This window comes from Sphingomonas sp. P4_D12 (assembly GCF_056401895.1).
Map to the genome: position 1 here is coordinate 1 of NZ_JBFUIL010000004.1, position 230686 is coordinate 230686.

186 protein-coding genes and 1 tRNA gene (1 of these 187 cut by a window edge) are annotated in these 230686 nt (G+C 65.0%); 92 read left to right on the top strand and 95 right to left on the bottom strand.

From position 1 onward, the window contains the following. A partial coding sequence (locus tag AC1DSD_RS08400; protein WP_478029549.1) for a hypothetical protein occupies positions 1–4538 on the top strand: 4538 nt, incomplete at its 5' end. 144 nt (positions 4539–4682) lie between these two features. Here the strand turns inward: AC1DSD_RS08400 and AC1DSD_RS08405 are convergent. Then, entirely contained in the window at positions 4683–5909 is a 1227-nt protein-coding gene (locus AC1DSD_RS08405; RefSeq protein WP_478029551.1) for an MFS transporter, read from the bottom strand. Positions 5910–6016: 107 nt separating this feature from the next. Between AC1DSD_RS08405 and AC1DSD_RS08410 the strand changes: the two genes are divergently transcribed. Both AC1DSD_RS08410 and pgmB read left to right on the top strand, forming a co-directional pair. Further along, a complete protein-coding gene (locus AC1DSD_RS08410) occupies positions 6017–8176 on the top strand; it encodes a glycoside hydrolase family 65 protein (protein ID WP_478029553.1) in 2160 nt (719 codons plus the stop codon). 2 nt (positions 8177–8178) lie between these two features. Further along, on the top strand, positions 8179–8847 hold the full coding sequence (gene pgmB, locus AC1DSD_RS08415; protein ID WP_478029555.1) for a beta-phosphoglucomutase: 669 nt from the start codon (positions 8179–8181) through the stop codon (positions 8845–8847). Here pgmB and AC1DSD_RS08420 read toward each other — a convergent pair. Further along, a complete protein-coding gene (locus tag AC1DSD_RS08420) occupies positions 8838–9818 on the bottom strand; it encodes a LacI family DNA-binding transcriptional regulator (protein ID WP_478029556.1) in 981 nt (326 codons plus the stop codon). The genes pgmB and AC1DSD_RS08420 overlap by 10 nt on opposite strands. A gap of 403 nt (positions 9819–10221) precedes the next feature. On the opposite strand from AC1DSD_RS08420, the gene AC1DSD_RS08425 reads away from it, so the two are divergent. From AC1DSD_RS08425 to AC1DSD_RS08435, 3 genes are all read left to right on the top strand, one after another. Next, complete coding sequence (locus tag AC1DSD_RS08425; RefSeq protein WP_478029557.1) at positions 10222–12543, top strand: TonB-dependent receptor domain-containing protein; 2322 nt, start codon at positions 10222–10224, stop codon at positions 12541–12543. Between the two features lie 280 nt (positions 12544–12823). Beyond that, positions 12824–14116, top strand: a complete 1293-nt coding sequence (locus AC1DSD_RS08430; RefSeq protein WP_478029558.1) for a glycoside hydrolase family 130 protein — start codon at positions 12824–12826, stop codon at positions 14114–14116. Between the two features lie 163 nt (positions 14117–14279). Beyond that, positions 14280–15467 (top strand): S53 family peptidase, encoded by a 1188-nt coding sequence (locus AC1DSD_RS08435; protein WP_478029559.1) that lies wholly within the window; start codon positions 14280–14282, stop codon positions 15465–15467. 263 nt (positions 15468–15730) lie between these two features. Here the strand turns inward: AC1DSD_RS08435 and AC1DSD_RS08440 are convergent, their stop codons facing one another. From AC1DSD_RS08440 to AC1DSD_RS08475, 8 genes are all read right to left on the bottom strand, one after another. After that, on the bottom strand, positions 15731–15913 hold the full coding sequence (locus AC1DSD_RS08440) for a hypothetical protein (protein WP_478029560.1): 183 nt from the start codon (positions 15911–15913) through the stop codon (positions 15731–15733). 97 nt (positions 15914–16010) lie between these two features. Beyond that, positions 16011–16166: a DUF3309 family protein gene (locus tag AC1DSD_RS08445; RefSeq protein WP_478029561.1), complete on the bottom strand. Its 156-nt coding sequence runs from the start codon at positions 16164–16166 to the stop codon at positions 16011–16013. A gap of 140 nt (positions 16167–16306) precedes the next feature. Continuing rightward, positions 16307–17512, bottom strand: coding sequence for a CaiB/BaiF CoA transferase family protein (locus AC1DSD_RS08450; RefSeq protein ID WP_478029562.1), 1206 nt, complete (start codon positions 17510–17512; stop codon positions 16307–16309). Positions 17513–17514: 2 nt separating this feature from the next. Beyond that, positions 17515–19041, bottom strand: coding sequence for a carboxylesterase/lipase family protein (locus AC1DSD_RS08455; RefSeq protein ID WP_478029890.1), 1527 nt, complete (start codon positions 19039–19041; stop codon positions 17515–17517). Positions 19042–19076: 35 nt separating this feature from the next. Continuing rightward, positions 19077–20897, bottom strand: coding sequence for a glycoside hydrolase family 127 protein (locus AC1DSD_RS08460; protein WP_478029563.1), 1821 nt, complete (start codon positions 20895–20897; stop codon positions 19077–19079). Between the two features lie 7 nt (positions 20898–20904). Beyond that, a complete protein-coding gene (locus AC1DSD_RS08465) occupies positions 20905–23049 on the bottom strand; it encodes a formylglycine-generating enzyme family protein (RefSeq protein WP_478029564.1) in 2145 nt (714 codons plus the stop codon). Positions 23050–23059: 10 nt separating this feature from the next. Next, the gene (locus tag AC1DSD_RS08470) at positions 23060–24013 is read right to left on the bottom strand and encodes a ribokinase (RefSeq protein ID WP_478029566.1); all 954 of its coding nucleotides are present in this window, start codon (positions 24011–24013) and stop codon (positions 23060–23062) included. Between the two features lie 13 nt (positions 24014–24026). Beyond that, positions 24027–26267, bottom strand: coding sequence for a TonB-dependent receptor (locus AC1DSD_RS08475; RefSeq protein WP_478029568.1), 2241 nt, complete (start codon positions 26265–26267; stop codon positions 24027–24029). A 242-nt stretch (positions 26268–26509) separates the two neighbouring features. Here AC1DSD_RS08475 and AC1DSD_RS08480 point away from each other — a divergent pair, with 242 nt between their 5' ends. Genes AC1DSD_RS08480 through AC1DSD_RS08490 form a run of 3 tightly spaced genes read left to right on the top strand, consistent with a single transcriptional unit; the run spans position 26510 to position 30644 of the window. Then, entirely contained in the window at positions 26510–27343 is an 834-nt protein-coding gene (locus AC1DSD_RS08480; RefSeq protein ID WP_478029569.1) for an HpcH/HpaI aldolase/citrate lyase family protein, read from the top strand. Then, complete coding sequence (locus tag AC1DSD_RS08485) at positions 27343–29745, top strand: sodium:solute symporter family transporter (RefSeq protein WP_478029570.1); 2403 nt, start codon at positions 27343–27345, stop codon at positions 29743–29745. Before AC1DSD_RS08480 ends, AC1DSD_RS08485 begins: the two co-directional genes overlap by 1 nt. Positions 29746–29777: 32 nt before the next feature. Further along, complete coding sequence (locus AC1DSD_RS08490) at positions 29778–30644, top strand: LysR family transcriptional regulator (protein ID WP_478029571.1); 867 nt, start codon at positions 29778–29780, stop codon at positions 30642–30644. On the opposite strand, the gene AC1DSD_RS08495 is transcribed toward AC1DSD_RS08490, so the two are convergent. Both AC1DSD_RS08495 and AC1DSD_RS08500 read right to left on the bottom strand, forming a co-directional pair. Next, positions 30604–31623, bottom strand: a complete 1020-nt coding sequence (locus AC1DSD_RS08495; RefSeq protein ID WP_478029572.1) for a LacI family DNA-binding transcriptional regulator — start codon at positions 31621–31623, stop codon at positions 30604–30606. The two genes, AC1DSD_RS08490 and AC1DSD_RS08495, sit on opposite strands and share 41 nt — an antisense overlap. Before the next feature lie 126 nt (positions 31624–31749). Further along, entirely contained in the window at positions 31750–34236 is a 2487-nt protein-coding gene (locus AC1DSD_RS08500) for a glycoside hydrolase family 3 protein (protein WP_478029574.1), read from the bottom strand. 267 nt (positions 34237–34503) lie between these two features. On the opposite strand from AC1DSD_RS08500, the gene AC1DSD_RS08505 reads away from it, so the two are divergent. From AC1DSD_RS08505 to AC1DSD_RS08525, 5 genes are all read left to right on the top strand, one after another. Further along, complete coding sequence (locus tag AC1DSD_RS08505) at positions 34504–36759, top strand: beta-glucosidase (RefSeq protein ID WP_478029575.1); 2256 nt, start codon at positions 34504–34506, stop codon at positions 36757–36759. 144 nt (positions 36760–36903) lie between these two features. Beyond that, positions 36904–40092, top strand: a complete 3189-nt coding sequence (locus AC1DSD_RS08510) for a TonB-dependent receptor (protein WP_478029576.1) — start codon at positions 36904–36906, stop codon at positions 40090–40092. Positions 40093–40163: 71 nt separating this feature from the next. Further along, positions 40164–40877: a SapC family protein gene (locus AC1DSD_RS08515; RefSeq protein WP_478029578.1), complete on the top strand. Its 714-nt coding sequence runs from the start codon at positions 40164–40166 to the stop codon at positions 40875–40877. Beyond that, positions 40870–41919: a cupin-like domain-containing protein gene (locus AC1DSD_RS08520; protein ID WP_478029580.1), complete on the top strand. Its 1050-nt coding sequence runs from the start codon at positions 40870–40872 to the stop codon at positions 41917–41919. The genes AC1DSD_RS08515 and AC1DSD_RS08520 overlap by 8 nt, the downstream gene beginning before the upstream one ends. After that, a complete protein-coding gene (locus AC1DSD_RS08525) occupies positions 41916–43424 on the top strand; it encodes a tryptophan halogenase family protein (RefSeq protein ID WP_478029582.1) in 1509 nt (502 codons plus the stop codon). The genes AC1DSD_RS08520 and AC1DSD_RS08525 overlap by 4 nt, the downstream gene beginning before the upstream one ends. A gap of 35 nt (positions 43425–43459) precedes the next feature. On the opposite strand, the gene AC1DSD_RS08530 is transcribed toward AC1DSD_RS08525, so the two are convergent. Further along, positions 43460–45454 carry a cellulase family glycosylhydrolase gene (locus tag AC1DSD_RS08530; RefSeq protein ID WP_478029583.1) on the bottom strand — a complete coding sequence of 665 codons (1995 nt, stop codon included), beginning with the start codon at positions 45452–45454 and terminating at the stop codon, positions 43460–43462. Positions 45455–45643: 189 nt separating this feature from the next. On the opposite strand from AC1DSD_RS08530, the gene AC1DSD_RS08535 reads away from it, so the two are divergent. Together AC1DSD_RS08535 and AC1DSD_RS08540 are read left to right on the top strand one after the other, a co-directional pair. Continuing rightward, positions 45644–46432: a GntR family transcriptional regulator gene (locus AC1DSD_RS08535; protein WP_478029584.1), complete on the top strand. Its 789-nt coding sequence runs from the start codon at positions 45644–45646 to the stop codon at positions 46430–46432. 94 nt (positions 46433–46526) lie between these two features. Further along, positions 46527–46976: a hypothetical protein gene (locus tag AC1DSD_RS08540; protein ID WP_478029586.1), complete on the top strand. Its 450-nt coding sequence runs from the start codon at positions 46527–46529 to the stop codon at positions 46974–46976. Between the two features lie 26 nt (positions 46977–47002). Here the strand turns inward: AC1DSD_RS08540 and AC1DSD_RS08545 are convergent, their stop codons facing one another. The 4 genes from AC1DSD_RS08545 to AC1DSD_RS08560 all read right to left on the bottom strand — a co-directional run bounded on the left by AC1DSD_RS08545 (position 47003) and on the right by AC1DSD_RS08560 (position 50685). After that, the gene (locus AC1DSD_RS08545; protein ID WP_478029587.1) at positions 47003–47860 is read right to left on the bottom strand and encodes a phytanoyl-CoA dioxygenase family protein; all 858 of its coding nucleotides are present in this window, start codon (positions 47858–47860) and stop codon (positions 47003–47005) included. Beyond that, on the bottom strand, positions 47857–48672 hold the full coding sequence (locus tag AC1DSD_RS08550) for a phytanoyl-CoA dioxygenase family protein (RefSeq protein WP_478029589.1): 816 nt from the start codon (positions 48670–48672) through the stop codon (positions 47857–47859). Before AC1DSD_RS08550 ends, AC1DSD_RS08545 begins: the two co-directional genes overlap by 4 nt. Positions 48673–48685: 13 nt before the next feature. Then, complete coding sequence (locus AC1DSD_RS08555; RefSeq protein ID WP_478029590.1) at positions 48686–49486, bottom strand: phytanoyl-CoA dioxygenase family protein; 801 nt, start codon at positions 49484–49486, stop codon at positions 48686–48688. Between the two features lie 239 nt (positions 49487–49725). Next, complete coding sequence (locus AC1DSD_RS08560; RefSeq protein ID WP_478029591.1) at positions 49726–50685, bottom strand: hypothetical protein; 960 nt, start codon at positions 50683–50685, stop codon at positions 49726–49728. 170 nt (positions 50686–50855) lie between these two features. Between AC1DSD_RS08560 and AC1DSD_RS08565 the strand changes: the two genes are divergently transcribed. After that, on the top strand, positions 50856–51674 hold the full coding sequence (locus tag AC1DSD_RS08565) for a phytanoyl-CoA dioxygenase family protein (protein ID WP_478029593.1): 819 nt from the start codon (positions 50856–50858) through the stop codon (positions 51672–51674). Positions 51675–51776: 102 nt separating this feature from the next. On the opposite strand, the gene AC1DSD_RS08570 is transcribed toward AC1DSD_RS08565, so the two are convergent. From AC1DSD_RS08570 to AC1DSD_RS08605, 8 genes are all read right to left on the bottom strand, one after another. Next, positions 51777–53150, bottom strand: coding sequence for an MFS transporter (locus AC1DSD_RS08570; protein WP_478029595.1), 1374 nt, complete (start codon positions 53148–53150; stop codon positions 51777–51779). Between the two features lie 68 nt (positions 53151–53218). Continuing rightward, complete coding sequence (locus AC1DSD_RS08575) at positions 53219–54046, bottom strand: GntR family transcriptional regulator (RefSeq protein ID WP_478029596.1); 828 nt, start codon at positions 54044–54046, stop codon at positions 53219–53221. An 82-nt stretch (positions 54047–54128) separates the two neighbouring features. Beyond that, the gene (locus tag AC1DSD_RS08580) at positions 54129–55067 is read right to left on the bottom strand and encodes a hypothetical protein (protein ID WP_478029597.1); all 939 of its coding nucleotides are present in this window, start codon (positions 55065–55067) and stop codon (positions 54129–54131) included. Further along, positions 55054–57351, bottom strand: a complete 2298-nt coding sequence (locus AC1DSD_RS08585) for a TonB-dependent receptor (protein WP_478029598.1) — start codon at positions 57349–57351, stop codon at positions 55054–55056. Before AC1DSD_RS08585 ends, AC1DSD_RS08580 begins: the two co-directional genes overlap by 14 nt. Before the next feature lie 789 nt (positions 57352–58140). After that, entirely contained in the window at positions 58141–59199 is a 1059-nt protein-coding gene (locus tag AC1DSD_RS08590; protein ID WP_478029600.1) for a phosphotransferase, read from the bottom strand. Then, the gene (locus AC1DSD_RS08595) at positions 59196–60347 is read right to left on the bottom strand and encodes an acyl-CoA dehydrogenase family protein (RefSeq protein WP_478029601.1); all 1152 of its coding nucleotides are present in this window, start codon (positions 60345–60347) and stop codon (positions 59196–59198) included. The genes AC1DSD_RS08590 and AC1DSD_RS08595 overlap by 4 nt, the downstream gene beginning before the upstream one ends. Beyond that, positions 60344–61105, bottom strand: a complete 762-nt coding sequence (locus AC1DSD_RS08600; RefSeq protein ID WP_478029602.1) for an SDR family NAD(P)-dependent oxidoreductase — start codon at positions 61103–61105, stop codon at positions 60344–60346. Before AC1DSD_RS08600 ends, AC1DSD_RS08595 begins: the two co-directional genes overlap by 4 nt. A gap of 17 nt (positions 61106–61122) precedes the next feature. Beyond that, positions 61123–61875 carry an SDR family NAD(P)-dependent oxidoreductase gene (locus tag AC1DSD_RS08605; RefSeq protein ID WP_478029604.1) on the bottom strand — a complete coding sequence of 251 codons (753 nt, stop codon included), beginning with the start codon at positions 61873–61875 and terminating at the stop codon, positions 61123–61125. Positions 61876–61994: 119 nt separating this feature from the next. Here AC1DSD_RS08605 and AC1DSD_RS08610 point away from each other — a divergent pair, with 119 nt between their 5' ends. The 9 genes from AC1DSD_RS08610 to AC1DSD_RS08650 all read left to right on the top strand — a co-directional run bounded on the left by AC1DSD_RS08610 (position 61995) and on the right by AC1DSD_RS08650 (position 70208). After that, positions 61995–62693 carry a carboxymuconolactone decarboxylase family protein gene (locus tag AC1DSD_RS08610; RefSeq protein ID WP_478029605.1) on the top strand — a complete coding sequence of 233 codons (699 nt, stop codon included), beginning with the start codon at positions 61995–61997 and terminating at the stop codon, positions 62691–62693. A gap of 71 nt (positions 62694–62764) precedes the next feature. After that, the gene (locus tag AC1DSD_RS08615) at positions 62765–63373 is read left to right on the top strand and encodes a TetR/AcrR family transcriptional regulator (protein ID WP_478029606.1); all 609 of its coding nucleotides are present in this window, start codon (positions 62765–62767) and stop codon (positions 63371–63373) included. Positions 63374–63379: 6 nt separating this feature from the next. Continuing rightward, positions 63380–64153, top strand: coding sequence for a helix-turn-helix transcriptional regulator (locus AC1DSD_RS08620; protein WP_478029607.1), 774 nt, complete (start codon positions 63380–63382; stop codon positions 64151–64153). Between the two features lie 77 nt (positions 64154–64230). Next, positions 64231–64656 (top strand): Zn-ribbon domain-containing OB-fold protein, encoded by a 426-nt coding sequence (locus tag AC1DSD_RS08625; RefSeq protein WP_478029609.1) that lies wholly within the window; start codon positions 64231–64233, stop codon positions 64654–64656. Then, on the top strand, positions 64653–65801 hold the full coding sequence (locus AC1DSD_RS08630) for a thiolase family protein (protein WP_478029610.1): 1149 nt from the start codon (positions 64653–64655) through the stop codon (positions 65799–65801). The genes AC1DSD_RS08625 and AC1DSD_RS08630 overlap by 4 nt, the downstream gene beginning before the upstream one ends. Beyond that, entirely contained in the window at positions 65801–66982 is a 1182-nt protein-coding gene (locus AC1DSD_RS08635) for an acyl-CoA dehydrogenase family protein (protein ID WP_478029611.1), read from the top strand. The genes AC1DSD_RS08630 and AC1DSD_RS08635 overlap by 1 nt, the downstream gene beginning before the upstream one ends. Before the next feature lie 22 nt (positions 66983–67004). Further along, a complete protein-coding gene (locus tag AC1DSD_RS08640; RefSeq protein WP_478029613.1) occupies positions 67005–68180 on the top strand; it encodes an acetyl-CoA C-acetyltransferase in 1176 nt (391 codons plus the stop codon). 1 nt (position 68181) lies between these two features. Next, positions 68182–69195: an acyl-CoA dehydrogenase family protein gene (locus AC1DSD_RS08645; RefSeq protein WP_478029614.1), complete on the top strand. Its 1014-nt coding sequence runs from the start codon at positions 68182–68184 to the stop codon at positions 69193–69195. Further along, a complete protein-coding gene (locus AC1DSD_RS08650; protein ID WP_478029615.1) occupies positions 69192–70208 on the top strand; it encodes an NADP-dependent oxidoreductase in 1017 nt (338 codons plus the stop codon). Before AC1DSD_RS08645 ends, AC1DSD_RS08650 begins: the two co-directional genes overlap by 4 nt. 3 nt (positions 70209–70211) lie before the next feature. Here the strand turns inward: AC1DSD_RS08650 and AC1DSD_RS08655 are convergent, their stop codons facing one another. The 8 genes from AC1DSD_RS08655 to AC1DSD_RS08690 all read right to left on the bottom strand — a co-directional run bounded on the left by AC1DSD_RS08655 (position 70212) and on the right by AC1DSD_RS08690 (position 81316). Then, positions 70212–72167 (bottom strand): oxidoreductase, encoded by a 1956-nt coding sequence (locus AC1DSD_RS08655; protein WP_478029617.1) that lies wholly within the window; start codon positions 72165–72167, stop codon positions 70212–70214. Beyond that, positions 72164–72919, bottom strand: coding sequence for an SDR family NAD(P)-dependent oxidoreductase (locus AC1DSD_RS08660; RefSeq protein WP_478029619.1), 756 nt, complete (start codon positions 72917–72919; stop codon positions 72164–72166). The genes AC1DSD_RS08655 and AC1DSD_RS08660 overlap by 4 nt, the downstream gene beginning before the upstream one ends. After that, complete coding sequence (locus AC1DSD_RS08665) at positions 72916–73824, bottom strand: SDR family NAD(P)-dependent oxidoreductase (RefSeq protein ID WP_478029620.1); 909 nt, start codon at positions 73822–73824, stop codon at positions 72916–72918. The genes AC1DSD_RS08660 and AC1DSD_RS08665 overlap by 4 nt, the downstream gene beginning before the upstream one ends. Before the next feature lie 7 nt (positions 73825–73831). Then, entirely contained in the window at positions 73832–75130 is a 1299-nt protein-coding gene (locus tag AC1DSD_RS08670) for a spinster family MFS transporter (RefSeq protein WP_478029621.1), read from the bottom strand. Further along, positions 75127–76464, bottom strand: a complete 1338-nt coding sequence (locus AC1DSD_RS08675) for an FAD-dependent oxidoreductase (RefSeq protein ID WP_478029623.1) — start codon at positions 76462–76464, stop codon at positions 75127–75129. The genes AC1DSD_RS08670 and AC1DSD_RS08675 overlap by 4 nt, the downstream gene beginning before the upstream one ends. A 16-nt stretch (positions 76465–76480) precedes the next feature. After that, positions 76481–78940 (bottom strand): TonB-dependent receptor, encoded by a 2460-nt coding sequence (locus tag AC1DSD_RS08680; RefSeq protein ID WP_478029624.1) that lies wholly within the window; start codon positions 78938–78940, stop codon positions 76481–76483. Positions 78941–79001: 61 nt separating this feature from the next. Further along, entirely contained in the window at positions 79002–80078 is a 1077-nt protein-coding gene (locus AC1DSD_RS08685; protein ID WP_478029626.1) for a phosphotransferase family protein, read from the bottom strand. Further along, on the bottom strand, positions 80075–81316 hold the full coding sequence (locus AC1DSD_RS08690; protein WP_478029627.1) for an acyl-CoA dehydrogenase family protein: 1242 nt from the start codon (positions 81314–81316) through the stop codon (positions 80075–80077). Before AC1DSD_RS08690 ends, AC1DSD_RS08685 begins: the two co-directional genes overlap by 4 nt. Positions 81317–81470: 154 nt before the next feature. Here AC1DSD_RS08690 and AC1DSD_RS08695 point away from each other — a divergent pair, with 154 nt between their 5' ends. From AC1DSD_RS08695 to AC1DSD_RS08720, 6 genes are read left to right on the top strand one after another with little or no spacing between them, the layout of a single operon-like run. Beyond that, entirely contained in the window at positions 81471–82169 is a 699-nt protein-coding gene (locus AC1DSD_RS08695; RefSeq protein ID WP_478029628.1) for a carboxymuconolactone decarboxylase family protein, read from the top strand. Between the two features lie 43 nt (positions 82170–82212). After that, positions 82213–83010 (top strand): enoyl-CoA hydratase/isomerase family protein, encoded by a 798-nt coding sequence (locus tag AC1DSD_RS08700; protein WP_478029629.1) that lies wholly within the window; start codon positions 82213–82215, stop codon positions 83008–83010. 4 nt (positions 83011–83014) lie between these two features. Then, positions 83015–83353 (top strand): EthD family reductase, encoded by a 339-nt coding sequence (locus AC1DSD_RS08705; RefSeq protein ID WP_478029630.1) that lies wholly within the window; start codon positions 83015–83017, stop codon positions 83351–83353. Then, on the top strand, positions 83346–84140 hold the full coding sequence (locus AC1DSD_RS08710) for an SDR family NAD(P)-dependent oxidoreductase (RefSeq protein ID WP_478029632.1): 795 nt from the start codon (positions 83346–83348) through the stop codon (positions 84138–84140). The genes AC1DSD_RS08705 and AC1DSD_RS08710 overlap by 8 nt, the downstream gene beginning before the upstream one ends. Beyond that, entirely contained in the window at positions 84118–85629 is a 1512-nt protein-coding gene (locus AC1DSD_RS08715) for a class I adenylate-forming enzyme family protein (protein WP_478029633.1), read from the top strand. The genes AC1DSD_RS08710 and AC1DSD_RS08715 overlap by 23 nt, the downstream gene beginning before the upstream one ends. 21 nt (positions 85630–85650) lie before the next feature. Beyond that, positions 85651–86424 carry an SDR family NAD(P)-dependent oxidoreductase gene (locus AC1DSD_RS08720; protein ID WP_478029635.1) on the top strand — a complete coding sequence of 258 codons (774 nt, stop codon included), beginning with the start codon at positions 85651–85653 and terminating at the stop codon, positions 86422–86424. A 776-nt stretch (positions 86425–87200) separates the two neighbouring features. Here AC1DSD_RS08720 and AC1DSD_RS08725 read toward each other — a convergent pair. From AC1DSD_RS08725 to AC1DSD_RS08740, 4 genes are all read right to left on the bottom strand, one after another. Further along, positions 87201–87276: transfer RNA gene (locus AC1DSD_RS08725), tRNA-Thr, on the bottom strand. A 140-nt stretch (positions 87277–87416) separates the two neighbouring features. Next, complete coding sequence (locus AC1DSD_RS08730; protein WP_478029636.1) at positions 87417–88442, bottom strand: glycosyltransferase family 4 protein; 1026 nt, start codon at positions 88440–88442, stop codon at positions 87417–87419. Continuing rightward, complete coding sequence (locus tag AC1DSD_RS08735; protein WP_478029638.1) at positions 88439–90037, bottom strand: alpha-amylase family glycosyl hydrolase; 1599 nt, start codon at positions 90035–90037, stop codon at positions 88439–88441. Before AC1DSD_RS08735 ends, AC1DSD_RS08730 begins: the two co-directional genes overlap by 4 nt. Before the next feature lie 170 nt (positions 90038–90207). Next, the gene (locus AC1DSD_RS08740) at positions 90208–91101 is read right to left on the bottom strand and encodes a LysR family transcriptional regulator (RefSeq protein WP_478029639.1); all 894 of its coding nucleotides are present in this window, start codon (positions 91099–91101) and stop codon (positions 90208–90210) included. 99 nt (positions 91102–91200) lie between these two features. On the opposite strand from AC1DSD_RS08740, the gene AC1DSD_RS08745 reads away from it, so the two are divergent. The 4 genes from AC1DSD_RS08745 to AC1DSD_RS08760 all read left to right on the top strand — a co-directional run bounded on the left by AC1DSD_RS08745 (position 91201) and on the right by AC1DSD_RS08760 (position 95984). Continuing rightward, positions 91201–92235, top strand: a complete 1035-nt coding sequence (locus AC1DSD_RS08745) for an aldo/keto reductase (protein ID WP_478029891.1) — start codon at positions 91201–91203, stop codon at positions 92233–92235. Between the two features lie 12 nt (positions 92236–92247). Continuing rightward, complete coding sequence (locus AC1DSD_RS08750; RefSeq protein WP_478029641.1) at positions 92248–93423, top strand: MFS transporter; 1176 nt, start codon at positions 92248–92250, stop codon at positions 93421–93423. Between the two features lie 226 nt (positions 93424–93649). After that, a complete protein-coding gene (locus tag AC1DSD_RS08755) occupies positions 93650–95377 on the top strand; it encodes a sensor histidine kinase (RefSeq protein WP_478029642.1) in 1728 nt (575 codons plus the stop codon). After that, positions 95355–95984: a response regulator gene (locus AC1DSD_RS08760; protein WP_478029644.1), complete on the top strand. Its 630-nt coding sequence runs from the start codon at positions 95355–95357 to the stop codon at positions 95982–95984. The genes AC1DSD_RS08755 and AC1DSD_RS08760 overlap by 23 nt, the downstream gene beginning before the upstream one ends. On the opposite strand, the gene AC1DSD_RS08765 is transcribed toward AC1DSD_RS08760, so the two are convergent. The 15 genes from AC1DSD_RS08765 to AC1DSD_RS08835 all read right to left on the bottom strand — a co-directional run bounded on the left by AC1DSD_RS08765 (position 95964) and on the right by AC1DSD_RS08835 (position 108798). Further along, positions 95964–96512: an A24 family peptidase gene (locus tag AC1DSD_RS08765; protein WP_478029645.1), complete on the bottom strand. Its 549-nt coding sequence runs from the start codon at positions 96510–96512 to the stop codon at positions 95964–95966. The two genes, AC1DSD_RS08760 and AC1DSD_RS08765, sit on opposite strands and share 21 nt — an antisense overlap. Further along, positions 96509–97321 (bottom strand): tetratricopeptide repeat protein, encoded by an 813-nt coding sequence (locus tag AC1DSD_RS08770; protein ID WP_478029646.1) that lies wholly within the window; start codon positions 97319–97321, stop codon positions 96509–96511. Before AC1DSD_RS08770 ends, AC1DSD_RS08765 begins: the two co-directional genes overlap by 4 nt. Continuing rightward, positions 97318–98328 carry a LytR C-terminal domain-containing protein gene (locus AC1DSD_RS08775; protein WP_478029648.1) on the bottom strand — a complete coding sequence of 337 codons (1011 nt, stop codon included), beginning with the start codon at positions 98326–98328 and terminating at the stop codon, positions 97318–97320. The genes AC1DSD_RS08770 and AC1DSD_RS08775 overlap by 4 nt, the downstream gene beginning before the upstream one ends. 4 nt (positions 98329–98332) lie before the next feature. Then, entirely contained in the window at positions 98333–99301 is a 969-nt protein-coding gene (locus AC1DSD_RS08780) for a type II secretion system F family protein (protein ID WP_478029649.1), read from the bottom strand. 4 nt (positions 99302–99305) lie between these two features. Continuing rightward, complete coding sequence (locus AC1DSD_RS08785; protein WP_478029650.1) at positions 99306–100307, bottom strand: type II secretion system F family protein; 1002 nt, start codon at positions 100305–100307, stop codon at positions 99306–99308. After that, on the bottom strand, positions 100307–101674 hold the full coding sequence (locus AC1DSD_RS08790) for a CpaF family protein (protein WP_478029651.1): 1368 nt from the start codon (positions 101672–101674) through the stop codon (positions 100307–100309). The genes AC1DSD_RS08785 and AC1DSD_RS08790 overlap by 1 nt, the downstream gene beginning before the upstream one ends. Beyond that, positions 101674–102861, bottom strand: a complete 1188-nt coding sequence (locus AC1DSD_RS08795; RefSeq protein ID WP_478029652.1) for a CpaE/TadZ family protein — start codon at positions 102859–102861, stop codon at positions 101674–101676. The genes AC1DSD_RS08790 and AC1DSD_RS08795 overlap by 1 nt, the downstream gene beginning before the upstream one ends. Positions 102862–102892: 31 nt before the next feature. Beyond that, positions 102893–103507: a TadE/TadG family type IV pilus assembly protein gene (locus AC1DSD_RS08800; RefSeq protein ID WP_478029653.1), complete on the bottom strand. Its 615-nt coding sequence runs from the start codon at positions 103505–103507 to the stop codon at positions 102893–102895. Further along, positions 103504–104022, bottom strand: a complete 519-nt coding sequence (locus AC1DSD_RS08805; RefSeq protein ID WP_478029654.1) for a TadE/TadG family type IV pilus assembly protein — start codon at positions 104020–104022, stop codon at positions 103504–103506. Before AC1DSD_RS08805 ends, AC1DSD_RS08800 begins: the two co-directional genes overlap by 4 nt. After that, positions 104019–105560 (bottom strand): pilus assembly protein TadG-related protein, encoded by a 1542-nt coding sequence (locus tag AC1DSD_RS08810; protein ID WP_478029655.1) that lies wholly within the window; start codon positions 105558–105560, stop codon positions 104019–104021. The genes AC1DSD_RS08805 and AC1DSD_RS08810 overlap by 4 nt, the downstream gene beginning before the upstream one ends. A 1-nt stretch (position 105561) precedes the next feature. After that, on the bottom strand, positions 105562–105876 hold the full coding sequence (locus AC1DSD_RS08815) for a hypothetical protein (RefSeq protein ID WP_478029656.1): 315 nt from the start codon (positions 105874–105876) through the stop codon (positions 105562–105564). Between the two features lie 5 nt (positions 105877–105881). Next, positions 105882–107402: a type II and III secretion system protein family protein gene (locus AC1DSD_RS08820; protein ID WP_478029657.1), complete on the bottom strand. Its 1521-nt coding sequence runs from the start codon at positions 107400–107402 to the stop codon at positions 105882–105884. Next, the gene (gene cpaB, locus AC1DSD_RS08825) at positions 107374–108276 is read right to left on the bottom strand and encodes a Flp pilus assembly protein CpaB (protein ID WP_478029658.1); all 903 of its coding nucleotides are present in this window, start codon (positions 108274–108276) and stop codon (positions 107374–107376) included. The genes AC1DSD_RS08820 and cpaB overlap by 29 nt, the downstream gene beginning before the upstream one ends. 78 nt (positions 108277–108354) lie before the next feature. Further along, entirely contained in the window at positions 108355–108537 is a 183-nt protein-coding gene (locus tag AC1DSD_RS08830; RefSeq protein ID WP_478029659.1) for a Flp family type IVb pilin, read from the bottom strand. Between the two features lie 75 nt (positions 108538–108612). Continuing rightward, positions 108613–108798, bottom strand: a complete 186-nt coding sequence (locus AC1DSD_RS08835) for a Flp family type IVb pilin (protein WP_478029660.1) — start codon at positions 108796–108798, stop codon at positions 108613–108615. Between the two features lie 513 nt (positions 108799–109311). On the opposite strand from AC1DSD_RS08835, the gene AC1DSD_RS08840 reads away from it, so the two are divergent. After that, entirely contained in the window at positions 109312–110841 is a 1530-nt protein-coding gene (locus AC1DSD_RS08840; protein ID WP_478029661.1) for a hypothetical protein, read from the top strand. Here the strand turns inward: AC1DSD_RS08840 and AC1DSD_RS08845 are convergent. Further along, a complete protein-coding gene (locus AC1DSD_RS08845; protein WP_478029662.1) occupies positions 110835–112349 on the bottom strand; it encodes a hypothetical protein in 1515 nt (504 codons plus the stop codon). The two genes, AC1DSD_RS08840 and AC1DSD_RS08845, sit on opposite strands and share 7 nt — an antisense overlap. 98 nt (positions 112350–112447) lie before the next feature. Further along, positions 112448–113239 carry a DUF2569 domain-containing protein gene (locus AC1DSD_RS08850; RefSeq protein WP_478029663.1) on the bottom strand — a complete coding sequence of 264 codons (792 nt, stop codon included), beginning with the start codon at positions 113237–113239 and terminating at the stop codon, positions 112448–112450. A gap of 1204 nt (positions 113240–114443) precedes the next feature. Between AC1DSD_RS08850 and AC1DSD_RS08855 the strand changes: the two genes are divergently transcribed. The 10 genes from AC1DSD_RS08855 (at position 114444) to AC1DSD_RS08900 (ending at position 123058) form a co-directional block, all read left to right on the top strand. After that, positions 114444–115040, top strand: coding sequence for a hypothetical protein (locus AC1DSD_RS08855; RefSeq protein WP_478029664.1), 597 nt, complete (start codon positions 114444–114446; stop codon positions 115038–115040). Between the two features lie 128 nt (positions 115041–115168). Beyond that, on the top strand, positions 115169–115753 hold the full coding sequence (locus tag AC1DSD_RS08860; protein WP_478029665.1) for a hypothetical protein: 585 nt from the start codon (positions 115169–115171) through the stop codon (positions 115751–115753). 26 nt (positions 115754–115779) lie between these two features. After that, positions 115780–116328 (top strand): hypothetical protein, encoded by a 549-nt coding sequence (locus AC1DSD_RS08865; protein ID WP_478029666.1) that lies wholly within the window; start codon positions 115780–115782, stop codon positions 116326–116328. Between the two features lie 23 nt (positions 116329–116351). After that, positions 116352–116927 carry a hypothetical protein gene (locus tag AC1DSD_RS08870; protein ID WP_478029667.1) on the top strand — a complete coding sequence of 192 codons (576 nt, stop codon included), beginning with the start codon at positions 116352–116354 and terminating at the stop codon, positions 116925–116927. A gap of 2 nt (positions 116928–116929) precedes the next feature. Further along, the gene (locus AC1DSD_RS08875; protein ID WP_478029668.1) at positions 116930–117511 is read left to right on the top strand and encodes a hypothetical protein; all 582 of its coding nucleotides are present in this window, start codon (positions 116930–116932) and stop codon (positions 117509–117511) included. A 1-nt stretch (position 117512) separates the two neighbouring features. Continuing rightward, entirely contained in the window at positions 117513–118115 is a 603-nt protein-coding gene (locus AC1DSD_RS08880) for a hypothetical protein (RefSeq protein WP_478029669.1), read from the top strand. Continuing rightward, entirely contained in the window at positions 118115–118693 is a 579-nt protein-coding gene (locus AC1DSD_RS08885) for a hypothetical protein (RefSeq protein ID WP_478029670.1), read from the top strand. The genes AC1DSD_RS08880 and AC1DSD_RS08885 overlap by 1 nt, the downstream gene beginning before the upstream one ends. 45 nt (positions 118694–118738) lie before the next feature. Beyond that, complete coding sequence (locus AC1DSD_RS08890; RefSeq protein ID WP_478029671.1) at positions 118739–119470, top strand: fimbria/pilus periplasmic chaperone; 732 nt, start codon at positions 118739–118741, stop codon at positions 119468–119470. After that, entirely contained in the window at positions 119445–121997 is a 2553-nt protein-coding gene (locus AC1DSD_RS08895) for a fimbria/pilus outer membrane usher protein (RefSeq protein WP_478029672.1), read from the top strand. The genes AC1DSD_RS08890 and AC1DSD_RS08895 overlap by 26 nt, the downstream gene beginning before the upstream one ends. Positions 121998–121999: 2 nt before the next feature. Next, positions 122000–123058: a hypothetical protein gene (locus tag AC1DSD_RS08900; protein ID WP_478029673.1), complete on the top strand. Its 1059-nt coding sequence runs from the start codon at positions 122000–122002 to the stop codon at positions 123056–123058. Here the strand turns inward: AC1DSD_RS08900 and AC1DSD_RS08905 are convergent. Then, positions 123053–123478, bottom strand: coding sequence for a hypothetical protein (locus tag AC1DSD_RS08905; RefSeq protein WP_478029674.1), 426 nt, complete (start codon positions 123476–123478; stop codon positions 123053–123055). The two genes, AC1DSD_RS08900 and AC1DSD_RS08905, sit on opposite strands and share 6 nt — an antisense overlap. A 370-nt stretch (positions 123479–123848) precedes the next feature. Between AC1DSD_RS08905 and AC1DSD_RS08910 the strand changes: the two genes are divergently transcribed. From AC1DSD_RS08910 to AC1DSD_RS08935, 6 genes are all read left to right on the top strand, one after another. After that, entirely contained in the window at positions 123849–123995 is a 147-nt protein-coding gene (locus AC1DSD_RS08910; RefSeq protein ID WP_478029675.1) for a hypothetical protein, read from the top strand. Further along, a complete protein-coding gene (locus AC1DSD_RS08915) occupies positions 123995–124843 on the top strand; it encodes an SMP-30/gluconolactonase/LRE family protein (RefSeq protein WP_478029676.1) in 849 nt (282 codons plus the stop codon). Before AC1DSD_RS08910 ends, AC1DSD_RS08915 begins: the two co-directional genes overlap by 1 nt. Before the next feature lie 11 nt (positions 124844–124854). After that, entirely contained in the window at positions 124855–126006 is a 1152-nt protein-coding gene (locus AC1DSD_RS08920) for an aldose epimerase family protein (protein WP_478029677.1), read from the top strand. An 84-nt stretch (positions 126007–126090) separates the two neighbouring features. Further along, entirely contained in the window at positions 126091–127710 is a 1620-nt protein-coding gene (locus tag AC1DSD_RS08925) for a sodium/sugar symporter (RefSeq protein ID WP_478029678.1), read from the top strand. A 4-nt stretch (positions 127711–127714) separates the two neighbouring features. Further along, positions 127715–128584 carry a 2-dehydro-3-deoxygalactonokinase gene (locus AC1DSD_RS08930; protein ID WP_478029679.1) on the top strand — a complete coding sequence of 290 codons (870 nt, stop codon included), beginning with the start codon at positions 127715–127717 and terminating at the stop codon, positions 128582–128584. After that, positions 128581–129216, top strand: a complete 636-nt coding sequence (locus tag AC1DSD_RS08935) for a 2-dehydro-3-deoxy-6-phosphogalactonate aldolase (protein ID WP_478029680.1) — start codon at positions 128581–128583, stop codon at positions 129214–129216. Before AC1DSD_RS08930 ends, AC1DSD_RS08935 begins: the two co-directional genes overlap by 4 nt. Positions 129217–129249: 33 nt before the next feature. Here AC1DSD_RS08935 and AC1DSD_RS08940 read toward each other — a convergent pair whose 3' ends face one another. From AC1DSD_RS08940 to AC1DSD_RS08955, 4 genes are all read right to left on the bottom strand, one after another. Continuing rightward, entirely contained in the window at positions 129250–131136 is a 1887-nt protein-coding gene (locus tag AC1DSD_RS08940; RefSeq protein ID WP_478029681.1) for a glycoside hydrolase family 2 protein, read from the bottom strand. A 29-nt stretch (positions 131137–131165) separates the two neighbouring features. Continuing rightward, positions 131166–132353, bottom strand: coding sequence for a mannonate dehydratase (gene uxuA, locus AC1DSD_RS08945; RefSeq protein WP_478029682.1), 1188 nt, complete (start codon positions 132351–132353; stop codon positions 131166–131168). A 64-nt stretch (positions 132354–132417) separates the two neighbouring features. Beyond that, positions 132418–133722 carry an alpha/beta hydrolase family protein gene (locus tag AC1DSD_RS08950; protein WP_478029683.1) on the bottom strand — a complete coding sequence of 435 codons (1305 nt, stop codon included), beginning with the start codon at positions 133720–133722 and terminating at the stop codon, positions 132418–132420. Between the two features lie 55 nt (positions 133723–133777). Further along, on the bottom strand, positions 133778–136090 hold the full coding sequence (locus AC1DSD_RS08955; RefSeq protein ID WP_478029684.1) for a TonB-dependent receptor: 2313 nt from the start codon (positions 136088–136090) through the stop codon (positions 133778–133780). 170 nt (positions 136091–136260) lie between these two features. Here AC1DSD_RS08955 and AC1DSD_RS08960 point away from each other — a divergent pair, with 170 nt between their 5' ends. Further along, positions 136261–137064 (top strand): FadR/GntR family transcriptional regulator, encoded by an 804-nt coding sequence (locus tag AC1DSD_RS08960; protein ID WP_478029685.1) that lies wholly within the window; start codon positions 136261–136263, stop codon positions 137062–137064. 13 nt (positions 137065–137077) lie between these two features. On the opposite strand, the gene AC1DSD_RS08965 is transcribed toward AC1DSD_RS08960, so the two are convergent. Both AC1DSD_RS08965 and AC1DSD_RS08970 read right to left on the bottom strand, forming a co-directional pair. Next, entirely contained in the window at positions 137078–139471 is a 2394-nt protein-coding gene (locus tag AC1DSD_RS08965) for a glycoside hydrolase family 31 protein (protein WP_478029686.1), read from the bottom strand. Next, a complete protein-coding gene (locus tag AC1DSD_RS08970) occupies positions 139468–140730 on the bottom strand; it encodes an MFS transporter (protein WP_478029687.1) in 1263 nt (420 codons plus the stop codon). The genes AC1DSD_RS08965 and AC1DSD_RS08970 overlap by 4 nt, the downstream gene beginning before the upstream one ends. A 247-nt stretch (positions 140731–140977) precedes the next feature. Here AC1DSD_RS08970 and AC1DSD_RS08975 point away from each other — a divergent pair, with 247 nt between their 5' ends. The 10 genes from AC1DSD_RS08975 (at position 140978) to AC1DSD_RS09020 (ending at position 159885) form a co-directional block, all read left to right on the top strand. Continuing rightward, complete coding sequence (locus AC1DSD_RS08975; protein WP_478029688.1) at positions 140978–142318, top strand: sugar porter family MFS transporter; 1341 nt, start codon at positions 140978–140980, stop codon at positions 142316–142318. Positions 142319–142469: 151 nt separating this feature from the next. Further along, the gene (locus tag AC1DSD_RS08980) at positions 142470–143699 is read left to right on the top strand and encodes an ROK family transcriptional regulator (RefSeq protein ID WP_478029689.1); all 1230 of its coding nucleotides are present in this window, start codon (positions 142470–142472) and stop codon (positions 143697–143699) included. A gap of 200 nt (positions 143700–143899) precedes the next feature. After that, a complete protein-coding gene (locus AC1DSD_RS08985; protein WP_478029690.1) occupies positions 143900–146275 on the top strand; it encodes a GH92 family glycosyl hydrolase in 2376 nt (791 codons plus the stop codon). 133 nt (positions 146276–146408) lie between these two features. Next, on the top strand, positions 146409–148358 hold the full coding sequence (locus tag AC1DSD_RS08990; RefSeq protein WP_478029691.1) for a glycoside hydrolase family 2 protein: 1950 nt from the start codon (positions 146409–146411) through the stop codon (positions 148356–148358). A gap of 221 nt (positions 148359–148579) precedes the next feature. Further along, positions 148580–151609 carry a TonB-dependent receptor gene (locus tag AC1DSD_RS08995; protein WP_478029692.1) on the top strand — a complete coding sequence of 1010 codons (3030 nt, stop codon included), beginning with the start codon at positions 148580–148582 and terminating at the stop codon, positions 151607–151609. A 63-nt stretch (positions 151610–151672) separates the two neighbouring features. Further along, a complete protein-coding gene (locus tag AC1DSD_RS09000) occupies positions 151673–152749 on the top strand; it encodes a glycoside hydrolase family 43 protein (RefSeq protein WP_478029693.1) in 1077 nt (358 codons plus the stop codon). Positions 152750–152802: 53 nt separating this feature from the next. Continuing rightward, the gene (locus AC1DSD_RS09005; protein WP_478029892.1) at positions 152803–155091 is read left to right on the top strand and encodes a GH92 family glycosyl hydrolase; all 2289 of its coding nucleotides are present in this window, start codon (positions 152803–152805) and stop codon (positions 155089–155091) included. A gap of 38 nt (positions 155092–155129) precedes the next feature. Further along, the gene (locus tag AC1DSD_RS09010; protein WP_478029694.1) at positions 155130–156539 is read left to right on the top strand and encodes a glycoside hydrolase family 125 protein; all 1410 of its coding nucleotides are present in this window, start codon (positions 155130–155132) and stop codon (positions 156537–156539) included. Between the two features lie 20 nt (positions 156540–156559). After that, the gene (locus tag AC1DSD_RS09015; RefSeq protein WP_478029695.1) at positions 156560–158878 is read left to right on the top strand and encodes a GH92 family glycosyl hydrolase; all 2319 of its coding nucleotides are present in this window, start codon (positions 156560–156562) and stop codon (positions 158876–158878) included. Between the two features lie 107 nt (positions 158879–158985). After that, positions 158986–159885, top strand: a complete 900-nt coding sequence (locus AC1DSD_RS09020) for an ROK family protein (RefSeq protein WP_478029696.1) — start codon at positions 158986–158988, stop codon at positions 159883–159885. Between the two features lie 3 nt (positions 159886–159888). Here AC1DSD_RS09020 and AC1DSD_RS09025 read toward each other — a convergent pair whose 3' ends face one another. The 3 genes from AC1DSD_RS09025 to AC1DSD_RS09035 all read right to left on the bottom strand — a co-directional run bounded on the left by AC1DSD_RS09025 (position 159889) and on the right by AC1DSD_RS09035 (position 161686). Next, positions 159889–160935 carry an LLM class flavin-dependent oxidoreductase gene (locus AC1DSD_RS09025; protein WP_478029697.1) on the bottom strand — a complete coding sequence of 349 codons (1047 nt, stop codon included), beginning with the start codon at positions 160933–160935 and terminating at the stop codon, positions 159889–159891. Positions 160936–161083: 148 nt separating this feature from the next. Then, positions 161084–161374 carry a hypothetical protein gene (locus AC1DSD_RS09030; protein WP_478029698.1) on the bottom strand — a complete coding sequence of 97 codons (291 nt, stop codon included), beginning with the start codon at positions 161372–161374 and terminating at the stop codon, positions 161084–161086. Positions 161375–161404: 30 nt separating this feature from the next. After that, the gene (locus tag AC1DSD_RS09035) at positions 161405–161686 is read right to left on the bottom strand and encodes a hypothetical protein (protein WP_478029699.1); all 282 of its coding nucleotides are present in this window, start codon (positions 161684–161686) and stop codon (positions 161405–161407) included. A gap of 288 nt (positions 161687–161974) precedes the next feature. On the opposite strand from AC1DSD_RS09035, the gene AC1DSD_RS09040 reads away from it, so the two are divergent. Beyond that, on the top strand, positions 161975–162289 hold the full coding sequence (locus AC1DSD_RS09040) for a hypothetical protein (protein ID WP_478029700.1): 315 nt from the start codon (positions 161975–161977) through the stop codon (positions 162287–162289). A gap of 240 nt (positions 162290–162529) precedes the next feature. Here the strand turns inward: AC1DSD_RS09040 and AC1DSD_RS09045 are convergent, their stop codons facing one another. From AC1DSD_RS09045 to AC1DSD_RS09100, 12 genes are all read right to left on the bottom strand, one after another. Next, positions 162530–163315, bottom strand: coding sequence for a 3-keto-disaccharide hydrolase (locus AC1DSD_RS09045; RefSeq protein WP_478029701.1), 786 nt, complete (start codon positions 163313–163315; stop codon positions 162530–162532). A 55-nt stretch (positions 163316–163370) separates the two neighbouring features. Next, positions 163371–165056 carry a GMC oxidoreductase gene (locus AC1DSD_RS09050; RefSeq protein ID WP_478029702.1) on the bottom strand — a complete coding sequence of 562 codons (1686 nt, stop codon included), beginning with the start codon at positions 165054–165056 and terminating at the stop codon, positions 163371–163373. Positions 165057–165080: 24 nt separating this feature from the next. Further along, positions 165081–165872 (bottom strand): sugar phosphate isomerase/epimerase family protein, encoded by a 792-nt coding sequence (locus tag AC1DSD_RS09055; protein WP_478029703.1) that lies wholly within the window; start codon positions 165870–165872, stop codon positions 165081–165083. Between the two features lie 41 nt (positions 165873–165913). After that, positions 165914–166483 carry a gluconate 2-dehydrogenase subunit 3 family protein gene (locus tag AC1DSD_RS09060; protein WP_478029704.1) on the bottom strand — a complete coding sequence of 190 codons (570 nt, stop codon included), beginning with the start codon at positions 166481–166483 and terminating at the stop codon, positions 165914–165916. 40 nt (positions 166484–166523) lie between these two features. Continuing rightward, the gene (locus tag AC1DSD_RS09065) at positions 166524–167447 is read right to left on the bottom strand and encodes a hydroxypyruvate isomerase family protein (protein WP_478029705.1); all 924 of its coding nucleotides are present in this window, start codon (positions 167445–167447) and stop codon (positions 166524–166526) included. Between the two features lie 19 nt (positions 167448–167466). Continuing rightward, entirely contained in the window at positions 167467–167853 is a 387-nt protein-coding gene (locus AC1DSD_RS09070) for a c-type cytochrome (protein WP_478029706.1), read from the bottom strand. Then, positions 167853–168950 (bottom strand): sugar phosphate isomerase/epimerase family protein, encoded by a 1098-nt coding sequence (locus AC1DSD_RS09075; RefSeq protein ID WP_478029707.1) that lies wholly within the window; start codon positions 168948–168950, stop codon positions 167853–167855. Before AC1DSD_RS09075 ends, AC1DSD_RS09070 begins: the two co-directional genes overlap by 1 nt. After that, positions 168947–170083: a Gfo/Idh/MocA family protein gene (locus tag AC1DSD_RS09080; RefSeq protein ID WP_478029708.1), complete on the bottom strand. Its 1137-nt coding sequence runs from the start codon at positions 170081–170083 to the stop codon at positions 168947–168949. Before AC1DSD_RS09080 ends, AC1DSD_RS09075 begins: the two co-directional genes overlap by 4 nt. 20 nt (positions 170084–170103) lie before the next feature. Further along, entirely contained in the window at positions 170104–171360 is a 1257-nt protein-coding gene (locus tag AC1DSD_RS09085; protein ID WP_478029709.1) for an MFS transporter, read from the bottom strand. 190 nt (positions 171361–171550) lie between these two features. Beyond that, positions 171551–172573: a LacI family DNA-binding transcriptional regulator gene (locus tag AC1DSD_RS09090; protein ID WP_478029710.1), complete on the bottom strand. Its 1023-nt coding sequence runs from the start codon at positions 172571–172573 to the stop codon at positions 171551–171553. A gap of 186 nt (positions 172574–172759) precedes the next feature. Then, a complete protein-coding gene (locus AC1DSD_RS09095; RefSeq protein ID WP_478029711.1) occupies positions 172760–173065 on the bottom strand; it encodes a type II toxin-antitoxin system RelE/ParE family toxin in 306 nt (101 codons plus the stop codon). Positions 173066–173085: 20 nt separating this feature from the next. Then, positions 173086–173346: a type II toxin-antitoxin system ParD family antitoxin gene (locus tag AC1DSD_RS09100; RefSeq protein WP_478029712.1), complete on the bottom strand. Its 261-nt coding sequence runs from the start codon at positions 173344–173346 to the stop codon at positions 173086–173088. Between the two features lie 202 nt (positions 173347–173548). On the opposite strand from AC1DSD_RS09100, the gene AC1DSD_RS09105 reads away from it, so the two are divergent. Together AC1DSD_RS09105 and AC1DSD_RS09110 are read left to right on the top strand one after the other, a co-directional pair. After that, complete coding sequence (locus tag AC1DSD_RS09105) at positions 173549–174907, top strand: UDP-glucose dehydrogenase family protein (protein ID WP_478029713.1); 1359 nt, start codon at positions 173549–173551, stop codon at positions 174905–174907. A gap of 11 nt (positions 174908–174918) precedes the next feature. Beyond that, positions 174919–176061 carry a glycosyltransferase family 4 protein gene (locus tag AC1DSD_RS09110; RefSeq protein WP_478029714.1) on the top strand — a complete coding sequence of 381 codons (1143 nt, stop codon included), beginning with the start codon at positions 174919–174921 and terminating at the stop codon, positions 176059–176061. Here AC1DSD_RS09110 and AC1DSD_RS09115 read toward each other — a convergent pair. Then, positions 176019–176312, bottom strand: coding sequence for a hypothetical protein (locus AC1DSD_RS09115; RefSeq protein WP_478029715.1), 294 nt, complete (start codon positions 176310–176312; stop codon positions 176019–176021). The two genes, AC1DSD_RS09110 and AC1DSD_RS09115, sit on opposite strands and share 43 nt — an antisense overlap. 183 nt (positions 176313–176495) lie before the next feature. On the opposite strand from AC1DSD_RS09115, the gene AC1DSD_RS09120 reads away from it, so the two are divergent. The 4 genes from AC1DSD_RS09120 to AC1DSD_RS09135 all read left to right on the top strand — a co-directional run bounded on the left by AC1DSD_RS09120 (position 176496) and on the right by AC1DSD_RS09135 (position 181246). Beyond that, a complete protein-coding gene (locus AC1DSD_RS09120; protein WP_478029716.1) occupies positions 176496–178697 on the top strand; it encodes a calcium-binding protein in 2202 nt (733 codons plus the stop codon). A 112-nt stretch (positions 178698–178809) separates the two neighbouring features. Then, a complete protein-coding gene (locus tag AC1DSD_RS09125) occupies positions 178810–180000 on the top strand; it encodes a glycosyltransferase (RefSeq protein WP_478029717.1) in 1191 nt (396 codons plus the stop codon). Further along, on the top strand, positions 179997–180545 hold the full coding sequence (locus AC1DSD_RS09130) for a polysaccharide biosynthesis/export family protein (RefSeq protein WP_478029718.1): 549 nt from the start codon (positions 179997–179999) through the stop codon (positions 180543–180545). The genes AC1DSD_RS09125 and AC1DSD_RS09130 overlap by 4 nt, the downstream gene beginning before the upstream one ends. Beyond that, a complete protein-coding gene (locus AC1DSD_RS09135) occupies positions 180545–181246 on the top strand; it encodes a serine O-acetyltransferase (RefSeq protein WP_478029719.1) in 702 nt (233 codons plus the stop codon). Before AC1DSD_RS09130 ends, AC1DSD_RS09135 begins: the two co-directional genes overlap by 1 nt. Here AC1DSD_RS09135 and AC1DSD_RS09140 read toward each other — a convergent pair. The 4 genes from AC1DSD_RS09140 to AC1DSD_RS09155 are packed head-to-tail and all read right to left on the bottom strand — an operon-like array spanning position 181235 to position 185281. Further along, complete coding sequence (locus AC1DSD_RS09140) at positions 181235–182536, bottom strand: outer membrane beta-barrel protein (protein WP_478029720.1); 1302 nt, start codon at positions 182534–182536, stop codon at positions 181235–181237. The genes AC1DSD_RS09135 and AC1DSD_RS09140 overlap by 12 nt on opposite strands. Further along, positions 182533–183456 carry an endonuclease/exonuclease/phosphatase family protein gene (locus AC1DSD_RS09145; RefSeq protein ID WP_478029721.1) on the bottom strand — a complete coding sequence of 308 codons (924 nt, stop codon included), beginning with the start codon at positions 183454–183456 and terminating at the stop codon, positions 182533–182535. Before AC1DSD_RS09145 ends, AC1DSD_RS09140 begins: the two co-directional genes overlap by 4 nt. After that, complete coding sequence (locus tag AC1DSD_RS09150) at positions 183453–184406, bottom strand: glycosyltransferase family 2 protein (RefSeq protein ID WP_478029722.1); 954 nt, start codon at positions 184404–184406, stop codon at positions 183453–183455. The genes AC1DSD_RS09145 and AC1DSD_RS09150 overlap by 4 nt, the downstream gene beginning before the upstream one ends. Beyond that, on the bottom strand, positions 184406–185281 hold the full coding sequence (locus AC1DSD_RS09155) for a glycosyltransferase family 2 protein (protein WP_478029723.1): 876 nt from the start codon (positions 185279–185281) through the stop codon (positions 184406–184408). Before AC1DSD_RS09155 ends, AC1DSD_RS09150 begins: the two co-directional genes overlap by 1 nt. Before the next feature lie 281 nt (positions 185282–185562). Here AC1DSD_RS09155 and AC1DSD_RS09160 point away from each other — a divergent pair, with 281 nt between their 5' ends. Genes AC1DSD_RS09160 through AC1DSD_RS09175 form a run of 4 tightly spaced genes read left to right on the top strand, consistent with a single transcriptional unit; the run spans position 185563 to position 189454 of the window. Then, positions 185563–186279 carry a glycosyltransferase family 25 protein gene (locus AC1DSD_RS09160; protein ID WP_478029724.1) on the top strand — a complete coding sequence of 239 codons (717 nt, stop codon included), beginning with the start codon at positions 185563–185565 and terminating at the stop codon, positions 186277–186279. Then, positions 186269–187750 carry an oligosaccharide flippase family protein gene (locus AC1DSD_RS09165; RefSeq protein ID WP_478029725.1) on the top strand — a complete coding sequence of 494 codons (1482 nt, stop codon included), beginning with the start codon at positions 186269–186271 and terminating at the stop codon, positions 187748–187750. The genes AC1DSD_RS09160 and AC1DSD_RS09165 overlap by 11 nt, the downstream gene beginning before the upstream one ends. Beyond that, complete coding sequence (locus tag AC1DSD_RS09170) at positions 187747–188760, top strand: polysaccharide pyruvyl transferase family protein (RefSeq protein ID WP_478029726.1); 1014 nt, start codon at positions 187747–187749, stop codon at positions 188758–188760. The genes AC1DSD_RS09165 and AC1DSD_RS09170 overlap by 4 nt, the downstream gene beginning before the upstream one ends. After that, positions 188747–189454 (top strand): TylF/MycF/NovP-related O-methyltransferase, encoded by a 708-nt coding sequence (locus AC1DSD_RS09175; protein WP_478029727.1) that lies wholly within the window; start codon positions 188747–188749, stop codon positions 189452–189454. Before AC1DSD_RS09170 ends, AC1DSD_RS09175 begins: the two co-directional genes overlap by 14 nt. On the opposite strand, the gene AC1DSD_RS09180 is transcribed toward AC1DSD_RS09175, so the two are convergent. The 4 genes from AC1DSD_RS09180 to AC1DSD_RS09195 all read right to left on the bottom strand — a co-directional run bounded on the left by AC1DSD_RS09180 (position 189411) and on the right by AC1DSD_RS09195 (position 194937). Next, complete coding sequence (locus tag AC1DSD_RS09180; protein WP_478029728.1) at positions 189411–190769, bottom strand: hypothetical protein; 1359 nt, start codon at positions 190767–190769, stop codon at positions 189411–189413. The genes AC1DSD_RS09175 and AC1DSD_RS09180 overlap by 44 nt on opposite strands. A gap of 12 nt (positions 190770–190781) precedes the next feature. Next, positions 190782–192980 carry a GumC family protein gene (locus AC1DSD_RS09185; RefSeq protein ID WP_478029729.1) on the bottom strand — a complete coding sequence of 733 codons (2199 nt, stop codon included), beginning with the start codon at positions 192978–192980 and terminating at the stop codon, positions 190782–190784. A 5-nt stretch (positions 192981–192985) separates the two neighbouring features. Further along, entirely contained in the window at positions 192986–193843 is an 858-nt protein-coding gene (galU, locus tag AC1DSD_RS09190; protein WP_478029730.1) for a UTP--glucose-1-phosphate uridylyltransferase GalU, read from the bottom strand. A gap of 167 nt (positions 193844–194010) precedes the next feature. Next, positions 194011–194937 carry a hypothetical protein gene (locus AC1DSD_RS09195; RefSeq protein ID WP_478029731.1) on the bottom strand — a complete coding sequence of 309 codons (927 nt, stop codon included), beginning with the start codon at positions 194935–194937 and terminating at the stop codon, positions 194011–194013. A 95-nt stretch (positions 194938–195032) separates the two neighbouring features. Here AC1DSD_RS09195 and AC1DSD_RS09200 point away from each other — a divergent pair, with 95 nt between their 5' ends. The 3 genes from AC1DSD_RS09200 to AC1DSD_RS09210 all read left to right on the top strand — a co-directional run bounded on the left by AC1DSD_RS09200 (position 195033) and on the right by AC1DSD_RS09210 (position 197077). Then, entirely contained in the window at positions 195033–195251 is a 219-nt protein-coding gene (locus AC1DSD_RS09200; RefSeq protein WP_478029732.1) for a hypothetical protein, read from the top strand. An 89-nt stretch (positions 195252–195340) separates the two neighbouring features. Next, on the top strand, positions 195341–195517 hold the full coding sequence (locus AC1DSD_RS09205) for a hypothetical protein (protein WP_478029733.1): 177 nt from the start codon (positions 195341–195343) through the stop codon (positions 195515–195517). Between the two features lie 189 nt (positions 195518–195706). Continuing rightward, positions 195707–197077, top strand: a complete 1371-nt coding sequence (locus AC1DSD_RS09210) for a sugar transferase (RefSeq protein WP_478029734.1) — start codon at positions 195707–195709, stop codon at positions 197075–197077. Between the two features lie 39 nt (positions 197078–197116). Here the strand turns inward: AC1DSD_RS09210 and AC1DSD_RS09215 are convergent, their stop codons facing one another. Then, on the bottom strand, positions 197117–198310 hold the full coding sequence (locus tag AC1DSD_RS09215; protein WP_478029735.1) for a mandelate racemase/muconate lactonizing enzyme family protein: 1194 nt from the start codon (positions 198308–198310) through the stop codon (positions 197117–197119). A 131-nt stretch (positions 198311–198441) separates the two neighbouring features. On the opposite strand from AC1DSD_RS09215, the gene AC1DSD_RS09220 reads away from it, so the two are divergent. Next, complete coding sequence (locus AC1DSD_RS09220) at positions 198442–199269, top strand: IclR family transcriptional regulator (protein WP_478029736.1); 828 nt, start codon at positions 198442–198444, stop codon at positions 199267–199269. 202 nt (positions 199270–199471) lie between these two features. On the opposite strand, the gene AC1DSD_RS09225 is transcribed toward AC1DSD_RS09220, so the two are convergent. From AC1DSD_RS09225 to AC1DSD_RS09245, 5 genes are all read right to left on the bottom strand, one after another. Beyond that, positions 199472–200377, bottom strand: a complete 906-nt coding sequence (locus AC1DSD_RS09225) for a dihydrodipicolinate synthase family protein (protein ID WP_478029737.1) — start codon at positions 200375–200377, stop codon at positions 199472–199474. Between the two features lie 78 nt (positions 200378–200455). Next, positions 200456–203185 (bottom strand): TonB-dependent receptor, encoded by a 2730-nt coding sequence (locus AC1DSD_RS09230; RefSeq protein WP_478029738.1) that lies wholly within the window; start codon positions 203183–203185, stop codon positions 200456–200458. Between the two features lie 146 nt (positions 203186–203331). Then, positions 203332–204069 (bottom strand): SDR family NAD(P)-dependent oxidoreductase, encoded by a 738-nt coding sequence (locus tag AC1DSD_RS09235; protein ID WP_478029739.1) that lies wholly within the window; start codon positions 204067–204069, stop codon positions 203332–203334. Continuing rightward, positions 204066–204980: a 2-dehydro-3-deoxygalactonokinase gene (locus tag AC1DSD_RS09240; RefSeq protein WP_478029740.1), complete on the bottom strand. Its 915-nt coding sequence runs from the start codon at positions 204978–204980 to the stop codon at positions 204066–204068. Before AC1DSD_RS09240 ends, AC1DSD_RS09235 begins: the two co-directional genes overlap by 4 nt. Further along, complete coding sequence (locus AC1DSD_RS09245; protein WP_478029741.1) at positions 204977–206230, bottom strand: MFS transporter; 1254 nt, start codon at positions 206228–206230, stop codon at positions 204977–204979. The genes AC1DSD_RS09240 and AC1DSD_RS09245 overlap by 4 nt, the downstream gene beginning before the upstream one ends. A 137-nt stretch (positions 206231–206367) precedes the next feature. Between AC1DSD_RS09245 and AC1DSD_RS09250 the strand changes: the two genes are divergently transcribed. Then, positions 206368–207189 (top strand): SMP-30/gluconolactonase/LRE family protein, encoded by an 822-nt coding sequence (locus tag AC1DSD_RS09250; RefSeq protein WP_478029742.1) that lies wholly within the window; start codon positions 206368–206370, stop codon positions 207187–207189. 242 nt (positions 207190–207431) lie between these two features. Here AC1DSD_RS09250 and AC1DSD_RS09255 read toward each other — a convergent pair whose 3' ends face one another. Further along, positions 207432–207839: a glycine zipper 2TM domain-containing protein gene (locus AC1DSD_RS09255; protein WP_478029743.1), complete on the bottom strand. Its 408-nt coding sequence runs from the start codon at positions 207837–207839 to the stop codon at positions 207432–207434. Between the two features lie 179 nt (positions 207840–208018). On the opposite strand from AC1DSD_RS09255, the gene AC1DSD_RS09260 reads away from it, so the two are divergent. Beyond that, a complete protein-coding gene (locus tag AC1DSD_RS09260) occupies positions 208019–208999 on the top strand; it encodes an esterase-like activity of phytase family protein (RefSeq protein ID WP_478029744.1) in 981 nt (326 codons plus the stop codon). A 187-nt stretch (positions 209000–209186) separates the two neighbouring features. Here the strand turns inward: AC1DSD_RS09260 and rpmB are convergent, their stop codons facing one another. Next, complete coding sequence (gene rpmB, locus AC1DSD_RS09265) at positions 209187–209483, bottom strand: 50S ribosomal protein L28 (protein ID WP_066812698.1); 297 nt, start codon at positions 209481–209483, stop codon at positions 209187–209189. Positions 209484–209649: 166 nt separating this feature from the next. Here rpmB and AC1DSD_RS09270 point away from each other — a divergent pair, with 166 nt between their 5' ends. The 4 genes from AC1DSD_RS09270 (at position 209650) to AC1DSD_RS09285 (ending at position 212441) form a co-directional block, all read left to right on the top strand. Then, on the top strand, positions 209650–209937 hold the full coding sequence (locus tag AC1DSD_RS09270; RefSeq protein ID WP_478029745.1) for a hypothetical protein: 288 nt from the start codon (positions 209650–209652) through the stop codon (positions 209935–209937). A gap of 23 nt (positions 209938–209960) precedes the next feature. Further along, on the top strand, positions 209961–210401 hold the full coding sequence (locus tag AC1DSD_RS09275; protein ID WP_478029893.1) for a nucleoside deaminase: 441 nt from the start codon (positions 209961–209963) through the stop codon (positions 210399–210401). A gap of 226 nt (positions 210402–210627) precedes the next feature. Then, positions 210628–211950, top strand: a complete 1323-nt coding sequence (locus tag AC1DSD_RS09280; protein ID WP_478029746.1) for a hemolysin family protein — start codon at positions 210628–210630, stop codon at positions 211948–211950. After that, entirely contained in the window at positions 211947–212441 is a 495-nt protein-coding gene (locus AC1DSD_RS09285) for an STM3941 family protein (protein WP_478029747.1), read from the top strand. The genes AC1DSD_RS09280 and AC1DSD_RS09285 overlap by 4 nt, the downstream gene beginning before the upstream one ends. Positions 212442–212573: 132 nt before the next feature. On the opposite strand, the gene AC1DSD_RS09290 is transcribed toward AC1DSD_RS09285, so the two are convergent. Then, positions 212574–213401 (bottom strand): helix-hairpin-helix domain-containing protein, encoded by an 828-nt coding sequence (locus AC1DSD_RS09290; protein ID WP_478029748.1) that lies wholly within the window; start codon positions 213399–213401, stop codon positions 212574–212576. 71 nt (positions 213402–213472) lie between these two features. Next, on the bottom strand, positions 213473–214735 hold the full coding sequence (purD, locus tag AC1DSD_RS09295; RefSeq protein ID WP_478029749.1) for a phosphoribosylamine--glycine ligase: 1263 nt from the start codon (positions 214733–214735) through the stop codon (positions 213473–213475). Here purD and xseA point away from each other — a divergent pair. From xseA to AC1DSD_RS09330, 7 genes are all read left to right on the top strand, one after another. Continuing rightward, positions 214734–216107 carry an exodeoxyribonuclease VII large subunit gene (gene xseA, locus AC1DSD_RS09300; RefSeq protein WP_478029750.1) on the top strand — a complete coding sequence of 458 codons (1374 nt, stop codon included), beginning with the start codon at positions 214734–214736 and terminating at the stop codon, positions 216105–216107. The genes purD and xseA overlap by 2 nt on opposite strands. Positions 216108–216156: 49 nt before the next feature. Next, a complete protein-coding gene (locus tag AC1DSD_RS09305; RefSeq protein WP_066807417.1) occupies positions 216157–216357 on the top strand; it encodes a DUF2093 domain-containing protein in 201 nt (66 codons plus the stop codon). A gap of 41 nt (positions 216358–216398) precedes the next feature. After that, positions 216399–217274 (top strand): peptidoglycan DD-metalloendopeptidase family protein, encoded by an 876-nt coding sequence (locus AC1DSD_RS09310; protein WP_478029894.1) that lies wholly within the window; start codon positions 216399–216401, stop codon positions 217272–217274. A gap of 240 nt (positions 217275–217514) precedes the next feature. After that, positions 217515–220514 carry a TonB-dependent receptor domain-containing protein gene (locus tag AC1DSD_RS09315; RefSeq protein WP_478029751.1) on the top strand — a complete coding sequence of 1000 codons (3000 nt, stop codon included), beginning with the start codon at positions 217515–217517 and terminating at the stop codon, positions 220512–220514. Positions 220515–221092: 578 nt separating this feature from the next. Next, positions 221093–224113, top strand: coding sequence for a TonB-dependent receptor domain-containing protein (locus AC1DSD_RS09320; RefSeq protein ID WP_478029752.1), 3021 nt, complete (start codon positions 221093–221095; stop codon positions 224111–224113). Between the two features lie 279 nt (positions 224114–224392). After that, the gene (locus AC1DSD_RS09325; RefSeq protein ID WP_478029753.1) at positions 224393–227506 is read left to right on the top strand and encodes a TonB-dependent receptor domain-containing protein; all 3114 of its coding nucleotides are present in this window, start codon (positions 224393–224395) and stop codon (positions 227504–227506) included. A gap of 273 nt (positions 227507–227779) precedes the next feature. Then, positions 227780–230686 carry the 5' portion of a TonB-dependent receptor plug domain-containing protein gene (locus AC1DSD_RS09330; protein WP_478029754.1) on the top strand. Its footprint extends 57 nt past the window's final position, so the window shows 2907 of its 2964 coding nt (coding positions 1–2907); the start codon lies at positions 227780–227782; its stop codon lies off the right edge, out of view.

Sequence of the window (230686 nt, forward strand, 5' to 3'; positions counted from 1 at the left end):
ACGTCACGGTCACCGCGGGCGATGTCACCTCGACCGGCAACACCGCGATCGTCGCGCAGCAGGCTGATGCGACCGGCGCGGGCAGTGTCGATGTGACCGCAGGCAACGTCTCGGGCACGACCGGCATCTTCGCCAACAACATCGGCACCGGCACGCTCAGCGTGACGGCCAACGGCACGGTGACGGGCACGTTTGCCGAGGGCATCAAGGCGACCGGCAACGATGCGGTGACGGTGACCGTCGCCGACGCGGTGACGGGCGCGACCAACGGCCTGACTCTGATCGGCGGCACCGGCGGCGCGGGCAATATCAGCGTGACGGGCGCCGGTGGCTTCTTCGGCGGCACCGGCGACGGCGCCAATATCCTCAACAACGGTTCGGGCACGGTCACCTTCAATATCTCGGGTGCGAGCGGCTCGACCGCGGGTAACGGCATCATCGTTCGCGATACCGCGGTCGGTGGCGACATCAGCGTCACCACCGGCGCGGTGACGGCACTGGCGGTCGGCAAGAACGCGATCGACGTGCAGAGCGTGTCGAACACCGCCAACGTCACTGAGGTGGCCAATGGCGATATCCAGGCGGGCAATGCCGGCATGGTGGCCGCGATCTTCCCGGCGGCGGCGACCGGCAATATCGACGTGACCGCGAATGGCGCGATTACCGCGCGGTTCGGCATCGACGCCGAGAATTTCGGCACCGGCAATACCACGGTCACGACCGTCGGCCCGGTCAACGTTACCACCGGCAAYGGCATCTACGCMCAGACCTCCGGCGGCAACGTCACGGTCACCGCGGGCGATGTCACCTCGACSGGCAACACCGCGATCGTCGCGCAGCAGGCTGATGCGACCGGCGCGGGCAGTGTCGATGTGACCGCAGGCAACGTCTCGGGCACGACCGGCATCTTCGCCAACAATTTGGGCACCGGTACGCTCAGCGTCACCACCAACGGCACGGTGACCGGCACGTTTGCCGAGGGCATCCGTGCAACCGGCAACGACGCGGTGACGGTGACCGTCGCCGATACGGTTACCGGTGCGACCAACGGCCTGACCCTGATCGGCGGCACTGGCGGCGCGGGCAACATTCTCGTCACCGGTGCCGGCGGCTTCTTCGGCGGTACCGGAGACGGTGCCAACATCCTCAACAACGGATCGGGTACAACCACGGTCGATATCTCCGGCGCGAGCGGCTCGACGGCGGGTAACGGGATCATCGTTCGCGACACGGCCGCGGGCGGCGACATCAGCGTCACGACCGGCGCGGTGACCGCACTGGCGGTCGGCAAGAATGGCATCGACGTTCAGAGCGTGTCGACCGCGGGCAACCTCACGATCGTGGCGAACGGCGACGTCCAGGCGGGCAATGCCGGCATCGTCGGCGCGATCTTCCCGGCAGCGGCGACCGGCAATATCGACGTGACCGCGAATGGCGCGATTACCGCGCGGTTCGGCATCGACGCCGAGAATTTCGGCACCGGCAATACGACGGTGACGACGGTCGGCCCGGTCAACGTGACGACGGGTAACGGCATCTACGCGCTGGCCACGGGCGGCAACGTCACGGTCAATGCGGGCGACGTCACCTCGACCGGCAATACCGCGATCATCGCGCAGCAGGTCCTGGCGGGTGGCGCGGGCAATGTCGATGTGACCGGCGGCAACGTCTCGGGCACGACCGGCATCGTCGCGACCAACTTCGGCACTGGTACGGTCGGCGTCACGACCAACGGTACGGTGACCGGCACGGCGGCGGATGGTATTACGGCGACTGGCAACGACGCGGTGACGGTGGCTGTCGCCGATACGGTGACCGGGGCGACCAACGGCCTGACCCTGGTGGGTGGAACCGGGGGCGCGGGTAATATCAGCGTCACCGGGACCGGCGGCTTCTTCGGGCTGAACGGTAACGGCGCGTCGATCCAGAACAACGGATCTGGAACGGTCACGGTCGATATTTCGGGCGCGAGCGGTGCCACCGGCGGATCGGGTATCCTGGTGCGCGACACCAATGCCGGCGGCGACATCAGCGTCACCACCGCTGCGGTCACGTCAACCGATCAGAACGGCATCGACGCGTTCGGGAGCTCGTTCACCGGCAACGTCACGGTCGTGGCCAATGGCGACATCTATGGCGGCAATGCCGGCATCGTCGCGGGGCTGATCGGCACGTCGACCGGCAATGTCGACGTCACCGCCAACGGCGCGGTCGGCGGGAAGTTCGGCGTCGATGCCGAGAATTACGGCACCGGCAACGTCACGGTCACCACGATCGGCCCGGTCACCGCGACCACCGGCTATGGCATTGTCGGGCTGACCGACGGCGGCAACGTGGTAGTGAATGCGGGCAACGTGTCCTCGACCGGCGCCGCGGCGATCCTCGCCGAACAGATCAGTGCCGGCGCTGCGGGCACTGTCAGCGTGACCGCCGGCAATGTCTCCGGCACCACCGGTATCATTGCCCAGACCAACGGCACCGGCGGTATTTCGGTCAACGCGCTGGGCAACGTCACCGCGACCAACGGCAACGGGATCCAGGCTGTCAACTTCAATCCCGCGGCGAACGCCGGAACGATCGATGTATCGCAGGCGGCGGGCACCAAGATCACCGCGACCAACGGCAGCGGCATCTATACCGATAGCGGCCTGTCGACTGGCATGACGACGATCACGGTCGCGGGCGAGATCACCGCGGGCACGCCCGGCTATGCCGGCGTCTACGGCACGTCGACCAAGGGCGGCATCACCGTCAACGTCACCGGCACGGGCAAGATCGACCCCGATTACGGCATCGATCTCAGCACGGTCGACGGCCCGCTGGTGGTCAATAATGCCGGCCTCGTCACGGGTACGATCGACGGGGTCAGGCTGGTGGCGACCGGCACCGGAAGCGCCAACATCTCCAACACTGGCACGATCACCGGCGGCACCAATGCGGTGTTGATCAGCGTCAACAACACGCCGTCGACCCTGTTCAACAGCGGGACGATCAACGGCGCGATCAAGATGCTGGGGTCGACCGTCGCGACGTCGAACTGGATCAACAGCCCGACCGGCATCGCCAATCTGACCGGCGCGTCGAGCATCTCGGGCAATCTGGTCAATGGCGGCAACGTCAATCTGGGCGCCGGCAGCTCGCTGACGATCCTCGGCAATACCAACAATGCCAGCCGCGTCACTTTTGCCGGCGCGGGCACCTTCACGACCGCGGGTTCGATGGCCAATACCGGGATCATCAACGCTCGTAACAACCTCACCAGCAACGTTGTCACTGTCGGCGGCAATTATTCGGGCGGGGGCCAGTTCTGGGCCGACTACAGCACCAATACCGCCACGGCCGATCGCCTGAACATCGGCGGCTCGGCCACGGGCAACACCAATGTCACGATGAACCTGGTCGGTACGCGGTCGTTCGTCCCCGGCGGCTTCCTGCCGGTGGTGACGGTCGCCGGGGCAGCACCCGCTAGTGCCTTTACCTCCAGCACCGTGTTTCCGACCACTGGCTTCATCCTCGACAGCTTCGGGCAGAACCCATCGAACGCCCATCAGTTCGGCCTGATCCAGGCGGTCAATCCGACTGCCGCCGGGCTTGGCAAGCTCAGCTACATGGCGGAATCGGCGTCGGGCCTGCTCGACGATCCGATCAGCCCGTTCGTGACCAACCGGACCGATGTCGGCGGCACGCGGTTCAGCCTGTGGATGCGCGGCAGCGGTGGGCATAGCAAACAGACGATCAGTTCCTCGCTGACGGGCGGTGGTCTGAGCTACACCTCGACCACGCAGTTCCGCACCAGCCAGCATGCCGCACAGATCGGCGCCGACGTCTCGTTCGGCGGTATCGGCGGCGGCTGGAAGGTCAATGCCGGCGTGATGGGCGGCTGGTACGGCGCCTCGGCTCCGCTCGCGGGTGGCGAACGGATCAAGGTCGAGACGCCGTTCGTCGGCGGCTATTTGGTGGTCGGCAACGGCGCCTTCGAGCTCGAGGGCAATATCCGTAAGGAATGGCGCCATTATACGGTCGCCATGCCGTCGCTGTTCGGCACGGTCGGCACGCAGCGGATGCGCGGCGACGCGACGGCGGGCTCAGCCCGGATATCGTACCGGGTCGGCGGCAAGACCGGCTTCGCCGCGACGCCGTTCGCTTCGTTCAATTATGCCGACACCAAGATTGATCCGCTCGCCATCGACGCCTTCAGCGTGTGGACGCCGGGCAGCGATACCACCAAGATCGGCCAGGCCGGCTTGCGCCTGTCCTATCGCGGCGGATCGGAAGCGACGGCGACGTTCGAGCCCTTCATCAGCGCGGCGCGGATGGAAAATTGGTCGCGCAACGACAGTTCGAGCTTTGGGTTCGGAGCGCCGGTCACGACCTTCTCGCTCCAGACCAACACCTGGAAAAGCGCGATGCGCTACTCGGCGGGGCTGCTTGTCAATGCCCATGACAGTCGGGTCTCGGGCTTCGTGGTCGGCAATATCGACGACGACTCGCGGCTGCGCAGCTTCACGATCAACGCCGGACTGCGCTTCAACTTCTAACCGGTGGGGCATCGGCCGCGTCGTGTCTTCGGACACGGCGCGGCCGTATCCGTTTCTATTGGATATTGGATACAGTCATATAAATGACGTTCCGCCGGCGGTGAAATCCACGAGAGCGGCCGATCGTGACGAAACGTTGACTGCCTATCGTACCGTTTTCCGCCGGACCATCGTCGAGGCCACCGCCAGCGCGGCGATCGGGATGAGCAGGACGTAGAAGGCGATCGTTCCCTGGAACATCGCGAAGATATGACCCACGACGAACGAACCGGTCGTCCCACCGAGCGCCGAGAACACCACGATCAACCCGACCATCGCCGGCTGCTCCCGGGGCGCCATCGACGACAGGATCGCCGAATTGAGCGCCGGATAGATCGGCGCCATCATCAGCCCGATCGCCGGGAACAGGAAGGCAGCGATCGGCGCGCCCGCCCAGCTCGTCACCTGACCATGGTGCGCGGCGGCGAGCGGCAGCACGGCGACGATCAGCACCGCCATGCCGACGAGACACCCCAGGACGAGCGGAAACCAGCCGGTGCGCCGCACGATCACGCCAGCGCCCAGTCGGCCCGCGGCCAGGCACACCGCGAAGATCGATGCGGCCTGCACGCTCATCGGCGCGGACAACCCGAGCAATTCGCGGTTGAACGTCGGCAGCCACGATCCGATCCCCTGTTCGACCAGGACGTAGCAGAAGATCGCGGCGATGAAGCTGAGGCTCAGCGGCCGCCAGGCGAGCGCGACCATCTCGGCGAATTTCTGTCCCGGGCCCTGCGGTACGGCTGCGGGTTCGTCGACCGCGCTTTCGTCATAGGGCGTGACCGCGAGCAGGACCAAGGCGACGAGGCTGACCGCGGCCAGCACATAGTAGACGTTCAGCCATTGCCGGCTGCCCGGATCGGCGGGATCGATGAAGGCGGCAAAGATCCAATAGCCGCTGAGCACGCCGAGCATGAACACGCCCTCGATCACGTTGAGCAACGACGCATGCCGCGCGCTGTCGTCGGTCAACAGGCCGACGAAACTGTAGACCGATACCTTGGTCACCCCGAACGCGACGCCGACGGCGAGGAACAGCAGGCGTGTAGTCCAGAAACCCGGGAATAAAGGCATCGCCAGGCAGGCGACCGCCACCAATGCGAGCGCGACGATCATCGCGCGCCGCAGCCCGAAGCGCGGCAGCTGCGCCGCCAGTAGGAAGCTGGTCGCCGCGATCGACAGATCCTTGAACCCCTCGAGCGAGCTCGCCGCGACCTTGGTCACGTGGAACGATTCGATCGACTGCAGGATAACGGTGCCGACGCTGTTGAGCAGCACCGCGAACACGGCATAGGTCAATGCCAGTGCGACGATCATCCGGGTCCTGTTCATGCGCCTCCCCTGCCGGGATGCCCGGCTTATTGTCTTGACCATCTCCTATTATGAAATGCATATCATTGGCAATCGGGCGTTTGATCGCCGCATCAGAGAGGAATTGCGTGGGGCGGTCATTACCCGAAGCGTCTTTTGCTGACGTGCGATTTGCGCGCGACGCCTGGCGCCTTGCGGCGGACGGGGATTCCGCCCGGTCGGACCATGTTCCTGCGCTGTTTTCGATCGGCAACGGTTTCATCGGCATTCGCGGCCCGGGCGAGGCGGCGGAAGCGCCCAAAGTCTATCTGAACGGCGTCTATGAACGCGTGCCGATCGCCTATCATGAGGCGGCGCATGGCTATGCCCGCGAAAGCGATCTCCGCCTGGCGGTCGCCGATGCCACCCGGCCGGCGATCCTGGTCGGTGACGTGCCCATCGAAGCGCCACCCAGCGTCGAACTCGATCTCGCCCGGGGCGTGCGCACCGAGACTTTCGCTGGACCGGCCGGGATCGTGTTCGAGCAATTCGTCTCGATGACGGAGACCGCGTTGGTGCTGACGCGAGTCAGCTTCGCAGACGGCGCCGATGTGAACGTGTCGCCGACGATGACACCGCCGCCGGGACGCGGCGATCGGGCCGCCGATGTCGTCAACCATGGCGTTTACGATCCGCGCGTCGCCCCGGTCATGGCCACCAGCCCCTGGGTCGACCCGCAGGTTCATGACGAGCCCGGGGCCGCCATGCGCAGCGATCGGTTGCGCACGAGCGGCTTCGTGGTGGCGTGCGCGATGCGCGAAATCGGGCGTCGGACCGTCGGCGGCCAAGTGCAGATCGACTTCGCCTCGGGCTACCACGCCGGCACTGACGGGCAGGGTGTTGATGCGCTCATCGGGATACTGCGCGCCGCGGCCGAGCGAGGATATGACGCTTTGCTGGCCGATCAGGTCGCCTGGTTCGCGGATTTCTGGGCGGCGAGCAATATCGCCATGCCGGGCCAGCCCCATGCCGAACTCGCCATCCGCTTCGCTTTGGCCGAATTGGCGATGGCGGTCGGGCGCGACGGCAAGACCTCGATCGGCGCCAAGGGGCAGACCGGAGAGGGCTATGAAGGCCATGTCTTCTGGGACGCCGATCTCTACGTCATGCCGGTGTTCGCCTTCACCCATCCGGCGATTGCCCGGGCGATGCTGGCGTGGCGGATTTCCAAGCTTGCCGCCGCGCGCGACAATGCGCGGGCGATGGGGCACGAAGCGGGGGCGCTCTATCCGTGGCGGACGATCGGCGGGCACGAATGTTCGTCCTATTTTCCTGCCGGATCCGCCCAATATCACATCAATGCCGATATCGCTTATGCGCTGGAGACTTATCTGGCGGCGAGCGGCGACCGCTCGCTGCTCGCCGCCGGCGGCGCGGCGATGCTGGTCGAGACGGCGCGCATCTGGCTGGCGATCGGCTATCACGACGCGGCGCGCGGCGGCGCTTTCGTCATCAATCGCGTGACCGGGCCCGACGAATATTCGGCGATCGTCAACAACAACCTCTACACCAACATGATGGCCGCGAGGCATTTGCGGTTCGCCGCGCGCGAAGGCCTGGCGGCGTCGCTGATCGACGACGCGGAAGCCGCCCGCATGGTTCGCGCCGCTGATGCGATGCTGCTGGCATATGACGACGAGCGGCAGGTCTATGCCCAGGACGATGCCTATTTCCAGCTCGACCCGTGGCCGTTCGAGGCGACGCCGCCGGCCGCCTATCCGCTGCTGCTGCACGTCCATCCGCTCGCCATCTATCGTCGTTGCGTCTCGAAACAGGCGGATGCGGTGCTCGCTTTGGCGCTGATGCCCGACGCGTTCGATCCGGCGATGCGGCGGCGGATGCTCGATACGTACGAAGCCACGACCGTCCACGATTCGACCCTGTCGGCGAGTGCATTCGCGACCGCGGCGGCGCATGCCGTAGATGGCGCACGGGCCGCGCATTACTGGCGGGTCGCCGCGCTGACCGACCTCAACGATCTGTTCGGCAATACCGATCACGGCCTGCATATGGCGGCACTGGCGGGGAGCTGGACGACCCTGGCGATGGGTTTTGCCGGCATGCGCGTCGACGGTGACACATTGTGCTTCGATCCCGTCGAGATACCGGGGCTGCCCGACTATCGCTTCACCGTTACCTTCCGCGGTGCGCCAGTCGATGTCGCGGTGTCGGGCCGAACCGCCAGCGTGTCGGTGCGCGGCGATCGCACGGTCGCGATCCGCGTCGCCGGTGACGAGCTGGCTGCCTGACCATGGCGTTCCGCGCGGCGATCTTCGACCTCGACGGCGTGCTGGTCGACAGCGCCCGGCTGCATTTCGTCGCCTGGAAACGGATCGCCGATGAACTCGGCATCGCGTTCGACGAGCATGACAATGAGGCGCTCAAGGGCGTCGACCGCATGGGGTCGCTCGAGCATATCCTGGCGCTGGGCAATGTGTCGCTCAACCTCGCGGCGCGCGAGGAGCTCGCGGCGCGCAAGAACGGCTATTATCTCGACGCGCTGGCGACGATGAGCGATGCCGACATCTTGCCGGGCGCCACCGCTTTACTGGCGGCGGCCCGCGCCGCCGGACTGTCGTTGGGGGTCGCCTCGGCCAGTCGAAACGCGACGATGGTGCTGGAGCGGGCTGGGCTGTTGGGCTCGATCGATTTCGTCGCGGACGCCGCCAAGGTCGCGCGGTCCAAGCCTGCGCCGGATATCTTCCTGGCCTGCGCGGCAGGGTTGGGCATTGTGCCCGCCGCGTGCGTCGGGTTCGAAGATGCCGTGGCCGGGGTGACCGCGATCAAGGCGGCGGACATGGTCGCGATCGGGATCGGCGACGCTGCCATCCTGGCCGAAGCCGACTTGGTGTTCGCCTCCACCGCGGCGGTCGATCTCGACCAGGTGCTGCGGCTGACGCCGGCTGCTTCTCAGGTCTGACGAACGATCAGCCGGGTCGGGAGCACGCTTGATTTGGGCTTCCCGCCGTCGAGAATCTGCATCAGCTTTTCGACCAGGATCGCGCCGGCCAGATGGGTTTCCTGTTCGATCGTGGTGAGCGCCGGAGTGAAATCGGCGGCGGGCGGGATGTTGTTGTACCCGCACAGTGAATAATCGGCCGGTGCCTCCAGCCCCAGCTCGCGGAACGCGGCGACGATCGCGATCGCGGCCGTATCCGAGAAAGCGAAGACCGCATCGGGCGGCGGATTGCCGCGCAGCCATGCCAAGGTCTGCTGGTAAGCGGGCGCATAGGCCATGTGCTCGACCTCGAGATGCTCGACCGTCACTTCGGGATGCTTGGCGGCGACCGCGCGCAGGCCGTCGAACCGCATCCGGATCTCGGCATGCGCGACATTGCCGACGAACAGCCAGCGTTTCGCGCCGCGCTTGACGAACAGGTCGCCGGCCAATTGCCCGCCCAAACGATTGTCGCTGCCGACCGAGCAATAGGGTTCGGCAGGATCCACGCCGCCCCAGACCACGAACGGCGCGCCGGCGCGCGCGAGATCGCGCAGCATCGGGCCGCGCACGCCTTGGCCGAGGAAGATGAACCCGTCGGCGACGCGCGAGCTGATCAGGTCGAGATGGCTCTGCACGTCGGTGAGGTTGGAGGGCGAAAGCAACAAATCCTGGTTGCGCACCGATAAGGCTTCGGACACGCCGGCGAGCAATTCGAAGATGAACGGATCGGCGATCCGCCCGGCGCGATGCGAGCCGAAATCGAGCACGACGGCGACCGTATCGTTGCGCGCCTGACGCAGTTTCTGCGCGTTGCGGTTGATCGCATAGCCATTTTCGCGCGCGACGCGCAGCACGCGTTCGCGCGTCGCTTCATTGACCAGCGGGCTGTTGTTGAGAACGCGCGACACGGTCGGCTTCGACACATTGGCGAGCCGGGCGATATCCCCCATGTTCAGATCCATCGCACGTCGACGCAAAGCTCGGCTCCTCAATCAGCGGGCCGCCGGACAACCATTGAAACTGGTTTCCGACGATCCTCGACGATGCACCGCCCCCGCTCAGCGCGTCCAAAATAGGCTGGTCGCGATCCTCGATGCAACAAGCGCTTTACGCGATGACGGGATAAAGCGCGCCGCACGTATTTTGTGCCCTGATAGCGGTCTGAAATTTCGTTGCAGGCGCTGTGACATCTCTGCCACATCCGCCACCTATCTCCTTAGGCGATATCATTGATATATAAGGAACTATTATAATAATACGCTTATGTAACGGTGTATTGAAATGCAATTCATTCGTGTGTAGACCCCGTCCTCAGGCACTTCCCGAGCAGGAAGGCAGCGGCAGGAGAGGATCATGATGGTTTCGCGCAATCGCAATTTCGTTGCTGTGTCGGGGTTCGCGCTGGCGATTGCCTTGGCCCATCCGGCCGCGGCGCAGGAGACGCCCGCAGCGTCGCCGGCCGCCGATCCCGCGCAGGCTGCGGACACCGCGCCGCCCGCCGATCAGCCCGACATCATCGTCACCGGCCGCGCCGCGGGTAACGGCATCAACAAGCTCGAAGCCGGCTATTCGGTGACGACGCTGTCGGCGGACGATATCAAGCTCCAGGCGCCGAAGAGCTCGGGCGACGTGCTCAAGTCGATCCCCGGCGTGTGGGTCGAGAGTTCTGGCGGCGTCGGCACCTCCAACATCTTCGTCCGCGGCATCCCGAGCACCGGCGACGCGCCGTTCGTCACGATGCAGTTCAACGGCGTGCCGGTCTATGGATCGAGCAGCCTGTCGTTCATGGATCAGACCGGCATTGTCCGCCTCGACGAAACCGTCGCGGGGATCGAAGGCGTCAATGGTGGCCCGGCGTCGCTCTATTCGGACGGCCAGCCCGGCCTCACCACCAACCTCCGCCTGCGCGAAGGTCATGATCAGACGCAGGGCAGCATCGGCGCCTCGATCACCGACTACAGCGCCTGGCGAGTCGACGGCTGGCTCAGCGGCAAGCTCGCCGACGATCTCTATTATATGGTCGGCGGGTACGTGTCGCGCGGTGACACGGTGCGCAGTGCCGGCTTCAACACCGAGCGCGGCCAGCAGATCACCGCGAACATCACCAAGAAGTTCTCGCGCGGCAAGTTCAACATCTTCGCCCGCTACACCGACGATCACGGCGAATGGTTCCTGCCGTTCGCGGCGAACGTGCCCGGCATCGATCGCGGCACGTACAACCAGCTCAACCAATATACGCGTTACGCGACGATCATCTCGCCGGGCTCGGCGGGCAGCGGGGCGACCGAGCGCGTCGACCTGGCCGATGGCCGCGGCTGGAAGGGCGTCGTCACCGGCGCCAGCCTCGATTACGATTTCGGCGGCGGGATCAGTTTCACCGACCGTTTCGGCTTCACCAGCGGCACGCTGCGGACGACGGGCCTGGTGCCGCAGGGCGCCGGCGCGATCACCGTGGCCAATGCGCTCGCGACGGCTGGCAATCCCGGCCAAACGCTCGTCCACACGATCAACACCGGCCAGACGCTCGCGCCGACCGACTATGTGCAGCAATTCGGTTCGTGGTGGGTCGACAAGAAACTCCAGAACGTCTCGAACGAGGCGGTGGTCAATTTCAAGACCGGCCCGAACACGCTAAACCTCGGCTATTATTTCTCGCACTTCACCTCGGACGACGCCTGGAGCCTGGGCGGCAATCGCTGGATGCAAGTGGGCGGCTCGGGCGACCTGGTCGACCTCAACAACGGCGCATTGTCGGCCTTCGCCATTTCGGATCGCGGGCGCGCCACGGTGAACGCGATCTATGTGTCGGATTCATTCAACATCACCGACGCATTGCGCCTCGATGCCGGCATCCGCCATCAATGGACCGATATCGACTTCCATATCACGGGCAACGGCCTGCCCGATTCGGCGAAGATCAGCCGCGAGGCGACGCCGTGGACGGTCGGGCTCAACTATCGCGCGACCCGCAATTTCGACGTCTATGCTCGCGTCTCGCAGGGCTATCACTCGCCATCGTTCGACGATGTCCGCTCGCAACTCGGCAATACCGGACCGCGGCTCGACCTGAACTGGAAAGTGCGGTCGTACGAAGGCGGCGTGAAATATCGTGGCGGCGGGTTCGAAGCGGCGGTGACCGGCTTCTACGACAAGGTCGTCGGCGCGGTGTATAACGATGTCGGCGTGCCGCCGCAGATCGCCGGATCGAAGACCAAGGGTATCGAATTCGACGCGTCGTATCACAGCGCCAGCGGCTTCGGGTTCATCGGCAATGCCGTGCTCGAAGATGCCAAGACCGACACGCCCAACATCCCGGACTTCGACGGCAAGAAAGCGCAGCGTATCCCGTCCTATCAGGTGCGCTTCACGCCGACTTATACCGCGCGCTTCTCGGACAAGTCCGACATCACGTTCTACGGCACGTATGAAGCGATCGGGAAACGTTATAGCGATCTCGCCAATACCCAGTTGCTGCCGGCTTACGCCACGCTGAGCGCCGGGCTGCGCGCGAAGGTGAACGGCTACACGCTGCAGATTTCGGGCGACAACCTGACCAACTCGCACGGCCTGACCGAAGGCAATCCACGCTTCCTTGCCGGCCCGGGCGCTGCGCTTCCCGACGTGCGTCCGATCTTCGGTCGCTCGTACAGGGTGTCGGTCAGCTACGCTTTCTGAGCTGAACGGGTAATAGCGGAAGGGGCGGATCGGAGGACGCCATGTCGTCGCCCCGGCGTAGGCCGGGGCCGCGATGTTTTGATGCGGCCAACGGCCCCGGCCTCCGCCGGGGCGACGGTTTCTTTTTGCGGTCGGGCATCGCGAGGCCTCGTTCGTCGGACCGTGTCGATGGCGAGGGAGCCTGTCGCGCCATGCCGCGTTTCAGGGACGCCGATCGTTTCGATTCGGCCTATCACCCATCCCGGCGACCGCCCGTCGTCCCCGCACGGAGACCGACCGCATGAGCGACGATCTGTTCACTTTCTCCGGCCTCCATTTGCACCCCGACCCGTCGCGCACGGTGATCAAACCGTTCAGCGTCGATTATCCCGAACCGTTCCGCGATGCCGCGCATCCCCGCATGCGCACGGTGATCGAGCGCGTGCTGTCGCTCGATACGGCCAGCTGCCGCAAGGATTGCGAAACGGTGGTCGCGTCGCTGTCCGAGCGGCATCGCAATGTCGAGACCATATTGACGCGCCGGTTCGAGGCTGTGCGCGACAGCTTGCCGGAAGACGTCACGGCGAACCCGGAGCAGCAGCTGCTGATCGGTGCCTATCTCAGCGCCGAATATTCGTTCGAGGCGGCTGCCTTGTTCAACCCCAGTATCGTGTTGCGGATGAACCAGGACGACGCGCCGGCCGACGGCCTGAACTTCATCCTCTCGCTGCGCGGCATCGGCGAAGGCCATGTTTCCTCGGTCACCTTCCGCACCGGCAATTGGAGCGCGAGCACCGGTTTCCATGTCGACGATCCGAGCCCCTGGGTCACCTCGCCGCGGATCGAAGGGCCGGACGAGAGCGGCACGTCGGGCACGACGCGGATCATCTGCGAGGGGAGCCAGGAGCCGTCGGAAAGCGTCCTGTTTCCGATCACCGCCAGCCAGCGCCAGGGGATCGAGGATCTGCGCATGGTGCGGTTCACTGAAGAGGACGGTACGCCGAGCTTCCTCGGCACCTATACCGCGTTCGATGGCCGCGATGCGCGGTGCGAACTGTTCCGCGGCACCGGCGTCAACACGTTCGAGATGACGGTGCTCAAGGGATCCGTGCCGCAAAGCAAGGGCATGGCGCTGTTCCCGCGCCGTGTCGATGGCCGCTTCAACATGATCGGCCGCCAGGACAATGAGAATCTGTGGCTGATCGTATCGGACGACATCACCACCTGGAATGGCGGCACCAAGCTCATCGGGCCGCGCTATCCGTGGGAATTCATCCAGATGGGCAATTGCGGCTCGCCGATCGAGATCGACGAGGGCTGGCTGGTCATCACGCACGGCGTCGGCATGATGCGCAATTATTGCATGGGCGCCTGCCTGCTCGACAAGGCCGACCCGACCCGATTGCTTGCGCGCACGCCCGAACCGATCCTGCGGCCCAGCCCCGAGGAACGCAGCGGTTATGTCCCCAATGTCGTCTATGGCTGCGGCGCGATCGCCCATGATCGCACGTTGCTGCTACCGTTCGGAATCGCCGACAATTTCGCGAGCTTCGCCAGTTGCGGTGTAGACGATTTGCTCGCACGGATGAACTGAGGGACACCGGCTTTCCGGCGGCAGCGAATTGAGCCAGTCCGGATTGCGCGCACGATATTCGCCCGTGTCGTCCCTCGGACTATATCCATCGATATATTTACGGCGGCGGCACCGGCGTGAGAGGCTCGCATGTTTCGACCTGATGTCGACAAAGGGGACAGACATGGCACGTCTTGCTGCTTCGATCGCGGCCTTCGCCCTCCTGACGGGGATTCCGATGAGTCTCCAGGCGCAATCCGCCCAGGGGCTGTTGAAGTCCGGTAACGTCTATCACGCCGCGGTTTGCCCGGGGGCCGCGGGTCCGGGAACGGCACGTTGCCACGCGCGCATCGTCACCGACGACAAGGGCAAGCCGATCGAACGCGATGCGGCGCCCAATGTCGTTCCGTCGGGCTTCGGTCCGGCCGACTTGCGGGCCGCCTATAACGTCTCCGCGCAGGGCAGCAGCACGACGACGGTCGCGATCGTCGATGCTTATGGTTATGCCAATGCGGAGAGCGATCTGGCGACCTATCGCGCAACCTATGGGCTTCCCGCCTGCACCACCGCGAACGGCTGCTTCACCAAGTACAACCAGTCCGGCGTGAAGGGCAATTATCCGCGCCAGAATAACGGCTGGGCACAGGAAACCGCGCTCGATCTCGATATGGTCAGCGCGATGTGCCCGGGATGCAAGATCATCCTGGTCCAGGCAAATTCGGCGAGCTTCAGCAATCTGGCGGCGGCGGAGAACACCGCGGCGTCGCTTGGGGCGCACGTTATCAGCAACAGTTATGGCGGTGGCGAAAGCGGATCGCAGGCCTATGAATCGGCATACGACCATGCCGGCGTGGCGGTCACCGTCAGTTCCGGCGATAGCGGGTATGGCGTACAGTTCCCGGCATCCTCGCCGCACGTCATCGCGGTCGGTGGCACGACGCTGAAGCGCAACACCAGCGCGCGCGGCTGGGGTGAGACGGTGTGGGCCGGTGCGGGCAGCGGGTGCAGCACCATCTATGCCAAGCCCAACTGGCAGCTCGACGGTGGCTGCTCCATGCGCATGGAAGCCGATGTCGCGGCGGTGGCAGATCCGGCCACTGGCGTCGCCGTCTACGGACCGGGCAATGGTGGTAAGCCGACTTGGCTGGTCTTTGGCGGTACCAGCGTGGCGGCACCGTTGATCGGCGGCGTCTATGGCGCCAATGGTGGCGGGGTGACCTATGGTAGCAATCCTTATGCCAATACGGGCGCGCTGTACGATGTGACGTCGGGCAGCAACGGCAGCTGCGGGGGCACCTATTTCTGCACCGCTCGCGCCGGCTATGACGGGCCGACCGGCCTGGGCACGCCCAACGGCATCACCGCGTTCTAACGCTAGGGCCCAATGAAGTACTCGATTACCCTGCGTTCCTGCGAAAATCGGGAACACGGGGTAATCTGGTGCTTCGCTACCCTGGGCTCCTGCTTCCGCAGGAGCTCATCCCAAAGCGGTATGGCCGCATCATCTCAGCGCGGCATCATTGCGCTGGATGAAGCGTTTTCCTCAATGACGTCAGCAATGAAGGTCGGTCCGGTCTGAAGTGAGTCCCGATTGACGGGACCGGCGGCATTGGAAAAGCCGGTCCCCAGAATAGGTTACGGTTTCGCCGGCGTGTCGATCTTGATGTCGGCATCGACCTTTTTCGTGTTGCTGAGCATGTTCTGGCCAAACATCAGGAACAAGACCACGGCGATTACCGCGAGAACTACGGCGAGAAGGGCAATCGCTCCTCCACTACCGCCTCTCTCGATCACGGTCGTTTTATCATCGTCTGCCATTACGCCTCTCCTTTACTGCCACACGATAACCGGCGGGGCCGTTGCCCGGTTCCAACACTATGGATCTATTTTCCGGACATTGGCCGATCGGCGATGCTCAGAGTCTGCCAAGCAACAGGAGGATGATCAGGATGACGACGACAAGTCCTAATCCGCCCGAAGGCGCATATCCCCAATTGCGGCTATGACCCCAGGTCGGGAGGGTGCCGACCAAGGCGAGTACCAGGATGATTATAATGATCGTTCCAAGCATCATTCCGCTCCTGTTCTGATTGGCTAGTACAACCAGCGGACGCGATTGCGGTTCCGACCGTGACGCTGGCGCGAAGCGACCTCAGCTCTCGCCACCGCGCTTCTCGCTTATCTATGAAGCGGGCGTTGCCCAGTCGGCGATCAGGCCAGGCCAGGCGGGGACTCGTCGCCTGACGGCACCGCCGGTACATCATCATCGTGCTGCCCGAGCATCGGTGCCGCGAACGGTTCGGGACCCGGCGTGCGCGCGAATTTGATGGCGCGCACGACGCCGCGATAGCGGCCGAGCACGGGGTGCGCGATGCTCGTCACCATCCCCTCGGCGCGCACCTGCGGATGGTCGAACATTTCCTCGATATGGTGCACGGCGGAACAGGGCACCGCTTCGCCGAACACTTCCTCCCATTCGAGCGCGGTGCGCCTGGCGAGCGCGGCGTGCAGCAGCGGGACGAGCTCGGCGGCATGTTCGGCGCGCTTGCGGACGCTGTCATAGCGCGGATCGCGCGCCAGCGCCTCGAGCCCGGTCCGCTCGCACAAGGCGTTCCAGAAATGCGGCGTGTTGGCCGACAGATAGAGATAGCCGTCGCCGGTCGGATGGAGACCGGTGATCCCGCCCGATCGCATGTCGCGCGAGATGTCGTGCGCCTCGCCCTCGGCCTGGATCATGCGGGCCGACTGCATCGTCAGCGCGCTGCGGAGAAGTGAGACGCCGACATATTGCCCTTTGCCGCTGCGCTCGCGCTCGAACAGCGCCGAGGAGACGCCGGCCGCGACCAGGGCAGCGGCATAATAATCGACCGGCGAGCCATAAGTCAGTTCGGGCACCGGCGGCTTGCCCTGCAGCACGCACATCCCGGTCATCGCCTGGAGCACCTGATCGTACCCGGCCTTGCCGCGCAGCGGTCCTTCCTCGCCATAACCAGTGACCGCGCAATAGATCAGCCGCGGATTGATCTCCTCGAGCTGGGCATGCCCGATCCCGAGCCGCTCGGTCACGCCGGGGCGGAAATTGTGGACCAGCACGTCCGCCTGCGCGACCAGCGCCAGCAGCCGCGCGCGGTCGGCTTCGTCCTTGAGGTCGAGCATGATGCCGCGCTTGCTGCGGTTGACGCCGAGAAAAGCGCGGTTCTCGCCCTCGAGCGTGGAGGGGTAGTTGCGCAGATTATCGCCCGCCGGGGGTTCGATCTTGATCACGTCGGCGCCCTGATCGGCGAGCAGCGAGCAGCCATAGGGCCCGGCGATATAGGCGCTGAGGTCGAGTACGCCGATACCCGAGAGCGGCCCGCGGGGGCCGGTGCGCGCGGGATTGTCGAACGCGGACGGGGAAGAAGAGGAGGCGTTCGTCAAGGTCAGGTTCCCGGCTGGGTATAAGGGGCGGGGGCGAACAATTCGCGCTGCCAGCGGCGCGGGTCGTTCTCGACACGGCTGGCGACATCGAAGATCATCGTCGCCCGGCGGTTTTCGTCATAAGCGGGCCAGGCGGGCGATCCGGGCAGATCGGGGCGGCCGGTGCGGGCGAAGGCGACGAAACGCCGCTGCATCAAGCGCGACAATTTGTGTGTTTCCGGGCCATTGCCGGTCCAGGCAAAAGGCGCATCGAACGTGCCGAAGACGAGTCCGATATCCACGCCGTGGAACGCGCCGCGATCCGGGTTGGTCGGGGACTGGAAATCGACCTGGTAGACGAAGGCCGGGCGGCCGGCGCGGGCGCGTGCCTCGGCCTCGATGATCTGCGGCCGCCAGCTGCGGCCGTCGGTCGTCGCGGCGTAGAAGATATCCGCCGGAGAGGCAGCCGGCATGTGCGTGCGATAGGCGCCAACCACCGCTTCAGGCAGCAAGTCGACCGGCAGCTCGGCGGCGATGCGGTCGGGCAGGGCATCCCAGCTCAGCCCGCGCATTTCGGGTGAGGCGGGATCGGAGAAATCGCGGGTCTCGTCGCGCGTGCCGCCGAGCATCACATCGACGCCGAGGCCAGCGGCGTGCGCATCGGGCCAGAAGGGATGGCGCGTCAGCGATCGGCCATCGAGGACCGGGCCGAAATAGATCGCGCTGCGCTCGACCGGATCGTCGGCATCGAGCGCCTCGATCAGCGTCTCGACCGGCTGATCGAGCAGGCGCCGGGATTCCGTTTCCTTGATGCCCAAGCGGGCCAGATAGGCGCGGGCGCGACGCGTTGCGTGGACCGGACCCGACACCGTCACTTGTTGCCCGCTCATCGTGATCGCGCGGCGGAACAGGCCGCGTGCGACCGGCATCGCCATCAGGGTCGCGATCTTGGCGCCGCCGCCCGACTGGCCGATCAGGGTCACACGCGTCGGGTCGCCCCCGAACGCGGCGATATTATCGCGCACCCAGTGCAGCGCGAGCACGAGGTCGAGTTGACCGGCATTGCCGCTGTCGGGAAATGCCGCATCGAGCCGCGCGAGATAGAGATAGCCGAGCGCGTTGAGCCGGTGGTTGACCGTCACCACGACGACATCGCCCGCCGCGGCGAGTCCGCCGCCATCGGTGATCGGGTCGTTGGCGCTGCCATAGGCATAGCCGCCGCCATGGATCCACACGAATACCGGCAGCCGCACGCGAGCGTCTGGCGCGGGCGTCCACAGGTTGAGGAACAGGCAATCCTCGGCTTGCGGCCGGCGCTTGCCGCGCTGCGGACAAGCCGGGCCGGATTTGGTCGCGGGGATTGTCTCGCGCACCAGCGGTGCCGCGACGGGCGCCGCGAAGCGCCGAGCCTGGCCGTACCGGATGCCTCGGAACGAGGCGACGCCATCCTGCCGTCGACCCAGGAAACGTCCAGCGCGGCAGGTCACCAACGGATCGCCGGCCGACCGCGCCGCGCCGGTCGCGAGCAACGCCGCGCCGCCGGCGATCATCGCGCGCCGGCTCTGTGCAGGAAAGGCGTCTCCGGTCACGCGCCGGCCTCCGCATCGTCGGCCAGGCCGAGCCAGGTCAGTCGCCACGCGCCGTCGTGCCGTCCACCCGCGCGGTACCAGGGCTCGAACACGATCGGGGCGCGGCCTTCGGGCTCGAGGCGGACGGTATCGCCATCCGCGACCGCGACCGGCGCGCCAACGAACCGCACCGTCTCGCTGCGCTTGAAACCGTCGATCAATCCGGTCGCATAAGCGAGCGGCCCGCGCGTGATCGCGACGAAATCGTAGCGCATCACTTCCTGCGCCACCGGCTCGCCGCCCGGCGCCAGCGATTCCTGAACGTTACGCTGGACCGCGCGATGCAGCTTGGGCGGCATAAGCAGGTCGAGCATGATCATGTCGCCGGGTGCCCAATACCGCTCAATCCGCGCATAGCTGCCGGGCGTCGCGGCGATGCTGTCGTCGCCAACGCGCAACGTGGCGTGCTCGGCCCAATCGGGGATACGGACGTGGATCGCGAAATACGCCAGCGATGCCGGCGTCACCTCGATCCTGATCGGTCCCTCGAACGGGTAAGGCGTTTCCTGGCGAAGCCGGATCTTACCTACGTTCGGCAACGCGATGTCGGCGACGGACGCACCGAGCAGATTGACCGCCAGCCCCCCGTCGGCGGTCACGCCATAGGCGATCGCCGCCAGCTCCTCGAGCGCCATCGCGCCACTCGACTTGCAGCAGCGCCAATAGGTAGTGTGGGTGCGCCGACCGTTGGGGAAGGAATAATAGCACCAATCCTCGCCGTCGGGCGCCTGGGCGCCGAGCAGGTCGTTATAGGCGCTGCGCTCGATCTCCTGCGCGAAGGCGGCATCGCCCAGGATCACCAGCAACTCGCGATTGAGCTGGATCCAGGCCATGGTCGAGCAGGTCTCGACATAGGCTTCCGGGCTGAACACGCCGGCGGGGTTGAACACCTCGCGCGACCGGTGCGCGACGCCGCCCCAGGGTCCGCCGCCCAAGGTCAGGTGATGCGCGCGCACCGCGTGCCAGATATTACGGACGGCAGTGAGGTAGCGCTCCTCACCGGTCGCGCGATGGAGCTTGGCGAGACCGACCAGGTTCCACAGCAATTGATAGGCCTTGCCGGTGGCGATCTCCGACGGGTCGGCGCCGGCCAGCGCCATGCTCAGCAGGCGGTTGCGCGGCTCGCGCTCGGCCTGGTCGAGCACGAGGCGCGCCAGGTCGAGATAGCGTTGCTCGCCGGTCGCCAGATAGAGGTCGACCGCGGGATCGAGCAGCACCGTGGCCGACAGGCCGAAATGGTTGCCGAGATCGGTGATCGCGATCCCGTCCTCGCTCAGCGTCCGCCAGCACAGGTCGCCGATACGGCGGGCAGCGACGAGATAGCGATCCTCGCCCGCCGCTTTCCACAACTCGACCAGGCCCAGGATCAGATAGGAATGCGTCCAGATATCCCAGGTGCGTAGCGCCGGCGCGCCATCCCAGGTAACCGGCTTGGGCGGCTGCGGCACCATGAAGCGGCGCGCCGGCGCGTAATTGCCGAGATAGCCATCGGCATCCTGTTGCTCGATCAGATAATCGGCGACGCGCACCACGCGCGCCAGCAGCGCGTCGTCGCCGGCGCGCACCGCCGCGCGCGTCGCCGCGACCAGCCATTTGCCGGCATGCTCGCCATACCAATCGCCTTCCTCGTCGCGCGCCACGATGTCGGGGGCGAACAAGGCGATCGCCGGACTGTGTTCGTCGGTGATGAAGTGCGAGAGCCTGCCGGTGCGATTGGCCTCGACCGCGTCGCCCAGCAGCCCGCCCAGCGTCACCGCGCCGAGCGGGGCGAGGCGCATTGCCGGTTCAGCGATCGGCGGCACAACGGAATCCGATCCCGGCCGAGCGATCCTTGGTCGGCGCCATCAGCAGGAACTTGCCGTGCTCGTCGAGCCGATAGGCCTGGGGGAAATACCAATGCGAGGTCTGCGGCTGATAGGCGCTGCCGCCGCGCAGGACACCGGCGCGGACACGATCGTCGCGATATTCGTCGGTCCACTGCCAGACATTGCCGACTAGATCCATCACCCCGAACGGGCTCGCGCCGGCGGGATGTGCGTCGACATCGGCCGGCACCGGCATCGCGCGGTCGAGCGAGGGCGCGGGTACCGCCGCCTCGTCCCATTCATTGCCCCAGGGATAGGAACGGCCGTCGCTCCCTTGCGCGGCATATTGCCATTCCCATTCGCGCGGCAGGCGCTTGCCCGCCCAGTCGGCATAGGCACGCGCATCCTCGATCGCGACCCAGGTGACCGGCTTGTTCTCCCATCCGGTGGGCGGCGCGCCGTCCTGCCAATGGCGCAAGAAATTGCGGTCGTCGGCAGGCGCATAGCCGCTGGCGTCGAGGAAGGTCTTGAACTGGGCGTTGGTCACCGGGAAGCGGTCGATCCAGAAGGCATGGATCGCCATGCGGCGGCGATGATGGCGGCGCGGGCTGTCTTCCCAGGGATATTGCACGTCGACGCCGTCGGCGGCGTAACCCTCGATCTCGATCCCGTGCACCGCGAAGTCGAATTCGCCGGCGGGGATCGGCACCATGCCGTCGGGAGCGTCGGCGTGACGAGCGGTCGGCGCGATCGGCACGAGCTCCTGCTTGGCCGAACTCCAGCTCGCCGAAATCGAGGCGAGCGGGGTGGCGGCGCGGTCGCGCATCTCGACCAGGAAGGCGTCGAGGCCCGCGACGGTCTCGCCCTCGGCAACCGAGAGGATCGCGCCGAAGCCGCGTCCGGCGATGTCGAGCGTCAGGATCGCGCGCTCGCCATCGATCCGCGGATCAAGCGCGACACCGTTCCAGACATCGAAATAGCGCGTGCCCGCCTTGTGCGGCACCGCAAGCTGCTCGCCATCAATGGCATATTCGGCGCGGTTGATCAGCGTCCACAAGGTCTGCCCGTCGCCGGGAAAGCGGCTGGCGAAGATTCCGGCCTGCAATGTCCGCTCATAGGGCCGCCAATCGGGGCTGACGATCAGCGGCGCGAAGAAGCGCTGGACCATCGCCACGCGGCGCAAGGTCTCGGCGTCGCGCGGCGTGAAGCGGTTGACGAAGCCGAACACATTCTCCCAGGCGACGTAACCGACGCCGTTGAAAAAGGCGTGCTGCAGGTCGTTGGTCCGCGTGCGGCTCCAGCGGTTCTCGATATTGATGATGTGCCTGGGCTCGAGCCATTTGAGCTTGAGCACCGTCGGGATGCTCTCGTCGGGGACGCGCTTGGTCCAGCTCTGCAGGTTCCAGCTGAGGATATGGTCGCCCGCCTGCGCCGTCGTCTCGGGCTGCAGCACCACCGCGCCGCCGGCTGATTCGCACGCTTTGTGGAAGGCGAGCGGCACGCCGCTATAGGTGTCGCCGTTGATGCCGTCGGCGCCGGTCGCGGCGACGATCGCCGCCATCCGATCCCAGTCGGACGCGTCGCCCGGGCGCGTACCATTGTCCCACGGCATGGTCGGCAGGAACACCTTGACCCCGCGGCGGTGGAAGTCGGCGACTGCTTGCTTCAGTCCATCGATCCCGCCGGGGTGCGCGTCGACCAGGTCGAACTGGCTGCGGTCGTCGATCCCGATATTGGGATAGATATACCAGATGAGCACGCTGTCGATCGTGCCGAGCCGCGCCTCGAGATCGTCGAGATAGCGGTCGACCGTATAGCGGCCAGTGTCTGCATCGTAGAAATAACGATCCTCGACCATCAGCAGATGATGGACGAAGTTGGCCTGCGACCATTGCAGTTCGGGGCGGCGGTAAAGTTCGTCGTCGAAGCCGATCCGGATCAGATGCTCGCGGCGCCATTCGATCAGCCCCTGCACCCATTCGTCCGCGGCACCATCGGCGTCGATTTTCCAGCGGCCCATTTCCTGGAACGGCCAGCCGGGCACCTTGCCTGGCGTCGGCAGATAGGGGCCGGTGAGCGCGTGCGAGAATTTGACGTCGCTGGTCGTGCGGATCGGGTTGGTCATGGGACTTTCTTCAATTCGCTGCCGGGACCAGGCCACAATAAGCGGCGAGGTCGTCCTGACCATGCTGACGCGCAGTGGCGATGAACGCATCCAGTTCGGCGTGCGACGGGATGCTCGATTGCGCGCCCGCTTTGGTGGTGGCGAGCGCGCCGGCCGCCGCGGCGCGGGCCAAAGCGGCCGGCACGTCGAGACCGTCCGCAAGGCCCGCGGCGAGCACGCCGCAAAAGGTGTCGCCGGCAGCGGTGGTATCGACCGGCGTGACGGCGAAGGCTGGCTGGAGCGCGTAATGCTCGCCGATGCGTGCGCAGGCGCCGCGGCCGCCCAGCGTCACCACCGTGGTGGCGACCCCGGTGCGCGCTAGCCGCTCGGCGATCGATCCTTCGGCACCGACCAGCGCGCCAAGCTCGTCCTCGTTTACGACCAGCAAGTCGACTGCCGCGAGCAGGGCGGAGGGCAAGGCGCGTGCCGGCGCCGCGTTGAGGAGTACCTTGATCCCGCGATCGCGCGCGGCGCGAGCGAAAGCCGCAACCGTGTCGAGCGGCGTTTCGAGCTGCATCACCAGCCACGCGACACCGTCGAGATCGGGCAGATCGTCCGGGCCGAGATCCATATTGGCGCCGGGCGCGACGGTGATCGCATTCTCGCCCTCGTCGGACACGGTGATCAGGGCCGCCCCGGTCGATCGCGACGAGCGCCGGACGTCGAGCTCGACGCCAGCGCTGGTCAACGAACTCGCGATCAACCGCGCGAGATCGTCATCGCCGAGCGCCGCCACCATCCTCGTGCCGACGCCGCCGGCGCGGGCAGCGGCGACCGCCTGATTGGCGCCCTTGCCGCCGGGGAAGATCGCGAGGTCGCCGCCGAGCATTGTCTCGCCGGCCGCGGGAATGCGGGCGGCTCGGACGACGAAATCGGCATTGGCGGAGCCGGCGATCAGCACCGACGGTTTGGAGCGATCGCCCACGGCCCTTCTCGCCTCAGAAATTGCGGCTGAACGTCAACGACACCGTCCGTCCGCGGCCCGCGAAATAATTCTGATAGATATCGATCTGCGACGAGCTCAGGAAATAGAATTTGTTGAACAGATTCTCGACGCCGAGCGAGAAGGTGCCGACCTGATCGACGCGATAATTGGCCGTGGCGTCGAACAAAGTATAGCCCTTGGTATGCTCGTTGATCGTGTTGAGATCGCGGCTGAAGAGGTGACTGGCGCCGAACGAGACCGATCCTTGTGGGTTGAATTGCCACGAAATCTGGCCGTTGAGCTTGTCGGGGGCGATGTTGATGATGCCCAATTGGACGTCAAGCGGCGAGGTGATGCCATTGGCCTTGGTGGTCTTGCCGATGACGTGGCTGAACAAGGCATTCAACCGCAGGGTCGAGGTCGGCCGGAACTCGGCGGTGACGTCGATGCCGTAGATCTTGATCGGCTTGCGGTTGAGGACATAATCCTTGGTCACCGGATCGACCGACAGGCTGGAGCCAAGGGCCGACTTGGACTGGTAATAGGACAGGCCGAAACTGCCCTGCTTGCCGCGCCAGTTGAAGCCCACTTCCTTGTTCTTGAAGATCACCGCCTCGAGGTCGAGCAACCCTTCGACCGACTTGCCCGGGACGTTCACGTTGCGCAGCGGAATGCCGAAATTGGGCAAGGTGAAGCCCTCGCCATAAGTGGCATAGACCGAGAAGCCGCTGCCCAGCCGGCCGATCGCGCCGGCGTTGAACAGATCGTTCTTGTACTTGAGCGTGCCGCCCTTCACGAACACGCTGTTGCGATAGGCGGTGGTGGTATAGTCGTCGACCTTCACCCGGCCGTCCTCATGGCGCATACCGCCGCTCAGCGTGATCGGGCCGATCTCATATTCGAGCTGAACATAGGGGCCGAAGCTGGTGTAGTTCATCGGCGGCACCCAGACGCGGTTGGTCACCGCGAGATATTGCTGGGTCTGGTCGTGGACCAGGTCGACGCCGAACCGCAGTTCGAGCCCCTTCAGCAGGAAATCGGGGTGCGTGTACGAGGTGCGCAGGCCGTATTTCTTCGAGAGAATCTCGGACTGATCGTAAAGCTTGCCAGTCGGATCGATCTTCGGATCCTGCTTGTCGATCGCGTTGTCGCCGGGGAAACGCATCTCCTGCTTGGCATAATAAGCGGTCGCGACCAGGCTGCCGCCGACCAGATCCTTGTTGGTGTAATTGACCGCATATTGCTGGAAGCGGTTGAAGTCGGGCTTGAACAGCAATTGGCCGGTGAGCGGATCGACCGGCGGACCCGGCTCGGCCGTGTCGGGAATGCCCGTGGTCTGGTCCTTGCCCGCCGGGGGGCGGACGCCGGCGACATAATGATAATCGCCATTGGCGGTGAGCTTGAAATAGCTCGCCTCGGCCTCGAGCCGCTGCGAATCGTTGGCGCCGAAATCCTTGCCGACCTTGAGGAAGAAATCGATCTGCTTCGAATCGGCCAGCGAGCTCGACGCGCTGAGGCCAATACGGCGGCCTTTGGCGTCATAGGTGATGCCGCGGCTGAGATAGGAAGCGGCGGCGAAGATATCGATGGCGTCGGATTTGTGCGCGATCGTCGCGCCGACCTTCCACACCGAGCTGTCGTCGTCGAACTGGGTGCCGAAGCGGCCGGAGACGCCGAAATGCGTGCCGGGTTCGGTCGCGCGCTTGGAGATATAGTTGATGATGCCGCCGGCGGCGCCGATCCCTTCGGCCGCCGAGGCGCCGCCGATCACTTCGATCCGCTCGATCGTCGCCATGTCGGTGAAGGTCGCGTTGCGGCTGCCGTCGCGCAGCGGCGTCGACTGCGGAATGCCGTCGAACATGTAGAGCGCGGTGCGGCCGCGCATCGTCTCGCCCAGCGTGTTCATCGTCTGGTTCGATTCGGAATAGCCGGGCACCGAGCGGGCCAGGATGGCGGTGGCGTCCTCGGTGATCGTCAGCGACCGTTTCACTTCGGCCGAGGTGATGACGGTGACCGCACCGGCGATCTTGTCGACCGCCTTGGGCGAGCGGCTGCCGGTGACGACGATCTCGCCGCGGTCCTCCGCGCTGTCCTGCTGGTTGCTGGAGCTGGTCTGGCCGTCGAGGGGCGCAGCCGCACTCGCGGTCTGCGGTTCGGTCGCGGCGGCGGGATCGGGACCGGCCTGGGCAAAGGCCGGCAAAGCGACGCTCGACAGCAGAGCGGCGGCAAGCGTCAGACGCGCATGATTGTTCATTGGAAATCCTCCCCGGCGTATTTTTTCAGCAGCCTAAAGCGAGGCCGAGGCACGCAAAAGCGGCAGACTGCTGCGTTCACACCCAAGATTTTCTGTGGTTCTCCGACCCAAGCCTGGCTACGGTTCGGCTCGGTGAGACGACAGTTTTCCTGTGCTGTGAACGCAGCAACTATGCGCTTTTCCCGCGCTACAGACCGATCGACCGCATCGCGCAAGGTGCGGCGACATGGGAGGGAGCTGCGATGCGCAGCAAGTTGTTCGTGCCGTGCTCGCGACCCGAATTCTTCGCCAAGGCCTTGGCGAGCGATGCCGACGCGCTGTCGTTCGATCTCGAAGATGCCGTGCCCGATGGCGACAAGGCGGCGGCACGCTCGCGGCTGGCCGAATGGTTGCGGTCGGACGCTGTCCTCTCATCGGCCAAGCGGATGATCGTCCGGATCAACGCGCTCGAAAGCCCGTTTTTCGCGGACGACCTGGCCGCGCTGGCCGGCCTCCGCGTCGACTGCGTCAACCTCCCCAAGGCGGGCTCGCCGGCCGCGGTGCGGATGGTCGCCGTGCAAATGGAATCGGCCGGCATCGCCGCCGGTTTGCTGGTCAATATCGAGACCCCGCGCGGGATTTCCCAAGCCGCCGGAATCGCCGGCGCGCATCCGCGGGTGATCGGGCTGCAGGTCGGGCTCAACGATCTTTTCGCGTCGCTCGGCGTGGACCGGCACGACCTTCGCCACGTCCATGCCGCGTTGTGGTCGATCCGGCTCGCGGCAGGTGAGCACGGGCGGCTCGCCTTTGACGGGGCGTGGCCCGATCTTGCCGATGACGAGGGGTTCCGCGCCGAGGCCGAGCTCGCGCGCAGCCTCGGCTATCCCGGCAAAAGCTGTATCCATCCGCGCCAGGTGGCGATCGCCAATGAGGTGTTCGACCAAGGCGGCGACGTGGCGCGCGCTCGGCGCCTGTTGGCGGCGGCGGCGGAGGCCCGCGCGCGCGGCCATGGCGCATTCCTGTTCGACGGCGCGATGGCCGATGCCCCCGCGGTCGCCGCGGCACGCGAAACGCTTCGCCGTGCGGGCGACGCCTGATGCGCGCGCTGCTCAAGCTGTTGCTGGCCGCCTGCCTGCTGATCGGAGTCGCAGGACCGGCTTTTGCCGAGCCGCCGATGTCGACGGTCGCGACACGGTTGCCGACGCTGCCGAGTTCTGGACCGGTCCTGCTCGCGGCGATCGATGGTCGTCCGGTAGCGATCGATATGGGCGGCAAGCGCGCATTCGTGCTGGGGCCGCGAGGTTGGTCGGCGGTATATGCGGGGCACATAGACTTTGGGCGTCTGCTGACAGTCATAAGCGACGGCCGCCGTACGTTGCTCATCGGACGCGGCGATGACGGAGGGGCTCAGCTGGTCGCCGGGCTCCATTTTTCGGGCGGTGACCTCAGGCTGCGCATCCTGCCGCCATTGCCGATGTCGCTCACGTCCGCCACTGCCGCTTTCGAACCCGACGCCGTATTGGTGGCCGGAACGGATGCCCGCGGCGCGGCGCATCTTCTTCGCCTCGACTGGACCACGGCGGACGCCTGGAAGCCTCTCGACGCCTGGCCGGGCGGCGGCGTGCCCGCCGCGCTCGCGGCACAGAATGGCGGCATCTTCGTCACCCTCGCGAGCGGCCAGCAATGGCGCTGGATACGGCTCAAGGGCTGGAGCGCGGGCGCGCCGGCGCCCGGCGCGATCGTTCCCGGCTCGGCGCGCGCGATCGGTCAGGCCTATCTGCTCTATCTGATCGGCGGCGCGAACGGCGCGGGCCTCTACAGCTACAGCGCGATCACCGACGCCTGGTCACCTCTGGGGTCGGTGCTGTCGCACCCGCCAGTCGCTGCCGTCAGCCAGGGCGACGGCATTCTGTCGGCTTGGCGCGACGGCAAGGGCCTCGCTTTCTCGGCGCTGACGCTCAAGTCTGCGCGCCAGTCGATCGCGCCGATCGATATGGCGATCATCGGCGTCTATCTGTTCGGCATGCTCGGCATCGGGCTGACCTTCTACCGGCGCGCCAAGCAGGGTTCATCGAGCGAGTTCTTCCTCGGCTCACGCACCATTCCGTTCTGGGCCGCCGGGATCAGCATGTTCGCCGGTTCGATCAGCTCGATCAGCTATCTCGCGGTCCCGGCCAAGGCGTTCGAGACCGACTGGGAATATATCATGTCGAAGATGACGACGGTGTTCGGACTGATGTTCGTCGCCGTCTTCGTCGTGCCGATCTTCCGCCGCCTGAACCTGGTGTCGGTGTTCAACTATCTCGAACAGCGCTTTCACCCCGCGATCCGCATGCTGTCGAGCGCGCTGTGGATCATGATGCAGATCGGCGGCCGGATGGGGATCGTGCTGTTTCTGCCGGCGATGGCGATCGGCACGATCACCGACACCAACATCGTCGCGTGCATCGTCGTCGTCGGTCTGTTCACCATCGTCTATACCGCGCTCGGCGGGATGCGCGCAGTGGTGTGGACCGATGTGTTCCAGGTGCTGGTGCTGACCTGCGGCGCGCTGTTCGCGATCGGCTTCATCGTCTGGCAGATCGGCTTCGGGACGATCGTCGACACCGCGGCGGCGTTCGACAAGACCAGGATGCTGAACTTTAGCTTCGACGTCACCCAGCCGACGGTCTGGGCGTTCACCATCCTTGTCCTGTTCGACGTCGTGCTGACCTTCCCCAAGGATCAGGTGCTGATGCAGCGCGTGCTGGCGACCCCATCGGAAAAGGCCGCGGGACGCTCGGTCTGGCTGTTCGCGGCGGTGCTGCTGCCCAGTGCATTCATGTTCTACATGATCGGCACGGTGCTGTTCGCTTATTACCGGGTGCATCCGGGGCAGCTCAATCCGCTGCTGCCGATCGACACGGTGTTCCCCTCGTTCATCGGCACCGAGCTGCCGCATGGTGTGGTCGGGCTGATCATCGCCGGCCTGATCGCGGCGGCGATGGGGACGCTGTCGGGCATCATCAACAGCGTCGCGACCTTGCTGTCGGTCGATTTCTACGATCGGCTGATCCCCGGGCGCAGCCAGCGCCAGATCGTCCGCTTCGCCGAGATCACCAGCGTCGGCGTCGGCCTGGTCGGGATCGCCATCGCGATCATCCTCTCACGGCTCGACATCCACTCGCTGCTCGATCTGACCATCGAATTGTTCGGCCTGTTCGGCGGTAGCTGTGCGGGCGCCTATACGCTCGGCCTGTTCACCCGGCGCGCCAATTGGCAAGGCGTCGCGATCGGCATCGTGCTGGCGTCGATCATCACCCTCGTCGTGTGGATTTTCGGCCTCGTCCACCCCTATCTCTATCTCGCGCTGGCAATCGCCTCGTCGATCGCGATCGGCTATGTCGCCAGCTTCTTGTTCCCGCCGCCCAGCCATTCGCTCGAGGGCCTGACGATCTTCACGCCGCGTCGCGGCAAGGCGCCATCGGAGGAGTCCCCACTATCGACACCGGCTTCCTGAGGACGTTCGTCACGGTCGTCGATCAGGGATCGATGGCCGCCGCGGCGCGCGTGCTCAACATCAGCGCGTCGGCGGTCGCCCAGCAACTCCACGCGCTCGAACGAGAGATGGGCGCGCCCTTGCTGCTCCGCGTCGGCCGAACGATGCGGATGACCGAACAGGGCGCGCGCGTCCTGGCGCCCGCGCGCAAGCTGCTGCGCGACGCAACCGATCTGCGTGGCATCGCGCAGGAAGGCGAAGTGACCGGCGAATTGTGGCTCGGCGCCTGCACTACGCCGCTGACCGGCCTGCTGCCCGACATCCTGGCGGCGGTGAGCAAGACCTTTCCCCAGGTCAACATCCACATCCAGTCGGGCAATTCGGCACAGCTCTTCGTCGATGTCGAAGCGGGCAAGCTCGACGCGGCTCTGGTACTCGAGGCGCCCTATCCGCTGCCCAAGACCTGCGACTGGCTGTTGTTGCGCGAGGAGCCGTTGATCGTGCTGGCGCCGCGCGCGCTGGCCGACCGCGATCCGCTCGACCTGCTGCGCGAGGAACCGCTGATCCGCTACGACCGCAATCAATGGGGCGGTCGATCGGCGGAGGTCTATCTGAACGAACTCGGCATCGTCCCGCGCGAGCGGTTCGAGCTCAATGCCTTGAATGCGATCGCGATGATGGTCGATCGCGGACTGGGCGTGTCGATCGTTCCCGATTGGACCCCACCCTGGCCCGAGGGGATCGACATCGTTCGCCTGCAGCTACCGGAGCGGCGGATTGGGCGGCGTATCGGTATCGTGTGGTCGCGCTCCAGCGTGCGGATGCGGCTGGTGACGGTATTGCTGCAGGAAAGCGCGCGCCTGTCAGCCGCGCAGAAACCTAATGCCGCGGAATCGCCGCGAGGCTCCCGCGTTCGATGAACTCATAGGGCAGTTCGACACAGACGCTCCCGTCGCGGGTCTGCTGTCCCGGCCCGATCAGCAGGTCGATCGCCGCCGCCGCCATTTCCGGATTAGGCTGGCGCACGGTGCTGAGCTGTGGCCAGGCCATACGCGACACCGGCGCATCGTCGAACCCGACGATCGACAAGGCAGTGGGGACCGCGATCTGATGGCGCATGGCGACGACCAAAGCGGCCAGCGCCATCTCGTCATTGCTGGCGAAGATCGCGGTCGGCCGTTCGCCCTCGCCCAGGATCGCCTCCGCCGCGATCAGTCCGCTGCGAAAGGTGAAGTCGCCCTGCAGCACGCGTTTCGGCGGGATCGATATGCCGGCGGCGGCAATGGCGTCGCAAAACCCTTCCCACCGTCGCACGGTCGCGCTGTGGGTGGGATTGCCCTTGATGAAGCCGATGTCGCGATGGCCGAGCGCGATCAACTTCTCGGTCACCTCGCGCGCCGCGGCGCGGTCGTCCATCCGGACTTGCGGCGTGCGGTCGAGTGCGTCGCCGGGCGCGATCCGGACGATCGGCACTTCGTTCGCCTCGAGCATGTCGATCAGGTCCGGCCAGTCACAGATCGGCGGGGTGAGCACCGCGCCGGCCAGCTTTACTGTCCGCAAGGTAGCATCGAGCCGCGCCATCCAATCGGGCTGGACGCGGTCGACCTGTTCGATCAGCAAGTGATGACTGAGCGCACGGCAGCGGATGAGCGCGCCGCGCTGCAGGTCGGCGGCATAGACCGAGGCGGGATCGTCGAAGAACATCCCGATCAGGAAAGACTTGGCGCTCGACAGGCCGCGCGCGAACGCATTGGGCCGATAATCGAGTTCCGCCACCACTCGCATGACCTGTTCGCGCACTTCGGGGCGGACATGGACTTCATCGTTGATGACGCGCGACACCGTCTTGGGCGACACGCCCGCGCGTTCCGCGACGTCCTTGATGGTGACCGTCTTCATGCCATGCAAATATCCGCCAACTGATCCGTTGGTGAGGCGGTGCGATAATACCAATTGGCGTGGAAGCAAGGTGGTGACGTCATGAGGGCGATTCCGCCCGTCTCACGTTACCCGCAATGGTGACGCTCAGCGGCAATCGACCACCCCTTCCGGCGGTGAGGCGAAGCGGATGGCGGAGATGGTCAGGTCGAGCCGGCCTGCCGTGGTCAGCGTGAGCGGCTGAGTAACGCGGTCGAGCGGTGTGCCGACAAGGCAGCGCAGCGGCACGGCCATCTGGCCCCATTGCTTGCCGGTCGCCAGCGCCGTCAGCCGCGTGGTCACGTCCCTGCCGCCCAGCAGGACCGGGGCGGTCGGTGCCTCGTCGACCTTGAGGTCGATGACCAATGCGACGTCGCCATTGGCCTCGCGCGTCAAATCGACCGGCTCACCGACCAAAGCCGCCGTCGCGCTCGCTTTGCCGGTCCAGGCGATCCTGATCGAATCTTCCTGCGCGCCACGATCGGCCGATCGCGCCGATATCAGCGCCGGATCCGGATCGGCCGTGAGCGCGCTGCCGGCACCGAACAGGAAGTGTCGGCCATTGGTCGGCTTGCCGCGCGCGAACAGGATGTTGCGGTCGCCCTTCAGCGTGCCGCGACCTTCCGGCAGCGGGGCGAGATCGCCTTTGTCGCGCGTGCTGAGGCCGAAGCCATAAGCGAAGAGCGGATCGTATCCGGGATCGCCGACATTGAGCGGCGCCTGATCGGGGCGCTTGGGCCAGCTATAGGGCAGCTTTCCCCGGAAATCGGCCTTGCCGAACAGCAGGTCGGCGACGCCTTCTCCTTCCGATCCCGGCAGCCAAGCGGCGACGAACGCGTCGGATGCGTTGAGATACGGGTTCACCCAGAGCGGGCGCCCCGACAGGAACACCGCGACCACCGGCACGCCCGCCGCCTTCAACCGCTTCATCGTCGCCAGATTGTCGATCGTGGCGGGGTCGTCGAACGCCACGTCGCTGCGGTCGCCCTGGAATTCGGCATAGGGATTTTCGCCGAAAACGACGATCGCGGCATCCGGCTTGGTCGCGAACTGCCCGTCGACCGACAGGCTGACCTTGCCGCCGGCGGCCTTGACCTCATTCTCGATGCCGCGCCAGATCGAGGTGGCCTTGGGGAAATCGCTGGGGAGGGTGCCCGTCCCCTGCCATGACAATGTCCAGCCGCCGGCCTGCTTCGCGACATTATCAGCACCGTCTCCGGCGACGAGAATAGTGGCGCCGGCCTTCAGCGGCAGCAGCGAGCCCGCATTCTTCAGCAGCACCAAAGATTCGCGCACGGCCTGACGCGCGACCGCGCGGTGATCGGGCGAGCCGAGCTGGTCATATTGGCCGGCATAAGGGCGTTCGGACGGCCGTTTCGCCTCGAAGATGCCGGCGCGGAACTTGACCCGCAGGATGCGGCGAACGGCGTCGTCCAGCCGGCTCATCGGGATCGTTCCCGCTTTCACCTCGCGCAGGGTCGATTCCCAGATGCCTTTCCAGCTGTCCGGCGCCATGTAGAGGTCGAGCCCGGCCAGCATCGCCTGCGGGCAGTCGGACGCGGTGCATCCTTCGACCTGGGCATGGGCGTTCCAATCGCTGACCAGGAAACCGTCGAAATTCCAGCGATCCTTGACGACGCCGGTCAACAGGCTGTGGTTGCCGGTCATCTTGCGGCCGTTCCAGCTCGAAAAGCTGATCATGATCGACTGCACGCCGGCCTTGATCGCGGCCTCATAGGGCGGCGCGAACAGGTCGCGGAGCTGCGCTTCCGACACCTGAGCGTCGCCCTGGTCCTTGCCGTCTTTGGTACCGCCGTCGCCGAGGAAATGTTTGGCGGTGGCGATGACGTGCGGGCCCTTCAGCCAGTCCGTGGAGCCGATCTTGCCCTGCAGCCCTTTGACCAGCGGGCCGGCATAGCTGGCGGCGATCTCGGGGACTTCGCCGAACCCTTCATAGCTGCGGCCCCAGCGGTCGTCGCGGACCACGGCGATGGTCGGCGCAAAGGTCCAATCGATGCCGGTCACGCGCATCTCGATCGCGGTCACTTCACCGATCCGCCGCATCAGCGCAGGATCGCGCATCGCGCCGAGCCCGACATTGTGCGGGAACAGCGTCGCGCCGACGATGTTCGAATGACCGTGCACCGCGTCGATCCCCCAGATCGCCGGGATGCGTGGCAATTTGGGATCGTCGCCGGTCGACGCGTCCCAAAAGGCATCGGCGAGCGCGAGCCAGTCCTTGGCGGGCGCATTGTATTTGCCGCCCGGGTCCGAGTTGCCGCCGTTGAACACCGATCCGAGATGATATTTGCGGACATCGTCGGGTTTGATCGAGGCGATGTCGCCCTGCACGATCTGGCCGACCTTCTGCTCGAGCGACATGCGCGCGATCAACTGGGTGATCTTGTCTTCGATGACCGGATCTTCGCGCACCGGCGATTTGATCGCGGGCCAGGTCGCCGGGTTCGCGACGCTGGAGGCGGCAGCGGAGGGGGCGTCGGCGCGCACGGAGGATGCCGTCTGTCCCGACGCCGGCGCCCCAACTGCCAAAGCGGCCATGGCAAAGCCGGCCAACGGCGCTCCCCTACGAATCATCTCCACCCCTTATCGTTCTGCAGGCGTCGCTCGCCGAAACTCGTTGACATCGATGTCGGTCTTGGCGATCTACGTCAAGCATTTCGGAAAAACCGAAAGAGGGGAGAGGGATGATGATCGCCGCGCGAGCCCTGCCGTCCGACGCTTTTGCCTCCCCTATTTTTCCGATTCTCGAATCCTCCCCCGCCGTGCCTCGCGCCGGCGGGCTAGCGGCCGCCGCAAGCKGCGGCGGCCGCTTTTTTTGCCACATGGATTGAGGAATCCGCGATGAAGTCTCGTCTGTTTGGCGCCTTGATCTGCATCGGTTGCGTCAGTCTGCCGGCCGCGCTCGCTGCGCGCGATGCCGGGCAGAAGCCCAGCGCGGGTGCAACGAATCGCATCGGAGAACCCTGGCGCAACAAGAGCTTGTCGGCCGCGGCGCGCGCCGCGGCGTTGGTCAAGGCGATGACGCTTCAGGAGAAGCTGACCTATATCCACGGACTGTTCCCCAACAAGATCGATCCCCGCCCCGCCGACATGGTTCCCTCGGCCGGCTATGTGCCCGGCGTGCCGCGGCTCGGCATCCCGACCTTGCGAGAGAGCGATGCCAGCCTGGGCGTCGCCAACCAGATGAACCTGCGCACCGACGACGTCGCGACGGCACTGCCCTCGGGCCTCGCCACCGCGGCCACCTTCGATCCCAAGCTGGCTTATGCCGGCGGCGCGATGGCCGGGGCGGAAGCGCGCGCCAAGACCTTCAACGTCCTGCTCGCCGGCGGGGTCAATTTGACGCGCGACGGCTGGAACGGGCGCAATTTCGAGTATCTTGGGGAAGACCCGCTGCTCGCCGGCACGCTCGTCGCCGCTGCGATACGCGGCGTCGAATCGAACCATATCGTCTCGACCGTCAAGCATTTCGCGCTCAACGCGCAGGAGACCGGGCGCACCATCCTCAACGCGCGGATCGACGAAGCGGCGTTGCGCGAGAGCGACCTGCTCGCGTTCGAGATCGCGGTGAAGGACGGCCGGCCCGGCTCGGTGATGTGCGCCTATAACAAGGTCAATGGCGACTGGGCGTGCGAGAACCGCTTCTTGCTGACCAAGGTATTGCGCGACGACTGGAAATATCCCGGCTGGGTGATGTCCGACTGGGGCGGAGTCCATTCGACGGTCAAGGCGGCGATGGCGGGTCTCGACCAGGAATCGGGCCAGGAACTCGACAAGGAAATCTATTTCGGCGCGCCGTTCGCCGCCGCGGTCGCGAACGGCACGATCCCAGTGGCGCGGCTGGACGAGATGGTGCGTCGCATCCTGACCGGGGTGATCGCCAGTGGCCTTTATGACGATCCATCGCCGGCGGCGGTGCAACCTATTGATTATGCGGCACATGCGGATGTGGCGCAGCGCGTGGCCGAAGCATCGATGGTCCTGCTCAAGAACCGGGGCAATGTCCTGCCGCTGGCCAAGCGCGCGCAGAAGATCGTGCTGATCGGCGGCCATGCCGATGTCGGCGTGCTGTCGGGCGGCGGGTCGAGCCAGGTGCGTTCGGTCGGCGGCGTGCCGATCGAGATTCCGCTGACATCGGGCGCGGCGATGTCGTTCGTGCGCGTGACCTATCACAATTCCTCGCCGCTCAAGGCGATCCAGGCGCTCGCGCCGGGCGCGCGGATTTCCTATGTCGACGGCAAGGATCCGGCGGCCGCGGCAGCGGCGGCGCGCGACGCCGACATCGCGATCGTCTTCGCCACGCAATGGTCGACCGAGGCCGAGGATAATCGCGACATCGCGCTGCCCGACAATCAGGATGCGCTGATCGACGCGGTCGCCGCGGCCCAGGCGAAGACGGTCGTCGTGCTCGAGACCGGCGGCCCGGTGCTGATGCCGTGGATCGATCGCGTGCCGGCAGTGGTCGAGGCCTGGTATCCCGGCCAGCGCGGCGGCGAAGCGATCGCGCGCATCCTGTTCGGCGATGTCGACGCGACCGGGCGCTTGCCGATGACCTTTCCGCGCACGTCTGCGCAGCTGCCGCGCTCCGGGCCTATCGGCTTGGAAAGCCTGAAGAACGACGCCGCGAGCAACGCCGGTTCGGGGACCGCCGAGCCGGTCGCATCGTTCGATGTCGATTATAAGGAAGGCGCCAATGTCGGTTACCGCTGGTATGCGGCGCAGAACAGCCAGCCGCTATTCGCGTTCGGCTATGGCCTCAATTATGCCAGGGTGAGTTATGCCAAGGCCCGCTTCACCGGCGGAGCCAAGCCCGGCGTGACGGTTGCGATCACCAATCAAAGCGACCGCGCGACCGTCGCCGTGCCCCAGCTCTACGTGACTTTGCCCGATGGTAGTCCGTTGAGACTCGCCGGATGGAGCCGGGAAGCGCTGGCGCCGCACGAGACGCGAACCGTGACGATATCGGCCGATCCGCGCGCGCTGACGCGCTGGCAAGCCGGCCGGTGGCGGCAGGCCGCGGGCAGCTACAAACTGACCTTGGCAACCGACGCCGCGCACCCGCTGCAATCGGCCAGTGTTGCCCTGGCGCAACGCTAAACCGAACGATCCGAAATGGGCTTTGTCCGATATTGACATCGATGTCGGACGCGATACGAAGACAGTCGAGGCGAGACCACATCGCTTAACATCAAAATCGTGTCGGCATGGGAAGATGCCGACCAGGTAGGGAGGATCCGGGGCATGAGGACATTGAGAATTTCTGCGTCTGCGCTGGCACTTGCGGTCGGGCTAGCAGCGCCGGGCGTGGCTGCGGCTCAGGCTCAACCGCAAACGGCTGCGCCCGACGCGGCGCCGCCGGCACCGGCCGACGATCAGGCCGCATCGAGCGGTGACATCGTCGTCACCGGCGTCCGCGCCTCGCTCGAACGCTCGATCGCGATCAAGCGCAATTCCAACGGTATCGTCGACGCCATCTCGGCCGAGGATATCGGCAAATTCCCCAACACCAACCTGGCCGAATCGCTCCAGCGCATCACCGGCGTGTCGATCGACCGCGTCAACGGCGAAGGCTCGACCGTCACCGTCCGTGGGTTCGGCGCACAGTACAACCTCGTCACCTTGAACGGGCGCCAGCTCGCCACGTCGAATATCGTCTCGGTGGGCGGCGATCAGAACGGCGATGGCGCGGGCGGCTTCGGCCGGTCGTTCGATTTCGCGAACCTCGCCGCGGAAGGGGTCAAGACGCTCGAAGTCTACAAGACCGGCCGCGCCGCGATTCCGTCGGGCGGCATCGGTGCCGCGATCAACGTCGTTACCCGACGCCCGCTCGATGCGCGGGAAAGTGGGTTCACCGGCACGATCGGCGCGAAGGCCAGTTACGATACCAGTGCCGACGACTGCATCAGCTGCGGCAGCCATGTGACGCCGGAAGTTTCCGGCCTGCTCAGCTGGAGCGACAAGGATCAGAAGGTCGGCGTCTCGCTGTTCGGCAGCTACCAGAAGCGCAACTTCAGCGTCCCCACAGTCGCGAGCAACGACTGGAATATTCGCACTCTGTCGGATTTCCTCAATCCGGCCAATGGTTTCGTTAACGCCGCGACCAAGCTCAACAACGTGCCGGGCAATGCCAATGTCCTGGTTTCGGTGCCTGATGACAGCCGCTACCATTTCTCCGAGGACAGCCGTGAGCGGCTGAACGGTCAGGCGATGCTGCAATTCCGGCCGACCGACGGGCTGACCATCACTGCTGACGGTATGTATGCGCAGCTCCGGGCGTCCGAGCGCCGTTCGACCCAGTCCAACTGGTTCAACCGGCCATTCGACGAGGTGACGTTCGACGACGCGTCCAACGGCATCGCCACGACCTCCTACCTTCACGAAACCATCAACGGCGTGAAGGATGAGGCGTTCGAGCAGGCCTATCGCGCACAGAAGAACCGTTTGTGGGATGTCGGTCTGAATATCGATTGGCAGGCGACCGATCGGTTGAAGTTCGTGCTCGACGGGCATCTCGGCAAGGCCGAAAGCCTGCCGGACAACCCCAATGGCCAGACCTCGACCACGGTCGCGTTCAATATGCCGGTGGTGACCTCGCACTCGCTCACCACCACTCCGGGCGGCTTCCCGCAGCAGACGTTGACCTTCAACGACTGCACGCCGAGCGTCACCCCCAACGGCACGCCGTTCATCAAGGGCAATTGCAATAACAAGCTCGATGCAGGCGATCTGTCCGGCGCGATTCAGCGCCAATTCGCCTCGACCCAATCGCAGCGCATCAAGGAACTGCGCCTCGACGGCACCTGGGATCTGGGCGGTGGCAGCAAGTTCGACTTCGGCGGCGGCTATCGCACCACCAACACGCTGCAGACGCAGTATAATACGCGTCAGGTTCTCGGCGACTGGGGCAACTCACTGCCGCCCGAGATCAATGCCGTGGCGCCCGGGCAGGTCTTCCAGTTCTGCACCGCCTGCCAATTCACCCACAACAATCCGAACGCCGACGCCAATACGCTGGTGGCGTGGCGCACCGAGGACGCGACCAAGCTCTATAATACGCTGTATCAGCATTATATCGGCATCACGAACGATGGCGTGAACCACCAGAACAATATCGACACCAACAGCTTCAACCGTGTCAAGGAGAGCATCTGGTCGGTTTATGGCCAGATCACCTGGAACGGCACGATCGGCAACATGCAGGCGCAGCTCGTCGCCGGTGCCCGGTTCGAGAGCACTAAGGTCACGGCCCAGTCGCTGCAACCCGTTCCGCTCGCAATCGTCTGGCAGGCGGACAACGACTTCAACATCCTCAACTCGACCGATCGTCAGGCGCTGACGTCGAAGGGCTCCTACAACAATCTGCTGCCGTCGATGGATTTCTCGATCGGCTTTACCGACAAGCTGAAGGGGCGCTTCTCTTACTCGAAGACGATCGCGCGCGCTCCCTATGGCAGCTTGTTCGCCTCGACCACTGTCGGCGCGCCGCCGCGTCCGACCGCGATCGGCGGCACTGCGACCGGTTTTGCCAACAATACCGATCTCAATCCGCTCGACTCGGATAATTTCGACGTCTCGCTTGAATGGTATCCGAACAAGGACAGCTATTTCTCGGTCGGCTTCTTCGACAAGCGCGTCCACAACTTCATCGGCAACACGTTGGTCAATCGCAACCTGTTCGGCTTGCGGGATCCCACATCGGCTGCTGCGGGCACGCGCTCGGGCATAGCCAAGGACCAGCTGACTGCGTTACAGGCCGGCATCACCGACGTGAACCTGTTTACCTATACCGCTTTGCTGCAGCAGAATAACGGCAACGTGGCGGCGGCGAATGCAGCGTTCCAGGCGAACTATCACAATGGTGCACTCGATCAGGGCTTCGTCGACTCGACGCTGGCCGCGGTCGACATTATCGCCAACTCCAGTGACCCGTTGTTCAACTTCTCGGTCAACACGCCGATCAACAACAAGGACGCGGAGATTTACGGCGTCGAGATCGCTGGCCAGTATTTCTTCGGCCGGACCGGTTTCGGCCTTGCCGCCAGCTACACGCTGGTGCGCGGCGATGTCGGAATCGACGTGGCGGCCAATCCCAATGTCGACCAGTTCGCGCTGGTCGGTCTGTCGGACACCGCCAACGTTACCTTGATCTATGAGAAATACGGGATCTCGGCACGTCTGGCCTATAACTGGCGCGCCAAGTTCCTGAGCCAGCTCAACCGCGACTCTTATCACAACCCGGTGTACACCGCGCCTTATGGCCAGCTCGACCTCAACCTCAGCTATGACATCACCAAGAACATCGCGGTAAGCTTCGAAGGCATCAACCTTACCGAGGAAGGTGTCCGGACCTATGGTCGCGATCCGAGCAACACCTGGTATCTGGCCGAAGGGTCGGCCCGCTATCTGGTCGGTGCGCGCTTCAAGTTCTGAACAGCCATCACATGCTGGAAATGGGGAAGGCCGCTGCACAAGCGGCCTTCTTCGTCTAAGGATCGGCAGCGATGGCGAATCCCGTCCTACTCAACAATGTCGACCATGCCGATCTGCGGGTCGTGGTGGATCGCGGCGCCGCTTATGGCGATGCCGTCAATCAGACGATGGTGTTCGCCACCGAGTTCGAGGAATTGCAGCGCGAGTATGCGATCCTGTTCCGGCGTGACCCTGCCGGCGCCTATCGCGCGACTGTCCTGCTTGGGTTCGATGCCGAGGAGAATCTCTATCTCGACGGCACGCATTGGGACGCGCGCTATATCCCCGCGCTGATGAGCCGCGGTCCGTTCTCGATCGGGGTCCCGCCGGAAGGCGTTGCCGGCGAACCGATGATCCATATCGACCCGTCGCATCCTCGCGTGCGCCATGGCGGCGAGGGCGCTGCGATCTTCCTCGACCATGGCGGCAACGCGCCATTGCTCGACCAGGTCGCGGCCGCGCTGCAGCGGGTCTATGTCGGATCGCAGGCTGCGCCCGCCATGTTCTCCGCGTTCGAGAAGCATGGCCTGATCCAACCTGTCGAGCTGCGGATAGAGACCGAGGACGGACGCCGTTTCACCGTGCCCGACGGCTATGCGATCGCGCAGGATCGGCTCGCCGCGCTCGACGGCGCGGCGCTCGCGGCATTGCATCGCGACGATTTCCTGCGGCCGGCGATCTGGGCGGCATCCTCGCTCGGCAACATCTCCGCGCTGGTCGCGCGCAAGCGGCGCCGCGATGGCTGATGCCGCCCCCGTCCGGATCGCCGTCACTCGGCGAACCCGCGAGTTGGACGGAAATATCGCCGCCCCCGATCTCGCTGCCATCGTCGCCGAAGGCGTGCCGACGATCCTGAAGGGCGTCGCGCGTGACTGGCCGTTGGTCCAGGCTGGGCTGCAATCGCCGGAACGCGCCGTCGACTATCTGCTGCGGTTCCACAGCGGACAGCCGGTGGTCGGCTATACCGCTGATCCGGCAACCGGCGGCCGCTTTCACTATAACGAAGACGCGACCGCGATGAACTTCCGCGGCGAACGCGTCGCGTTCGACGCCTTCCTCGCCCGCATCTTCGAACAGCGCGGCAACCCAGACGCACCGGCTTTCTACATCGGCTCGACCGACCTCGACACCTTCTTCCCGGGCTTTCGTGCGGAGAACGAATTGGCGCCCGCGGGCGACTTGTTCGCCAAGCATCCGCCGCTCGCCAGCATCTGGCTCGGCAATCGCACGATCGCGGCGGCGCATTTCGACATGTCGAACAATGCGGCGTGCTGCGCGGTCGGGCATCGCCGCTTCACCTTGTTCCCGCCCGACCAGGTCGCCAACCTCTATCCCGGTCCGCTGGCGCCGACGCCGGGCGGGCAAGTCGTGACGATGGTCGATTTCGCCGCACCCGATCTCGACCGCTTCCCCGATTTTCCCAAGGCGGCGGCGGCCGGCGAGATCGCCGAACTCGAGCCCGGCGACGTCCTCGTTTACCCGGCCTTGTGGTGGCACCAGGTCGAGGCGCTCGACGACTTCAACGTGCTGGTCAATTATTGGTGGAACGCGGCACCCGATTTCCTCGACACGCCGATGACGACCTTGCTCCACGCCATGCTCTCGCTCCGCGATCGCCCGGCGCACGAGAAAGCCGCGTGGCGCGCGATGTTCGACTATTACATCTTCGGCCCGCCCGAGCGCCCGGCGGCCCATTTGCCCACCGCGGCCCGCGGGCCGCTGGCGTCCCTCGATCCCATGGCGGCGCGGCAGTTGCGCGCCCTGATCCAAAGGCAGCTCAATCGATGACCGAAGCAACTCCCGACAGGATCCGTCGCGTCGTCGTGGCGGGGGGCGGTACTGCCGGCTGGATCGCCGCTACCACGCTCGCCAAACATCTCAGCCCGATGATCGAGGTGGTGCTGGTCGAATCCGACGAGATCGGCACCGTCGGCGTTGGCGAGTCGACCATTCCCACCATCCGCAGCTTCCATTCGTTCATCGGCATCGACGAGGATGCATTCGTCCGCGCAACCAATGCCAGCTTCAAGCTCGGCATTGGCTTCGAGAATTGGGACCGGCCGGGCGATCGTTATTTCCACTCGTTCGGATCGGTCGGGCGATCGGTGTTCGTCGCCGATTTCCAGCATTTCTGGCTCGAGGCGCGGCAGCGCGGCTTCGGGCGCCCTTATGGCGATTATTCGCTGGAGCTGCGCGCCGCGGCGGAAAACCGCTTCTCCGCCGATCCCGAGCTTGGCCTCGCTTATGCCTATCATCTCGACGCGACCGCTTATGCCCGGTTCCTGCGGGGCATTGCCGAGGCCGACGGGGTAAAACGCGTCGAGGGCCGTATCGCGGAAGTGTCGCAGGATGCAGAAAGCGGCGACATCCGGTCGCTGGTGCTGGCATCGGGCGAGCGGGTCGACGGCGATTTCTTCATCGATTGCACCGGCTTTCGCGCGCTCCTGATCGAGCAGACGCTCAAGGCCGGTTTCGACGATTGGAGCCCCTGGCTCGCGACCGACAGCGCGTTTGCGGTCCAGACCGAGAGTGCCGGCGAACCCGTCCCCTATACCCGCGCCATCGCGCATGACGCCGGGTGGCGCTGGCGTATTCCGCTCCAGCATCGGGTCGGCAACGGCATCGTGTTTTGCAGCGCGGACATGGACAATGACACGGCGCGCGAGACGCTGTTGGCCGGGATCGACGGCGAACCCTTGTTCGAGCCGCGCCTGCTGCGGTTCACCGCGGGGATGCGCCGCCGGGCATGGCATCGCAACTGCCTGGCGCTCGGCCTCGCCGGCGGGTTCATCGAGCCGTTGGAGTCGACCAGCATCCATCTGGTGATGATCGCCATCACGCGCTTCATCCAGTCATTCCCGTTCACGCGCGACTATCAGGCGCTGGCCGAGCGCTTCAATACGCGGTCAGAAGCCGAATGGACGCATGTCCGCGACTTCGTGATCCTGCATTACGCGCTGAACCATCGCGACGAGCCGTTCTGGCAACGCATGACGCGGATAGAGCTGCCCGATACGCTGGCCGCCCGCCTCGACCTGTTCCGCGAACAGGCGATGGCGCATCAGGACCAGGACGAGATTTTCCGCGTCGATTCCTGGTGCCAGGTTATGATGGGGCAGGGCCTGACGCCCGATGGCTGGCACTTGCTGCCGAGCCAGCTGCCCGATGCCAATCTTCGCCAGGCGCTGGACGGGCTCGACGCGGGGATCAAGGCCCGGCTGCCGCAGCTGCCGAGCCTGGCTCAGTTCCTGACGCGCTACGCCGCGCCGGTCCCGGCGGCAGCGCTGCGCTGACATCGACATTCGTTCGCCGATGGCGATCCGGCGCGTCATTGCCGCTTTATGGTGATCGTGATTCGTCCGGCTTTTTCGACCCGAACCGACGCAAGTTGCTCCGCGAAGACAAGGTGGCCCCCGGCGACATCGAATGTGCAGCCGTTGGGATATTGGGTTCGCGGCACGTAGATTTCAGTGGGCGCCGCGATCGCCGGATCAGCGTCGAAGGTCAGCGCGAACTCGCCACTCGCCCGGTCGAAATGCATGTTTTGGATTCGTCCCTGGACGTGCCTGGCGAATGGCCGGCAAAATCCCCTGACCCCACGCCCGCCAGAACTGGAATCGCCCGCCACCAGCTGGTCCTGGGAAAAAATCGACAGATCCTCCTGATTCCAATTGTCCCCGATTCTCAGGTCGTTGCGGTTCGATGCGGTGTAATTCCATTGCGTTGAATTGAGTTGCAGCGCGTCGAGCGCGTCGTACATCAGCCCAAGCAACAGATCGTGCTTGGCCCAGATCGCCGGATCGCGCTCGCCGCGATCCCAGGCGGCGTAGGCCTCGCCTTCGTCGAGATCATAGGGAATGCCGAATTCGCCGATCAGCGACGGCGCGCCGTTGGGGCCGAATGTCTTGGCGCCGCCCGCCGCCTTATAGCCGATCTGCGCGACATAACGCTGCAGCACCTGATCCTCGCTGGTAGCGAGTTCGCCAGTAAGGAAGTCATACGAATTGTTGGGATCGAACGTCTTCAGATAGAGCGTCGAAGCGTCGTACCAGTGGCTGGCATTGACCGAGCGCTCGGGCATGCGCTCGGGGAAGGGGCGCCCCGATGCCGCGCCGAACGCGTCGAGCTCGGCGAACACCGACCAGTCGGGATTGTGCCGCCGCGTCGTCTCCGCGACAGCGTGGAACAGCGGGCCGAAGCCGTCCTCCGATATCGTGATGCGGCGGCCGTCGCGGCTGCGGAAGAATTCCTCGTCGAGCGCGACCGCCTTACCGCCCTCGACACGCCAGGCGCCCGCGGCGGCGAACGGACAGGTCACGCCGTCGCGCCAGATCGATACGCCGTCAGGATTGATGACGCGGCTGCCCGCCGGCTCGGCATGGCCGGTATCGAGGTTGCGCCGCAGCACTGGCACTTCGACCGATAGCCCGCTCGCCGCGGCCAGACCGTCAAGCGCCGACGTCGCGACACCGGGGCGGGGGCGCGTTCGGTTTTCCTCGCTCGGGGCCAAGTGGCGATAGCTGAGGCCGTCACCGACCCAGCCGGTGCCAGGCTCGTTGAGCGTATCGAAACCAAGCACGTGCGGCATGCCGGCGACACGCTCGGCGATCGCTTCCATCGCGCCGAGATAATGGCGCTGCAGGTAATGCTGGATGTTCTCGCCGTCGACGCGATGCTCGGGCGTGAACAAGGCACCGCACCAGAACAGGCTCCAAATGATCGCATTGCCCGACAGGCGGTAGTTCGATCCCCAGCTCATCTGCGGATAGTGCGGCTGGCGGCGGACGTCGCTGCCATAATCGTAGACCTGTTGCATGACGTGCGCCGCGCCCGCCGCGTGGAACTTGGTGAAATCGAGGCCCACCGCCTCGAACGTCCAGCCGGGCGCGCCGTCGCCGCCGGTCATGCGCGACCAGACGTCCTGATGGAAATCGACGAACAGATAGAGGCCGTGCTTGCCCGCGCGCGCGCAGACTTCGGTGAAATAATCGAGATAATCCTGATCGTGCTGGCCCGGCCCGGCATGCTCGACCGCTTCCCAGGTGGTGAGCAGGCGCAGGCAGTTGAAACCCCAATGCGCCAGCCGCGCCAGATGCTCGTCGGCCTCGGCGATCGGAAACGGGCGCCCGACGAACGACACGGTGCGATGGTCGGCAAAATCGCTCGGATATTGGGTGCCGCCATTGGGGGAGGGCACTTTGCAATCGCCGCCCAGATTGACCCCGCGCAGGATGACATGGCGCCCATGGCTGTCGACGAACCGATCCCCGTCGATCGAGAGGGTGGGAAGAAGGGCAGGTCGCGTCGCGATGTCGATAGTCATGGTTTCTAAGCCTAGCCGTGACGAAATGGTCGGTTATAATTTGATCGAAAATAGAATAAAAAGTCAATTATGATCAAAAAATACGAAAAGGAGATGCGGGTGGTTTTCCGGTACACCTTTCAATTCGCCCAGCCCGCTGCTCTATGAGGCCGGCATCTCGCCCGATCAGAAAGACCTGATGTGACAGCATTGGTTTCCGTCGCAACCTTTACCGATCCCCGCCTGACCGTCGGGATCGACGCCGACAAGAACCCGACCCAGGCGATCGCGCACTGGTTGCGCCGCGACATCGTACGCGGCGTGTTCGCGCCGCTCGAACGCCTCAAGGTCGAACAGCTCACCCAATATTACGGTGTAGGGCACAGCCCGGTGCGCGAAGCGATCCTGCTGGTCTCGGCGCGCGGGCTGATCGAGCACGAGCACAACAAGGGCTATCGCGTCGCCGGCGTGTCGCTGGCCGATTATAACGACCTGATCGATATCTATCGGCGGACTTATCAGCTCGCGCTGGAAATGGCGGTCGAGCGTGGCGGCGAGGAGTGGGAAGAGCGCGTCGTGCTCGCGCTGCACCGCTCGCTCAAGGTCAGCAAGGTGATGACCGACGCCGATCCCGAGGCGCGCGAATTGTGGCAGCAGGCATATAAGAGCCTGCACGAGGAAATATTGTCCGGCTGCGGATCGCGAATCCTGAGGGGGGTGGTCGGCAATCTCGGCGACCGCGCCGAGCGCTACGTCAATCTTCACGCCGATCTCGCCACCGACCGCGCGCGCGACAGCCATGCCGAGCACCGCGTGATCGTCGAGGCGATCGTCAGCGGCGACGCCGACCGGCTGCATTCGCTGCTCGACCGCTTCTTCGAAGGCGGCGAGCCGATGCGCGCGACGATCCGCCGCAACCTCGCCGAACTCGGCCAGCCCAAGCGCCGGCATGGCGGCCTTCAGAGTGGGCGCGGACGGCGACCCGCAACGGCCGCCTGACGCATGCGCCGGCTCAGCGTCAGCGTGGTGGCAGCCCCGCGGACGCGGTAAATCCCGCCTTTTGGTGTTGGGGCGGTTGGGATAGCACGGTGCCATGCCAAGCTCTGACGGAATTTACTGGACGACGGACGAGAAGCTTTTTCGGACGTTGTCCGGGAGCGATGAGGTCACCGGATGGTTCGGCTTCGTACCCTCTTTTCATGATTGGGAGATCGAAAGGTTAGACGTCACGGCCGGCGAGGCGACGATCGTCTTTAAAGCTTGTCGGATGACGAGCGAGATAGACGCGAAAGGATTTTTCGTCTGCGACCGCCATGCGCGTGTATTCGTTCACTTCGATGGAATCACCGGCATCTCGCTGGTTGGAGATGCCGGCGCAATCGTTCAGGATCTCGGCGTCAGGCGGGTCGTGGCGAAGCAAGGCGGATGGGCCACGTCAGCGGGTCCACAAATCGGGGACCTCGAATTGACCTGGGAGAGCAGCATTGGGCTCGAGGGGTCGTTCTATGCTCGCGAGATCCGCTTTTCGGTGCAGCCGGCATAAGCGCGAGCAGCCGGTTTTGGGCCGACCTACGCCACTTCCGGGATGATCCCGAGCGCAGCCGAACGCCGGAACCTCTCGTCGCCAGTGTCGGGCCACGGTCCCGGCTCTGGGAACGTCCCACCCGGCAGCGGCCAGGCGATCGGCGTCGCCGGCCCATCGATCATCGCACCGACCGCGATCCCGGTACGATCGACTGACGGGTGGGCGCGTTCGCCGCCGCGCGTGCAGCCGTCGGCGAAATAGATCGCGGTATAAGCGCGGCGCGTGATCCCCGATTGGTTGGGCAGCGCCATGTGCATCGTGCGGCCGTGATGGAACAGCACGTCGCCCGGCCGGGCGGGGACGAACACTGCCTGGTCCTCGACCTGCGGGCCGTTGCTGTCGTCGCCGGCGAAGATATCGACGAATTGCCGCGCGTCGCGGTGCGATCCGGGAACATAGCCCATGCACCCCGTCTCGCGGTCGACCTCGACCAAGGGAATCCAGGCGGTGATCGTCGCGTCCTCGGCGATCGGCCAATAGGGATGGTCCTGATGCGCCTGGGTCGATTTGCCGCCGGCCTCCTTGAACAGCGCCTGGTCGTGCCACAGCCGCACCGCGCTGGCGCTGATCAGCTCGGCGGCCATCCGGCAGACATTCTCGTGGAAGGTGAGGGGGCGGATACCGGGCGAATCCTCCCACATATATTGGCATTGCACGAACGACTGCTCGTAGCGCGATTTCTCCGCCAGGCTGCGCGTGTCGCGTGCCTTGCGCCGCGCGACCGCGGCATCGACTTCGGCGGCGAGCGGAGCGAGCTCGGCCGGATCGATCAGCCCGCGCACCGCGACGAAGCCATCGCTGCGATACGCCTCGATCAGCGCCGCGCTGTCGTCGCGCATCATTGTCCGGCGCCCTCGATGATGAACTGGCGTTCGGCATCGTCCTGGCGGATCGTCTCGCCGTCGACCATCGTATGCGCGCCGTCGGGGGCATATTGCAGGATGTACGCCTTGCGCACTGTGCCGTCGCGCAGGTTCGGCCCCGTGCGATGCGGAGAAAGCGACGAGAACAGGATGATGTCGCCCTTCTCCGCCGGCACCGCGACCGCGTCTTCGGCCTCCTCGAGGCACTTGAGCCCGATCGGCGTGCGCCAATGGTCGAGCGTGCCGCCCTTGTGCAGGCCGGGCACGATCCAGGGACAGCCATTCTCCTCGTCGACATCGAGCAACGGAATCCAGAAGGTCAGATATTGCTGCGGCTCGATGAAGGTGTAGCCATTGTCCTGATGCCAGGGGAATTCCTGCTTCACCCCGGTCTTCTTGTAGACCGACTGGTCCCAATAGAGCCGCACCGTTCCGCCCATCAGATCGTGGCACAGGTCGCGGATCACGGGATGCGCGGCGAACCGGCGCAGTTCGTCCGAATGCTTGACGATATGCGTGGTGAAGGTGATCGCGTCGGTGTTGGTCAGGCTGAGATTGCCGCCCTGTTCCTTGACGTACTTCTCATAGGCCTGCTCGATCGGGTCGATCGCGGCCTCGACCGCATCCAGTTCCGCGTCGCTGAACGCGTTGCGGATGACGATGAAGCCGTCGCGATCGAATGCCTTCACTTCGTCGCGCGTCAGCCGGCGCAGCGGCCGCGCCCCGGGCACGTCCTGCCAGCGGAAATCGTGGTTGAGCGGATGCGGGCGGGGGTAGGTCTGGGTCGACATCGAGATCCGTTCTTCAGGCTGGGATATTGGAGGTGGCGCGCCGCGCGGGGAGCCAGCGGTTGACGTGCGCGAGCGTCGCCGCCGCGACCGCATCGATCGGCTCGGTGCCGGCTTCGGCGTAGTGATAAACCATCGCCGAGCGGCGATAGTCGGCGACATTGTCGGTCGAGCAATGCATCAGATAGGAGTGGAAGAAGAGCACGTCGCCGGGCTCCATCGTCACCGGGATTTCCTCGGCGGTGTCCTCCGACACGATCTCCTGATAGCCCTGCAGGCTTTCCGGCCGGCGGTCGGCGACATGCTCGAACACCTGCTGCCTTTTGTGCGACCCGGGCAGCACCCACAGGCAGCCATTCTCCAAGGTCGCGCGGCTCAGCGCGACCCAGACGGTCACCTGCGGCTGTTTGTCGTAGCGGAAATAATAAGCGTCCTGATGCCAGGGCTGGCCGACCACGCCGGGGTTCTTGAAGATGAATTGGCTCTGGAAACAGTCGATATCGTCGGTGAGGATGTCGCGTAGCGGATCGGTGAGCACCGGATCGACGGCGAGGTCGTGCGCGGCGCCGACGATGTGGCAATTGAACACCTTGGCGATGAAATCCTCGGGGTTGCGCGCCACCGGGCTCGGCGCCTTTTCAGGATAGATCAGCAAATCGTCGGCGGTCGAATAGACGCGCTCGCCGCCATGCCCTGCCGGCGGGTCGGCACGGATCGCGTCAACCGCCTCGCGCTCGATCCGCTCGGTGACGGCCGCCGAGAGCAGGCCACGTTCGATGAAGAAGCCACGCTCCTCCCAGCTGTCGCGATCCGGCATATCCATCTCCCCATGATTCGATCTAATACAGCATATTTACGCAATTTACATCAAAAATAGATCGAATCTGCAAGAGGCGAAAGGGCGGAGCGATGCCGTGCGTGGGAGACACCGACCACCACACCAACGAAGCCACCCCGGCGAAGGAGCGCCGGGGTGGGATGCAAGCTAGATGGGTTACAACTGGGTGATCGAGTGCCGGGCTAGGATCGCCGCGAGACGTCACCCCATGCCCAGGGTCAGGGCACGTTGCTCAAGATGCTCTGCCAGTTGGTCGTCTCGGTATAGATCTCGCCGGTCGAGGCCTTGAACGCCTGCTGTCCGTCGGCTGCTCCCTGGAGCTGCCACATCAGCCAGGCGGTCGGATAGCCGAGATAGGCATCGACGCCGTTGTTGCACGACCCGAGCCCCGACGGGCAGGTCGGATTGCCCTGGACGTCATTATGGTTGGTGCCCTTGATGATCGCCTTGGCCTTGGTCAGCGCCGAGGGCGTCGCGTTGTAATAGGCCGTGTTCGAATTGAGTTGGCTGCCGAACAATTGCGTGTCGGGCGAGATCAGGGTGTCAGCTGATCCGCTGACATAGAGGATCGACCCTGCGGTCGCGCCGGTCAGCGTCGCCGTCTGCAGGCAATTGGACGACGAACTGCACCACATCTGTGCGGGAAGGTGGAACGCGACCGCGGTGCGGATCATGGCACCCGAATGGATCATCGCGTTGATCACCCCGGTGGCGCCTTGCGAATGGCCGACGGCGCCGATCTTGGTCACGTCGAGCTTGCCGAAGAAGACGCTGCTCGCGTCGGTGTTGCGCGCCTTGATGTAATTGGCGCTGTCGATCAGCGTCTGGCCGATGCCGGTGGTGCCGTCCTGCGTCGCGATAACGACGAAGCCCCACGACGCCAGGTGACGGAGATAATAAGCGTAAGTGCTGGCGGCGATCGGCGTCGTGCCGGTGCCGTTCCCCCAAACCACGATCGGATGCAGGAAACCGTTGGCGCCGAGATTGGCGGGGAAATAGATATCGCAGAGGTCGCCCTTGGAATCGCAGGCCGTGGCGGTGACCGTCGTCGTCACGGTCCACGGGCCGTTGGCGTAATATTTCTGCTCGATGGGCTTCGTCGGAAGGTTGGGCCCTGCGTAGGCGCTCATGGGCATTACCGCGACCAACGCCGCAGCCAACCAGGCTAACCGCTTCATAATCCTCTCCCTTCGCCGAATTTGGCATCGGGCCGTTCCGTCCGGGACGGTTTCGATGCCCTTTAATAATTATCGACTCTCTTTATAGAAAGTAGAATTAAATGCAGAAAATTATCGAATCAAGCTGAATTTAAATTATTGGGCCGAGGCCCCTTCAACAGGAGACGATGATGACTACCCTCCCGACCACTGCACCGCGGATCGATCCGCGCAGCGCTGGCTTCGACTGGCAGGACGTGCCCGCCGACCGGCCGTTGCGGCGCTTGACCCGCGATGAAGTGGAGGCGTTCGACCGCGACGGCTTCGTCATCGTGCGCGGCGCGTTCGCCCGCGCCGAACTGGCCGAGGTCGAGGCCGCGATCGATCCGATCGAACAGGCCTATGAAACCTATGTCAGCGAGCAGCAGGGCGGCAATTTCCGCCTGACCTCATCGGGCACGATCACGTTCACCGCGCATCTGGTCACCCAGTCCGCGATCTTGCGCGATTTCGCCGCGCATCCCGTGATCCGCGACCTCTGCCACGACCTCGCCGATGCGCCGATGCGGCTCTATTGGGACCAGTCGGTGTACAAGAAGACCGGCAAGAAGCAGGAATTCCCCTGGCATCAGGACAATGGCTATACCTTCATCGAGCCGCAGCAATATCTGACCTTCTGGATCCCGCTGGTCGATGTCGATGAGGAGAATGGCTGTCCGTGGATCGCGCGCGGCCTCCATCGGCTCGGCACGCTCGACCATTGGTTGACCCCGATCGGACTGAAGTGCCTGGAGGAGGTCGACGACGCGGTCGCCGCGCCTGCCGCGGCCGGCGACATCATCCTGTTCTCGTCACTGGCGCCGCATCGGACCGGACCCAACCTCAAGGACGGGACGGTGCGCAAGGCGTACATCCTGCAATATGCCCCCGACGGCGCGCGGACGTTCGGCACCGATGGCTCGGTGGTGTTTCAGAACGACCCCGCTCGCCAATTTCTGATCGATGGTTAGGCGCTAAAATGATGGAGGGGGAGGACGGCGATTGCTCGCCGTCGTGCTCCTCCCCCTCCGACAGTCCCTGCGGAGACTGTCACTCTCCCTGGGGAGAACCGATCAGGCCTCGCCGGCGACCACGCGGCGCTGCGCCTCGAGCTCTTCGACGATCTCGTCGTGCCGCTTGCCGCGCAGCGGGTAGAAGAACATCGCGATGCCCGCGATGACCAGCCCGAGCGCGGGTAATGCGGTCATCAGCACTTTCATTCGCGCCAGCGTCTCGGCCGATTGCGAGACATTGGCTTGATAGCCGATTACGCCGAGCAACCAGCCAAACAGCCCCGCACCAAGGCCTAATGCGACTTTCAGGAAGAACTGCCCCAGCCCGAACACGAAGCTTTCGGTCCGCCGGCCCGATCGCCATTCGCCATATTCGACCGTATCCGGCAGGATCGACCAAAAGCCCAGCGCCAGCCCCAGGCCGGTCACCTGCATCCACAGGAAGAATCCGATCGCCAGCGCCGTCGTCCGCACGTCGGTGATGGCGAACCAGGTCAAGCCGGCCAGGCCCCAGACCACCGCGGCCAGGCAGGCGTTGCGCTTGCCGATCCAGCGGGTGACGACCATCCAGATCGGCACGACGATCAGCCCCGATGCGGCGCAGAGGCTCAGCGCGGTGCGCGCCTGGGCCTCGTCGTGGAGGTAATATTTGAAATAATAGAGGATCGATTTGCCCAAAGCGGTCGAACACATCACCCCGGCGCACATCGCGGCGAGCATTGTCCAGAGCGCGCGATTGCCCTTCAGCGCCTGCCAATATTCGCCCAGGCTGTGCGGCACGACTTCGTGGACGTCGCCTTCCGGCTCGCGAGTGGCGGCGAACACGATCGGGAAGATCATTGTCGCCATCGCCGCGAACAGGACAGCCGCGATCAGATAACCGTGCGGTGAGTCGACCGTTCCGCCGAAATGAGCTGCGAGCGGCTGGGTCGTGATTGCGATGGTCAGCCCTGCCAGGGTCGCGAAGATGATCCGCGCGCCGGCGATCGATCCGCGCTCGCCCGAATTGGGCGTGATGCGCGCGCTCATCGCGGTATAGGGGATGGATACAACCGTATAGGCGATGCGGAACAGGATGTGCGTGGCGAGCATCCAGGCGGCAAGTGCCGACCCCGCCAGATCCGGCTTGAAATAGAGCAGGACGAACGCGATTCCGACGAACGGGCCGCCGAACAGCAGATAGGGGCGGTAGCGTCCCCAGCGCGTCCGCGTACGATCGGCAATCGCGCCCATCAGCGGGTCGATCGTCGCATCGAAGATCGAGGCGATCATGTAGATCAGTCCCGCCGTCCCCGCGCTCAGCCCGACGGCGTCGGTGTAGAAGAACAGCAGATAGAGCGAGATGCTCTGCCAATAGAGATTGAACGCGAAATCGCCGACCGTGAAGCCGATCACGCGCGAGATGCCTAATTTCGTACGCGCCAGTCCGGCCATCCCATCCTCCCGATTTTTTGGGGAGGAATAAATGGAGAATTGATAATTAGCTAGAGAATTTATCTATTTTAACGCGGATTTTTGCGCGGCCGTCCACGCTTGCGCGGCGCACCCTCCATCTCCGGCGCGGGGTCGGCGTGAGCGGACTTTTCGTAGCTGGAAAGCGTACGGCTGATCGTCTGGTGGAACTGTACGCCCATCTCGAACATGTCGGCGACCAGCTCGTGCAGCCGCTCGGCATCGCGGTGCACCACCGCGTCGACGATTTCGCGATGCTTGCTGTGATGGTCGAGCACGCGGTCGATCTCGAGATCGGCGAACAAATTGACATAGCGTTCGAGCCGCCCGCCGAGATCGGCCCAGATCCGCATCAGGATCGGCGAACCGCAGCCCGACAGCAAGGTCCAGTGCAGCGCCGAATAAGCGCGCTGCCACATTTCGCGATGCTCGGGATCGTCGAAATTCTTCTCGACCTTGAGCGAGCGGTGGAGCTGGAGCACCACCGCTTCCTCCCAAGCCTCGTTGCCATGCTTGAGCGCGCTGTCGAGCATGAGCTGATAGATCTTGCGATAGGCGCGAATCAGATCGTCGTAATCGGCCAGTGAGACCGGTGCGACGCGATGCCCCTTCTGGTGCTCATGTACGACCAACCCGCTGGTCGACAACAATAAAATCGCCTCGCGCACGGGGCTGTGGCCGACATCGTAGAAAGCGACGAGTTGTTCGACCTTGAGCCGTTCGAGCGGCGCAAAGACACCGCGGACAATGTCGCGGCCGAGCCAATATTGCACCGCCAGCGTCGGATTTCGCTTGGGGTCGACGGGGGCGATGACCGACGGAGCGGTGAAGTTCTTTACGGACGGAATGTCGGTCGGCACGCCGCGACTATTAGACATGCCTCGCGCCCGCGCAACCAGCACGCCTTCCAGCCGTGGGCGATCGTTACGGGGGTGTTTCGGTGTCCCTTCGCCGTGACGGCTATTCGCGGCCATCGTCGCTCGCGAGCATCGGCAGGGCTGGGGGTGCCGATGCCGCGATGCCCTGGACGGCAGCGTCGAAACAGGCGCGCGCCTGCTCGGTGAGGAAGGCGGCCTCGACCCAGCGGTCGCTTTCCTCGCGCGGACTGCCATCGGAGCCGGTGACCATCTTGGGATAAAAAGTGCGCGCGGGGAGCAATTCGCAAAGCGCGGGCAAATAGTCCCCGGAGCAGGCGGTGAGGAGGAAGCCGCCGATGCTCTCCGTCCACATCCGCCGGAAGATGGCGAGATGCTGCGCTTCGGCCGGGTCGCTCGCGGAGAGTTGGCCGAAAGCGCCGGACGATACGCGCAAGTGGAGGAAGCGGACGCGCTCGAACACCGGGCGCATGGCGATGAGCTTGGCCTCGATATCGCCATACGGCAGTTCGTGGCCGGTATACCAATGTGCGAAATCGCCGTTGAAGGTCAGTTCGGGAAAGCGCTCGATCAGTCCGAGCGTCCGTCGGATATCCTGCGTCATCGTCGCGCGATGCGTTTCGAGGTGGAGCACGTGGCGCTCCTGCTCGGCGATCCGCAATATGCCCTCGGCGAGCCGCCACAGGTCGTCGTCTTCCTCGAGACCGGTGCCGAGCTGCACCGTGGTGCAGGCGCAGCCCTGGTCGCGCCAGTGTCGCGTCATTGCGCGGAGCTGGTCGAGGTCATGGATCACGCGCGCGATGCCGAATGGGATCAGCCCGGCGCCGCGCGCGACCGCCGGCTCGAGCGTCTGGATACCTTCATAGCCGGCGCCCGGTAGCGCGGCGTAGATTTCCGCCGTGCTGCCTTTGGGTCCGGCGGACCAGTCAGGCAGTTCGGCGATCGTGACGAAGCTCAATCCCGCGATCAGGCGGGGAGGGGGTAAGCCCTCCCCACCCGCATCGCGCGGTTCAGAAACCGACATCGAGCGACAACCCCACCGAGCGCTGCGATTCATACGGCCGGAACTGGCTCAGGCTGCGCGCGCTGCCGAACGGAGTCGAGAACATCGTCACGGCGAAATGCTCGTCGAGCAGGTTCTTGCCGTAAACCGATAGCTTCCACAGCTTGCCGCTGGCCAGCGCGATCGCGCCGTTGACCAGCACATAGCCGTCCTGTCGCGTGCGCGGATTGTTGGGGAAGGCGATCAGCTGCGACGAGCGATAGCTGGCCGACAGATCGAATTGCAGCTTGAGCCTGGACGACAAATCGACGCCGTACGAACCGCCCGCATTCAATTGCCATTTGGGCGAATAGGGCAGCGGCGCGTCGGTCAGATTCTGCTGCACGCCGGGCGATCCCGCCGGCGATCCCGGCGCGGGGACGCATCCTTCCGCCACGGTCTGCCCGCCGAAGCACGGCGCGTTGGGGAAATCGCCCCAGCGCGCATCGACATAGGAACCGCTCAGCACCAGATTGAGGTCGGTCGCCGCGATCGGCCGCCAGCCGAGATCGAACTCGACGCCCTTGGTCTTCGCCTCGCTGCTGACGATCGGATAGGTCGCGGTGACCGGGTCGCGGCCCGCTGTCTGGTAATTGTCGACATGCGTGTAGAAAGCGGTGACGTTGAACGTCACGCGCGCGTCGGGCCAATAGGTGCGCAGGCCGATTTCGTAATTGGTTGGCCGCTCGGGTTTCACGTAGCGCAAGGTCTTGACGCCGATATTGGTGTCGAACCCGCCGCCCTTGAATCCGCGCGTCACGGTGGCGAACACGTTGGCGTCCTTGGCGATGTCGTATTGAGCACCGGCGCGCCACACCAACGCGTAGGATTGTTCGGCTTTACGATCGGAATCGGTCAGATGATAAGTCGGATCGAGACGATCCTTGGCCGCTTCCACCCGGTCCTTGAGGTAGCGCAGTCCGCCGATCAGTTTGAACGATTTCGATATGTTGAAATTGGCTTGGCCGAACAGCGCCATGTTGCGCGAATCCGAGGTGATATGGGCGCGGCGGTTGAAGAACGGGAACGGCACCGTTGCGAAAATCTGGGTCGACCGCGAATTGATGTCGGCGTCGAAATAATAGGCGCCGAGCACGTAATCGATCAGTTTGCCGGTCGGCGAGGCCAACCGGATTTCCTGACTGAACTGCGCCTGGTTGAAATGGGCATAATTGACATCAAGGAGGTTGATCGGTGCCGAATCCGAATCGAGCCCGTCGGTCGTCTCCCAGGTCCGCCACGCGGTGATCGAGGTCAGCGTGAAGCCGCCCAGGCGATAATCGGCTTGCAGTGACACGCCCTTGCTCCTCGCGTTGGAGAAGACGTCGCCATTGATATCCTGGTCGAGATTGTCCCTGCCCGGCTTGATGCCTTTTGCAATTTGAAACAGTTCGGGCGCGCCCGGGGGCGTCCCCACCGAATAGAGCGTCCACACGCAGCAATCGGAGTCGCGCTTGTAATAATCGGCGATGCCGGTCAGCGTCAGGTTGGCCGTCGGCTCCCATTCCAGCTTGGCGCGCCCACCCCAATCGTCGCGGTCGTTCAATTTGCGGCCATCGAACACATTGGTGACATAGCCGTCGCGTTTGTTGCGGCGTCCCGAGATCGAGAAGCGGAGCGTGTCGGTGATCGGCCCCGACAGATAGGCGCTGAAGCGGCGGTCATTGTCGGGCCAACCCCAGCTGACGCTGGCGTTGCCGGTGAATTCCCTGGATGGCCGCTTGGTCACGACGTTGACCACGCCGGCCGATGCATTCTTGCCGAACAATGTGCCTTGCGGCCCGCGCAATACCTCGATCCGCTCGATATCGGGGAGGTCGCCGAGCGACGCTCCAGCCTGGCCCATGACCACTCCGTCCAGGACATAGGCGACGCTGCCCTCGATCGCCTCGGACGAAAAGGTGCTGGTGCCGATGCCGCGGATGAAGAAGCCGAAATTGCGCGGTCCCGCGGAATTGGTCAGCGTGACGCTCGGGACCATATATTGCAGGTCGCTGGTCTCGTTGAACTTGAGCGAGGTGAGCTTGTCGCCGCCAATCACCGCGACCGACAGCGGCACGTCCTGCAGATTCTCGGCGCGGCGCTGCGCGGTGATGACGATGTCGCCGCGTGTGTCGATCGATTGTGTCTGCGAATTCGCGGCAGGCGTGCCCGGCGCTTGCGTATCGGGCGCCGGCTTGTCCTGCGCCTGCGCCGCGGTCGTCCAGCTTAGCGCCAACATGCTGACAGCGACGCTTCCAACCGCCCGGAATCGAAAACTGAGCATTCACCTCTCCTGATAAATTACTATATTTATCACTAATAATTTATCGGATTTATGATGTTGTCAATCATTCGATATTTTAAGCACGATGGGGCGGCCCTCGCACCCCAGCGCCGTTCGCGGAAATGCGGTTTCGCCTAACGCGAGGCTTTTGAGTGAGGCGACAGGCGTCGGCTAACGGACGGATTGTGCCGTCAGTCCTAGGCGAACCGGTCTCTGAACGATGGATTCGCGATTATTCCACGGGGCCGGTCGAGCTCATCGGCACGTTCTTCCTCAATCGGAGGTCGTCGGAGCCGCCGTCAGCCAATAGCCGGTAGATCTGATAGACCACGACCGGGACAGAGGCTCATGTCGACCGCGACCCGGCAGCGGCACCGCGTTCGCTTCGTTCCAGCCGGACGGCAACCTCGCGCTGCGCCGCTCAGGTGGTGTGCGAGTTTGGTCTGGCGGAACCAGTACCTTCCTGTGCGCGAACCTCCAGATTCAGAATGAGGCAATCCCCGAAATGCCCTCCATTTTACCCGCCGCATTGTGGTGGGAAGAGGAGGGACTGAGTAAATTCGATGGGACGGTTAATCCAAAAATCCTGACGGACTTATAAAAGGTTACGGGTGTTCTGGGGAGCCCGGGAGAGGGTGCAAGTGGCGGTGCTGTCAGTCTAAGGCGAACTCGTCTCTGGGCGATACAGGGCAGTTTTTGACGGCAAGAGCTTTACTCGCGAGCAACTGCCGTTCAGACGGCCCTTGTCCCGTTGCTTGATCGGAACGGCCGGCAGGTGCCCGGCACGATTTAGCACGAGCGCTCGGCTTGCTGCCAAGCGAGAGACGCGAGCACGGGCAGGTCGGCCGCGAGCCGTCCCGCTTCCGCGGAAGCGGCCGTTCCACGGAGCATCCGCGCCTTGATGCCGTGGCAGATCGCGGCGAAGCGGAAGAAGTTGAACGCGACGTAGAAGTCCAGGTGAGGAATCCCCGCGCGTCCGGTCCGGCGGCAATAGGCCGCGACATAATCCTCCTCGCTCGGGATGCCGAGCTTGGCCAGATCGCTATCCGCCAGCCCGGGAATGGTGAGCGCAGGCATCCGGTACATCATCAGGTGATAGGCGAAGTCGGCGAGCGGATGGCCGAGCGTCGACAGCTCCCAGTCGAGCACCGCGCGGACGGCGAAGGCGTCGGGCGCGAAGATCAGATTGTCGATGCGAAAATCGCCATGGACCAATGTCGTCTCGTCACCCGCCGGGATATGCTCGGGCAGCCAGGCGATCAGCCGGTCCATATTGGCGTCGCGGCCGGCGATATCGTCCGCCAGATACTGGCGCGACCAGCGCGCGACCTGCCGCTCGATATACTGGCCGTGACGCCCGTACCCGCCGAGCCCGACCGCTTCCGGATCGATCGTATGAAGCTGCGCGATCACGGCGTTCATCGCGTCGTAGATCGCGGCGCGCGCCGCCGTGGTTTCGCCGGACAAGGTCGCGTCCCAGAATATCCGGCCGTCGACCATGTCCATCACATAGAACCAGGTGCCGATCACCGCGTCGTCGGTGCACAGGGCATGAACGTGCGGCACGGGAAAACCCACGCCTTCGACCGCGCGGATGACCTGCGCCTCGCGATCGACCGCGTGCGCGCCGGGCAGCAAGGTGCCGGGCGGCTTGCGGCGCAGGACGTAGCGGCGGCTGGGCGTGACCAATTTGTAGGTCGGGTTGGACTGGCCTCCGTTGAACTGCTCGACATGCAACGGGCCTTCGAAGCCGGGGACATTGGCGGCCATCCAGTCCGCGAGCCGTTCCTCGTCGAAGCGATGCGCGAGACGGACTGCGCCGGTGCCGGCGAACGAGTCCGCGGTCATTGCGCGGCGATCCAGTCGCGCTTGATCTTCTTGGCGAGGCTCCATTTGTGGACCTCGGTCGGTCCGTCATAGATGCGGAAGGCGCGCACCTCGCGAAAGACCTGTTCGACGATCGTATCACCCGACACGCCGGTTCCGCCCATCGCCTGGACGCAGCGATCGGCGATCCGCATCAGCGCCTCGCTGACCGCGACCTTCGCCATCGAGCTCTCGACGGTGCCGAGCGCACCCGTATCGAGCACGCCCGCGCACCAATCGATCATCAATTCGGCCTGTTTCAGGTCGATCACATTCTCGGCGAGCATGAACCCGACACCTTCATGGTCGATCAGCGGTTTGCCGAACGCCTGGCGGCGATTGGCGTAGTCGGTCGCGATCTCGTTCGCGCGGGTGCAGGCGCCGAGCCAGCGCATGCAATGCGTCAACCGCGCCGGCGCCAACCGGACCTGCGCTAGCTTGAAGCCGTCTCCGGGTGCGCCCAGCATCTGGTCTGCGGTAACCCTGAGCCGCTCGATCGCGACGATCGCATGGCCGCCCGGCATCGACGAATCGATCGTGTCGAGCACGCGTTCGATGCGGATCGCGGGATCGGGCAGATCGACGAGGAACAGCGAGGCGCCTTCCTCGGCCTTGGCCATGACGATGCCGACCCTGGCGCCTTCCGCGCCGGTGATGAACGCCTTGCGCCCGTCGATCCGCCAGCCATTGCCGTCGCGCGTCGCGATCGTCTGCAGCATCGACGGATCCGACCCCGCACCGCCGTCCGTCGCGGGTTCGGTCATGAAGAAGGCCGAGCGCGCCTCGCCGGCGACGAGCGGTGCGAGAAAGCGCGCTTTCTGCTCCGCCGTCGCGACCTTGCCGAGCAGGTACATATTGCCTTCGTCGGGCGCCGCGACATTGACCGCGACGGGACCGAGTGGCGAGAGGCCGGCCGCGCGCAAGATGACGGCGACCTCGCGATGATGCAGGTGCGTGCCATTCGCCAGGATATGCGGCGTCAACACGCCGGCCGCGCGCGCCTTGCCACGAAGCTCGGTGACCAGTTCGTCGCTCGGCCCGTGTGGACCGCACCGCGGATCGCGCTCATAAGGGGCAACCACGTCGCGGACGAAGGCTTCCACCTTGGCGGCGATGCCGGCGGCGCTCATCGCGGCGCCATCCGGATCGCGCCGTCGAGCCGGATCACTTCGCCGTTGAGCATCGGATTGGTCACGATCGTCTCAACCAAAGCGGCATATTCCTCGGGCCGTCCGAGCCGGCTGGGATGCGGCACCTGGGTCCCGAGCGATTCCTGCGCGGCGGGCGGCAAACCCATCAGCATCGGGGTCAGGAAGATGCCCGGCGCGATCGTCATGACGCGGATGCGATGCTGGGCGAGATCGCGCGCCAGCGGCAGGGTCATGCCGACCACGCCGCCTTTCGATGCGGCATAGGCGGCCTGGCCGACCTGGCCGTCATAGGCTGCAACCGATGCGGTATTGACGATGACGCCGCGTTCCTCGCCGATCGGATCGGCGGCGGCCAATCGCGCGGCGAAGCGCGCGATCACCGCGAAACTGCCGACCAGATTGACCTCGATCGCCTGGCGGAATGCCGACAGCGGGTGGGGGACATTCTCCTTACCCACCGTCTTGATCGCGGGCGCGACGCCCGCGCAATTGACCAGGATCCGCGCGATTCCGTGCGCGGCTTCGGCTTCAGCCAGAGCCGCGTCGATCGCCGCGTCGTCGGTGACGTCGATCTGGGCGAACAGCCCGCCGATCGCGGTTGCATGCGCCGCTCCGGCAGCGGCGTCGCGATCGAACAAGGTAACCTTCGCCCCGCGCGCCGCGAGCATCGCCGCGGTCGCGCCGCCCAGCCCCGACGCGCCGCCGGTGACGATCGCTGCCGCATTCCCGATTTCCATAGTCTGTCTCTCCGGTTTTATTGCGCGGTCGAGCCGCCGTCGACGACGAGTTCGGCCCCGGTCATGTATTTCGACGCGTCGCTTGCCAGGAACAGGATCGCGTCGGCGATCTCCTCAGGCGTGCCGATCCGGCCGACCGGTATGTCGGCGAGCAGGCGGGCGGCGATCGCGGGGTCGGCATGAACGCCGGCGCTGAGCGGCGTGGCAATATGGCCCGGATGGATCGAATTGGCGCGCACGCCATTGCCCAAAGCCGCGCATTCGAGCGCGGTCGCCTTGGTGAACATCCGGACCGCGCCCTTCGCCGCGCAATAGCTGCCGGTATTGGCGGCGGCGGCGATCCCGCGGATCGACGACATGTTGACAATCGCGCCGTTCCCCGATCGCCCGAGGAGCGGCAGCAGATGTTTCGTCGCGAGGAACACGCTGTCGAGATTGACCGCCATGATCGCGCGCCAATGGTCGAGCGTGGTGTCCGCAATCGACCGGAACACGCCGAACCCGGCATTGTTGACCAGGATATCGAGGCGTCCGGCGTCCCGATCGATCTCGTCGGCCAGCTTCGCCCAGGCGGCTTCGTCGGTAACGTCCATCGTGACGCCGCGATGCCGGCCATCGCCGAGCGACTCGACCGCCGCGGCCAGCCCGTCGGCATTGCGGTCGACCAGGATCACGGCTGCGCCCGCCGCGGCGAAGCGGCGTGCGGTCGCGAGCCCGATTCCCGATGCCGCGCCGGTCACCAGCGCGACCTTGCCCGTTAGATCGTACATCCGAAAGCCGCCTTTCCTGATCCTCGTCACGCTGACCAAACCGTCCGTTGACGTGTTCGCGATCCTGCCGTTAGCATAACCGTCCGACCGGTTGGTCTAGCAAAAAGGAGAGGCGCGCAATGACCGCAGCTGCGGTAACACTCGACGCCGTGGGCCGTGTTCGTGCCCATGCGCCGAAGACCTTGGCGGGGTATCGCCGCTTCCGGTCGGTGATCGAGAATGACGGCGCCTTGCCGAAAACGCTCAAGCATCTGTTCGTCGCGGCGGCGGCGTGCGCGAAAGGCTATCCCGACATGACCGAGCGCGAATTGCGCGCGGCGGCAGCGGCGGGGCTCGACGTCGAGCTTGCCGGATGCACGGTGGCGATCCTCGCGAGTTCACGTGGCGAAGGCGCCGCGCTGCGCTTCGAATCGATCTATGCGCGCGTCTATCCCGACAGTGCCCGGATCGAGGCCGACGAGCGCGAGTTGGTCGTCGCGCCGGGCGAAGCCGAGCAGAATTTCCTCTCTTATTTCACGACGATGCCGCCATCGCTCGGTAAGCTGCTCGATCTCGTGCCGGTCGGCGGTGACGCTTATTATCTGATGCGCGAGGGAACGCTGTCGGGCACCGCGCTCGAACCGCGCCATGCCGAGCTGTTGCTGGTGACGGTGCTGGCGGCGGATTACAGCAACTGGGCGTCGGTCCATATGGACGGTGCCCGGCGCGCGGGCGCCAGCGAGGCCGAAGTCGCCGAGGCGGTATTGTGCGCGGTGCCGGTCGCCGGTCTGTCGGCCTGGGTGGTCGGCGCGACCGCGATGGATGCCGGGGCGAAATGAACAAGGCGGCGCGTCTTGAGTTCGCGATCGTGCCGGGGCACGTCTTGGATATAACAGGGAAAGGATGATCGATGGGCGCCAAACCAGCGCGAAAACGTCGGACCACCGAAGCGCATGACGAAAAGCGCATCGAAATCATCCAGCACTGCGCCGCCTTGTTCGATAAGGTCGGTTTTCACAACACGTCGATGCAGATGCTTGCCGACGAAGTGGGACTGGGGAAGCCGACGCTCTATCACTATTTTCCCAGCAAGCTGTCGATCCTCTACGCGATCCACGACACGCACATCTCTGCGCTGCTGGACGGACTGAAACACGAAGCGGGCACCGATCCGGCCGACTCGCTGCGCTCGGCGTGCGTCGACATCCTCGGCCAGATCGCGACGCATCCCGGCTATGTCCGCGCTTTCATGGACAATTATGGCGACCTCGAAGGCAAGATGCGTGATGCGATCCGCACTCGCCGCCGCGACTATTTCGACGGGGTCAAGGCGCTTATCATCGAAGGTGTTGAGAGCGGCCGGTTCCGCGCAGTCGACCCGGTGATCACGACCTACGGTTTCCTCGGCATGTGCAACTGGGCATACAAATGGTATCCCCCGATGGCGAAAACACGCACGCCCGAAGAGGTCGCCGATGCGTTGTGCGGTCCATTCTTCGATGGCCTGAAGGCGGGATAGGACGGGATGCACGTCAACGAGGACATGCTGGCCGCGGTGCGTGTCCGATCGCTGGCGGAAATTCGGCCGGCTGCCGAAGCGTTGCGCGACGCGGTGCACGGCCTGGCCGGATTGAAGGTCGCAGTCACCGACAATATCGCTGCGGCCGAGCCGATGAAGGATGCCGACGGCGTGATCCTGGCCGGCGACGTCTTCGGTTTTTCGGGCGAGGATTCGCGCTGGTGGCGATTTCCGCAGCTGGCGCTGACCTCTCCACTGCCGATGGCGTGCCGGTTCGAGAGCGAGCCGTTCTGGTGCAACGCGGACGGCATCCGGACCCGTACGCCCAACGCGTTGCTCGCCGGACTCGACCTCACCAACTTTCGCGAGCGCGCTCTGACCAGCGCGGCGATCGTCGCGCCGATCCATCTGCCGTTCGGGCAGATCGCGGCGGCGAGCTTCCTGTCGCCCGATCCCGCGGTCGACGATCTTTCCGCGCCGTTCGAGGCGGTCGGCGAGACGCTGGCGTTGCTCGCGCGCATCTTCGTCGCGAGCTACGTCAAGGTCACCGAGCGGCGCCCGGCCAGCATCGCGCGGGTGATGCTGACCAAGCGCGAGGTCGAATGCCTGCGCTGGGCGGCTGCGGGCAAGACCAATGACGAGATCGCAATGATCATCAATCTCAAGCGCACCACGATCCGCTTCCACATCCGTTCGGCGGCGCAGAAGCTCGACGCGGTCAACCGCGACCAGGCCTTGTTCAAGGCCGCGCAACTCGGCTTCCTCGGCACCCTGCGCTAGCGCGAAACGCTAGCTGACCCATTGGACAGAGGCGCTGACCGACCTGCCTGACTAGGTTTCTGGGCAGGAGGAAGGATATGCCTGATCTGGCACCGCCGATCGACGACCGGTTGCTGCATCTCGACGCGGACGGCGCCCTGGCGCTGCTGGCGGCGCGCGAGCGCGAGAGCGGGCGGCTGGTGTTCCCGGCGCCGGGAGACGCCGATCCCGAGCGATACGAATCCGTCCTGTTGCCGCGCGAAGGCCGGCTCTGGTCGTGGACGATCCAGCGCTTCCGGCCCAAATCGCCGCCTTATGCCGGGCCCGAGGCGTTCGCGCCTTATGCCGTGGGTTATGTCGCGCTCGGCGATGCGATCATCGTCGAGGGGCGGCTCACCGGCGCGCCGCTCGACGGCTTCGCGATCGACATGCCGATGCGCCTCGTCGCTGAGCCCTTCGCGCTCGAAAGCGGCGAGCGGCGGACGACGTTCGCCTTCGCCCCGATCACGGAGAAAGCGGCGTGAGCGGCGTCTATATCGTCGGCGCCGGCATCCATCCGTTCGGGCGCACGCCGGAACGAACCGGGCTGCAGCAGGGCGTGTTCGCGGTGCGCCAAGCGCTCGGCCGCGCCGGACTCGACTGGCGCGACATCCGGTTCGCTTATGGCGGGTCGGATGCCGCCGGCAAGGCGGACACGATGGTGTCCGAGCTCGGGCTGACCGGCCTCCCGTTCATCAACGTCGCCAATGGCTGTGCGACCGGCGGGTCGGCGATGTTCGGCGCCTATTCGACGATCAAGTCGGGCGAGTTCGACCTCGGCATCGCGGTCGGCTTCGACAAGCATCCGCGCGGCGCGTTCGATCCCAAGCCGGCCGAATGGGGCCTGCCCGATTGGTATGGCGAAACTGGACTGATGCTGACCACGCAGTTCTTCGCGATGAAGATTCAGCGCTATATGGCGATGCACGGCATCACCAATGGCACGCTGGCGGCGGTTGCCGAAAAGGCGTTCGCGAACGGCGTGCTGGCCGACCATGCCTGGCGGCGCGAGCCGGTCGATGCCGAGACGATCCTGTCCTCGACGATGGTCAGCGACCCGCTGACCAAGTTCATGTTCTGCTCGCCCGCTGAAGGCGCGGTCGCGCTGATCCTAGCCAGCGAGGCGAAGGCGAAATCGCTTGGCCTGCCGGCAGTCCGCCTGCGCGCGGCGTCGGTGCGCAGCCGCCCGCCGGGGTCGTTCGAGGTCTTCTCGCCCGCGCTCGACATCGACCGTGGCCTCTCGCCCACCAACATCGCGTCGCGGGCCGCCTATGAAATGGCGGGGGTCGGGCCCGAGGATGTGGACGTCGCTCAGCTCCAGGACACCGAGAGCGGCGCCGAGATCATGCACATGGCCGAGAACGGTTTCTGCGCCGATGGCGAACAGGAAGCGTGGATCGCCGAAGGCCGCACTCGGATCGACGGGATTCTGCCGGTCAATACCGACGGCGGCTGCCTTGCCTGCGGCGAGCCGATCGGCGCCTCGGGGCTGCGCCAGGTGTACGAGAATTACGTCCAGCTGACCGGGCAAGCGGGCGCGCGGCAAGTGCCGGGCGATCCGCGGATCGGATACAGCCATGTTTATGGCGCGCCCGGCGTCTCCGCGGTGGCGATCGTGGAGCGCGTTTGATGGACCTCGCGCTGTCGCCCGCGCAACTTGCGTTTCGTGAAGAGGTGCGCGGCTTCCTCGACACCGCGCTCACCCCCGCGATGCGTCGCGGCGCGGCGCTGACCTCGGGCGTGTTCGCCGAGCCCGATGTCTACCGCGCGTGGCAGACGGCGCTCGATGCGCAGGGGTGGCTGACCTATTTCTGGCCGGCGAGTGCGGGCGGACCCGGTTGGGGCGCGGTCGAGCGCTGGATCTTCGAGACCGAATGCGCGCGGGCCGGCGCGCCGATACTGCCCGGCATGGGTCTTAAGCTGGTCGGGCCGGTACTCTACACTTACGGCACGCCCGAGCAGCAGGGGCGCTTCCTGCCCGCGCTGCGGTCGGGCGAGCATGTCTGGGCGCAGGGTTTCTCTGAGCCGGGCTCGGGCTCCGACCTCGCCAGCCTGCGGACCCGCGCGGTGCGCGACGGCGACGATTATATCGTGACCGGGCAGAAGATCTGGACCACCCAGGCACAGTTCGCCAACTGGCTGTTCGCACTGGTGCGCACCGATGCCGCGGTCAAACCGCAGGCGGGAATCTCGTTCGTGCTGATCGACATGACCTCGCCCGGCGTCACCGTCCGCCCGATCCTGAGCGCGTCGGGTGACCATGAGCTCAACGAGGTGTTCCTCGACGACGTTCGTGTACCCGTCGCCAACCGCATCGGCGCGGAAGGCGAGGGCTGGGGCATCGCCAAGTTCCTGCTCGAGAACGAGCGTGGCGGGACGGGTTATGCTCCGCAGTTACTGGCCGATCTCGACCGACTGGTTGCCGCGGCATCGCCGCTCGGCGCGCTGCTCGCCGATCGCGCGGTGCAGCTGCGGCTCGAAGCCGAGGCGCTGGAAATGACCGAATTGCGCACCCTGCTTGAAATCGAGCAAGGTCAGGCGCCGGCCCCGCGCAGCCTCGCGGTCAAACTGATCGCGTCGGAAATCCGCCAGGGGATCGAGGCGCTGGCGGTCGATGCGTTCGGGCTTGCCGGACTCCAGCTGCCCACCGAACGCCCGTTCCACGCGGACGATGCTCGGTTATTGGTCGGCCCGCCCGAGGCGGGGCTGGCCGCAGCCCGCTATCTCAACGCCCGTGCCTGGTCGATCTTCGGCGGGACGAGCGAGATCCAGCTCAACCTGATCGCGCGCGCCGCTCCGGCCGCGCCCTGACTTTCGCGAAAGGATCGCATTCGTGCCCGACGCCTATATCGTTTCCGCCCGACGTACCGCCGGCGGCCGCCGCAACGGGCGGCTCGCCGGTATCCACCCCGCCGATCTGGGTGCGCGCGTGCTCGACGCGATCGTCGCGGAGACCGGGGTCGATCCGGCGGCGATCGACGACGTCATCATCGGCTGCGTCAGCCAGATCGGCGAGCAGACCTTCGCGCTCGGGCGCAACGTCGTGCTGGCGTCCTCGTTGCCCGACAGCGTGCCGGCGGTGACGATCGACCGCCAATGCGGGTCCTCGCAACAGGCGCTGCATTTTGCCGCGCAGGCTGTGATGTCGGGCACCCAGGATCTGGTGATCGCAGGCGGCGTCGAAAGCATGTCGCGCGTGCCCATGGGCTCGCCGGTGACGCTGGCGGCGCAGGCGGGGATCGGCGAGGGACCGTTCGCGAAGAGCATCCAGGCGCGTTATGGCGTCCCGGCGTTCAGCCAGTTCACCGGCGCGCAGATGGTCGCCGACAAATACGGCCTCGACCGTGATACGCTCGACCGTTTCGCGCTGAACAGCCATCGCAAGGCCGCCGCCGCGATCGAAGCGGGGGCATTCGCGCGCGAAATCCTCCCGGTCGCGGTGACGACGCCCGAAGGCGGCCGGCTGGTCCACGAGCGCGATGAGGGCGTCCGCGCCGATGCCAGCCTCGAATCGATTGGGTCGGTCAAGTTGCTGACCGAGGGCGGCAGCCTGAGCGCGGCGACCGCAAGCCAGGTGTGCGACGGGGCGAGCGGGGTGCTGGTCGCGTCCGAAGCCGCGGTCAAGGTGCACGGGCTGACCCCGCTGGCGCGCATCCACAACCTGACCGTTACCGCGGGCGATCCCGTTATCATGCTCGAGGAACCGATCCCGGCGACGCGGCGTGCGCTCGAGCGGGCCGGCCTTGCGCTCGATGATATCGACCTGTTCGAGGTCAATGAAGCGTTCGCGTCGATCCCGCTGGCCTGGCTCAAGGCGATCGGCGCCGATCCGGCCCTACTCAACGTCAATGGCGGCGCGATCGCGCTCGGCCATCCGCTAGGGGCTACGGGGACCAAGCTGATGGCGACTCTGATCCATGCGCTCCATGCGCGCGGCGGGCGCTACGGCCTCCAGACGATGTGCGAGGGCGGCGGGATCGCCAACGTCACGATCGTCGAGCGGGTCTGACATGCGGCTGGAGCCGAGTGAGGAACAGACGATGCTGCGCGATATGGTCGCGCGGTTTCTTGCTGATCGCGGTGAGGCGGCAGCGATCGGGGCCGCGCCGATGCCGGCGGCCGGCTGGCGTGCGATGGCCGAATTCGGGCTGTTCGGCTTCCTGCTGCCCGAGCGTGCCGGCGGCATGGGTGGCGGATCGGACGACGTGATGATCGTCGCGGAGGCGCTGGGTCGGGGGCTGGCGATCACGCCTTTAGGCGAGGCCGTGCTCGGCGCGGCCGACATCGTGGCGCGATATGGCGACGACTTGCTCGTCCGGCGGTTGGTCGCGCCGGCCATAGCGGGCGAGGCGATCCTGGCGCTGGCGGTTGGATCGCTGCGCGAGGAGGCTGGCAGCGTCTCGGGCAGGGTCGAATTCGTGCGCTGGGCGCCGCAGGCCTCGGCGCTCGTCGTGCTGGGGGATGACGCCGCTTATGTCGCAGCGCTCGATACGGATGCCGCCACGCTGACGCCGCGGCGGCTCGCCGACGGGACACCGGCGGCCTGCGTCACGCTGACCGATTGCGAGGCCGCGCGGATCGCGCTGCCTGCCGGCGCTGCAGAGACGGCGCTGGCCATGGTCGACCTCGCGCATGCCGCGGAGATGATCGGGGTGATGGCGCTGCTCTACGCGCAGACCGCCGATTATGCCGCGACGCGGCGTCAGTTCGGCGCGGCGATTGGCACCTTCCAGGCGGTACAGCACAAGCTCGCTCGGATGTTCGTCGCGCTCGAACAGGCGCGCTCGCTGACGATCAAGGCGGCCGCGACTGGGCGGGAGGATGCGGACTTCGGGCGCGCCGCGCGATCGGCCAAGGCCTATGTCGCCCACGCGGCGCAGTTCCTCGCCGAGGAAGCGGTGCAGCTTCACGGCGGGATCGGCGTCACCGATGAATTGCCGGTCGGGCGAGGCTTGCGGCGGATAATGGTGCTCGCGCGGCTGTTTGGCGGCGCGGCGGATGCTCGCGCCAGACTGGCGGCATGACCATCAACCGCCGCTGGACGCTGGCGCGGCGTCCGGACGGGCCGGTTGCGATCGACGATTTCGCACTGGTCGACGTGCCGTTCGTCGCGCCGCCGCTGAACGATGGCGAGATATTGGTGCGCAACCACATGTTCGCTATCGCGCCGACGATCCGCAACTGGCTCAACCCGCCGGGGCGCAGCGATCGCGGGTCGATCCCGATCGGCGGGGTGATATCGGGCATGGCGGGATGCGAAATAGTCGCCTCGCACCACCCCGGCTGGCGCGCCGGCGATCGCCTGATCGCGATGACGCGCTGGGAGGATTGGAGCGTGATCGCGCCCGATACCGCCGCAGTGCCGGCGTTTCGGCTGTCCGCCGAGATGGATTTTGCCCAGGCACTGGGGCCGCTCTCGCTCAACAGCCTGACCGCCTATTTCGGGATGACCGAGGTGGGACGGGTCGCCGCGAACGACGTAGTGCTGGTGTCGGGAGCGGCCGGCTCGGTTGGGTCGGTCGCCTGCCAGATCGCGCGGATCCTGGGTGCGCGCGTGATCGGGATCGCAGGTGGCGCGGACAAATGCGCTTGGCTGCGTGAGACCTGCGGCGTCGAGGCGATCGATTATCGCGGCGAAGACGTGGGCGCGCGCCTCACGGAACTATGCCCGGCCGGGATCGACCTGTTCTTCGACAATGTCGGCGGCGCGATCCTCGATGCCGCGATCGACCGGATGGCGGCGCACGGGCGGGTCGTGCTGTGCGGCCAGATCGCCGCTTATGACGGCGACGGGCCGGCGCGGGGACCAAGCGACATGATGAAACTGGTCTATCGGCGGCTCAGGATGGAAGGCTTCGTCGTCGGCGATTTCGTTGACCGCGCCGACGAAGCGCGGATGGCCTTGAGCGCATGGATCGACAGCGGCGCGCTCACGGTGCGTGTTGACGAACGGTACGGCTTCGACGCGATCCCGGCTGCGTTCGTCGACCTATTCGCGGGGCGCAATGCCGGGACGCTGATCGTCGCGGCGGACTGAGCCTCAGAGCCGCACCGCCAGCCGATGCGCTTCGAACAAAGCCTGCGACAGGCGCCGCGGGGCAACGCAATCGCCGATCGAGTGGACCTCCAGCCCACGATCGGAAAAGATGGCCGGCCTCGGGCCGGCGACCGAGCGCCCGGTCTGTACCACCACCAGATCCGCCGCGATCGTGCGTTCGGCGCCGCTGGTCAGGGACATCAGATTGGCGACCCCCTCCCCCGCCTGGAGCAATTCGGACAAGACTTCGTAGCGTGTGTCGCCCGTGCCGAGCCGCACCAGCAACGGCGCTACGCTCTCCGCCGGGATTGCCCCCGCGATCGTCGCCGACGGGGTCGACAGGGTGACCTGCCACCCCGCGTCGACCAGCGCATTGGCGACGCCATAGGTCCACCAGAAACCGCTGCCGTCGTCCTGGACCAGCACCTGCCCCGAACCGTACGGTGCGGGCGCGCCATCGCGGAGGATGTCGAGCCAGCCGCACACGCCCGCACCATCGCGCTCGGGGTCGAGCGGCCGAGGCACAGCACCGGTGGCGAGCACGATCGCATCCGCGTGTCCGACAAGATCGCCGGGATAGTCGATCCGACGGCCGAGATGGATATCGACCGGCAGGCGGCGGAGCTCACTCTGCAAGTGATCGATCAACCGCAGTAGGCCGGAACGTTCGGGGATCGCGGCGGCATAGAGGAATTGTCCGCCCAGGCCGTCGCTCGCTTCGTATAATGTGACCCGATGCCCGCGCAGCGCCACGATCCTTGCTGCTTCCATGCCCGCCGGTCCGCCGCCGACAATGGCGATGCGGCGCGGCTCCGCAGCGGGCTTGAACGACGCAAAGGCAGGGTCGCGCTCGCGCCCCGCCAGCGGGTTGACCGCGCAGTGCAGATGCGGCGCGAAGGCGCGGCAATCCTGGTTCAGCCCGACGCACGGGCGGATGCGGTTGGCTTCGCCGCGCGCCGCTTTGGCCACCCAATCGCCGTCCGCGACGAAAGCGCGTGCGAAGCCGACGGCGTCGGCTTGCCCGTCGGCCAGAGCCTTTTCGGCGAGTGCCGGCGACGTGAAGCGCTGGCCGACGATCGTCACCAGTCCGGACGCATCTCGCAGCACGCCGGCGGCGCGCGCCGCGGTAGCCTCGGGCTGGGTCACGTCCTTCACATAGGCGCCGCGCGTGCCTTGGGTGACGCTGAGGTAATCGACGGGATGATCGCGCGCGATCGCCTCGACGATGCGCCTGGTGTCGGGCAGTTCGAGGCCGTCGGCGAGTTCCTCGTCGGCGCTGAGCCGCAGCCCGAGCACGAAGTCGTCGCCGCAGGCGGTGCGGATCGCATCGATCAGCTCGAACAGGAAGCGCATCCGCCGCACCGGATCGCCGCCCCAGCCGTCCTCGCGGCAATTGGTGGCGGGCGACAGGAACTGGCCGACGAGATAGCCGTGCGCGCCGTGGATCTCGACGCCGTCATGCCCGGTCGCCTTCAGATTGGCCGCGGATCGGGCGAAGTCGGCAATAATCCGGCGGATGTCGGCGTCGTCCATCTCGTGCGGCGGGAAGGGATCGCGCGGCGAGCGGATCGGGCTTGGCGCAAGCAACGGATGATCGCTTTCCATGCCGATCGATTCGCGGCCCAGATGGATGATCTGGCCGACGATCGCCGCGCCCTGCGCGCGAACCGCCGCCGCGCGCCGTGCGAGCGCGGGCAGGACCTGGTCGTTATAGGTCTCGATCAGCTTGCGTCCGCGCCGCGCGGTGTCGGGCGAGACCACCGCCGCCCCCGTGATCATCAGCCCCACGCCCGATCGCGCGCGGTCTTCGTAATAGGCGATGTCGTCGTCGGTAGGGGCGCCGTCCACGACCATCGAAGTGCCGTGCGGCAGCATGACGATACGGTTGCGGAGCGTGACCGGACCGATCTCGACTGGGGAGAACAGGCGCGGAAATGGCGGGCCGCCGGTCGACGTCATTGCACGATCGTGCCGCCGTCGATCACCAACTCGGCACCAGTCATGTAGCTGGACTCCGAACTCGCCAGGAACAGGATCGCGTCGGCGATCTCGTCTGCCCGTCCCATCCGGCCGAGCGGAATATTGGCGAGGCGTTGCGCGGCTTTTTCGGGGTCGGCGAACACCGCTGCCGCGAGCGGAGTCTCGATCAGCCCCGGATGGACCGAATTGGCGCGGACCCCATTGCTCAGCGCCGTGCATTCGAGCGCGGTTGCCTTGGTGAACATCCGCACGCCACCCTTCGCCGCGCAATAGCCGGCGATATCGACGCCGCCGATGATGCCGCGAACCGAAGACAGGTTGACGATCGCGCCATGCCCGGACGCGGCCAGCAGCGGCAGCATCGCACGCGTGCCGAGAAAGACGCTGTCGAGATTGATCGCCATGGTGTCGCGCCACTGCGCCAGGCTGGTTTCGGCGATCGGGCGAACGACAGCATTGCCGACATTGTTGACCAGCACGTCCAGCCGGCCGGCTTCGTGCGCGATGCGGTTCGCCAGCGCCGTCCAGGCCGCTTCGTCGGTCGCGTCGAAGGTTATGGCGTGAAGCCGGTCAGCGGAAGGCAGCCCGGCAACCGCCTCGGCGAGCCGGTCGGCATCGCGATCGGCGAGATAGACTTGCCCGCCTTCCGCCAGGAAACGCCGCGCGGCCGCCAGACCGATGCCTGACGCGGCGCCGGTCACCAGCACGAGGTGATCGGTGAAACGGCTCATGCCGTGTGCGGTTCGCTGGCCGATGGTTCGCGATCGAGACCCGCGTCGCGGCGGCTCATCGCGACGATGTCGTCGAAACTGGGATTGGCGCGTGCCAGGATATCGTCGGCGCGCTGCCTGATCGCGGGGTCGAAGGCGGTCGTGGTGAAGGCATAGAAACGATCCGCGATGATCGCGTCGAACGCGATATCGGCGGCTTCCTCGGCGGTGGTGGCGTTGCGGTAGAGTTCCTCGCGCATCGCCTCGAGTTCGGCGGATTCGCGGATCGGGTCGTCACTCTCGACGAAGGCGGCGGGGCGGTGGCGTTCGGCGTCGTAGATTCCAGTCTTGACCAGCCCTGGACAAAGCATCGTCACCCCGATCGGCGCGCCGATTTCCTTGAGGCCAGCATAGAGCGCCTCGGTCGCGCGCACGACGGCATGCTTGGCGGCACCATAGCACGCCGATCCCGAACCGCTGACGACGCCGGCGACCGATGCGGTGTTGAGGATATGGCCGGGACGTCCAGCCTCGATCATCCTCGGCACGAACGCGCGCATTCCATGGACCACGCCATAGAGATTGACCCCGAGCGACCATTGCCAGTCGCCCAGGCCATATTCCCAAACCTTGCGATGCCGTCCGCCGGGCACGATGCCGGCATTGTTGCAGAGCAGGTCGACTGCGCCGAACCGCGCGTAGGCTGCATCGGCGAGCGCCGCGACGCTGGCCTCGTCGGAGACGTCGCAGCGTACCGCCAATGCCTTGTCGCTGCCGATTGCCGTGGCAGCCTCTTGCGCTTGTGTTTCCTGGATGTCCGCCAGGACGACGTTCATCCCCTCTTTCGCCGCGCGGCGGGCCAAAGCGGCGCCGATTCCGCTGCCCGCGCCGGTGATGACCGCGGTCCTGCCCTCGAAATCGTGCATGCGCGCCTTACTCCGTGACAACATTCTGCGGCTGGCTGAAAAATCGCGCCGCGTAGAGGAAAACCAGCGCCGCGACCGCCGAGGGAACCAGCATGATCGCGAGCGCGAAGCGCAGTGCGTCCTGCCCGGCCAGCGGCGCCAGCACATCGCTCAGCAAGCCGGTCAGCCACGGCCCCAGGCCGAGACCGAACAGATTGAAACAAAGCAGCAGTACGGCATTGCCGAACGCCCGCATGTTGGGCGGCGTGGCGGATTGGGTGGCGGCGAGGATCGGGCCGTAATAAGCGATCATCGACGCCGCCGCGATCGTCGCCGCGCCGATCGCGATCGGGGTCGACCGCGTCAGATATTGCAGCAGCGCGACGACCACCGTGATGCCGACCACCAACGCCATGATCCACACGCGCCAGCGCGGGTCGCGCTTGGTGAGCCGGTCGGTGATCCAGCCGCTGGCGAACATCCCGACGGCGCCCGCGCCGCCGCTCAGCAAGGCCATCAGCGCCGCGACGGTGCCGAGCGACAAGCCGTGCGTGCGCGAAAAGAACGGCGCGTTCCACGTCATCATCGAATATTGGGTGAAGCCGTGGAGCATCCCCGCGATGACGACGTAGCGAAAGCCCTTGGCGCGCCACAGTACGCCGAGCGACGCGCCGATCGGCAGCGCCGGGGCCGGGGGAACGGCGGTCACGATATCGGCGCTGCCGCGTTTCGGCTCGGCCAGAATCGCGAGGACGATCGGCGCGAGCACCAGCCCGGCGCCGCCGATCACCGCAAAGGCCAGCCGCCAGCCCAGTACCGCGCCCAGCCAGCCGGCGCCGGCATAGCCGACCGTCAGCCCGGCCGGCAGCGCCAGGCCCCAGGTCGACATCGCGGTGGCGCGGCGATGCGGCGGATAATAGTCCGCGATCAGCGATACGCTGGCGGGCACGCTGCCCGCCTCGCCGATCGCGACGCCGATGCGCAGCACGACCAGCATCGCGAAGCTGGTGGCGAGGCCGCACAAAGCGGTCATCGCGCTCCAGATCGCGAGCGAGACGACGATGATCCAGCGCCGGTCGAGCCGATCGGCGAGCCGCGCGATCGGCAGCGACAAAGTCGCGTAGAACAACGCGAAGGCGAGCCCCGTCAATGCGCCGAGCTGCCCATCGCTCAGCCCCAGGTCCGCCTTGATCGGAATCTGCAGCAGCGAGACGATCGTGCGGTCGATATAGTTGAACGCGGAGACCAGGAACAAGGCGAGCAGCGCGAGGCGCCGGGTGCCGGCGCGTCCGGTCGCGAGCGGATCGAGTATTGTCATCGTCGTCATGCCCAGCCCGCGGAGCGCGCGGCGGTGATACCGAAGGTGGCGGCAAGCGCGAGCCCACCCGCATAGCCGCGTCCGAACGCGCCGCCGGCATCGCTGCCCGCCGCGAACAGCCCGGGGACGGGCGTGCCGTCTCTGCGTAGCACGCGCGCCTCGGGATCGATCGTCAGCCCGCCGAAGGTGAAGGTGATCGCCGGGTGGACGATCAGCGCATAGAAAGGCGGTTTGTCGAGTACGGCGAAATCGTCGGTCCGAGGCGGGTCCATCACTTCCCAGCCGTGGCGGGCCTGATGGTTGAACGCGGCGATCGTCGCGCGTGTCGCGGCGCCGTCGAACCCCTGCGCGGCGGCGAAATCCGCGACCTCATCGAGCGTCTCCGCAACGATGCCCTTGCCGCCATTCTCGATCGCGACCTGCATCTTGTCGAGCGGGACGCCGACCGAGACGACCGGGACGGTGGCATAGGCCGCATGCGCGCGCGAATCCCAGAAGCACAATGCGCGCGCGCCAGGCTGCCGCACCGTGTGAGCGGTATTGGCGTGGTCGCCATAGCTCTCGTCGCAGAAGCGCTCGCCGCGCTCGTTGATCAGCAGCGCATGTTCGCTGTGATATTGCGACAGCGCGACATAGAGCCGCTCGTCGTCCCAGACGCGCGGCTCGCTGACCAGATGGCCGTAGAACCCGGCATTGGTCCCCGCGACCTCGCCGCCCGCTTCCTCGCCGAGTCGCAGCCCGGCACCGTCGCTGATCGGATTGGACCGCAGTAGCATCTTCTCGGCCTGGGGATGAATGTAGCGCGCGCGCAGTTCGGGCGACGCCTGATAGCCACCGGTGGCGAGAAGCGTTGCCGCCGATTTGACGGTCACCTCGCCATCGGCGTGCCGAGTCCGCGCTCCGGTCACTCGACCGTCCTCGTCGCGCAGCAGCGCCGTCGTCTCGGTCTCGAGGATGACGAACCCGCCATGCTGCTCGACCAGATCGGCGCAGCCGCGGATATGGGCGTGAATGTCGATCTGGTAGCCCTGTCCGTGAAGCACGTCGATCCGCGGCGACATGTCTATCCCGCGGCGCCGCAGCCAGGCGACCGCCGCGGGATAAGTGTCGAACACGACGCGGGCGAGCGCCGGATCGCCCCCGCCATAAAGGTCGATCTTCTCGCGCGAGGATGCCGTCCAGAACACCCCGCCCGACAGCACCGCCGACCCGCCCAGCGCCGCTGCCTTCTCGACGACGATCACGCGCGCGCCGCGCTCTGCGGCCCAGCCGGCAGCGGACATGCCCGCCATGCCGCCGCCGATGACCAACAGGTCGCATGTGATCGTCTCTTCGTCGGTCATCGGCTAGTCGCGCTTCCTAGAACTTCATCTCGACCTGGACGAGGACGGCGCGCGGCTCACCGGCGACGGTGAAGACCTCACCCACGCCGCCCGGCTTGTCGACGCCCAGCGTGCCGTAGCGCCTATTGGTCAGGTTGCGGCCGATCAGCGACAAGGCCCAGCGGTCGTCGACCGTGGCGATCCGGGCACCCGCGTTGATGATCGTGAAGCTGGGCTGATACGACACCGGGTTGAGATTGAGCCCGGTATAATAGCCCGCCGTGTAGCGAAGGTCGGCGTTGAGCGTCATCTTGAAGTTGGACGACAGACTGACGTCCTGTGCGATCCCGGCGGTCAGCACCCAGTCGGGCGCGCGATAGACCGGTTTCCCTGACAGGTCCTGATGGGCCGGTACCGATCCGGCAGCAGGAATGCATCCGAGCGCTGCGGTCTGCCCGGCATAGCATTGCGCGATCGGGAAGGACTGGAAATGGGCATCGTTATAGGACGCCGTCGTGCGCAAGGTGGTGCCTTTGATCGGGCGATAGGTCGCTTCGAACTCGACACCCTTGGTCAACGTACTGGCGGCATTCTGCGTGACGAACACCGGGGTTCCGTTTGGCAATACCAGCAGCGAGGTCAGTGGCAGGCCGGTATATTTGTAGCTGAACCCGGTGAGCGTGGTGGTCAGCTTGTTGTTGAACAGCGACGCCTTGGTCCCGATCTCGAACCCGCGCACCTTCTCCGCGTCGAAGCTCAACGTATTCTTCGTGGCGGTCGATGCGAGAATGCCGGGATTCGAGTATCCGCCCGCCAGATACCCGGTCTTATACGCGCCGTAGATCAGCACGTTGCGATGCGGATGCCAGCTCAACGTCGCCTCGGGCGAGAAATTGCTCGCGCTCTTTTCGCCGTTGATGACCGTGCCCACCGGCAGAATCCCGACGGCGTTGGAGTTCACGAAGGTGCTGAAGCTGTTGAGCTTGTTCTTCTGCCACGTATAGCGCCCGCCGCCGGCAAGCTCGAGCGAATCGGAGAATTTGACGATCAGCTGTCCGAACCCGGAAAATGCCGTGCTCTCATTATGCTGTTCGTTGTCATAAGCGTGAAATTTGCCGGTCGTCGCGTTGGGCAATAACGGACCGTTCGCGCCACCGACGTACAGGGTCCGCTTGTTCTGTTCGTAATGTCCGCCGAACGCGATGTTGAACATGCCGTCGAACGAGGAGACGGCACGGAGTTCTTCGTAGAAGCTCTTGTTCTTCTCGTTGCTGTACGACCAGAATTGGGAATAAGCGGTGCCGTCGGCATTGCCCTGGCTGACATAGGCATAATCGTAATAGCCGGTGACCGAGGTCAGCTTGATCTTGCCCGCGGTGTAATTGAGCGTCAGCGTCGGCAGATAGGTATCGTCGCTGGAATAGGGGCGGCCATTGTCGTGCGACTTCACCTGTGGCCACAGGTTGATGATCGTCGGCGACAGCCAGCCCTGCGAAGAGCGGTCATTGAGCTTGCAGTCGCCGGTCGGATCGAGCAGCGCCGCGCCGGTGCCTGGCCGCGCCCGACCGGCAGGGCAGCCCATGACCTCGTCGAAGCTTTGCAGGCTCTGGCCTTCATAACGGCTGACGAGCATCTTGAAGGTCGCATCGAAATTGCCGTCCTCATATTTAAGGGTGAACCTGCCGGCGAGCTTCTTCTCGGCGCCGAGCCGGCCCTGCGCGGCGGGGACGAAGATGCTCCCGGTCGCGGCGCTGCGCAGCAGATCGGGCACGCCGTTGTTCATGTTGCGGATATAGCCCTGGCTCTGGCTGGCGAAGAGCGCGAGGCGGGCGCCCAGCTTGTCGGTGATTGGCCCCGACACCGCCGCCTCGATCGAGGCGGTATCGGCGTTGAATTCATAACCGCTGCGGACGAACCCGGAAAACGTCGACGTCGGATCGGCCGACTTGACCGACACCACGCCGCCCGGAGAGTTCTTGCCGAAGAACAACGCCTGCGGCCCCTTGAGGACGTCGACCGTCTCGATGTCGAACAAGGCGTCGTTGAGGATGCGTCCGCGGCTGATCGCCATGCCGTCGAAATCGAGCAGGACCGATTGCTCGACCCCGGCGTCGAGGCTCGCCGAACTGACCCCGCGCATCGTGATCGACGTGCCCGACCCAGTGAAGCCGCGGTCGAGCGACACTTGTGGTGCCAGAATCTTGATGTTGGCGACCGACGTTAGGTCGTATTGCCGGATCTGTGCCGGGGTGATCACCGTGGCAGCCACGGGCACGTCGATCAGACGCTCCGAACGCCGGCGCGCGGTCACGACGATATCGGCGTCGTTGGTCTGATCGTCCCGGGCGGCCTTGGCTTCACCGGGGGCCGCTTGCGGCGCGTTCGCGTTCGCGTTCGCGTTGGCAGCGGCGAGCGCCGGCTGTTCCTGCGCCATGGCGGGCGACGCCAGGGCGGTAGCAAGGGCGCCGAGCGCCGAACTCCAGAATAGCTTGTCCATATCGTTTCCCTCTCCCTTTACGTGATCGCCCCGGTCTCGCCGAAGTCGTTTTGTTTGGTTTTCAGGTTGCGCCCGCCTTCAGGGCTGCCCGCCAAGCGGCCTTGGCCAGCGGGTCGATGCGCTCGATGATTTCGCTCGCATTCGCCGCAGTCTGGACGCCTTCTCGCGCACGTCCCGCGATCCCCTGGAGGATCGCCGCGACGCGGAAGAGATTGTAGGCAGTGTAGAATGGGTGCGTCGGGTCACTGTCGAACCCGGTGCGCTCGCGATAGCGACGGGCATAGTCCGCGGGACTCGGGATGCCGAGCGCATCGAGGTCGGCACCGGCGAGCGTGCCGCGCACATCGACACCCTCCGGCCGGGTCCATTCCATCATGTGATAGCTGAGGTCGCCGATCGGATCGCCGAGCGTCGACAATTCCCAGTCGATCATCGCCACCACGCGCGGCTCGGTCGGATGGATCAGCAAATTGTGGAACGAATAGTCGCCATGGATGATCGTCGTGCGCTCGGGCAAAGCGGGAATCGCGCCGGGCAGCCAGGCGATCAGTCTGTCCATTTCGGGGATGTCGCGAGTGCGCGACAGGTCGTACTGGCGCGACCAGCGCGAGATTTGGCGCGCGAAATAATTGCCGGGCTTGCCGTAATCGCCGAGCCCGATCGCGGCATAATCGACGCGGTGGAGCGCCGCGAGCGTGGCGTTCGCCGAATCGTAGATCGCAGCGCGCTCGTCGCGCGACAAACCGGGCATGCGCGGATCCCAAAAGGCACGGCCGGGCACGTGGCGCATGACATAGAACATCGTGCCGATGACGTCGGTGTCCTCGCACAGTACCAGCGGCTCGGGTACCGGCAGCCCGGCGTCGAACAACGCGCGGGTGACGCGGTATTCGCGGTCGACAGCGTGGGCGGAGGCGAGCAGCACGCCCGCGGGCTTGCGGCGAAGGACCAGCTTGCCGGCGGCGGTTTCGAGCAGAAAGGTCGGGTTCGACTGGCCTCCCTGGAACTGGTGGACCGCAATGTCGCCGGTCAGGCCGGGGATGGCGCCGCGCAAGTAGCGCGTGAGCCGATCTTCGTCGAACTGGCTGCCCGGCGCCACGGCGACGGTCGCGCCGATCTGTGCGGCGGGCGCGTTCATGCCGCCTTCCTTGCGGTACGATATTTGTCGAGCTCCATTCGCGCGAGCTGACGTTCGTGGACCTCGTCGGGACCGTCGGTCAGCCGGACGATGCGGGTGTTGGCCCACAGTTCCGCAAGCCCGAAATCGTCCGAGACGCCACCGCCGCCATGCGCCTGAATTGCATCATCGACGATCCGCTGCGCCATCCGGGGCGCGGCGATCTTGATCATCGCGATTTCGGCGCGCGCCGCCTTGTTGCCGACCGTGTCCATCATGTGCGCCGCCTTGAGGCAAAGCAGCCGCGCCATCTCGATCTCGCAGCGCGCGCGGGCGATCCGTTCTTCCCACACCGAATGTTCGGCGATCGATTTGCCGAAGGCATGGCGGTCGACCAGCCGGCGGCACATCTTCTCGAGCGCGACCTCCATCGTCGCGATGTTGCGCATCGTGTGGTGGATGCGGCCCGGGCCGAGCCGGCCCTGCGCGATCTCGAACCCGCGTCCTTCACCCAGCAGCAGATTCTCGGCGGGGACGCGCACCTCCTCGAGCAGCACCTCGAAATGGCCGTGCGGGGCGTGGTCGTAGCCGAAGACGGGCAGGTGCCGGACAAGCGTGACGCCGGGCGTGTCGCGCGGCACCAGGATCATCGATTGCTGGTTATAGGCGGGCGCGTCGGGATCGGTCTTGCCCATCAGCACGAAGAAGTCGCACCGCGGATGGCCAGCGCCCGACGACCACCATTTGCGGCCGTTGATGACATAATGCCCGCCGTCGCGCCGTATCTCGGTCTGAATGTTGCGCGCGTCGGACGAAGCCACGGCGGGTTCGGTCATCAGGAACGCCGAGCGCGTGACGCCGTCGCGCAGCGGCACCATGAAGCGCTCTTTCTGCGCCGGCGTGCCGTAGCGATGGAGCACCTCGAAATTGCCCGTGTCGGGCGCCATGCAGTTGAACACCTCGCTCGCGAACGAGACGCGCCCCATCAATTCGGCGATCGGGGCGTAGTCGAGATTGGTGAGTCCCGGGCTGGTGAAATAGGCGTCGTCATGCTCCGATGGGGGCATGAAGAAGTTCCACAACCCTTCGGCTTTCGCTTTGGCCTTGAGCGACTCGAACACCGGCGGGATGTCGCGCCAGCGGTCGATCGCCGCCAGTTCGGCGTGATAGACGGGGATCGCGGGGACGATATGCTCGTCCATGAATCCGCGGACGCGGCCCATCCATTCGCTGGATCGCTGCGACTGTTCGAACGCCATGGCGCGGATATCCCTCCTGTCGATTCTCTCGGATCGTTCGTCCGGTCGGTCGGCCATACTATTTCCCGACCGACCGGTCGGCTGTCAAATTGGACAGTGGGGTGATGGTTGACGCCCGACCAGTCGGTCGACAAGTTTAAGGCGGGAGAGGTCGATGACGACGCCAAGATCATTTGGGCCATTGGGCGACGTCGCGCTGTTGCGCGGCCATGCGCCGTACACGCTTGCGGGCTATGCGGGTTTCCGTGCCGTCATCGATACCGATGGCGCGGTGCCGGCACGGCTCAAGGCGCTGTTCGCCTCAGTCGCCGCGATCGACCGCCGCTATCCCGATCTGGCGCGGCGCGAGCTGGCGCGGGGGGCATCGCTCGGGCTGATCGTCCGCGACGCGACCGCGGGGCTCATCGTCCTCAGCAGCTTGCGCGGCGAAGGCGCGGCACTCGAATTCGCCGACGTGATCGCAAGCGTCTTCGATGACCCCAGCGCACCGCCGCCGCAGGACCTGCCGCATGCCGAACCGGGTGAGGCGGAAGCCAACTTCCTCGCTTATTTCGGCACGATTCCGGTGCCGCTCGCCCAGTTGATGCGGCTGTGTCCGGCTGCGGCCGACGCTTATTACCTGATGCGTCGCGGCAGCATCGACGCCAATCCGCTGTCGCCCAAACATGGCGAACTGCTGCTGCTGGCGATCCTCGCCGCCGGCTACAGTCCGATGGCCGCGACGCATGTCCGCGGTGCCCGGATGGCAGGCGCGACCGACGAAGAGATTGCCGAGGCGGTGCTGTGCGCCATCCCCGCCGCCGGCATCGCCGCCTGGATGGGCGTCGGCGCGATGCTCGCCCCCGATCAATAGGCCGAGGCCCCCCGATTCACCAGAATATTGAAGGAGATACCCGATGGAACTCGAAAAGGACGTCATCCAGTACGAACTGGCCGACAACGGCATCTGCACAATCTGGCTCAACCGCCCGCACAAGCGCAATTGCGTCAGCCCGCAATTGCTACGCGAACTGGAAGTCGCGGTCGATCGCGCGGCGGCGGACAAAAAGGCGCTCGCCGTCGTGTTCCGCGGACGCGGCAACACCTTCTGCTCGGGCGCGGATCTCGACCAGCTGGTCGGCCCGGTGCTGCACGAATCGACCACCTCGCTCCAACTCGCGATCGATTCGGCGCGCACCTATGACAAGATCTACAATATGAGTAAGCCGACTATCGCGGCGGTCGAGGGCTATGCCGTCGCCGGCGGGTTCGAGCTGATGATCTCGTGCGACTTCGCGCTGGCGGCGTCCGAGGCGAAGATCGGCGACTTCCATATCCGCCGCGCGCTGTTCGGCGGTGCGGGGCCGATCTATCGCCTCCCGCGCTATATCGGCATGCGCAAGTCGAAGGAGCTGATGCTGACCGGCAAGCTGCTCACCGGCGACGAGACGGTGGAGTGGAACCTGTGCAATGCCTCCGCGCCGGCGGCCGAGTTCGACCAGCTGATCGCCGATTTCTGCGCGCCGCTGATCGACAAGAGCCCGTTCTGCATGTGGATGACCAAGATGGCGCTCAACCGCGGCATGGATGCGGATACCAATTCGCTAATCACGCTCGAGACGATGACCTGCAACGTCGTCCACCATTCGGCCGATGCCAAGGAAGGCGTCGCGGCGTTCCTCGAAAAGCGCAAGCCGGTCTGGACGGGCAACTAAGGCGATGACGGTCAGCATGGTCGTGCTCGCCAGCCGCCCCGGCGATTGGACGCAGGCGCGCTTCACCGATTGGTGGCGCGGCCCGCATGCCGATGCGGCGAAGCTGCTGCCGGGGCTCATCGCCTATCGCCACGGCGTTGTCACCAAGGACTATGACAGTCCGCAGGTTCCGGGCTGGGACGGACACGCCGTGCTGACCTTCGCCGACCAGGCCGCGCTCGATACCGCTTTCGCCTCGCCCGAATGGAAAGCCGCGACCGCGCAGACCAAGGGCATGGGCGGCAAGCGCATCATCCTGATCACCGACGAGGTCGACCTGCTGGCCGGGGGCGGCGATGCCTGATCTCGTCCCCGGTTTCGCGACCGCGGCATTCCGCCTCGACGGCAAGCGCGCGCTGATTACCGGCGGGCGCGGCGCGCTGGCCGAGGCAATGGCGGCGACGCTTGCCGATCTCGGCTGTGCGGTGGCGCTCGCCTCGCGCAACGGTGAGGAATGCGCGGCGATCGCGGCCGGCATCGCCGAGCGTTTCGGCGTCCCCGCGATCGGCCTGTCGTGCGACATCGCCGAAGAGGAATCGGTCGAGGCGGCGGTGGCCAAGGTCGTCGCAGAGCTCGGCGGACTCGACCTGCTCGTCAACAATGCCGGCGCGTCGTGGTGGGGCCTGCCGCAGGACATCCCGCTCAAGGGCTGGCGCAAGGTCATGGATATCAACGTCACCGGCACCTTCCTCGCCTGCCGCCATGCCGCGCGCCACATGATCGCGCACGGCGGCGGTGCAATCGTCAACATCGCCTCGGTCGGCGCGTTCATCTCGTATCGGCCCGAAGATGGTCAGGTCGTCCCCTACACGACGAGCAAGGCGGCGATCGTCCACCTGACCAGCGACCTCGCGGCGCAATGGGCCGGGCACGGCATCCGCGTGAACGCCATTGCGCCGGGATCGATCGAAACCGGGATGACCGAGACGCTAGACCCCGCGATCCAGGAGAAGACGCGCGCCGGCATCCTGCTCGGCCGTTTCGGCAGGCCCGAAGAGGTGAGCGGTACACTCGCGCTGCTGGCGTCGGATGCCGGCAGCTTCATCACTGGCCAGACCTTCCTCGTCGATGGGGGGCAGTCGCTTGGCTGAGTTTCGTGCCGACGGCCTGACCTGGACCGATGACCGACTGTGGCCGCAATTCGCGGCGCATGCGGGAGCAGATCCGGATGCGCTCGCGCTGATCGATTGCGACGATCGCCGCTGGACGCGGCGCGAACTGCGTGCGCTCGCGCTCGACCTTGCCGGACGCCTCGCCGCGGCGGAAGTGGGGACGGGTAGCCGCGTTCTCGTCTCGGCGGTGAAGCGTGCGGAGACGCTGGCCGCAGCGCTGGCTACCTCTTCCCTCGAAGCGACCTTCTGTCCCTATTCGCCCAAATTGTCCGACGCTGATCGGCAGGTTCTCGAGGCGAGGCTCGGCCACGCCGCGCATGTAGTGGTCGGCGCCGATGGCAACGTCGCCATCATGGAAACTACGCGCGATGGCCGCACGGCCGATCCGCGCGATCGCGATACGGTGTTGATCGGGTTCACCTCTGGGTCGACCGGTGCGCCCAAGGCGGTGATGCACGGCGCCGCCGCGCTCAATTACGCCACGCGTGCCTGCGCGGCGATCGCGGAGTTGGAGCCCGAGGAGTCGATCCTCGGCATCGTCCCGCTCGACAGCGCGCCGGGATTCACGTTCACCGCGCATTTCGCCTTGTCGCAGGGCCGCCCGCTGGTGTTTGTCGATCCTTGGGACCCGGTGGCAGCGATGCGCCGCGCGGCCGAGCATGGCTGTGGCTGGGCGATCATGGTGCCGACCCATCTCTATACGATGGTCGAGGCGGCGAAGACTGGGGTCTGGTCCGGGACCTTGCCGCTGCGCGCCGCCGCGGTGGGCGGCAGCGCGATGACCGCCGACCTGATCGCCGACGCGGAAACGCTGTTGGGTCTCAAAGCGCTGAGGATGTTCGGCATGTCCGAATGTATGGGGCATTGCTCGACGCGGCCCGCCGATCCGCTCGCGCGACGGCAGGGGTCCGACGGTATTCCTTTCCCCGGCACGGAAGAGGAGGCGTTCGACGCCGCCGCCGCCGCATTGCCGCGCGGGTCACGTGGGCAGGCGGGTGTGCGCGGGCCGTCGCTGTTCCTTGGCTACGCCGAAGGGTTGGGCGCCGGGCAGGAGCGACGGAGCCCGGACGGCTTCTTCCTGACCGGCGACGAGATTGTCCGTGACGATACCGGCTTCGTCACCGTGGTTGGTCGGATCAAGGACCAGATCATTCGTGGCGGGTTCAACATCGATCCCGCCGAGATCGAAGCGGCGCTGCTGCGCCACCCGGCGATCGCCGAGGTCGCGGTGGTCGGCGTGCCCGAGCCCAAGCTGGGCGAACAGGCTTGCGCGGTCTGCCGGGTCCGCCAGGGCGCGGCGCCGTTCATGTTTGCGACGATGGTCGACCATCTCGAACGCGAAGGCCTCTCGCGCAAGAAATGGCCCGAGCATCTGTTGATCGTCGAGCAAATGGCGGTCGGCGCGACCGGCAAGCTCGACAAGAAGGCGATGGCCGCGCGCGCCGCAACGGCGCTCGGCCGAGGCTAGCTGCGCCAGCAAGGGGGACAGATGGAAGGTTTTTCGTTCGACCTCACCGGTCGGGTTGCGTTCGTTACCGGTGCCTCATCCGGGCTTGGTCGCCGCTTCGCTGCCATTCTCGCGGCGAGCGGCGCGAAGGTCGTGATCGGTGCGCGCCGCGCGGGGCTGCTCGAGTCACTGGCGGACGAGATTACGGCGGCGGGCGGCGAGGCGCTCGCGGTGACGCTCGACGTCACCGACGAGGCGTCGATCGTCGCCGCCTATGACGCTGCGGCGGCGCGGTTCGGACCGGTCGACACGGTCGTCGCCAATGCCGGTCTCAACGTCGCGGGCAGCGCGCTCGGCCTTCCCGTCGAGGCGTTCGACCAGATGGTGGCGGTCAATTTGCGCGGCGTGTTCCTGACGGTGCGCGAAGGCGCCCGGCGCATGGTCGCGGCGGGCGCGCCCGACCGTGGCCATGGCCGGATCGTGATCATTTCCTCGATCACCGCACACCACCCCTCGGCCGGGATCGCGCCCTACAGCGCGACCAAGGCCGCGGTCGCCCAGATGGGCCGGTCGCTCGCCAAGGATTGGGCGGCGAAGGGGGTCAACGTCAACATCCTGTGCCCCGGCTATGTCGCGACCGAAATGAACGACGCCATCTGGGAAACGTCGGCCGGCCAGAGTTTGCTGGATGGGTTCGCGCGTCGGCGCGTGATGGATGAATCGGCGCTCGATCCGATGGTCCTTTACCTCGTTTCCGACGCGAGCGCCCAGACGACCGGGTCGATCTTCACGGTCGATGACGGTCAGACACTGTGAGCCGCGATTTCTAGGGCTAGTTGGCGACGCTGCCGGACAAGCGCGAACCGTGTTATTTCGCGTATGTGCGACTTCAGCCGCCGCACTGTTCGACATAAGGGGGTGTTATCAATCCGCCGTTCGGACGAGGAAGCGGCAAAACATTATCGGCGGAGGCCCACGCCTAGGTCTTTCAAGCACTTGGCCGAGGGCGGACAGGCGCTCGGATTTCGCGGGTTGCCTAGTAATTTCAATGGCTGTGGCAGAGCGAGAGGAATGCCAGATTCAGCTCTAACGATTTGATCTCAAATAGAAATTTAGAGACTTGCTATCTGCTGCCCCACATTTTTTCCCACACGGCACCTGAGATTTTCTGAAGCGATGCGGCATGACTTGTGACGGCTATGCGCCCATTTTCGGACATCCACAGCGGATCCCTGAGATCCTGAAAGCTGGCCTTCGGTCACGCTGCCGGCAGAAGGTCAGCCCCGGGAGAACTGACACGCGCGCCTGGGTCATGAAGCGCCGCGAAAGCGCCAGAGCAATGAGTCTGACGGCTGAACCAACAAAAAGAGGCCGTCAGAATCAAAAGCCTTATAAGGGCGCGACCTCGGTTTAAGCGCCCGAATCTGCACAACGGTAAGCATGGGGCCACGCCTCCTGGACCGCTCGTGGCCCCACGATTCGTGGCCCCTTTTTGGTGGGCCACGGCGGAACATAATGAGATTTCGTGGGGCCGCCGATAGGCAGTTACCGCAGGTTTTCTGCGGTTTTACAGGGGTGCTCCCCATATGTACTGGTGCCGCCTACAGGACTCGAACCTGTGACCCCCGCATTACGAATGCGATGCTCTACCAGCTGAGCTAAGGCGGCCCGCGCGCGCCTTCCGGCACGGCAAGGCGGGGCGCTTATCAGGCTTGTCGGAGACTGACAAGCGCGCCGTCGCGATGGCGCCTTCTGGATCCCTTGGAAATGTTGTTTCGTCGAGCAGTCGGTTGCGGGCAGCGCGTCAGTCAGCCGTTGCGGACCTGTGCATGCTGCAGCACCGAGCGGTAGAGCGCGATGTACTCGTCGGCCATCCGGTCGACCGAAAAGCGCTCGATGGCGCGTTGCCGGACGACGGCCCGGTCCAACTCGTCGATACGGGCGATCGCGCGAACCGCGCCCTTCGCATCATCGACCAGAAAGCCGGTCCTATCATGCTCGATCAGCTCGCTCATCGATCCGCGCCGCGTGGCGATGACCGGCGTGCCGCAGGCCATCGCCTCGACCACCGACAGGCCGAACGGCTCGTCGAAATTGATCAGGTGGAGCAGCGCGCGGGCCTTGCCCAGCGCCCGCGCCCGATCGGCGCCGCCGACCGGACCGTGATATCGGATTTGGTCGTCGAGTTCGGGCGCGACCGCGGCATCGAAATAGCCCTGGTCCTGGACGATGCCGTACATATCGAGCCGGTGGCCGCTGCGGCGGGCGGCGGCGATCGCTTCCTTCGCACCTTTGTCGGGATGAATGCGGCCGAAGAACAACAGGCCGTCGCCGCCGTCCGGCTCGAACGGAAATTCCTCCAATGCGATTCCGTGATGGATAGTGGCGGCGTAGCGCAGCGACGGATGCCGGTCCGCCTCGCTGATCGCGACATAATGAACGCGATCCTGGAACGGTTGATACATCGGCAGGATGCTTTCGGACGAGAAACCGTGGATCGTCGTCACCATCGGCGTGCGCACCAGCGGTGCGAAGGCATGCGCCGGGAAATCGGCCTGATTGTGGATCAGGTCGAAACGGTCGGCCCGCGCGAACAAATGCGAGAGGTGGCGATATTCCCACACTTTCGCGTCGATCGTCGGGTCCTCCGAGTAAGGCGCGGGGACGACGCCGTCGAGCTTGGCCGAGGTGATGCTGTCCAAAGTCGCGAACAGCGTAACGTCGACGCCTCGCGCGACCAGCGCCTCGGTCAACAGGCTGGTCACCAGTTCCCATGGTCCGTAGTGCCGCGGCGGGGTGCGCCAGGCGATCGGTGCCAGCATCGCGATCTTCATGACGCGCCCGGGCCGTTCAAGCGAAAGGCCATGGCTTCGTTCGGGCGCAGCATGTCGCCCAAGCTCTCGCGCGGGTGCGTGCCGACGAGCAAGTGCGCCGCGGGATCGAAATCGAACGGCAATTTGATCGCATTGGCGGCGAGGTTGAGCGCCACCCGCACGCGCTCGCGATCGTCGAACCGGTCATAGACCAGCAGATCGCCGTCCGCCGCGACCAGCTCGAATGCGCCGAGCGCCAGTGCCGACGACTCCCGCCGGCAGCGCAGTAACTGGCGATAGAGCGACAGCATCGATCCGCTATCCTGCTGCTGGGCCTGGACGTTACGGAGCGGCCAGTCGTCGTTGAGCGGCAGCCACGGCTCGATGGTGCTGAACCCGGCATTGGCCGATCCGTCCCAGGGCATCGGCGTGCGCGAGCGGTCGCGGCCGAGGCCCATGCCCGGTTGCCTCAAATCCTGGGGATCGCGGATGCGGTTCGGCGGGATGGTCACCTTGCCGATCCCGAGTTCGTCGCCCTGATACAAGGTCGGCGTGCCACGCAGCGTCAGCAACAGCATCGCTGCGACACGCGCCTGCGCCTCGCCCAGCCGCGCCGCGATGCGTGGGGCATCGTGGCTGCCGATCACCCAGTTCGGCCAGGCTCCCTCGGGCAACGCCGCTTCATAGGCGCCGATCATCGCGGCGAGCGATTGCGCGTGCCATGGCGCGTCGAGCAGCTGGAAATTGAACGGCAGGTGCACCCCCGGCGCGCCGCGGCCGTAATAATGCATCAGCGTTTCGACCGGCAGGCAGATCTCGCCGACCAGCAGGCGGTTGCCATAACTGTCCGCCAGCGCGCGGAACGCCGCGGCAATGTCATGGACCTCGGGCTGGTTGGTCGAATGGATCTGCAGCAGCTTGAGCTTTTCGCCCAGTTCGGCGCGGTAATGCGGATTAAGCGGATTGTCGGGTAGCCCTTCCGCCTTGACCATGTGCCACAGCACGTCGATCCGGAACCCGTCGACCCCGCGCTCGAACCAGAAGCGCAGCACGTCGGTCATCGCCTCGCGCACGGCAGGGTTGCGCCAGTTGAGGTCGGGCTGCTCTTTCAGGAAAGCGTGCAGATAATATTGCCCGGTCGCCTCGTCCCATTGCCAGGCCGAGCCGCCCATGTCGCTGATCCAGTTGTTGGGCGGGCCGCCGCCCGGCGCCGGATCGCGCCAAATGTACCAGTCGCGCTTGGGGTCGTCGCGCGACCGCCGGCTCTCGAGAAACCAGGGATGCTGGTCGGAGCTGTGGTTGGGGACGAAATCGAGCAGCAGCCGGAGGCCGCGCGCATGCGCCGCCTTCAGCAGTCGGTCGAAATCGTCGAGCGTGCCGAACAGCGGATCGACGCCGCAATAATCGGCAACGTCGTAGCCGAAATCGACCATCGGCGACGGGAAGATCGGCGACAGCCAGATCGCCTCGACGCCGAGGGCCGCGATATAATCGAGCCGCTGCTCGATCCCGCGCAGATCGCCGACCCCGTCGCCGTTGCTGTCCTGGAACGAGCGTGGATAGACCTGATAGATGACGCCGCTTTCCCACCAGGGCGCTTTCCTGGTCGATGTCACTCCGTCACGCCTTTTCAACGCCTCTGGAAAGTGGCGGGACGTCGCCGGGCGTCGATAGTGCGTGGACCTGACGCTGAACGATCATGATCTTCTCCTCGGGATCGGGCTAAAAGCTCGAAACTGGCTGCGTGGTTCCGAAAGGACTCGTTGGTCATCGAGATGGGGCGATCTCACCGCAAATTTTCGGCGAGAAAGTCGACAAAGACCCGTATCCGCGCCGGGGTGCTGACGCCGCCCACGAATACGGCGTGGATTTGTTCGACATCGCCGGGATTGAACTCCTCCAGGATCGGGACGAGTTGGCCACTGGCGATCTCCTGGGCGACGCTGAAGGCGCCGACGCGCGCGATGCCGATGCCGATCGCGGCGAGCTGGCCCAGCGTCTCGCCGTTATTTGCTTCGATGTTGCCCTTCACGCATAGCGAGAAATCGCTCCCGTCACGGCGGAACGGCCAGATCGGCTCGGCGCGCCGGAAATTGAAGTTCAGACAATTATGCTGGTGCAGCTCTTCGGGCTCGCGCGGTGTGCCATGTTTGGCGAGATAGTCTGGCGATGCCACGATGACCCGGCGGGTCTCGCCGAGCTTGCGGGCCGTGAGCGTGCTGTCGGGTAGCGGACCGAAGCGGATCGCGACATCGGCCTGTCCCGCGGCGACATCGACCAGCGTGTCGGTCAGCGCGATATCGACCAGGATATGCGGATGGGAAGCGGCGAACTTGCCTAGGAGCGGCACCACGCAGAGCCGCCCATGGGCTAGCGCCGCGCTGACGCTCAGCCGGCCGCGCGGCGCGCCCTGGTCGGCGATCTGCTGCTCGGCATCGTCGAGATCGGCGAGGATGCGCCGCGCCGCCTGAAGATAGGATTGGCCCTCCGCGGTCAGCGCCAGCGTGCGGGTCGAGCGGAGCAGCAAGCGTATGCCGAGCCGCGCCTCGATCCGGTCGATCCCGCGCGCGACCGCCGACGGACTGAGGCCGAGGAGGCGGCCCGCCGCCGAAAAACTGCCATTGTCGATCACCGCCATGAACAGCGCCATCTCGCGCGCCCGATCGGTTCCGCTCGCCATCTTTGCGCCCAATGCAATAATCTTTCGCGTCGACTGCGGGTACACGGGCAAAGCCTTGATGTCCATCTATGCGCCGAACGAACAAGGGATGAGTAGATGATGGAATATCGGCAATTGGGGTCATCGGGTTTGCGGGTACCGGCGCTGAGTTTCGGCACCGGAACCTTCGGCGGTCACGGGCCGCTGTTCAGCGCCTGGGGAACGAGCGATGTCGCCGAGGCGCGGCGGCTGGTCGACTTGTGCCTGGATGCCGGCGTCACGTTGTTCGATACGGCAGACGTCTATTCCAACGGCGCCTCCGAGGAGATTCTCGGCGCTGCGATCCGCGACCGCCGTGATAGTGTGCTGATCTCGACCAAGATCGGCCTGCCGATGGGAGATGGGCCGCAGGATTGGGGCGCGTCCCGGGCCCGGCTGATCCGCGCGGTCGAGGACGCGTTGCGGCGGCTGGGCACCGACTATATCGATCTGCTCCAGCTCCATGCCTTCGACGCCTCGACACCGGCCGAGGAAGTCATGGGCACGCTCGACCAGCTGATCGCCGCGGGCAAGATCCGTTATGCCGGCGTTTCCAACTATCCCGGCTGGCAGATCATGAAGGCGCAGGCGATCGCTGATCGCTACGGCTGGCCTCGTCTCGTCGCGCACCAGGTCTATTATTCGTTGATCGGCCGCGCTTACGAATCCGAGCTGATGCCGCTCGCCGCCGACCAGGGTGTTGGCGCGTTGGTGTGGAGCCCGCTTGGATGGGGGCGGCTGACCGGGAAGATCGGGCGGGATCGTCCGATACCGGCGGGAAGCCGGCTGCACGACACCGAACAATTCGCGCCGCCGGTGGAAACCGAGCAGCTCTATCGTGTCGTCGATGCGCTCGAGGCGGTGGCGGCCGAGACGGGCAAGACCGTGCCCCAGATCGCGATCAATTGGCTGCTGCGGCGCCCGACCGTCTCGTCGGTGATCATCGGCGCGCGCAACGAGGAGCAATTGCGCGACAATCTTGGCGCCGTCGGCTGGTCGCTTACCCCCGAACAGGTCGCAAGGCTCGATGCGGCAAGCGACGTGCTGCCGCCTTATCCGCACACGCCTTACCGCCAGCAGGAGGGCTTTGCCCGCCTCAATCCGGCGCTGGTCTGAAAGGAGGCGGCAATGAAGTTCAATCCCGGCCTCTTGGCCTTGTCGGTCGGCGCCTTCGGCATCGGGGTGACCGAGTTCGCCCCGATGGGGCTGCTCCCGGTGATCGCGAAAGATCTCGGCGTCTCGATTCCGGCCGCCGGCCTGCTCATCAGCGGCTATGCGCTGGGCGTGATGATCGGCGCGCCGCTGATGACGCTGACCACCGGCCGCGTCCCGCGCCGGGCGCTGCTGATCGGGCTCGCCGCCATCTTCACGCTGGGCAATGTGCTGGCGGCGGTTTCGCATAGTTATGCGCTGTTGTTGGCGGCGCGGATCCTGACCTCGTTCAACCATGGCGCCTTTTTCGGCGCCGGGTCGATCGTCGCGGCTGGGCTTGTGCCGCCGCAGCGGAGGGCCAGCGCGGTCGCCGCGATGTTCATGGGGCTGACCATCGCCAATGTCGTCGGCGTGCCGCTCGCGACCTGGGCGGGCGAGCATCTCGGCTGGCGCGCCTCGTTCTGGGGCATCGCCGCCTTGGGTGTGGCCACCATCGTTTCGCTGCGGTTGACGCTGCCGGCCCTGCCGGCACCGGAAGGCGGCAATGCCATCGCCGAGCTGCGCGTGTTGATGCGCGGCAAGGTGCTGGGAGCGCTTGCGCTCACCGTGATCGGATCGAGCGCGATGTTCACCGTCTTCACCTATATCGCGCCGATCCTGCGCGACGCGACCCATGCCTCGCTCGGCCTCGTCACCGCGATGCTGGTGACCTACGGTCTGGGACTCACGGTTGGTAATTGGGCCGGCGGCAAATTCGCGGACCGGCACGTCGACCGCACGCTGATCGTTACCCTGGCGTCGCTGTCGGCGATCTTGATCGCGTTCGCCTTGACGATGTCTTATGCCGCCCCGACCGCGATCCTGGTCTTTGCCTGGGGTGTGGCGAGCTTCGCCCTCGTGCCGCCGCTGCAGGTGCGCGTGATGGCGGCGGCCGCGGACGCTCCGAACCTCGCGTCCTCGGTCAATATCGGCGCGTTCAATCTCGGCAATGCCTTTGGCGCCGCTTTGGGCGGCGGCGTGATTGCCGCCGGATGGGGCTACCCGGCCGTCGCGCTGGCCGGAGCGGTGACGTCGGCGATCGGATTGGTCGCGGTCATGCTCGCCGCCAAGCGGCACTCGCTTCCCGCTCGTCGTCCGTGTTCGGCGATATAGATTGTTGACCCGGCCGCCCGCGTTCATCGCGCGCGGCGTTGGGGGCGGGGCTTCGATACGTAGAATTGCGAATTGACTGGCGATGCCAGGGGGCGAAAGGCGCTTTTCGTCCCCAATCGACGACCTGCGTTTGCAGCTGGCGGTGCATTTCTTGGGACAATCGGCGCTACGAGATCATCTGACATTAGTGTGTCGATGGTGTAACATCGCTGCGGGGGGAGGGCGATTGACGGGCGAGTTTGCAAACGGTCTTAGAGAGGCGCTGCGGCGCGATCTCGGTTATTCGGTGGCGCATGACGTCGTCGCCGCCGGCCGCACGCTGCTCGCGACGATCGCCTTGGGTATCGTCATGGCGATCCCGTTCCCGATTTCGGCGCTCGATCGGGCCGTCCACTGGTGCTTCATCGCCTATCTGCTGCTCGCGGTTGCGGCGCTGGTCGTGAGATTGGTGTCCTGGAAAGTCACGTGGTTGATACGCCGTATCGGATCGGTCGCCGATGAGGCGATCGGCCTCGGCGTGCTGATCTTCTATCCGACCGTCACCATTCTCTATCTGCCGTTCATCGTTTTCCTGCTGGTCGCCAAGCGGATTCAGTCGAGTATTGCCAGCGTCGCGCTCGAATATCTGATCTTCTCGCTCGTCATTCTTCTCCATAATCGGGCTGCGGCTTTGTGGCCGGCCTTGCCCCATATCAGTGACGGGCAACGGATGCTGCAATTCACGGTGCTGACCTTCATTGCCGCCGCCGCGCTGGTGGTGAAGATGCGGCAGACCGATGCGACATCGAGCGACCGCTGGAACGGCGAGTTGCTGGCCACGGGCATGCGCGCGCGGTCGATGCCGATCGAGGAGATCGCGGCGCGGCTGGCGAGCCGGTTCCAGGTGTCGACGATTCTGATCTGCTGGCGCGGCGGGGAGGATGACGACCGCCATTTCTATCGTTTCGCGGACGGCGCGCTGTCGCGGATCGATCCGCCGTCCGCGATCGCCGACCGCATGCTGCTGCCGACCGGCTGGGACGAAGCCTATCTGTGGGAGGCGCGGACCGGCAAGGCGATGGTCAACAGCGAGGCCGCGCGCGATCCGGTCGTTCGCACGATCGAGCCCGGTTTCCTGCCGGACGAGCTGGTCGACGGCGCGACGATCGTCGCAGCGATGCCGATCGCGGCGAACGCGATGGACGGCTATGTCTATCTGATCGGATTGCCGCGCGTGTCGGAGGTCCTGCTGGGTCAGGTCGTCAGCGCCGGCCATGCGGTCAGCGCGACGCTCGACCGCTACCAGATGTTCGAGGCGTGGCGCGAGAACGCCTTTGCCAATGCGCGGCTGGAGATCAGTCGCGACATGCATGACAGCGTGTTGCAGACGCTCGCCGGGCTCAGGATGCAGGTCGCGGTCCTGATGAAGGAAACCGACATGCCGGTGGCCAAGCGGCAGGAGCGACTGAAGGGCCTGGAGTCGATCATCGCCGCCGAACAGGCGTGCCTGCGCGAACTGATCAACGACAGCGCCCAGCCGGTCAGCGAGCGGATCGACCTCGCCAGCCATCTGGCGCAGCGCGCCGAATTGCTGTCGCGGCAATGGGGCATCGACTGTTCGGTCCAGGCCGAGCCAGCGGTGCTGCCCGTCTCTCCCGACATTGCGCTCGAAGTCGAGTTCCTGGTGCGTGAAGCCGTCTCGAACGCGGTGCAGCACGCCCATGCGTCCGTGGTCAAAGTGGCCGCGGCGCTGCGCGACGAGGCGGTGTTCGTCGCGATCAGGAGCAACGGCGCGACGGTCATCGACACCAGCGCCGATGGCGCCGACGTCGAAGGCGTCTTGTCGCATTCGCTGACCAAGCGCGTGAAAGCCCTCAACGGGCGCGCTTATACCGATCCGATGGAGCGCGGTGTGCTATTGTCGCTCAGAATTCCACTAAAGGCTGGTGTCCATGTCGAAACTGCTGCTGGTTGACGATCACCCGATCTTTCTCGAGGGGCTGCGCCAGTTTCTCGAGACCAACGGCCATGTTGTCCAGGACACCGCCCGAACGTCGGTCGATGCGATCGACCGCGTCGCGCATGGCGTATTCGACTTGCTGGTGCTCGACGTCAGCATGGCCGATGGCGGCGGCCTGCACATCCTGCGGACATTGCGCGGCGCGGGCAATCAGATCCCGATCGTCTTTCTCACCGTCGGCCTGAAGCCGGTCGAGACGATGGAGGCGGTCAAACTGGGCATTAACGGCATCGTTCTCAAGCACAACGACCCGAGCAATTTGATCACCTGTATCGAGGCGGTCAATCGCGGCGACACCTGGATCGATCCGACCATCATCGAGCGCGTGTTGAAGCGCAGCATGGCCGGCCAGTCGGTGCCCGTGCTGCCGCAATATGGGCTGACGCGCCGGCAGGAGGAATTGGTCAAGCTAGTCGGCGAAGGCCTGCGCAACCGCGAGATCGCGCGCCGCTGCGGACTGACCGAAGGCACGGTCAAGCTCCATCTGCACCACATCTACGGCAAGCTGGGGATCAGTTCGCGCGCTCAGCTCATCATGATGTTAGCTGCCGAAGCGATGTGAGCCGGTCAGGCTGGCCGGGTCGAGATACCAGGCCTTTGGCTGCGGATTGATGTTGCCCCCGACGATCGCGAGCATCGCGCCGGCCGAGATCGCCAGGCCATAGGGAATAGGGCCGCGCGCTTTGAGGCTGGGCACGTTGGTCGATTCGGTGAATCCCGCGGGCAGCATCCGCCGGAGTATGATGAAGGCGATGGCGAGCAGTGCGCCGCCGATCCCCATCCACAGATAGAGCGCCGCCGCGCCCTTGAAGTCGAACCATAAGGCGATCGCGGCCATCAATTTGACGTCGCCGCCGCCGAGCCATCCGCGCGAGAACAGGAACAGGCCGCCCAGGAAGGTGCCGACGAACACGAGCGCGTTCTGCCACAGCTGCGCGTTCCAGCCGCAGCCGTACATCCAGACCGGGAACAGCAGGATGATCGCGGCCGGGAATATGTTCGGGATGCGCAATTTCCACACATCGGTCAGCGCGGCGAGCGCCAGTACGAGATACAAAGCGATCAACAGGACGTTGGGAAGCGACGTCATTTCTGGGGCCCCAGCGACGAGAGGATATTGGCGGTTGCCGCCGGATAGATCGGCGCCGCGGCGAGCGACTGGGTCAGCCACGCCCGCGCATCGTCGCTCCGGCCAGCCAGCGAGGCGGCATAGCCGGCGTTGGACAATCGCTCTGCCCAGCGCGCCGCATCCTCCCCGCGCCTGCGCACCGGCGGTTCGCCCATCGATGCGGCGGCGATATCGAGATTGTTGGCGACACGTCGATCGTCCGGATCGGCCGCCAGCGCTTGTTGCAGCAAGGCTTTGGCTTCGGGATATCGGTGTTGCATCAACAGCGAGATCGCCATGTCGTTGAGCAGCGACGCGCGCGGCGCGCCCAGCGCCGACGCCCGCTCATAGGCCGCCTTGCTGTCGTTCCACCGCGCGCCGGAATCATAAGCGTGGCCGAGATCGGCCCATAGCCGCCAGTCGGCCGGGCAGCGCGTGGTCGCATCCTGCAACCGGACGAGGGCGGCCTCGGTATGCCGCATCGCCGCGGCCGCGCTGCCGAGCCCGGCGACCACGCGGCAATCGTCGCTGGGCGTTGCTGCCAGCTTGCCGAACGCACGCTCGGCTTCCGCATATTGGCCTTGCGCCAGCATCAGCTGCGCGCGGAGCACCGCGACATCGAACGTGCCGGATTGGGCGTCGGGCAACAGATCGAGCATCGTCTGCGCCTGGACCAGCCGCCCGCCCCGGATCGCGGCATCGACCAGCGCGAGATCGTCCGGCGGCGCCGCCGACGCTGTGCCACAAGCAAACAGGGCCGCCAGCGATAGCAGCCGGACGGCGAGGATCACCGTCGTCCCCCGGCGGGCTTGGCGGCGAACCGCAGCGCGTTAGCGCCGACCAGCAATTGGATCCGGTTGGCCTGGCTGGTGGCGTACAGCCGGGTCGGAAACGGCACTGCGCGCGCCAGCCGGCGTGCGGTCGCCTCGCCCGACGGCGGATAGAGGATACGGCTGACCGCGATGCGCAAGCCGCTGTCGCCGCGATCGAGTGGGCGCCAGCCGCGCCCGGCAAGATAGGATTGGACGCGCCCGGCAATGCCTTTGCGCCCAGCGGCATTGACCACCATCGTGTTGCGCAGCGCGCCTGGCGCCAACGGCGTGGCGATCGGCTTCGGAGACGCTACCCGCGAGGGTGCGGGTACCGACGCTGGCGCGGGCGAAGAGGCGAGGATTGCTCCCTTACCGACGCTGCGCGCTGGCGGCAGGATCAGACGAACGACCCCCGGGGCAAGTTGTTCGAGGCGCGGGCCGGCGACAATGACGGGGGCCGGCGCGACCGGCACCGCGGCCGCGCTCGCCAGCGCAGGGGCGGCTATTGGCGGCGGCGGCGCAACTGGCTGTGTTGGCATCGGTGCGGCGGCAGGCGTGGCGGATGCCGAGGCCAGCATGGTGCGCATGTCCAGGTCGAGCAACGCCGCGGCGTCATTGCGGCCCTGCGCGGTCAGCGACGCGGCATAAGCGCGGTAGAAAGCGTCGTTGCGCGGCGCCAGTGCCAGTGCCTTCTGGAAATAGACGTCGCTCAGATCGTAGCGGCGCAAATGGTCATAACAGAGCGCGAGCCCCTCGACCGCTGTCGCATCGTCGGGAGTCGCGACCAGGATGCGGCGATACATTTCGATCGCCAACCCGTAATTGCCGTCCGCGAGCAGTCGCGCGGCGGCGATCGACGAGGCGTCGGTCGCGGCGGTGAACCGCGTTCCCTCGGGCAGCGCGGTTCGCTTGGCCGAGCTCGTGCATCCGCTGGCAGCGACCAACAGGCCGATCAGCGCGGCACGCGAGGCGAGATTGCGCTTCATTCCGTCATCCTCCCATCATGGGCAGAAGCTGGCGAACGACGCGGATCGCAGCCGGCAGCATCAGCACGCCGATCATCACCGGCAACATGCAGGCGACGAGCGGGATCGAGATCAGCACCGGCAGACGATGCGCCTTTTCCTGTGCCAGCATCTTGCGGCGCTCGCGCATTTCGCCGGCATAGATGCGCAACGTCTGGCCGATGCTCGAGCCCAGCTTGTTCGACTGGATCAGCAAGGTGGTGAACGACCGGATCTGGTCGACCGCGGCGCGATCGCCCATCCGGCGCAGCGCTTCCTCGCGGCCGCGCCCGGCGCGCAGTTCGAGCACCGTGGTCGCGAGCAGATTGGCGACCAGCGGATGCGACCGTGCCATTTCGCGCCCGACGCGATCGAACGCCGCTTCCATGCCGAGCCCGGCCTCGACGCAGACCAGCATCAGGTCGAGCGCATCGGGAAAGCCGTTGACGATCTGCTCCTGGCGCCGCGATGCGCGCGCCGATACCCAGAGATTGGGCAAATAGAGTCCGAGCACTGCGAGCGCCGCGCCGAACAGATAAAGCTTGAGCAGCGACGGCGCCTCGCCGCGAAAGACTGTCGCCGCCACCAGGAGCAGCGGCAGGCCGAGCGTCAACGCCAGCCGCGCGAGGGTGAACACGCGCGGTGCCTGGGGCGAGGTATAGCCCGCTGCCGCCAGCCGCGCGGTCAGTGTCGCGTTGTTGGTATCGACCAGGGACACCCCGCGCTTCTCGATCGCGCCGACAAGGCGGCTCCAGGCGTCGGCGCGTCCCGAATCGCGCAAGGTCGCGACATGCCCCCCGGTCTGCCCCGCCGCTGCCGCTTCGGCGAGCCGGCGACGCACAGCGGCGCGCCCGGTGACGACGGTCGACACGCCAAGCACGATCATCACGACCACGGCGAACAGGCCGGCGAGGATCGCATAGCGCGGAAATTGCTGGATGACGGTTTCCCACATCGCGCTAGACCTTGATGTTGATGAGACGGCGGATGATGAAAAATCCGATCAGATAGAGCCCGATCAGACAGCCGAAGCCGATCGAGAAAGCGGGATCGCCCGCCACCTGAAGGTAGAAAGGCGGGTTGAGCAGGAACAAGGCGACGAACGCCATGACCGGCAACGCAGTCAGGATCGTCCCGGTCATGCGGCCTTCCGAGCTGAGCGCGCGGACCATCAGCACCATGCTGGCGCGCTCGCGGATGACCTGGGACAGGTTTTCGAGGATTTCGGCGAGATTGCCGCCGGTCTCGTTCTGCACCGACAAGGACACGACGAACATGCGCAGATCGTCGAGATCGCAGCGGTCGGCCATGTTCTGCAGCGCGTCGCGCAATTCCGCGCCATAAGCGACTTCGTCGGTGACGATGCCGAACTCGCTGCCGATCGGGTCGGTCATTTCCTGGGTGAGGAGATCGAGCGCGGAGGCTACCGGGTGCCCGGCACGCAGCCCGCGCACGAAGATGTCGAGCGCGACGGGGAATTGCTCGGCCATCTTCTTGCGGCGGCGTTCGGCGCGCTGCGCGATCAGCATCAGCGGCAGCACCATGCCCGCCGCGGTGGCGAAGCATGCCGCCATCAGCACCGTGCCCAGGCCGATCCGGAAACCGAAGATGACGGCGCCGAATATCGTCAGCATGAACAACACCGCGACGATCAGCAGCATCAGCATGAAGGTGCGTCCCGGCGACAGGCCGAACCCGGCGGTGCGGAGCGTCGTATCGAGCTTCTTCCCCGGGCCGGCCAGGAAGCCGGGCAAGCGGATCGCGTCGCCCCAAGTGTCGCGGCGCAGGCGCGCGAGGACTTCGGGCCGGTCGAACCCGCTGGCGATCAGGCGCAGGCGTTTGTTGACCGCCATCGCGCCGCCGCGATTGGTGCGATACCAGCGCATGCCGCCCTCGATGCCGAGCACGACCGCCGCGAAGACGAGCGCGAGGACGAGCAGCCGGATGACGTCGGAGGACATCAGTCGAGCGCCGCGCTGGGATTGAAGATATCGGCCGGCAGCTTGATGCCGCGATCCTCCAGCTCCTGCATGAAATGCGGACGGATGCCGCTCGCTTCGAACCGCCCGAGCACCGTGCCATGCTCGTCGCGGCCGGTCAGGCGGAAGCGGAAAATCTCCTGCATGGTGACGACCTCGCCTTCCATGCCGATCAGTTCGGACAGGCTCATCAGGCGGCGCTTGCCGTCGGACAATCGGCCGACCTGGATGACGACGTTGATCGCCGAGGCGATCTGCGCGCGCGCCGAGCGCGGCGCGATGTCGATCCCGCTCATCCCGATCATCTGTTCGAGCCGCGACAGCGCATCGCGCGCGGTATTGGCGTGGACCGTGGTCATCGACCCGTCATGGCCGGTGTTCATCGCCTGCAGCATGTCGAACGCCTCGCCGGCGCGGACTTCGCCGACGATGATGCGGTCGGGCCGCATGCGCAGCGCGTTCTTGAGCAGGTCACGCTGGGTGACTTCGCCATTACCCTCGATATTGGCCGGCCGCGTTTCCAGCCGCGCGATATGCGCTTGCTGCAGCTGGAGTTCGGCCGAATCCTCGATCGTCACGATCCGCTCGGAATTGTCGATATAGGCCGACATCGCGTTGAGCAGCGTGGTCTTGCCCGATCCGGTGCCGCCCGAGATCAGGATGTTGCGCCGCGCCTCGACGATCGCTTCGAGCACCTGCGCGACCGACCGCGGCACGCTGCCATAGGAAATCAGTCGATCCATATCGATCGGCACCCGCGCGAACTTGCGGATCGAGAGCAGCGACCCGTCGACCGCGAGCGGCGGGATGATCGCGTTGACGCGCGAGCCGTCGGCCAGTCGCGCATCGACATAAGGTGACGCCTCGTCGACCCGGCGCCCGACCGCGGAAACGATCTTCTGGATGATGCGCAACAGATGGCGCTCGTCCTTGAAGCGGATCGACGACGGCTCGAGCTTGCCGTGGCGCTCGACGAACACCGAGTCGAAGCCGTTGACCAGGATGTCGGTGATGCTCTCATCCTTGAGCAATGGCTCAAGCGGGCCGAGCCCGAGCAGTTCGTCGAGCACGTCGCTGACCAGCCGCTTGCGCTCGGCCAGGTTGAGCGCGTGTTTCTGCAGCGACAATTGTTCGTGGACGATCTCGCCGATCTCGGCGTGGATCTGCTCGCGCGACATGGTCTCCAGCGCCGACAGGTTGATCAGGTCGAGCAGGCGCTGGTGCAATTCCACCTTGAGCGCGGTGTGGCGATCGGCCTCGGCTTGCGACTGGACGTCCTTGTCGGGCACGGTTTCGGCCTGCCCGGAGGCAGCGCGTTCGCCGGCCCGTCTGATCTGCCAGGCACTCATCAGCCGCGCTCGAGCAGCATGTCGATCGCGTCGAGCAGCTTGTTGAGGTCGCGCGTTACCGCGCTTTTCGACTTGATGTCGCCGATCATCACGCCGCGATTGAGCGCGGTGTTCATCAACGCGAAGTCGCTGGTGACGCTGAGTCCGATCTGGCGGCCGATCGTATCCGACGCGTCCTTCAGGTTGATCTGCTGGAACAGCCGTTTCTCGACGCGGTTGACCACGACCTGAACCTTCTCGGCCGCGACGCCGAGCTTGAGCAGCAAGGCGAGTTGGCGTTGCGCCTGGCGCAGGCTGGCGATCGACAGTTCGACGATCAGGAACACGACGTCCGACTGCGCGACCAGCGAGAGCGACCAATTGGTCCAGTCGCTCGGCAGGTCGAGGAAGACGGTGCGATATTCCGCCGTCGCCAGATGGACGATATCGCAAATCTGGTCGGTGCCGACGGTGTCGGTTGGCATCAGGTCGGTCGGCGCGGCGACGACCCGCAGGCCCGACGCATGTTCGGCGGCGACCGAGGTCAGCACCGCCGGGTCGAGCCGCTTGCCGGCGTCGAGCAATTCGCTGACGGTCAAGGCCGGGCTGATCCCCAGATGCGTCGCGGCGTTGCCACCTTGCAGATCGAGGTCGAACAGGCAGGCCTTGAACCCGCGATCGGCTTCGCGCCGGGCATAAAGCGCGGCGGCCTGGGTCAGCAACGCGGTCGCGCCGACGCCGCCGACGCTCTTGATGATCGACACGACCTTGCCGGTCGGCGTCGCCAGGGCCAACCCGCGCTCGATCTCCTCGCGCATCCGTTCGAGCATTGTTTCGAGGTCGTTGCGGACCAGCGGCAAGGCGATGATGTCCTTGACGCCTGCGCGGAGCAGGGCCTGCATTGTCGGCACGGTCAGGTTGCGGACCGCCGCGATCACCGCGATCGATGGGTGCGCCACGTGCAGCCTGATCAGCCGCGCGAGCGAGGCGGGCCGGTCGGGCCGCACCTCGATCACGATCACCCGCGCGCGCTCGACGATCTCTTCCGGGACCTCGTCATCGAGTTCGATCTTGCTGGTGTCGAGCGACCAGCCGCCGACGACGCTGGGGCCGAATTCGGCGGTCAGCACTTCCTCTTGCGACAGCACCAATTCGACCGCCGCGCCGGGCCGCCTGATGGTCCAGCTATTCGGTTCGAACTCGGACAACTCTACCGCTCCCACAACTCAAACTCCCGGTTCATGTGCTTTTACCATCTTCCAGCGTCAGCGACGCCGCATAGGTAGGCAGGTTGATCGTGGCGCTCCCGAAGAAGCGGAACAGCATCGGCGTAAAGGTCGGCTGCTTGAGCCGGACCGTGACGACCGGGGATACCTGGATTCCGTTAGGATCTCCTGCATATCCCAAGCCCGAATATTCATAGCTGATCGTGACCTTGTCGGCGGTCAGGCTCGGGTAGAATCGCTGCATTTGGGTCACGATGGCGTTGAACGCCGTCGTATTGACGGGGGTGAGCGTGGGGCAAGTCGCCCCAGTCCTGCAGACGCAGGTCACCGTGCCGCTCGCCGAATTGCAATCCGCGCCACCGAACGAACTCAACGGAATGGGATCGCCTTGCGGAATGCCACCGGCGATCGCGAAGTCATAAGTCGCCAGCCCGGTCGGCACGATGTCGTTGGTGACCGCGTAGCGTACCCCCATCTGGGTTGCCTTTTCGGCACGGTTGCAGGTCCACAGGAACCGGCCGAGATCGACCGTGCCGATCATGAACGACAGCAGCAACGGCGTCAGCAGGCCGAATTCGGCGGCGGTCCCGCCATGCGTCGATCGCAGCAGCGCGCGTAACGTCGTCATGCGCCCACCACCGCCGCTTGCGCGGTCGCGTTGAGGTTGATCGTCGTGTTGGTGATGCCGAATGCCTTGAACAGCGAGGGATAGGGAACCGTCGCGGTCACCGAGACCACCGGTACGCCCGCCGTCGAGGCGGTGTAGATGCCGCCGCGATAGGTGGTGTCGGTGTTGCAGGCGACCGACACGACGATCGTGGCGTTGCTGGTCCAGCCGTTGAGGCGGACAGTGCCGGTTCCGTCGACGGTGTTGGTGCGCACCAGATTTTGGGTCGCGACGGCGATGGCGCTAGTGTCGGTCGTCACCGCGGCGCAATTGACCGGGTAGCGCCGCGACGCGTAGCGCGCACCGTCGCGTACGCCCTTCAGCACGGCATGTTCGGACAGGAAGTAATTGCCCAGGTCGACCGCGCCGCAGGAGAGCACCAGGAAGAATGGCGTGACGAGCGCCATTTCGACCGCCGCGGAACCGCGGCGACAGGCCAGCGCCCGTGAGGCGATCGAGAAGCGCCCCCCGCTCATTCGATCAGATAGGGTACGTCCTTGCGTACCACCTGTCCCGCGGTGCCGCCCGCGCTGCCGCTATCGGTGTCGCCGATGATTTCGACATAGATGTCGCCGGCGGTGGTCCGCGCCCGGTTGGCCGACGGTTCGGTCAGGAACAGTTCGACCCATTTGACCACCGGCACATTGGTCGACGATCCGTTGACACTGTTCTGCTGGCAATTGACGATCGCCGCCGAAATCCGCCGACGGTCAACATTGTTGCCGCCCGGAGTGATTCCGCCGGAGGGCGTTCCCGACCAGCAGATTGGTGCACCATAAGCGGTCGTGTTGGCGCCGACCGCTCGCGGCGTGTTGATCCGCGACGCGGCGTTGGTCAGTTCCCACGTATAGACTTGGTACCGCGTGACGGTGTTGGAATTGTACCCGGCTGTCGTCATCGCCGTACGCCAGTCGAACCCCGACCCATAATTGACGTAGAAATAGGCGTTGCGATCCCACAACCCGTCGCCGATCCGGCCGCTTGCGCAGGTGCCGTCGGCGCTTACCGCGTGGCACATGTCGCGTGGATAGCCCATCGCGTTGGGCATCTGTGCCGAAGTCAGCGGCGTGGTGGCGCTGGTCGGCAGATACGGATTCGACGCTTCCTGCCAGCCATTGTTGCCGAGCGTGCAGGAATTGTTGCCGTTGCCGTTCTGCTTGACCAGGTCTTTGACTGTGTTTGCCGACGGCGGACAGGTGCCGCCGCTCGGACAAGGCTGGCCAGAATCGTAAATGTCGAAGCGCGTGTTGAGCGCGTCGGTGACCGACACGCTGGCACCCGGCTTGGTGTCGACCCCGGTTTGCGGCAAGCAGTCGCCGGCCGGAGTCAGCCAGCCCAGCCCCTCGCGCAAACCTTGCGCGCCGTTGCTGCCTGCGTGGGTGTTGAGATACCCGAAATTGCCCGGTGCCCAGCCGCCATTGCCGCCGCCGACGGACACCAGATTGAGGCCATCGCCGATCAGCCCGCTGGCGTCGAAAGTCTTGACGGTGGCCGTCTCCTGCGGATTGCAGATCATCACCGGCGGCACCTTGCAGATGCCCGACGCCACGCCCGCAAACGCCTTGGCGTTGATGGCGGGCGAGGTAAAGGCGGCGACGACCGGCGTCAGCGCATAGCGCGCCTGTTTGGTGTCGACGGTGACCTGGACGAAATAGGCATTGGCATCGCTGGTCGACAGCGTGGTCTTGGCCTTGTCCTGATAGAAGACGACGTTGCCGCTGGTCACCGACACGGCGCGGTTGGCGCCGTCATTGGCGAACAGCGCCAGATTGGTGATCAGGCTCTGCGCGGCCGAGACCGCGCGGCTACGGGCATTGGTCTTGCCGTCTAGCTGCCCGGCGGCGGCCAGCGCGGCGTGGTCGGCGGCGTCCTGCAGCTCGGTATGCAAGCTGACAAGCCGCGAATAATCGAACCCGATCCCGGCCGCGCCGATCAGCGCGAACAGCGAAATGGCGACGATGGGCGCGACCGAACCGCTCTCCGATTTCCAGAGCTTTTGGGCTGCGCGGCGCATGTCAGTTGGAGCTGGGGGGGGATCCCCCCCCGCCTCCGCCGCTGCCGACACTCCCGCCGCTGCCGGTGGACTGGGCCTGGGGCTGCTTGACCGCGCCCTTGCGATAGCGCTCGGCGGCCCCCGCCGCCTGCGTCCCCGATCCGCCTTCCATCACCGCGGCCTCGGCCGGCACCGGCTTGGGATCGGGATTGATCGTCTGGAGGGCATAATCGGTCTTCACCGAGTCGCCCAACGTGGTGTCGATCGGCGTGCACCCGGCCAGCAAGCCGATGCTCCCCAGGAACGTGATAGCCGCGATCGGATGGATGAAGCGCATATCGGTCACCTTTGCGGCGCGTAGCCATTGGGACCGGAAAAGCCTCCGGCGGGTGGTATCGGCTTCGGCCCATCTTTGGGCGGCTCGTTCGGGTCGAATGGATTGGTCCCGACCGCCTTGTCGGTCCGCCCCATCATGAACAGATCGAGCTCGCTCGGCGGTTGCACGCGATCGGTCGGCAGGCGAAGCTGGCCCGCCGGCACCGGCCGCACCAGCCGCGGCGTGACGATGATGACCAGCTCGGTTTCCTGGCGCTGGAATCCCCTCGAGCTGAACAGCGCGCCGATGATCGGGATCGACCCGAGCAAGGGGAATTGCCGCACGGTGCTCTGGAAATCCTTGCGCAACAATCCGGCGATCGCGAACGACTGGCCATCGCGCAGTTCCAGCGTGGTCTTGGCGCGCCGCGTCTGCAGCCCGGGAATGGTCAGGCCGTTGATCGTGACCGAGGCCGAGGGATCGATCGAGCTGACTTCGGGCGCGACCACCATGTTGATCACGCCGTCATCGAGCACGGTCGGTGTGAACGCCAGGCTGACCCCGAACGGCTTGTATTCGACCGTAATCGCGTTGCTGCCGCTATTCTGGCCGCCACCGCTGCCGCCGCCCTGCGACACCGGCACCGGGAATTCTCCGCCCGCCAGGAACGATGCGGACTCGCCCGACAGCGCGACCAGGGTCGGCTCGGCCAGAGTGGTCACCAGCCCCTTGCGCTCGAGCGCATCGAGCGCGGTGAAGATGTTGAGATTGCCGAGCGAAATGCCCTTGGACACGACACCGAATGTGTCGAGGATACCGGACAGGTTGACTGTCGGCACCCCGTTCTTGTTGGTCAGCAGCGCCGTGCCTGGCGCGGTATTGCCGATACCGCCCTGAAAGGTGCTGGCGCCATTGCCGTTGGTGAAGGCGGTGTTGATCCCCAGGCTCTTCGCCACGTTGCGGTTCATTTCGGAGAACCGCACTTCGAGCATGACCTGTTGCGACGCGCCGACCGCCAGCAGGTTGACGACCTTGTCGCCGGCATAAGTGGCGGCGATCTGTTTGGCGCGATCGATCGCCGGGCCGCTCGAGACGGTGCCGGTCAGCACTACCGAGTCCCCCGACATACGGACACCGATCTGCTCGCTCGGCATCAGCTCGCTGAGTTGGCGGCGGAGCGAGAGGACATCGGGTCCGACCGCGACGTCGATCACCGAGATCAGATTGTTGTTCTTGTCATAGAGCGTCAGGCTGGTCGTGCCGATCTTCTTGCCCAGCACATAAAGCGAGCGATTGGTCAGCGGCAGGACGTCGGCGACATCGGCATTGCCGATCAGCGCCTTGGCGAACGGCCGGTCGGCGGTCAGCACCTGACTCTTGTTGACGGCGACGTCGAGCTGGCCGGCGCGCAGATTGGCATCCGCGGTCCTGACCGTTTCCTGCGCCTGGGTCATCGCCGGGGCGATGATGGCGGCGGCGCTGGCCGCCAGTGCGAGCACGCGACAGCGCGCTTTCATGTCAGCGACCGACATAGCGACCCACCTCATAGCTGCTGTCCTTGGTACCGCGGACGATCATGACCGTGAGGTCGGGATTGGCCGGCTTGCGCGGCGGTGCGCGCGGCCCTGCGGGTGGAGCGGAAAGGAGTGGCGGCTGAAAGCGCGGCGCGCCGTCCGAATAGCCACCGACATAGGCGCCATCGCGCAGATCGTTGGTGCTGACGGTTTCGACCGTCGGGCTGGTTTCCGACGCGGGATTGACCAGCGCCAGGCTGAGCTGTCCGACCTGTTGCGCCAGCGCGAGCTTCTGCGCATCGACCTGCGCGACTTCCAGCGTCGCGGTCTTGCCGATCGCCGGCTTGTCGGTGTTGTCGCTGGCATCCTGGTCGATCGCGATGACGCGGACCTTTTGCAGCAGGATGTCGGTGATCTGCTGGCTGTTGCCATTGGGATTCATCGGCGTGCGGGTGATCAGCACGTCGACGACGTCGCCCGGCAACACGAAGCCGGCGACGCCGGCGACGTCGCCGACGCGCACCGCGACGGCGCGCTTGGTCGGATCGAGCACCGCGGAAATCGCCGCGCGGCCGCCTTCACCGGAAATCTTGGAGCGCAGGATCGGCTCGTTCGCCGCCATCGGGCGAAGCGCGACGCGCGTGTGGTTCATCGGCAGCAGCTGCGGGATCGAGCTGAACGTCCCCTCGGGCAGCGAGCTCGCCGGCCAATCGACCAGCCGCACCTTGTCGGGCGTGATCGGCGTGCCGAAGTCGAGCGGAACGCTCGCCACGGCGACCTTGACCATGCCCTGGGCCGTGGTCGTCTGTTGCTGTTCGACCCGGCCAAGATAGGAATTGGCAAGGAAAACGGCCGCGAGCCCGATCAGGATCGCGACGCCCAATATGATAAGTCCCTGTCCACGCATGATTACCGACCCCCCGCCGGCCGATCGCTACCGCGATCGGAACGGGATCGCGGATGATCCGCGACCCCGCTCAGTTCATCAGCAAACGCCGTTGACGCCGTTTGCGATGCAGTTCGACGCTTTGTTCATGGCATTGCTGATCGATCCGCCGAGCGTGAATGCGGCAACGGCGATGCCGGTGCCGACGATCGCCAGGATCAGCGCATATTCCGCCGCCGAGGCACCACTGGTGTCGGTCAGCAAATTCTTGATCATCGTCATGTCGAAAACTCCTTCTTTGCCGGATCGGCGGAGCGCTCCCCCTCCCGAAAGCGCTCCGCCTGCGTCAGCCGTGCATCAGCAGGCCGCGTTGCTCGGCACGCGATTGATGCAGTTCGACGCCTTGTTCATGGCGTTGCTGATCGAGGTGCCGAGCGTGTAGGCGGCTACGGCGATGCCGGTGCCGACGATCGCGAGGATCAGCGCGTATTCAGCGGCAGATGCGCCGCTGTCGTCCAGCAAAAGATTCTTGATCATGGTCATGTCACTTCCCCAATTCCCCGCCGGCACTCGCCGGCCCCAACTATTCCGTGGGCAGTCTGGGATCGGGTGTGCCTAACTCGTTTCAGAGCTCGCCCGATCAGGCGTCCTCGGAATGCCAGTTTAGAAGGGGTCGAAGTGGGTAACGAGTCAATAACCCACTAATTGCATATTTATTTCAACATCTTACGGCTAACTCCTGTTAACCATTAAAGCTTAATTGTCGGTTTATCAGGCACTTAAGCTAACGGCGTTGGGGAAGGGGTGCTGCCGGTTAACCATCAAGAATCGCAGAAAAAATGTGCCGCGCGGGACAAAGGGCATAATTTGTATATCGTTCGTCATACCCATTTCGGGCCGGAATGGATATATTGCTCTGTCGCTTTTATCCAACGGTATGAATCGCCTGTCCGATTCTTACAAATGGGCGAATCACTTTTGCAAAAAACGAATCACCCATTAGTCCGATGAGCGGGCCTAGGGGGAGATTTCTATGCCACAATTAGTCTTACCAAAATGAGTAAGGGAAAAGCCAGCGATGCTGACCTTCCCGATATTGTCTTACTATTGCTGGCCAGCTTTACCGCATTCGCGTTCGTGACTGTCTTGTCCTCGGCCTTCGCCGATGGCGATACCGGCTGGCATATCGCGACCGGACAGTGGATCGCGACGCACGGCACGGTCCCGCGATCCGACCCTTTCTCGTTCACCGCGCGCGGCCATCCCTGGGTCGCGCACGAATGGCTGTCCGAACTGCTGATGTATGGCGCCTGGCGTTATGGTGGCTGGAGTGGGCTGATCCTGCTGTTCGGCACCGCGGTGGCGGCGCTCTACGCCATCGTCGCGCTCTATTTGCGGCGCTGGCAGCGACCCGGTGCGGCGGCGCTGATGATGCTCTATCTGTCGATCGGGCTGGGGCAGTCCTTGTTGGCGAGGCCGCATCTGCTCGCGTTGCCGATGCTCGCGGCGTGGCTGATCGCGCTCTTGCGCGCACGCGAGCGCGAGCGCGCACCCCCGCKCGCGCTCGCGATTCTTATGCTCGTCTGGGCCAATGCTCATGGCAGCTTCGTGTTCGGCCTGGCACTGGCCGGCGGGTTGGGGTTTGAGGCGCTGGTTTCCGCCGCACCAGGCGACCGCCTGCGCGTGGTCCGGCAATGGGGGCTATTCGGCATCGTCTCGCTCGCGGCGGCGATGGCGACCCCGGCCGGGCTGGATGGCCTGCTCTACCCCTTCTACGTCAACAACCTCTCGCTGCTCTCGCTGATCGCCGAATGGCAGCCGGCGCGGTTCGGCGGTGCGTCGAGCCTGGAGGTGCTGCTGCTCAGCGGATTGTTCTTCCTGCTGCTGCGCCCGGTTCGCATTCCAGCGATGCGCCTGCTGATCCTGCTGGCCGCGCTGCACATCACGTTCGAGCATATGCGCAACCAGATGGTGCTGGTGACGCTCGCCACGATCCTCCTCGCGGAGCCGCTCGGGCGCGCCTGGGCGGTGGATGCAGAGCGGCCGCGGCCGGCATTGCTGCCGCGGCTATGGGCGGAGCGCCGCGAGCTGGCGCCGTTGCTGGCGGTCGCACTGCTGCTGTTCGTCGGGACCGCGACCTATCGCCTCATCACTCCGTTCGATCGGCCAGACAGCTATGGCGTCCCGGTCACTGCGCTGCGCAACCTCCCGCCCGGGCTGCGCGACAAGCCGGTGTTCAACGAATATAGTTTCGGCGGCCTGCTGGCGTTCGAGGGGATCGCGCCGTTCATCGACGGACGATCGGACATGTATGGCGACGCCTTCACCGCCGACTATGTCAAGATCGCGCATGGCGACGCCGCGCGCTGGAAAGCAGCGGAGGAGCGCTGGAAATTCGGCTGGACAATCCTGCCGCCCGACAACGCGCTGGTGAAGATCCTGGACCGCGAGCCGGGATGGCGCCGGGCCTATACCGACAAATGGGCAGTGATTCATGTGTCCGATCCGGCGCCGGCTAAGCCGCCCATCGCCCGTTTGCCGACGGAGACGAAGCCGCGCGCGGCCGCAAAACCTGCGCCTCAATAAATAGGCCGGCATATCGCGGGGCGATATGCGATCGGCCCGACGAGATCATAACTGACAAACTCTCCATAGTCAGCGCCGCGGCGATAGGCGCGCATCAGGCGCGCAAAATCTGGATCGACCGAAAAGAAACGCACCAGGCCGGTTTTGAGAAATGGGATATTGTAGCGGTCTTCAAGAATTCTTCGCGGCGGATGACACGCGAGGTCGTCAACGGCATCGCGCCGGACCCTATGTATCAATGTCGCCAAAGTCGGATTGGGCGATCCGGCACGCGACGCGTCGATCGCGTCGATCAACATCCAGTAAGTCATGTAGCGCGACGGCCATATGAAATGGCGTTCCTCGGGAATTGGCCAATACCGCCCGCCGCTGGTTGATAGAACGCCGACAACATCGCCGTCCCTGAGATCGTGTGTGGCGAGCAGAGCGTTCGCGCGGTTATCGTGTCGCGCCGCCTCTACAAGCGGCAAGACTAGGCATAAGGTTGCCACCACTGCCAGCACCAACGCCGCGCGTTGAGTGGGCAACGCGGCCCGCCAGCGAAATCGCTCTGCCTCGGCTAGAATCGCCAGCGCGAAGCACCCCATCGCCGGCAGGCCATGATATCTCCACCCTTTGCCTTGCAGCAAATACGCCGCGAGAAAGGCAAGTCCGGCGACCAACGCGGCCTGCGCGACCGATGACTTGGGCCAGCCGTATAGCGGCAGACCGAGCAGCAACAGACAAGCCATCGCGACAGCGGGCCGACGCAATTGATCGAGGATCGGCTGATCGTAGCCGTGATAGGCCAGTGTGGTCATCGGGACGATCGTGAGGAAATACGCGCTCGCGAACACCAGGACGCTTAGCGCATAGCCGATGAGAAACACCCCGAGCGCGATGATCTCCGGCCGGAGCGACACCCGGCGCGTCCGAACGAAAAGCAGGATGTCCAGCGCAACCGGGACGAGGAGGAAGTGCGGTTTCAGCGCGAGGCCGAATGCGGCCATGATTCCGCAGAGGGTGGCGATGGTCCTGCTCACCGGGAGCCCGTCGGCGCGGCGCGCGACGAGGACGAGGTACGGCACGGTTGCAATGAGGGTTATATGCTCGCGCTGCCCGAACACATCGAGAAAGGCGAGCAGGGTGATGACGGGGAAACCCAGGACGATCAGCCGGCCGCTCTGCAGATCGCGACACAGCGTCCGCACCAGCAGCAGCGCGATGACATCCAGCGCCAGCACGCCGGGGATCAGGACATGATAGCTGCTCACCCCAAGCAGTTGCGCCAGATCGACGACCGGTATCGCCGCCCAAAACCACAAAGGCGGATTTACCTCGATGATGTCCGTATAGAGCGTGATGCCATGGGCGAGCTGGCGCGCGACCCATAATTGCCAGGCAACGTCGTTGACCAGCTCGGCATTCCACAGCAGCGCGCCGGCCACGACCACCAGCAACAGCGCGACTGCAAGCGGCCAGGCCGGCGCCTCGCGCGACGGCGACAGATTATCGGCCGGCGATGCCATCGGTCATCGCAACGCGACGCAAGATCTCGGTCGAATGAACCCGCCCCATCCGCTCCTGTTACATGGATCGGCGAGCGATTACGATCAGCAGCGGCTACTCAAACCGGCACCCGCCACCGGTACGTCAGGTTCACCCGGCGCGACAGCAGCAGATAGGGGAGCCAGATCGCAACGCTGATCAGCACTTTCTTGAGATTGCCCTCGAGCATGTCGGCGAGCGAGGCGCTCACCGATTCCGGCAGGTTGGCGACATTGCCCATCACGCGCGCGATGCAGATCTGCATCAGGACGTCGATCGCCCAGACCGCTGCCAGGAAGCGCGGAAACAGGGGCACGTGGCGCAGCGCGAGGACGAAGGCGAGGCCGTAGAGGCACGACAGCAGCACCAGGTCGGCCAGCATCATCGCATAGAGGGTGCGGAACCAGTCGGGCGCCATGCCGCCCAGGGCCGGGATGCCGGTCAGGAACTCGAAGGTGCGGATGGGGACGTTGATCAGGATGCCGACCAGCAACGAGGCCATGAACCCGGTCGCGCCATAAAGCGGCATCGATCGCGCGGTGACCGCGTCGACCCGGCGCCAGCGGCCGACCCACGCCAGGCGCTGCGTCGGCTGGGCATGGAGCGCCGTCGCCGGAAAGGCGGACAGGCCGAGCAGGACGGTGACGATCGGCGCGACGACCAGCAATAGATAGGGAAGCGCGTTGCCGAGCTCGTCGCCCGGCGTCAGGATCGGCGTCGCGGAGAATGCGACCCTTAGGCCGCAGGCAGCGCCGGCGAGCAATACCCAGATCAGCATCAGCCGGGGCAACCCGACCTCGAGCTTGCAGACCAAGGCAAGGCTGCGCGCGGTCAGCGCACGGCCCGCCGGGTATTCGCTCAACGACCGCATTCGCCCCCCTTTGACTGTTAACAAGAGTATCAACCGAAATCGTTGCCGTCTCGTAAAGGTTCCGGGCGGGAGTCGCCGAGTGTTTCTTTATGGTGCGGGGGAGGGGGCGAGATTCAGCCCTGTGCGTTGCGGTCAGCTTCCAATCCTTCCCCGCCAGGGAGGTGTCGGCTAGGTTAGGACTCATATTCCTGGCGCCATCCCCGCGGAATCCTCCCGCCGCTCCAACATACTCCGCAGCTTACTCGTCCGTCACCCAGCGCCCCTCCCGTCACCCCAGCGAAAGAACATCGGGTTGAGCATGCCCCGCATGCTCAAGGATCGTCCGGGGGACGATCCGACCCGATGTTGGTCTCCGGCGGTGACGCGATGCCGCTTGAGATCCCAGCTTTCGCTGGGATGACGAGTTTTGGAAATGGATCGCTTTAAGAACAACGGCTTATTTTGGTTTCCAACCTAGGGCCGACGGAGGGGGAGGAAGCACGACGGCGAGTGTGTCGCCGTCCGCCCCCTCCGTCAGCCTGGCGGCTGCTACCTCCCCCTGGCGGGGGAGGATTTGGTTGATGCCTATCCTCGCCAGTCCGCACGTCACTAATTTGATCGGAACTCGGCGCGCATCGGCCGTCACGCGCGACAATCGGCATATATCCTTCGGTTGGGCGCCGTGGGCATCGCCCTGTTTTGATTCTCTAACTTTTGTTCCGCGACTCACCGCCGATTCGGTGCGTTCCGTCGCCGAGTCGCGCCGAGTCGGCCATGTCGATTCCATCCAAGCGTTAAAAATATTACTTAACAAAACAATAATTGAATATATATTGGTAACTATATAACAAAGCACCGCTTGGCGTTCGGATCGCGCGGGGGGCAAAGGCCAGGGATCGGGTTCAAGTACAGGCTGGACCTGGCGTCGGAAACCAAAGTTATATCCGCGAATTATTTTCGACGTTTTACACTATAGATTTTATGTCTGACTTCAGACTGAAAGTTTTGTCCCAATAATAAACAGCGAAAAACACAAGTATATTGATTCGATATATCCAAGGATATATGCGTAATAACCGTGGCTATAGCCTATATTCGGTAGGTTACCTGAATTGGTTAATGAAGGGTAAAATATTCTTCTTGCGTTTTTGGCTACCTCGTCAATCATTGGGTCATCGTTCATTTGTCCGGGAGGGGGCAGCGAACTGTGACTTGCCGGGGTTCATTGACCACGATCGTGTTGGCGATCGGCATCGCACTGCTTCCGCAGGGCGTCGCCGCGCAAACGGTCTACGCCGCGGGGCAACCCGGGGTGGTTGGCGGCAATCGCCAGCTGCCGGTGATGGTCACCGCGTCGGTTGGCGGCCATTGCGGCTTCGCCACCGGGTCCGCGCCTTCGGGCACCTATACGCAGCCTGATTTCGACGTCGTCGGTCTCAACCACGATTTCTCGTTCGCGCTCGATTGCACCGGGCCGTCGCGGGTCGCGGTGGTCTCGGCCAATGGCGGCCTGCTGACCGGCGGCTCGGTGCCGACCGGTTATACCACGCTCGCGCCTTATGACGTGGCGCTCAACGTGGTTGGATCGACCGCGACGGCGACGGGGTCGTGCGCGGTCTCGACGCTGACCGCCACATCCGGCGCGCCTTGCACGTTCCGCGGCCCGGTCAGCCAGTCGCAGGGCCTGCTGCTCAATTCGACGTCGGTCAATCAGCCCGGCACTTACCTCCGCGTGACCGCTCCCGCTTATGCCGGATCGAGCGCGCTCGTCGGGGGAACCTATTCCGACACCTTAACGGTGACGGTGAGTGCGGCGTCATGAGGATGCCCGCACAAACGTCCGCTTTTCCCGCCCTCGGGGGAACCGGCCGATCTTCTACCGAGGGTGGGCGGAACGGTCCGGGGGGGCAGTGCTCGCCAACGGCAATATCTTTGAAAAGGAACGGTAAAGTGAACAAGTTCATGCTTATGGCGCTCGGCGCCGGTTCGATGATCGCGATGGCCGCTCCGGCCGCCGCGCAGACGGTCACTGGGACGATCAACATCAACGGCAGTGTCGCCAACAAATGCTCGGTCCTGCCCGGCTCGGGCAGCACCTTCGGCGGCACGGTCGCGCTTGGCGAACTGGCCCAGGCCGACGGCACGATGGCGACCGACCTGGCGACCCGCTTCAATGCGGCCGCCAACGCCGCCCAGCTCAACTTCCGCGTGGTCTGCAACACCGCCAATCCGACCGTCGCGGTCGACGCGACCGAGCTGACCACGCCGGGTGTGGCGCCGACCGGCTATGCCTCGCGCATCGATTATGCCGCGCATGTCGCCGTCGCGCTGACGCCGTCGGGCACCGACACGTTCAGCAATGACAGCCGCAACGCGGCGAGCGCCGCGACCGCGACCACCGGCCGCATCGCCAATAACGGCAGCACCAACGTCAGCGTCACCGCCGACACGTTCGGTACCGCCGCGCTGACCGACCTGCTCACCGCGGGCTCGTACACCGGCAACATCTCGATCGTCATCGCGCCCGGCGCCTGATCGATCTTCAACTGGGGAATGTTGACATGAAGACCTCGATCCTTGCCGCCGCAGCGGTCATCGCCGCCACGGCAGCGTTTCCCGCCGCCGCGCAGAATGCGACGGGTACGGTTACGATCAACGGCTCGGTCGGCGACCGGTGCCAGTTCACCTTGCCGTCCGACGTGATCAATGCCGGCGAGCTGTCGCTGCAGGGATCGGGGGCTACTGCGGGCAAGCTGGATCCCAGCAAGCTCGACGGCCAGACCCGCACCTTGCAGGGCTGGTGCAACGGCACTGCCGCCACGATGAGCGTGGAGGCGCAGCGCCTGGTCAACACGACCTTCACCACCACGCCGCCGGCCGGTTTCGACCGGGTGGTGAATTACACCGCGACCGCCGCCGCCAATAGCGCCAACGCCACCGACACGTCGGTGACCGACGGTGCCGGCAGCGCGGTTCCGGTGGGTCTGTTCTCGGGCGACGTGAAGGTCACGCTGTCGGGCTCGACGAGCCCCACCAGCGGGCTGCTCGTCGCGGGCGATTATTCGGGTCAGGTCCTGGTGACGCTGGCGCCGAGCATCTCGCTGCCCTGAACGGTTCTGACGGAGAAGCTGTGATGAAGCGCCTCGCTCTTACCCTGCTCGCTGCGGTCGCCCTTCCGGGTATCGCACACGCCCAGGCCACCGACACCGCAACCGCCGATGTTGGCGTCTCGGGAACGGTTGCCAAGCTGTGCATGCTCGGCACGCCGACGCCCGCGCCGGTCGATGTCGGCCAGATGGCGAACACGTCAGGGGCGAGGGTCGGCAAGATCGCCGTCATCGCACCGCGCACGGTCACCCTGCCCGGCTCGTTCTGCAACTTCGCGGGATCGGCCATCACGGTGACCGCCACCGCTCTGGTGTCGAACGATGCCAGCTCGGTCGAACCCGGCTTCGCCAAGGCGGTCAATTATACCGCCGCCGTGGCGAACTGGGCGGCGGGATCGGCGATGGTCACCACCGCCGCCACCGCCGGGGGCGGATCGCCGACCGCGTCGGCGACCGGACCGACGCAACCGGCGCCCAAGGTCGCCGATCTCGACGTGACCTTGTCCAATTTCACCGCACCGTCCGACTTCCTGCTCACCGCCGGCGCCTATAGCGGCCTGGTCGTGGTCAAGCTCGGACCGGTCGCTTCGGGGGGAGAGTGATCATGACGCGTAACCTGAAACGCCTGGCCGTCTTGTCGGCAGCAGCGGTCGCGATCGCCTGGAGCGGCGCCGCCGCGGCCCAGAGCGAAGGCGGCAGCGACACCGACACCAAGGAATTCGCGGTGGTCGGCAACGTGCCCGCAATGTGCGTCGGCGGAACGATCGCCGGCACCGGATCGACGTTCGATATGGGCGTGCTGATCGACCTCAACACCGGCCTGTTGCGGAACGACCTGGCGGCACCGCCCAAGGTCCTGTCGGGCTCGTTCTGCAGTGCGCGCAGCACCATCACCGTCAACGCGACGCCGATGGCCGCGCAGACCTTTACCAGCACGCCGCCGGCCGGCTTCTCGCGCGTGGTCGATTATACCGCCACCGCTAGCGGCTGGACGACGACACCCGCCGCCTTCGCCACCGGCGCGGGCAGCAACCCCGCCGCGGTGCAAACGCGCGCGACGGCGTTTTCGGGCGACATCACCGTCTCGGTCGGCAGTTTCTCGACCAATGGCGGCGCGACCCAGCGGCTGGTCGCCGACACCAATTATCAGGGCAACGTCACCGTCACGTTGGCCGTGGCGTCCTGAGATGTCACGCGGCTTCCGCCTTGAAACGGTCTTGGTCGTCGGCGGGCTTATCGCCTGGGCATCCCCCGCATTTGCCCAGTCGACCGTGGCGACCAAGACCCTGCCGGTTACAGGCAACGCCCCGCCGGTATGCGCGGTGGGCTCGCCCCGGCTGGCGGCGGGTAGCCAGATCAATTTCCGCGGGCTGAGCGGCAACACGCTGCAGATCGACCAGATGATCGATCCGACCACGCTGGCGGTCAGCGCCGCATCGGTCGACGTGAAGTTCGACGCGGTGTGCAACTATCCGCACCGGCTGCGGCTGGAATCGCAGAATAACGGCCTGTGGCCGACCCTGCAGCGCACGCAGCCGCCGGCGCCCGGTTTCGGCTCGGCGGTGCCCTATCGCGCGACCGTGATGTGGGGCTTGGTCAATGGCGTGCTCAACGCCGATGCCCAGGCGCGCCGTGTCAACGACCAGCAATTCAATATCGACCTGCCGACGGCGGGCGAGATCGACCTGAGACTCAACATCGCACCGGGCGCGTCCAACGCCCGCGACAATGCCCCGCTACTGGCCGGCGATTATGCCGACACGATGCGGATATTCGTGGAGCCGCGCTGATGCACCGCATCGCCCTCATCGTGCCTGCTTTGCTCGCGACCACCGTCGCGGCGCACGCGCAGAACGTCATCGATACCGGCCAGAGCCGGCTGGAGATCGCCGGGCGCGCGCCGCCGGCCTGCGTGCTCAACGCGCCGACCGCGACGGGCGGACAGAATGCCAGTTTTTCGGGTACCGGCGCGACGAGCGGCGAGATCCTGATCACCGAGTTCGGCGATCCGCTGACCGCGCAGCCGCGTGGCGCCGCGATCAACCTGTCGTTGCCGGTGATCTGCAACGCCCCGCACCGGCTGACGGTCACCAGCCGCAATGGCGGGCTGCTGCGCGACGGCGGCAATGCGCGCAACCGGCAATCGCCGACCGGGTTCGGCGAGTTCGTGGGATATCAGATCAGCGCGACTTGGGCAGGCCAGAACGCCAGCGTGCTGACCACCAACAACAGCGTCCTCGCGATCGCGACCGCCGATGGCGGCGCGGGCGACATGGGCCTGACGATCGCGGTCCCGCCGGGGGGCGGGCCGCTGGTCGCCGGGCGCTATGCGGACACGGTCACGGTTCTATTCGAAGCAGCGTTCTAAACGACCCAGCGGGAGGGGGAAGTGAAGAGAATGAAAAGGATATTGATGAGTGCGGCCTTCGCGGCCGGCCTTATCCTGCCACAGCAGATTGCGGTGGCGATGACGGTACAACCGGTCATCATCAACCTGAAACAATCGGGCAACGGGATGACTCAGATCATCACCGTCGAGAACACGTTCGCGACGCCGTTGCCGGTCGAGCTGCGCGTGCAATCGCTCGAGTTCGACGAGAACGGCGTCAAGGAAACGGGCAAGGATCCAGGCGATCTGCTGATCTTTCCGCCCCAGGCGCTGATTCAGCCGGGGCAGACGCAATCGTTCCGCGTGCAATATGTCGGCGACCCAGAGCTCAAGACCAGCAAGCATTATTACGTCACGGTGGCGCAGCTGCCGGTGAAGCTGCCTGCTGGTCAGTCGGCGATCCAGATCCTGTACAATTTCCAGGTGCTGGTCAGCATCGCGCCGATGGGCGCGAAGCCGGCGATCAAGGTGCAGAGTGCCGAGATCGGGCATAACGACAAGGGCAAGCCGATTCCGCTTGTCACCCTGTCCAACACGTCGGCGGCCTATGGCTATCTGTCGGAAGGACGGCTGCGGATCGTCGAGAAGGATGCCGCAGGCAAGGAAGTGTTCCGCCGCACCCTGTCGGGTCCGGAGACGCAGCAAACGATTGGGTTCGGATTGGTGGGGGCCAACCAGACGCGGCGCATGTCGCTGCCGATTGAGTTGCCGGTTGATGGGGGCAGTGTCGATGTCAGCTTCACGCCGGACGGCTAAGCGGCTCCAGAGCCGCATGATCGGCGTGATGCTCGCGAGCGCGAGCATCGGCGGCCTGTGCGCGCCGGCACGAGCCAATAGCGACAGCCAGCAAAACACGGTGCCGCAAGCGCAGGAGCGGCGCGTCACGATCGACGCGCCGAACGCACCGACCGATCAACCGCAAGCCACGCTCAATCCGACCGGACGCGACATCGTCCTGACGGTGCCGGTCAAGGACGGCGGGACATATCTCGGCGACATGCCGTTGACGATCACCGCCAACAGCAAGCTGGAATTTCCGGCGCAGCGCCTGCTCGACTTGCTGTCGAACGTCCTCAACCAGCAATCCTTCACCGCGATCCAGTCGAGCCTGTCGACCAAGGCGGTGCTGACCCCGGCCGATTTCGAGGCCGCGGGTGTCGGTATCCGCTACAATCCACAGACGCTCGAGCTCAACCTGACGATCGCCGCCGAACGCCGCGCGTCGCGGTCGCTGACGGTCAGTCCACTCGACCGCAACCGGGTCGGCACCTTTGCCGCGCCGGCGAATTGGAGCGCCTATCTCAACATCCGCGGCTCGGAAGATTATATCCATGCCGGCGGCGACAAGGGCTTCGCCTCACCGATCTTCTCGCTCGACGGCGCGACGCGGATCGGCGGGGTGGTCGCCGAGGGCGAAGCGATCTGGCAGCCCGGATCGAACGGTGTCGACTTCCAGCGGCTGGGATCGCGGCTCGTCTATGACGACGAGAAGAATCTCGTACGCTGGACGGCGGGCGACCTGCAGACCGTCTCGCGCGGTTTCCAATCGGCGCCCGACATTGCCGGTCTGTCGATCTTCCGCTCGTACAGCGTGCTCCAGCCGCAGCAGCTGGTCCGCCCGCGCGGCGACCGCAGCTTCCAGCTCAGCCGGCCGTCGACCGTCGAGATCCAGGTCAATGGCCAGATCGTCCGGCGCCTTCAACTCGCGCCGGGCACCTATAATCTGCGCGATTTCCCGTTCACCCAGGGGGCGAACGACATCCGCTTGTCGGTGCTCGACGATACCGGGCGCACCGATCTGTTGCGGTTCAACCTGTTCCTCGACCAGTCGCAGCTGGCCAAGGGGCTGAGCGAATTCGGCCTCTATGCCGGCGTGCTCAACCCGCTCGGCCTGCATGGGCCGCATTATACCGACAAATTCGCTTTCACCGGCTTTTATCGCCGCGGCATCAGCGACTTCCTGACCCTGGGCGTCAATGCCCAGGCCGACAAGAACACTCAGATGGGTGGCGTCGAGGCGGTCGTGGCGACGCCGTTCGGTACCTTTGCCGGCAACTTCTCGCTGTCGAACCTGAAGGGGTCGCATACCGGCCACGCCGCGACGCTGACTTTCCAGCGGCTGATCCAGCGCTCCGGCGGGCAAGCCGACTCGCTCAACATCTTCGTCGAGACGCGGAGCCGCTATTTCGCTCCAGTCGGCGTGCTGGTTCCCGACAACCAGTTCCAGTTCGAAGTGGGCGGCGGCTATTCGCACACCTTCAACGAGCGGCTCTATGCCGGGTTCGACGGGCGCTTCTCCAAGGGACGCGGCATCCAACCCGATCTGCATACCTATCGGGTCACCACCGGCTACCGGATATCCTCGACCGCGACGGTGACCGCCGACGCGCGCTGGGAACGCGATACCTTTGGGTCGCGGTTCGGCGGGCTGGTCTCGCTTGTCATCCGGCTCGGCCGCTATTCCACCGCGCGTGCCGATTATGATAGCCGTGGCAACCGAGTCCGGACATCGTTCCAGACGCTCTACGGACAGGGGGTCGGATCGTATAACATGACCGCCGATGTCGAACGCAGCGATGCCGGGTCGGGGATCAACTTCACCGGCAATTATTACACCAACCGCGCCGAATTGGGCCTCAGCCACTTCGGGACGTTCCAGGACACGTTCGGCAGCGTCACGTCGCAGCGCACGTCGTTCCGGTTTGGCAGTTCGTTGGCGATCGCCGACGGCGCCTTCTCGGTCGGACGGCCGATCTACGACAGCTTCGCGATCGTTACGCCGTATAAGAAGCTCGACGGAACCAACATCGTCGTCTCGCCGTCGCCGTTCGGCTATACCGCGAACAGCGGCGCGCTCAGGGCCGGCACCGAGCCCAGCCTGAGCTCCTATGCGGAGCGGACGATCGCGGTCGACGCGCCCAATGCAAAACCGGGTGTCGATCTGGGGCAGGGATCGTTCCGACTGCTGCCTCCGTACCGGAGTGGTTACAGGCTTGTGGTCGGATCCGCCTATTCGGTGACCGCGGTCGGTCGCCTGATCGACATTGACGGCGAACCCGTCTCGCTGGTCAGCGGCACCGCGGTCGAACTCGCCCATCCCGAACGCACGCCGATCACGGTGTTCACCAACCGTGAAGGCCGGTTCGGCATCGGCGGACTGGCGCCAGGCAAATGGCGCATCACCATGCTCGACGACAAGAAATCGGTCTTCGAGATCACTATTCCCGGCGACGCGGACGGTCTTGTCCGGGTCGACGAACTCAAAGCGGTCAAAGGGCAGTAAGTATGGCCTTGTCTCTGTTTCGACACGCACTTTTGGGGCTGGCAGTCGCCGCCGGGCTATCTCCCGGCGCGGCGCTCGCCGCCGGCAAATGCGGCCTCACCACGGTCAGCGGCGGTACCGCCAATCTGACCTATGATCCATTCAACGGGACTACGACCTCGATCAACCTGACCGGCGTGCAATTGTCGCGCGTCAACGGCGCGGGAGGCGAGAAGACCGCGAATATCGAATTCTACGTCAAGGGAACCACCGCGGCGCAGAACGGTACCGTGCTGATCCCGATCAGCGCGACGGGATCCGGGTCGGGCGGCCCCACCGGCAGCAACATCTTCTTCGGCACCAACCAGTCGCCGCCGATCCTCAACATCAACGCGGGCAGCCCCGCACCGGGCGTGTTCCGCTGGGCGTTCACCGGCAACAACGCGGCATCGGACATCTTCACGCTCAACCTGACGCTGCAATTGCCGGCCAATCTGAACCTCAACGCTGGATCCACTTTGCCGTTCGACATCGTCTATAGCTGCAATGGCACCGGCGGCGGCGGCCCGTTCACCGATACCGGCACGGTCAGCAACGCGATCGTCGTCAACGTCATCGTGTTGAGCGGCCTCCAGGCGAGCTATGTCGGCACCAATCTCGACTTCGGCGAAGTCGGCAATTTGACCACCACGCAGGTCCTGGCTGCGCCGGCGACCTATACGACGCCGACCACCAATTATATCCGCGTCGCCAGCTCGGGGCCGTACAAGGTCGATATCGCCTCGCAGAACACCTACAAGCTGACCTTCGCGGGCGGCTCGCTGGCCAATGCCAACCAGACGCTCGCTTACAAGGCGCTGTTCCTGGGGCAGGCGCGGACGACCGCCAGCCCGACCTTCACGACGGTCACTTGCGTGCGCGCCGGCACCGACGCGGCGGCCGGCATCCTGCCGATCCGGGCGACGTTGCTCGAGGGCGGGCAAGGCAAGACGCCCGCCTCGGTCTATAGCGACACGATCACCGTCACGGTGACACCGTTATTGTCGACGGTGCCATCGCAACAGAATTGTCCTGCCTTATAGCGCGACGATCCGGAACGAAATCGTTCCCGGCTCGACGCCCTTCGGCAAATCCAGCGCAACCGCGTGGGCAGCAATGCCTGCGCGGTTCGACTTGGTCACGCGGACCGTACCGTCCTTGCCGAGCGGGAGCTTGTGGCCGTCGACCAGCAGGCTCGCCTTGGCCATGTTCGCCGAATAATCGGCATAGACCTCATAGCCGTTGGGGCTGTTGCAGAATTCGTTGAGCGAGCCCAGCGAGACCTGGCCACCCTGGGCAGGGACCATCACTGCATCGACCGTGGCACGGCACACCACCGGCACGAAGCCGCTGATGCCGATCGTGTACTGGGCCGAACTGACCGCAACATGGGGATCGACCGCCTGGGCGGCCGGAGATGCGACCGCGAAAGCCGCGACTAAAGCAATACAAACGTTCTTCATGTCGGCATCCTTGGATAGAAACGCGAGGATGCTTATGACGGCGACGTGTGAAGATGCGGTCGTTCGGTGTGGTAAAGGCGCGGATAACCTTTGGCGTGGTCTTCCCGGATCACTGCGGGAAGATGTCAGCAACTAATACGTCGCGGTCGACTGTCCCGAACTGCAGCGGTGGCCGTGGCGTGGCCGAGCGCTGACCAAAGACGAAAAGGCCCCGCCAAGCGCGTCAAGCCAAGCCGGCCGTCATCGGGGCACGCCATTCGGCGCCTCGCGATATTTTGTCAGACAAATAGGGTTTCTATCTTTGTTTGGTTGACGCTATCAAGCCAACCGCAACGGCCCTGATTACGAGGGTAGGAATACGGAGAGGCTGATGGGTTCGGGGTGGTCGCGCGGATTGGATAACCGTCGCTTTACCGACCGTCGCCGGGCCGAGCTCACCACCGCGGAACGCACCCTGGCGCCGGCCGTCGACGATCAGCGCATTGCCCAGCGCGGGCTTCTCCGGGACAGCCATTGATGTCCGATGTCCGCGTGATCGAACGCGACCGCCGCGACCGACTTGGGGAGGGACTGTTATGGTCCGCCCGCGAAGCCGCGCTCTATTGGGTCGATATCCTTGGCGCGCGCGTCAATCGCCTCGATCTGGCCAGCGGCCGCGTCGACGATTGGTCGATGCCCGACACGATCGGCTGGCTGATCGAGCGCGAGCAAGGCGGGTTCGTCGCCGGGCTCGGGCGTGCCTTCGTCGCGCTGTCGTTCGATCCCTTGATGATTGAAACGATTGTCGCGCCCGAGCCCGAGCGCGACGGCAATCGCTTCAACGATGCCAAGGCGGATGCCGCCGGGCGCATCTGGGCGGGCTCGATGCCGTTGACCTGCGATCGCCCGAGCGGCGCCTTCTACCGGCTCGATCCCGATGGGCGGGCCACCCTGATCGAGGATGGCTATACCATCCCCAACGGTCCCGCGATCGGCGACGGGTTCCTGTTCCACACCGACACCGCGCTCGACACGATCTTCCGCTATCCGGTCCATGACGATGGCAGCGTCGGCGCGCGCGAGCCGCATATCGTGTTCGAACCCGATTGGGGTCATCCCGACGGCATGACGATCGATGCCGAAGGCCATTTATGGGTGGCTTGCTGGGGCGGGTCGTGCGTGGCGCGGTTCGATCCGGCGGGCCGGCGCGAGCGGACCATCGCCTTGCCGGCGTCGCAGATCACCAATGTCGCGTTTGCCGGCGACGCGCTCGACCGGATGTTCGTGACCTCGGCCGCCGACGGCGTCGACGAGCCGCAGGCCGGGTGCCTGTTCGAAGTCGACCCCGACTGCCGCGGCATTTCCCCCTATCGTTACCTCAGATGAAGGAGACAGACATGGTCCTGCGCTCACTCGCACTCGCTGCATTGCTGATCGGGGCCGCCACACCCGCCATGGCGGCGGAGGCGCGGCAATCGAGTTTTGGCCGGCTGCCCGACGGGCGGTCGGTGCCGGCGGTGACGCTGACCAACAAGGCCGGTGTGTCGGCGACGGTGATCGCCTATGGCGCATCGCTGCAGTCGCTGGTGATGCCCGACCGCAGCGGCAAGCGTGCCGATGTCGTGCTCGGCTACGATACGATCGACGAGTATCTCAAGACGCCGCAATATTTCGGTTCGACGGTGGGACGGTTCGCCAACCGCATCGCCCGCGGCCGCTTTTCGCTCGACGGGCGCGATTATCGCGTGCCGGTCAATAACGGCAAGAACTCGCTCCATGGCGGCACCGTCGGTTTCGACAAGGTGCTATGGTCGGTGGTCTCGGTGAAATCCGGGCCGACGGCGTCGGTGACGCTGCGCTATGTCAGCCGCGACGGCGATCAGGGTTATCCCGGCACGCTGACCGTCGATGCGACCTATTCGCTCGACGAGAAGAACGCGCTCAGCATCGAATATCGTGCAACCACCGACGCGCCGACGATCGCGAACATCACCAACCACGCATATTGGAACTTGTCCGGCGAGGGATCGGACAATAGCGCGATGGGATTGATGGTGACGATCCCGGCCGATTCCTATTTGCCGGTCGACGACGGCTTGATCCCGACGGGAGAATTGCGGCCGGTCAAGGGAACGGCATTCGATTTCCGCACGCCGCGCGTGATCGGCGAGCGAGTGCGCGATGCGCGTGACGTGCAACTCGTCTATGGCCGCGGATATGACCATAATTGGATCCTCGGACGCCGGATCACGCCGGACCAGCATTTGATGACGCGTGTCTTCGATCCCAAATCCGGGCGCGGATTCGAGCTCTGGTCGAACCAGCCTGGCCTGCAATTCTATTCGGGCAATTTTCTCGACGGCACGTCGTCGGGCAAAGCGAAGCGCATCTATCGCGAGGGCGACGCGATCGCGATGGAGCCGCAACTCTTTCCCGATACGCCCAATCAGCCGGCCTTCGGTTCCGCGCGCCTGGCGTCTGGTCAGGTCTATCGCAACGTCATGACCTATCGCCTGACGACGGGTCAGACCGGCGGGCGTCGCCGGTAGAATTGGTTTCGGCGCCGCCGGATCGGCGGCGTTACCGGTTCAGCTCTTGCTGAAATCGGGAATTCGGAGGGGAAGGGAAAGAGTATGCAGCTCGCCACCATCGATATCGCGGTCGTCGTGATCTACTTCGTCTGCATCTTCGGGCTCGCCCAATGGGTGAGCCGGGAGAAAGCGGGGCATACCAAGGACTCGTCGGACTATTTCCTGGCGTCCAAGAACCTTCCCTGGTGGGCGATCGGCGCGTCGCTGATCGCGGCCAACATCTCGGCCGAACAGATCGTCGGCATGTCGGGGTCGGGCTATGCCATCGGCCTCGCCATCGCGTCCTACGAATGGATGGCGGCGGCGACGTTGCTGATCGTCGGCAAATGGTTCCTGCCGATCTTCCTCGCCAACAAGATCTACACGATGCCGCAATTCCTCGAACAGCGGTTCGGGCCGACGATCCGCACCGTGATGGCGGTGTTCTGGCTGATCCTCTACGTGTTCGTGAACCTGACCTCGATCATCTGGCTCGGCTCGATTGCCGTCACGCAAGTGACCGGCATCAATCAGGACGTGGCGCTGATCGGGCTCGGCACCTTCGCCTTGCTCTATCAGCTGCGCGGCGGGCTCAAGGCGGTGGCGCTGACCGATATCGTCCAGGTCGCGTTGCTCGTGTTCGGCGGGCTGGTGATCGCGTATCTGACGCTCGGCAAGATTGGTGGCGACGCCGGTATCATCGCCGGCTTCACCGAGCTGACGCGGCGCGTGCCCGACCATTTCGACATGATCCTGTCGCCCGACAATCCGCATTACAAGGATCTGCCGGGCGTCGCGGTGCTGGTCGGCGGGATGTGGATCGCCAATCTCAGCTATTGGGGGTTCAACCAATATATCATCCAGCGCGCGCTGGCGGCGAAGAGCCTGTCGGAGGCGCAGCGCGGCGTTGTGTTCGCGGGTTTCCTCAAATTGCTGATGCCGGTGATCATCGTGCTGCCGGGGATCGCCGCCGTGGTGCTGGCGCCGGGGCTGACCAAGCCGGACCAGGCCTATCCGACGATGATGCGGTTGTTGCCGACCGGCCTGCTCGGCCTGGTCTTCGCGGCGCTGATCGCGGCGATCATCGCCTCGACCGCGTCCAAGATCAATTCGATCGCGACGATCTTCACGCTCGATATCTACGCCAAGAGGAAAGGCGTGCAGACGCGCGCCGAGGACGCCGCCGGGTCGATCGAGCATGAGAAGCATCTGGTGCTGGTCGGCCGGATCGCCGCGGCCGTGGCGATCGTCATCGCGATGGCGACGGCGCGGCCCTTGCTCGGCAGTCTCGATCAGGCGTTCCAATATATCCAGGAATTTTCGGGCTTCGTGACCCCGGGGATCACGGTGATCTTCCTGCTCGGCCTGTTCTGGCCGCGCGCGACCGAGATGGGGGCGCTGGTCGGCGCGATCGCATCGGTTGTGGTGAGCTTCATCTTCTGGTTTCCTGCCGCCTGGGGCGGCTCGGCGGCGCTCAACGCGATCCCGTTCATCAACCGCATGTCGATCGTCTTTTTCGTTGCGCTAGCCTTGGCGGTGATCGTATCTCTGCTCCGCCCGGCCCGCGCGGAGAGCAATCTGATCACGATGCGCGGTGTTTCGTTCCGAACGACGGCCGGGTTCAACATCGCCGCGGGCCTGATCGTGGTGATCCTGATCGCGCTCTACGCGACCTGGTGGTGATGGCATGAGCGTGCGACCCTTGCTGGCGATCGATTGGGGCACGACCAATCGGCGCGTCTATCGGATCGAGGACGGCGCAGTCACCGCGACCGAGCGCGACGCGCTCGGGGTGACCGCCGTCAGCGACTATGCCGGCGAGCTGGCGGCGATCCGCGCGCGTTTCGGCGATTTGCCGGTGCTGATGGCGGGAATGGTCGGATCGACGATCGGCTGGCGCGAAGCGCGTTATGTGCCGGCGCCTGCCGGTCTCGAGGATCTCGACCAGAACTTGCTGCGCATCGACGAGCGTACCGCTATCGTTCCCGGCGTGTCGTTCAGCGACGGCGCGCGCGGCGACGTGATGCGCGGCGAGGAAGTGCAGTTGCTGGGTGCCGTCGCTGCCGGGCTGACGCCGCCCGACGCGTTGCTGGTCCAGCCCGGCACCCATTGCAAATGGGTCGAGATGGAGGGGGCACGCATCGCGCGCTTCACCACCGCGATGACCGGCGAATTGTTCGCGCTGGTGCGCGCGCACGGCATCCTGTCGGCGCAGCTGGGCGCCGATGTCGTGCTGGGCGACGCTTTTCGCGACGGCGTTCGCGAAGGCGCGAAGCGCGATTTGACCGGGTCGCTGTTCGGCATCCGCGCGGCGAAACTGCTGGGCCTGCGCGACGATACCGACGCCGCCTCCTTCGCCAGCGGGTTGATCATCGGCGCCGATGTCGCCGCGCGCGTCGCGGTCAATCCGTTCGACACCGCCTATATTCTGGCCGACCCAATACTCGGCGGGCTCTATGCCGCGGCGATCGCGGTCAACGGGCGCGCCGCGACGATCATCGACAGCCAGGCGGCGTTCGTCGCCGGCATTTCCCGGATAGGAGCTTCTCTCTCGTGACTTCGCTTGCCGCTTTCGACGCCGCCTTTGCCTCCTGTCCGCTGATCGCCATCCTGCGTGGTGTGCGCCCCGACGAAGTCGTCGCGATTGGCGAGGAACTGGTCGCCGCAGGCTTCACGCTGATCGAAGTGCCGATGAATTCGCCCGATCCGCTCGACAGCGTCGCGCGCCTGGTCGCCGCGCTGGGGGACCGGGCGATGATCGGCGCCGGCACGGTGCTGACCGTCGATCAGGTCGCGGCGATGCGCGACGCCGGTGGCCGGATGGTGATCTCCCCCAACACCAATATCGACGTGATCCGCGCCAGCGCCGCCGCGGGCCTGGTGTCGCTGCCCGGAATCGCCACGCCGAGCGAGGCGCTCGCCGCGCTCGACGCGGGCGCGACCGCGCTCAAGCTGTTCCCCGCCGAAGCCGCCAGCCCGACAATACTCAAGGCGATGCGCGCGATCCTGCCGAGCGCCGTGCGCGTGCTGCCGGTGGGCGGCATCGTCCCCGAGGGCATGGCACCCTGGCGTCAGGCCGGTGCGGCCGGCTTCGGTCTCGGCTCGGCGCTCTACAAACCCGGCATGACGGCGGGCGAGGTCGGCGCCCGCGCTCGCGCCTTCGTCACGGCGCTGGAGCGGAACGCCTGATTTATCGATCGAGCATGCCGCTCCGGCCCAGCGTCATTTTCGGCCGTCCTTGCTCTCATAATAGCCCGCCAGCACGCCGAACGCCTGTTTGCGCTGACCGGTCTCGGAGATCAGGCCCTTGCGATTCCAGCCCTGCTGGAACTCCGGATTCTGCCGGCGCGGCGAGCGGAAGTCCTTCAGGATCCAGGGCGACATGCCGCGCAAGGTCGGAATCCGGTCGACCATGCCGAGCGTCTTGCGATAGAATTCGGCCTGATATTCCTCGGAGAATTTCTCCGGCATGCCGCGCAGGTCGTGGAAACCCGCTTTGGCGTCGGCGCCGAATTCGGAGAAGATCAGCGGCTTGTTCGCGGGCACGCGGAACGAGAAGCTGGCCAGGTCGTCGAGCCGGTCGGGCGTATACCAGCCGAAATAGGTGTTGATCGCGACCACATCCAGCGCGTCGGCGAGCGGATCCGCCATGGCGATGACGGGCTTGCCGTTGGCCCCCTGCGATCGTTCGGTCAGCAGCGCCGCGCTGACCAGCCGCGTGTCGTCGAGCTTGCGCACGTCACTGACCAGGGTGCGCAGGAAAGTGTTGCGCGCATCGGTCACCGGCGTTTCGTTGGCGACGCTCCAGATCGCGATCGAGGCGCGGTTGCGGTCGCGCATGATGTTTTCCGCGATCATGTTGCGCGCGGTCGCCAGCGTATCGGGATTGCTCCAGGCGACGCGCCAATAGACCGGCACTTCGCTCCACACGATGATCCCCATCTCGTCGGCCAGCCGGGTCATCACCTCGGAATGCGGATAATGGGCGAGGCGGACATAATTGCCGTGCAGCCCGTCCTTGATCTCGCTGAGCAAGGCGCGTGCCGCGGCCGGAGTTATCGCGCGCGTCGGCTCGGCGCCCAATTCCTCCTCGTGCAGCGAGATACCGCGCAGGAAGATCGGCTTGCCGTTGAGCAGGATATCGGGGCCGCGCACTTCGATCGTGCGGAAGCCGATCCGGTCGCGCCATTGGTCGTCGCCCGAGGCGATCGTCACGTCATAGAGTTTGGGCTGCTCGGGCGACCAGCGGACCAGCGCGCGCGGGGCGGCGACCGTCGTGCGCCAATTGCCCTTCGCATCAGTGGTGCCGGCAAGGTCGACCCCGAGCGCGGCGATCTTCAGCCGAATGGCGTGATTGCCGGCCTGGGCGCCGTCGAGATGGGCGTCGACCGCGAGCTGGCCATCGCGGGTCAACCGCACCCAGGCGTCGTCGACATAGGTATCGGGAGTCGAGATCAGGCGGATCGGGCGGGTGATGCCGCCATAATTTTCCCAGTCGGTGACCGGTGGAGGGACGGTCGCTTCGGTCGCCTGCGAATCCACACCGACCGTGATCTGATTGTCGCCGGCCCGCAGCAGCTTGGTCACCTCGAACGCGAACGGAGTGAAGCCGCCTTCGTGCCGCCCGACCGGCTTGCCGTTGAGATAGACGACGGTCGAATAATTGGCCGCGCCGAAGCGGAGGAAATAGCGGCCCTTGCGCGCCGCGGGCGCGGGGAAGGTGCGCTGATACCACATCAGGCCCTGATAATAACGAAGCTCGGGCGCCTCGGTCAGCCAGGACGAAGGCAGGGTGGTGACGGGTGAGCGCGCGAGGTCGAACTCGTACATCGCGCGATTGTCGTCCCTCATCGCCTTGGCGACGTCGAGGTCGAGATAGCGCTGCTGGCTCTCGCCCGGCGTCTCGCCGTGAAAGCCGGCAAGGCCTGCGCGGAACGGATCGACCGAATAATGCCACGGCCCCGACAGATCGACGCCGTCGCGCATATCGGCTGAGACGAGCAATGGCCCGGTTTCGACTGTCGCCAGCGGCAGCGTCGGGGCGGCCGCTTGCTGCGCCACGGCGGGCGCCGCGCAGACCATCGTCACGGCGATCAGTCGCCGGATCATCCTTGCTATCTGCACGTTCCGCTCTCCCGTTATCTGTCTGTTGTCGTGTCGTCGCCGCGCGCGAAGGCGATGCCGCGTTCGAGCCCGCGAAGCTCGGCCAGCCCGCGCATCCGCCCGAGCAGCGAGTAACCGGGGTTAGTCCGTTTGGTCAGGTCGTCGAGCATCTGATGCCCGTGATCGGGCCGCATCGGGATCGAGCGGCCGGTCCGGCGTTGCAGCGCGTGCACGGCGCCGACGATCGCCGTCATGTTGGCGTCGCCCTCCAGATGCGCTGCCTCGTGAAACGCGCCATTGGCCTCGCGCTGCACCGAGCGCAGATGGAGGAAACCGATCCGGTCGCCGAGCCGCTCGACCATGCCGGGCAGGTCATTGTCCGGCCGCACGCCGAACGATCCCGCACAGAAGCAAAGTCCGTTCGACCGGTTCGGCACGCGCGAAAAGAGATTGGCGACGTCCGCCTCGGTACTGACGACGCGCGGCAGGCCGAACATCGGAAAAGGCGGGTCGTCCGGGTGGACGACGAGCCGAATGCTCAACTCGTCCGCGACGGGGCAGACCGCTTCGAGAAAGGCGACATGGTTTTCGCGCAGCCGGTCGGGGCCGATATCGGCATAGCTGTGGATCGCCGCCAGGAATTCGGTCGCGGTGAAGCTTTCCTCGCTCCCCGGCAATCCGGCGATGATCGTTTGTGCCAACAGCTCCCGGGCGCCGTCGTCCATCGCCCGGAAACGGCGCGCGGCGGCCGCGACCATGTCCGGGGCATAATCCCGTTCGGCACCCGGCCGTCGCAGGATGTGGAGGTCGTATACCGCGACCGCCTCGAGCTCGAAGCGCAGGGCCAGCGCGCCATCGGGCATCGGCCAGGCCAGATCGGTCCGCGTCCAGTCGAGCACTGGCATGAAATTATAAGTGACGACATCGATCCCGCACGCGGCAAGGTTGCGCAGGCTCTCGCGATATTGCTCGATCAACCGGTCGCAATTGCGTCCGCGGGTCTTGATGCCCTCATGCACCGGCAGACTCTCGACCACGGTCCAGCCGAGGCCGGCTTGCTCGATCATTCGCTTGCGCGCGGCGATCGCCTCGCGCGGCCAGACTGCTCCGTTGGCCGTATCGTGCAGCGCAGTCACGACTTCGCTCGCACCCGCCTGGCGGATATCCCGTAGCGACACGGGATCGTCGGGTCCGAACCAGCGCATCGTCTGCGTCATGAACATCGTCGGTAACTGCTCCTGCGTGTTGGTGTTGGCCGGCCGGTGCCGGATTGCTGCTTGGTGTCGCCTATTCGGCGGGTTTGAATTCGAACGACATTCCCGACGCCTTGTTGGGTTGGAACCCCTTCCACAACGTAGCGGCGGGCGGTCCGGGGCTGTACCCCGAATAGCGCCCGGGCGGTGCGCCGGCCCAGATCCCGTTGTTGGAATTGGGCGTCAGCCCGTCGATGTACGCGGCCTTCGTGCTGTCGTCCTTGACGTAGCGATCGAGGAAGGCGGTGATGAAATGCGTCTCGATCGCCATCAATCGGTCCTTGCGCCACACGGCATCTTCGAACCAGTCGAGATCCCAGAAGGAGCCGCGCATCCCGGCCGGGGCGCCGATCAGCGCGATGCTGTGCGCCGCTTCGCGGAAGGTCAGCAGATAGCGCGGCGCGTGCGCCTCCTGCGCGAACAATGTCCGCACGCCGGGGTCGTAGCCGACGACATGGTCCTGGCTGCCGACGATGAACAATGTCGGTGCACGGATCGCGGCGACGCCGGGCGCGGCCCACATATTGGTGCCGCGAAGCGCAGCCGGTGGAGAGATCGCGACCACTGCCTTCAGCCCCGCGACCTTGAGCTCGCCTGCTTTGGGGCCGGTCGCGACATAGGGTGCGAGCGCGTTGCGGGTCGCCCCCGCCAGCGCCGGATCGAGCGGCGCGCCGGCGGCAGTGAGCACGCCATAGCCGCCCATCGAATAGCCGATCAGCACCGTCCGGCCACCATCGGCGGTCGCAAACGGCCAGAGTCCCGCGCGAGCGCGCCGCTGCGCTTCGGCGGCGACGAAAGCGATGTCGAGCGGCCGCCGGGCGAGCGGACCGGCGGCAGCCGCGGCGGTGCGGATGGTAATCGGCGGATCGCGAAAGTCCGGCGCGACGACGACATAGCCCTTGCTGGCAAGGTTCTCGCCGAGCCAGGACAGCACTACAGGCGTGTTGCTGTAGCCATGCGCCAGGATGACGAGCGGAAACTTCCCATGGGCGGCACGTGCGCCGGGCGACGCAACGCCGGCGACGGAGAAGGTCACGTCCTTGCCGGTCTCGCCCGGTAGCGCTGAGTGGTAGGTCGTGCCTTTTCCCGGCGCGGCGGCCGGATACCAGATTTTGAGCGCCAGATGCCGGTCGACGATCGCCGGTCGATCCTTGCCCTGGAGCGGATTGGCCTGGCCAGGCTGGACGAATTCGATATCGGCGACGCCGACCGGATGGGGGCCGAGCGCGGCGAGTTCGGGAGCATCGACTCCCGGCCGTGCCGGTGCATCCTGGGCCGGGGCGCCTGCCGCCGCGAGCAGCGCTACGGCACTTGCCACCGGCAGCGCAAAACGAACCATCACGTCGCTCCCGATCCGCACGAGGAGGCGGGGCGATACGCGCCCCGCCTGTCCATCAGAAGTTCACGCCCAACCGCAGCCCGCCATAGCGACGGAAGTCGCGCGGCAGCAGTGCTTGGGTCGCGATCTTGTTGCCGAAATTGCCCGCCGTGTTGACCAGCGACGGATAATATTGAACGTCGAACAGGTTGTTGACGAACGCGACGATTTCCCACTTGCGGTTCTTGTCGCGAACACCGAGCCCGGCATTGACGATGCTATAGGCCTTTTGGAAGGTCTGCGGGTCTTCCGCGACATAATAGACGCTGCTCTGATATTGCCAGTTGGCTTGCACTACGCCCTTGAGATTGCCGCCCAGCGACGGCGAATAGTCGGCGGCGATCCCGAACTTCCACTTGGGCGCCTGGACGGCGCGTGCACCGGTCAGGTTCTGGCGCGTCGGCGAGCCGGTGCAACCTTGGGCCGCAGTCTGCATCGGATAGCATTGAGCCACCGGGAAGTCGGTGTACCTGGCATCGAGATAGGCAACCGATCCGGTAAGGTTCAAATCGGCGCCAAGGCGCGCAGCGGTATCCAGCTCGACGCCCTTGGTATTCAAGCCGCCGACATTGGTAAGCCGAAAGTTGGTCGTTCCGTCGGCCAGCGTCTCGATCGATTGCGCCTGCAGGTTTTTGTAGTTGGTGTCGAAATAGGTGAGGTTGAACGTCACGCGCCGGTCGAGGAACTGGGCACGCATGCCGATCTCCTTGTCGCGCGATCGTTCGGGCTTGATCGGGCCGGCCGCCGCTCGGTTGGCATTGAAGCCCGTCGTCAGATCGTAGGTCTGACCCTTATAGCCGGTCGAATAGGTGGCGAAGAACATCAGGTCGGGCGTGATCTCGTAACGCCCGCTGATCCGGTAGGTGCCCGCCGTATCCTCGGCATGACCGCTGAAGAACGACCCGGCCGGCGCGACCGCGAGATTGTCGCGGAAGGTATAAGAGACTTTTTCGTTCTGGACGCGCCCGCCGCCGGTCAGGATGAGGTGCGGCACGATCTCCCAGTCGACCTGTGCGAAGGCAGCGAGTTGCTCGGACTTCGACGTCGCGTACCAATTGGCCAACGAGAAGTAAGGTCCGCGCGCGAACGGCCGCTCGAACTTCACGTTCGCGTAATAGGCGCCGAGCGTATAGCGGAAGGGCTTGGCGCTGGACGAGAGCAAGCGGACTTCCTGCGTGAACAGCTTTGAATGGAATTGGCCGACCTGGATGTTGTTGCCGACCGTAGCGGGTGACGACGTGTCGTCGTGATCGAGATAGTCGTTGAGCCGGAATTTGTCGTAGGACGTGATCGACACGAGCGTCATGTCGCCCAGTCCAATTTCCCCGCGCAGCGACCCGCCGCCGCCTTCATATTTGGTGCGCGAATTGTAATTGTTGCTAATGTCCCGATTGTCAGGACCGACCGTGACCCCGGGCATCGTCACTGCCTGGGTCTGGCCCGCCGTGTTGCGGAGCAATGCGGCCGGGTCCAGGCGGATGAACGGGCGCCCGACCGTGGTGTTGCCGTTGAGGTAATTGCCCGACAAGGTGATGGTCACATTCGACGCCGGCTCCCAGCGGAGCTTGCCGCGGGTGTTGAACGCCTCACGTCCATTCACTTTCTTGCCGTTGAACAGGTTGCGGACATTGCCGTCCCAGTTCGAATAGCTGGCCGACAGGACGTAGCCGAGTTGCGAGCTGATCGGGCCGGAGACGCTGAAATTGCCGCCATATTCGCTGTCGGTCGTGCCCATCACGTTGAACCGCGCACGGAACGTATCGGTGGGCTGGCGCGTGATGATGTTGATCAGGCCGGCCGAGGCCGACTTGCCGTAGAGCGTGCTTTGCGGGCCGCGCAGCACTTCGATCCGCTCGACATCGGGCAGGTCGGTAAAGGCGCGCGCCTGGAAGGCGAGCGGCACTTCGTCGACCAGCACCGCGACGCTCGGCTCGACACCGATGCCGAACGCGAAGGTGCCGACGCCGCGCAGCGACACGTTGGCGTTGACCGGATGTTCGGCCGGACGGACGGTCAGCGACGGCGCGATCTTGCCCAGATCCTGAAACTGGGTGACGCCGGAGGCCTTGAGCTGCTCTTCGCTGACCACCGAGACGGCCAGCGGCACCTTCTGGATATTTTCCGAGCGCTTCTGAGCGGTGATGATGATGTCGCCCGGAACGGGTTCGTTCGTTTCGGCAGCGACTGGACTGCTCTGGGGCGCGGCTGCGTCCGGCGCGGTCTGGCCGGGATCGGCCGGCTTGTCCGCCCGTGCCAGTGCCGGCGTCGCGCAGAATGCGAGCGACAGGGCGAGCGCGCCGCGTCCGACAGATGTATGTAATCCGATCATCTTTCCCTCTCCATGTCGTGCCTCGGGTCTTTTCGCCGACGCTTCGCGGCCCCAATTAACAAATGGTCAGACCACATGCAAGGATTGCCTGACAAAATCCCGTCAGGCCACCTTACCAAAGAAGGTCGCTGTTGCCGCTGCGCACGGGCTTTGGTAAGGATCAACCGGTTATGCCGATACAGAGATTGATCAGGCCAGTTGCCAAGCCAGCCGGGGCCGCGTCGCAGCCCGATGGGCGCAAACTCTACCAGCAGGTCGCTGCGTCCGTCGCGGAGGCGATCCAGCGTGGGGACTTCCTGCCGGGCCAGCGCATCCCGTCCGAACGCGAGCTCGCCGACGAGTATAAGGTCAGCCGGCCGACGGTCCGCGAGGCGATGATCGCGCTCGAAGTCATCGGCATCGTGCGGTCGCGCCACGGTTCGGGAATCTTCGTCGTCGACAATCCGCCGCTCGACACGCCGATGATCGGACTCGATATCGGCGCGTTCGAACTGACCGAGGCGCGCCGCCTGTTCGAAGGCGAGGCGGCGGCGCTCGCGGCGGTGTCGATCACCGACGAGGAGATCGCCGCGCTCGAAGTGCTGATCGGCGACATGGAGCGCGAGAATCAGGAAAATGTCAGCGGCGAACATGCCGACCGCGAATTCCACCTGGCGATCGCGCGGGCCACGCGCAATTCGGCGGTGGTCGACGTGGTCGAATCGTTGTGGGACGCGCGGTCGCGTTCGCCGCTTTGCCAGCACATGCTCGAACGCGCGCGCAGCGTTGGCGTGGTGCCGCGGATCGACGAGCATCAGACGATCCTCGCCGCGCTGCGCGAGCGCAACCCCAAGGCGGCGCGCGAGGCCATGCGCGACCATCTTGCGCGCGTGATCGATGGGTTGCTCACGGCGACCGAAAGCGACGCGTTCGAACGCGCCCGCGCCGAGGTGGAGGCGAGGCGCACCGATCTGGCGCGCCGCGTCGCGATCTGAGATCTGCGCTGCGCTAGATCGTCAGGGTGACGCCGCGGCGGCCGTCATGGTCGATGTCGCTGCCGACGCCGCCATTGACCACTAGCGAACGAGTCTCGTTCGGCGGCAGCAGCAGGGTGATAATGCCATCGCCCCAGCTACCGGTTCCGTCGCGGCGCACGTCGACGACGATCCGGGTCGCCTCCGCCCGGCCGGTGAGGTGCCAGATATCGACCGGCCCATCGCCATCGCCCGAATCCTCGACCGCCGACCAGGTGAAGGCGCCGTCACGAGGCGGGAACAGCCACGCGCCGCGGCGATAGCGTTCGGGCCGCCATCCGCCGCGCGCGAGATCAACCAGCATCGCCGATCCGGCGCGCGCCAGCAGCGGCGGCAAGCCGTCGAGCGGCGCATCGAGCGTGACCGATGTTCCGCCGGCGATCCGCTCTCCGGTCCACACGTCGAGCCATTCCGCGCCTTCCGGCGGCCGCAAGGTTCGCGTTCCGGCACCTTGCTCCATCACCGGCGCGACCAGCAGGTTGGGGCCGAGCAGATGCTCGTCATTCTCCTGCCAGGCGGCGGCGTCGTCGGGGAAGTCGAGCCAGGTCGGCCGCACCATCGGCGCATAATCGGCGTGATAGGTGTGCAGCAGGTCATAGAAGAAGGGGATCAGCGTCTGGCGCAGCGCCATCAGTCGGCGGATCGCGGGCAACGCCTCCGGGTACATCCACGGCTCGTTGACGGAGCGGTCGTCGTTCCAGCTATGGATGCTGAAGCGCGGCATCAACACGCCTGCCTGCACCCAGCGGATCAGCAGCTCCGGCGACGGTGCCGGTCCGGCGAAGCCACCGACATCATGGCCGCTGTTCGATACGCCGGACAGCGCCAGCCCGATCGACTGGCGCGCATTATAACGTAGCGACTTCCACTCGGTCAGATTGTCGCCGCTCCACGTCTGGGCATAACGCTGCAGTCCGGCCATGCCCGATCGCGTGACGGCATAAGGACGGCGATCGGGCAGCGCCTCGGCCTGGGCGCGCCGCGACGCGCGCGTCATCAACAAGGGCTGGACGGGCCGCATTTCGGCGGCGGCGCGGGGCTGGCCGAAGCCGGCGAACCGGGCGCGCGCGTCCCAGATCTCATATTCATTATTGTCGTTCCAGGTCGCGACCATCCCCTTGTCGAGCAACGCGGTCTTGACCTGGTCGCGCCACCACTCGGCGGCGCGCGGATTGGTGAAGTCGATCTGGCTGCCGACTTCGTCCCAGAATTGCACCTCGACCGGGGTACCGTCGTCATAGGCGACGAACAGCCCCTCGGCGGCGACCTCGTCATAGCGCGGATGGCTGCGCAGCAAGGCCGGCTTGATATTGGGCACGAGCTCGACGCCCGCTTGCGCGTAGCTCGTCACGAAACCGGCCGGGTCGGCGAATTTGTCGGTGTTCCAGTTGAACACGTAGCGTTTGTCGCCGATCGACGTGTAGCCCGACGACAGATGGAACGAGGTGCAGCCGATATCGTGCTCCGCGAGCTTGTCGAGAAACCCCGCCATCTGCGCCGCGGCATCGGGCGCGTCGGTATAGCTCATCGTCGACCCCGAATAGCCGAGCGACCAGCGCGGCATCAGCGCCGGGCGGCCGGTCAACCAGGTGAAGCGCCGGGTGACGGCCAGCGGATCGGGACCGGCGATCATCCACAGGTCCACATCGCCGGACTCCGCCACCATGTGGCGGTACCAGCCGTGATAATTGTCCATCTCGCGCCCGAAGTCGAAATGCACGTCGGCATTGGTGTCGTAGAAGGTGCCGTGGCAACGGCCGTCGGCGTCCGCGACCAGGACGTACGGGATCGACTTGTAGAGCGGATCGCTGGTCTCCGCGTCATAGCCCATCGCGTCGAGATTGGTCAGGCGGAAGCGCCGCCCGGCGCGATCATTGTCGCCGCTTTTGTCGCCGAGTCCGTAGAAACGCTCGCCGGGCCGGCGCGCGACATAATGATGCGCGCGGCCGTCCCACCAGCCGAAATCATAGGCCTGGGTCGGCCGGTCCGCCGCCATCAGCTGCCACGCATCGCCGTCACGCTGTTCCCATGTGCAATAGAGGCCATGCAGCCGGATGCTGACGCGCAGCCGCGCGGTCTCGACGACGATCCGGTCGTCGTCTCGCTCCAGCCGGAAATCGGGACAGGCGAACCCCGCAGCATCCAGGCGGTCGCGCCCGGGCTCGGCGATGTCGGCGGCGCCCGGCGCGATCGCCCAACTCGGCGGGCTCGTCACCTTGCCATCGGCGAGCAGCAACAGCCTGACGACGTCGTCCTCGAGCACGAACACATGCGCGACCGCGCCGGTATCGGCGGTGAGCGTCAGCCGGCCGGGGCCGCGTTCGGTCAGCGCGAACAATGGCGGGTCGGACAACACAGCGCGTCTCATGAGCGGGCTTCCATTGGCGGGAGGGACAAGCGGCGGACAAAGGCGATCAGCACCGCGGCCCCGATCAGATCGAATATGCCGAGCGCCGCGAACAAGGGTGCGTAACCGACGCGATCGGCATATTGCCCGATCAGGAACGTGAACAGCAGCCCGCCGACCCAGCCTGCCTGCCCGACAAAGCCATTGGCGGTGCCGACTTCCTCCGGCGTGAAGACGTCCGCGGACAGCGTGTTGATCAGCACCGAGATCATCTGATGCGCGAACCCGCCGATGCAGAACAAGGCGATGGCGACATAAGGGCTGACAGCGAGCCCGATGCATCCGGGCGCGATCATCAATACCGCGCCCAGGCTGATCCCGAGCACGCGCGAGGGTATCAGGTTGACGCGGAAGCGCTTCATGAAGAACGGCGAAAGATAGCCACCGAGCACGCCGCCGAGATCCGCCGCCAGGAACGGCAACCACGCAAAGGCTGCGATATGCGCCAGATCCATGTGGCGCTCGGTCGCGAGATAGAGCGGAATCCAGAAACTGAAGGTTTGCCAGGCTGGTTCGGCAAGGAAGCGCGGTACCGCGATCACCCAGAAGCGCGCGGAAGACAAGATCTCGCGGGCGCTAGCCTTTCGGGCGGGGATTTTGGGGCGATCCTCTGCGATCATCGCCTGCTCGCGCGGCGTGATCGCGGGATGCTCGGTCGGCGATCGGTAAAAGGCATACCATGCGGCTGCCCAAACCAGCCCGACCGCGCCGGTCACGATAAAGGCCAGCCGCCAATTGCCCCATAAGGCGACCGCGACGACGAGCGGGGGCGCGATCAATGCCCCAAGCGAGGTTCCGGCGTTGAACCACCCCGTCGCGATCGAGCGTTCGCGCGCCGGAAACCATTCGGCAATCGCCTTCATGCCTGACGGGATCGCCGCCGCCTCGGCCAGGCCCAGCAATCCGCGAAAGAAGGCAAGGCTGATCCATCCGCCGGCCAGCGCGTGGAGCATGTTGGCGGCGGACCATGCGATCCCGAAAAACGCGAACCCGGCACGCAGCCCGAACCGGTCGACGATATAGCCGGCGATCGGCTGCATGACGGTATAAGCGAGCTGGAACGCCATGACGACATAGCTGTATTGCGCGGTAGAGATCGACATCGACGTCTTGAGCTCGGGCGCCAGCACACCGAGCGAATTGCGCGCGAGGTAATTGGCGATCGTGCCGGCGCAGATCAGCGCGACGATCCACCAGCGCAAATGCGGTATCCGCTTCACGATCCTCTCCCCAACCCGCGGCGTTGTCCGCTGGCATGCGGCGTAGCGCCTCCGGTGGTATTTGTCGATATTGGTCAGACCAGTGAGCAGGCCAGATCGACAAGTGGCCTGCCAGCTGCTTGAATCTTCGATCCCGGCCGCCATTCGGTGGCCGCCTCGAGCCCACACGCGCTTGACCAGCTGGATTAATACTTCAATTAGATAAATAAATAGAGCGAACAGCGTGGGTGCGGTTGGAGACAGCTTGATGGGCACGCCGAAGGAACGCGTCAATTGGAACGCAGTGGGCACTGCCAGCCTGGGCGGATTGCTGTTCGGTTTCGATACGGCGGTTATCTCGGGCGTTACCGAGGCGCTGCGGGGCGTGTTCGGGCTCAGCGCGATCGGGCTTGGGACGGCGGTATCGGCGGCATTGATCGGGACGCTGATCGGCGCGCTCGGGGCGGGCAAGCCGGGCGACCGATATGGCAGCCGGGCGGTGCTGATCTGGATCGCGGTCGCTTATATCATCTCGGCTTTAGGCTCGGCGATGAGCTGGAATCTCGTGGCGTTCGTCGCGTTCCGGTTCCTCGGCGGCCTAGCGATCGGCGGCTCGTCGGTGCTCGCCCCGGTCTATATCGCCGAGGTGAGTCCAGCGGCGCGGCGCGGATTCCTGGTCGCGCTGTTCCAGCTCAATGTCGTGATCGGCATCCTGGTCGCCTATGTCAGCAATTTCGTGATCGGCCGGCTGGTGACGACCGATCTCGCCTGGCAAATCAAGCTCGGCATCGCTGCCCTTCCGGCTATCCTGTTCCTGATCATGCTGTTGCGCATCCCGCCGTCGCCGCGCTGGCTGGCGCAACGCGGGCGTGACGAGGATGCGCTGGCGGCGATTGCCCAGCTCGGGATGGGCGACCCGCAGACGATCATCGCCGAATTCCGCAGCGATCAGGTCGAGACGTCGAATGCCCGGCTCAGCTGGGCGGCCTATCGCAAGCCGATCCTGCTCGCGATCGGCGTCGCCGCGTTCAATCAGCTCTCCGGGATCAACGCGATCCTCTATTATCTTGGCGATATCTTCGCCGCCGCGGGGTTCGATCGGCTATCGGCCGACCTGCAATCGGTCGCGATCGGCGTCGCCAATCTGCTGGCGACCTTTGTCGGGATGACGGTGATCGACCGCGCGGGGCGCAAGCCGTTGCTGCTGATCGGCGCCGCGGGCACGGGGATCGCGCTGGCGGCGGTGGCGACGATCTATTCGACCGGGCAGGGACAGACACTGCTGCTTCCCGCGTTGATCGGCTTCATCCTGTTCTTCGCGATTTCGCAGGGTGCGGTGATCTGGGTCTATCTGTCGGAGATTTTCCCGACCGCCGTGCGCGCGCGCGGCCAGGCGCTGGGCAGCGCGACGCATTGGGGAATGAATGCGCTGATCGCGTTCGGTTTCCCGGTGGTCGCGCGCTATACTCAGGCGGCACCCTTCTGGTTCTTCGCGGCGGCAATGGCGGTGCAATTCCTCATCGTCTGGCGCTTCTTCCCCGAGACGCGCGGGGTCACGCTGGAAGCGATGGAGGATGCCATCAACCAACCCCGAGCAAAGGCGGCGTAATGGCCAGAATTGAAACCATTGTGGGGATATTCCCCATTGGCGTTCTCGACCGCGGCCAGCTAATTCGTATGACTATGCTCATGGTCATCCGTCGCCTCGTGATTCAACAAGAAGTGGGGACCGCCCGCGCTCGGGCAATAAGGATGCACGGATGACCCAGCCGACAACCCGCCTCAGGCTCTCGGGCACCAACCTGGAGCGCGCCGCCGACCACAATCAGCGCGTCACGCTCCATGCGATCCGTATCAACGGATTGCTGACCCGAGTGGAACTCGCCGAGATTACCGGGCTGACCGCGCCGGCCATCGCCAACATCACCAAGCGCCTGCTCGCGGACGGCTTGATCGAGGAGGCGGGCCAGCGCCGCGGCGGGCGTGGCCAGCCGCCGACCAAGCTCGTCATCAATCGCGATGCCTGCCACTCGATCGGCGTCAATATCGACCGCGACCACATCACCATCGTGCTGGTCAACTTCGCCGGCGAGACCTTGGCCCGCGTGTCGGAGGAAGTGAATTTCGCGCTGCCCGACCATGTCCGCTCACTCTATCGGCGATCGATCAAAGAGATGATGCGGTCGGCGGGGATCAAGGAGGCGAGCCTGGTCGGTCTGGGCGTGGCGGTCCCCGACGATCTCGGTCTGGTCGATCTGCCGGGGCGTCCCGCAGACTATGCCAAGTGGGACAAGATCGACATGGGCGATCTGTTCGACAAACCCTTCTCGCTGCCGATCTTCGTCGAGAATGACGCTGCGGCCGCCGCGATGGGGGAGATGCAGCTCGGCCTTGGGCAGAAGCACAGCACTTTCTTTTACATCCTTATCTCATCGGGGCTGGGCGGCGGCCTCGTCATCGATGGCGCCTATTTCCGTGGCGTCGACGGCCGCAGCGGAGAACTGGGCTTCATGCACGCGCCTGGCAGCGGTCCGCGCGATCAGATCCAGAATCTCGTATCGCTGTCGGGCCTGGCCGGGCATCTCGAGCGCGACGGGTTGAGCCTCGCCGATGTGATGGGCGTGGCGAAGCTGTCGCCGGCGGCCGAGACGTGCGTCGATGGATGGATCAGCCAGGCAGCCGAGCAGCTCTACGTCCCGCTCGAGGCGGTGAATTGCCTGATCAATCCCGGCGTCGTGCTGGTCGGTGGGCGCTTGCCGAGCGCGATCGTCGAGCGTCTGGCGGAACGAGCACACGATCTGTTGCGCGACCAGGCGACCAACGTGCCGGTGATCGCGCCGGTGGCACGCGCTGCCTTGTCGGACGACGCGCCCGCGGTTGGAGCGGCCATCCTGCCGTTCAGCCATTTCCTGCTGCCCAAGCCCGGCGCCTTGTGGAAAGTGCCGGCGACCAGCAACACCAACGGCCGAGCTATCCAGCCGGCGCGCTGAGCGCGATCGACGCGTAAACAGCGTCGATCCATCCGGCTTCACCGACAGATAACGTACGGCACGGGCGAGCTTTTTTGCCGTACTAATTCAATTGACAAAATACTTAATTTAATCGACGGTACTGCTCGACGCCGTTGGAAACAGGACCAATGGGGTGGTCGCCAGGGGCAGCAATAGCTCCGAGAACCAGGGGAGGTACCGTGGGTATCCGCCAGAAGCTTGCATGGCCGGATGGGCAGGGTCGCAGCGCTCGCCTGTTGCTATTGCCGCTGAGCCTGTCGCTCGCCTTGTCGGGGGCGGCGGTCGTCAGCGCGCAGACGGCTCCCGCCAAAGCCCCGGTCGATGAGGTCAATCCGCTGGTTGGCACCGCGCCGCTCGACCGGCCTGAGTTGATCGGCAACGCACCGCCGCCGGGCGAGCCGGTCTATTCCGGCCAGACCTCGCCGGGCGCGCGCCTGCCGCACAGTTCGGTCGAGGCGGCGCCGATCAACAACAATATCGCGCTGACCTATCCGAACGGCGTCGAGGTTCCCTATTATTACACCAATCCGACGATGATCGGATTTTCCGGCGGCGGCGGGTCGTCCTATGGCGGCCGCGCAGAGCCGATCATCATGCCGGTGGTTGGCGACTGGTCGGTGCCCCCTGCCTATTCGCAATCCTATTACGACAAGTCGCGCGAGATCGCGTCGCCGGGCTATTATTCGGTCTATCTCGACACGTTCCGGACGACGGCCGAACTGACCGCCACGCAATGGGCGAGCCTGATGCGGTTCACCTTTCCCGCAAGCGACCGGTCGAACGTGCTGATCAACTTTCCCGAACATGGCGGCGATATCGAGATCGTCGGCGACCAGATGGTGCGGGGCGTGTCGAAGGATAGCGGCGGCGCGGACGGCGCCTATTTCGTCGCCCTGTTCTCCAAGCCGTTCGCCAGCCTGGGAACCTTCAGCAAGGCGCCCGGCGACGCCAAGGGCTGGGGTATCGGCGACAAAAGGGTCGAGCCCGGCCAGCGCACGATCTCCGGCAGTTTTGCGGGCGGTTACATCACCTTTCGCACCAAGGCGGGCGAGAAGGTGCTGATGAAGATCGCGCACGGTACCAGCTACGCCCAGGCCGAGCAGCGCCTGCGCGACGAATTACCCGGCTGGAATTTCGATGGCGTTCGCAACGCGGCGCGCGGTGCCTGGTCGAAACTGCTTGATCGCGTCCAGGTGGCCGGCGGGACGCCCAAGCAGCGGATGCTGTTCTATTCGACCTTGTTCCAGTCGTTCGCCAGCCCGCGCCTGGTTGCCGCCAAGGGAGAGAAGTTCACCGACACCAACGGCAAGGTGCAGACCGCGACGCACGATCGCTACGGCCCGGTGCCGTTCTGGGATACCGGCCGCAACCAGATCGTCCTGCTCGAATTGCTGGAGCCGGAGACGATGCGCGACATCATGCAGTCCGAACTCGATATGGCGCGCGAAAAGGGCTTCATGAACACGTCGTTCCACGGCGACAATGCGGTGTTCATGTATTTGGGCGCGTGGGAGCGCGGCATCCCGTTCGACTATCCGGCGGCGTATGAATATCTCCGCAAGAACGCGACCGATCCCGCCGGCCCGCGCCATTATCTCGCCGAGTACGACAAGAACGGCTGGATCGCGGATGTCGTCCCCGACCACAATCCCAGCCCGCCTTATGCCGGCGGCAAGGCGGGGGCTGCGACCACGCTCGAATATGCCTGGGACGATTTCGCGATGGCGCAATATGCCATGCGGCTCGGGAAGATGGACGATTACGCCCTGTTCCTGAAGCGCGCGCACAATTACGCCAACGTGTTCGACAAATCGGTTGGCTTCGTCCGCGGCCGGACCGCCGACGGCAAGTGGATTTCGCCGTTCGATCCGGGCGAACCCTATTACAATTTCATGATGAAGGAGGCGTCGGGCTGGTCGACCTTGTGGCTGGTGCCTCATGACGTCAACGGGCTGGCCAGGTTGCTTGGCGGCCGCCAGGCCTTCACCGCCAAGCTCGATCGGTTCTTCTCCACGCCCTACAATCCCAAGGGCATCTGCCGCGATTGCACCGGGCTGATCGGCCAATATGTCCAGGGCAACCAGCCCGACCAGCAGGCCGCTTATTATTACGACTGGGGCGGCCAGCCGTGGAAGACGCAGGCGCTGACTCGCCGGATCCTCGCCGAAATGTATGGCAGCGACGCGTCGGGCTATGGCTATCCCGGAATGGACGATCAGGGCGCGACATCGTCCTGGTACGTGCTGAGCGCGATGGGATTCTATCCGGTCGATCCGTCGAACCAGAATTACATCATCGCCAGCCCGATCTTCGACGACGTCAAGCTGCAGATGGGCAACGGCAAGACGCTGGAGGTCGAGGCCAGGAACAACTCCGCCACGAACATGTACATCCAGTCGGCAACGCTCAACGGCCGGCCGTGGAGCAAGCCGTGGTTCAGCCATGACGATATCAAGGATGGCGCCAAGCTGGTGCTGACCATGGGCCCAACGCCGAACAAGAATTGGGGCGCGGCGCCGGCCGACGCGCCGCCATCTATGTCGCCGATGCCCTGACCCGCCGTACCCCTTTGCCTCCGTTCCCCTCCCCCCTCGACGGAGGCAAGAGCCCAGGGCTGCGCCAGCCCGCGCGCCCTGGGCTCACCAATTTGATCGCTGACCGATGGTCCAACGCTCGAGGAGAAACGCCATGCGCACGCTAATCGCAGCAATCGCGTCGATGATCCTGGCGATCAGCGCGATCGACACCGCGGCGCAGACTGCTCCAGCGGGCGATAGCGTCTATGCCGGTGACCTGATGACCCGGTGGGGCAAGGACGTCACGCCCGACAATGCCTGGCGCAGCTATCCCCGGCCGCAACTGAAGCGGGAGCGCTGGCTCAATCTCAACGGCTTGTGGGACTATGCGATCGCCAGGGATTCGGCGCCGCAGCCGGCCCGAATGGATGGCCAGATCCTGGTGCCCTATCCGGTCGAATCGAAATTGTCGCGCGTCGCCCGCAAGGTCACGCCCGACGATCGCATCTGGTATCGCCGCAGCTTCACCGTGCCGCAGGATTGGGCGGGCGAGCACGTCATGCTCAATTTCGGCGCGGTCGATTTTGCCGCGACGATCTGGGTCAATGGCGCCGTCGTCGGGTCGCACAAGGGCGGCTTCGACACGTTCGGCTTCGACATCACCGATTATCTTAAGCCCGGGCAGAACGAGCTGGTCGTACAAGTCGCCGATCCGACCAGCGCCGGCACGCAGCCCCGCGGCAAGCAGATTCTCGACCCCTCGGGCATCTGGTACACCGCGGTCAGCGGCATCTGGCAAACGGTGTGGCTCGAGCCCGTGCCCAAACTCCATATCGAGGACGTTCGCGCGACGCCCGACATCGACCGCGGAGTCGTCGATGTCGCGGTTGCATTGAGCGGATGGGCGAACGACACCGATGCGGTAAAGCTCACGGCGAGCGCCGGCGGCAAGGTGATCGCGTCGACGATCATCCGGGCCAATCGCCGCGCGACGCTGGCGATTCCCAATGCTCGCTTGTGGTCGCCCGACGATCCCTATCTCTATGACCTCAAGGCCGAGTTGGTGACCGTCGCCGATCCCTATGCCGGGCAGGAGGAGCGCGATCGCAAGGCTTATGACGCGCGCTTCACCGCGGGCGAGGATCGGACTTATGCCGCGGCGCGCATCGCCGGCACGCCGCGCGATACGGTCGATACCTATTTCGCGATGCGCAAGATCTCCATTGGTCCCGGGCGGGTCGCGGGCCAGCCGGCGATCCTGCTCAACAACAAGCCGCTCTTTCAGAACGGTACGCTCGATCAGGGCTGGTGGCCCGACGGTCTCTACACCCCGCCGTCCGAAGAGGCGATGAAGAGCGATTTGATCTTCCTCAAACGCGCCGGCTTCAACATGCTGCGCAAGCATATCAAGGTCGAGCCGGCGCGCTATTATTACGACGCCGATCACCTCGGTATGTTGATCTGGCAGGATATGCCCTCGGGCGGCGGTGAGGATCAATTCGTCACCGGAACCAGCAAAAGCCAGGCAGTGCTGTCGTCGGACGCGATGGCGGAAAACCAGAACGAACTCGCCGCAATGATCGGCGACCTGCGCGGCTTTCCCTCGATCGTGATGTGGGTGGTCAACAATGAGGGCTGGGGGCAGTATGATTCCGCGACCCTGGCCCGCTACGTCAAGGGCATGGACCCTGGCCGGCTGGTTGATGCCGATAGCGGCTGGCTCGACGTCGCGCCCGGCGCCTCGGACGTGTTCGACATCCACACCTATGAAGACGTGCCTAACACGCCGACGCGCAAGTCTGCCCGCGCGATCGTGATCGGCGAATATGGCGGCATCGGCATGCCGATCGCGGGCCATATCTGGCGGCCCGGAAAGAAGAATTGGGGCTATCAGGTGGCGACCGGCGAGGAGGATTATCTCGCCCGTTTCCGCCGCAAGATGGCCGGGGTCATTCGTGCCGCGCGCGAGGATGGACTGAGCGCCTCGATCTATACCCAGACGACCGATGTCGAGGACGAGATCAACGGCCTGCTGACCTATGATCGTGCGCGCGCCAAGGCGTCGCCGGAAGCCTTGTCGGCAATCGCGGCTCCGCTGCGAGCGTTGCCGGATGCGAAGTAATACACTGAATTAATAAGACAAAATCTTAGGTTGTGATGAGGGCGGAGCTACGCCCGAGCAGGAAAAAATCGCGCCGGACAATTTAATTGACAAATTGCTTTTTATATTCTGAATTGCGCCGCGACAGGTTTGCGGACGGGCTTCGAGCCCCGCCGCGGCGTCGAACGAAAAGAAAAACGGAGGGCGATAACGCCCTCACTCATGGAAGAGGGAAGATCCATATGAGCATTCGTCACATCGATCTTGGCTTGGGCACAGCATGCACCCGGTCGCGGGCCAGGCTGATTCGCGACCTCATGCTGACCGCCGGCGCGGCAATTGGTTTCTCGGGCGGTTTCTCCGGCATCGCGCAGGCGCAGACCGCGCCTGCCGTACCCGCTACGCCTGACGCTAGCGCGCAGCCCGCCGATCCCCAGGCTGCCGATTCGGCCGGCGAAATCACCATCACCGGATATCGCCAGTCGATCGAGGCCAGCTTGCGGACCAAGCGCGAGGCCAACGCCTTTATCGACGTCATCACGGCCGAGGATGTCGGCAAATTCCCCGACAAGAACGTCGCCGACGCGCTGCAGCGCGTGCCGGGCGTCATCATTTCCCGCGACGGCGGCGAAGGCTCGCGAGTCAGCATTCGCGGCCTGAATTCCGACCTGACGCTGACCGAGCTCAACGGCAATTTCATCGCCGGCACCGACTCCGGCGATCCATCGCGGTCGTTCAACTATTTGCTGCTGCCGTCGAGCATGATCGGCAGCGTCGAGGTCTACAAGTCGCCCGAAGCGCGGCTCGACGAGGGCGGGGTCGGCGGCACCGTCATCCTGCGCACGCGCCGGCCGCTCGATCTCAAGCCCTGGTCGGGCTTCGTTTCGGCCGAGGGCACCGATTCGGACGTCACCGACAAGATCGAACCGCAACTCACCGGTCAGATTTCATGGCGCAACGACGCCGGCACGATCGGCCTGCTGGTCGGCGGCAGCTGGCAGAAGCGCACCAACCGCGAGATGGATGGCTCGACCGAGAGTTGGCAATGGTGGACCGATGGTGGCCGCAACGGCAAGCCGGCGACCGACGTCAACGGCAACGTGCTGCCCAACCAGGACGCGATCACCTATTGGTCGGAGGACAAGGCCCCGACTACGCAATCGGGTCAGCATTATAACGGCTATTGGGCGCCCCAGTCGGTCAACGAGCAGATCACCACCGACAAGCGCGAGCGCATCGGCATTCAGGCGACGATCGACTTCAAGCCGTTCGACAATCTGCGCCTCACCGCGAATTATTTCCGCTTCCAGCTCAATCGCACGCAAGAAGACAATGTGCTGAAGATCCCCGAATGGGGCTACGGCAACTTCTTCACTGGCGCGAAGTTCGACAAGAGCGGCACGGTCATGCAGTCGGCGACCTTCCAGGTGCCGCCGGCGGGACAGGGCTGCTCCGCCAACACTCCGATCTGTACGATGGAAACGCCGCAGCTGTCGGCCATCTATCAGCGCGAAAAGCAAATCTCGAACACCTACGACCTGCATGGCGATTGGAATCTCGGCCACCTTGCCGTGTCGTTCGTGGTCGGCAAGACGAAGTCGACCGGCGGTCCGTCGCAACAGATGAAAGTCGCGGTGAAGCCTCGCCTGACTGGTGCCGTCACGCAGAACGGCAACTTCCTGAGCAGCTGGGACTTCAGCGGCGGCGACCTGGGCATGACCTTCTCGCCCGATGTGCAGAAGAACATCCTGGCGGGTATCGCCCAGGTCGATACCGGATCGACCGGGTCAGGCTATACCAACAGCAGCATCGAGCAGCGCTACGCCCAGATCGACGTGACGCGCACGTTCGACGATTTCTTCATCAGCTCGATCCAGGTTGGCGGCAAGTGGCGCGACGGTCGCGTCCAGCGCTCGACCGGCGAGCAGGATTGGTATGCCGATCCGGCCACGTTGCTGCGCTTCCAGGACACGCCGCAGGGTGCGGTGGCGCAGCCGTCCTTCTTCTACAGCAATCCGATCAGCAATATCCCCGGCGGGTTCACGGCGTCGTCCTTCCCGGCGATCAACATGACCAGTTACCTGAACTATTTGAACTCGACCTATGGTCAGGCCGTGAAGGTCCCGCAGCCGCAGAACCTCTACAGGATCGGGGAGAAGATCTGGGCCGGTTATGCCCAGCTGAACTTCAAGTCGGGTCCGATCCGCGGCAATATCGGCATCCGCATCGCCAACACGAAACAGACGGGCACGTCGACCGATACGCTGTATTTCGAGAACGACTATTGCGTCGACGGCCCCGGCGGCCCGTTCGATCCCAACCGGCCGATCGGCCCGGACGGCAATTGCCAGGTCATCCCGCAGAGCCAGCGCGAAGTCCGCGTCTTCAGCCCGAACAGCGAGTCCAAGAGCTATACGGACGTGCTGCCGAGCTTCAATATCTCCTGGGACGTGACGCCGAACCTGTTGGTCCGCGCCGCGGTTTCGAAGGTCGTTGCCCGCCCCTCCTATAACGACCTCGCTTCGGCGCGCTCGCTGACGTTCCATTCGGACGCCTACACGTTCGATCGCGCGCAGTTTGGCGAACGGGCCGGCTGGTCGGGCGACGGCGGCAACTTCAACCTGTCGCCGTTCTCGGCCTGGGCGTATGACATCGGTGCGGAATGGTATTTCCACCCGGGTTCGGTGCTCGGCGTCGCCGCGTTCCGCAAGGATGTGAAGAACTTCGTGGTGCCGCTGGTGCTCGACCTGAACCAGGAAGTGCAGGGGCAGACCGTGCTGGTCCAATCCTATTCGACCCAGGCGAACGGCTCGAGCGCCAAGTCGGAAGGCGTCGAAGTCTATGCGCAGCACACGTTGTCGTTCGGCCTCGGCGCGCAGGTGAACTTCACCTACAACCATACATCGGTCGCCGACGTCTCGCTTAATGGCCAGAAGATCGGCACCTCGCCGCTGGTCGGCAGCGCCAAGACGCAGTGGAATGCCTCAATATTCTACGAAAAGGGCCCAGTGCTGTTGCGGGCATCGTATAACCGGCGCGGCGAACGGGTGCAGGGGCTGGTGTCGGGGCTCAATGTCTATGACGACCCGTATCAGCAGGTCGACCTCAACGCCTCGGTCGAGGTGTTCCACAACCTCACGATCACCGGCTCGGTGATCAATCTCACCAAGGAGACGGCGAGGTCGCATCTGGGGAACGACACCAAGGCCCGCTATTATTCGTCGCAATATACCGGTCGCCGCTTCTATCTTGGCGCCGCGTTCAAGTTCTGATCGATCGTAACCGGGACGGCGGCCTCTCTCCGCCGCCGTCCCAACCAAGGGGGCCGAGACGGCATGCGAAGGATAGCGATGCGCCTTGCCGCGGCAGGGCTTGCGCTGGCGGTGCCGCTTCCCGTGCTTGCGTCCAACCCGATCGTGCCCGATTGGTATGCCGATCCCGAAATCCGCATCTTCGCCGGACATTATTGGATCTATCCGACCTATTCGGACGATAGCGGCAAGCCCGATCCCATGCCGCCGTTGTTCACCGCCGCTCAAACGGCGAAGCGTGCCAAGCCGAAGATCCGCCCGGAATATCTCAAGCAGACGTTCCTCGACGCGTTTTCCTCGCCCGATCTCGTCCATTGGACGCGGCATCGGTATGTGCTCGATACCGCCAGCATCAAATGGGCGGCCTATGCGGTATGGGCGCCGTCGGCGATCGAGCGCGACGGCAAATATTATCTCTTCTTCGGCGCCAACGACATTCAGAGCGACAAGGAAACCGGCGGCATCGGCCTGGCCGTGTCGGACAGTCCCGGCGGACCGTTTCGCGACGCGATCGGCCATCCGCTGGTGCCCGCCTTCCACAACGGCGCGCAGCCGATCGATCCCTTCGTCTATCGCGACGACGATGGCCGGACCTACCTCTATTACGGCGGCTGGGGCCATTGTAACGTCGTCCGGCTGAGCCCCGATCTGAAGTCGGTGGAACCCTATCCGGACGGTACGACATGGAAGGAAATCACCCCGCCCGGCTATGTCGAGGGCTCCTTCGTGATCAAGCGCAAGGGGATCTATTATCTGATGTGGTCGGAGGGCGGCTGGACCGGCCCCGATTATCGCGTCGCCTATGCGACCGGCAAAAGCCCGCTCGGTCCATTCGAGCCGAGGGGCACCATCCTCGCACAGGATTTCCACATCGCCAGCGGCGCGGGGCACCATTCAGTAGTCAACGTGCCGGGCACCGACGATTGGTACATCGTCTATCATCGCCGGCCGCTCGGCGACGACAATGGCGACCACCGCCAACTGGCGATCGATCGCATGACGTTCAATGCCGACGGGACCATCGCACCGGTGGTCATGACCAATGAAGGCATCGCGCCGCGGCCGCTGCCGGCCATCATGAAAAAGGGACGCCGATCGTGATCAGGACCATCGTGACCTTGCTGAGCGCAGGTGCCTTGCTGTCGTCGCCCGTCATCGGCAGCGCAGCGCCCGCCTTCGCACAGCCCGTCGCGACGCCGCAGCCCGCCTTGGTCGACCTGATCAATCCGCTGATGGGCACCGACAGCGACCATGCTCTGTCCTATGGCAACACCTATCCGGCGATCGCGGTGCCCTGGGGGATGAATTTCTGGACGCCGGTGACCGGCAAGATGGGCAGCGGCTGGGGCTACACCTATGCCGCGAAAAAGATCAACGGCATCAAGCAGACGCATCAGCCCAGCCCCTGGATGAACGACTACGCCGCGCTCGCTTTGTTCGCCGAGACCGGTCCGCTCAAGATCGAGCAGGAGGATCGCGCTAGCTGGTTCAGCCACAAGGCGGAGGAGGCGCGCCCCTACGGCTACAAGGTCTATCTCGCCGATTACGACGTCACCGCCGAGGTCACTCCGACCGCGCGCGCGGCGCAATTCCGCTTCACTTTCCCCAAGAGCGACGACGCCCACATCCTGATCGATGGCCAGGATGGCGGTTCGATGGTGACGATCGATCCGGTCAAGCGGCGGATCACCGGCTATGTCCGCAACAATAGCGGCGGCGTGCCCGACAATTTCCACAATTACTTCGTCGCCGAATTCGACCACGATTTCACCGTGACCCGCACCTGGGACGACAATTACCAGCTCTCCGCCGCCAAGACGCGCGAAGGCGGCCATGTCGGCGCGGTGGTCAGCTTCAAGACCGCGGCGGGGGAGCAGGTCGGCGTCAAGGTCGCGTCGTCGTTCATCAGCCCCGAACAGGCGGCGCGCAATCTCGACGCGGAGGTCGGCAAGGACAGTTTCGACCAGACCCAGGCCAAGGCGAAGCAGGCGTGGGAAACGCAGCTGGCGCGCGTCCGGGTCGAGGATCCCAATCTCGACAATCGCCGGACCTTCTACTCGGCGCTCTATCGGATGCTACAATTCCCGCGGATGTTCTACGAGATCGATGCCACGGGAAAGCCGGTCCATTACAGCCCCTATGACGGCAAGGTCCATGCCGGCTTCATGTACACCGACAACGGCTTCTGGGACACGTGGCGCGCGGTCTTCCCGTTCTTCGCGATGATGTATCCCGAGCGCGACAGCGAGATGATGCAGGGCTTGGCCAACACGGTCAAAGAGGGCGGCTGGCTACCCGAATGGGCGAGCCCCGGCTATCGCGACGTGATGATCGGGTCGAACTCGGCGAACATCATCGCCGATGCTTACGCCAATGGCGTGCGTGGCTTCGATGTCGAAACGCTCTACAAGGCGATGGTCAAGAACGCGACGACCAGCGCGGGCCGCCCGACGGACAAGAAGGGCGAGGTTGTGAGCGCCGTCGGCCGCGAGGGCGTCGAATATTATAACCGGCTCGGGTACGTGCCCTACGATGTCGGCATCAACGAAAATGCCGCGCGGACGCTCGAATATACGACCGCCGATTTCTCGCTGTCGAGGCTCGCCGCTGCGCTCGGCAAGACCGAGGATGCGAAGCTTTATGCCCAACGCGCGCAGAATTACCGCAAGCTCTACGATCCGCAGAGCGGGTGGATGCGCGGACGCAACAAGGACGGGTCGTGGGAGACGCCGTTCAATCCCTACAAATGGGGTGATGCGTTCACCGAGGGGAATGCACTGCACTACACCTGGGCCGTGATGCAGGATACGCAGGGGCTGATCGACCTGATGGGCGGCGACAGGAAGTTCGTCGATCGGCTCGACGGCATCTTCACTACCCCGCCGATCTTCGACGACAGCTATTATGGCTCGGTGATCCACGAAACGCGCGAGATGCAGATCGTCAACATGGGCCAATATGCCCATGGCAATCAGCCGATCCAGCACATGATCTATCTCTACGACTGGGCCGGTGCGCCGTGGAAAGCGCAATATCGCGCCCGCGACGTGATGAAGCGGCTCTATTCGGCGACTCCGGATGGCTATCCCGGCGACGAGGATAACGGGCAGACCTCGGCTTGGTATGTCTGGTCCGCGCTCGGCTTCTATCCGGTGACGCCGACGGTCGGCCAATATGCGATCGGCAGCCCGCTGTTCCAGAAGGTCACTTTGGCCTTGCCGAACGGCAAGACGCTGGCGATCGAGGCCGAGAATAACAGCCCCGACAATGTCTATATCCAGTCGGTGACGCTCAACGGCGCACCGCACGATATGGCCTATTTCACCCGCGAGGCGTTGGCGCAGGGCGGCACGCTGCGGTTCGTGATGGGGCCGACGCCGAACAAGCAATGGGCGAGCACCAAGGCGGCCGCGCCCTTCTCGATGAGCGCTCCCGCCAAGTGACCCGGAGAAAGACGCTGACCCCCAATCGACGCCACATCATGGCCGGAGCCGGCGCCATCGCGCTCAACGCGGCATTGCCGATCGCAGCCCGCGCGGCGTCCTTCGCCAGCAAGCGCCCGCCGCTCGCCCGGCGGCTGTTCACTAGCCCGGCCGTCGAGGCCGAGATCGCGCGGGTGAAGGCCGTCATCGCCGATCCCGAACTCGCCTGGATGTTCGAGAATTGCTATCCCAACACGCTCGACACCACGGTCGAGACCGGGTCGGTCGACGGCAAGCCCGACACCTTCGTCATCACTGGCGACATCGAGGCAATGTGGCTGCGCGACAGCTCGGCGCAGGTCCAGGCCTATGTCCATCTCGCGCCGCGCGACCCAGCGTTGCAGCGGCTGTTTCACGGGCTGATCCAGCGCCAAGCGCGCTGCATCCTGATCGATCCGTATGCCAATGCCTTCATGAAGGACGCGGCGGCCAGGAGCGATCTCGAATGGTCGCAAAAGGACCAGACCGACATGCGGCCCGGCGTCGCCGAGCGGAAATGGGAGATCGACTCGCTTTGCTATCCGATGCGGCTCAGCCACGCTTATTGGACGACGACGCGCGACAAGGCGCCGTTCGACGATAGCTGGGCACGCGCGATGAAGCTCGCGGTCGCGACCTTCCGTGTGCAGCAGCGCAAGGACGGACAGGGGCCGTATCATTTTCAGCGCGCCGCGGCACAGCCGACCGACTCGCTGATCCTCGACGGGTACGGCGCGCCGACCAGGAAGATCGGCCTGATTCATTCGATGTTCCGGCCGTCTGACGATGCGTGCGTCTATCCGTTCCTGATCCCGTCGAACCTGTTCGCGGTGTCGGCGCTCCGCCAGCTGGCAATGGTCCATCGCCAGGCGCGCAACGACGCCGTGGCGGCGCGAGACTGCGAGACGCTGGCGGCCGAAGTCGAGGCCGCGTTGAAGGCCCATGCTTTAGTTCCGGACGGGCAGGGCGGCCGGGTCTGGGCCTATGAGATTGACGGGTTCGGGAACTGGCTGTTCATGGACGACGCCAACGTCCCGAGCCTGTCGGGCCTTGCGCTGATCGACGCAGCCAGGCGCGACGATCCGTTGTTCAGGCGCACCGCGGCGCTCGCCTGGAGTCCGCGCAACCCCTATTTCTTCCGCGGCAAGGCGGCCGAGGGGATTGGCGGCCCGCATGTCGGGATGGACCAGATCTGGCCGATGTCGATCGTCACTCATGCGATGAACGCCGACGACGACGCGACGATCATCCAATGCCTGCGCTGGTTGAAGGCGACGCATGGCGGCACCGGGTTCATGCACGAATCCTTCGACAAGGATCGGCCGGCAAAGTTCACGCGGTCCTGGTTCGCCTGGGCCAATGCCTTGTTCGGTCAATTGATCGTCGAGTTGGCCGCGCGCAAGCCGGCGATCCTCGCCGGCCGCATCTGATAATCCGGAAGGGAAGAACGATGATCACCGCCAGCCGCCGCCAATTGCTCGCCGGCGCCGGTCTTGCCGCGCTCGGCAATGCGATGCCCGGCCTAGCCTGGGCAGCGCCGTCGGTCGCCGCCCGGCCCGATTTGTTCGTCGGCACGGGCGGGCACGGCCATACTTTTCCGGGGCCGTCGCTGCCCTATGGCATGGCGCAGCTGGGCCCCGACACCAACAATATCGGCTGGGACGCGTGTTCGGGCTATCACCGCGACGACCGCTCGATCATGGGTTTCAGCCACACCCATCTGTCGGGCACCGGCATCGGCGATATGCTCGACATCTTGGTGGTGCCGACGCGCCAGCCGCTGATGCTCGAGCCGGGGCCGGTCGGCGATCCCGACAAGGGCTATCGCCAGCGTTTCTCCGATGAATATGCCGAGCCCGGTTACTATCGCGTTCGGTTGGAATCGGGCGTCCAGGCAGAGTTGACCGTCACCGATCGCTGCGGTCTCCACCGCTATCGTTTCCCGAGCGGCCCGGCGCATATCCTGATCGATTTCGCCCATGCGATGCTCGACACATCGGACAAAGGCGGGCTGCTCGAGAATGCCTCGCTGGCAGTGGATTCCGACGGGGTGCTGACGGGCAGCCGGACGGTCAACCGCTGGGCCAAGGGGCGGCATATCCATTTCGCGATGCGGCTGTCGCGCAAGCCGGACCGCGTCCAGTTCTTCGGCGATGACGATACGCCCGCCGCCAAGGACGCGACGAATGTCGCTGGGGGAAAGCTCAAGGTCGCGCTGTTTTTCGACGATGCCGGCGGCGATCCGATCCTGATCAAGACCGGATTGTCGGGCGTCGACGTCAAAGGCGCGCGCGACGCATTGGCCGAAATTCCCAGCTGGGATTTCGATTCTGTCCATGCCGCCGCTCGATCCGCCTGGACCAATGCGCTCAATCGGGTGCGCGTCTCGGGCGGCACCGAGGCGCAGCGCACGATCATGGCGAGCGCGCTTTATCACGCGCAGCTTGCGCCGACCTTGTTCGCCGATCGCGACGGGCGATATGTCGGGCTCGATCGGCAAGTGCATCAGCTGGCGCAGGGCGAGCGCGCGTACAGCGCCTATTCGCTGTGGGACACGTATCGCGCGCTCCATCCGCTGCTGACGCTGATCAATCGCGATCAGGCGACATTGTTGGTGCGCGACCTGATCCGGCAGACGCAGCAAAGTCCTTATGGGCCGCCGGTCTGGACGCTTCAGGGATCCGAAACCGGCTGCATGATCGGCTGGCATTCGGTATCGGTGCTCGCCGAGGCGCATGCCAAGGGGATCGAGGCCGATTACCAGGCGGCCTGGCCCAATATCCGCCGCCGGGCCTTCGATCGCGATTATAAGGATTCCGACGGCTCGTTGGGCCGCGGCTATTATTACGACCTGAATTACATTCCTGCCGACAAGATCTGGGAATCGGTCAGCCGTACGCAGGAATATGCCTATGACGACTGGGCGATGGCCCATCTGGCGGAAGCGGCCGGCGCGACGGAGGATGCGGCTACCCTGCGCAAGCGTTCGCGGAATTATCGCAACGTCATCGATCCCAAGATCGGCTTTGCGCGCCCGCGCTTTACCGATGGTTCGTGGTGGGAGAAGTACGACCCGATCCAGCTCGGCCATGACGTGCCCAAGTGGCGCGATTATACCGAAGCCAATGGCTGGCAGGCGACCTTCCTCAACCAGCATGACGTCTATGGCCTGATCGAGCATTTCGGCGGCGACGCGGTGTTCGAGGGCAAGCTCGACGCGTTGTTCAACGGCCCGTCGACCTTGCCGGCCAACGCGCCGCCCGACATTTCGGGCCTGGTCGGGCAATATGCTCATGGCAACGAACCCGATCAGCACGTCGCCTATCTCTACGCTTATTGCGGCGCGCCGTGGAAAACGCAGGCAATGGTCCGCCGGCTGCTGACCGAGATGTACAAGGCCGATCCCGACGGCGTGATCGGTAACGACGATTGCGGCCAGATGAGCGCCTGGTTCGTGCTGAGCGCGCTCGGTTTCTATCCGGTGGATCCGGTCAGCGCGATCTACGTCTTCGGGTCGCCGCTATTCGACGTCGCCGAGGTGGATGTCGGCAACGGCCGGACGCTTATCGTGCGCGCCAATGGCAACGGGCCCGACCGTCCGTACGTCCAATCGGTGCGCTGGCGCGGCAAGCCCTGGACGAAGAACTGGATCGCGCATGCCGAGCTGATCCAGGGCGGCGATCTCGTCTTCGAGATGGGCGCGCAGCCATCGCGGTTCGGCGCGGCGAAACGCGATCGCCCGCCCTCGTTCGCGCGCGGGCCGGCGTAACCCCCAGGACACGGAGCCGCAGCGCGGCGCCGAATATTTTTTAGACAGTCGAGAGCAGTTTCAATGGTGTGTGCGTGGTGTGTGCTGACGATGAACGCGGTGATGCAATGAGTGCCGGCGGGTCGTCTCCGTTTTTTGCCGGTGTCGAGCTTGGCGGCACGAAATGTGTGTGTACGCTCGCATACGGCCCCGACGTGATCGTCGATCAGCGGACCGTGCCGACCACCACGCCATCCGAGACCTTGCCCGCGATCTGCGCGATTCTGTCGGACTGGGAGCGGGACCATGGCTTCGCCGCGATCGGCATCGCCTCGTTCGGCCCGCTCGATCTCGATCCCGATTCCCGGCGCTATGGCCGGATTACCAGCACCAACAAGCCCGGATGGCGGGGCGCGGACGTTCGCGGCATCCTGTCGGCACTCTTCTCCGTGCCTGTGGGCTTCGACACCGACGTCAATGGCGCCGCTTTGGCGGAGATTCGTTGGGGCAGCGGGCAGGGGTTGAGCGACTTCGCCTATGTCACGGTCGGCACGGGAGTCGGCGTCGGGCTGATCGTCCACGGCCAGCCCACGCGCGGTATCGGACACAGCGAATTGGGCCATATCCGGGTGCCGCGGCTGCCGGCCGATCGGGTAAAAAGCGCGTGCTCTTACCATGACGATTGCGTCGAGGGCCTCGCCTCGGGGCCGGCGCTGCTTGCCCGGCTGGAGGGACGGTCGCCAGCGGATCTGTCGCCCGATGATCCGGTATGGGACCCGATCGTCCACACGCTTGCCGCCATGTGTCATGCGTTGGTGTGCGCGACCGGGCCCTATCGGATCGCGATGGGCGGCGGCGTCGTCTCCGGCCAGCCGCATTTGCTCGACCGGGTCAACGCGGCGCTGATCGAGAGTCTCGCGGGCTATATGCCCCTACCCCGCGGGGGGGATTATATCGTGGCACCGCGGCTGGGCGATCTGGCCGGCCCGCTCGGCTCGATCGCGCTCGCCGCCAACGCCGCCGGTTGAGACTTATCGCCAGCCGAGGGCCGGGGCGACGTGCTTGAGGATGCTTTCAAGCACGTGCGCGTTGTACTCCACGCCGAGCTGGTTGGGCACGGTCAGCAGCAACGTATCGGCTTCGGCAATCGCTTCGTCCGCCTTTAGCTCCGCGACCAGGCGGTCGGGCTTGGCGGCATAGGAGCGGCCGAAAATCGCGCGCATATTGTCGATGACCCCGACCTGGTCGCCACCGCCGTCACGGCCGAAATAGGCGCGGTCCTGGTCGTTCATCAGCGCGAAGATCGATCGCGACACCGACACGCGAGGCTCGCGGCTATGGCCCGCTTCCTTCCACGCGGCGCGGTAAGCGCGAATCTGCTTGGCTTGCTGGACGTGGAACGGCTCGCCGGATTCGTCGGCCTTGAGCGTCGAGCTTTGCAGGTTCATGCCCATTTGCGCCGCCCAGATCGCGGTGGCGTTCGACCCCGAACCCCACCAGATACGCTCGCGCAAACCGGGCGCGTGCGGCTCCAGTCGCAACAGGCCGGGAGGATTGGGAAACATCGGCCGCGGATTCGGCTGGGCAAAGCCTTCGCCCTTCAACAGTTCGAGGAACACCTCGGCATGGCGGCGCCCCATATCGGCATCGCTCTGGCCCTCCGCCGGCGAATAGCCGAAGTGCCGCCAACCATCGATGACCTGCTCGGGCGAGCCGCGGCTGATCCCGAGCTGCAGGCGTCCCCTGCTGATCAGGTCGGCGGAGCTTGCATCCTCCAGCATGTAGAAGGGATTCTCGTAGCGCATGTCGATCACGCCGGTACCGATCTCGATGCGGCTGGTCCTGGCGCCGATAGCCGCGAGCAGCGGGAATGGCGACGCCAGTTGCTGCGCGAAATGGTGCACGCGGAAATAGGCGCCATCGGCGCCAAGCTCCTCGGCGGCGACGGCGAGGTCGATCGATTGCAGCAGTACGTCGCTGGCGGAGCGGGTCGCCGATTGCGACGATGCGGACCAATGTCCGAACGAAAGGAAGCCGATTTTCTTCATGCCGGAGAGCTGGCGGTCGATCGCTCGCACCGCAAGTCGCCCGTCGGAATTTCACTGTTTCCGATCCGTTAGGATTGGCGTTGAGTGCCACCGGATCGCGATAGACTAGGATCCTCTGACGGGCATTGTCGAGTCCGATGCCGGGATCGCCGGTGCGACCAGCGAGGCCTTCACGCCGCTAGCGACCCTTGCCGGGTCGGGCGGCGGGTTTTGCAAGTGCGGGCTTCGCCTTCATGCATTTCGCCATCATGTCAGAGGACATGGCTCCTTTCCCCTTCATCTTCATCTTGCCCGGCCCGCTCATCGGCATGTCCATTTTATCCATCATCGGGCATTTGGCCGCCATGGGGACAACTTTGGCCACCGTCGTCTTGCGCGGATGATGCCGCGCGTGAGCGTCTCTGGTCGCGGAAAAGGCCGGAGCAGCGAACAAGATCGCGAAAGTCGCGACGATAAGGGGTGTCTTCATCTTGAGAATTCCTCTGATCAGGTGAGCGTGTCAGAAGCCGATCCGGTTCAAGACACTGTGGACGGCGGCGGTCAGGAAGCCCAACCAGGCGCCGAACACGAGCGACCAACACAGGCCCTGGACCAGAGCGGTCGGGGATGTCGTGTCGGCGGTGGTGAATAGCGTGATAAACGCGTGCGTCGCGCTGACCGGCACAAACGCCAGAAGCCAGCAGACGATAAAGCTGATGCCAAAAATAAGGGCGCCCGCTGCGGTGAAATGCACGAGCAGCGACTTGTTCGCCGATCGCCCTCCGATACCAAGTGCGGTCATTTCTGCCTCCCGAACTACCTCACTGGTGATCGGCTCGCAACAAACCGCGGGATATACGTAAATACCCGACATAGGCATTTTCGTCCGTCAAATAATTGTGGATGGCCGCCACGCAATCGAGGCGCCTTCGTAATTATACGTATTCATCACAGGGGGCGGCGGTCGTAATTAAACCAGATGAAGTATGACTAATGGGGGTCATGTTTCTTGCATGGGCCAGGTTGCCCAACGGAGATTTACGCCATGCTTCTTAAGAGAAAGATCATTCTTTCGCTCGCCGGACTGGCGATGCTCAGCAATTCTCCAGTCATCGCCGCAAACATTCGGCACGCGTTCTTCATGCGTGGATCGATTGTCGCCGAAGACGCCACCGGCACGGTTGTTTGCGTCGGGAAAGAAGACGGCGCGAAGGTTGGGCAGGTTCTCACCGTTTATCGCGTCAATATCCTGGGTGGTCCCCAAAAGGGGCCCGGTCCGGCCTATCGCCGCGACCTTATCGGACATGTCAGGATCGATCATCTGTTCGAGGGTCATTTCGCCCATGTCAGTGTGGTCGACGGAAAGCCCGCGGTGAACGACATCGTCGAACTCCGGAAAAAATGAACGCACGGCGGGAGCGGTTGATGCCGCTCCCGCAGATCCCTAACGCGCCCCGGCTGAGCTCGGCGACGATGTAGTGGGATACGAAGGAATGTTCCGCTTTCTATTCGATCGTATTGAAAAGTTGGGCAGAATAGCGGCGGCGCGCTGATTTGCTCTTCGCGCTCAAGCGGAGAAGAGCCGATGGTCGGGCAAGCGGACCAATGCGGCCGCTTGCTCAAATCAGCGGCGCTTGGCGTCAATCTACCGCTCAGCCAGGTCGCGCACCCAGATGTTGCGATAGCTGATCGGCGGGCTGGGATCGCCATGGGCCTGTAGCTTGATCGGCGCACGATCAAACGCCTTGTAGCTCGGCTTGCCGATATAGAGCGTCTCGCCGAGCAGCGAGACATGGTTCTGGACCAGCACGCCGTTGATAAAGGCAGTGACATGGGCCGGGGTCTTCAACGTCCCATTCGCGTCGAAAATCGGCTTGTCCCACACGACGTCCACGCTTTGCCACTCTCCCGGCTTGCGCACCGGATTGGCGAGCGGCGGGTATTGTTTGTAGATCGCGCCGGCCTGGCCGTTGACATAGGTGTCGTTCTTGTAGCTGTCCAAAATCTGCAGCTCATAGCCGGTATCGCCTGGGCCGGTTGACGCCAGGAACAGGCCGCTATTGCCGCGTGCCTGACCCGTCCCGGTGACATTGGCTGGGATGCGATATTCGAGATGAAGCTGATAGCTGCCGAAGGATCGGCGCGTCTGAATGTTGCCCTTGTCCTTCGCCACGGTGGCGATTCCGTCCGCCACGGTCCAGCCCGCCGGCGCGCCGTCCTTCACATTCACCCATTGATCCAGCGATTTGCCGTCGAACAGCACGATCGCGTCGGATGGCGGCGATGCCGTTTCACTGCTGCCAGGGGTCACTACCGGCACGGCGGGGGACCAGACCTCCGTGTCCTCCGGCTTCGGCTTGGCGTCCTGCGCCAGGGCGGCAAACGGGGCCATGGCCAGCAACAGGCTAGCGCCCCGCAGGATCGATTTCATCGCATTCTTCCTCTCGATAGGGTTCGGTCAGCGGAGCCGCCACGGCGTCGCCCGCTCAGGCCAGGGCGCCGGCGCGGAACTGCTTCACCGCATGGTCCACTGCCCGGCAGGTCAGCGCCATGAACGTTAGCGACGGATTGACGCAGGAGATCGAATTCATCTGCGACCCATCGGTCACGAACAGATTGGCCGCGTCGTGCGCCTGGTTCCACTTGTTGAGCACCGAAGTGCGCGGATCGTTGCCCATCCGTGCGCCGCCCATTTCGTGGATCGCCTCGCCGGGAACATGCTCGGACTCGCCGCTGGTCACGTTGACCAAACCTGCCTGGCGCAACATCATCTCGCCCTGGGCGCGGGCATCCGCCATCATGCGCAGTTCGTTGTCCCGGAACGTCACGTCGAAACGTAATTGCGGGATGCCGAAACGGTCGACCCTGGTGGGATGCAGCGAGACGCGATTGTCCTCATAAGGCAGGCATTCGCCAAACGCGCCGATCGAGAATTTCCACGGATCGTAGCGGCGCATGCCTTCCTTCATCGACGCGCCGAAGCCGACCGGCTTGGCCGGGCTGCGGCTCGCGCCACCCTGATAGCCATAGCCGCGCTTGAAACCGACATCGTCATCGGTGCCGACGTTGCGGAAACGGGGAATGTAGATCGCCCCGGGGCGGCGACCATATTCGATATATTCCGTCATGCCCGGCACCTCGCCCGAGATGTGGGTGCGGAAGATATGATCCATGACGTAGCGGCCGAGCGTGCCGCTCGTGTCGAAATAGCTGCGATCGGATCCCGGCGCGCGGCTGTTCATCAGGATCTGGACCGACGCCATGGCTGACGCGCACAGGAAGACGAGAGGGGCCTTCACCACTTCGGCCTGGCCGGTTTTCGCGTCGACGAAGCGGACTCCGGTCACGCGCTTGCGCCGGGGATCATATTCCAGGTTCGACACGACCGCATCGGACCGGATGGTGAGGCGGCCGGTCGCGCGGGCGGCCGGCAAGGTGACCGCCTGGGTCGAGAAATAGGCGCCGAACGAACAGCCGTTGGAGCATTGGTCGCGGAACTGGCATTTGCTGCGATTCTGCTCGGGCTTGTCCTCGGTCATGTTCGAGAGCCGGGCGTTGATCAGCTTTCTGCCCGGGAATGCGCCTTCCAATCGGCCCTTCACCCACTTCTCTGCCACGTTCATCGGCATCGGCGGCTGGAACTCGCTGTCGGGCAGATAAGCGAGGTTCTCGCGCGAACCGGAGACGCCGATATATTTCTCGACATAGGAGTACCAGGGCGCGACGTCGTCATAGCGGATCGGCCAGTCCCCACCGACCCCCTCGCGCTTGTTCGCCTCGAAGTCGGCCGGGCTCCAGCGGAAGCACCAGCGGCCCCAGATCAGCGACTTGCCGCCGACCGCCGCCGGCCGGATCCAGCGGAATTTGCTGCCCTCGTCGGTGACATAGGGGTTCAGCCGGTCGTCATTGTAGAATTGCAGGTTGCTGGTCGACAGATAACCATATTTGGCGATGAAATAGTCGCTCTCCACGATCGCTTTGGGGACCTCGCCCCGTGCCGGGAGCTCGAAGGCCGGCTTGCCGTCATAGGGATAGCCTTCCTGATGCTCGACCATGAAGCCACGGTCGAGCATCAGAACGCGCAGGCCTTTCTGGGTCAGTTCCTTTGCGGCGAACCCGCCGCTGATCCCCGAGCCGATGACGATCGCGTCGAACTTGTTGGTGGATGCCATGGGTAGATGCCTTGAAGAGGGAGATCAGAAGCGCAGCGCGCGCAGATTCCGGAAGCTGGTGGTGATGTCCGGCAGATAGGGGGCCGGTGCTTCGTCATTCTCGACATAGAAATGGCGGACGCCCGATGCGCCGGGCAGCTTGAACAGCCCCGCGAAATCGATCGTGCCGGTGCCGACGGCGGTCATTGTCTTGTCCGGCCGCATGTCCTTCACATGGAAGGCATAGAGCCGGTTGCCGAGCCGGGTGATGAGCTTGCCGGCATCCTCGCCGGCGTGAACCGCCCAATAGAGATCCAACTCCAGCTTCACCAGCGATGGGTCGGTTCCCGCGACCAGACGATCGTAGAGGGAAGTGCCCCCGAACCTCGTGGTGAATTCGAAATCGTGATTGTGATAGGCGAGGCCGAGGCCCGCCTCGCGCGCCTGCTTCGCGAACCGGTTGACGTTCTCCACCACGCCGCCGAACCCCGTATCGGTGCGAAGCTCGGGCGGCAGCCAGGGCATGACGATCGTGTCGGCGCCTAGCGTCTTCGCCATCTTCACGGCATCGGAGAATTTGGTCAGCAGCACGTCATAGGACACGTGAAGCGACGGCGCGGACAGTTGCAGCCGGTCCATCGTCCGGCGCAGCAGCGCGTGGTCCATCTTGTCGTAATTGCCGCCGCCGAACTCGACCTCGCGATAGCCGATACCGGCGACCTTCTCGAGTGTCGCGACCGGATCGCTCTGGAAGATCTCGCGCACCGTGTAGAGTTGCAACCCGACCTTGCGGACCTGTGCGGCGCGCGCGAGGCCCGCGATGCTGCTTGCGGCCATTACCGCCCCCATGCTCGCAACGAATGTGCGTCGATCGATCGTCATGCCGAATAGACCTTGTTGACGTTGGAATAGAGATAGTCGCCGTGATATTCGCCGGGGACGGGCAGATATTCCTGCTCCTGGGTCATCCCGATCTCGGAGGTGTAATATCCGGTGATCACGAGTTGCCGGAACGCCCCGAAAAAGGCAGCGCCGTCGGCGAATTGCGCGTTCATCGCGGCGGTGAGCAGCGCGTCGAGTTGCTCGGGCGTCGCCTGGGCGGTCGGCACCTTGTAATCCTGAAGGCACTTGGCCTCGATCGCGTCGAGGCCGGCGAGGATCGGAATCCTCTCCTGGGGAAGCGCCCAATCGGCGAGCAGCTTTTCGATATAGTCGGGCACGCCCGCCTTGATCGCGCCGGGCGTATCGGTGGTGGGGATCACGCGTTCGCTCAGCTGCGTCATCAGCGCGCGTTGTGATGGGCTGAAGACCTGCACGCTTGGCGGTCCTTCGCTGATGACGGGACGCGAATCCTTGCCGACCAGCCCGGCCGCGCGCGCGATCGGCGCGAACAGCGGGGCGCCGAACAAGGCGGCCATGCCGGCAAGGGCGGTTCTGCGGTCTATCATTGCGGGCCTCCGGGCCGATGCGAAATCGGGGTGTCGCTCTTCATGCCGCGTCGATCTCCCTATAGGCGGCGATCAGCCGGTCTTCTCCCGCGCGCCCGGCGAGCGAGTTGCCATGCTCCATGCCGATCACGCCGTCATAGCGGCGGCCCTTCAGCCAGCGGACGATGTTGCGGTGGTTGATTTCGCCGGTGCTTGGCTCGAGCCGGCCCGGATTGTCGCCGAACTGGATATAGGCGATCTCACTCCAGCAGGTTTCGAGCGTCGGGATCAAATTCCCCGCCTGGATCTGGGCATGATAGAGATCGGCGAGCACTTTGACCGCCGGGTTGGCGACCCCCGTGGCGATGGCATATCCCTGCGGGATCGTGCGCATGAAGATGTTGGGGTGATTGGTGATCGTGTTGAGCGGCTCCATCACCAGGATCAGCCCGTTTTGCGCGGCGATATCGCCCGCACGCCGCATCACCTCGATGATCCGCGCGGTCTGAATGTCGACCGGCACCTTTGGGTCCATGAAGCCGGTGACGACGGTCATCCATTTCGCGTCGAGCCGCTTGGCGACATCGACCGAGCGGCGGATGTCGGCGAGCATGGCATCCTGTTCGGCGCGGTCGCCGGAGCCCAGCAGTGGGCGATACTGACCCCATTTCGGCATGCTCGCGACCAGCACGCCCATCGTCATGCCGCGCTGCCGCAGCGCCTTGCCCATGGCTTCCTGCTCGGCGACGGGGCGCGCAGCGGCCTCGTTGTCTTCCCAGGCGGTGAAGCCCTGATCGGCGGCATAGGCGATCTGCTCGATCAGGCCGCCCCGGCTGGCGAAACTGCCCTCGTGCGGCGCGAATTTGAGCGAGAAGCGCGCGGCATTCCGCGATGCCCCGGCCGCACGCGAATAGCTCGCCGCGCCGATCCCTGCCAGGGTGCCGGCCAGGACGGAACGGCGGGATGGTGTCGGTTGTCGCGGCATCGCCTTTATCTCCTTTCGCTTATTTGGCCGTAACCGTCGTCAGATAGGCGATCACCGCCGCGCGCTTCGCCGGATCGGAGAGGCTGATCGGCATCTTCGTCCCCGGCACCTTCTTGGTTGGCGCCGCCAGGAATTGGTCGAGCGTCTTGGCATCCCAGGTCAGGCCCGAGCCCTTCATGGCGGCCGAATAACTGAAGCCCGGAACGGACCCGGCACGCCGGCCGATCAGGCCGGAGAGATTGGGACCGATCCCGTTGCGGCCGCCCTTGGTGACCGTGTGGCACGCGGCGCACATGCCGAAGGCCTGGGCGCCGGCCGGGGTGCTTTGCGCGCCCGACGGCACGGCGAAGACCGCGATACCCGCCATCAGAGCAGGGGCGGCGGCCAGGCAGTAGATCGGCTTCATCAATACTCTCCTGGAGATGGGTTCCGGGTTACAGTCGCGGCTTGCGGATCGAGGCCCATCAGCGCGCGATTGGCGCTGCGGTCGGTACCGCTCGACGCGAAATCATCGAAGGCGTGGGGCGTGACGCGGATGATATGGTGCTTGATGAAGGGCGCACCTTCGCGCGCGCCGTCTTCGGGATGCTTGAGCGCGCATTCCCATTCGAGCACGGCCCAACCCGGAAAGTCATAGGCCGCCATTTTCGAGAAGATCGCGCCGAAGTCGATCTGGCCGTCGCCGAGCGAACGAAAGCGGCCGGGGCGGTCCACCCAATTCTGATAGCCGCCATAGACGCCGGCTCGCCCGTTCGGTCGGAACTCCGCATCCTTGACGTGGAAGCAGCTGATCCGCTCGTGATAGATGTCGAGAAAGGCGAGATAATCGAGCTGTTGCAGCACGAAATGGCTGGGGTCGTAGAGGATCCGGGCGCGGGGATGCTGGTCGACCGTGTCGAGGAATCGCTCGAACGTCACGCCGTCGTGCAGGTCCTCACCCGGATGGAGCTCAAAGGCGCAATCCACGCCGCATTCCTCGAAAACATCGAGGATCGGCCGCCAGCGCTTGCCGAGCTCGGCAAAGGCCTCGTCGATCAGTCCAGCCGGGCGTTGCGGCCAGGGATAGAAATAAGGCCAGGCCAGCGCGCCCGAGAAAGTCGCATGCGCGTCGAGCCCCAGACGTTGGCTGGCCTGCGCGGCGAACTTCACTTGTTCGACTGCCCAGGCCTGGCGCTCGGCCGGCTTGCCCCGTACCTGCTCGGCCGCGAATCCGTCGAACAGACTGTCGTAAGCGGGATGGACCGCGACGAGTTGACCCTGGAGATGGGTGGAAAGCTCGCTCACCACGATTCCGTGCTTGTCGAGCGTGGCACGGAGATCGTCGCAATAGGCCTGGCTTTCCGCCGCCGTGGCGAGGTCGATCAATTGCGGCGTGCAGGGGATCTGGACCGCCACGTACCCCAGCCCGGCAGCCCATTCCGCCAGATGATCCAGCGTGTCGAACGGCGCCTGGTCGGACAGGAACTGGGCGAGGAAGATGCCGGGACCCTTGATCGTCTTCATCGTGCCTCTCCCGCGACGGGCAGCCAGGCGCGGGCATCGTTCGAACGGATCGCGCAATCGATGAAGCGCGCCGATCGCAGGCCATCGTCGATGCCGGGCAGCAGGCCATCCTTGTCCGCACCGTCGATCATGTCGGCGAAATCCCTGTAGAGTGTCGCGAACGCCTCGATGAAACCTTCCGGATGGCCGCTCGGCAATCGAGTCGCTGCTTGTGCAGACGGATGCAGGCCCGGCCCGCCGGCATGGACGATTTCTGTCCGCGAATCCGGCCAGCGCAGGATGAGGTCGCCCGGCGCGTCGTGGCACCATTCGAGGCCGCCTTTGTCGCCATAGATGCGCAGGCGCAGTCCGTTGCGTTCTCCGGTGGCGATTTGCGAGGCGGTCAGGACGCCGGGCACCCCGTCCGTAAAGTGCAACAGCATGTTGCAATCGTCGTCCAGCTGCCGTCCTGCGACCACCCGGGGAAGGTCCGCGATCAGCTCGATGGCGCGCAGGCCGCTGACATATTCCGCGAGCTGGAAAGCGTGGACGCCGATATCGCCGATGGCGCCGCCCGTGCCGGCCCGGGTCGGGTCCGTCCGCCAGCTCGCCTGGAGATTGTCGCCCTCGATCCGCTCCGATAGCCACCCTTGCGGATAGTCGACCATGATCTTGCGGACCCGACCGATCGCGCCGCCGGCGATCCGTGCCCGTGCCTCGCGGATCATCGCATAGCCGGTATAAGTGTAGGTGAGCGCGAAGGGCTGGCCCGATCGCGCGACGATCGGGGCCAGCGTCTCGGCTTCGGCCAGGGTCGCGGTCATCGGCTTGTCGCAGATCACTGGAAGACCGGCTTCCAACGCCGCCTTGGCGATCGCGAAATGGCTGTCGTTCGGCGTCGCGATGGCGATTGCCTGCACGCCATCCTCGCGCCCGCGCTCGCTTTCGATCATCGCCTCTATGCCGTCATAGGCGCGCTGTTCCGGGACGCCCCATCGAGCGGCCTGCTGGCGGGACTTCTCGAGCGTCCGGCTGAAGGCGCCGGCGGTTAGCACGAATCGCGCGTCGAGACAGGCGGCCATGCGATGCACCGCGCCGATAAAGCTTCCGGGACCACCACCGATCAGCCCGAGCCTGAGAATGTTCTGCGTCATCGAAAATCCGTCCTGGACCGTCAGGGAAGCACGGGCGCGGCCGCGCCGGACTGCTCGTCCTGGGGCGGAGCCAGCTTCTCGCGGAAGGCGAGAGCGAAGAGGACCATCGCGACGAAGGCGATCACCGCCGGCACCATCCAGATCGCGCGCCAATCATGGCTGCCGTCGGGATTGGCATGCATGCCGTAGACGACGCCGGCGATGTTGGAGCCGATCACGATGCCGATACCTTGGGTGATCAGGTTGAAGAAGGATTGCGCCCGGGAACGCGCCTCGGCGTCGAACTTGCGATCGACATAGATCTGCCCGGACACGATCAGGAAGTCGTAGCAGATGCCGTGGATGATGATGCCGAGCAGCACCATCGGCATGATCGCGGTCGAACCCTGATAGCCGAAACCGAACAGCAGGAAGCGAACCGCCCAGGCGCCCATTCCGACCACCAGCACCCATTTGATACCCAGCCGGAAGAGCACGAACGGCAGGCTGACGAGGATCAGCGATTCGAAGATCTGCCCCGCCGTCTGGATGCCGGTCGCCTCGATCCGCGTCCCGAACAATGTCAGGTGCAGGTCCTTGTCGGCGAAGAAGGTGTTGCCATAGGCATCGTAAAAGCTTCTCGGCGTCATCAGCGCCAGGGTGCAGGCGATGAACACCCAGAATGCCGTCTCGCGGTGGCGCAGGATGACGTCCAGTCCCAGCACCGCCGACGGGCTGACGATCCGCCCGCGGGCGCGCGGCGGGGTGTTCGGCAGGGTGAGGGCATAGAGGCCGAGCGCGATGTAGACGATCGCCGCCATCCGCATCGGCAGAGCGGTTTGCGCGGCCCCGGCGATCACGCCGACCAGCAAGCCCGCCACGATCCAGCCGATCGTGCCCCACACCCGGACGCCGGGGAATTCCTTGGCGATATCGGTCATCGAGTTGAACGCGATCGCGGTCGCGAGCGGGATCGTCGACGCGTAGAACAGGAAATGGAGCAGGCAGCCGAACAGGAACAGCGACGGCGAGCTCTGGATGGTGGACACCCAGAAGAGGACGATGCCCGCGCAGATCGACAGGATGCTCAGCAGCTTCTCGGCCGCCATGAAGCGGTCGGCGATCATCCCGACGAACAGGGTGGAGGCGATCGTCGCGATGCCGACCATGCCATAAGCAGCGCCGATGATCGTGTCGAAATGCAGGCCCTTGCTCATGTACGTGCTGAGCGGAACGAGCCAGACGCCCCACGCGAAATATTGCGCGAACATCATGATCGACAGCCGCAATTTGACCATGTGCCGCACCCCTTCAGAGCCAAGGCATGACCTTGGCAGACCTCTCACCCGGCAGGAAACTGGCGATTAGAGAAAAACGCCACCCGATACCGTCACTTGCCTCGATCTTCGCCGAGTCCTCGATTGGCCAAAACAATCATGAGATCGATCTCATTGCAAGTGCAAATTGACGAAAATCGGATACGTCGCGTCAGGAAATCGGCGACCGCCCGGGGACGGGCCCCATGCTTTGCCGGGCGATGACCTCGTAAGGCAGCGTGGCATAGACCGGCTGCGTCTGGCGACCACTCAATATGTCGAGCAGGAGCTCGACCGTTTTTCGGCCGATTTCCGCCATCGGCTGGCGCACGGTGGCGAGCGGGGGGTCGACATAACGGGCCATCTGGATGTCGTCGAAGCCGACGACCGAGACATCCCCCGGGCATGAAATACCCGCCGACCGCGCCGCCGCGAGCGTGCCGATCGCCATCTCATCGCTGAAGCAGAAAATGGCGGTGGGACGTTTGGCGCGCGCGAACAGGGCCATCGCCGCGCCGCGACCCGATTCGATCGAGAAGTCGCCATTCTCGATCACGAGCCGCGCGGCCAGCCCCTGATCCTCCGCCGCTTTCTGCGCGCCCGCCAGGCGGTCCCGGGTCAGCGGGCTGTCGGCGGGTCCGATGATGACCGCGACATCGCGATGACCCAATCGATAGAGCGATTGCATGACATCATAGCCCGCCCCCGCATTGTCGATATGCGCGCTCGACACGCCGAGCGATGGCGTGAACTCGCAGCCGTTGACGATGGGTGCGCGGCTGCCATCGCGTTCGAGAATGGTCGCCAGGACGGTGGGCAGGCGGTGGCCGAGGAAGATGATGCCGTCCGCCTCCCGGCGATTGAGCATGTCGGCATATTGCTCCTCGCGCTCGCGCTCGTTGCGCGTATCGCCCAGCAGGACCGCATAGCCCGCTTTCTGCGCCGCTTCCTCGACCCCGCGGATGACGCGCGAGAAGAACGGGTTGGAAATATCCGGGACGGTCACGATGATCCGGCCAGTTCGCGTCGTGCGCAGGCTCGCCGCCACCGAATTGCGGCTATAGCCAAGCTCCTGCACGGCCTTCAACACCCGGTGCCGCGTCGCTTCCGCGACCAATTCGGGCGCGGACAGCACCCGGGCGGCCGTTGCTCTCGAGACGCCGGCGGCCTGCGCGACGTCGCGAATGGTTGTCATGGTAAGCGAATATCGGGAGCGACGGCCGCAACGCGACGATCTGGGTGGGTGATGAGCAGTCCGTGACAACGCATCGCGATACATTTGCGATCGGCCGTCCAATTGACAAGCCCTCTTCGCGGAGGCCGGCCCAGTTCGCCCGAAGCAATCGGTCAAAGGGATTGACCCGCACCCCTTCGAGGCAAGTCAGTCCTCTCTCAGCAAGGTCTCGAAATCCCGTCCGCCATAGAAAATGCCGATTACGACTACATCGCTCTCTTCAACCACGAAGGCTATTGTTACCCGGCGGCGCCAAGCCAGGGCACGCATTCCCGGCCGCAGATCGTCCCTCGGTGTTCCCCGTTCGGGAAATTCGCTCAACCTGGCGATGTGGTCGAGGATGCCATCTGCAAATCGCAACGCGATCTCGGCGTCGGCCGCTGAGGCAATGTAGCTGTGCAAATGGTCAAGCTGGTCGCGCGCCTCGGGCGTAAAGACAATGCGATAGGCCATCGTTGATCAGAAGGCGGCAATCAGATGTCGCGTTTGCCGATCGACGCGCGAACGTCGTCCAGGGAGATTCCGCGCGAGGGGTCGGCGCGATATGCATCATAGGCAGGCAATGCCTGTTGTCGCAGCCAGTCATCCAATGCGCGCTCGCGTGCATTCAATGCTCGAAGACCTTCGCGGATGACTTCGCTCTCGCTGGCATATTCGCCCGACGCAACCTTGGCACGGACAAGCGCAGCCATCTCGTTGGGCAATGTCACGCTGAACTGTTGAGTCGAACGCACGGCGGGTCCTTTCGAGTAGGATTTAATCCTACTCGGCCGAAAATTCAACCGGCGCCAGAGGGACATTTACGGCGATAGCCGAGACGGCGGAACCGAGTTTTGTGCGCCAACCGACGTCATACACCGTTCGTCGTCCGACGATTGACGAGGGCACCCATCTCTTCGCATGTGCAGCATATCGTTAAGAAGAGGCGAAAAAGCTATGCGCATCGTGATGATCGGTTCGGGCTATGTAGGACTTGTCTCCGGCGCCTGTTTCGCCGATTTCGGCCATGACGTCGTCTGCGTCGACAGCGACGAGGCGAAGATTGCCAAGCTGAAGGCGGGCGGAATTCCGATCTATGAGCCTGGGCTCGACCGGCTCGTGGCCAAGAACGTCGCGGCGGGCCGGCTGTCGTTCACGACCGAACTCGCAGGTCCGGTGGCCGCGGCCGATGTCGTGTTCATCGGCGTCGGCACGCCGACCCGACGCGGCGACGGCCATGCCGATTTGTCTTATGTTTATGCTGCGGCGCACGAGATCGCGCTGGCGCTCGACGGCTTCACCGTGATCGTCACCAAATCGACCGTCCCGGTCGGGACCGGCGACGAAGTGGAGCGGATTATCCGCGAGGCCAATCCGGGTGCCGATTTCGCGGTCGCCTCCAATCCTGAATTCCTGCGCGAAGGTGCCGCGATCGAGGACTTCAAACGCCCCGATCGCATCGTCGTCGGCATCGAGGACGAGCGCGCCCGTGGGCCGATGGAAGCGGTCTATCGTCCGCTCTATCTCAACAAGTCGCCGCTGCTGTTCACGCGCCGCCGCACCAGCGAGCTGATCAAATATGCCGCCAATGCGTTCCTCGCGATGAAGATCACCTTCATCAACGAGGTCGCCGACTTGTGCGAGAAGGTCGGGGCGGACGTCCAGGACGTGGCGCGCGGGATCGGCCTCGACAACCGGATCGGCGGGAAATTCCTCCACGCGGGGCCCGGCTATGGCGGATCATGCTTTCCCAAGGATACGCTGGCGCTGGTCAAGACCGCGCAGGATCACGACAGTCCGTTACGGCTGATCGAGACGACCGTCGCGGTCAACGACGTCCGCAAGCGCGCGATGGCGCGGAAGGTGATCGCGGCGGCCGGCGGCGACGTGCGCGGCAAGACCATCGGCGTGCTCGGTCTGACCTTCAAACCCAACACCGACGACATGCGCGACGCGCCGGCGATCGCGATCGTCCAGGCGTTGCGGGACGCCGGTGCGACCGTGCGCGCTTATGATCCGGAAGGGATGGCGGCGGCGGCGCCGCTGCTGGGCGAAGTAGCCTATACCGATTCGGCTTATGCCGTGGCGGAAGGCGCGTCGGCGATCGTCATCGTCACCGAATGGGATGCGTTCCGTGCGCTCGACTTCGAGCGGCTGAAGGCGGTGATGGCGACGCCGGTGCTGGTCGACCTGCGCAACATCTATCGCGCCGACGATCTCACCGCCGCGGGCTTCATCTATCGCAGTGTCGGACGGCCCGGCGACGGCGAGCCGGTCATTCATCCCGAGACGCTCAAGATCCCCGAGTTGCAATAAGGGCGGCGGACATGGCCTCCACCACGCCGCCGATCTGCGTCACCGGACTGCGCGGATTTCCCGATGTCATGGGCGGCATCGAAAGCCACTGCGAAGAGTTGCTGCCCCGCATTGCGACGCTCGCGCCCGACCAGCCGATCGTCGTGCTCGGCCGCGCGCCCTATTTGCCGGAGCGGCGGCGAACATGGCGTGGTGTCGAGATCGTCGGGCTGCGCTGTCCGCAATCGAAGCACTTCGAGACGATCCTTTCGACATTGTTCGCGATTTTCGCCGCCAAGCGGCGCGGCGCGGACGTGCTCCACATCCACGCGATCGGACCCGCCATCCTGGCCCCGCTCGCGCGGATGCTGGGCCTGCGCGTGGTCGTGACTCATCACGGCACCGATTATGATCGCGCCAAATGGGGCCGTTTCGCAAAGGCCGTATTGCGGCTGGGCGAGCGTGCAGCGCTCGGCTGGGCGGATCGAATCGTCGCGATCTCACCGTCGCTTGCCGAGCAGTTGCGGCTGGCCTTTCCGCGAAAGGCCAACGCGATCCACTATATCCCCAACGGCGCGCCCGAGTTGTTCGCGGGCGGCGATGCCGGCGAGATCCTCTCGGGGCTGGGAATCGGCGACGCACCTTTCCTCCTCGCGGTCGGACGGCTGGTGCCGGAAAAGGGACTCCACGACCTGATCGCCGCGCACCGCGCGTCGCGCACGGGGTATAAGCTGGTGATCGTCGGCGGCGCCGATCACGACAGTCCCTATGCGCGCGACCTGGTCGCCGAAGCGGGGCCGGATGTGATCTTTGCGGGCGTGCAATCGCGCACTGTGCTCGCGACACTCTACCGCCGGACGGCGATGTTCGTGATGCCGTCCCATCACGAAGGGCTGCCGATCGCCGCGCTCGAGGCGGCGGGGGAGGGCGCGGCGATGCTATTGAGCGACATTCCCGCCAACCGCGACATCGGCTTGCCCGCGGCGAACTATTTTCCGGTGGGTAACGTCGATCGCCTCGCGGCTATGCTGGCGGCCGATCCCGCTTCGCTCCGAACTGACGCAAGCGCGGTGCGCACGCGTTTCTCGTGGGACAAAGCGGCGGTGGAGACGCTCAGCCTGTATCGCGCGCTTCAGCCCGAACGGTCGCGTACGATCCGGCCCAGCGCGGCCTGAAGCGCGGACGCGTCGCGCGGATCTGGCTTGCCCGAAACCCGGAGCGCCGCCCCATCGACAGTGATCCGGCCGGTCAGCGGATGCCACGCCCCCGCTGCCCAAGTCCAGCTGCGGAACCGCCAAATGCCGGCGCTTTCCTGCGCGACATGGAAAGGCGGGCGCGACGGATCGGACGGCGCTATCGCACCGAGCGACCCTGCCGGCACCGCCACGAGCGCACCGCCCAACAGACTGCGTCTCGAGAAGTCCATCGCGCGTCTCCTTTTGATGCTTAGCGGCCCGCTAATAACGCCTGTTGAGCCTTTGGGCACGCCCCTCATGGCAGACAGAGCCTTGCAAGCGGCGGACTGACGCGGCCGGGGGGCCAACCATCCGCAATTTCGTGAAATCTGGAAGGGTGACGCGGTGAGCGGCGCCCGTGATGCGGTGGGTGTATGGGTACGCGTTATATTTCGCCGACCGGGGCGGGGGATAAATCCGGGTCGAGTCTGGAAAACGCCGCGCCGATCGGCGCGCTCGATGCCCAGATCGTCAAGGCGGGCGCGGGCGGAGAAGTGTTGCTGATCGCCGACGCGGGCACCTACAATGTTGCGGGAACCATCGGGGTTTCGCATGGCGGCGCAGACGGCCTGCCGGTCACGATCCGCGGCGTCGACCATCTCGGCAACACGATGGCGGCGCAGTTCAGCGGTACCCGCCCCGCCGATTGGCACGCCGGCGACGCGGCCGGTAACGAGCTGTTCAAGATGGGCAGCGGCGCGAACCACCTGACGTTCCAGGACATCGACGTCAGCAATGTCGGCACCGCCTTCCGCGCCAGCGCGGACATCGCCGACATCACGGTGCAGCACGTCGATGTCCACAATGCCCGGCGCTTTTTCGAGGATCTGGCGAGCAGCGGCACCGCGTCGGTCAGCGGCCTCACCATCCGCGACGTCACCGTCACCGGCTTCTCGCGCGAGGCGATCCGGCTGCAATATGACACCCATGACGTCGTGATCGAGAATGTTCGCGGTGACATGGCGGGCCAGGTCGGCGACGATCTGCCCGAGGGTATCCATCTCGACGGCACGGTCCACGATGTCGTGATCCGCGACACGACAATGGCCAATGTCCAAAGCGTCGGTAGCGGCAGCACCTATTTGAACGGCGACGGCTTCGCGACCGAACGCGGCGTCTATAGCGTGCGGTTCGAAAATACCCTCGCCACCGGCAATAGCGACGGCGGCTATGACCTGAAATCCACCGATACCGTGCTGATAGGCGCGGTCGCGTCGGAGAATGCGCGCAACTATCGGCTCTGGGGCGACATCACGATGTCAGGCTCGGTCGGGCTGAATCCGGTCTGGCGCGGCGGATCGTCCGAGCAGAACCAGGTCTGGATCGCGGCCGGCGCGCATGTCACGATCGTCGACGGCACCTTCACCGACGCCGGATCGCGGACCAAGGTCTTCTCGTCCGAGGGCACGCTGCTGCTCGACGGGGTGCATGTCGTCCATGCTGCGGACTCGATCCTGATGACCTCCGACACATTGCTCTCGCTTGAGGGCCTGCCGACGCTCACGGAAAGCGTCGTCGCATCGGACGGCAGCAATTCGGCGGGATGGTCGATCGACGATCCGGCAGCTGCGACGTCGATCGGCTCTGCGAGCTACGCCGTATCGACGGATCATTTCGTCGGGACGGCCGGTAACGACCATTATTTCATCGATTCCGCGAAGGATACGATCGCCGAATCGGCGTCGGCCGGCACAGATCATGTCGCGACGACGCTCGATAAATACACGCTCGGCGCCAATCTGGAGAATTTAACCCATATGGGCCTCGGCGATTTCGCCGGCACCGGCAATGCACTTGCCAACATCATCACCGGCGGGGTCGGCCACGACACGCTGCTGGGGCTCGACGGCAACGACACATTGAATGGCGGTGGCGGCGACGATTCGCTCCAGGGCGGCAACGGCGCCGACGCGCTGAACGGCGGCGATGGCAAGGACATGCTGCTTGGCGGGTGGCAGGGCGATACGCTCGATGGCGGCACTGGCGACGATCGGCTGATCGGCGACATCACTTGGCTGAGCACGACCGGCGCGCGCGATATACTTCGCGGGGGCGACGGCAACGACCTGCTGTTCGGCGATGCGGAGACGATGAGCGGCACCGCGCATGGCGGGATCGACAATCTGTCGGGCGGCAACGGCAACGACGTGCTCTACGGAGACGCCATGACGATGACCGGCACCTCGGTTGGCGCTGGCGACACGCTGTACGGCAATGACGGCGACGACATATTGTACGGCGACGGCGCGATCATGGCGGTCGGCGTCGTCGGTGGGGACGACCGGATCGACGGCGGCGCGGGCAACGACGTGCTCATCGGCGGCGGCGGCCATGACACTCTGATCGGGGGAGCGGGTGCCGATCACTTCGTCTTCGCGCCCGGATCGGGGAAGGACGACATTCTCGATTTCTCGTCCGCTGAGGGCGATCGGATCGATCTGTCGGGATTCGGCGCCGCGGCTGGAAACTTCACGACCACGCTCACGGCCGACGGACTCTCGATTCACGTCGGCGACAGCACGATCGTCCTTCACGGCGTCGTCGCGCTCCATCCCTACGATCTCATTCTTCTGTAGCGACGGGCCGCCCGCTCCCAGCGACGGACAACCCCCGGAATGGTGCATTGCAGCAGACGCGCATGCTATGCATCGCAGCCGTAACCGGTGGTAGCGCCGAACGTGAGGATACATGGCCGCAAAGGCGACGATCCTGTTCGTCATCAATTCGCTCGCCGGCGGCGGGGCGGAACGTGTGCTCACGACGATCCTTGGCGCGTCGGCGCCGTGGCGGGATCGCTATGACGTGCATCTCGCGCTGCTCGACGACGAGCCGCGCGCTTACGCCGTTCCGGAGTGGATCACCGTCACCCAGCTCGACGCGCGGCACCGGTTGGGCGCGAGCATCGCGCAATTGCGTCGGCTGGTAGCCCGGCTGAACCCCGACACCGCGCTCGCCTTCCTGACCCGTGCCAATGTGGCCACCGCCATTGCGATGGCCGGGCGCGGACGGCCGTGGCTGATCAGCGAGCGGGTCAATACCAGCGCGCATCTGGGCAGCGGCGCGGGCGCGATCGCCGCGCGTGCGATGGTGCGCTTCGCCTACCCACGCGCGCGACACGTCATCGCGGTATCGGATGGTGTGGTCGACGACCTGGTGCAGAATTTCGGGGTCGCGCGCGATTGCGTCAGCGCGATCGCCAATCCGGTCGACCATGACGCGATCGCGGCTCAGGCCGCTGCGCCCAGCCCATTGGCGATCGACGGCGATTATGTGGTGGCGGCCGGCAGGCTCGTCCCCAACAAGAATTTCGCGCTGCTCGTCGATGCGTTCGCCGCGTCCGGTCTGCCGCATCGGCTCGTCATCATGGGCGAAGGACCCGAACGCGCATCGCTGGAAGCGCAGATCGCGGCAAAGGGACTGACGGAACGCGTGTTGCTGCCCGGTTTTGTCGCCAATCCCTTCGCCGTACTGGCGCGCGCGCGGCTGTTCGCGATGCCCTCCAATGCCGAAGGTTTTCCCAACGGCCTGGTCGAGGCGATGGCCTGCGGATTGCCGGTAGTCGCCACCAATTGCGCATCGGGACCGTCGGAGATCCTCGCCGATCTGCCGCGCGAATCGATAGTCGATGCGCGCCAGGTTCCCGCCGGCGCGCTGGTGCCGCCGAACGACGTTGCCACCTTCGCGTCGGCCTTGCGCGAAGTCGCGAGCGAACCGCGCCGTACCGCCGCGGCCGACGCTGCCCGCCGGCGCTCGCTCGATTATGGCGTCGCCCAGGCGACCGAACGTTATTGGCGCCGTATCGACGCCGCACTGCAGCCCCCTCGAACCAGCGGCTCGCCCGCGTCTCCCTATCCCCTGTCCTCAGGAATCGCGCGATGAAGCTTCTGCTCGCTCTGGCCCTTCTTTTTCTCTCTGCCTGTGTCGGGCAGACCCCGGTCGCCGGCGGCGGTCCTCCGCCCGCGGCCGACGCGATGAAGCTGGCAGCCGGCGATAAGGTGAAGGTGACGACCTATGGCGAGCCGACGCTGACCGGCGAGTTCCAGGTAACTCCCGCCGGCACCCTCGCCTTCCCGCTGATCGGCGACGTGCAGGCCGCGGGGCTCGACCCGGCCGCGCTGGCGGGCGCGCTCGAAGCCAAGCTTGGCGCGGGCTATCTGCTCAATCCCAAGGTCGCGGTCGAAGTGCTGACTTTCCGTCCCATCTACGTTCTGGGCGAGGTGCAGAAGCCCGGCGAATATCCCTATACGCCGGGCCTCACGATCCGTGGGGCGGTCGCGAAAGCGGACGGCTTCACCTATCGCGCCAACCAGAAGAAGGTATTCGTCAAACGCGCGGGCGAGGCGGGCGAAACCGAATATCCGCTGACCGCGGACTTCGCGATCATGCCCGGCGACACGGTGCGCTTCTCCGAGCGCTACTTCTGATGCAGGAAACGGGAGAGCCGCATCTGCGCGGTTGCGCAGTCAGCTTCACGAAGCTCAAGGCGCTGCTTGCCGCCGACCTCTACCGCTATGCCGGTCGGGTCGATCTGAAGAGCTTCCTGCGGCATTATGCCTTCACGCCGGGGTACAAATATACCGTGCTGATGCGCACCTGCGGGTGGCTGAAGCGCAAGCCGGCTAAGGCGTTCGGCCTCTATCCGCTGTCAAAGCTGATGCTCCTGCGCGCGCGCTACAAATACGGTTTCGCGATTCCCGAATATACCGAGATCGGGCCGGGGCTGTTCCTCAACCGTTTCGGCGGTTTCTACATTCACGGCGATGCGGTGTTGGGGAGCAACGTCAACCTGACCCACGGAGTCGTGCTCGGCTATATGAACCGCGGCGCGCGCAAGGGGGCGCCGGTGATCGGCGACCGCAGCTTCCTGGGATCCGGCGCGAAGATCATCGGCGGCATCAATGTCGGCGAAGAGGCGGCAATCGGCGTCAATGCCGTCGTCACCAAGGACGTGCCCGACCGCGGCGTGGTCGTCGGGATTCCGGCCAAGCTCATTTCCGACCAGGGATCGGAAGGCTATATCAACCGGATGGCGCCCGAGGCGCTGTTGGCCGCCTGCGCCGATGCCTATCCCGGACAAATGCGGGAAAAGGCGCAGCCGACCGTCGGCGGTGCCCTACAAACCTGATAGCGTCACGCCGAACGACACGCGCACCTTCTCGTAATCGCGGCCGGACAAGAGACCGGAGCTGGACTGACTGCGACGCAACACATCCGCGCGGAGCGCTATTCGCGGGCTGAGCCGGTATGTCCCGGATGCGCGGTAGTTCCAGCGGTCGTCATTGCGATCGATATTGTTGAAGTCGCGCGCTTCCTTTTCGACGCTCGCGCTCAGGATCAAATTGCGCAGCAGTTCATAGTCGGCGCGAAGCGACATGGTGGTCGAAAGATAACCGGCGGCCCCCAGGATTCCGGTCTCGTTGACGCGGCGATCGACCGTGGCCGTGAGCGTGACGAGCGGCGTCAGGAAATATTCGACATCGCCCCGCACCAGCACGCCACTGATGTCCGCGAAGAACGGGTCGCGATAATTCTGCTGAAGATAGCCGACGCGCAGCGACCCGCGGATTTTGGCGCCGAGTTCGAAACTCGATCCCAAGGCAGCCTCATACCCTTGCGAGTCGCGTGCCGGGACCGGTCCGATCCGGGTGCGGTAATCGCGGATATTGTACGACCCCACACCGAACAGCGAAATGCTCGGGCTGAGCGCATATTCGACGATGCCGGTGCCCGTTACCGTCGTGCGGTCGCGAAAATCCTCATCGACGACGCCGGCAAGGGCATCGCGGCCGTCCCGGTAATTGCGATTTTCGACGTCCAGCACCCCGCGCACGCGCAATCGGTTGAAGACATGCGTCACTGCTCCGCTCGCTTCGCTGATCGTGAAGCGGATCGGACGCTGCACTAGCGCAGGAGAATCGGGCTCGGTACGCTCTTGGGCAAAACGGCCGTAGAGCCCGGTCAGGTCGATCGTCGTGTCGTTGCTGATGACGTAATGGGCACTGCCGTCGAGGCGGTAGTTGGTCTGGTTTTCGCTGATGCGCGATGCATAGCGCGTCAGATCGAACTCGCCGTTCAGCGTCAGCTTCAGATTGGGCGACGGGCGGACAATCTTCAACCGCGGGACGACATGGAGATAGGCATCGCCGATGCGCGGTGCGTTCACCGCGTACAAATTGTCGTCATACCCGGTGCCGATCGCCACCGACGGCGTGAGCTCGAGGACGCCGACATGGACCGGGGCCGGGTCGTATTCGGGATGTTCGCGCTCCATGACGCTGACGTTGCGGTCGCGGCCGAACGCGCTCGACGGCGGGGCCTGGCCGACGCTGTCGGTCGCATCCGATACCTGCGCGAAGGCGGTGCCGGTAATCGCGGCATTGATCAGACCGGCCAGCAGGATCACACGAGGCGTCATCGGCGCCCCAGCGTCACGAGAATGGGGAAATGGTCGGAGCCGGTCGCCGCCAGGCGGTCGGCGCGCACCAGGCCCCAGGCCGGGCCGGCATAGAGCTGATCGATCGGCAGGAAGGGCAGGGTGCGTGGCCAGCTCCAGATCGCGCGCGTCATCCGCGTCAGTGGCGCGAACGCCGCATCCTGCGCGCGCATCGCCGCGCTCCACGGCGTCAGGTTCATATCGCCTCCAATGATCAGGCCGCCGCGATCGATGCGGGCCAAGGCGGCGGCAAGCGCGGCGCGCGCTGCGGCCTGTCGGTTGGCAGGAATCGGCCGCGGATAATGTAGCGTGGCAACCGTCACCGGCGCGCTCCCGGGCACGGCGATCTCGGCCCAGAGCAGCGGCGGTCCGAACTTCTGTCCATGCGCATCCTTCAGGAAATAGCCCGAAGCGCGGATCGGCCAGCGCGAGAGGATCGCCAGGCCGCATCCGCCGCCGGGGCACGCCGTGCGATAGGGAAAGCGGCCAGCGGTCGCCGTGACCAGCGCGTCGCGTGCGCGCGACGTCTCCTGCAACAGCACGATGTCGGCATCCGTCCCCGCGATCGCCGCGCCGGTGGCGGCGGGGGACGCGTTGTCGACCCAGACATTATGGGTCAGAACGCGCACTTCGCGTGCCCCCTTGGGCGCGGCGGGGATCGTCCGGACGATTTCCGGCGTCGCCGCCATCGCCATCGGTACGATGCCGATCGCCGCGAGCGGCAAGGTCCAGCGAACGCGTCGCCGCGCGATCAGGAGCCCGACCGCCAGCGCCACGGCGAACAGCGGCACGAACGACGCGAGCACGTCCAGGCTCGGAAGCCATGCCCCGAGGATGGCGAGCCACGCCGCGATCGCCGCGCCGGCGATCATCAGCCGACCGATATTGGCAAGAATGGTCAAGCCTGCGCGCTCCACCGGCTGCGCAGTTCATGTCCTCGTTGCCGGACCGCCGCCGGGATCGCGCGCGCAGCGAGCACCAGCGCCGCGGTCGTCCAACCTTCGGGCAGATAGACGTCGCTCGCGCGGATCGCGGTCCGCCCCGGATGTTTCATCGCGTAGCGCGCGTAATGCGCGATCTCCTGGTTCGCCAGTCGCCGCAGCAGCGCAGCTTCGCGCGGGGTCGCGGTCGGGATCATGCCGCGCACCGTCGTCACGATGAGGGGCAGGTCGAGCGTCGTGGTCGACTTGCTGACCTTGTTCTCGGAGTCGCGATGGAAGTCGGCGCTGATCACGGGCGAATAGCGCAACCGGCCCTTGCGGAGGACGCGCAACCACAGGTCCTTGTCGCCGCCGCGCACCGCCTTGCCATGAGGGAATCCGCCGGCTGCGAGAATCGCGGTCCGGCGAATCGCGATCGCGCCGGTCCACATCGGGCATTCGCGCACCGCCAGCCAGCTTTCGAGGAAGCCGGCGAAATCGAGCGTGACGGGACTCTCGAGCCGGGCCGCGATGCGCTGCGGCTGACGCCGGTCCGCGAACACGTGATCGAACCGAGTCGCAACCGCGGCGACGCCAGGGTCCTCGGCGATAGTCTGCGCCAATAGCGCCAGATGGTCGTGCGCCCATAGATCGTCGGCGTCGAGAAAGGCGATCCATTCGCCCCTCGCGGCCTCGATACCGACATTGCGCCCGGCATATCCGCCGGGCCCCGGTGTCGCGAGATCGAGCAGGCGAATGCGCGGATCGTCGATCGCGGCGACAATCTCGCGGCTCCCGTCGGTCGAGCGATTGTCCACCACGATGATTTCATAGGCCGCATGGGATTGCGCGCGGACGCTGTCGATCGCGTCGCGAACATGTGCGGCCTTGTTGTACAGCGGCATGACCACCGAGAAGCGAACGTCTCCCATCAGTCGCGCGCCGCCTCGCGTCCGCCCGAGAGCCGCAGGAATTCGCGCGTCGCGACTCCCGCCAGCTCAAGCGTCAGCTTCATTACCGCCAGCCGCCGGCCGAGCGGCAATTCCCGCGAGACCGCCGCGCGTCGCAATCGGCGCACGGTGTCGACCGCGGTGACGCCCAGCACGCGCGCCAGGCGCGGCGTAGCGCTGGTCCGATCCCAGCGACCGCCGCTGAGCCGGCGGCGCTTGCGCACCAATTCGCTGCGGTCGGCGCGCACCGGGTGACGCACCACCATCTCGGGGACATAGATGAGCGGGTGGCCCGCGGCGCGGATCCGTAACGCCATCTGCCGATCGCCACCCGATTTCAGACTGGCGTCGAACCCGCCCAGCGCACGCAATACCTCCGCACGGCTAATCCAGTTGGCGGTCGCGCAATTCCCTCGCGCCGCATGCGCCTGCGGAAAGCTGAACAGCCTTTCATAGTCGGCATAGACTCGTGCGCCCGACGCGCCCTCTTCGAACAGGTCGATTTTGCCCGCGAGGACGCCGAACCCGGGATTCGCCTCGGCTGCGACCAAGGCGGTGGCGAGCCAATCGGCATCGGGCACGCAATCGGCATCGGTGAACGCGATGATCGGCGCCGCGGCCTGGGCGATCGCGGTGTTGCGCGCAGCATAGGATCCCGGCCTGGGTTCGGCGAGCAGGGTCACGCCGGAATAACCCCGGACGATCTCCGCGGTGCGATCGGTCGATCCGTTGTCGACCACGATGATCTCGTAACGCGCGCGATCGGCCGTCTGGCGCCCAAGCGCGTCGAGGCAGCGCGCGATCACCGCTTCGCCGTTCCACACCGGCACGATGACGCTCAGCGCGACACGCGTCACGACTCGTCTCCTCGTCTGACGTCAAGCATGGGCACTGCCTCCCTCCGCGCGCGGTCAGCGTCAATGTCCTGCTGCACCTGCGAAGGCGAAATGCCCCATTATGCCGACGACGCGAGAAGCTCGGATCTGCGACTTTGGGTCCGTCGCTCGTGCCGCTCGGGTCGTCGCAGCGCCGTCTTGCGCTGCACTGCAAAATAATCTCTGCCTAGCACGTGGTGTCGGACCCAGACCATGTTGAGCGAGGGAAGCCCTCCGGCACGCCCCCGCGAACCGAGTTCTTCGTGGTGTCGCTGGCCGACGCCGGCGAGCGTCGCGCCGCATTCTCCGATCGCGCACGCGACACCGCGCTGGCCTGGCGGTTCTTTGACGCCTGCACCCAGCGTCCCGACAGCCTTGCCATCGACGAGGCGGCGATCCGGCGTCACAAAGGGCGTGCGCTGACCCGCGGCGAGATCGGTTGTTACGCCAGCCATTTCTCGATCTGGGAGGAGATGGTTGCGCGCGACGTCGCGCAGGCCATCGTCCTGGAAGACGATACGATCATCGACTGGGCCTATATCGAGCGCCTCGCCGAGACTGACCTTGCCGCCCGCGGTTTCGATTACCTGCGGCTCTATGCAAAGCGGCCGACCTTTCAGCGGATCGTCGCGACCGATTTCCTTCAGCACTCGCGTACCGTGGTCGAGTTGATCGGCCCGGCTTACGGCACGCAGGGCTATGCCATCACGCTGGCCGGCGCGCGCGCGTTCATCGACGAATGCCGCGTCATTCGCCGGCCGATCGACGACGCGATGGATCGATCCTGGGCGCACGGGGTTCGCAACCTCGCGTTGTTCCCGGCACCGATCCTCGAAGCGACCGTGCCGTCCGCGATCGGCGCGGCGCGGTTTGCCGGCAAGGACGATCCTGCGTTCCACACGCTGCGCCAGCGCGCCTGGCGGCAGCTGGAACGCACCCGCATGCGGATGATGAAGGCGAGGCGCTTCCTTGGATATTGATCAGGCCCGTTTCGACACCGAACTCCGCAAGCGGAGCAAGAGCTCGGTCGGCTGGACGCTGGTGCGGTTCCTGTCCGATCAGGTGCTGTCGTTCATCGTTTTCGTCATGCTGGCACGATTGCTGTCGCGCGCCGAAGTCGGTGCGTTCGCGGTCATCGCGGTCACGTCCGAGGCATTCCGTATCATATCGACCGCCGGCCTGCTCCAGACGGTCGCTCGGCGCCGCGAGCTGACCCCGGCGTTCCTCGACACGATCTACCGCTCGCAACAGGCTTTCTCCTTGCTGTCGTGCGGGGCCATCATCCTGCTGTCGCGCCCGATCGCCGAGTTGATGGGCGCGCCCGGCATCGCGCTGCCGCTCGCGGTGCAGAGCCTGGTCCTCCCCCTCGCTTCGTTCGGCGTGACTCACATGGCGCTGCGCCTGCGCGAATTCGGGCATCGCACGACCGCGCTGCGCTCGGTGGTCGGCGGCGTGATTGGCGGCGGGGCCGCCGTGCTTGCCGCCTTTTACGGGCTCGGCTTGTGGGCGCTGGTGATTCAGCGCCTGGTGACCGAAGCGGTCGGCGTTGTCCTGTCACGCCAATCCTATGACTGGACCCCGGGATGGCGGTTCGAATGGCCGATCCTGCGCGGCAATCTGATGCTCAATGCCAGCCTGATCTATGTTCAGCTGATCTTCCTGGCGACGGTCCGCGTCCAGGAGATGGCGATCGGTGCGGGGATCGGCCTTGCCGCCGTCGGTGTCTACCGGACGGCGTGGCGTACCGTGGAGCTGATCGCCCGCGGCGCGATCCAGCCCTTCACGACGGTCGCGACGCAAACGCTGGCGCGCGTGAAGGACGACACCGTCGAACTCGCCCGCGCCTATCGCTGGATGATCGGGCGGGCCGCCGCGATTTCCTTTCCCGCCCTGGTCGGCTTCGGCGCGCTCGCGCCGATCGCGGTGCCGTTCGTGTTCGGCGCGAAATGGGCCGATGCCGGCGCCCTGGCACAGATTTTCGCCTTCATGGCGTTGCCCTTCACACTCAATTTCTTCGCCTCGCCGTCGCTGTCCGCGCTTGGCGCCGGGCGGAGCCTGATCATGTTGTCCACCGCGCAACTTGTGCTCGGCGTCGTCCTGACCTTGGCCTCGTTGCCTTACGGTCTGTTCGCGGTGGCAATCTCCTACGTGGCGCGCGCCTATGTCACGCTGCCGCTTCAAGTCTGGCTGCTGCATCGCATATCGGGGATCGGACCCGGAACGACGCTCGCGGCAGTCCGGGCGCCACTCGCCGCCTCGACCGTCATGGGAGTCGCATTGTTCGTCGGACTGCGCGCCCTGGAGGTTGCGGGCATCAGCAAATTCCTGACCCTCGCGATGCTCGTGCCGCTCGGCGTCGCGCTTTATGCCGCGGTCCTTCTCGCGGTTGGACCCGAATGGCGCACGATGATCCTCGGTCGTGCTTATCGCTTGAGAAAGGCCCGCATTTGACCCCTGCCAGTGCCGACCAGGTCGTCGCTACCCTCGCCGGACGCTTTGCGTCCACGCTCAGTCGCATCCTGCCCCCCGGCCGGCTCGCGCTGGTCGATTTCCCCGATCACAGCAATGTCGGGGATTCGGCGATCTGGCTGGGCGAGATCGCCTATCTGCGGCGCGCCGGCCGGATGCCCGTCTATGTCTCCGCGCTGGGCGACCATGACGACGGCGCGATGGCGGCTGCGCTCGGCGACGGCACGATCCTGATCCATGGCGGCGGCAATTTCGGAACGCTCTGGCCGAAGCACGAGGCGTTTCGGTTGCAGATGCTGCGGCACCATCGCGACCGCGCGATCGTGCAGATGCCGCAATCGATCCATTACGACGCGCCCGAACGCGCCGACGAGATGGCCGCGGCGATCCGCGACCATGGCCGCTTCACATTGCTCGTCCGCGACGCGAAGTCGCTGGCCTTTGCCCGCGCACGCTTCGATTGCACAGTCGAGCTGTGCCCGGATGCCGCGCTAATGCTCGGCCGGTTACCTCGGCCCGCGCCCGCCGTGGCGCCGGTATTCGCGCTGCTGCGCACCGACCATGAACGCGCCAACGGTGCCGACGCCGAGCCGCCGGCGGGCGTGATCGCCGACGACTGGCTCGAGGAGGATAAGGGGGCGCGGGACCGGATTCGGGCGACGCTGAAACTCCGCCGGCTTCTGGTCCGCGATCCGCAGGCGCGACGGCTGTTACGCCAGCGCGTGCTTGCCGAATGGCGAGTCAAACGCGGGTTGGCGATGCTGGCCCAGGGCGACACGGTCGTGACCGACCGCCTCCACGCGCACATCCTCTCGCTGCTGCTCGATATCCCCCACGTGCTGCTCGACAATAGCTATGGCAAGGTCGCCGGGTTCGCCGATCAATGGACCGCCGATTATGCCGGCCTGTCCCGCGCGMCGTCGCGCGAGTCCGCGATCGACCTGGCGCTTGCCGCGACCACCCGGAAGGAAATGCGCCATGTCGCTTCGTAACCGCATCGTCCGCCGCTGGATGCTGTTCCGCCTCAGCCCCGTCGCAAAACGCATGCGGCGCGAAGGGCTGACTTATCTGCGCCCGGTCAAGCTCGTCCGGATCGAGGCGGCGTTGCGCCGGCTTGGGCAGCGCCGCGTCGCGGGCGACTATCTCGAATTCGGCGTCGCGCTCGGCGGGACAGCCGCGTTGATCGCCCAGGCCGCGCGGCGCGCCGATACGCACTTCGTCGGCCTGGACGTCTTCGCCACCATTCCGCCGCCCACCTCCGAGCATGACGACGCCAAATCGCGCGAACGCTATGCCGTGATCGCGGCCGGCGAGGCGACCGGGATCGGCGGCGACGTCTATTACGGCTATCGCGACGACCTGCTCGATCATGTCGGCCAGGTTCTCGCCAGCGTCGATGCGCCGGTCGATGGCCGCCAGGTCCGGCTGGCAAAGGGTCTGTTCGAGGAAACCTGGCCCACGCTCGACGTCGAGCGCGTGGCCTTCGCGCATATCGACTGCGATTGGCACGATCCGGTGCTCTATTGCCTCAACGCCGTCGCGCCGAAATTGTCGGAGCATGGCGTGATCGTGATCGACGATTACCACGATTATCCCGGCTGCCGCACCGCCGTGGACACCTTTCTCGAGCAGAATCCCGGCTTCAGGATGGTGCCGGGCGCCAATCCGCTGATCGAACGGCGATAGCCTCTCGCCGCGGTGAGGCGAGGGCGCGCGCCCGGTACATCGTATAGCCGCACAGGAAGCCGTAGAGACCGAGTCCCTCGACCTGCCAGAACGGCATCGTCGCCATGTTGAGCAGCAGGAACGACGCGTGCGCCGCGATCAGCATCAGGCGCTCGCCCTTCGCATTTATCGCCACCCACAGCATCGTCAGCCACAGCGACAGCATGCCCAGAACGCCGACCAGGCCGAGTTCGTACACCGTTCCGACCAGGGTGTTGTGCGGATAGACCTTGAACAATCCTTCCCAGCTCTCCGGCCCGAACCCGAACAGATGCTGGACCGGGCCGCCTTCCTTCCAGGCATAGATATAGCTGCTCCAGATATAGGCGCGTGCCGACAACACCTGCTTGTCGGCCCAGGTAAACTCTCTCGGGGGCTTGATCAGCGCGCCAGGATTGGCAGCGATAGTCGCGATGTCCGCGAACTTGTCGGCGTAGAAGACGACCGCGACCGCGACCAGGAGCACGGCGAGCGCGGCGCCGACTCCCGCCATGAAGGGACGCTGGTCGCGCCGGACGCTGGTGGTGATGCCGATCCACAATGTCGCCACCGCGAGCGGCCCCATCGCGAAGATAGCGGTGCGATACCCCGCGAGCTGGATGCCGACGAGCATCGCCAGCAGGAAAATCACCCGGGGAAGGGGATGCGCGGAGCGGGCGAAGCACCCGACGACAAACCCCGCCACCAGCGCGACCGAAAAGGCCGCCTCATGGTTGTAGCCGCCGATCCATACCAGGCCGCCGTCGAGTTCGGACCCCTTGGGCAAATGGAGCACGACCGACAGAAACTGGAACACGGTCAGCGGCAGGAAAGCGACCATCAGCCAGCCGATGAAATGCCCCTCGGGATCGCGCCGGTGCGCCTGGAGCACCGCCAGCGCGATGACGGCGAAATAGAGATATTTGACGACGGCGTTGATCGCGCCGCTCGGGTCATGATTGAGAACAGCGCTGACCAGCACGAGCGCCATCATCAGATAAACCGGCAAGAGCCAGCGAATCGCCAGATTGGCGAAGCGGACCACGAACAGCAGCCCGATGCCGGTGGTCGCGATCGACACGACCGCATTGCCGGAAAGGCCCGCGGCGATGGGGCGAAACATCCAGAGATGATACGCACCGGCAATATAGCGCAGCCACAGCGCGACCAGCACGAAACGCGCCGCGGTGCTGCCCGATCGCACATAGGCGATGGCGAGCGGCACGAGCAGGAGCATCGTGACGGGAACGAGGATCTGCAGCCCGAAGGACGGGCCGAAACTGGAGGCTTCGTTCACGTCGCTGCTCGTTCAGGCTGTGTGGTAGCTTTCAACGTCCTTGTAGTAATAGCCGGCATCGCCGAACCCGGCGCGTGCCTGCTCGACCACATTGACCTGAGTCAGCGCGACGCCGATCACGTTCGCGTCGACATCGGCGAGCCGGTCGAGAGCGATTTCCGCGGCCTTCGCGGCGGTTTTACGCCAACGCAGCAAGAACACGACGCCGTCGGCCATGCTGGCGACGACGCGCGCCTCGTCGATCGCCAGCAATGGCGCTGTGTCGAGCAGGATCAGATCGAAACGTTCGCGCAATTGTGTCAGCAGTGCTGCGAAGCGCCCGCCTTCGGTCAGGGTCAGATCGTCCGCATCGACCCGCTGCGGCAGCAGCCAGGCGCCGGTCGCCTGATCCTGGACTAGGACCTGATCGAGCGACGCGCTCCCCCTTAGCAGCTCGTTGAGTCCAACCTTCACATTGCCGCCGAACTGCCGGCTCGTCGCGCGGCGGCGCGGGTCGCAATCGACCAGCAAGGTCTTCACGCCCGCAGCGGCGGCCGATCGCGCCAGGCAGATCGCGGTCGTCGTCTTGCCTTCGCCGGGTACCGAAGAGGCAATCGCGATGATGCGGTGCTTCTGGTGGGGAAGCGCGAACGAGATCGATGTTCTGAGCGAGCGAAAAGCCTCCGCCAACAACGATTGCGGCCGTTGCACGACGAGTTCCATCGGCGGCGCGGGGAGTCCCTTCTTTTTATACTCCGGCAGCGTCGCCGCGTCGGGGATCGACGCCAGCGCCGGCAACCCGAGCTTCCGCTCGATCGCCTCGCTCGTCTCGACGCCACGCTCGAGCAGCTGGAGCAACAGCACGACCAATGTCGCGATGCCGATCCCGCCGACCAATCCCGCTGCGCCGAAGATCAGCAAATTGGGCGCGCTCGGCGACGCCGGGACGCGCGCCGCGGCGACGATATAACTGTCGCTCTGTTCGAGGCCGGCCTGCGCTATCGTCTGGCGATAGCGGTCGAGGAACGAGCGGTAGAGCGTGCGCGCCGAATCGGCGTTGCGCTCCAGTTCGTTCAGCCTCACCGTGGCCTTGTTGTCCGCTGCCAATTTACCTTCGGCGCGGTTGATCGATCCCTGGAGCGAAGCGGCGCGCTGGCTGGCGATATTGGCCTGGATCGAAGTATTGGCGACGATACGGCTGACCTCGGCGGCGATCTGCGCGTCGGTATTCGCCATCGCCCGCTGCGCCCGCTGAAGATCGGGATGAAGCGGGCCATATCGCTTTTCGAGGCTGGCAACGTCGCGGCCGATCTCGGCGCGCTGCCCGCGAAGCGCGCTGATGACGGGCGAATCCAGCGACTCGCCGAGTTCGTCGCCGCTCTTTCCGCGCGCGAGTTGCGCGCGAGCAGTCGACAGACGCGCTTGCGCGGCGGCACTTTCAGCCTGCGCCTGCGCGAGCTGGGTGGAAAGATTGGACAAGGCTTCCTGGCTTGTCGACTGGCTTGTCGCACTCTGGTTCGACACCGCGAAAAGACTGTTCGCCGCACGGAAATCGGCGACTGCCTTCTCCGCCGTCAGCACCTGGCCGCGCATTTCCTGCAACCGCCCTTCGAGGAACTGGCTGGCGCGCTTGGTCGCGCCGGACTTGGTATTGACCTGACCCGAGACATAGGTCTGGGCAAGCGTGTTCACGACCTGCGCGGCGACCACCGGCGATGTTGCTTCAAACGAGATGCTGATCGCGTAGGACAAGCCATCGCGCTTGATCGTCAAATTGCCGAACATGTTGCCGATCGCGCGGGCGCGGGCCAGCGGGTCGGGCTTTGCGTTTGCCGCAGCGGGAAGCACCATGTGGCCGTTGAAATCGGGATTGCGATCGAGCCGCAGCGTGTCGACCACCTGGCCGATCAGCGCCGGCGATTGCAGCGCCTGGACCTCGGTATCGACTGCCGCCGAATCGGGATCGACGGTAGGCGTCACCTGGTCCTCGGCGATGACCTTTTCGGCGGTTCGCTCGAGCGCCACCTGCGCGGTTGCGACATAGCGTCGCTGCACGAGCATGTAGGCGATGGCCGCGATCAGCATGGCGCAGACCAGGATGATCGCGATCAGCAGCGCGCGCCGGCGGAGGATGCGGCCGATTCGCCGCAGATCGATCAATGTCGATTCGTCGACGTCCGACTCCGGGCCGAGCGGGCGGGGGTGAAGGCGGGGCCGGGTTGCGGCGTCCATATGGTTCACGCCCTCGCCAGACAGTCGCGAACTGCCGACGCCATGTCCGGCCGTGACAGCGCGACCGCGATCGTGGCGCTCACGAAGCCGTGCTTGTCGCCGCAATCGTAGCGCGTGCCTGCGAAGGTAACGCCGTGGAACGGCTGGCGGCCGATAAGGTGCGTCATCGCGTCGGTAAGCTGGATTTCCCCGCCGGCGCCCTCTTCCTGCTGCGCCAGGATGTCCATGATCGCCGGTTGCAGGATATAGCGGCCGATGACCGCCAGATTCGATGGCGCCTCGTCGGGCGCGGGCTTTTCCACCAGGCCGCGAACCTCGGTCAGCGTGCCATCGGCGGCGCCAGGCGTGATGATGCCGTATTTGTTCGTCCGGTCATGCGGTACCTCTTCGGCGCAGAGCAGGTTGCCGCCGACCTGCGCATAGGCTTCGATCATCTGTTTCAGGCAGCCGGGCTGGCCGATCATCAGATCGTCCGGGAGCAGCACGGCAAAAGGTTCGTCCCCGACCAGACGGCGCGCGCACCATACGGCGTGGCCGAGACCAAGCGGTTCCTGCTGACGGACGATGGCGATGTCGCCCGGCGCAAACCGCGTGTCGACCAGCGCGTCGAGCGACTTGCCGCGCCGCTCCATCGTCTCTTCGAGTTCGAAGGAATGATCGAAATGATCCTCGATCAGCGACTTGCCGCGGCTCGTCACGAAGATGAACTGCTCGATCCCCGCCTCGCGCGCTTCGTCGATGGCATATTGGATCAGTGGGCGGTCGACGATCGGCAGCATTTCCTTCGGCATCGCCTTGGTGGCGGGAAGGAAACGCGTCCCCAGTCCGCCGATCGGAAACACCGCTTTGCGCACCTTGTCCATATCGATCCCTTTTGTAGAGCGTTGTCGACAGGTGCCCGGCACGCCAAGACTCCAACGGTCGGCTTAAGACGGGCTGGCGTACCTGTGCCTTTCTGCTGCATCGCAACAAGAGCGCAACGTTGAGCCGTGCCTACATCGCGCCTAATGCTGCAACTGCTCAACTCGGGTCACAGCTTTGGCGGCGTGCCGCCCCATTGGATTCCTCCCGGTACGCTGCCTTTGCCCCGGGGTCGGATTAATTGGGTGCCCGCGGGAACCTGAATGTCGTGCGAATCGATGATGATCCGTACCGGCCCGTCATGCACGTCGAAGATCGGCCATCCATGAGCAGACTTCACCACCAGATGGGCGATCCGGATGACGATCGGCGCGCCTCCCGGCGCCTTGGCGCCCATCAGGGCGAAATGCACCGTATCGCCGATGCCGCCCACCTTGTTCGGTTCGATGCTGGTCAGGCGGCTTGCATTGATGCTCGACCACAAACGGTAGTTGCGCGCGTTGCGGCCCGAAATGCAGTCGTCGAGCATCGAATCGCTGGCCTTCAGATCGAAGCCGCCGTCGCTATTGTCCCAGGCCGCGCACGCGCGGAACACCAGCCGCCGGTTGCCGCGTTCGGCCGAAAATCCGTCGCCATTCCAATATTGGCGGTCGTTCCGCTTCCATTGAAAGCCGCGCATCGTGCATCGCTCGAAGCGAAAGTCGGATGCGTCATCGGCGATCGCTATCCCGCATGGGAGGTCGTGCGCGCCGGTCGTCAGCACGCCGCTGGCAGTGACGTCGGAGAAGATTCCATCTCGGCTATCATATCGGATCCGGGCAAAGCCGCGACGCAGGTTGGTCGCGGTGACGTTGGACACCCGCAAGCCGACGACGCCTGCTGCGGCGCGATCGATCCCGGTATTCTCGATGACGCGATACCCGCCATCGACTCGCACATCGTCCATCACCACGCCGCTTGTCGGACGATCGAGCACGACCAGGCCGTTCCCCACGTCATGCGCGCTGACATGGCGATAGGCCGCACGGTCCTTGGCATGATAAACCGGCTCGCCGCGAGCGTCGATCTGGGTTCGGCCGGTAGCTTCGAACAGCATGCCTGTATTTATCGAGGCGCCGGCGTCATCGGCCAGCGGCCTGCGATAGTTCGGGACGCACGCCCGCCGAACCGATGCTTAACGCGCGGCAAAGCATGTCGTTTAACGACATCGAAGCTCCGCCCGACGCATCAACGCCGCGACCACACAAGGAGTTCCGCGCGATGCGCCCATCCCACCTGATCGCGCGTGACGCGCGGCCCGAAGACCCTAACGACCTGGCGGCAGCGGTTCTGTCCGCGTGGCTGGCGCCCCGTGAATCGTCTCGCCGCCGGCTTGTCCCGGATTTCAAGCGGCTGATGAAGCTCGATTAATTATTTTGGTCTTCACTCATCAGCTTAACCCGGCTATGGCACAACTCGCCTCAGCGGCATAAGCGGTGGGCGGGGAGAGGATGGACGATATGTCTCAACAAGCGCTCGGCGCTGCGCTGGATCGGGTCGAGATCCAGGCCAATCCCGAATCGGCCCCGGTAGAGCGCGACTGGATCGAGCTCACGGTCAGCCGCGTGTCCCGCGTCGCCGGCTATCTGGCGCTGGCTGTAGCGGTGGCCGGAATCGCCTATCTAGTGATTCGCTGAAGCATCCGAATTCCGCGGTTACGCTGCACCGCGGCATAATGAAAAACCGGTCGTCCTTTTCACAGACCGGGTGGTCTTGCCTTCGGCCAATTTGACCCGCACCTCCATTGCCACTCGGCTTTAGATAATTGATTTATACCGAAAGACCCGGATCGGCGCGTTGCGCATGAGTCAAAGGGGAACTCGGGAATGAATGTTTCTACGCTTGGGGAATTCGTGGCGCCGCGCGTACGCTCAAAGCGTCTGCAGCGCCTTCGCCTTTATACCGAACTCCTCGCGGTGGATTGCCTGGCGATCATCGCCGCGTTCGTCACGGCCCACGCATTGCACGCCGGGCCTCGCACGTTCGACGGTTGGCAATTATCGCTGATGGTGTTGACCGGCTATCTCGGCATCGCGCTTGCCGCCGAAGTCTATAACGCGACGGTATTCACCAATCCCAAGCTGAGCCTCAAGCGATCGGCGACGGCGCTGGTCTATGCCTTGGTCGCGGTCGTGTTCCTTACCTATATCGCCCATGCCAGCCAGCAGATCTCGCGCGTCGATTTCGCGATCGGGTCGCCACTCGCCTTGCTGTTCCTCGTCGGCGGCCGGCTGCTCTTCGTGGAGCACGGTTTGCGGCGTCTGGAAGGGTCGCTGTACAACGAACTGCTGATCGTCGATGGCGTCGAAGCCCCAGGCCTGGCCTGGGCCCACCGCATCAACGCGCGCGCGATGGGCCTTTTGCCCGACCTCAGCGACCCGGTAATGCTCCACCGCATCGGCGACGTGCTCGCGGGGTTCGATCGCGTGATCGTCTCGTGCGACGACGACCGCCGTCATGCATGGACCACGTTGTTGCGCGGAGCGAATATCGACGGCGAACTGCTCGTTCACGATCGCAACTATGGCGATGTGATCGGCATTGGGCGCGCGCAGGGGCAAGCCACCCACGTCGTGTCGCGCGGGCCCTTGAGCATGAGCAACCGCGCGGCGAAACGCTTGCTCGATCTCGCCTTGACGGTGCCCACCATCATCGCGCTGTCGCCGCTGCTCGCAATCATCGCGCTGATGATCAAGCTCGACAGCCCCGGACCGGTCTTCTTCCGGCAGGACCGCGTCGGCCGGCGCAATCAGCTGTTCAAGATCACGAAATTCCGCACGATGCGGCATGAGGAAAGCGACGCTGCCGGCAAGCGCTCGGCCAGCCGCACGGACGACAGGATCACCCGGGTCGGACGCTTTTTGCGACGCACCAGCCTCGACGAGCTTCCGCAGCTGTTCAATGTGCTGGAAGGCGATATGAGCTTGGTCGGTCCACGGCCCCATGCGCTTGGGTCGCTGGCCGGCGACCAGTTATTCTGGGAGATCAGCCACCAATATTGGGTCCGCCACGCCCTGAAACCCGGCATAACCGGTCTGGCACAGGTTCGCGGGCACCGTGGCGCAACCGAAAAACGCGAGGATCTCGAACGCAGACTCGCCGCCGATCTCGAATATCTCGATCAATGGTCGATCTCGCGCGACCTGCGCATTTTGGCGTCGACGGTGGTGGTGATGGTACATCGCAACGCGTATTGAAGGGGCCGTCAGGCTAAGCCGGCTCCGGTCCCTTCAGCATCAAACCAGCGCATCTACGCCACCCAGCCGCGTCGCGTTCTCCCAGAAACGCGCATTGGGCGTGACGCCAAGCCCTGGCCCGTCCGGAAGAACGAAATGGCCGTCCGAGCATTCGAGCCGGCCATCCATCAGCGACGCCGAGTGATGGAAGATCGAGTGCTGATATTCGTGCCAGCGCAGGTTGAGGATGGTCGACGACGCCAACAGGCTCGCCGCGGCGAAAATCCCGGCGCCGATGGTCGCATGCGGGATGATCTGGGCGTGATGCGCCTGGGCGAGGTGCGCGATGCGCATGAACTGGGTGATGCCGGTATGGCCCATTTCCGGCTGGACGATCGACACCGCACGCGCCTCCAGCCTGCTGCGCGCGTCGAACACCGTCCGCCATTCCTCGCCGGCGGCAAGCGGGATGACCGAGTGGCGCGCGATTTCCGCCAGGCCCTGAACGTCCTCGGTCTTGCACGGCGCTTCGATGAAGGTGAGGTCGTAGCGCGCGAGCTTGTCGATCAGTGCGATCGCCTCGGCGGGCGAATAGATCCAATGGCAATCGAGCATGATCCCGATGTCCGGACCCAGGCCCTCGCGCAAAGCCGCGATTTCCCGCTCGACACCCTCATAGCTCACCACCGCGGCGATCTTGACCGCGCGGTAGCCGCGGTCGACGAAGCTCTTGGCCAGATCGACCTTTGCCGCGATCGTCGGCCTCGGCAGGCCGGAAACATAGGCCGGGATACGGTCGCGATGCCGGCCGCCGAGCAGTTGCGGCAGCGACAGGCCGGTGAGCTTGCCCATCAGGTCCCACAAGGCGATGTCGACCCCGGCCATCGCATCGAGCCAGAAGCCGCCGGTATAGCCGCGCACGCGCATCAGGTCGTAAAGGTCGTCCCAGATCGCCTGCACGTCGAACGGCGAACGGCCGGCAATGATCGGCGCGATCAGATCCTCGACAAAGGCGTGAATCGCATTGGGCGCCACCAGGCCATAGGTTTCGCCCCAGCCTTCGGCACCGGACTCGAGCGTCACGCGAATGACCGCCGATCGCATGGTTTGCGGGTAGATGGTGCGGTTGCCGCGGCGGACCACGTATCCGCGCTCGTTGACCGTTTCGCCTGGCCCCAGCCCGCCAAGATAGCTGTCATCCTGCGGAATGCGGACCGAGAATATGTCGATCGCCTTGATCGCGTCATCAACCATCGAATACCTCTCCAGCGCGGATTCAATTCGCTATTCGTATATCTCTATTAGCAACAATATAAGGCGCCGCCAGTCCTAAATCGAGCCGGAAGTGTAGACGTGCCGCCGGCGCTGCGGTAGCGTCGACGGCGATGGTAGCAACGCAATCACCGGCCGGCCGTGGAACCCGGATACGCAGCGACAAGGCCGGGGCGCAGCCCAACCAGAGCCTGATCGACGGCATTACCGTGCTCCAGGCCTTGGCCATCTCGACGGAGCCGGTGGGCTGCCGCGAGGTCGCGCGCCGCGTCGGGCTGGAGACGACGCGGGTCAACCGGCTACTCAAGACGCTGACCTATCTCGGCATCGCTCGCCAGACGCCCGATCGCAAATATCGGGCCGGCGCCGGTATGACCGTGCTGGCGGCCCAGAGCCTGTTCGCCTCGGGACTGCTGCGGCGTGCATTGCCGGCGCTCGAGGAACTGCGTCACTTCGGCCATACCGTCGCGATGGGCGTTCGCTGGCGCGACAATGTCAGCTATCTGTTCCACGCGCCGCCCAACATGCCGGCGACCGATGCGCTGGGCCGTATCGGGCTTTACCCCGCGACGCGCGGCGGCATCGGCATGGCGCTGCTCGCGACGCTGGAAGATGACGAGATCCATGAGATCTACGCCAAGGGAGACATACCCGGTTACGCCGATATCGATGCCCTGCTGCTGGCGCTGAGCGACATCCGCCGCAAAGGCTATGCCCGCTTGCGCGTCAAGGACGAGCGCGAGCAGCATACGGTGGCGATCACCGTGGGCGAGACAGCCTATGCGGCGATCGGCCTGTCGGGATGGATTCCCGAGGCGGCGATGCCGACCATGCTCGAAGCGCTGCGCGTCGCCGCTGCGGAAATCCAGGCGAGGGGCTTGGAACGCGGCGACGAAATCGCGCCAGCGGATCCGGCGCTCGACTATCGCCTCGCCGTTTAGGCTAGGTTGGGGCCTCAGATTCCTGGCGTCATTCCCGCGGAATCCTCCKGTCACCCCAGCGCACCTCCCGTCACCCCAGCGTACGCTGGGGTCTCTGGCGGTGACGCGATGCCGCTTGAGATCCCAGCTTTCGCTGGGATGACGAGTTTGGGAAATTAATCCCTTTAAGAACAACGGGTTATTTTTGGCCTCAACCTAAGGCTCAGCGCGCGGCACTGGCATGCTGCAGACGGTCGAGGACCGTCCCAAGCTCGCGCTGGTCGGTTTCGTCGAACTCGGGACCGGCGGCGCGTGTATAGGCCGAGGTGATCACGCCACGCCGCCGCAACACTTCCTTCGTGAGACGCCAGCGATAGACCGCCTGGATCATCAGGATCGGCAGCAACGCCTCGTACAACCGCCAGACTTCGGCGCGGTCGCCGGCGAGATGAGCGCGCATCAACGCGACATGCACCTCGGGCGTCTCGGCGGCGGGCATGCTGCCGATCGCGCCGCGCGCTAGCTCATCAGTGATGTACCGCCCGCCGGCGCCCCCGAAAACGCCCTCGAGATGCGGGACGCCGCTGGCCAGCAACGCAGAGATGCGCTGCCCGCACGGCATATTCTCCTCCTTGACCCAGCGGATCGCGTCGGACGCCGCGACGATGCGCGCGACCGCATCGGCGGCGAGCCCCAGGCCCATCGGCGCAGGCGCATTTTGCAGCATGATCGGCAAGCCGGCCTGCGCGCCCAGATCGCGATAGAAACGGGAAAGCGCGTCGACATCGGGGCCCAGCGCGCGAGGCGTCATCACCATCGCGGCGCTGGCGCCCGCCGCCGCCCCGGCCGTAGCCAGCCCTGCGCTATCGCCGACCTCATCGCTGCTGGCGCCGACCACGAACCGCACGCGACCGGCGACCGCGCCGCCGATCAGACCGATGAGTTCTCCGCGTTCGTCGAGCGTCAGCAGGTCATATTCGCTGGCAAGACCGGGAAAGACGAGACCATCGGCGCCCGACGCAACGACATACTCGACGACCGATCGCATGCCGTCGGGGTCGATATCGCCGCGGTCGGTAAAGACGGTCGGCAGCACCGGAAAGACGCCGCCGAAGGAAGACTGGCTCATTGAAATCCTATCGCAAGAGACGGGGGAGGTGGTCGAACTGCTTCACCCGAGCGAACCAAGAAGGGCGAACCGAACGCGTCAGAATTTCGCGTTGAACCCGAGCGAGAAGCGACGCCCCTGAATGCCGTAGAAAGAGGTAGCCTCAGGTGATTCCACGTAGCGGCGCTGGATTTCGTTGGTCAGGTTCGTGCCGTCGGCGAAGATCGTGAAGCGACCGAATTCATAGCGGATCGATGCGTCGACGGTCCGGAACGGCGCATAATAGATCGCCGTGCTGCCCGGCCCGACGCTGTCGAAGAACTTGTCGCGATAATTGTACGCGACGCGCGCGCCGAAGCCGTATTTCTCGTAATAGGCGACCAGATTGTAATTGACCTTCGACAGACCCTGGAAAGGCAAAGATTGTCCCTTGCGATCGAGCAGGCTGGTCGAGCTGTCGATGTACGAGAAATTGGCGACGACGCCGAAACCGTCGAGCGGCGAGGGAAGGAAAGAGAATGGCGTCTGGAACAGCACTTCGACGCCCTTCACCTTGCCGCCGGCACCATTATAGGGCCGCGTGATCAGATAGCCTTCGGGCTGGCCTGGCGGCGCGACTTCCCCCGGCGGGATTTCGTAGCTCGCCTTGCTGTAGATGAAGGTCTTCACGTCCTTGTAGAACGCGCCGACGGTCAACGCCGAACCGGGCGCGAAATACCATTCGAGCGACGCGTCGAACTGATCGGCGCGCAACGGCTGCAGCCGGGGATTGCCGGCGTTGCCATTATAGGGCGTCAACCGGTTGAGCGTCAGGTTCGGCGACAGATCGATCGAGTCGGGCAGCCCCAGGACCTTGGCATAGCCGGCGCGAAGCAGGAGCTTGTTGGTGATTTCCAGCTTGGCGACCGCGCTCGGCAGCCAATCGACCGATTGCGTCTTCACCGTCAACGGATCGGCCAGACCGCTCGCGCGCTTGATGGCGCCATTCGCTTCGCGCGTCGTGTCGGTATAGCGCAGCCCGACATTGCCGGTCAGCGGCATCGATCCCAGCCGTGTCGCGAAATTGATCTTGGCATAGGCCGCCATCGTCTTCTCGCCGATGCGGAAGGATTGCAGCGGATCGACGAAGCCGGCCGGGCACAGGCCGCTATTGGGCGCGATCGTGTTGCAGGCTCCCCCGATCGGGAGCGCCCAGGCATTCGCCGCGAGATATTTGGTGGCGATCGACGGGGCGTTCCCACCCAACAGGTCGGCATAGCCCCGAACGCTATAAATGGACGGACCCGACGACAGCAGGAACGTGTTGGCGGCCGTGGTACCGGCGAAGGCGACCTGGTTCTGGATCGTCTGACGCGTCGTGGTCAGCGCCGAGTAACGCATGCCGGCATCGATCTCGGAAATGAACGAATTCTCCGGCTTGAAGGCGAAGTCGACCTTGCCGGCCGTTTCCTGGGCGGTGTTGCGGTTGAAATTGTCGAAGGCGTTCGAATAGCGGAACGACGCCGGATTGGTCGTGTCGAGACCCGCGGGGCCGGTCAGGCTGGGAATGCCGCCTTCATTGACGTCGAAGGTGAAGGGATATTTGCTGACGCTCTGGACGCGGACGAACTCCTGGGTGACGTTCATCGTCGCGCGCGAATAATTCACCTCCGGCCTGACCGAGAAGCGCCCGTCATTCGTGCTCCACTTGAACCCCAGCGCACTGGTGAAGGTGTCGCTCTTGACCCTGAGCGCTTCGGCATTGCCCTGCGCCACCTGGTTGATGACGCCCGAGGTCAGGATCTCGTTCGACGATAGGGTGTAGGAGGTATAGTCGCCGGCATTGCTGCTCAGCGGCACCGAGAACCAGTCGCGCGTGCGCGACGTCTTGAGGTGCGAGTAAGCCGCGTCGCCGTAAAGCTCGAAATTGGCGCTGGGCCGCCATTGAAACGCGCCATTGCCACCGATCTTCTCGCGCTTTTCGCGCAGGCGCTGGAAGCGGAAATCGGCGATATAGGTGCCGGGAATCCCGTCGCCATTCGGATCGTTCGCCTTGGGATGGGCGGGGGTGTTGAACGCCGAGGTCAGCGGCGTGTAGCCGGTGAAGGAATTAAACGAATCCTCGTTCACCGGCTTGTTCGAATAGGTGGCGTTGAGCAGGATGCCGAACGTGTCGTTGGCGAACGTGTTCGAATAGAGTGCCGACCCGTCATAGCCCCATCTCTTGTCCTGGTCGGAATAGACCGTGGACCCCGACACCGAGATGAGCTGACCCGGTTTGTCGAACGGCTTGCGCGTGATGATGTCGACCGTGCCACTCAGCGAGCCGTCGGTCCGGTCCGCGCCCTGCAGCTTGATGACGTCGAGGCGGCCGATCAGTTCGGAGGGAAAGAGCGAGAGCGGGCCGTAATCGGAATCGAGCACCGACGCGATGCCCGCACCGCGGCCATTGGGATTGATCAGCGTGCGCCCGTTGATCTCGCTACGGTTCTGACGAAGGCCGCGGATCGAAACGCTCGTTCCTTCGCCGAGCGCGCGGCGGATCTGGACGCCCGATATGCGCTGCAGCGATTCCGCGATATTGTTGTCCGGCAGTTTCGCGACATCGGTGGCGACGACCGAATCCTGGAACTGGTCGGTGTTGCGTTTGACCTGGAGCGCTTCGGCGAGGCTCTTGCGATAGCCGGTGACGACGATCTCCTTGTCGCCCGCGCTGGGCGCATCGGCCGCCTGGCCGCTATCGCCGGAGGCTGCGGCATTGAGTGTGCCTGCCTTGTCCTGCGCCAAAGCCGGACTACCGGCGACGATCGCGCCGAGACACACCCCGCCAAGCCAAAAGCCTGCTCTCATCGTTCCTCTCCCCTGCGATCTTATCGTCTAGTGAGGAATTAATGTTGCACATTTAGCTACACGTCAACTGAATTATTCGGCCATATTACAGTGTTTCGTTCGAGTGGCGCCCAGAAAAAATGGTGCAATATGTTGCTATAAAGAGGTTAGCGGCGCGTCACCGATGCCCCGCCATCGATCTGATAATCGACGCCAGTGATCCAGCTCGCCTCGTCGGAGCACAGGAACAGCGCCAGCGCCGCAACGTCCTCCGGCCGGCCGATACGACCAAGCGGGTGGCGCTTGATGTTGGCGGTGATCGCCGATTGGGGGTCGGGTTGCGCCTCCATCCCGCGGCGCCAGAGCGGCGTATCGATCGACGCCGGGCGGACCGAGTTCACCCGGACGTTATCGGGCGCGAGCTCCAGCGCGAGCGTGCGCATCAGGCTGTCGAGCGCGGCCTTGGATGCGGCATAGGCCGCCAGTCCGGGGGTAGCGTAGGTCGAATTGATCGACGACACGAACAGGAAACAGCCGCGCCGCCGCGCTTGCATGCCCGGCGCGAACGCCTGCGCCAGGCTCAACGCTGCGCCGACATTCACCGCAAACATCTGTGCCAGGAATGCCGCGTCGGTATCCATCGTCGGGCGAGAGTCGCCCATCGCGGCGGCGTGTACGACGATGTCGGGCGCCAGGCCGGAGGTCCTGATCGCGTCGACGGCGTGCGCCAGTGACGTCTCGTCGCCAAGATCGCATAGCAAGCGCAGGTCGCCGGATGGCGCCTCCACCCGGTCGAGCGCGATGATGCGACACCCTTCGCCGGCGAACCGCGCGGCGATCGCACCGCCGATACCACCCGCGGCCCCCGTTACCAACGCGACTTGCCCGGCGAGGCGTTGTGTCATGCGAACATCCCTTTTGCCCGGAGAAGAGCGGCAAGGCGCAGGAAACCCGCCGCGGTCAATCGGTCATTGTCGGCGATCTCGGCGGCGCCGCCCAGCTGGCGGATCGCCGCGGCGAACAAGGATGCGACCATAGGCGCGCCGGCCACCAGGCATGTCGCGCCCGGCGCGAGCGGCAAATTCTCCCGCACATCGGATCCGATCACTACGCCCCACAGGAAGGACGCGGCATCGCCGGCTTGCATCCGGCCAGCCTGCACATTCGATCGCGCCGCGAACAGCAGTCGGGCAAGGCCGCCACCCTCGGCACCGCGCGTAACGCCGGCTTGGAATGCCGCTCCTTCGCTGGGCTCCGCCGCCATCAGGGGCGCGAGTACGCTGCGTTCGGCGAGCATGCGATACAGTTCGACGGTCATCGAGGTGTGGAATTGCGTGATCTTCGCGCCATCGTGCGCCAGCCATTTACCATGCATGCCCGGCACCGACAGGAACAGCCCCGCTCGTCCTCCGGCCTGCTCCAGCGCACCGATCGCCGCCACTTCCTCGCCGCGCAGCACGTCAGGGTCGCCGAAGCGTTGCTCGCACGCCAGGCCGGGCAGAAAGAGGACGGCATGATCGCCGATCCGGCCGGCCACCGCGCCATCGGCGATTGCTTCCGGGCCGGCGGGGCAGTCGACGCGCGCGATTTCCTGCCAGCCCATCGCCGAGCCGATCATACCGCTCAGCAGCAAAGGATTCTGAGGATCGGGCCAACGCGCCCGCAGCCGGTCGACATGCTCGACGATCCCGTCGCGACCCAGGTCCGCCAGCCGCACGGTTTCTATCTGCGTATCGAGCGTTTCGCCGTCGCGCCGAAACAGACGGGCTCGCAATTGCGCGGTGCCCCATTCGACCGCGATCAGGTTCTCGCTCACGCCGCAATCTCGCGGTCGAGCATCGATCGGCCGGTCGTCGCCAGAAAGGCCGCCAGCAGTCCGAGCGGATAGGCGATCGCGATCATCAGGAACATCGGCCGATAGGTCATGGTCGCCACCAACGCGCCGACGAGTTGCGTCGTGACGATCGTGGCGAGGCCGCCGATGATACCGTTCACTGCCATCACTTTCCCGATATGCCGCCCCGGATACAAGTCCACGCACAAGGCGGTCTGGTTGGTCACCCAGGCGGTATGGACCAGTGCCACCAGCGCGCCGAGCGCAAGGCTGATCGAGACGGCAGGCGCCAGCGCGTTGAAGGCGCCGATCGGCGCGATCACGGCGACGAGCGCCATCGTCGCCACCCTGGCACGCGCCGGCCGCATGCCGCGCCTCACCAACGCGCCCGAGACGATGCCGCCGAGCACCGAACCGACACCCGCCGACGCATAGACCACCCAGCTCAGCCGGCCCATCTCGGCGACCGTCAGTCCGCGTTCCTCAGTCAGATATTTTGGAAACCAGAACAGATAGAAGAACCAGACCGGGTTGGTGAGGGCATTGCCGATCGCGATCAGCCAGACCCCGCGGGTGCGAAGCACTGCACCCCATTCCGCCGGCGCGGGACCCGCGCGTTGCTCCGGCACCGTAGCCAGATCGACCGGACCGATACGATGGGGTCGATAGGCCATCTGCCAGACGGCGAGCCAAGTCAGCCCGATCGCTCCCGTGACGACGAACGTCGCGCGCCAACCGACCGTGATGAGCAGGGTGGTGATCAGGATCGGCGCCAGTGCCGCCCCGAAATGCGCGGCGGACGAGTAAATGCCGATCGCCAGCGCGCGCTCGCGGTTGGGAAACCATTCCTGGACGAGCTTGGGCGAGGCGATCCAACCGCCGGCCTCCGCGATCCCGAGCGCGAACCGCGTGGCGGCAAGCTGCCACATGCTTCCCGCCATGCCCGACAGCGCACTGGCCAGCGACCACCAGCCGACGAACAGCGCCATCGAGCGCCGGGCGCCGAGCCGATCCACGATCAGCGCCGAGATCAATCCGCCGATCGTGTAAGCGGCCAGGAAGGCGTTGACGAGGGCGGCATAGCCGACATCGCTGATCCGCAATTGCCCCTGGATGGTGCCGGCCATCAGCGCCAGCGTCTGGCGGTCGAGATAATTGAGCACTGCGGCAGCCGCGAGCATGGCCACGACGAACCAGCGAAAACGCGGCCATCGCTGTCCGGTTGCTGCCATTATCTCTCCCCGCGTCGAGCCATCATTGCCAAGGCCCTGTCTGCCCGGTAGCTAAAGGCGTGTAGCCGTTATAGCAACATGTTTAGTGAAAACGGGGAGCGAGCGTGGTAGAGCCGATGCAGGGGATCGCTCCACACATGTCATGGCCCGTCGGCGCTGCACTCGCCGAATGCCCGGTCTGGATTCCGGAGGCGCGGCTGCTCGCCTGGGTCGATATCCTCGGCCCCACCTATAATCTGCTGGACCCGGCCACCGGCATCAATCGCTCCATTCCCGTCCATGCCAAGATCGGATCGGCAGCGCCGCTCGACGCGGGAGAGGCGATGCTGGCGCTCGAAGACGGCCTATGGCTGTTCCGGCAGGGCCGGCCCCTCGATCCATTGCCATCGCCAGACATGACGGGTGTGCACTTCAACGACGGCAAATGCGATCCGGCGGGCCGGTTCTGGGTAGGCACGCGCGCGACTGATGGATCGGCAGGCGGCGGCGCTCTGTATCGCGCCGATCATGAACGCCGGGTCACGGCAATGGACAGCGGCTTCGACGTTCCGAACGGTATGGGCTGGAGTCCCGACGGACGATCTTTCTACCTGATCGATACGGTCCCGCGGCTGCTCTACCGCTACGATTTCGATCTGGTGGACGGCACGATCTCCAACCGAACGATATTGCACCGGTTCGAAGACACTGCCGGCAAGCCGGATGGCATGGCCGTGGACCGCGACGGCTATATCTGGTGCGCGATGTGGGACGGCGGCGGCATCGCGCGGCTTGCACCGGACGGAACGCAAGTCGGCTGGCTTCCCACCCCTTGCCAGCGGCCGACGAGCTGCGCCTTTGGCGGGGACGACCTGAGCACCTTGTTCGTTACCACGGCGGCCTATGGCCTCGATCCGCTCGATGTGCGGTTCGGCCAAGCCGGCAGCATTCTCGCGTTTCGCATCGACTGCGTTCCATAGTGAAGATACTTTAGCCGTTTGCGGGTTGAGCCCCGCCGCCGGCAAAGCCGTCGGCCGGATCGGCGTGCGCCGTCCGCCGGCCGTGCGGGGCGCTCGCTTCGCGATCGGCGCGGGCGCAGCCGCGCCTGCGCTCCGCACAACAAGAGGCCGGCCCCTTTCGGGACCGGCCTCCGCCCTCATACGCTACGCGAGGGGACCGTCTCTCCCGGATACGCTACGCGGGAGAACTCGACTGTTCGGGATTAGCGGCGGCAGTAACCGGGGCGATCCGAGCGATCGATCGCGCGGCCGGCCAAGGCGCCGACACCGGCGCCCAGGATGGTGCCGATCGTGCGGTCGCCGCGGCCGGCAACGGTATTGCCGAGCAGGCCGCCGGCGATCGCGCCGACGATCGTGCCGCCGTCACCATCGTTGCACTTCTGACGCGCACGATAGCTGCGGTTATAGCCACGGTAGCTGCGGTCATATCCGCGATAGCTGCGGTCGTTACCGCTATAATAGCCGTCACGGTTGTAATAGCCGTCACGGTTGTATCCGTCGCCATACGACCGGTCGTAGCCGTAACGCTGCGCCTGCGCCGGGGCGAGGGGAACAACGGCACCGGCAGTCATCGCGAGCGCGGCGCCAACGAGCGAAAGGGTCTTCAGCATTTGTCGTCTCCGTCTCTAAAATTCATCCTTCGATCGGTCGCGGGCTCCGGCGATTTCCGTCTGCCCATTCCGTGTCGATGAAGAGGTTTTGCCCGATTCGCATTGAGCCAAGGCTGAATGCGTCCGTTATCCGCCGTTCAGGCTGGCGGGTTGCCGCGCGACGGCTATGAGGGGCGGCGATGCGCCGCCGCCACCGCTATCCCCTGATGCTCGTGCTCGCCTTGCTCTGTCAGTGGAGTGGTACGCCCGAACGGCCGATGCTTGGCCGCATCCCCGACATTACGGCGACGCGCGTGCCACTCGACGGCGCCGACCCTGCGCGCATCAAAATCGGGGCGATGACCTTCATGGGCGGCGTCCGCCTGACCAGCCGCGACACGGCCTTCGGCGGCTATTCGTCGATGACGATCGACCGTGGACTGTTCACGCTGCTAAGCGATGGCGGGACGATCGCGCGGTTTCGGCTCGACGATCGTTTCCGGCTGAGCACTCCCGCATTTGGCGACCTGCCGACGGGTCCGGGAACGGGGTGGAACAGGGCGCAACGCGACACCGAATCGATGGCCCTGGATCCCGCGACCGGACAAGTGTGGGTGGGGTATGAGCGCGCCAACCAGATCTGGCGCTACTCGCCTGGCCTGACCTCGCCCGCCAGCATGGTGGCGCCGCAGCCGATGGCCGACTGGTCCGCCAATGGCGGTGCCGAATCGATGGTGCGGCTGCACGACGGCCGCTTCCTGGTGATCGCCGAGACCAGCCGCCGGCTGCCGAGCCAGGCGCGCAGTGCGCTGATGTTCGATCGCGATCCGGTCGAGAAACCGCTCAAGGGATTCGAGTTCGGCTATCTACCGCCCGATGGCTATGATCCGTCCGACGCGACCGAATTGCCCGACGGGCGTGTCCTGGTCCTCAACCGCCGGTTCGATCTTCCCTTTCGATGGAGCGCGGTACTGACGCTGATCGATCCGCGCCGCATCCGCCCGGGCATGACGATTCGCGGGCGCGAGATCGCGCGGCTTGCGCCGCCGCTGACGGTCGATAATTTCGAAGGGTTGGCGATCACGCGCGAACGCGGCGCGACGATGCTATGGATGGTCAGCGACGACAATCTGCTGTTCCTGCAGCAGACGCTGCTGATGAAGTTCCGGCTGGATTTGTAATCGACCCTCGCCGATCCACTTACGCCGGGGAGACATATTTTCTGGCAGTGGGAATCAACCCCCGGGCCGCCTCGGCCAGCAAAACTGCAAGACGCCGCGCCGCAGAAACGACTCCGGCCCGCTCTCCGCTGTGGAGAGCGAGCCGGTGGCGATTCGCTGAGGGTCCGACGGAGCCGAACCGGCGCGATTACGCGGCCTGGGTGTCGCCCAGCTTCTTCTTGACGTCGCGCTTCAGGCGACGCGCACGCAGCGACAGATCGTCGTCGCTGGTCTTGACCAGCCAGTTGTCGAGACCGCCGACATGCTCGACCGAGCGCAGGCCGTGCGTCGACACGCGCAGCTTGACGCTGGTGCCCAGCGCGTCCGACAGCAAGGTCACGTTCTGCAAATTGGGCAGGAACGTCCGCTTGGTCTTGTTATTGGCGTGGGAAACGTTGTGACCCACCTGCCGGCCCTTGCCGGTCAGCTCGCAAATGCGCGACATCGCTATCAATCCTGAGTTTCGGGCCAAGACGAACCTGACCCCGGAAAGGTGGCGCCGATAGCGTCTGTCGGGCGGCGGGTCAACAGATTCGCTCTTTTCCGTGCAACCTGCTCTTGTGGCGAAACGTTGATTACGCGAACGATTCGATTTCTAGGAGACGATTATAATGCGGTTCCTGCTCGCTCTGGTCGGCATTGCCGCCCTTATCCTGATTGCATTATTGGCCTTTGGGATGATCTCGATCAACGGCAAATCCGGCTCGCTGCCGACCGTCAAACTGGAAGGCGGCAGCGCGCCCGAAGTCAACGCCAACATGGCGACGGTCAATTTCGGCACCGAAAACAAGACGGTAGAGGTCCCCACCGTCACCACCACCACCAAGACGATCAAGGTCCCGACGATCAGCGTCGACAAGCCCGGCACGCCTCCGGCCAATTCGGCGGCGCCGCAATAAGCGGGTTTCAGTTGCCTCCACCGATGCGCGCCGCGCTCGACGCGGCCGCCGCCGCCGCGGCGATGGGGGAAGTCCCCGTCGGCGCGGTGGTAGTATTGGACGGCCGCGTCATCGCCACCGCCGCCAACGCACCGCGCACGCGCCACGACCCGACCGCGCATGCCGAGATGCTGGCGATTCGCGCCGCCGCCGAAGCGATCGGGGATGATCGGCTGAGCAATTGCGATCTGTGGGTGACGCTGGAGCCTTGCGCGATGTGCGCGGGCGCCATCGCCCATGCCCGGATCGCGCGGCTCTATTACGGCGCGTCCGATCCCAAGGGCGGCGCGGTCGAGCATGGTCCATGCCTGTTCGCGCAGCCGACGGTGCACCATCGTCCGGAAATCTATCCCGGGATTGGCGAGGAGGAGGCCGCGCGACTGTTGCGCGATTTCTTCGCGACGCGGCGAGGTGAGGGGAAGTAACTCTCCCCTCCCGCTTGCGCGTTCCGGGTCGGTTGCGCCCCCGGCGCAACCTGAACAGTCCGGGGGACTGTTCACTCGGAACGGGGCCGGGGGAGGGCGTGTCATGTCTCAGATCCGACCTTGCAACATGCCCTCCCCTAACCCCTCCCGCGAGCGGGAGGGGAATGAGCGACGACACGCCATGTTGCGCGACCTTCGTACCCGCGTGTAGGCATAAGCGCACATCATGACCTTGCCCCCGCCACCCGCGCCCTATCCCTGGATCGATGTCGTCATCATCCTCATACTCGTCGCGGTGAACGGGGTGTTCGCGATGAGCGAGCTGGCGATCGCCTCGTCGCGCAAGGCGCGGCTGGAGGCGATGGCGCGGACCGGCAGCCGTGGCGCGCGCGCGGCGATCAACCTGGCCGCCGATCCCGGCAAGTTCCTGTCGACCGTCCAGGTCGGGATCACGCTCATCGCGGTGATCTCGGGTGCCTATTCTGGCGAGGCGCTGGGCGGGCCGACCGCGATAAGGCTGCAGCAATGGTTCGGGTGGAGTACCGAATTCTCCGACAAGGCCGGCTTCGCGCTGGTGATCGGTCTGACCACCTTCCTCTCGCTGATCATCGGAGAACTGGTCCCCAAGCAGATCGCGTTGCGCTCGCCCGAGCCGATCGCCGCGGTGATGGCGCTGCCGATGACCTGGCTCGCGCGGGCCGCGGCGCCGGTCGTCTGGCTGCTCGATTCGACCAGTTCGATGCTGTTCAGGCTGATCGGCCTGAGTCACGACAGCGAGGACCAGGTCACCGCCGAGGAGCTCCACCTGATCGTGGCCGAGGCGTCCAAATCGGGCGTGATCGAGGAGCATGAACGCTCGATCATCTCGGGCGTGGTGCGCCTTGCCGACCGGCCGGTACGCGAAGTGATGACCCCCAGGACCGAAGTCGATTGGCTCGATATCGGGCTGGACGATGCGGGCATTCGCCAGAAGCTCGCGACGACGGCGCACACCAGGCTTCCGGTCGCGGAGGGGTCGGTCGATTCGGTGATCGGCGTAGTCCAGGCGCGCGACATCGTTGCTGCGGCGATCCGCGGCGATCGGCTCGATCTCAAGGTGCTGATGCGCTCGGCGCCGATCGTGATCGATCAGCTCGATGCGATGGACGCGCTGGTGCGGCTGCGGCGCGCCGAAGTGCCGATGGCGCTGATCCACGACGAATATGGACATTTCGAGGGGATCGTGACCCCGGCCGACCTGCTCGCCGCGATCGCCGGCGCCTTCGCGTCGGATACCGATCCGCACGAAAACCCCGATTTCGTCCAGCGCGAGGATGGCAGCTATCTGGTCGCCGGGTCGGCTTCGGCCGATCTCGTCGCCGAGAAACTCGACCTCAACCTGCCCGACGATCGCGATTACGCCACCGCCGCGGGCCTGGTCCTGGCAGCGCTCAAGCGGCTGCCCCAGGAAGGCGAGAGTGTTGTGCAACAGGGCTGGCGGTTCGAGGTGGTCGACCTCGACGGTCGCCGGATCGACAAATTGCTGGTGTCGAGAGCGCGCGGCGAGTGACGCCGTTCGAGGCCAAAGCGAGCCGTTGGCGCGTATTGTTACTGCTCGCCGGCGCGCTCGGCTTCGTCGCGGTCGGCATTTGGCTGCTCCGGCTGGATGCGCCGACCACGAAACGCACCTTGGTGGCTTGGGCAGGGATCATCATATTCGGGGCGTTCTTCCTGATCGGCCTGCCGCGCTTATTCCAGCAGGGCGTCGTGCTCCGGATCGATGCGCGAGGGGTCTGGTGGCGCCAATGGTCCGACCAGACGATCCCCTGGACCGCGATCGAGAGAATTTCCGTTGGCAAGGTTCAGCGCCAGCGCTTCGCATGCCTGTTCCTGAGCGATCCGCGGGCGTTCCCGTCGACGACGCTGCAGGGCAAGCTGGCAAGCACGAATAAGGCGATGGGCTTTGGCGACATCGCGCTCAACACGTCTGGCACCGACCAATCGTTCGACGCGATGATGGCGGCGATCGCCAGGTTGGCGCCGGCCGGCCTGTTGCCCTAGCGGCTGTTTCAGCAAAGCTGAAACGGTCGCGGCACCGGCCCGCTCCCCCACCCGACCTCCCAATCAGTTTATTCTATGGGAGGTCGGGTGGGGGAGCGGGCCGGCACCGTCTCAGCGAAGCTGAAAACGACTCTAACCCAGCTTTCCGAACTCTGCCTCATACGCGGCGGTATCGCCGGCCGCGAGCAGCTTGGCCTGTTCGATCCAGCGATCGCGCCCCATCCGCCCGGTGAACGCGCCCAATTGCACGTCGAGCGCGGACGCCTCGTCGGGCGATAGCGCCGCGAGCTGATCGACCCGGGTGATGCCGCGCTCGGCCAGCATGGCCGCGACCTTGGGCCCGAGGCCCTTGATCGTGGTCAGCGCGAGCGCGCCGGCGGCATTCGGTGCAGGTGCAGCAGACGCGGGCGGCGGTGAGGGTTCTGGCGATGCGGCGGCCGGTTCCGGAGCCGGCGCGGGTTCCGGCGGTGGGGCTGGCGGCTCGGTCGCTGCTTCGGTCGGTGCCTCGGTGGCTGGTTCCGGCTCCGGCACAGGCTCCGCTACCGGTTCCGGCGTCTGCACAACCGGTTCGGGCTCGGCTGCCGACGCCGCGATTGGCTCCGGCGCGAGTTCGCGCGCGGCTAGGGGTTGCGGTTCGACGTCACGGGCGACCGGCGAGGCAGGCGGTGGGCTCGGCAGCGTTTCCGGCTCCGGCTGTGGGCGCGGTTCATCGGGCGGCAGGCCGGTATCGGCAGCCGCCGGTGGCGGCGGGGGAGCGGGGGGCAAGGTCGTGCCCGCTTCCTCGGCGCGCTCCTCGGCGGCTTCCTCGACGCGGTGACGTTCGCGCGCTTTCTTCTGGCCCCAGATCATGCCGGCGATCACCAGCACCGCGAACGCCGCGATCAGGATCAGCACGATCACCGTCCAGTCCTGAAAGATATAGGCGGCGGCACCGACCGGTGGCGGGTTGGCGGAGTCCATGAACAGTTTTCCCGTACGACGAAGCGTCGGCTATCCTAGAGAGGGAGCGCTGGTTTCGCCAGTGATCGGGATCAGCCCTCTCGCGCAATCTCGCGCCAGCCGATGTCGCGGCGGCAAAAGCCGCTGGGAAAGTCGATCGCGTCGACCGCGCGATAGGCGGCGGCCTGCGCCGCGCGGACATCGGCGCCGCGCGCGGTGACCGCGAGGACGCGCCCGCCCGACGCGACGAGCCGGCCATCGGCGAGCCTGGTGCCGGCCTGGAATATCTTCGCCCCTTCTGCCTCGGCAGCTTGGATCCCGTCGATAGCGCCGCCGGTCTCGGGCGTGCCGGGATAGCCGGCCGCCGCCATCACCACGGTCAGCGCGACATCCTCGCTGAAGACGGGGGAGGGCGCCTCGGTCAGCCGGCCTTGCGCTATCGCCAGCAGCAATGGCAGCAGATCGCTGTCGAGCCGCATCATCAGCACTTGGCATTCGGGATCGCCGAACCGGGCATTATATTCGATCAGCTTGGGGCCGGCGTTAGTGAGCATTAGCCCGGCATAGAGCACACCCGAATAGGCCATGCCTTCCGCCGCCAGCGTGGCGACGGTCGGCGCGACGATCTCGCGGAGCGCTTGCGCTTCGAGGTCGGGAGTCAGCACGCGGGCGGGGCTATAGGCGCCCATACCGCCGGTATTGGGGCCGGTATCGCCATCGCCGACACGCTTGTGGTCCTGTGCCGATCCGAAGGCGACCATCGCCTGGCCGTCGGTCAGCACGAACAGGCTGACTTCCTCGCCCTCGAGGAATTCCTCGATCACCGCGCTGGCGCCCGGCTCGGCGAACAATGTTTCGACCGCATCCTCGGCTTCGGCAGCGGTCATTGCCACGACGACGCCTTTGCCCGCCGCCAGCCCATCGGCCTTGACCACGACCGGCGCGCCGAACGCGGCGAGCGCCGCACGAGCTTCTTCCAGCGAGTGGACGGCGCGATAGCCTGCGGTCGGGATATTGGCGCGGTCGCATAGCGCCTTGGTGAAGGCCTTGGAGCCTTCGAGCTGGGCCGGCGCCTTGCCGGGGCCGAACACCGCGAAGCCGCCGGCGCGCAGATCGTCGGCGATCCCGGCGACCAACGGTGCCTCGGGGCCGACCACGACCAACTCGATGTGATTGGTGCGGCAAAAATCGATCACCGCGTCATGATCGGTCACATCGATCGCGACGAGCTCGGCGCTTTCCGCTATGCCCGGATTACCGGGCGCGGCGTAGAGTTTGGTGAGCAGCGGCGATTGCGCCAGCTTCCACGCGAGGCCATGTTCGCGCCCACCCGATCCGATCAGCAGGACGTTCATGCCCGACCCTTTTCCAGAAGATTCGCCGCGGCTGGTAGCCGAGGCCATGCCCGGCGACAATTCCGCCGCCGAAAGCGTGTCCGAACTGTCGGGTCGACTCAAGCGGATGGTCGAGGGCGAATTCGGCCGCGTTCGCCTACGTGGCGAGATTTCGGGATGGAAGCGCGCCGCCTCGGGCCATTGCTATCTGAGCCTGAAGGACGATCAGGCGGTGATCGACGGGGTGATGTGGAAAGGCCAGGCGGCGCTGATCCCGTTCAGCCCGCAGGACGGGATCGAAGTGATCGTCAGCGGCAAGCTGACCACCTATCCCGGCCGCTCCAAATACCAGATCGTCGTCGATCGCATGGAGCTGGCGGGCGAAGGCGCGCTGATGGCGCTGTTCGAAAAGCTCAAGGCGCAACTGAGCGCCGAAGGCTTGTTCGACCAGGGCCGCAAGAAGCCGCTGCCGTTCATGCCGAAGGTGATCGGCGTGGTCACCTCGCCGACCGGCGCGGTGATCCGCGATATCCTCCACCGCCTCGCCGATCGCTGCCCGACGCATGTCCTGGTGTGGCCGGTCAAGGTGCAGGGCGATGGCGCCGCGCGCGACGTCGCCGCCGCCATTGCCGGCTTCGATGCCATCGCGCCGGGCGGGCCGGTGCCGCGTCCCGACCTCGTCATCGTCGCGCGTGGCGGCGGGTCGGTCGAGGACCTGTGGGCGTTCAATGAGGAAGTGGTGGTCCGGGCGATCGCCGCCTGCTCGATCCCGCTGATCTCGGCCGTGGGGCATGAGACCGACACCAGCCTATCCGACCATGCCGCCGATTTGCGCGCGCCGACGCCGACCGCCGCGGCCGAAATCGCAGTGCCGGTGCTGGCCGATTTGCGGTTGGGTCTCGATTCATACGCGCAGCGCGCCGAACGGTGCGCCAGGCGCTATGTCGAGCGCGGGCGCGAGCAGAGCGACTCGCTGGCGCGGTTGCTGCCCAAGCGCGACGCGTTGCTGGGGCCGCAGCGCCAGCGTGCCGACGACAATGCGCAGCGGCTCGACCGCGCGCTCGAACGGCGCATCACGCTGGCGCGCGGCCAGCTCGACCGTAGCGCCGGGGCGTTGCGGCCGGCGATGCTGGCGCAACGCCTCTCTGCGGCGCGCGATCGGTTGGCGGGCGCCTGGAAGCTGGTCGAGGCGCTCAATCCCAGCCATGTGCTCGACCGCGGCTATGCCTGGGTCGAGGCGAAGGCGGGGGGCGTGCTGACCAACGCGGCGGCGGCGCGCAAGGCCGGCGTGTTTGTGCTCCATTTTGGTGATGGTGACGTCGCGGCGCGGGTTGAGGGCGCGGGCGGCAAGGCATATGTAAAGGACAAGCCGGACCAGCCGACGTTGCTGTAACACTAGTCGGGGCCGGCCTGACTTTTTTGAGATTTCGAGGATCGCTGCAATGCTGATGTCCAATACCGATCGGCCGGCGCGCCTCCACTACATGGCCAATGGTTTTCGCGTGCTGGTGCCCGGGGGCCATGTGACCTGCGCGATATCGGGCGTACCGATCGCGCTCGACGATCTGCGCTATTGGAGCGTCGCGCGACAGGAAGCCTATGCCAGTGCCGACCTCGCGCTAGAGGCTGAAGGACGGAAGTGAGGCGCGCGCGGCGCTGGGTCCTCGGCCTCGCCGCGTTGAGCATGCTGGGTAGCTGCGTCGAGCCGAGCTCGCCGCCCGCCACGCGTCCCGCGCCCGTGGTCGTCGCCACACCGCCGCCGCCCGCGTCACGCATGCCGACGGTGCCGCTCGGCGATTTCAGCTTCAAGGGCAGCATGATCCAGGGCGGCCTGCTCATCGGCACCGCGCCCGCCGGGACCCAGCGGGTCAGCTTCAACGGCGACGAGGTGCCGGTGGCGCCCGACGGCCGCTTCGTGATTGCCTTCGATCGCGATGCCGGACCGGCGGCAACCGTGGCCGCGACGCTGGACGATGGCCGCTCGGTCTCGCGTACGCTGACGATCAATCCACGGGCATGGGACATCTCGCGTCTGTCGACCTTGCCAAAATATCCCGTGCCGATGCCGCAATTCGAGAAATTACGGCCAGCCGAAATCGCCCAGATCAACGCGGCGCGGCGCCAGGATACGAGCTCTATGGGGTGGCGGCAGCCGTTCATGTGGCCGGCAACCGGGCGTATCTCGACCCTGTTCGGATCGCAGCGCATCTATCGCAACGGCGAGGCGGGGGCCTACCATTCGGGCACCGATGTCGCGGTGCCGGCGGGTACCCCGGTGCTGGCGCCGGCTGACGGCGTCGTCATCCTGGCCTCCGATCATCCCTTCCTGCTCGAAGGCAACCTGTTGATGATTGACCATGGCATGGGCCTCAACAGCGCGCTGATGCACTTGTCGCGGCTCGTCGTCACGCCCGGCCAGGCGGTGAAGCGGGGGCAGATCGTCGCGTTTTCCGGCGCGACCGGGCGCGTGACCGGCGCGCATCTCCATTGGAGCCTGCGCTGGCGCAATGCGAAGATCGATCCGCTGCTGGTCGCGGGACCGATGCCTGGGACGAAATAGACGTCACTGCCTTAGTGAAATAAGACACCAAGGCTGACCCTTTGTTGCAGCCGCGCTACGCGCTGATTCCAAAAGCTAGTTCGACCTTGCTTAGAATCTTTACAAAGCCCGCTTCGGCCTTACCCACGGCTCATCGACCGGTGCTGGAGGGCTTGCGGTCATAATCGATGGGGATGTGATCCGGCGCGCGGCACCAGCGGCGCGCGGGTCTGATCCCCTGTAAATGGGGGTTTCACTTCGATGGCCTTTTTCAACAACGCGTACCGCAACCGGCTGCTCGCGACCGCCGCGCCGCTCGGTCTGATGTTTGCGGCCGCGCCGGCTGCTGCGCAGGACAAGCCGGCGACGCCGGTAGCTGACGCCGTGGCGTCCGACGACCAGCAGCAGGACATCGTCGTCACCGGCACCCTGTTCCGTCGTACCGACACCGAGACGCCGTCGCCGGTCACCGTGCTGACGTCCGACAGCCTTGCCAAGGCCGGTATCACCAACGTTTCCGATGCCATTCGTTCGATCTCGGCCGATAGCGCCGGCTCGATCGGGACCGGGTTCCAGACGGGGTTCTCGGCTGGCGGCTCGGCGGTTTCGCTGCGCGGCCTGGGCGTCTCGTCGACCCTGGTGCTGATCAACGGCCTGCGTTCGGCAAACTTCCCGATCAACGACGATGGCCATAACGCCTATGTCGACCTCAACTCGATCCCGTTCAGTCTGATCGACCGTGTCCAGGTGCTCAAGGACGGCGCGTCGTCCATCTACGGCGCCGATGCGATCGGTGGCGTGGTGAACATCTTCCTCAAGAAGCAGTTCACCGGGCTCGAGGGCAGCATCCAGGGAGGCACTACGGAAAAAGGCGACGGCTCGCGCTATCGTGCCGAACTGACCGCCGGGATTGGCGACTATCAGACGAAGGGGTGGAATTTCTACCTCAACGGCGAATATCAATGGGATGGCCGTATCTCCAACCACAGCCGTGGTTTCCCGTACAATACGCAGGATCTGCGCCCAGTCGGTGGTCGCGACAATAATACCGCCGATGACACGCTGACGGCCAATACGCCGACAGCGTACGTGACTCGCGTCGGTCAGACCGACCTCAATAACCCGTTATCGGGCCAGGCCGGATCGCCGCCGACCAATCAGTATCTCGCCCTCGGCATCGCAAATTGCGCTGGTGGAACCTACACCATCACCACCGGTGGCTCGCAAGGTACGGGTTGCAAGTACGACCTGACCGATCTCTATCGCCAGATTCAGCCGAAGCAGGAACGTTATTCGGTTACCGGCAAGTTCAGCGTCAGACTGGCCGACAATGTCGAAGCCTATGTCATGGGCAGTTACAGCCGCGACTTCGTCAGCATCACCAGTGCCTTTCCGTCGGCGATCCGCCAGACGCAGCCGTTCGGCGGTCCGCCGGCGATCGCGTCTAGCAACCCGGGTATCGTGCTGCCGGTCTATATCTGCGCGTCGGGCGTCAATTGTGCGACCGATCCCAGCCGCCAGCTCAATCCAAACAACCCGTACGCCGCCGCCTATGCCGCCAATCCGACGCAGGGCGCGGCGCGCATCTATTACCTGTTCAGCGACATCGCGGCGGGCAGCGATCGCGTCAACGAGGTCGCGCGCGTTGCGACTGGTCTGAACGGCAGCTTCAGCGGCTTCGATTGGAAGGTCGATGGCGTATATGCTCGCGACGACCTGCAGATTACGCAGCACGGCCTGCTCAACATCGCCGGGCTGATGAAGGCAATCAACACGGGTTCCTACAATTTCGTCAATCCGTCGGCCAACAGCGATGCCGTGCGCAAAGCGATCGCGCCCGACAAGGTCACGCCGTCCCATTCGCAGATGTATTCGCTTGACGCGTCGGTTTCGAAGAAGCTGTTCGATCTGCCGGGCGGTCCGCTGCAGTTCGCGGTCGGCGGTCAGGTCCGCAACGAGCGGCTGGTCAATCGCAATCAGAATGTGGCGCTGGATACCTACGGCCTGACGACCTCGTCGGCGTTCGGCAAGCACACTGTCTGGGCGGGCTATTTCGAACTCGACGCGCCTGTCCTCAGCATTCTCGATATCAACGTGTCGGGCCGGTACGACCATTATTCTGAGGGTTTCAGCCACTTCTCACCCAAAGTCGGATTCAAGCTGACTCCGATCAAGGAGTTCGCGATCCGCGGCACCTATGCGGAAGGCTTTCGCGCGCCGACCTTTGCTGAATCCGGACCCAACAGCCAATATGCCGGCTTCGTCAGCACGACGCCGCCGTGCAGCTTCATCCTGAGCCATGGCGGGACGGGAACCACGGCCTCGTGTAGTGCCAACGGCAATCCATATAATTCGCAATATTCGCTGGGGCGCGGCTATGCCGGCAACCCGAACCTGCAGCCGGAAACGTCGCGCAGCTTCACCGTCGGTACGATCTTCCAGCCCGTAAAATGGTTCAGCGCGACGGTCGATTACTACAACGTCAAGAAGTCGAACCTGATCGTCGGCGGCCCGCTGACCGGGGCGGCGGTTAGCGCCTATTACGGCGCGGCCAATGCGACCGCGGCATGCGCGGCGGTTGCCGCGGTAGGTGCCGGTTATTCGTGCAATGTGGTCGATGCGGTCGATCCGCTCTATCCGACCGCCTTGCCACGCCTCCTCATTCTCAACGTGCCATGGGTCAACGCGAACTTCGCGATCACAAGCGGCATCGATGCTTCGGCGTCGGTCAAATTCTCGGCCGGTGACTTCAGGTTCACCAGCAAGGTCGAGGTCACGCACATCTTCAAGTACGACCTCCACACCGCCACCGGGGTACAGCATTACGCCGGCACGCTTGGGCCGTACGATCTGTCGTCGGGTAACGGAACGCCGGATTGGCGCGGCAATTGGCAGAGCACGGTCGAATATGGACCTTGGTCGCTGTCGGCGACGGCTTATTATGTCGGCAAGATCAAGGCAGTGTCGGAGGACCAGGGGCTGCCGCTCGATTGTGCGCTCGGCAATCTCTATACGCGATCGGCACCGCAGAACACCGATCCGCGGTTCTGCTACATCAACTCGTTCATCAACGTCGATCTGAACGCGTCGGTGCGGGTCAACGACAAGTTCACGTTCTTTGCCAATGTCGGCAATGTGCTCAACGCTCGCGCGCCACTGGCGGCCGCGGCTTATGCGAGCGCGCCGAACTTCCTGACGACCTGGCATTATGCTGGCGTGGTCGGCCGCAAGTTCAGCGCCGGCGCCAACTTCAAGTTCTGACGAAAATATGCCGGCGGCGGGCGTAAGCCGACGACCGGCCGGCAATTTCAGCTTCAAAATGCGGTATGATCCAGGGTCGACTGGTGATCGGCGCCGCAGCCGGTTAGGGTCATGCGGATCAGCTTCAACGTGGCTTGCAAGGCGCGACGTGAAGATCGAAACGCTGCCGGCGATCGGACTAATGGCAGACGAAATAACTCCAGCTGACGTACTGTATTACTACAATGCATCACTGACATTCCGTGGGTGCGGAAACGATAGGCGCTCGCGGGCTCAAGACAAACGCGGCGCCAGTTCCAACTTGTACCAAATGACATTGCCGAGGATCGATGACGCCCGCGCCGTAATTTGAAATGTGAGGCTCTCGATCGGCCGGACCCTGCGTATTCGGTGTGACTTTCGTGTAACTCTCTGCTGCAAATCGGCAATCATTTGGCGTTCCAGCTTTACAACGATTGTATCGGCGGTAACCAGTCGCTCATTCCGGACAGGCTCAGAGGTCTGACGGTATTGGGGGCTCATGATTCGCGCCGGTAAACGAGCGCGGGCCTAGCCCGCTACATGGGGATTACGCATCGATGGTATCTTTCCGAACGACGTCCAAGCTTCGCCTGCTTGCTGCCGCTGCTCCGCTCGGCCTGCTCGCGCTGGCGACGCCCGCTCAGGCGCAGGAAACGCCTGCTTCGCCGGCTCCCGCCCCCGCAGGCGACCAGGCGACCGACAACTCGCCCGACATCGTCGTCACCGGGACGCTGTTCCGCCGCACCGACACCGAGACCCCGTCGCCGGTCACCGTGCTGACCACGGAAAACCTTTCCCGCGCCGGCATCACCACGGTCGCTGACGCGATTCGCTCGGTTTCGGCCGACAGCGCCGGCTCGATCCCGACCGGTTTCCAGGGCGGCTTTTCGGCCGGTGGCTCGGCGGTCTCGCTGCGCGGCCTCGGCGTTTCGTCGACCCTCGTGCTCATCGACGGCCTGCGCTCGACCAACTTCCCGCTCAACGACGACGGCCACAACGCCTATGTCGACCTGAACTCGATCCCGTTCAGCGCCGTGGAGCGCGTCGAAGTCCTGAAGGACGGCGCCTCGTCGACCTACGGTGCCGACGCGATCGGCGGCGTGGTCAACGTCATCCTGCGCAAGCAGTTCAAGGGCCTTCAGGGCGGTGTCGAAGGCGGCGTTGCCGAGGGCGGCTACGCCTCGCGCTATCGTGCCAATCTCATGGGTGGCATCGGCGATTACGATGCGGCCGGCTGGAACCTCTGGGTCAATGGTGAGTATCAGCGCGACGGTCGTGTTTCGGTCGCCGATGTCGGCTTTCCGTTCAACACCACCGACCTGAGCTCGCTCGGCCTGGCTGATCAGAACACCGCCGACAGCTCGCTTTCCACCGCCACGATCAACGCGGTTGTGCGTCGCACCACCCAGTCGAACCTCAACGATCCGTTCACGGGCGGTGCTGTGGCAACCGGCGCTTATTCGACGCTCAATCTGGGGAGCTGCACGAAGGGCACATACACCGATTCGTCCGGTAATATCGGATGCATCCACAACAACACGCTTGAATATAGCCAGGTGCAGCCGTTCTCGGAGAAATACTCCTTCACCGGCCGCTTCAGCTATCGCGTCAGCGACAACATCGAACTGTACGCGCTGGGCAGCTATTCGCACAGCCAGGTCAACATCAAGGGCACGCCGCCGGCGATCCGCCAGCGTCAGCCTTATGGTGCGGCGCCGACCACGGCGTCGAACAACCCGGGCATCGTACTCCCCTATTTCGTCTGCAACGCGGGCGTCGACTGCGTCACCGCGGCGGATCGTCGCCTGAATCCGAACAACCCCTATGCGACCAACCTCGGTGCCGATGCGGCGACGGCGATGGCGAATGCGGCGCGCATCTATTACCTGTTCGGCGACATTCCGGCCGCGACCGAGCGTGGCAACGAGGTTATCCGTGGCGCCATCGGCCTCAACGGCAAGTTCGGCGACGGCTGGAGCTTCCGGGTCGAAGCAGTCGGCGCGCGCGACAATATGGAGCTGAATGCGTTCGGCGTCATCAACATCGCCGGCCTGAAGCAGGCAGTGAACACTGGGGCGTACAATTTCATCAACCCCAGCCTGAACAACGCGGCGGTGCGTAACCTGATCTCGCCGACCGTGACGAACCGGGCCTATACGTCGCTCGCGTCGCTCGATGCGTCGATTGCCAAGGAATTGCTGACGCTTCCGGGCGGCCCGTTGCAGGTCGCTGTCGGCGGCCAGATCCGTCGCGAAACGCTCAACAATCCGGGCCTCAATCCGAATCTCGCCAATTATGCCAACACGGCGGCGGCGTTCGGTGCGCACACAGTGTCGGCGGGCTATTTCGAAATCAGCGCGCCGGTCCTCAAGGAACTCGAAATCGACGCGTCGGGCCGTTACGACCATTATTCGGAAGGCTTCAGCCACTTCTCACCGAAGGTCGGGTTCAAGTTCACGCCGATCAAGGAACTGGCACTTCGCGGCACCTTCTCGAACGGCTTCCGCGCTCCGACCTTTGCCGAAAGCAATCCGCGGTCCAGCTATCCGGGCTTCGTGACCTACCAGCCCCCGGCGGCCTTCGTCACTGCGCACGGCGGGAGCGCCAACCCCTATTCGCAATCCTACTCGGTGGGCGGCGGCTTCTCGGGCAATCCAGACCTGAAGCCGGAGACGTCGCGTGCTTTCACCGGTGGTCTGATCGTGCAGCCGACCCGGTGGCTGAGCTTCACGGTCGACTATTACAACGTGAAGAAGAAGGACGTGATCGTTGCAGGCCCGAACGCCGGTGCGGCGCGTAGCGCCTATTATTCGGTCGCCAATAACTCGTATCCTTCAGGCGCCGCCGCTGCGGCTGCCGGTTGCGCTGCGGTCGCCGCGATCCCGGGTTATTCGTGCGGTGCCACCGACGCGATCGACCCGTTGTTCCCGAACGCTCTGCCGCGCGTGCTCGTGATCAACGGGCCCTACGTCAATGCGGGTTACTTCAAGACCGCCGGTCTCGATTACTCGCTCGAGGCGCGTATTCCGATCACCGACGACGTGAAGTTGATCAGCCGACTGGACGTCAACCAGATCCTGCACTTCAATGTCGATTTCGGTGACGGAGTGGTCCGCAAATATGCGGGTACGATCGGGCCGTACGAACTGTCGTCGGGTGCGGGTACTCCGCGTTTCCGCGGGAACTGGCAGAACACGTTGCAGATCGGCAATTTCTCGCTGACTGCTACGACCTATTATGTGGGTCGGATCAAGCAGGTGGGCGCAGACGATCTGGGCCCTGGTGCGGATGGTAAGATCGACCTTTCGTGCGCCGGTTCGGCTGGCGAGTTCTATCCGTATCCGACCGATGCGGCCCAGTCGAAATATTGCTATGTCAAGAGCTTCATCTACGCCGACCTCAATGCAACGGTTAAGGTGAACGACGATTTCAGCTTCTACCTCAATGTCGGCAACGTCACGAATGCGCGCGCACCGATCGCGGTGACCTCGTATTCCGGTACGAACTACCTGCCGACCTGGCATTACGCTGGCGTCATCGGCCGCACCTTCCGTGCGGGTGCGAACTTCAAGTTCTGATCCGTCGGAACGAGAAAACTGAAGGGGGCGGGGCCGCGAGGCTCCGCCCTTTTCTTTTGTCTGCGCGGCCCGGTTGCCTCGCGCAGACCTTGTGACCTTTTTGCTACAGGTGCGATCAAACGCGCCCGAACTTGTCAAACCTAGCTTTACAGCGGGAAAGCCAAGCTTAATCCCTGCGCCATTAGCCTCGGACGTACCTGGGAGGGTGGTTCGTAGGGGCTTGGCAACGCTCGAACCTGAAATGGGGGCAAGGGACGGGCCAGGCAAAGGGAATATCTCGTGACCAACTCGACTGTTTCGCGTTCGCTCCGCGGAAGCGCGGCCTTGCGCGCGCTGATGCTGTGCGGCGCCGGCGCGTCGGCGGCATTGTTCGCCGCTCCGGCATTCGCCCAGGATACCCAGGCTCCCGCGGCGGATGCCGCGCCCGCACCGCAGGACGATCAGGCGGCAGCGCCCGAAATCGTCGTTACCGGTACGCTGTTGCGCAATTCGGCGACTGCGACCGCCGCGCCGCTGACGACCTTGACCTCGGACGATTTGGCCAAACGCGGCCTCAACACGGTGGCCGACGCGATCAATTCGCTGGCGGCGAACAACGCCGGCTCAATGAACAAGAGCTGGAACAGCTTTAATTTCGCGACCGGCGCGACCGCCGTGTCGCTGCGCGGTCTGACCACTGGCAACACGCTGACCCTGTTCGACGGTCTGCGCAGCGCACCGTATCCGCTGGCGGATGACGGCCATCGTAACTTCGTCGATCTCAACACCATTCCCAGCGGAATCGTCGATCGCATCGAAGTGCTGCAGGATGGCGCGTCGTCGACCTATGGCGCCGATGCCGTCGCCGGCGTGGTCAATGTCATCGTAAAGAAAGAAATTACCGGCGTTCACCTCGACGGGTCGGCTGGCATTTCGGAATATGGCGACGCCGGCGAGCAGCGCCTGAGCGGCACGGTAGGCTATGGCAAGCTGTCGGAGCAGGGCTTCAACATCTATGCCAATGTCGAGTACCAGAAGAACGATCCGCTTTACGCGCGTGACCGCAAGTTTCCCTATAACGGCGCTGATCTGAGCAGCATCTGCAGCGCGCCCGGGAACTGCCTCAACAACGGCGTGGTAAACGGCATTCAGGGCGACGGCTCGTTCCCGGGCGTTGGATCGACCATGGTTCCCGCCATCCGTCCTTATAATACGACCACCCTAACCTTTGTGGATCCGGGCGGCACCAGCCACACGTTCGCGCCCGGCACCGTGGCGATGGGGCCGTGGCAGCTCGCCAATCCTGGGGCAGGGTGCGGAAATCTGACATCCGTCACGCTCAACGCCGCCCAGCAAGGGTCGGCGGCGCCTAGGTTCACCCAGAACACCGACGGCAGCTACTCGTTCAACAACGTCGGCTATACCGGGGTGACGAACGGGGCGCAGCAGTGTCAGCAAGACAACGTCAACCGTTATCTCCAAGAGCAGCCTACAGTCGAACGTTTGGGCGGGACCATTCGTGGCACGGTCAATTTGGGCAGCAGGGCGCAGGCCTATGCGATGTTCAATTTCTATCAGACGAAGACCGACACGTCGATTGCTCCGCTGTCGTTCGCTGGCCAGACCGCAGCGGGCGGTACGCAGTTCACGCTAAGCCCGGTGCTGTTGCCGGTCTATGTCTGCCCGCGTGGCACGACCGTCGCCTGCACGGCAGCCAACGGTACGCTCAACCCGAACAATCCCTATGCCGCCAGCGGCCAGTTCGCACGGGTGAACTACCGTTACGACCAGCCGCGTATCACGCTGTCGGATGCACGTACCTATCGCGCGTCGGCGGGCGTCAACGGTTCTTTCGGCGATAACTGGCGCTATGCGGCGGACTTCACCTGGTCGCAGGTCGACCTGAAGATCACCAACAAGAACTACCTCTATGCCCAGCATCTGGTCGACGTGATCAACGACGGCAGCTTCAATTTCATCAATCCATCGCTGAACTCGCAGGCGATCCGCGATTATATCGCGCCGATCAATGTCACAAACTCACGCTCGAACCTGTGGCAAGCCCAGGCAACGCTGTCGAAGGACCTGTTCCAGCTTCCGGGCGGGCCATTGTCGGCGGCGGTCGGCGTATCGTACCGCAAGGAATCGATCACCAACCCGAGCGCCAACCCGGCCAACGAGGTCAACCCGGCCGATCGCTATTACAGCGTCAACGCCGTGGGTGCGACCGGCAGCCGCAACGTCAAGTCGGCCTTCTTCGAAGTCGAGGCGCCGATTGTGGATATGCTGAGCCTGAACGCTTCGGGGCGCTATGACGACTATTCGTCGGGGCAGAAGAACTTCTCGCCGAAGTTCACCGCGATCTTCAAGCCGATCAAGGAAATCAAGCTGCGGGGTACCTTCTCGAAGGGCTTCCGCATTCCGAGCTTTAACGAGGCTTATGGTCTGCCGACGACCGGCTATATCACAGCCCAGGTCAGCGATCCGGCGTTCATCGCCGCCCACGGCGGCAATGCCTATGCCACCCAGCCTTACTCCTATGGCCTGACCGCCGTTGGGAATCCGTCGCTGAAGCCGGAGAAATCGACGTCCTATACCGGCGGTATCGTTATTGAGCCGAACCGCAACTTCTCGTTCACTGCGGATTATTGGCACATCAAGATCAAGGGCCTGATCACCAACCCCGATTATTCGGGTGTGGAGGATGCCTATTATGCCAATAACGGCGTTGTGAACATTCCTGGCCTGACGGTGCTTCCGGGCATCAAGGATCCGGATCATCCCAACGCGTTGCCATTGCTGGGCTTCATTCAATATTCGTTCGTCAACGCCGATTCTGAAACCGCTTCGGGTCTCGACTTTTCGGGTACTGCGCGCTTCCCGATCGGTAGCAGCATCAGCTTCACCAGCCGGGTCGACGCGTCATACCTGATCAAGCTGGAGAAAAACCTGTCGACAGGCGTCCAGCGTTATGACGGCACGCTCAGCCCGTGCGACATCACGTCGTGCTCGGGTGCGCCGAAGTGGCGCGGCACCTGGACCAACACGCTGGATTTCGGGAAGACATACCTGAGCGCCACGGTGAACTACACCAGCGGCTATGACATGGCGTCGATCGATTACGGTGGCATCAAGGGCGATTGCGACGCCAATGGCGGTGTTTCGGCGGCCACCTATGCCGACGGGACGATCTTCAAGTGCCGAGCCAAGCGCTTCGTCACGCTCGATCTGACCGCGAGCACGAAGATCGCCGATCACTTTACGTTGTACGCCAACGCGCTGAACATCCTTGGCGCGAAACCGGACTTCAACCCCGGCCAGTCATACAACCTCGGCTATAATTACAACGTGGCCTGGGAAGGCCAGGGCTTTACCGGTCGGTTCTTCCGCGTCGGCGCGAAGGTCGACTTCTAGATCCTCGCTCTCATCGACTGAGTTGATCGGGGCCGCTCCAGCAATGGAGCGGCCCCATTTTTGGTTGCGCTCCAGTCGATCTTCGCCGTGTGGCCAATTTGCTACAGCCGGAACGAAACCAATGCGCGGCGATCCATGCCGGCTTTACACCTTTCCGCACAGGTTCCATCCCCCGCCCATTGCCTCGAACGGGCCTGGGAGGGCGGTTCGCAGGGGCTTGGCGACGCTCGCACCGCAAGGGGGAACGGACGGGCCAGGCAAAGGGAAGACCTTGTGAAAATCAACACGACTGTTTCGCGTTCGCTTCGCGGAGGCGCCGCTTGGCGTGCGCTCGTGCTGTGCGGCGCCGGCGCGTCGGCGGCGTTGTACGTTGCCCCCGCTTTTGCCCAGGACACGCCCGCCCCGGCGCCCGCGCCCGTGGCCGAACCCGCTCCCGCGGCGCCTCAGGACGACCAGTCCGCGAGCAGCGGCGATATCGTCGTCACCGGCACTTTGTTCCGTTCCAACCGGGATACCGTGTCGCCGATCACCACGCTGACGAACGAGAATCTCGAAAAGGCCGGCATCACCAACGTGGCCGATGCTATTCGGTCGATCTCCGCGGACAATTCCGGTTCGATCCCGTCGGCATTCGCCAATGGGTTTGGCTCGGGCGGTGCGGGCGTGTCGTTGCGTGGTCTGACCGTCAACTCGACGCTCGTGTTGATCGACGGTATCCGTACCACCAGCTATCCCTATGCCGATGACGGTCAGCGCTCGTTCGTCGACCTCAACTCGATCCAGAAGAGCAATATCGACCGGATCGAGGTGCTGAAGGACGGCGCCTCGTCGACCTATGGCGCGGACGCGATCGGCGGCGTGGTCAACATCATCACCCGCAAGGAAATCAAGGGCTTCGAGGGTACGGCCGAAGGCGGTATTTCGGAACGTGGCGACGGTGGCGAACAGCGCCTGACGCTGACCTACGGCTATGGCGATCTGTCGACTCAGGGCTTCAACATCTACCTTACCGGCGAATACGAGCACGACGAGATGATCTCGGCGGCGAACCGCAAGTTCCCATACAACACCGCCGACCTCAGCTCGATCGGCGGCATCAACGGCAATGTCGGTGCGGACGGCGGGTTCGGGACGCGTCTCGGTGCGACCAGCGCAGTGGTTCGGCCGGCGATGGAGATGGTCCCCGGTGACATCTTCTCCGGTCAGTTCCTCGTGGACGGTGCTGGCGATCCACTGGCAACCCGCATACTCAATCCAGCGGGCTGTGCGACCAATGGCCTGACGATTCAGCATAGCGACGCGACGGGCGATTATTGCGAAGAGAATACCATTCCGTACGGCACGCTCCAGCCCGAGCAGACGCGCTACGGCGCCACCGCCCACCTGACCGCCAATGTCGGCAGCAATGCGCAGGCCTATCTGACCGGCACCTATTACCACAGCAAGGTCTATTCGGAGGCTGCGCCGTTCTCCGTGCGCCAGCGCAATCCGATCAACACCACCAACCTCGTGCTGCCGGCCATTCTCGCCAATGGGCAGGTCAATCCTAACAACCCCTATGCGGTGGCTGGCTGCACCGAGGGCGTCGATTGCGTCGATGCGCAGCTTTCCTTCGCTTTCCCGCAGCTCATCCAGCGGGCGACCACCGAAAACGACGTCTATCGCGTCGCCGGTGGCATCAGCGGCAAGTTCGGCGACGGCTGGACCTACTCGGTCGATGCCACTTATGCGCGCAGCGACCTGAAGGGTACGAATGCCGGCTATATCAACATTGCCGGCCTGACCTCGGCGGTCCTCAACGGCACCTACAATTTCGTGAACCCGTCAGCGACTCCGCAGTCGGTGATCGATGCCATTTCGCCCAACGCGATCACTACCGCGAAGAGCGAATTGTACATGATCCAGGGCAATTTGACCAAGGAGCTGTTCCAGCTTCCCGGCGGTCCCTTGCAGGTCGGCGTCGGTGGTTCGATCCGGCGTGAGACGCTCGATAACCCGAATGCCAACGCCAACAACGCGTTCCTCGGCCTCAATGCCGTGACCGCGTCGGGCAAGCGCACGATCTACTCGGCGTATTTCGAAGTAGACGCCCCGGTAGTGAAGGCCGTCGATATCAACCTTTCGGGGCGCTACGACCACTATTCGGACGGGTTCAGCAACTTTTCGCCCAAGGCGGGCTTCAAGTTCCGCCCGATCCCACAGCTGATGATCCGCGGTACCTATTCGCGCGGTTTCCGCGCGCCGAGCTTCGCGGAATCGCAGAACGGCGCGGTGATCGGCTATACCTCTGCGACGCCACCTTGTTCGGCGATCATTGCGCATGGCGGCGTCGCGACTCCTGATGGGTGCGCCGGCGGCAACGCTTATGTGTCGCCCTATTCGATCGGCTTCAACAGCGCGTCGAACCCGAATCTGAAACCGGAAAAGTCGCGTAGCTTCACCGGTGGCGTGGTGATCGAACCGACACGGTGGCTGAGCTTTACCGCGGACTATTACAATATCCGCAAGACCGACGTGATTTCGGGCGGCCCGCTGTCGGGTGTCGCCATCGACAATTACTATTCGGGTCAGGCGCTGCCCGCGGGCTATTCGTTGGTCCTGGACGATCCGGATCCGCAGTTCCCGAACGCGATCCGCAAGGTGCTGATCGTCAACTCGCCATACGCCAACGCGGCGTCGCTCGAGACGTCGGGCGTAGACGTGTCGCTCGAGGCGCGTATCCCGCTTGGCGGCGCGAAGCTGACGAGCCGCCTCGAAGGGACGGAAATCTTCTACTACCGCTTCGACGGTGGTGACGGGAACGTCCTCGATTATGTCGGCACCCAGGCGCCGTACATTCTGTCGTCGGGCGCCGGCACGCCGCGCTGGCGCGCCAATTGGCAGAATAGCCTTGAGGTCGGAAAGTTCACGCTGACCGGCACGGCTTATTATGTCAGCGGGTACAAGACGATCGCTACCGATCAGAACGGCCCCACGGCTACGACCTGTGCCGACCAGCTCTACAATCCCGGTGAGACGTTCTGCCACACCAAGGGGTTCTTCGACCTGGACCTGGTTGCCCAGTTCAAGGTCAACGACAAGTTCACCTTCTACGTGAACGTGATCAACGTGTTGGATGCGTCGGCACCGCTCAACCCCGCCAACTATGCCGGCGCGGCGGCCAACTACAATCCGACCTGG

Bases quoted from the DNA above. Each gene is read 5' to 3' on its own strand.
- AC1DSD_RS08655 (WP_478029617.1), bottom strand. From the start codon at position 72,167: ATGACGTCGACCGGCGGCCCGCCATTTCCGCGCCTGTTCTCCCCAGTC.
- AC1DSD_RS08850 (WP_478029663.1), bottom strand. From the start codon at position 113,239: ATGCGGTCGTTGAGCGAATACCCGGCGGGCCGTGCGCTGACCGCGCGC.
- AC1DSD_RS08765 (WP_478029645.1), bottom strand. From the start codon at position 96,512: ATGACGTCGCTTCCCAACGTCCTGTTGATCGCTTTGTATCTCGTACTG.
- AC1DSD_RS09225 (WP_478029737.1), bottom strand. From the start codon at position 200,377: ATGAGCCAGTCTTCCTTCGGCGGCGTCTTTCCGGTGCTGCCGACCGTC.
- AC1DSD_RS08445 (WP_478029561.1), bottom strand. From the start codon at position 16,166: ATGCTTGGAACGATCATTATAATCATCCTGGTACTCGCCTTGGTCGGC.
- AC1DSD_RS08615 (WP_478029606.1), top strand. From the start codon at position 62,765: ATGGGCGCCAAACCAGCGCGAAAACGTCGGACCACCGAAGCGCATGAC.
- AC1DSD_RS09080 (WP_478029708.1), bottom strand. From the start codon at position 170,083: ATGACGCAGAACATTCTCAGGCTCGGGCTGATCGGTGGTGGTCCCGGA.
- AC1DSD_RS08595 (WP_478029601.1), bottom strand. From the start codon at position 60,347: ATGAGCGCCGCCGGCATCGCCGCCAAGGTGGAAGCCTTCGTCCGCGAC.
- AC1DSD_RS09195 (WP_478029731.1), bottom strand. From the start codon at position 194,937: ATGCTGTTCGAAGCTACCGGCCGAACCCAGATCGACGCTCGCGGCGAG.
- AC1DSD_RS08720 (WP_478029635.1), top strand. From the start codon at position 85,651: ATGGAAGGTTTTTCGTTCGACCTCACCGGTCGGGTTGCGTTCGTTACC.
- AC1DSD_RS09090 (WP_478029710.1), bottom strand. From the start codon at position 172,573: ATGACAACCATTCGCGACGTCGCGCAGGCCGCCGGCGTCTCGAGAGCA.
- AC1DSD_RS09310 (WP_478029894.1), top strand. From the start codon at position 216,399: ATGCTGGGTAGCTGCGTCGAGCCGAGCTCGCCGCCCGCCACGCGTCCC.
- AC1DSD_RS08710 (WP_478029632.1), top strand. From the start codon at position 83,346: ATGCCTGATCTCGTCCCCGGTTTCGCGACCGCGGCATTCCGCCTCGAC.
- AC1DSD_RS09320 (WP_478029752.1), top strand. From the start codon at position 221,093: ATGGTATCTTTCCGAACGACGTCCAAGCTTCGCCTGCTTGCTGCCGCT.
- AC1DSD_RS09185 (WP_478029729.1), bottom strand. From the start codon at position 192,980: ATGGACGCCGCAACCCGGCCCCGCCTTCACCCCCGCCCGCTCGGCCCG.
- AC1DSD_RS09250 (WP_478029742.1), top strand. From the start codon at position 206,368: ATGTCATGGCCCGTCGGCGCTGCACTCGCCGAATGCCCGGTCTGGATT.
- AC1DSD_RS08530 (WP_478029583.1), bottom strand. From the start codon at position 45,454: ATGACTATCGACATCGCGACGCGACCTGCCCTTCTTCCCACCCTCTCG.
- AC1DSD_RS09235 (WP_478029739.1), bottom strand. From the start codon at position 204,069: ATGACACAACGCCTCGCCGGGCAAGTCGCGTTGGTAACGGGGGCCGCG.
- AC1DSD_RS08785 (WP_478029650.1), bottom strand. From the start codon at position 100,307: ATGTCCTCCGACGTCATCCGGCTGCTCGTCCTCGCGCTCGTCTTCGCG.
- AC1DSD_RS08540 (WP_478029586.1), top strand. From the start codon at position 46,527: ATGCCAAGCTCTGACGGAATTTACTGGACGACGGACGAGAAGCTTTTT.
- AC1DSD_RS08815 (WP_478029656.1), bottom strand. From the start codon at position 105,876: ATGCGCTTCATCCATCCGATCGCGGCTATCACGTTCCTGGGGAGCATC.
- AC1DSD_RS08620 (WP_478029607.1), top strand. From the start codon at position 63,380: ATGCACGTCAACGAGGACATGCTGGCCGCGGTGCGTGTCCGATCGCTG.
- AC1DSD_RS08515 (WP_478029578.1), top strand. From the start codon at position 40,164: ATGGCGAATCCCGTCCTACTCAACAATGTCGACCATGCCGATCTGCGG.
- AC1DSD_RS08550 (WP_478029589.1), bottom strand. From the start codon at position 48,672: ATGTCGACCCAGACCTACCCCCGCCCGCATCCGCTCAACCACGATTTC.
- AC1DSD_RS09095 (WP_478029711.1), bottom strand. From the start codon at position 173,065: ATGGCCTATCGCATTGTCTTTACGCCCGAGGCGCGCGACCAGCTTGAC.
- AC1DSD_RS08890 (WP_478029671.1), top strand. From the start codon at position 118,739: ATGAGTGCGGCCTTCGCGGCCGGCCTTATCCTGCCACAGCAGATTGCG.
- pgmB (WP_478029555.1), top strand. From the start codon at position 8,179: ATGGCGTTCCGCGCGGCGATCTTCGACCTCGACGGCGTGCTGGTCGAC.
- AC1DSD_RS08590 (WP_478029600.1), bottom strand. From the start codon at position 59,199: ATGACCGCGGACTCGTTCGCCGGCACCGGCGCAGTCCGTCTCGCGCAT.
- AC1DSD_RS08565 (WP_478029593.1), top strand. From the start codon at position 50,856: ATGACTACCCTCCCGACCACTGCACCGCGGATCGATCCGCGCAGCGCT.
- AC1DSD_RS08635 (WP_478029611.1), top strand. From the start codon at position 65,801: ATGGACCTCGCGCTGTCGCCCGCGCAACTTGCGTTTCGTGAAGAGGTG.
- purD (WP_478029749.1), bottom strand. From the start codon at position 214,735: ATGAACGTCCTGCTGATCGGATCGGGTGGGCGCGAACATGGCCTCGCG.
- AC1DSD_RS08570 (WP_478029595.1), bottom strand. From the start codon at position 53,150: ATGGCCGGACTGGCGCGTACGAAATTAGGCATCTCGCGCGTGATCGGC.
- AC1DSD_RS08810 (WP_478029655.1), bottom strand. From the start codon at position 105,560: ATGCGCCGCGCAGCCCAAAAGCTCTGGAAATCGGAGAGCGGTTCGGTC.
- AC1DSD_RS08660 (WP_478029619.1), bottom strand. From the start codon at position 72,919: ATGAGCCGTTTCACCGATCACCTCGTGCTGGTGACCGGCGCCGCGTCA.
- AC1DSD_RS09040 (WP_478029700.1), top strand. From the start codon at position 161,975: ATGCTCAGCAATTCTCCAGTCATCGCCGCAAACATTCGGCACGCGTTC.
- AC1DSD_RS08510 (WP_478029576.1), top strand. From the start codon at position 36,904: ATGAGGACATTGAGAATTTCTGCGTCTGCGCTGGCACTTGCGGTCGGG.
- AC1DSD_RS09255 (WP_478029743.1), bottom strand. From the start codon at position 207,839: ATGCTGAAGACCCTTTCGCTCGTTGGCGCCGCGCTCGCGATGACTGCC.
- AC1DSD_RS09110 (WP_478029714.1), top strand. From the start codon at position 174,919: ATGGCCTCCACCACGCCGCCGATCTGCGTCACCGGACTGCGCGGATTT.
- AC1DSD_RS09010 (WP_478029694.1), top strand. From the start codon at position 155,130: ATGGCCGGAGCCGGCGCCATCGCGCTCAACGCGGCATTGCCGATCGCA.
- AC1DSD_RS08680 (WP_478029624.1), bottom strand. From the start codon at position 78,940: ATGGACAAGCTATTCTGGAGTTCGGCGCTCGGCGCCCTTGCTACCGCC.
- AC1DSD_RS08830 (WP_478029659.1), bottom strand. From the start codon at position 108,537: ATGACGATGATCAAGAATTTGCTGACCGACACCAGTGGTGCCTCGGCG.
- AC1DSD_RS09015 (WP_478029695.1), top strand. From the start codon at position 156,560: ATGATCACCGCCAGCCGCCGCCAATTGCTCGCCGGCGCCGGTCTTGCC.
- AC1DSD_RS08555 (WP_478029590.1), bottom strand. From the start codon at position 49,486: ATGCCGGATCGCGACAGCTGGGAGGAGCGTGGCTTCTTCATCGAACGT.
- AC1DSD_RS09000 (WP_478029693.1), top strand. From the start codon at position 151,673: ATGCGAAGGATAGCGATGCGCCTTGCCGCGGCAGGGCTTGCGCTGGCG.
- AC1DSD_RS09150 (WP_478029722.1), bottom strand. From the start codon at position 184,406: ATGGGAGACGTTCGCTTCTCGGTGGTCATGCCGCTGTACAACAAGGCC.
- AC1DSD_RS08430 (WP_478029558.1), top strand. From the start codon at position 12,824: ATGAGCGACGATCTGTTCACTTTCTCCGGCCTCCATTTGCACCCCGAC.
- AC1DSD_RS08435 (WP_478029559.1), top strand. From the start codon at position 14,280: ATGGCACGTCTTGCTGCTTCGATCGCGGCCTTCGCCCTCCTGACGGGG.
- cpaB (WP_478029658.1), bottom strand. From the start codon at position 108,276: ATGCGTGGACAGGGACTTATCATATTGGGCGTCGCGATCCTGATCGGG.
- AC1DSD_RS09140 (WP_478029720.1), bottom strand. From the start codon at position 182,536: ATGACGCCTCGTGTGATCCTGCTGGCCGGTCTGATCAATGCCGCGATT.
- AC1DSD_RS08705 (WP_478029630.1), top strand. From the start codon at position 83,015: ATGACGGTCAGCATGGTCGTGCTCGCCAGCCGCCCCGGCGATTGGACG.
- AC1DSD_RS09200 (WP_478029732.1), top strand. From the start codon at position 195,033: ATGTCGTTTAACGACATCGAAGCTCCGCCCGACGCATCAACGCCGCGA.
- galU (WP_478029730.1), bottom strand. From the start codon at position 193,843: ATGGACAAGGTGCGCAAAGCGGTGTTTCCGATCGGCGGACTGGGGACG.
- AC1DSD_RS08715 (WP_478029633.1), top strand. From the start codon at position 84,118: ATGGGGGGCAGTCGCTTGGCTGAGTTTCGTGCCGACGGCCTGACCTGG.
- AC1DSD_RS08775 (WP_478029648.1), bottom strand. From the start codon at position 98,328: ATGAAGCGCAATCTCGCCTCGCGTGCCGCGCTGATCGGCCTGTTGGTC.
- AC1DSD_RS08645 (WP_478029614.1), top strand. From the start codon at position 68,182: ATGCGGCTGGAGCCGAGTGAGGAACAGACGATGCTGCGCGATATGGTC.
- AC1DSD_RS08925 (WP_478029678.1), top strand. From the start codon at position 126,091: ATGCAGCTCGCCACCATCGATATCGCGGTCGTCGTGATCTACTTCGTC.
- AC1DSD_RS08790 (WP_478029651.1), bottom strand. From the start codon at position 101,674: ATGAGTGCCTGGCAGATCAGACGGGCCGGCGAACGCGCTGCCTCCGGG.
- AC1DSD_RS08955 (WP_478029684.1), bottom strand. From the start codon at position 136,090: ATGATCGGATTACATACATCTGTCGGACGCGGCGCGCTCGCCCTGTCG.
- AC1DSD_RS08520 (WP_478029580.1), top strand. From the start codon at position 40,870: ATGGCTGATGCCGCCCCCGTCCGGATCGCCGTCACTCGGCGAACCCGC.
- AC1DSD_RS08675 (WP_478029623.1), bottom strand. From the start codon at position 76,464: ATGACCGACGAAGAGACGATCACATGCGACCTGTTGGTCATCGGCGGC.
- AC1DSD_RS08730 (WP_478029636.1), bottom strand. From the start codon at position 88,442: ATGAAGATCGCGATGCTGGCACCGATCGCCTGGCGCACCCCGCCGCGG.
- AC1DSD_RS09270 (WP_478029745.1), top strand. From the start codon at position 209,650: ATGCGGTTCCTGCTCGCTCTGGTCGGCATTGCCGCCCTTATCCTGATT.
- AC1DSD_RS09305 (WP_066807417.1), top strand. From the start codon at position 216,157: ATGCTGATGTCCAATACCGATCGGCCGGCGCGCCTCCACTACATGGCC.
- AC1DSD_RS08425 (WP_478029557.1), top strand. From the start codon at position 10,222: ATGATGGTTTCGCGCAATCGCAATTTCGTTGCTGTGTCGGGGTTCGCG.
- AC1DSD_RS08485 (WP_478029570.1), top strand. From the start codon at position 27,343: ATGCGCGCGCTGCTCAAGCTGTTGCTGGCCGCCTGCCTGCTGATCGGA.
- AC1DSD_RS08575 (WP_478029596.1), bottom strand. From the start codon at position 54,046: ATGTCTAATAGTCGCGGCGTGCCGACCGACATTCCGTCCGTAAAGAAC.
- AC1DSD_RS08895 (WP_478029672.1), top strand. From the start codon at position 119,445: ATGTCAGCTTCACGCCGGACGGCTAAGCGGCTCCAGAGCCGCATGATC.
- AC1DSD_RS08980 (WP_478029689.1), top strand. From the start codon at position 142,470: ATGACCCAGCCGACAACCCGCCTCAGGCTCTCGGGCACCAACCTGGAG.
- AC1DSD_RS08685 (WP_478029626.1), bottom strand. From the start codon at position 80,078: ATGAACGCGCCCGCCGCACAGATCGGCGCGACCGTCGCCGTGGCGCCG.
- AC1DSD_RS09275 (WP_478029893.1), top strand. From the start codon at position 209,961: ATGCGCGCCGCGCTCGACGCGGCCGCCGCCGCCGCGGCGATGGGGGAA.
- AC1DSD_RS08835 (WP_478029660.1), bottom strand. From the start codon at position 108,798: ATGACCATGATCAAGAATCTTTTGCTGGACGACAGCGGCGCATCTGCC.
- AC1DSD_RS09260 (WP_478029744.1), top strand. From the start codon at position 208,019: ATGCGCCGCCGCCACCGCTATCCCCTGATGCTCGTGCTCGCCTTGCTC.
- AC1DSD_RS08820 (WP_478029657.1), bottom strand. From the start codon at position 107,402: ATGAGGTGGGTCGCTATGTCGGTCGCTGACATGAAAGCGCGCTGTCGC.
- AC1DSD_RS08525 (WP_478029582.1), top strand. From the start codon at position 41,916: ATGACCGAAGCAACTCCCGACAGGATCCGTCGCGTCGTCGTGGCGGGG.
- AC1DSD_RS08695 (WP_478029628.1), top strand. From the start codon at position 81,471: ATGACGACGCCAAGATCATTTGGGCCATTGGGCGACGTCGCGCTGTTG.
- AC1DSD_RS08875 (WP_478029668.1), top strand. From the start codon at position 116,930: ATGACGCGTAACCTGAAACGCCTGGCCGTCTTGTCGGCAGCAGCGGTC.
- AC1DSD_RS09075 (WP_478029707.1), bottom strand. From the start codon at position 168,950: ATGAAGACGATCAAGGGTCCCGGCATCTTCCTCGCCCAGTTCCTGTCC.
- AC1DSD_RS08405 (WP_478029551.1), bottom strand. From the start codon at position 5,909: ATGAACAGGACCCGGATGATCGTCGCACTGGCATTGACCTATGCCGTG.
- AC1DSD_RS08545 (WP_478029587.1), bottom strand. From the start codon at position 47,860: ATGATGCGCGACGACAGCGCGGCGCTGATCGAGGCGTATCGCAGCGAT.
- AC1DSD_RS08750 (WP_478029641.1), top strand. From the start codon at position 92,248: ATGAAGTTCAATCCCGGCCTCTTGGCCTTGTCGGTCGGCGCCTTCGGC.
- AC1DSD_RS08490 (WP_478029571.1), top strand. From the start codon at position 29,778: ATGGCCGCCGCGGCGCGCGTGCTCAACATCAGCGCGTCGGCGGTCGCC.
- AC1DSD_RS08465 (WP_478029564.1), bottom strand. From the start codon at position 23,049: ATGACCAACCCGATCCGCACGACCAGCGACGTCAAATTCTCGCACGCG.
- AC1DSD_RS08455 (WP_478029890.1), bottom strand. From the start codon at position 19,041: ATGATCGCCGGCGGCGCGGCGTTGCTCGCGACCGGCGCGGCGCGGTCG.
- AC1DSD_RS09120 (WP_478029716.1), top strand. From the start codon at position 176,496: ATGGGTACGCGTTATATTTCGCCGACCGGGGCGGGGGATAAATCCGGG.
- xseA (WP_478029750.1), top strand. From the start codon at position 214,734: ATGCCCGACCCTTTTCCAGAAGATTCGCCGCGGCTGGTAGCCGAGGCC.
- AC1DSD_RS08605 (WP_478029604.1), bottom strand. From the start codon at position 61,875: ATGTACGATCTAACGGGCAAGGTCGCGCTGGTGACCGGCGCGGCATCG.
- AC1DSD_RS08930 (WP_478029679.1), top strand. From the start codon at position 127,715: ATGAGCGTGCGACCCTTGCTGGCGATCGATTGGGGCACGACCAATCGG.
- AC1DSD_RS08900 (WP_478029673.1), top strand. From the start codon at position 122,000: ATGGCCTTGTCTCTGTTTCGACACGCACTTTTGGGGCTGGCAGTCGCC.
- AC1DSD_RS09245 (WP_478029741.1), bottom strand. From the start codon at position 206,230: ATGGCAGCAACCGGACAGCGATGGCCGCGTTTTCGCTGGTTCGTCGTG.
- AC1DSD_RS08780 (WP_478029649.1), bottom strand. From the start codon at position 99,301: ATGTGGGAAACCGTCATCCAGCAATTTCCGCGCTATGCGATCCTCGCC.
- AC1DSD_RS08670 (WP_478029621.1), bottom strand. From the start codon at position 75,130: ATGACGACGATGACAATACTCGATCCGCTCGCGACCGGACGCGCCGGC.
- AC1DSD_RS08580 (WP_478029597.1), bottom strand. From the start codon at position 55,067: ATGTCGGTTTCTGAACCGCGCGATGCGGGTGGGGAGGGCTTACCCCCT.
- AC1DSD_RS09030 (WP_478029698.1), bottom strand. From the start codon at position 161,374: ATGAAGACACCCCTTATCGTCGCGACTTTCGCGATCTTGTTCGCTGCT.
- AC1DSD_RS08480 (WP_478029569.1), top strand. From the start codon at position 26,510: ATGCGCAGCAAGTTGTTCGTGCCGTGCTCGCGACCCGAATTCTTCGCC.
- AC1DSD_RS09115 (WP_478029715.1), bottom strand. From the start codon at position 176,312: ATGGACTTCTCGAGACGCAGTCTGTTGGGCGGTGCGCTCGTGGCGGTG.
- AC1DSD_RS08995 (WP_478029692.1), top strand. From the start codon at position 148,580: ATGAGCATTCGTCACATCGATCTTGGCTTGGGCACAGCATGCACCCGG.
- uxuA (WP_478029682.1), bottom strand. From the start codon at position 132,353: ATGTTCATGACGCAGACGATGCGCTGGTTCGGACCCGACGATCCCGTG.
- AC1DSD_RS08990 (WP_478029691.1), top strand. From the start codon at position 146,409: ATGCGCACGCTAATCGCAGCAATCGCGTCGATGATCCTGGCGATCAGC.
- AC1DSD_RS08965 (WP_478029686.1), bottom strand. From the start codon at position 139,471: ATGAGACGCGCTGTGTTGTCCGACCCGCCATTGTTCGCGCTGACCGAA.
- AC1DSD_RS09315 (WP_478029751.1), top strand. From the start codon at position 217,515: ATGGCCTTTTTCAACAACGCGTACCGCAACCGGCTGCTCGCGACCGCC.
- AC1DSD_RS09130 (WP_478029718.1), top strand. From the start codon at position 179,997: ATGAAGCTTCTGCTCGCTCTGGCCCTTCTTTTTCTCTCTGCCTGTGTC.
- AC1DSD_RS08915 (WP_478029676.1), top strand. From the start codon at position 123,995: ATGTCCGATGTCCGCGTGATCGAACGCGACCGCCGCGACCGACTTGGG.
- AC1DSD_RS08740 (WP_478029639.1), bottom strand. From the start codon at position 91,101: ATGGCGAGCGGAACCGATCGGGCGCGCGAGATGGCGCTGTTCATGGCG.
- AC1DSD_RS09290 (WP_478029748.1), bottom strand. From the start codon at position 213,401: ATGGACTCCGCCAACCCGCCACCGGTCGGTGCCGCCGCCTATATCTTT.
- AC1DSD_RS09135 (WP_478029719.1), top strand. From the start codon at position 180,545: ATGCAGGAAACGGGAGAGCCGCATCTGCGCGGTTGCGCAGTCAGCTTC.
- AC1DSD_RS08600 (WP_478029602.1), bottom strand. From the start codon at position 61,105: ATGGAAATCGGGAATGCGGCAGCGATCGTCACCGGCGGCGCGTCGGGG.
- AC1DSD_RS08700 (WP_478029629.1), top strand. From the start codon at position 82,213: ATGGAACTCGAAAAGGACGTCATCCAGTACGAACTGGCCGACAACGGC.
- AC1DSD_RS08960 (WP_478029685.1), top strand. From the start codon at position 136,261: ATGCCGATACAGAGATTGATCAGGCCAGTTGCCAAGCCAGCCGGGGCC.
- AC1DSD_RS09070 (WP_478029706.1), bottom strand. From the start codon at position 167,853: ATGAAGCCGATCTACTGCCTGGCCGCCGCCCCTGCTCTGATGGCGGGT.
- AC1DSD_RS08910 (WP_478029675.1), top strand. From the start codon at position 123,849: ATGGGTTCGGGGTGGTCGCGCGGATTGGATAACCGTCGCTTTACCGAC.
- AC1DSD_RS08865 (WP_478029666.1), top strand. From the start codon at position 115,780: ATGAAGACCTCGATCCTTGCCGCCGCAGCGGTCATCGCCGCCACGGCA.
- AC1DSD_RS08760 (WP_478029644.1), top strand. From the start codon at position 95,355: ATGTCGAAACTGCTGCTGGTTGACGATCACCCGATCTTTCTCGAGGGG.
- AC1DSD_RS08500 (WP_478029574.1), bottom strand. From the start codon at position 34,236: ATGATTCGTAGGGGAGCGCCGTTGGCCGGCTTTGCCATGGCCGCTTTG.
- AC1DSD_RS08495 (WP_478029572.1), bottom strand. From the start codon at position 31,623: ATGAAGACGGTCACCATCAAGGACGTCGCGGAACGCGCGGGCGTGTCG.
- AC1DSD_RS08650 (WP_478029615.1), top strand. From the start codon at position 69,192: ATGACCATCAACCGCCGCTGGACGCTGGCGCGGCGTCCGGACGGGCCG.
- AC1DSD_RS09220 (WP_478029736.1), top strand. From the start codon at position 198,442: ATGGTAGCAACGCAATCACCGGCCGGCCGTGGAACCCGGATACGCAGC.
- AC1DSD_RS08610 (WP_478029605.1), top strand. From the start codon at position 61,995: ATGACCGCAGCTGCGGTAACACTCGACGCCGTGGGCCGTGTTCGTGCC.
- AC1DSD_RS08920 (WP_478029677.1), top strand. From the start codon at position 124,855: ATGGTCCTGCGCTCACTCGCACTCGCTGCATTGCTGATCGGGGCCGCC.
- AC1DSD_RS08885 (WP_478029670.1), top strand. From the start codon at position 118,115: ATGCACCGCATCGCCCTCATCGTGCCTGCTTTGCTCGCGACCACCGTC.
- AC1DSD_RS09020 (WP_478029696.1), top strand. From the start codon at position 158,986: ATGAGTGCCGGCGGGTCGTCTCCGTTTTTTGCCGGTGTCGAGCTTGGC.
- rpmB (WP_066812698.1), bottom strand. From the start codon at position 209,483: ATGTCGCGCATTTGCGAGCTGACCGGCAAGGGCCGGCAGGTGGGTCAC.
- AC1DSD_RS08440 (WP_478029560.1), bottom strand. From the start codon at position 15,913: ATGGCAGACGATGATAAAACGACCGTGATCGAGAGAGGCGGTAGTGGA.
- AC1DSD_RS08585 (WP_478029598.1), bottom strand. From the start codon at position 57,351: ATGCTCAGTTTTCGATTCCGGGCGGTTGGAAGCGTCGCTGTCAGCATG.
- AC1DSD_RS08625 (WP_478029609.1), top strand. From the start codon at position 64,231: ATGCCTGATCTGGCACCGCCGATCGACGACCGGTTGCTGCATCTCGAC.
- AC1DSD_RS08475 (WP_478029568.1), bottom strand. From the start codon at position 26,267: ATGAACAATCATGCGCGTCTGACGCTTGCCGCCGCTCTGCTGTCGAGC.
- AC1DSD_RS08905 (WP_478029674.1), bottom strand. From the start codon at position 123,478: ATGAAGAACGTTTGTATTGCTTTAGTCGCGGCTTTCGCGGTCGCATCT.
- AC1DSD_RS09210 (WP_478029734.1), top strand. From the start codon at position 195,707: ATGAATGTTTCTACGCTTGGGGAATTCGTGGCGCCGCGCGTACGCTCA.
- AC1DSD_RS09125 (WP_478029717.1), top strand. From the start codon at position 178,810: ATGGCCGCAAAGGCGACGATCCTGTTCGTCATCAATTCGCTCGCCGGC.
- AC1DSD_RS08805 (WP_478029654.1), bottom strand. From the start codon at position 104,022: ATGAGCGGGGGGCGCTTCTCGATCGCCTCACGGGCGCTGGCCTGTCGC.
- AC1DSD_RS08975 (WP_478029688.1), top strand. From the start codon at position 140,978: ATGGGCACGCCGAAGGAACGCGTCAATTGGAACGCAGTGGGCACTGCC.
- AC1DSD_RS08940 (WP_478029681.1), bottom strand. From the start codon at position 131,136: ATGATCCGGCGACTGATCGCCGTGACGATGGTCTGCGCGGCGCCCGCC.
- AC1DSD_RS08460 (WP_478029563.1), bottom strand. From the start codon at position 20,897: ATGCGCCTCGCCCCGCTCGGCGCGGTGACGCTGGGCGGGCTGCTGGGC.
- AC1DSD_RS08800 (WP_478029653.1), bottom strand. From the start codon at position 103,507: ATGACGACGTTACGCGCGCTGCTGCGATCGACGCATGGCGGGACCGCC.
- AC1DSD_RS08420 (WP_478029556.1), bottom strand. From the start codon at position 9,818: ATGGGGGATATCGCCCGGCTCGCCAATGTGTCGAAGCCGACCGTGTCG.
- AC1DSD_RS08665 (WP_478029620.1), bottom strand. From the start codon at position 73,824: ATGCACGATTTCGAGGGCAGGACCGCGGTCATCACCGGCGCGGGCAGC.
- AC1DSD_RS09085 (WP_478029709.1), bottom strand. From the start codon at position 171,360: ATGGTCAAATTGCGGCTGTCGATCATGATGTTCGCGCAATATTTCGCG.
- AC1DSD_RS08690 (WP_478029627.1), bottom strand. From the start codon at position 81,316: ATGGCGTTCGAACAGTCGCAGCGATCCAGCGAATGGATGGGCCGCGTC.
- AC1DSD_RS08870 (WP_478029667.1), top strand. From the start codon at position 116,352: ATGAAGCGCCTCGCTCTTACCCTGCTCGCTGCGGTCGCCCTTCCGGGT.
- AC1DSD_RS09280 (WP_478029746.1), top strand. From the start codon at position 210,628: ATGACCTTGCCCCCGCCACCCGCGCCCTATCCCTGGATCGATGTCGTC.
- AC1DSD_RS09060 (WP_478029704.1), bottom strand. From the start codon at position 166,483: ATGATAGACCGCAGAACCGCCCTTGCCGGCATGGCCGCCTTGTTCGGC.
- AC1DSD_RS09050 (WP_478029702.1), bottom strand. From the start codon at position 165,056: ATGGCATCCACCAACAAGTTCGACGCGATCGTCATCGGCTCGGGGATC.
- AC1DSD_RS08745 (WP_478029891.1), top strand. From the start codon at position 91,201: ATGGAATATCGGCAATTGGGGTCATCGGGTTTGCGGGTACCGGCGCTG.
- AC1DSD_RS09230 (WP_478029738.1), bottom strand. From the start codon at position 203,185: ATGAGAGCAGGCTTTTGGCTTGGCGGGGTGTGTCTCGGCGCGATCGTC.
- AC1DSD_RS09045 (WP_478029701.1), bottom strand. From the start codon at position 163,315: ATGAAATCGATCCTGCGGGGCGCTAGCCTGTTGCTGGCCATGGCCCCG.
- AC1DSD_RS08950 (WP_478029683.1), bottom strand. From the start codon at position 133,722: ATGGTTCGTTTTGCGCTGCCGGTGGCAAGTGCCGTAGCGCTGCTCGCG.
- AC1DSD_RS09175 (WP_478029727.1), top strand. From the start codon at position 188,747: ATGTCGCTTCGTAACCGCATCGTCCGCCGCTGGATGCTGTTCCGCCTC.
- AC1DSD_RS09065 (WP_478029705.1), bottom strand. From the start codon at position 167,447: ATGCCGCGACAACCGACACCATCCCGCCGTTCCGTCCTGGCCGGCACC.
- AC1DSD_RS08880 (WP_478029669.1), top strand. From the start codon at position 117,513: ATGTCACGCGGCTTCCGCCTTGAAACGGTCTTGGTCGTCGGCGGGCTT.
- AC1DSD_RS08505 (WP_478029575.1), top strand. From the start codon at position 34,504: ATGAAGTCTCGTCTGTTTGGCGCCTTGATCTGCATCGGTTGCGTCAGT.
- AC1DSD_RS09055 (WP_478029703.1), bottom strand. From the start codon at position 165,872: ATGGCCGCAAGCAGCATCGCGGGCCTCGCGCGCGCCGCACAGGTCCGC.
- AC1DSD_RS09215 (WP_478029735.1), bottom strand. From the start codon at position 198,310: ATGGTTGATGACGCGATCAAGGCGATCGACATATTCTCGGTCCGCATT.
- AC1DSD_RS09035 (WP_478029699.1), bottom strand. From the start codon at position 161,686: ATGACCGCACTTGGTATCGGAGGGCGATCGGCGAACAAGTCGCTGCTC.
- AC1DSD_RS09105 (WP_478029713.1), top strand. From the start codon at position 173,549: ATGCGCATCGTGATGATCGGTTCGGGCTATGTAGGACTTGTCTCCGGC.
- AC1DSD_RS08845 (WP_478029662.1), bottom strand. From the start codon at position 112,349: ATGGCATCGCCGGCCGATAATCTGTCGCCGTCGCGCGAGGCGCCGGCC.
- AC1DSD_RS09205 (WP_478029733.1), top strand. From the start codon at position 195,341: ATGTCTCAACAAGCGCTCGGCGCTGCGCTGGATCGGGTCGAGATCCAG.
- AC1DSD_RS08560 (WP_478029591.1), bottom strand. From the start codon at position 50,685: ATGAAGCGGTTAGCCTGGTTGGCTGCGGCGTTGGTCGCGGTAATGCCC.